Raw genomic sequence first — 230,686 nt, 5'->3', positions numbered from 1 at the left:
TCGATTGGCCGCCGGCGCAGTGTTGACATCGCAGAATGTGACCACCGAGGTCAACACTGTTTTCGACAACCTCACCAACCTCCTACACACCATCGACCCCGCCAAACTGAACGCCGTCCTAGGCGCGCTGTCCGAAGCGTTTCGCGGCCAGGGCCACACCATCGGCCAGGCCATCACCGACACCGATGCGGTGCTCGCAGAGCTCAACCCGCGCTACGAAACGTTCAGGCGGGACTGGCAATCCCTGAAAGGGTTCAGCGATGCCTATGGCCGTGCCGCCCCCCGCCTCATCACCACCCTTGATGCCGCCGCGACCACCAGTGCCACCGTGACCACTCAAGCCGACGCACTGGATGCGTTGCTGCTCAACACCATCGGATTCTCGCAGGCGGGCACCACGCTGCTGGCTCCCAACCTCACGCACCTGACCAACACAGTCAATATGCTGGCGCCCACCACCGAGCTGCTCAACAAATACCAGCCGACCTACACCTGCCTGCTGGTGGGCGCGAAGTTCTTCCTCGACAACGGCGGTTATGGGGCTGCCGGCGGCGACGACGGCAGGTCCCTGCTGATGGACAGCGCCCTGCTGTTTGGTCAAGATCCCTACCGTTACCCCGACAACCTTCCTATCGTCAACGCCAAAGGCGGCCCAGGCGGTAAACCCAGTTGCGGCTCGCTACCCAACGTCGACAAAGATTTCCCGGTCCGACAGCTGATCACGGATACCGGATGGGGCACCGGGATGGATATCCGGCCCAATCCCGGTATCGGGTTTCCCGGCTGGGCCAACTACCTGCCCGTCACCCGGGGGACTCCCGAACCGCCCAGCATCCGTTACTTCGGCGGCCCGGCGCCCGGGCCTATGCCCTACCCCGGCGCACCCCCCTACGGTGCGCCGCTCTACGGGCCCGACGGCACGCCGCTGTACCCCGGTGTGCCCGCACCGCCAGCCCCATCCCCACCGGCGGCACCGGGGCCATGAGACGACAAGCACACCTTCCTGCGCAGCGAAAGGTAATGCGGTGAAAGAAAATCTGGGGGGCGCCGCCTGGCGTCTGGTGATCTTCAGTGCACTGTGCCTGTTGGGCATCGTGGCGCTCGTCGTCGTGTTCGGTCAACTTCGATTCAACTCCAACGCCAGCTACGACGCCGAGTTCAGCAACGTCTCGGGGCTCGAACAAGGGAACTTTGTGCGCATCGCCGGCGTCGAAGTCGGCAAAGTCGGCCACATCAAAATCAACCCCGATGCCACCGTGCGTGTGACATTCAGTCTCGACAACAGCGTCATCCTCACCGCCGGAACCCAAGCCGTGATCCGCTACGACGATCTGATCGGCGGGCGCTACGTAGCATTGCTGGAAGGCAAATCTGACACCCACCGGCTGCGACCCGGCCAGACGATCCCGCTGTCGCGCACCGCGCCCGCACTCGACCTCGATGCGCTGATCGGCGGCTTTCGTCCCCTGTTCCGCGCTATCAACCCCGATCAGCTCAACACGCTGTCCGGCCAGCTCATCTCCGCATTCCAAGGGGAAGGCAGCGCAATCAGCTCGTTTTTCGCCCAAACGGGCGCGCTGACAACCACTTTCGCTGATCGTGACCGCCTGATCGGCCAAGTCATCACCAACCTCAACGTTGTCCTGGGATCCCTGTCGGGCCAGGCTGCCCAATTCGACAAGGCTGTCGACGCAACAGCGCAGATCGTGTCCACCCTTGCGGCCCGCAAGACCGACATCTCCAATGCCATCGCCTACGGCGACGCCGCCGCAGCACAAGTCGCCGACATGCTCGGCCAGGCGCGCGTCCCTTTTACGCAGGTCATAACCCAGACCGACCGGGTCGCCTCACTGGTCAATGGCGACCGCGCCTACTTCGACGATCTACTCAACACGTTGCCCGACACCTATAAAGCGTTGGGCCGCCAAGGACTCTATGGTGACTTCTTCAGTTTCTACCTGTGCGACCTCGTACTCAAACTCAACGGTAAAGGCGGCCAACCGGTCTATGTCAAGGTAGCCAGCCAGGCCACAGGACGGTGTACCCCCCAGTGAAACCACTCGACCAGCGCAATCCCCTCGCCGTGGGCGCTCTTGGTCTAGCGCTGACGGCAGCGATCGTCGGGACCGCCCTCGAGTACGACAAACTGCCGTTCTTCACCACCGGAACCACCTACCAGGCCTACTTCGCCGACGCCGGCGGGTTGACACCGTATGCCGCGGTGCAAGTCTCAGGGTTTCGTGCCGGGCAGGTCTCCGACATCGCGCTCGACGGCGAACGGGTCTTGGTCACTTTCCACATCAACGATGACGTACATCTCGGCGACGACAGCGAAGCGGCGATCAAAACCAAAAGTCTTCTGGGAACCAAGATCCTGGAAGTCACGCCCCGCGGGACCGGTGAACAACACGGTCCAATTCCGCTAGACCGCACCTCGTCGCCCTACCAGCTGCCCGATGCGCTCGGCGATCTGACCGCCACCATCAGCGGCCTTAACACCGACCAGATCTCCCAATCGCTGGCCACCCTCGCCGACACCTTCCGCAACACCCCCAACGACTTGGCCGGCGCCGTGCAAGGAGTCGCACGATTCTCCCAGTCCCTCAACACACGGGACCAGCAGCTACGTCAACTGCTGGCCGACGCGCATAAGGCAACCGCAGTGCTGGCCAAACGCAGTGACCAAGTTGTGGCGCTGATCGCCGACGCGAATGCCCTGTTCGTTCAGCTGCAAAGCCAAAGCGCTGCACTGGATCACCTCGCCGGTGATATCTCCGCGGTATCCCGCCAGCTTTCGGGCTTCATCGCCGACAACCGCTCCCAGCTCAAACCCGCCCTCGACAAGCTCAACGATGTACTTGCCATCGTCGACAACCGCAAACAGCAAGTCACGCAGTCACTCAAACTGCTCGGTGACTACGCGATGTCCTTCGGTGAAGCCCTGTCCTCGGGACCGTTTTTCAAGGCCTACGTCTCCAATCTGTTACCTGGCCAGTTCCTTCAGCCCTTCATCTCGGCGGCGTTCTCCGACCTCGGCCTCGACCCCCACGTCTTACTGCCCTCCCAGCGCACCGATCCCCAGACGGGCCAACCCGGCACACCCCCACTGCCTGTCCCCTACCCCAGAACAGGACAAGGCGGCGAGCCCAATCGGACCCTGCCCGATGCGATCACCGGAAACCCCGGCGATCATCCGTGCCCGCTGCCGGGGCCGGGTTGCTACCCCTACCGCGAGCCCGAACCCGCACCCCCACCCGGCGGGCCGCCGCCAGGGCCTCCCGCACCTGAACCGCCCGGCCATCAGTCGATCCCCGAGCCGACACCCCGGCCGGTCTATGTGCCCGCACCCAGCGAGGTCCCGCAACCCAGTGCTCCGACGCCGAATCCGCCACCGGGAGAGACCCATCCATGACAACGACCACGACCCGCCGCACCTGGCTGCCGACTCGGCGGCGCGTCCTCGCTACGGTACTCGCGCTCACCTTGATTGGCGGAGTCCTGACCATCGTCATCCGTCCCGCCACGAACCCCCGAACTCACCTCACCGCATACTTCGACAACAGCAACGGCGTCTTCGCCAACGACGATGTACGCATTCTCGGGGTCACCGTCGGCAAGATCGAGCGTATCGACCCTCAACCCCAGCAGGTGAAGATCTCATTTTGGGTCGATGCGAAATACCGCGTCCCCGCCGACGCCAAGGCTGTCATTTTGTCCCCGTCGCTGGTTACCGCCCGCGCGATCCAACTCACCCCCGCCTACCACGCCGGGCCGTTATTGGGCGACCACGCGGTCATCCCGCGAGACCGCACGGCCGTCCCCGTCGAATACGACGACTTTCGTCAGCAACTGAAAAAGCTGACCGACACCCTGCAGCCGACACAACCCGGCGGCGTGAGCACGCTGGGCTCGTTGATCAACACCGCCGCCGACAACCTGCGCGGACAAGGCGCCCACATGCGCGACACCGTCATCCAACTGTCCCAAACACTGTCCGCGCTGGGCGACCACCGCGCAGACATCTTCGGCACCGTGAAGAACCTCGCGATGCTGGCCAGCGCCTTGCAAGACAGCACTGAACAGATGATGCAACTGAACAAGAATCTGGCTCAGGTCAGCGGCCTGATCGCCAATGACCCCAACGAAATCGGCCAAGCCCTCGATGATTTCAGTGCCGCGGTCGGTGATGTGAAGACCTTCCTCGCCGAACACCGCGACGCGTTGGGCACCACCACGGATCGGCTCGCCTCGATCACGACTGAACTCACCAACCATCTCGATGACCTCAAACAAGTCCTGCACGTCACGCCTACCACGCTGTCGAACTTCGTCAACATTTACCACCCAGCACAAGCGGCCCTAGCCGGCGCCTTGGCGATCAACCAATTCGCCAACCCCATCACCTTCGTGTGCGGCGCGATCCAGGCTGCATCGCGCCTGGGTGCCGAACAAGCAGCCAAACTCTGCGTGCAATATCTGGCACCAATTATCAAAAACCGGCAATACAACTTCCCCCCCATCGGACTCAATCCCTTTGTGGGGCCCATCGCACGACCCAACGAAGTCACCTACAGCCAAGACTCGCTGCGCCCTGACTACATCCCACCCCAGCCCGCACCCAACCCGCCCGCACCGCAAGCGCCACCACCAGCGCAGGCGCTGCCCGCCGAAGCCCAACCGACGAATCCCGCCGACGGGCTGCGGGGCCTGATGATGCCACCCGAAGGAGGCTCATGACCACCCAGACCGGCCGCGCGGCATTCTTCGCGGTGCTGACTGTGGCGCTTGGTGCAGCGCTTACCGGCTGCGGCTGGCATGGATTGAATTCCCTGCCGCTACCTGGCACCCAAGGCCACGGGCCCGGCGCCTTCACCATCCAAGCCCAACTGCCCGACGTCAACAACATCCAACAGAACTCCCGCGTGCGCGTCGGCGACGTCACCGTGGGCGCTGTCTCCAAAATTGAACGCCAGGGCTGGCACGCCCTGGTAACCATGCGACTCAACGGCGACGTCGACCTGCCCGCCAACGCGGTGGCCACCGTCGGGCAGACCAGCCTGCTCGGTTCCCTACACATCGAACTGGCAGCCCCCAAAGGTGTGGCGCCGCAAGGCAAACTGCGCGACGGAGCGCTGATCCCGCTCGCTTCGGCTGGCGCCTACCCCTCCACCGAACAAACCCTGGCAGCGGTATCGCTGCTACTCAATGGCGGTGGCATCGGCCAACTGCAAGACATCACCGCAGCGTTTAGTACCGCGCTGGCCGGCCGCGAAAACGACCTGCGCGACCTCATTGCCCAGATCGACACCTACACCAACAGACTCAACGATCAAACCGGCGACATCATCGCGGCCACCGACAGCCTCAACAAGCTCGTCGGCCAGTTTGCCGACGATAAACCCGTACTGGACAACGCACTGCGCACCATCCCCGACGCGCTGGCGGTCCTCAAACAACAACGCCAGACCCTCGCTGAGGCCGCCGACCACTTCAGCAAATTCAGCGCACTTTCTGCTGACGCCGTCCGCCAAACCAAAGACAACTTCGTCAAAGAACTGCGCGACCTTGCCCCAGTCCTTGACTCGCTGGCCAACGCGGGCCCTGCCATGACACGCGCACTGAGCTTCCTCACCGACTTCCCCTGGCCCAAGGAAACCGTCCAGAAATGGTTCCGGGGTGACTTCGCCAACGTCACCCTCATCGTCGATCTGACCCTGAGCCGACTCGACTCGTCCTTTTTCACCGCCACCCGATTCGAAGGCAATCTCACCGAACTGGAACTGCAGTGGGGACGCACCATCGGCCAACTGCCCAGCCCCTATACCGCGGGCAACCCACTGATCGCCCCTTATCGCTCCGATCAAGGCCGCTGACTGATGCGACTAACGCTACGGATCAAGATCCAACTGATCATCTTTACCGTCGTCGCCCTCACCGGCGCCGCCGTCACCACCGTGCAGTACATCGGCCTGCCCGCGATGCTGTTCGGCATCGGACGCTATGACGTCACACTGCAACTGCCCGAAGCCGCAGGACTCTACCCGCGCGCTAACGTCACCTACCGCGGCACCGAAGTAGGCCGGGTCGAAACCGTCGAACTCAGCGACCGCGGGGTCCAAGCGCACCTGTCCTTGGACTCCGGGGTGCACATTCCCTCCAACCTCAGAGCCGAAGTGCACAGCCAAACGGCCGTGGGAGAAAATTTCGTCGCTCTGCTGCCACGAGACGCCACCTCGGCACCCCTGCACGACGGCTCGGTGATCTCCGCGAGCAACGTTTCGGTACCCGAAGACATCAACACCTTGCTCGACGCCACCAACCGCGGTCTGCAAGCCATCCCCGGCGACAATGTGCGCACCGTCATCGATGAGTCCTACACCGCGTTTGAAGGACTGGGCCCAGAGCTAGCACGCATCGTCAAAGGCTCCAGCCAGTTGGCAGCAGCCGCCCACAGCGACCTCGCCGACCTGACCACCCTCATCGACCGAACTCCACCGGTCCTCAACAGTCAAGCTGACAGCACCGACTCCATCGCCGCGTGGAGCGCCCACGCAGCCACCATCACCGAGCAACTCCGTCGCCACGACGAATCCCTCAAGCAGATTCTGCGCACCGGTCCCGACACCACCAACGAAGCCCGCCAGCTCTTCGAACGGCTCCAGCCGACCCTGCCGATTCTTTTAGCCAACCTCGTCAGCCTCGACCAGGTAGCCATCACCTTTGCACCCAACATCGAACAACTCCTCGTCCTGCTACCCCAAGGCACCCAAATCATGCAGGCTCTGACCGCGGCCAACCGCAACACCAAACAGGCCTACAAGGGCGCCTACATCAGCTTCAACCTCAACCTCAACCTCCCGCCCGTGTGTAACACCGGATTCCTTCCGCCCCAACAAGTTCGAGTCCAAAGCTACGAAGACTACCCCAACCGCCCAGACGGCGACCTGTACTGCCGAATCCCCCAAGACGCCCCCTTCAATGTGCGCGGTGTCCGCAACACCCCGTGTGAAACCAAACCCGGGAAACGCGCACCCACCGTGCAAATGTGTGAAAGCGAGGAGAACTACGTCCCGCTCAACGACGGCACGAACTGGAAAGGCGACCCCAACGCCACGCTGTCCGGGCAACCCGTTCCCCAACCGCGTATTCCCGCGGCGCCCACCGCGCAATCCAACCCGCCAACACCGCCGGCCAACACACCGCCTCCGCTGGCCGTCGCCGAATACGACCCCGCCACAGGCGAATACATCGGCCCCGACGGAAAGCGCTACCGCCAGGGTGACCTAGCCCATTCGCAAAATCAGGAGAAAACATGGCAGACACTGCTCACGCCGCCCGCCGGGTGACCCGCCAGCTCACCGATACCCCCGCGATCGACACCGCAAGCCCCGATGCCCCAGGGGTCGCTGCAACGACGCAAAGCGACCACCAGGACAGCGAAACCATCGCCGACAACACTGAGAACGATGCAGCCGACACCACCGAAACCAGTACTGCCCAAGAGATTTCGTCGGCGACAATCCGGCAACGCGTTCAACCTTCACGCCGGGCCATCGCAACCGTCGTCGCCGCCACAATTGCCCTAGCCACGCTAGCCGGATGGCTCACCCTGAGCGCCTACCACGCCCACCAAGACCAACGCCAACGCCAACTGTTCCTACAAACCGGTAAACAAGCCGCGCTCAACCTCACCACCATCGACTGGCAACAAGCCGACACTGATGTCCAACGCATCGTGGCCTCAGCAACCGGAACCTTCTACGACGACTTCTCCAAACGTGCACAACCCTTTATCGACGTAGTCAAACAAGCCAAATCCAAGTCTGTCGGCAGCGTTACCGAAGCTGGTATTGAATCCGAAACCCCTGATGACGCACAAGTTCTCGTCGCCGTCAGCGTCAAAACCACCAACTCCGGATCCCCCGACCAATCGTCCCGAGCGTGGCGGATGCGCATTGTAGTGCGAAAAATCGGTAACGACGCCAAGGTCGCCAACGTCGAATTTGTTCCCTAGCAAAGCAGCTCATCCACGACCCAGCTGATCACTCGTATCCGATCTGAAAGACACAGCACGCCATGGCAATCACCCGCAACCACACCGAACCTGCCGACGATATGGCCGACTGTACGGACGAAACAGCCACCGGCCTCGACGACACAACTAACTCCGATGCCACGGGCCCGGATTCGGAAGCAACAACGTTGCCCGACGACGCCTCGCCGGCTTCCGGACAACCGCGTCGTTGGATTCGTATCGCAGTCTTCGCACTACTGCCAGCCATCGCGCTGCTATCGACGTTGACGGCCGCATTCGCGCGGTGGCAGATCTCCTCGGCCCACCAAGCGGATACCGCGGCAATCCAAAGCGTACAGAAAGCCCGCGATGCCACCGCAGCATTGCTGTCGTATCGGCCCGATACCGTTGACAAGCAACTCAATGACGCACGTGATCGCCTCACCGGTCAGTTCCGCGACTCATACACCTCACTCACCCACGACGTGGTCATCCCGGCCGCTCAACAGCGACAGATCACCGCCCAAGCCACTGTCCCGGCGGCCGCATCCGTATCGGCAAGCGCGCAGCATGCCGTTGTCTTGGTATTCGTGAACCAGACCGTCACGGTCGGCAACGGCGCACCCAGCCAAACCGCTTCGGCTGTGCGAGTGAGCCTTGATAACCTCGCCGGAACGTGGCTGATCTCCGGCTTCGACCCGGTCTGATCTCAAATGCGAATTCCAGACGGCACAGCGACACCGCTAACCCCGATGCGGTCGCCGACCTCAGGTCGTCGGAATACTCGTCCGATTTCAACGCTGAGGGCCCCCTCAAGCTTCGGCGCAGCGCCGCGACTTCCGCAACGCCCCAGCCGCCTTGAACCCTGCTGTCACATCCTCGTTCTCAGCAAACCCGCTGTGCCACAACGCGACGCCGGCTCTGCACGCAGCTGGTCTATCCGGTGGCTAACGACCAGCGCCGACCGCAAATCACCTGTCCCAATGTCTTAGCAACGCTGCTCGCCACCCGCCGTCGCTGATGTCCAGCCGAAAGGAACCCAATCATGCGATACCACCTACTGACCCGGGCCAGCCTGAGCGTCTCGGCTGCCGCCGCGATACTGATCGCTCCCGCCGCCCACGCCGACGGCGACAACAATACGCTGATACCCAACAACAAACGCCTCAACGATAGTGTGGTCGCCAACGTCTACACCGTTCAGCATCAGGCTGGCTGCACCAACGACATCAGGATCAACCCGCAACTGCAGCTCGCCGCCCAACGCCACACCCACGACGTTCTGACCAATCGAAACCTCGACGGCGACAATGGTTCTGATGGATCCACGGCACAAGACCGCGCCAACGCCGCCGGTTTTCACGGCAACGTGGCCGAAACGGTGGCGATCAACCCCGCCCTTGCGATCAGCGGAATCGAGTTGATCAATCAGTGGTATCACAACCCTGCCTACTTGGCGATCATGTCAGATTGCAGCCACACACAAATCGGTGTGTGGTCGGAAAACAGCCCCGATCGCACTGTTCTGGTAGCCGTCTACGGCCAACCGAAGGAACCGCCTCACCCCGTCCCCGCCCGACAGCAAACTGGGCCGCAGGCAGCCGTTGTCATTCCTGAAGACGTTCCACTAGATCCCAGCCCCGACTACGACGCCAGCGACGAACTCGAATTCGGCATCAACTGGTTTCCGTGGATCCTGCGCGGGGTGTACCCACCACCCGCGATGCCGCCGCAATAACACAGAGATACTCCGGCCCGCGTTGTACCGACCAACTAGACAGGACCCCATACCATGACAACGATTCGGCCAGCCGACATTGACGTCGATGTCGCTATCGTCGGTTACGGCCCCGTCGGCCAAACCGCCGCAGCCCTACTCGGCCAGTACGGTCACCGCGTCTTGGTCATCGAGCGCCATCTCGAGCCTTACCCGTTGCCCCGAGCGGTCGGATTCGACGGAGAAGTCCGCCGCATCTTTCACCGACTCGGTATGGATGCTGACATCGATAGCGAAACCCTGCCCGTCGATCGATATCTATGGTTCGGCGCGGACGGCGAACCCGCGCTAGAGATCGACTTCACCACACCACACCCCTCGGGATGGGCCGCGGCCTACCTTTTCTACCAACCTACGATCGAGCGGGCACTGGATCTAGCCGTGCGCCGGCACCCGTCTGTCAGAGTCGACCGCGGCTGGCAGGTCCAACGTATCGTGCAATTCGCCGACTCTGTCCAGCTCACTTTATTGCCAACGATCTCAACCGAATCCGGGCCGACCCAGAAATCTCGTACCGTCAACGCACGCTGGGTAATTGGCGCTGACGGTGCTAATTCCGTCGTGCGCTCATCATCGACAATCTCGCTCGACGATTTCGGATTCAGCGAGAACTGGTTAGTTGTCGACATCCGACCCGATGACCCATCCACGTTCAAGTCGCTTCCGCGGCTGGCGCAGATGTGCGACCCCAAACGACCCAGCGCCATGATCGCCAACGGACGCACGCATCGACGGTGGGAGTTCATGCTGCTCGATGGAGAACACGCCGGCGACTTCACCGAGCCACGTGTCTGGCAACTACTCCAATCCTACGCCACGCCCGCTAACGCAACACTGGTCCGCCACGCCGTCTATCAGTTTCGCTCGCTGAGCGCAAATACCCTGCGGGACAACCGCATACTGCTGGCTGGTGACTCAGCGCATCTCATGCCGCCGTTCATGGGCAGAGGGATGTGTTCAGGCATTGCTGATGTCGCCAATCTCGCGTGGAAACTCGACCTGGTGCTGCGGCGCCTCGCCGCACCCGCACTTCTCGATAGCTACACCGTAGAGAGAAAGCCGCTCAATGACGCTGCAATCCAACAATCGTTGCTCATGGGCCAGCACAGCTGCACTCTCGATCCCGCACAGGCAGCCCAGCGTGATGCCGCACTACGAGCTGGTGCAGTTCCACCAACACCATCCCTTCCAGCAATCTCGTACGGAATCCGCAGCAGTTCAACCGAAGACAGCATCGCCGGAATGTACGCGATACAACCTCGCCTGCAAACCCAAGACGGCCCCTGCTTGAGCGACGAGCTCTTCAGCCCGGGTTTTCTCCTCATCACAACCACCAGCGAACCAGCCCCCCGCACCCTCGGCTCGAAACGCACTGAGTTTCTGCAAGCGATCGGCACCCACGTCATCGCTCTAGATCCCGGCCAACCGAGCCATTACCTCGGTGCCGATGTGCGCCTGACAGATTGGCTGTCGCACAATGCAGTTACGGCGCTGCTCATCCGGCCTGACGGGTACACCTATGGCGGCGCCTCCAACTCCCATACACTTCGACAACTTGTCGACCAGCTACAAACACAACTCGCCGCCGCGTAGCGGATCGGAATCGGTTGAGATGTGCCGACGCCACGTCACAGGGGGCCTTATGCTCAAATACCAGAAAGCCAAGGCGGGCTCATCCCTTGTCTACATCCGTTGGCACGCACGACTGTTGGCGTTCTGGGAGCCTACAAGCAAGCGAGCCGGTGCCACGTCGTGCAGACGAGCCGCCACGGGACATCAGTCATCAGCCATGATGCGCCGGAGGTCAGCGGCACTCACCATCGTTGTTGCTGCCGGGATGAGCGCGGGGACGCTGCTCATCACCGCACCGCGTAGCGGCGCCGCCCCGGTGCCTGAAGTCGAGTATATGTACAACGTTGCGGTGCGCCGACACTACAACTTTCCCAACGGTGACGCGATTGGCTACGGCCACGAGATCTGCGACAGGGTCAGTCGAGGCGACAACTATGCGCAAGTGATGACTGCTGTGAAAAGTGCCGTCACACCCAACGACGAGTTCGCGGCCAATTATCTAATCTCCTATGCGGTCAACCTCTTGTGCCCGTCCCAAATTTGGCAGTTGCGCAACTCCGCTGGGGGCTATCAGCCACCGCCGCAGTAACAGAGTCATCAGGAATCGCACCTGATGTGCCGTGCAACACATATCGCCTTGGGACCACTACGCGACCCTGCGCGCCGCACTTCCTCAGTCAGATACCCGCGTTACGAGCCGCCGAGCATGCGTTTTAGCTTGGATGACGAAACGGCCTGGTAGAAACATGTCGTGGACGCAGGTGCGACAAGTCACACTGTGTTACACCCCGGTAGTGAGCTGGCGTAGCCCCTGGTATGAGCGTAGCGGGTGATCTCGTTCTAGGTTCGGCGGTGCCCTCGGCGTGAGCCCGATCGGTTGATCAATGCGACCAGTCAACGGGTTGGGCCAAGCATTGAAAGCAGCGGCGACAGTCCGGAATCCGCGGGCCGCGTTGGGCCCCAGGATTCACCAGTACCTCAACGGACGTGGTGAGATATCGGTGCGGCCGTTGCCTGCATCCCCGCGGCGCTGTCACGGCGACGACAGTTGCTAAGAAGTTGTATCGCTCGGTCCGCTACGCCGATACTGCGCCGTGTCGTAGGACATCAGCGACGTGTTCGCGCAGGAGGTTGCGGCGAATCTTGCCGGTCGGAGTCCTAGGGAATTCGTGCACCACCACCACTGCCCGTGGACGTTTGAAAGCCGCGAGCTCTTCGCGGCACCAAGCAATGAGCTCGTCGGTATCCACATGGTGGCCATCTCGTGCGACTACGCAGGCTACCGGCTTTTCCAACCCCGCCGCGTCCGGCGCAGCAACAACCGCCGCTTCGGCGACACTGGGATGCGCCAGCAGCCGCTCCTCGACCTCGGCGGGCGACACCCAGATCCCGCCAGCCTTGAGCATGTCGCCACTGCGCCCTAAACAGCTGTAAGAGCCGTCACGGTTTTGAACATAAGCGTCGCCGGTTCGAAGCCAATCTCCTTGGAACACTTGACGCGTCGTCTCGGCGCGACACCAATATCCCGAGGCGATAGAGGATCCCCGAATGTATAGAGTGCCCGGCTGCTCGGGTGCTGCAATCACAACACCATCGTCGTCGCGCAGCTGGACTTCGTAACCGGGCACAGGTACACCCGATGAGCCCGGGACAACCTCGCCCGGTCGGTTCGACAAGAAGATGTGCAGCGCCTCCGTCGATCCGATCCCGTCCAAAACTTCAACGCCAAATCGGTGACGGATGCGCTCATAAAGTTCTGCGGGTAGCGCTTCACCCGCCGAAATGCCCAGGCGCACACTGGAGAATGTGTTGGCGGGAAGCGTGGTGGCCAGCATAGACGCGTAGAAGGTCGGCACAGCAAAGAACAACGTCGGCTGCGTGGTGCGGATACGTTCGGCGATGGTGGCCGGGGTTGGTCGCTCTCGCTCGAGAATCGTTGTTGCCCCGACGGACAGCGGAAAAAAGCACGTATTGCCGATTCCGTACGCGAAGAACAGTTTTGCCACCGACAGGCAGCGGTCCTCAGGCTGAATACCGAGGATTTCAACTCCATAGTTTTCGGCCACCAACCTGACGCTACGGTGGCGATGCATCGCGGCCTTCGGCGTTCCCGTCGTACCCGAGGTATACAACCACAACGCCGGCGAGTCTTCCCACGTCTGGTATGGCGTCGGAATCGGCTCCGCGTTCGCCAGCGCATCCCACAGGTGCACAGCAACGCCCAGCGGATTATTGGGTGTCACTCCATCGAACACCACATCAGTGACTTCAGGCGCGGACCCGACAGCCGCTGACGCCGCTGGAGCGAATTCCGTAGAGGCGCAGAGTACCTTTGCGCGCGAGTCTGCGAGTAGCTTGCCGAGCTCAGCGCCGGTCAACATCGTCGACACCGGTGCCGGTACGGCACCCAGATACATGGTTCCCAGGATGCCCGTGAGTAGTTCGATACCGTCTGCCATACACAGCATGACCCGCTCTTCGGGGCGCACACCCAGCCGTCGTAAACCGCCCGCCACCCGATGAACCGCTTCGGCAAGATCGTCATAGGTGAGGGTGCGCCTCGACGTAACCACCGCCGTAGAGGAACCGCGGCCCTCTGGCAGGTGTCGATCCACGAGGTAAGCGGCCGCGTTGAACGCCTCGTGTGGTGATGGCACCGGTGACGTGGAGTCCATCAAGAAACCCTCAGATGGTCAGTGCGGGTGATCACGGTGAGTTCTGGATGTGGGTCAATGTGTCTCTGCGACCCCTCTACCCGCCGTACGGACATCTGAGTCAACCGACCTTGCCTGGCCGCTCTGGGCTTGGATGCCCGGGCCGCGCACCGAAAACCCCTACGGCTGTCACAAGCCCTTCCTGTCTCACTGGCACCCGACAATTTGCTACATCTAATTGTAGGTCGCCAGGGTTTTGTAGTACAATGGTTTGGGTTAAACGTCCGGTTGGCGCGATGGCATCCGGATGTATTGCGAGACACCAACATGGCCTGCCTTACCCCGATCCCCACTGCGGTGGGCGTTTGTCCACGAATGCACGCATGCCCTCCCGGGCATCCTCGGTGTCAAAGATGGCTTCCATCTTGTCGTCGCTGATGGACCAGGCATTGGCTTCGTCGCGCAATGCGAGCGCGATGCGTGCAACCCGTAGTGATGCGGCCACGGCCAGCGGCGCGGCGGCGGCGATCTCGTTGGCCAGTTCTAGTGCTGACGGCAGCACCTCGTCGGGATCGACCATTTGATTGATCAGACCGTACTGAAGTGCATCTGTGGCGTTGATCGGCTTGCCGGTCAACAGCATTCGGAACGCGATCTTGGGCGGTAGCTCGGTTGGCAGCCGGATCGCTCCGCCGCCTCCAGCCATGAGTCCCACTGTCACCTCGGGGAGGCCGAACAGGGCGCGGTTCGATGCCACTGCCAGCTCACAGGCTAGGACTAACTCCAGACCGCCCGCCAGCGCGTGTCCATTGATCGCCGCGATTACCGGCTTGGAGCGGCGATAGCGGACAAAGCCGCCGAATCCGCCTCGGTGTGCGGCGATCTTCGGGCCATCACCAGTGGTGAATGCCTTCAGGTCAGCGCCGGCACAGAAGACGGGGCCGGTGCCGGTCAAGATGGCGACCCGCGCCCGCGGTTCGGCTTCAAATTGCTCTAGTGCGGCATACATGGCATCGCACACCGCGAGGTCGACGGCATTGCGGTCGGCGGCCCGGTCCAACGTGATGGTCGCGATGGCGCCGTCGAGTTGATAGTGCACGGGTGAGTTCATACTTTGCCTCCTGGCGTCGGGGTGGTTGGGGTCCTATGGCGACGGTTCATGAAACGGTGCCCCAACTGCCGAATTGGGCCCGAAGCGTTCGTCGATGATCGTCGTGATGCGTTCGGGGACAGCGATGCGAGCCGCGACCAGGTTCTCGGTCAGGTGATCGAGATTACGAGTGCCGGGGATGGGCACCCAGCCGCGCTGGATCAGCCATGCCAAAGCGAGCTGAGCGCTCGAGCAGCCCACCGACTGCGCTAGTTCGGCGAGCGCAGCGAATCGCTGCGCGTTGCGGCCAAGGTTGTCTGCATTGAAGCGGTCGTTGCGGGAGCGAAAATCGGTCGTCGGTACCACGGTGATCTGGCCGTCGAGAAACCCTGTGTCGGTGAGGAACCTAGATCCGAGGGGGCCCCATGCGACGGTGCCGGTCCTGGTGTCGCGGCAGGCCTGGACGAGGTCGCGTTCTGGGCTGCGGTTCCACAGCGAGTATTCGCAGTGCACCGCGGCGATGGGGTGCACGGTGTGTGCGCGACGCAGCTGCTCTGCGGTGACGTTGCTCAATCCGAGGTGGCGCACTTTGCCGGCGGTCACTTGTTGAGCCATTGCGCCCACTGTCTCCTCAACGGGCACTGCGGGGTCGGGAAAGTGCCGGTAACAAAGGTCGACGTGATCGACTGCAAGTCGGCGCAGGCTGGCATCGATCGCCGCCGCCACATGCCGCGGACTGGCGTCGACAAACAGCTTCATCCGGTAGCCGACGTCAACCGGCCGCCCCTGCTGGGGAGCCACATAGCCAAACTTGGTTGCCAGCGTGACTCGCTCTCGTTGACCAGCTACCGCACGCCCGACTAGCCGCTCCCCCTCGCCGCGACCGTAGGCGTCCGCGGTGTCGATGAAGGTCGCCCCACGATCGATCGCCGACCGGATTAGCCGTAACGCGTCGTCAGCGGTGGCGTCGCCATAGACTCCGGGAGACAGACCCATCGTGCCGACACCGATGGACGAGACTTCCAGCCCGTCGCCGAGTTGAATTGATGCCGTTGTCTGCGTGAGGTTTTCGCCTGCGCTCGATGTCATTGCAGTGGAGTTTCCCTCCTCGGGAGATCGAAATCGTTGCCAGTTGCCGGCCAAACATCCAAATCACAACCGAGTAACCGCTTCGCGTCATGGCGCTGGGTCGGGGGTTAGACGGTCCAGCAATGCTGGCGGCCCCTGAATCGCGGTGCGCTGCATATGATGCAGCACGGCGCGGATGCCGCCCAGCTCCTCGCCGCCGCCGGCGCGGCCCGGACCGCCGTGCACGGTGTGCGGCAGCGGCGACCCGTGGCCGGTGGATTCGGCGGCGTCGTCGCGGTTGAGCACCAGCAGCCGACCGTGCCATGGTGCTACGCCAAGCGCGACGTCGCGGACGAAGTTGAGGTCGTGGCTGACCAGTGATCCGGCTAGGCTGCCCGCACCGCGGGCGGCCAGTTCGATCGCGTGCGCAGTCGTGCCATACGGGATGAGGGTGGTGACGGGACCAAAGGCCTCGACCTCGTGGGGTGCGCGCGCATCCGGGTCGGTGCAGCGCAGCAGCAGCGGCGAGACAAACGCGCCGCGCTCGGCGTCGGCATCGACTACATCGACGATGCCGGGAAGGCCGTGGACGAGTTCACATTCGTCAGCCAGGGTGCTGACTGCGCGCCGAACGTCGTCGCGCTGCGCCTGGCTGACCACTGGGCCCATGTCGACATCGTCGCGGGCGGGGTTGCCGACACGGACGGTTGCTAGGCGTTCGCGCAGCGCCTCGGTGACGGGCTCAAGCAGACGGTGCGGGACCAGCGCACGGCGGATGGCGGTGCATTTTTGGCCGGCTTTCACCGTCATTTCTGTGACGAGTTGCTCGATGTAGAGGTCGAACTCGGGTGCGGCGGGTACCGCGTCGTGGCCCAGGATGGAGCAGTTCAGTGAGTCGGCTTCGGCGTTGAAACGCACGGCGTTGCGCACCACCGCCGGATGGGCGCGCAGCGTGGCGGCGGTGGCGGCTGAGCCCGTGACTGAAAGCAGGTCCTGTCCGCTCAGATGGTCAATCAGATCACCCGGGGGCGCGCAGACGAGTTGCAGCGCCCCCTCGGGGAGCAGGTTGGATTCGACGATGCGTCGCACGACGAGCTCGGTGAGATACGCGGTTTGGGAGGCAGGCTTGACGACACTGGGAACCCCGGCTATGAATGCGGGAGCGAACTTTTCCAGCATGCCCCACACCGGGAAGTTGAAGGCGTTGATCTGCACCGCCGCCCCCGGGAGCGGGGTGTAAATATGTTGTACTCCAAATGTTTTAGACTTGCCTATCCATTCGGTGTCGCCGTCGAGCAGTGGACCGGCAGGGGGCAGCTCCCGGTTGGACTTGCTGGCGTAGACGAAGAGTACTGCGATGCCGCCATCGATGTCGACCGCCGAATCACGTTTCGTTGCACCGGTTCTGGTTGACAGGGCATAGAACTCTTCGGCGTGCTTGCTGAGGTACTTGCCGAGGTCTTTGAGGATCGCCGCCCGGGTGGTGAAGTCGAGCTTGCTCAGCGCGGGCGCGCCGACGGTGCGCGCGTAGTCGAGAGTGTCCCCACCGCCCAGCGGCTCGGTGGCGATGCGGGCGATCTCGGCGCCGGTGGTGGGGTCGTATAGGGGGCGGCCGTCGTCACCGGGGGTGTGCCAGCGACCGAGGAGGAAGCTTTGCAGCGGCGTGCTCATGGGACTCCTTGTCTTCGCGGGGATTTGCGGGGCTATCAGTCGATACGGCGTTGTCTGCGTTGCGCGCCACGTCGGTGCGCGCTCACCAGTTGTAGAACCCGCGGCCGGTTTTGCGACCGAGCTCGCCGGCGGCGACTTTGTCGCGCAGAATCTGGGGCGGATCGAACCGTGGGCCATAGGCGTCGGCCAGATTGGTGGCGATGTCGAGCCGCACATCGAGGCCGACCAGGTCGGTGAGCTTTATTGGCCCCATCGGATGCCGGTAGCCCAGTTCCATTGCGCGGTCGATGTCTTCGGCGCTCGCGACGCCGTCTTCGAACATGCGCATGGCTTCGAGCCCGATCGCGACGCCTAGGCGACTGGTGGCGAAGCCGGGCGTGTCGGCCACGACGATGCGCTCTTTGCCGATCTGTGTCACGGCCTTCTCGGCGGCGGTCACGGTCGTGTCGTGGGTGTGGCGGCCGCGCACGATCTCGACGAGTGGCATCGACCAGACGGGATTGAAGAAGTGCAGTCCGAGGAAGTATTGGGGGTGGTTTAGGGCGCCAGCTAACTCGCCGATGGTGATGCCGCTGGTGTTGGTGGCCAGCAGCGCTGGTCGGTGTTTTTCGGCCTCGGCGAGGACGAGTCGTTTAAGATCGACGCGTTCGGGGACGGCCTCGACCGCGAGATCCAGTGCGTCGGGAAGCTCGGCGATCGTGAGAACAAAGCGTAGGCGTTCACCTAAGGCTTCCCGGGCGGCGAGGTTGAGTTTTCCGCGCGCGTGTGCGGCTGCAGCTTGGTCGATGAGTGCGGTACGGGCTCCCTGTGCCCGCTCGGGATCGGGCTCCACAATAGTGACGTGGCTGCCGCTAGCCGCGAACACGTATGCGATGCCGATACCCATCGTTCCGGCGCCGATGACGCCGATTGTCTGGACCATGAGTGATTGCGCCTTTCTTGTTCCGCGAGTTTGGTTAGATGTCCAGACCGGCGAAAACTTTCGCGGCGTTGCCACCGTAGACGCCTTGCAGCACGGCATCGGGCAGCCCGATCTGAGCCAGTGCGGCGGCGTTTTTTCTGATGCCGGGGACGCCTGGCCAGTCGGTGCCGAAGATCCATTTGCCAGCCAGCCGAACCAGGTCGAAGTGGGCGTAGTAGTCGGGCAACTTGCGTGGCGGAAGTCCTGAAAGATCCAGCCACACATTCGATTTGGCCAATGCCAGGAACGCCGCGGTTTCGTACCACCAGCCGCGCCCACCGTGCGCGAAGACAAAGTTGATTTCTGGGAAGTCCTCGATGACGTCGAGTAGCAGCTGCGGATCGCCACAACTTGAACGCGCCCCGGGGAAGCTGGATACCCCAGAGTGCACGATCACCGGTATGCCTCGTTCGGCGCAGATGTGATAGACGGGTCGCACCTCGGGATCGGCTGGGAAGAACGCACCGTGAACCGGATGCAGTTTGAGCGCCACTGCCCCGAGGTTGAGCTGGCGCTCGAGTTCTTCCCCGATGGGATGATGAAGGTGCGGGTTGACGTTGGCGACCAACCGGAATCGATCCGGATTGTGATCGCGGATGGCCAAATTGTCGTCGATGGTTTGGATTCCGGTCGCACGCGGGCTGTATTCACAAAACAACAGCGCCCGGTCGACGCCCTCGGAGTCGAGCAAGGCATCGATACGCATCGGGATGGGATCGCCGTCGCCGTCGAACATATCGCGCCAGCCCGGTGTGCCGAATCGATTTGCCCAGTCCGCCCACGCCGGCTTGACTGTCGACAGCCGCGGAATGTGCATGTGCGCGTCGATAAGTGTCATCGGCTCAGGCGGGCTTGGCATAGCCCTGCACGAATTCGGTGTCGACGCCGATCGGTCCGGTGGTCACCGATCCGCCTGGGGCACCGAGGTTTTCGTCTCGGCCCGGCAGGGGGTCGATAAAGAACCTCAGTGCGTCACCGATGAATTGCTGCTGATCTTCGGGCACGCGTCGATCCTGGCTGATGGCTTGCACGGGACATACGGGTTCGCAGTTTCCGCAATCAATGCATTCGAGCGGGTTAATGTAGAGCTTGCGCTCGCCTTCGTAGATGCAGTCGACGGGGCATTCCTCGATGCAGGAACGATCCATCACGTCGATGCACGACTTGCCGATAACGTAGGGCATCGGTGGTGTCCTTCCTATTTCAGGCGGGTATTGCCGTCGGCGCCGTGTCGGTCGAATGTCCTGGAAACACTGGCTGTTTGGGATCGATGTAGTGCGCGGCGTTGTTGACCGCGGTGGCGGCCTCGCCGAAACCGACGGCGATCAGGCGCACCTTGCCGTCGTAGTCGTTGATGTCTCCGGCGGCGAAGATGCCTGCCACGGTGGTCTGCATCGTGGAGTCAACGACGATGTGTCGCCGGTTGCGGATGTCGATTCCCCACTCCAGCAGTGGGCCGAGGTTGGCCGTGAAGCCTAGGGCGGCAACGATGCGCTGGCAGCTCAGTTCATGGACGGTGCCGTCATCGGTGGCGACCTCGACACCGTGGACCACGTTGTTGCCGCGGATCTTTCGGATCTGTGCGTTGGTGAAAACCTCGACCCCGGATGCGGTGACTGCCGCCACTGTCGCCGGGTGTGCGCGGAAGGTGTCGCGCCGGTGCACGAGTGTCACCGAGCGGGCGATCGGGCCCAGCGCATGGGCCCAGTCGAATGCGCTATCGCCGCCGCCGGCGATCACCACATCGCTGTCGGCGTAGTCGTCGAGGCGGCGCACGAAGTAGGCCAGGCCCTCGCCGGTGTAGGCCTGCGCGGCCGGCAGCGGACGTGGGGTGAACTTCCCGATGCCGCCGGTGACGATGATCGATCGGGCATGCACGGTGACGCCCGCTGAACTGGTGACGGTGAATACCGCTGGGGCAGAATTATTTTCGTGGCGCTGCAGCTGGTGTGCTGACTGGCCGAGCAGATAGGCCGGTTCATAGGGTGCTGCCTGTTCGAGGAGCCGGTCGACGAGTTCGCGTCCACGAATGGCCGGGAAGCCGGCGATGTCGCGGATGTGCTTTTCGGGATACATCGCACTGATCTGGCCGCCGGGCTCGGGCAGCGAGTCCATCACCGACACGGACATGCCGCGAAAGCCCGCGTAATAGGCGGCGAACAAGCCGGCGGGTCCGGCGCCGATGATCAGGGTATCGACATCGGCTGCCGGGAGCGCTTCTGCGGTGGGCATGTCTGCTCTCCTGCTCAATGGGTGCTGAGACGGTGTGCGCGTGCTGGCCTGTGGACGGGCGAGTCGCTGACCGGTGGCCTGCTGTGGTTCAGGCCAAGTGCACGTAGTCGTACGCGAACGGTTGGCCGTTGATTCCTTGCACGGGTGGGGCGACCCAGCTGGCGATCTTGCCCGGCTCGTAGACGGGCTGCATCAGCGATCGCACGAAGGTCAAATCCTCGTCGGTGGGCAGCCACTTATTTTCAGCCTGCTTCCAGGCGGCCGCGTCCAGGATGGTCCCTGTCGGGCTGATGTGGTGGTCTGCGTAGACGCCGACGGCTCGGTTGAATCCGACATGCGGAAGTGTGAACTGCATATCGATGCCCTTGTCGGACAGGATTTTGTTCCACCGTTTGATTCCGCTTTGGCAGTCGCTGATGTACTCTCCGCGCAAGTCGAGGTTCAGCGCCAGCAGCGCTGAGAGCTCGTCTTTGCTCCACGTGCCATCGGCGTTAGGGATGTCCAATAAGGCGCTGTCGTTGACCAGCTGGTGGTCGTCGCTGCGACGCTCTTCTTGCCAGCGTCCCTTCAGGCCGGCCGTGAAATAGTTCGCGGCGTTGGTGGACGTTTCGCTGCCGAACAGGTCCAGCGACACGCTGTAGTGGAAATTGATGTATTTCTGCAGGATCTCTAGCGGGATACCGCCGTGTGGCGCGATATCGAGGGTGTCGTGGTCCTGGACCAGCTCCGCGCTGCGAGTCACCACGCGGTCGACTCCGGTGGTGCCGACGAACATGTGGTGGGCTTCTTCTTTAAGCATGAACTCGCAGGTACGTGACAGCGGATCAAACGCGCTTTCTTTCAGCGTGCCCAGCTGATACTTCCCGTCCCGGTCGGTGAAGTAGGTGAACATGTAAAACGCCAGCCAGTCGGCGGTCTTCTCGTTGAATGCGCCAAGAATGCGCGGCGAATCGGGGCTGCCGGAATTGCGGTACAGCAAGGCCTCGGCCTCCGCGCGGCCCTCTTTGCCGAAGTAGGCGTGCAGCAGATACACCATCGCCCACAGGTGGCGGCCTTCTTCGACGTTGACCTGGAACAGGTTTCGCAGGTCGTAGAGCGACGGAGCGGTCAGGCCGAGCAGCCGCTGCTGCTCGACCGAGGCGGGTTCGGTGTCACCTTGCACCACGATGAGTCGCTGCAAGTCGGCGCGATGCTCACCGGGAACCTGCTGCCACACCGGTTGCCCCTTATTCTCACCGAACGCGATACGCCGGTCAGGTTTGGGTTCGGCCAAAAAGATGCCCCACCGGTAGTCGGGAACGTTGACGTGATCGAAGTGCGCCCATCCTTCGCGGCCGACGGCGACCGCGGTGCGCAAGTACACACCATGGGTCTCTAGGGCAGGCCCCATCTCGCCCCACCAGTTCAGGAATTTCGGCTGCCAGCCCTCCAGCGCGCGTTGCAGCCGACGATCCGAGGACAGATCGACGTTGTTGGGGATTTTGTCCCCGTAGTTGATTGATGTGGTCATGGTGCTCAGACCCGCTTCCTATCGAAGGTTGCCGATTTACCCGTGCCGTATCGGCGCAGTGCGCCCTCGGCACCGGAGGCGTTGGGGCGGATGAAGATCCAGTTCTGCCAGGCAGAGAGTCGGCCAAAGATTTTGGTCTCTGTGGTCTCGGGCCCGACGAAGCGGTGGTTGGCCTCCATGCCGGTGCAGGCGTCGGGTGAGAGTGCGGCACGGCCCTCGATAACGAGGCGGATCTCGTCTTCCCAGTCGATATCGTCGGGGGCATCAGTCACCAGCCCCAACTCGTTGGCCTGTGCCGGTGTGAGCTGAGTACCGATCTCGTTGTCCCGCAGTCTGGTCAAATGATCGTTGTGCCCGTAGAACCGCGACTCGAGTCGCGAAAGGCCGTTGCCCATGGGGAACCCGCCGAAGTTGGCCGCGGTCAGCCGTAGGCTTGCCCGCTCGCCGCTGTCCTCGTCGTCCAGGGGAGGTCCGTCGAGGATGTACTGCCGATCACAGGCGAGCGCCAATTCGGTTAGCATCCCCGAAAAGCAACTTCCGGGCAGGATCTCGGCGATCAGGCTGCGGCTGGTGACATCCAGGCGCTTGAGGACCCGCTTGTAGTACAACAGGATTTCGTTGGCCAGCCAGTGATTATCGGCGATCGTCACCAGCAGCTGCTCATAGGCGTCGACCAGGTCGGGGTCCCCGGCTGTGCGCACAATCCAGGTGCCCAACGCAGTCTCGTTGGTACGCAGGCGAAGGATCAGGTCGTCGAGTTCGCGAGTAACTGCCAGCGGCCAAAAGTCGCTATCCTGCTCGACGGCCGAGTCCATGTCCGCCGGTGCCGCGGCGCGGGGGCCGTGCACGGTGATGGTCACCGCAGCATTGGCCCGGTCGAATTCGGCCGTGACGTAGTCATAGACGAGACTGGTGGCCCCGGTGGTGCGCTTCAGCGGTGTGAGCGCGATGCCTCGTGCGTGCGAGGGACGTTTCGAGCGGGTAGCGAACTGTTCGGCGCGCTCGCGCGTGGCCTGCTCGAAATGGCGTGGCGGGGCCAGTTCATCGACCAATCCCCACTGCAGCGCAGTCTTACCCCGCACTCCGTCGGAGCGAGTTGCGAAGACGTCGGCGCGGTCCTTGCGGACCCCACGCTTGTCGACCACCCGGGTTAACCCGCCGGTGCCCGGCAGCACGCCCAGCAGCGGCACCTCGGGCAGGGACACTGCCGACGAGTTGTCATCCAGGAGCAGGATGTGCTCGCAGGCCAACGCCAACTCGTAGCCGCCGCCCGCACATGAGCCATTGACCGCCGCCAGATAAGTCTGGCCCGAATAGGCTGAGGCGTCCTCCATGCCGTTGCGAGTCTCGTTGGTGAACTTGCAGAAGTTCACCTTCCACGCATGTGGCGAGGCGGCCAGCATACGAATGTTGGCGCCCGCACAGAACACCTTCTCCTTGCCGCTGGTCACCACGACCGCCTTGACCTCGGGGTGCTCGAAGCGCAGCCGCTGGGTCGCGTCATAGAGCTCGATGTCGACGCCGAGGTCATAGGAGTTCAGTTTCAGCTCATAGCCGGGGACGAGTCCGCCATCCTCAGCGACATCGAGTACCAGCCACGCCAGCTCACCGTCGAGGCGAAGCTTCCAATGCCGGTACCGAGCGGGATGGGTGTCAAACGAGACCTCCGGTGTCGGTGGGCCGCCGTGTCCTACGACATCGGCTCTCTGCTCGATGTCGGTGGCAAGAAAAGCCATAGGTTCCTCCTCGAAATCGGCGCAGCGTCCGGCTGACGACCAAACTACTACATCTTTGTCACGATACGCAATTATTCTGTACAGAATGCTCGTCTGGCGGATGATAGCTTGTCAACGTCGAGATATGTGCTGACCTGCCTTAAAACGCTGCGCGTCAGCGCCATTCGGTGACTGCGCGAGCTGCGGAGGCAGTTGTTGAGCTGTGACAATGCGGCACGATTATCGAGGGTTGTTGGCGACCCATTCGGATTGGGAAGCGGCTGGAATAGCTCGGGTGGGCACGTGATCGCCGCGGATCTCGATGTCACCCACACGCGACGCAACAGGTCGGTTGGCGCAGCGGTCGCGCGCGAGTTGCTGGATACTCTGTCGACGACCTCGTTGACCTAGGTAGGAGGCCATCGGCGATGATGGTCTGGATTCGCGGTGTCGAGCACGTCAGCCAGCAGCGTCACCACGCGACGTTCTCAGTCGCTGACCTTGATCACTACTGCCGAACCGACGTCGCCGGCGGCGCATCCTGTGAATAACCCTATTCCGCCGCCGCGCCGCTGCAGGGCGGAGATCAACTCGACGATCGACCGCATCCCAGTGGGCGCTTGCGGATGACCGAACACCAGACTGCAGCCGAAAACGTTCATCCGGTCGAGCGGAAAGCCGGTCTGGGTGGCGAAATAGACGTCGTTGACCGCGAACGGATTATGGGTAGCCACGAGGTCGACGTCGGAAATGGTCACACCAGCCGCTGCAAGTGCCCGATTGGCGGCCGGCACAGGCGCTTTGGGCATCCGCGCAGCTTCAACCCTGGCCTCGCCGAACCCGAGCAATTCGACGATTCCCTGATTGCGGGACAGCTCACGAGCCCGCGCGGGGCTGGTGACGATTGCCCCGGCAGCGCCGTCAGCGGGATGGGTTTGACTGCCGAAGCTGTGCGAGCCTTCCGGGGCGGCCGGGCGCAATTGGCCTAGCGACTCCCGTGTCGAATGCTGCACACCTTCGTCCTCGGTCAGTTTGATCGTCGATCGACGACGCTCGATCACCGCGGGGACAATGTGATCAAGATCCATTGGACGGTCAGCATATTGGGCGTACCGCAAGGCCGCGAGATCGTCTAGTGCGGCGCGTTCGATACCTTCTTCGCGCGCCACAGCGTCGGCTGTGGCCAGCATTGACTCTCCCGTGTGCGGGTCTCGGGCAAACGAGTCCAGCACCCAGTGCTCAGTAGCCGGAGCACCCCCGCTGGCCCCCGGTTGGGGATAGACCAGCAGGGGCCCGTTGCTCGTGCGATCGGTCAAAACTACCAATGTCGTAGCCGCGCCACCTGATTCGACTTCTCGCGCCGCGGTGCGCAGGGCCAGCACAGAGGTGGCACATGCTTGGCTGACCATCGGGCCAGCGATGCCAGAAGCCCCGATCGCGGCGGCCAGGCCCGGGGCTCCGTAGAAGATGTCGGGCTGCGGAATGGTCCACCCCAGCACCAGTGAATCCAGCTCATCCCGGTCGAGGCCGCGCGTGTCCAGAGCGGCGGTGGTGACGGCGGCGGCCAACTGCAGGCTGCTCACCTCGGCCAAGGCGCCGCCCCACTTCGCGAAAGGGGATGTCCATGCCGCGCCAAGCGGGATCGCTGCGCCCATACCGAAACCCGTCCTTAATGATCGACAACTATCTTAACAAACGCAACGCCATTGTAGAGTATTGGGATGTCGCACACAGCAACGAGGGTCGGGGAGATGCCTGATCAGGTGTTCGCACGCCCGGCCGTCACGGCCGATCATCGACCTGACGGAAGTGTGGTCATTGCCTCACACGAGCCGCTGCGCAGCTATCCCGCCAGCATCGTGCACGCATTCCACGCCGGCAGCGAGAGGCATCCCGACCGGATTCTGGTCGCCGAGAAGGCCCAGGGGACGTGGTCAGAATGCACGTGGGGGCAGGCCCGCACGCGCGTGGACGCGATCGCGCAGGGTCTGCTGAATCGGGGAGTCGCCGGGCTGCCGTTGCTGATCGTGTCGCACAACAGCGTGGCGCACCTGCTGATGACGCTGGCCGGCTACACCATCGGCAGCCCCGTCATACCGGCGAGTGTCGCCTACTCGTTGCAAAGTACCGATCACGCCAAGTTGCGCCACATCGTCGAGGTGTGCGACCCAGCGGTGGTCTTTGCCGAAGATGCCCGCTATGCCCGCGCGCTGCAGGCCATCGGCTCTGGCCGGCTGCTGATCAGTGCGAGCACCAGCGAGGCGGGCCCGACCCCCATCGCCGACATCGAAACCCAGCCGAGCCCCGCGATAGTCGACCGCCTAGCGGCGCTCAACGAGGACACCATCGCAAAAATTGTCTTCACCTCGGGGTCCACCGGGATGCCCAAAGGGGTGATTAACACCCACGGCATGCTTGCAGCCAACCAGCAGCAGATGCGTCAAGTGTGGCCGTTCCTGGCCGCCGAGGCGCCGACACTGCTGGACTGGCTGCCATGGAGCCACACCTTCGGCGGCAACCACAACGTGAACATGGTGCTGGTCAACGGAGGAACGCTGTGGATCGATGCCGGCCGGCCAGCCCCTGGGCTGATCGACCACACCATCGACAACCTGCGCGATGTGGCTCCCAGCGTTTACTTCAACGTCCCGGCCGGCTACGCCGCGCTTCTGCCGATGCTGGAAAACGACCCAGCGGCAGCGCAGCGGTTCTTCGCTAGGTTGCGGGTGGCATTCTCCGCTGCAGCCGCGCTGCCGCAGCAGTTATGGGATCGCCTCGAGACGCTCGCCGTCCAACAGGGTTCCACCATGCGGATTACCACCTCGTGGGGTATGACCGAGACGGCGCCCGCGGCGACCACGACCCACTTCGAGGTCACCCGCAGCGACTCCATCGGCGTGCCCCTGCCCGGTGTGGAGATAAAGCTGGTGCCCACCGAGACCAAATATGAACTGCTGGTGCGCGGCCCGAACGTCACACCCGGCTACTACCGCCGTCCCGACCTGCGGCAATGCTGCTTCGACGACGAAGGCTTTTTGCGCACCGGCGACGCGGTATCACTCGTCGACCCGCTCGACCCTAATCAGGGTTTCATCTTCGGGGGACGGCTCGCAGAAAATTTCAAGCTGTCCACCGGCACCTTCGTCACCGTTGGGGTGGTGCGTCCCAAGCTGCTGTCGGCTTGTGCCGGACTGCTAGCCGACGCCGTGATATGTGGTGAGGGTGCTGACTTTGTGTGTGCCCTGGCCTGGCTGCACGCCGACCACGCCGAGCGCGTCGATGCAAAGGGCGCGCCGGAAGACCAGCTACGTGCCCAGATCACCGCTGCACTCGATCGGCTGGCGTCCGAGGCCGGCGGTTCCGCCCAGCAGGTCGAACGAGTGCTGATCCTCACCTCGCCACCGGATCTCGATGCCGGTGAAATCACTGACAAGGCCTACATCAATCAGCGCCGGGTTCGCGAGCACCGCGCCGCGTTGGTTGAGGAGCTCACCGCCGGTTCTGCCTCTGCTCGCACCGTATGCCGCGCAGCTACCTCGGCTACCTGATCGCCGCGGGATTCTCTCGCCTCGAACTCGACACCATCGGGCCTGGACATGACCTGCCGCTCCCTGTACGGCGGGGCAACGGCCCTCGATCGATCGGTCAATCCCCGTCTGCAGCGAACTGACTCCATCTCCGCCGGGCCGGTTCCCGCCATTCGGCGTGCTTGGCCTCAAACAACGATGTCGCCGCGGTACCGCTCCAGTGGGCAGGAAGTAGCAGTCGCGGCAATTGGGGATCCAGAAACGGGAACCGGCGCCACTCATGAACCAGGCGGATCTGCGCAACCAAGATGTCGTCGGCAGACCGCGGCGACAAGCCAGAGAATTCCTCGATAAATGCCTCGTAGTGGCGCTCGACCTCACCGAGGTCCCACGCCGCCGACACCATGTCGTTTTGGTTCCCCAGCGCACCGTACTCGGCCACAAATGACAGCGCCTTATCCGACAGGTCTAGCCCACCAAGGATTTCCTTGGCCTCGGCCGCGGCCGCGGTGCGCGGCGAAATCCACACCCCAGGCATAGGGGAACCGAAACCCGCCCAACTCAATTGGGTTCGCACCTTGTGCCGTAACGCGCGCATCGACTCCGGGATCGAAATCAACACAACGAGCCATCGGCCGTCCCACGACAATTCCCGAGAACCAAACGAATAGATCCGGTGTGCTCCCTCCTCTAACAGTCCCCGCCCCGCATCGGTCAATGACCACCGCACGCGCCTACCCACCCGATCGGAAGTCAGCCACCCTTCAGCGGCGATCCGCGACAACGCCTGCCGCGCCGAGCCCTCCTCGACTCCCACCAGTGCAAGAGAACGCACCAGGGTTGCCGTCCACACCCGCTGGCCGAACGGCAAGACGAATTCACCGAGGATCGTCGTCAGCAACGAACGCGCGCTGCCCTCCCCCACCTCACGGCGCCTGCTGACCGCGGGGGTGGCTCCCGGCGCCTCTCCGCCGTCATCCGGCGCTATCGCCACCTGCAACCTCCATTAGTCGCCGTTCTCAATGCTGTGAGTGTCTCACTGATCACGTGGCCCGCAGCTCCGTTCCGCCCTTGCCGTCGACGAATGCTCCCATGCGCGCGAACTTTTCGGCGTCCTCGAACAGCACCGCCTGCGCCAACAGATCGACGTGAGGGTGGGCCGCGGCGGGCGCGTCGACCGCGAGCTTGGACAGCCTCAGCGCCTTTGCCGAACTCATCAGCATGCGATCGACCACCCCGTCGGCGGTTGAGAACAAGTCCTCCGGTTCGGTCACAGCCAAGACCAGCCCGTGTCGTAGAGCGTCGTGGGCATCGAGCGTGTGCCCAGCAAGCAGAATCTGTTTTGCCACGCTCTCTCCGAGCAGCCTGACCAGCCGAAACGTAGCGCCCGCCCCGGCAAGAATGCCCAGTCGAGGTTCGGGCTGTCCGAATTTCGCGCGCGTGCTGGCCAGCCGGATGTCACAGGCGTAGGCCAGCTCAGCACCACCGCCCAACGCCCAACCATCGATTGCGGCTACCGTGGGCATGGGGAGGCAACGGACACGCTCAAAGAGCTTGAGGTTAATACCCTTTAGCGCGTCGTCGCTGCGGCGCTCAAGCAGCTGGCCAATGTCTGCGCCACCAGCGAACACTCCCTCGCTGCCTCCGGTCAGTACCAGCATCTTGGGCTCGCGTTCCAGTTCAGCACAGAGGTCGTGCAGCTGGTCAACCATTTCAGCGTCAATGGCATTGCGTTGCGCCGGACGGTGCAACCGCGCCCACGTGCGGTCAGCTCGCCGATCAACGAGCACCGTCTTCTCATTCGTCACGTCGCTCCTATCGCCACAGCGCCCGCATGACTGTTGACACTATTGTGATTGTACGACATGAATGTGTATAGCGTTTCTACTTTCGGAGACGCCTCCGCCGGCGTAGGTCTTGAGCATCTCTTGGGAGGTTGACACGGTCAAGTACGGCAACGCCATCATCAAGGACTTGGTTCCCAACACACGCCTACGACGAAATTCGCGTCTCTTCGAGCAGCAGACAACTTTGCCGTAACGAAATTCAGGAAACTCTTCCCTTCAAGCCAATGCGTTTCGAGTCTGTTCCAAGAACTACCTGATATTAGGCTTGGTCGAGTCCGGTTAGTGCACCGCACTGACGTGCTGGTGTCGAGGTTCAAAGTCATTCTGCTGCAGCACGATCATAAGCAACCTCCAGTGCGACACCGCCACTCTGATCGTGGATATCCTCCGATATCCATGAATAAAGTCCGCCCCCTGGGACGCTATGGCGCAACCCCAAACTCGCTGATGATGGTCACGGCGGCGGCGGCTCAAGGGATTTGAAATCCGGCGCTTTACCGGCACCCCGGGCGCTGGTATGCCAGAGGCCTGCGTCAGTAATACGTACCGGGCGCGGCTGCTCCGCCCGGCGGTTGGTAGCCAGCGGCTGAATTCCGCAGCTGCCATATCAGCGCAGGACAAAGCAAGCTGACCGCATACGAAACCAGGTAATTGGCCGCGAACTCATCGTTGGGGGTCACGTCCCTCTTCACGTCACCCATAATCTGCCCGTACGCTTCGCCCCCGCCGACCTTGTCACAGATCCCGTGGCCGTAGGCAAGCGCGTCATTGTTCGGAAAGCCGTAATGCCGCCGCACCACCACGTCGTAGACATACTCGACCTCGGGCGCCGGTACCGCACGCGCCGGCGGTGCCAGTGCCAGCGGGACCCCGCTGACGGCAGTTGCGGCGACAATCACGGCGACGAGCGATCGACGAAAAGTGGTCCTCTGTCGACGTGCTGATCCGACCAGGCTTCGCGCGGCTATCGGCATACACGGAGACGTTAAACTATATAACGGATACGATCTAGCGGTTTCACCGTCGCCGGGATGACGTGTACGCCGGAGGACGCGAGCGATGAGTTCGCCGAAGAACTGCACGCCTGGGTGCCTGCGCACCAAACTCACGTTCATCCGGTGCCCTGACGCTTCAGGTGTGTTGCGCGAAGGGTGGCACGATCGAGCTTGCCTGCGCTGTTGAGTGGCAGTTCGGCGACCGTGTACCAGTAACTCGGGATCTTGAATCCTGCCAGCGTGACGCGGGCGAACGAACCTAGTTCCTCGGGCCGCGGCGGATGAGCCGAATCGGCCGGCACGACAAACGCGGCCAGGGTTTCCCCTAGCCGGGCCTCCGGCACGCCCACCACGCCGACCGCGGCAACCGCGCGGTGAGTGCTGAGCACATTCTCAATCTCCAGGGGATAGATGTTCTCCCCACCGCGAACCACCATGTCATGCCGACGACCGCAAAGCCGGAGATAACCGTCGGCATCCACCACACCCAGATCGCCGGTGTGCAACCACCCGTCGGCGGCCTGGACGGAAAGGTGCGTCGCGGAGGCGAATACTTCGCCGATGCCGGCCCGGTCCGGCTCGTCGATGTGCAGACGAAGGCCGCTCACCGGCCGACCTACGGTGGATAGAACGTCGGGATCTTTGGCGGCAGCTAGGCGATGATCGTCAGGGCTCAGGCTGGTGATCGGGCTGCCCTCGGTTTGGCCGTAGAGGCTGACGATCGCGACGTCGGGCAATACGCCGAGAACGCGTCGCAACGTGTCGACGCTGATCGGCGAGGCGCCATAGATCAATGTATCGAGCGGAACCGCGTCGAGAAGTCCCTCGCTGAGCAACATTTCGATCATGCTCGGCACGAGCAGGCAGTGGGTGGCGTGAAGTTGCTTCAGGTTGCGCCACCAGTCGAAGGAGAATCTCGTGGTACAGATAACTGCCGCCCCGGCCCTAAGCGCTACCAGGATGTTGCCCAGACCACCGATGTGATGTAGCGGCGCACCGGTGGCAAAGCGGTCGTCGGGGCCAATGCCGATCAAGCGACCTAACAGCGCGGCGCGCGCGTCAAGCACTCGCTCGCTCAGCGAAACTCGCTTGGGAACTCCGGTGGTTCCCGCGGTGTGCAAGTAAATCGCTGTGGGACCGGGTTGCGGACGGAGCGGACGCCTCGACACCGGCAAGCAAGGTATCGTCACCGCGCGGATCCCGACCGCGTCGGCGACGTGGCGAGCCGTCTCGGCGAACGCGGCCTCGGCGAGTAAGACCGCCGAGCCGCTTCGACGCACCGTCTCGGCCAGTTCTGCGGAGGTGTGCCGCGGCCCGAGCGGAGCCAGCGGTCTGTCGACGGCGGCACCGCCGAATAGCAGTGCCAGCGCGTCGGCGTTGGTGGTCAGTAAAGCCGGGACCGGTTGACCTGGCTGCACGTCGAGATCGACGAGCAGATCCGCGGCGGTGACGCTCTTGCCCGATCAATTCCCGGCCGGTCACGAAACCCCCGTCACCGATGACCGCGGGACAATCGCTACGTTCGTGGACCGCGCAAAGCCGCTCGAGCCACGTCATTTTCGCAGCACCTCTTCCGACCGTTTCCTCAAAACGATAAATAGTTTACTGTTTACGTGAATCTTCACGAAGGAGGGCGCGGCCGACGTGCGAATCATCGTCACCGGCGGAAACAGTGGCGTCGGTAAGGCGACCGCGCACGCCATGGCCGCCGCGGGCCACGAAGTGATCATCGCGTGCCGGACCCCGGCAAAGGGGTACCAAGCCGCCGCGTCGATGCCCGGCGATGTCGAGGTACGGGAACTGGATCTGGCCGACCTCACCAGCGTGCGCAAGTTCACCGACACCGTCGACTACGTCGACGTACTGGTGAACAACGCCGGCGTCTTGGGTTTGCCGCTGACCCGCACGGCCGACGGCTTCGAGGCTCATATGGGCACCAACCACCTCGGCCACTTTGCGCTGACATGTCTGCTCGGCGACCGGATCCGCGACCGTGTCGTGGCAGTGGCCAGCACCAACTACAACACCGCTCGCATCCACTTCGACGACCTCAACTACCACCATCGCCGCTACAACCCGTGGTCGGCCTACGGGGAATCCAAACTGGCGAACCTGCTCTTCGTGCGGGAATTGGTCGCCCGCGGCAAGATCGCCTACGCCTCGGATCCCGGCATGACCGACACCGGGATCACCCGCAACGGTTCGGGTGCACTGCAGTGGGCAGGACGAGTGCTCTCGCCGCGCATTGCGCAGAGCCCGGCCGACGGGGCCCGCTCGACCATTCAGGCGATCACCACCACCTTGCCCAACGGCACCTACATCGCGCCGCGCGGCCTGATGCACCAGTGGGGCACACCGAAGCCGACCAAGCTCAAAGACAAGGCGCGCGATGCGGACAGCGCGCGACGGCTATGGGAGATCTCGGCGGAATTGACCGATTGCCAGTGGCAGGACGTGAGTCCATGACCGTCGAGCGCCTGCTGCCGACACCCGAAGCACGCGAACTTGTCCGACTGGCCGCCGACGTCGCCGACAAGGTGCTCGATCCGATCGTCGACGAGCACGAGAAGAACGAGACCTATCCCGACGGTGTCTTCGCGACGCTGGGTGAGACCGGGCTGCTGACGCTGCCGCACCCGCAGGAGTGGGGCGGCGGCGGACAACCCTACGAGGTATACCTGCAGGTTCTCGAGGAACTGGCCGCCCGGTGGGCCGCGGTCGCTGTGGCTGTCAGTGTCCATGTGCTGTCCTGCCATCCGTTGATCGCGTTCGGCACCGACGAGCAACAACAGCAGTGGCTGCCGACCATGCTGGGTGGTGACAAGATCGGTGCCTACAGCTTGTCCGAGCCGCAGGCCGGTTCCGACGCCGCCGCCCTGACCTGCAAGGCCACCGCGACCGACGGCGGTTACCGAGTCAATGGCGCCAAGGCCTGGATCACCCACGGCGGCATAGCTGATTTTTACAACCTATTCGCTCGCACAGGCGAAGGCGGACGGGGTATTTCGTGCTTTCTGGTCGATAAGCGCACCGACGGCCTGACGTTCGGCAAACCCGAGGAGAAGATGGGCCTGCACGCCATCCCGACCACGACGGCACACTACGACAATGCGTTCGTCTCCGAGCAACGTCGGATCGGCGCGGAAGGACAAGGACTCCAGATCGCCTTCAGTGCACTGGATTCGGGCCGCCTGGGCATCGCCGCGGTAGCCGTCGGGCTGGCGCAGGCCGCGCTCGACGAGGCGGTTTCCTACGCCCAGCAACGGTCGACGTTCGGCCGCAAGATCATCGATCATCAAGGCCTGGCGTTCCTGTTGGCCGACATGGCTGCCGCAGTCGACTCCGCGCGTGCTACGTACCTGGACGCGGCGCGGCGACGCGACGCGGGACTGCCCCACTCGCGCAACGCTTCCGTGGCCAAGCTGATCGCCACCGACGCCGCCATGAAAGTCACCACCGATGCCGTCCAGGTATTTGGCGGTTACGGCTACACGAGGGACTATCGTGTCGAGCGCTACATGCGCGAAGCCAAGATCACCCAGATCTTCGAGGGCACCAACCAGATTCAGCGACTGGTCATCGGCAGATCGTTGGCCGGATCATGACCTATCAACGCCCCCAGTTGCGCCTGGCACCTAGTCCGACCGCCGAGTCGCGGCCGTTCTGGACGGGCGGCCGTAACGGCGAGCTGCTGATCAGCCGGTGCCACGATTGCGGCCACTTCTTCCACCCGCCCGGGCCGGCCTGCTGGCGCTGCAGAAGCACTCACGTTGCGCAGGAACCCGTTTCGGGGCGAGCCACCGTGGCGGCGTATACAGTCAACCGCCAGAATTGGATTCCCGGTTACGAACCGCCTTACATCGTGGCGATGGTAGAGCTTGCCGAGGAGCCCGATACCCGGCTTATTTCCAACGTGGTCGACGTCTCCCCGGACGAGATCCACGTTGGGATGGCCGTCGAGGTTTTCTTCGAAGACTGGACCGCGCTCTCGGGCGAGGAAGACAGTCGCGTGTGGTTGCCGCTGTTTCGCCCCGTCACGAATTGATCGATCCGCTGGGCCAGATGCTGCTAATGTGACAGTCAACTGTCAAACCGTCGGTTAGGACGCGATATGACCAGCCAGGCCTTGCCCATCACGCTGCGCTCTCCCGAGGACCTGACGCCGGCCGTTCTGACCTCGCTGCTGCGTCGCCACCGGCCCGCGGTGACGGTCACCGATGTCCGGGTCCAGAGCACCTGGCAAGGGACCACCTCACACATCCACCTCGACGTGGACTACGCCGATGGCGACACCGACTTGCCATCAAAGCTTTTCGTCAAGACACAACTTGGTACGGTGCACGATCTTCCCGCCGCGGTCGACGAGTCGCTGTCGGAGGGCGGCGGCGGGACGGTTCTACTGGACGACGAGACGACGTTCTATCGCAATCTTCGCGACGACCTCGACGTCGAGACCATGACGACCTACTTCGCTGAACATCTCGACGGCCCGTCCCAGTTCATGGTGATCGGCGAGGACATCACGATGCGCGGAGCGCAGGTGCCCGACGCGGTGGCCGGTCTGCCTGTCGAGCAGGTCGACGAGCTGTTGGCGACGTTGAGCCGCGTGCACGCCCCGTTCTGGGCGAATCCGAGGCTCGGTGGACACGGCGACCTGGCGTGGCTACAGCATCCCGTCACCGGCGGGTTCGCAGAATTCCTGCGCACCAACGGTTTCGCGATCATCCGCGCGTTCGTCGACATTCCCTATAAGCGGGAGCTTCTCAACAAAACCGGCGCCGACATGGACGCCATGGAGGCGGCGTTCTGGACCCTGCAGGACCGGGTGGCTCACGAACCGATCACGCTGTTGCACGGGGATCCGCACCCACGCAACACGTACGTTCTACCGGACGGCCGCGTGGGGCTCCTGGATTGGCAGTTGGTGCGACGGGGTTCGTGGTCCCACGACGTCGGCTACGCCTTGATCGGCGCGCTGCCGCCTGCAACGCGTCGCGAGCATGAGCGCGAACTCCTCGACAACTACCGCGGGCGCCTGCTCGACGCCGGCGTCTCGTCGGTGCCGGACCGCGAACAGATGTGGACCGCCTATCGGCAGAGCCCGGCGTGGGGGTTCTGCATGTGGGCCATTACGCCCGATCAGATGTATTCCGTCGAGGTCGTGCGCGCTGTGCTCGGCCGCTTCGCCGAGGCCTACGCGGATCTCGGCACCGGCAAGTTGCTGAGCTGAGAAACAGCACCATCGTCGGCGCGCCCTTTAAGTTCGGCCTATCGGTTATTCCAGACGGTCTCCGGTCTGGCCTGCAGCAGATGAACCTCGCCGTCGGCGTCCACGGCCCACTCAACATCCACGGCGTACCCGGCGTTTTGCTCGATTTGTAGGGCGAGGCGGGCGACCTGGAGCAGCGTGTCGTCATCGATGCTGGGTGCATCACCCTCGCCGGGCGCGAGATCGACAATTCTGACCGCCCCGCTTTCGTACCGATGAGCGCGAGTCTGGCGCGCAATCTCCCGCTTGCGCAAGCACAAGCGGGCCTTGTCGACCCAGGCGCTATCGGTTTCCACGTCGCCATTGACCACGCCTTGACCCAGGCCTAAGGCTGACGCGGTGTAGATCTGGCCACGGTCTCCCGTCACCGGTTCCAACGTGATCGTCACGCCTGCTGCGACTGCCGGCACCATTTGCTGAACAACCACCGCCATCGCCACATCATCGGAAGCCACGTTCAACCGCCGGCGATACCCGATCGCCCGCGGTGTGAAAAGGCTTGCCCAACAACGAACAACGGCATCCAGCAGCGCGGGAGCACCTTCGATCCACAGATAGGTATCTTGCTGACCGGCAAACGACGCCTCGGCCGTGTCTTCGGCAATCGCGCTGGACCGCACCGCTACCGGCCCGCCACCCATCTGGGCGTAAGCGTCCACAACTTGGGCAGCGAGGCTCTCCGGCAGGGTGACTTGGTCGAACAGCGTCATGATTGCCGCCGACCGGTCCCGGTCGGTGCCCGATGTCGCCAGTACTTCCGCGATGCGTGGCGCGACTCCTGCGGCGGCAACGGCCTCGTGGTAGGCGCTCACAGTGACGACAAACCCTGGCGGAACCGACAGACCTTGCTTGATCAGCGCCCCGAGGCCGGTAGCCTTTCCACCGACCTCGTGACTCAGCTCCGAAGTGCACCGATGCAGCGGAAGAACCTGCGTCGCTGCGTGTTCCGGCCTGTGCGCACCTTCTGCCGAACCCCGGCGGTCAACCGCGCCGGTGGGCTTTTGATCAGTTGTCATCGCGGTCGGCTACTTGATCACGAATTCCGGTATGCGATAACCGGTGTCACCGAGGTCGACGATGCGCATCTGCACCGGCTGCCCGATTCGCACGTCGGCTGGATCCGCGTCGATGACCGCGTTGATCCGCAGGCCCGGCTGCTCCACCAGTTCGACGAGCCCGACGACATACGGGGGCACCCGACCGGGAACGAGGGCCTGGCGCACGACGATGAAGCTGAAAATTGTGCCGTCCCCGCTGACTTCCTCGAAGTGCACGGGGCCACCGGTGTACCGGCTGCGTTCCAACGGCGGATGGATCCATTTCCCAGTGTCGTCGCAGCGGCACAACATCAACGAACCGTTCTTCAGACCCTCCCAGTAGGGCGCCGAATCGGGGTCAGGCACCGGAATCGGTGCCGCCAGCGCTGGACTCGTCATGGCTTCTCCCTGCTGTAGACGTTGGCGCCACCGAAGGGCCCTCCACCGGCAGTGACCAGCGCGAGCTGGGCATCGTCGACCTGACGCACGCCAGCGGCGTGGCGGAGTTGCAGTGCAGCCTCGTAATGGTGGTTGAGGCCGTGAATGTAGCCCTCGGACAGCAGCCCTCCATGCGGGTTCACCACCACGTCACCGCCGTAAGTGGCGCGCCCGGTCGAGAAGAACTTGCCGACTTCGCCTTTCTCGCAGAAGCCGAAGCCCTCCATGGTGGCCATCACCGTATAAGTAAAGCAGTCGTACATGCAGGCCACGTCCATGTCCGATGGACTCAGGCCTGTCTTTTCCCAGATTCTGGGACCCGCTGTGCGGGAGTACATCTCGGTTGGGTCGTCCCACTCGCTCCAACCGGCGCCGCCCTGCGAATTCGACGATCCGACCAGCCACATCGGGGGCTGCTTGGTATTGCGGGCGATGTCCTCGCCGACAATCAGCACCGCCACCGCACCGTCAACCTCCGAAGTGCAATCCAGTACGCGGAACGGCTCGTTGATCCAGCGGGCTGCGAGATAGTCATCCATGGTCAGCGGTTCGCGTCGCAGCGCATGCTCATTGGGGCCCGCGTGCCTTCGTTGAGTGATCGCGATCTGACCAAGATCTTCACTGGTTGAGCCGAACTCGTGCTGGTGCCGACGTGCCCACATCGCGAACCACTGCGGCGGCACCATGAAACCGGAGGCTGTGTCGAACTGGTCGTGGTGCTGGACCCGCATGGGTCCTTCGATGTGACCGAACCGATAGCCGGAGCGTCCGTTAAGCGACCGATACACCAACACGGCCTTGCACATACCAGCCTCGATGACCGCGGCAGCAGTGGCGATTTGGTCAGCCACGAGATTGCCGCCGCCATACATTGCGTTGGCCCAGGCTAATTCGTCGATGCCCAGCGCCCAGCCGACGTAGATCGGCTGTTCGGAGTCGTTGGCCATGAACGTGCAGATACCGTCGACATCGGCCGCCGTGAGTCCGGCATCGGCGATGGCGTCGCGGCAAGCAGCCACGGCCATGCCGCGGGTCGTGCGGCCGGAGTTGCGGGAGTACTCGGTACGGCCGATCCCGACAACGGCACAAACCATTTGTCTTCTCCGATCTACTTAGGCGCCGGGTCGCGCGGCAGGCCCAGAATGCGTTCGGCGACCAGGTTTCTCACAATTTCCGACGTGCCGCCCGCGATCGTCAGGCACCGGCTGAACAGATAGTCGTGTACGACATTGGGTTCCTCTCCGACCAGGATGGCCCGGTCGGCAATTCGCAGCGCCAACTCTGCCACCCGCTGAGCGTGCTCGGCCCCGAACAATTTGGCGATGTTGCCTTCGACTCCGGGCCCGGCGTCGAAGACGGCTCGGGCGGCCTGCCGCAGATTCAGCGTGGCCAAGGTGTAGGACTCGATCAGCAGCGCACCGACCTCGCGGGCGATGCCGGTGTCACCGGGCCGATGGCGGGCCAGCAGATCGAGCAAAGCGCCGGCGGTCATGGTGACCGAGCCGCCGCCGATCGACACGCGCTCGTTGCCGAAGGCCGCCATCGCTACGCTCCACCCGTCGTTCACACCGCCGACCACATCACGATCGGGCACGAAAACGTCGTCGAAGAAGACTTCGTTGAACAGCGTCTCACCGGTGATCTCGGTGAGCGGGCGAATGCGCACGGCCGGGTCGGCGAGGTCGATGATCATCGCCGTAATGCCTTTGTGCTTGCGCACGTTCGGGTCGGTGCGCACGGTGGCCAGGCCGCGTTGGCAGTTCACCGCATCACTGGTCCACACCTTCTGACCGTTGACCACCCAGCCACCGTCGACCCGCCTGGCCTTGGTAGCAACCGCCGCCGCGTCCGAGCCGGCGCCAGGCTCGCTGAACAGCTGGCACCACCGCAGGTCACCCTCCAGGCTCGGCCAGATCAGTCGCTCGACTTGTTCAGGACTACCGTGTTGCAGTAGCGTTGGGACCACCCATTCACCGAGGCCAAGACTGGGTTTGTCCAAACCGTCCAGGGTGTCCTCGATGATGAGCTGCTCGACGCTGTCGGCGGCCCGGCCGTACGGAGTGGGCCAATGTGGTTGAAGATAACCGCTGCGCGCCCAAAGCCTTTGGTGATCGTCGGCGTCGGCCGCCTCCAGTTCTGCCCGGAAATCCAGTGCGGCCTGGCGATACTGTTCGGCGCCCTCGGGCAGGTCGACCGACTGGCGTCGGCGAACGCCGTCGCGTTGCAGCGCGATGACTTTGTCCCGCAACGCATCCTGGTCGCCGGCGAAGGTTTGTAGAACCGTAGCCCGTCTGATGTAGAGGTGAGCGTTGTGCTCCCAGGTGTACCCGATGCCGCCATGCACCTGCACGTTCTGCAAGGCCACCCGCTGATAAGCGGTCAACGCATGTCCGGCCGCCATGGTCGCGGCCAGCCCGGCCTCCGCACCATCGGCACGAGCCGCGTCCCAGGTCGCGGCGACTGCGAGTTCGGTGTCGACAAGCATGTTCGCGCAATGATGTTTGACTGCTTGAAACGAGCCGATAGGTCTGCCGAACTGCTCGCGCCCGGCGGCGTAAGCCGTCGCCATCTCGGTGCACGCGCTCAACCCGCCAACTGCCTCGGCTGCGGCCAGCAGTCGAAGGATCCGCGTCGCCGTCCCGGCCGCACCCGGGAGGATTTCAAGTACCGGTGCCGACTTCAGGCCGAGTACCACGACCGGGGCCAGCAGCCGATCTACCGATTCGATAGTTCGAATGCTGACGCCCTCACCGGCCGCCAGCAGCACGAGGTCGTCACCGGCGGGAAGCAAAAACAGGTCTGCACCTGACTCGGCCAATGCCGGTACCGCAGCGGCAGTGACCGCCGAATCGCGAACGACAGCACCGCCGTCGGTGCCGATCCCTGCGATCACGTCACCAGACACCAGCCGCGGCAACCACCGTTCCCGCTGCCCGTCCGTCCCGGCTTCAGCGATAACCGCAGACACTGCGACCGTGGGCAGGAAGGGTCCGGCCACCGCAGCGCGGCCCAGTTGCTCCAACACGATCGTCAGTTCAGGCAGACCGTAACCCTGGCCGTCGAATCGTTCGTCGATATGCAGGCCAAGCCAGCCGGTGGAGACCATCTCTTTCCAGAGTCCGTCGGTGGACCACCAGCGGTCGCTCTTCTCACGGTCGAGCAGGATCCGGCGGGCGCCCGCGGGGCCGGCACGCCCGGCGACCATTGCGGCCGCTACTTCGGCGAGGGCGCGATGATCTTCGGTGATCGCCAAGGGCATTAGCGGCTCTCCAATCTGGTCACCACGGTGTACCGAACCGCTCGCGGCATGTCAGCGATGTGGCCGGGCGGCGGCGAGGCGGTGAGAGCTTGCGTGCGGGCAGACCGACATAGACTGCGGCCATCGGGATCAGATTCTGCGGCAGTTCCAACAGCTCCCGCACCTGATCGACACCAAACGTGGTCAAGCCGGTGGTCAAACACGAACCGTAGCCAAGGTCTGCGGCAGCCAGAAGCATATTCTGCACAGCCGGGTAAATCGACGGCGGCGCATAGATCTCCGGCACCCGGTCCGTGTCAGCGCATACCACGATGACCACCGGCGCCGCAGCGAAACCTCCTTTACTGCAACCGAACTCGAGGTCAGCAACCAATGCCTTGTCTTCGACGCTCTGCTTGACGAAGTCACCTCCGCCCGCGTTCCATGTTTCTGTCCACCACCCCGCGAGGAGAGCGCGGTTGCGGTCGTCGCGGACTACGATGAACGTCCAAGGCTGGGTGTTTTCCGCGCTCGGTGCGTGCACCGCGGCGGCAAGCATCCGCTCGACGTCGGAATCGGGCACCTTGCCGTCCGGATCAAAACGACGACACGCGCGTTGAGCGTGGATGACAGCAAGTAAGTCGCCCACTAGCTATCCGCCAGAACGCGTTTGCCGCGTGGCGCCCATCCGGTCAGGGAGATGGTGGTCAGATCGAGCCACTCCCCTAGGGACAGCGTTCCGGCCATGACTCGTTTCAGGAATTCCGCCATCACGACTTCGGGCTCGTTGTCCAGCTCGTAGATCACCATGTAGCGGTGGGTCGGCGGCGGCAACTGAGCGGGCAATTCTTGGTCGTCCGGGACTTTCAGTTCGACGATGTCGTAACGCTGTGCGGCCACGACCCCCGGGACGTCGAGAACCTCCGGCAAGTGCTGAGCGTCGTACCACTTGTTGAAGGCCTCATCTTGACCGTCGATCGGATTGGTGAGCGCTATGAAGAGATTCGGAGCCACGTCGGATACCTTTCGCAACGGCCGGGATTAAGTCACACTATGACGGTCGACTGTCATAGTCAACGAGGCGGCGGACCGGTGAGACTCGATCTCTCGAGGTAGGCGTAGCCGGTCTCCCCGCCCCATGTCACCTCGGCCCAGCTGACGGTGTAGGCCTGCGCCGGATTAACCAGCCCATAGGGCAGGCCCTCGGCCATCGACAGCCACAGCGACGAGCAGATGGTGGCCTCGATCGGTTGACCGTCGAGCTTGCAGCCAAATTGCTCACCGTCGCGCTGCAACACCGCCGGCGGCGGAATCTCCTCCAATTTCACGTGTCGCAGTGAACCGTCGGTGACCGCGTAAGCACCCTGCAGCGTGACACGCCCATCGCGGGCCCAATACCTGCAGAAGCCGAATGCGCGGCCGCTGGGCATGACTCCCCCGGCGATGACGTGGCCACCCCAGTCGGTGAGAGTGTCGGCCCCGCGTGGCCCACGCGAATGATCGCGCCAGCCACCACCGTCGAACTGGAACGTCTCCGATCCTACGGTCACCTCGCCGACGACACGGGTGAGCTGCTCGTAATGTTCTCTGGCCCAGCTCTGTTCGGCCATTCCGGCGCCCGAGTCGGTCGGCGGACTGGCCTCGGCGTCCCACACCGGGGTCACGCCGTGCACCTCCAGATCCAGGCGAACGTGGGTCTTGGGCCCGTCGGGCAATGGTGCGCAGCGCATCGCGTCATAGGAAGACCGCACACAGAATCCGTCAAAAGTGATGTGCCATTTCGCGAACGGCTCTTCACACCGGAAAGCCAGATTGGCTCCCGCGGGCCGGCGCTCGGGCACAGTGCGGTGATACGCCCACATGGACAACACTCCCCGATCCGCGGGCAGCGCGATGAGGACACGGTCCTCCCACATCTCCCACATGTCGGCGACCGTGCCCAGGTGCAGCCACATGCCGACGTCGCGCACTGGGTCGTAGTGCGTGAACAGCAGATTCTCGGTCCAGCCCGGTACCGGCGGGCAACTGGTCACGACTTGCTCGTTGGCCGCGGGCAGACCCGAGGAGAGCGCGCCCGGCTGCACGCTCACTTCTGCACCGTGGACCGGGACCGGACCAGCAATGCGATCTCGCCGGTGGTCCCGTCCACCCGCACAACATCGCCGCTGCGTAATGCCCTGGTGCCGTTGCCCGTTCCGACCACGCACGTGATACCGAGCTCCCGCGCGACGATCGCCCCGTGACTGGCGGGACTGCCCATGTCGGTTACCAGGGCACCCGCCAGCGAGACCAACGCGGTCCAGCCAGGGTCGACGAACTTGCAAACCAGTACCTCGCCGTCGTCGAGGGTATCCTGCGATTCCGGATCAACCACCACCCTTACCGTGCCTTCGAAGACCCCTGGACCTGCAGGCGTTCCGCGAATAACGGCATCCTCTGAAGCCGGCTCATTTGAGCTTTCGATGGCCTCGGGCATCCCGGTGAAAACCGACGGCACCTCAAGGCGCCGGTACTCCTCGCGCCGGCTTCGGCGAAACTCCACCAATTCGCGCACGTTCGCGGGCAGCGGAACCAGCAGTTCGTCCACGGTCAGGTAACAGGCGTCGTCGACCCGATCCAGCGTCCCGGCGTCGACCAGCTCGGCACCGAACCCGCCGGCTGCCGCGCGGCATCCGTCAACGGCGGTCAGGAACGCGGCCTTGGTCAGTTCTACGGCTCGCACCTGAGCCCCCGTCGACGCCAGCAGGCGACGCACCAACAGGCGTCGCGCCGCGGGAAGCGTTGAGAGCAAGTCGGCCTCGGCTTTCCGGCGCGTCGCGGCTGCACGTTCTGCACGCACCGCCGGGCGGTCGGACTCGGGCCTGCCGCTGTGGGCGGCGGCCGCACGCAGGACCGCCTCTGGGTCCTCCCGCCACGAATGACCGATCACATTGCCCTCGTTGGGACCATGGAAACCGTGCCGAGAAAGAAACTCGTCTAACGTGATCCGGCCGTGCCCCAACGACCACACGTCATCGGCCAATTCGGTCTCGATCACGCCGCCATACCCGGCCAACAGCGCGGGCACCAGATCATCACGACCCGCCTTGGCGGCAATCGATTCGACCTGTGCGCGAAACACATTGAGGATGAGACGGGTACGAACATGCACCCGCATCGCCGCGCTGAACCGGTTGGAGGAATCAGTGAGCAGATTGCGCGGATCAGGCCCTCGTCCAGTTAGTACGGTTGCCCGCCACCAGTCCATCTGGCGCTGGTGTAGGCGGCGCGGAGCGGACCGCGCTCGCGCCAGCACCAACGGCGCCTTGACGACGACTGCCGGCAGCCGGCTGGGGTCGCTCCGGGTCGGAACCGCATCGGGCCGCACTGCGCCCAACAAATCACGCTCAAAGTCGTCACCGGTCATTCCGGGCAGCAACCCGGCAAGTTCGCGGGCGCGATCGACGTTCATCGCTTGTCTGCCAAAGAAGCAGGCGGTGCTCCACCGATTCGGGTCGTCGGGTACCCGAAGCGCCGAGCGCCCCAGCACTCCGAAGTCGTACAGGCCGCCGCGGGAAGCGAACTCGACACCGGTCCCCCAGAGTGACCAGCACAGCGGGGAGAGGATGTCCGGCGTGGCTTCGCCAACGTTCGTCAGGGTCCAGAGCCGGCCGGGCTCGCTGCTGCCTCGGATCGGATCGGTCAATGGCACCGCGGGGCCGGTGTACATGGTTCTCCTGGTCGTATCGACTGACAGTTCACTGTCCAAACTGCAGTCGATTGTCGCACTGAACGAGCCGCTGCGTAAGACAATCCGCATCTTCAAACGCTGGCCACTTGGATCTTGACGATTGGCAGCTGACTGTCATAATGAGCGGGTCACGCTCGACGAGCCGTCGGATCATTCGGTCGGCGGTCCGCCACCGGCCCAGGAAATCGGAGGGCGCAACATGAGATTCGCCGTCAATCTGCCGAACTGCATGCACGTCGCGGCGATCACGCAGCCGTGGGAACACCACCTCACCGGCGCCGACATCGCCCGAGTCGCTCAACGTGCGGAGCAGTTGGGTTACTCGATGGTGTTCCTGCCCGAGCATTTCCTCACCTCGACTAGCCATCTCGAGTTTTCCGGTAACCACTATTTCGACGCGACCACCGCTCAGGCCTTTATTGCGGGCGCCACTTCGACGATCACGATCGGCTCGATGGTGACGATCCTGCCGTTGCACAACCCTGTCGTCATGGCCAAGGCGATCGCGACGCTCGACTGGCTCAGCGGCGGTCGGGCCCAAGCCACCGTCGGCGTCGGCTGGCTCAAGGACGAATATGACGCGATCGGCATTCCTTTCAACAAGCGCGGTCGCATCGCGGACGAATGTCTGGCCGCGATGTTCGAGTTGTGGGACAGTGATTCGCCGACCTTCGAGGGTGAGTTCGTCAAGTTCAACGACGTCGCGTTCGGACCCAAGCCCATCTCCGAGCCCCACCCCCCGGTGTGGATGGGCGGAGACGCCGACGCGGTGTTGCGCCGGGCGGCCAAATTCGGTGACGGCTGGGCACCGTGGCTGACCAAGCCCGACGAACTGCCGGCAAAGATGGATTACCTGCGCTCACAACCAGAGTTCGATGATCGGCCGTTCTCCCTGTTCTACAGCCTGGCGGTGCTGTCCATTGGTGAAGAGCACGCGATCATCGACGATCCCAACGCGCAATTTGGCCAAAATGCCCAGCAGGTGATCGACAACTGCAACATGCTGGCCGAGCGCGGCGTCACGGATACCTGGGTGAATCCGCCAGAGCTGGAAGGACTTAACGCCTACCTCGACCACATGCAATGGGTAGCGGAGGAAATAATCCCGAAGGTCGGCTGAGCCTTCGCACGGCAGCCGCCAGATTACTGGCGCCGCGCCGACGGCGTGATGCACAGCGGTACCGACTGCAGGGACATCGTCCCGGTCGGCCACGGCATCTGTGGCGGCTTGCCCAGCGCAAGAGTGTATTCGGGGATGCGTGAGTGCCACTCCTCGAGGATGAGGCGGAGCTCGAGACGCGCCAGGTGTGAACCGAGACAGCGGTGCGGTCCACGCCCGAAAGCGAAATGCACGGCCTTGCTGTCGAGATGAAGCTCGTCGGCATCCTCGTATCGGCGCGGATCGCGGTCGGCGCTGCCATAACTGAGCATCACCGTGGTGTCTTTGGGCACGAACCTGCCTGCCACTTCCACCTCCTCCGTGGTGACACGTGGCGCGAACGGTACCGGGCCGTCGACACGCAGAATCTCTTCGACGAACGCCGGGATGAGTGTGACGTCGTGCGCGATACGCCGGCGCATCTCGTCGTCGGCCGCCAGCCTGGCCAGGGAGAACCCGACGGCAGAGGTGACGGTGTCGAGGCCGGCCAGCACGAACATGAAGCACAGACCCAGGATTTCGTTGTCGGACATTCCTCCTTCGTCGGTGTCCTGGATCAGCTGGGTGAGCATGTCGTTACCGGTCGCATCGGCGCGCCGCTCGGCGATGTGCTCGGTCAGATAGGTGAATAATTCCAGCGCATGAGCCATCACCTCGGGGGTCGCCTCGCTGCTGCTCGGATCGGTGAACTGCAGAATCGCGTCCTTCCACTGCACCAGCCGGTCGCGGTCGGCCATGGGCAGCCCGAAGAGGGTCAAAAAAACCTGCGAGGGAAACGGTGTCGCAAGATCGGGAACCACGTCGCACTCGCCGCGGGCAACAATTGCATCGATCAATTCGCCGGCCTGCCGGCGTAACTCGGGTTCACGCTCGGCCATCTTCTTCGGACTGAAGAACGGGTCGAGCATGCGCCGGAAGCGGGTGTGATCTGGTGGATCGATCGCGATCGGTACCAACGGAACCGGGCTTCCCAGCCGGTCGAAAGCCCTTGCCGAAGAGAAGATTTCAGGCTTCTTCGCCGCGAACTCGACAGCCTCGGCGCTGGTGAGCACGATCTCCTCGCCAGAACTCACCGCCTCACCGGCCTCCCGCAGCTCGCGCCAAGCACGCGTGCGGTCTTCCGCGAAGGGCAGATCGTTGATGTTGAACGTTCCGGTTGTGCCGAGCTCGGTCATCGAGACGGAGATCCTCTCTACCCCGCACCGGCCGGCGCTTGGGTCGTTTGACAGTCAACTGTCATACGTTGGAAGTATCGTTGGTGTAACGGCAGGTGTCAACGATGTGCCGTCACCCGTGATCGTTGTACTGTCAGGACAGTCGTACGCAGGAGGAGGTTGGGCAATGGCCCGGGGCGACCGATCACCGCGCGACGCGCACGCGGACCGGGTCCGCAATGCTCTGCTCAACGCCGCCCTGAACCTGTTCAGCACGAACGGGTACGACGAGACCACCACGGACCAGATCGCGGAGAGCGTCGGCGTCTCACCGAGAACCTTCTTCCGCTACTTCCCCACCAAAGAGTCGGTGCTCTTCTTCGGTGAGTACGACTTCATCGACGCGGTCAGCGGCGTTTACCTGGCTCAACCGGAGAAGGCATCCGATTTCGAGGCATTGGCCAATTCGTTCGCTCTGCTGGCGCCGGGCCTCAAGCGCATCCGCAAGAGGATCGCGCAATACCACGACGCCGTTGCATCGTCGCTGGTGCTGCTGGGCCGCGAGCGTAAAAACCATGAGGCCAACGCCGAGACTGTCGCCAAGGTGATCGCCGAACGACGCCGATTGCCGGCACCCGACAGCGAATGCCGGCTCTTGGCGGCAGTCGGCATGCTGCTGGTCGAGCGCGCCCTCAACCAGTGGCTGTCAACACCGGGTCGCTCGCTTGATGATTTGATACGCCAGGAATTCGCCGCGCTGCCCGCGGTCCTCAAATAGCCGTGAATTAACGATCTGCCATGCGGGTGCCATCGGGGCAGTGCCGGGGCGTTCCCGGTCCGCAGTACTGGGTACGCAGATAGCTTGGATAGGTTTGGGTCGGACCGGCGTAGAAGCCGGCGAGGTTCACCGGCACGTCGTACAGACCGATCGCCACCACATGCAAAAAGCCGGTCACCGCCAGCACCCTGAGCAGCCCTCTGATCCCTGGTCCGGCCCACTCCAACGTCTCCACGCCCGCCTCGACCCGGGTTCTGCCGTCATGGTTGCGGAAAAACATCAGTGCGCCACTGGAACTCAGCACCAGCGACCACAGGATAGGGCCGTACAGCGGAATCTGCACGGTCTGACCCGCCCACAATGTGACGCTGGGAATCGACGCCGGATAGCCGAGCAGACCGTGGCGCACGGCGAAGATCTCGAGCGGGAACTCGATCACGTACACCGTGAGCCAACCGGCACAGAAGGTGCGGACGGGTCCCAATGCCGGCCACCTGTTCCGGGCGCGACCCATGCCCCAGCGGGCGAGCGAGCCCATGGCCAGCGGCATCCAGACGTAGATCATTCCGATCATCAGCACAGGTTCGGCCATCAGTCGACCGTCGGGGCTGAGCCAGCCGGGGATGTTCTGCGTCCAGTTGCCGAAGTTGAGCAGCCCCGCGTTGTAGAACAATGCCGGCTGAAACCAGTTGATCAGCGGGTCGTGCCACCAGGCGATCGCCGAGCCGATCACGACGGCGGCTTCGACGCAAAGTTGACGCTCGCGGATGCTCTTGCGGACTACGTAGACGATCGCGATCAATGCCAGTATCGGACAGGCGATCTGGAAGGCGGTCATCGCCAAACGAGTGGCTCCGGGGATCGGATCCGGCCCCGGATTCACCGGTGTCGCATTGCCTGACGCTATCCAAGAGATGTAGACGTAGGCGGCGATGACGACGAAAACCGCACCGACGCTCGACCAGAACAGCACCGGCCGAATGGTCTTGATCCGCGCGGGCTCGGTGGCCGACGACTCTGCCTTTCGAGGCGACTTCAGATCCGTCACTGCGCAACTCCTTTGGCACGACTAACCAAAGATGACAGTTCACTGCCATAGTGTCAATGTCCGGGATCGAAAACGTATGCGACTGGCCGTACAGTCCGTTCATCCGCGCAGCGTTCATCTACAGCCCCGCAACCCGCCAATGGCCGCGTCGGCACACCTGGTCACAAACTCCGCTGACAAAAGCGATGTAGTCAACTAGGTTATATACGTAGAAAGATCGGTTTTGATGGAGCCCGATCCCTCCCTTGCTCGCTGAGAGGCAACGATGCTTGTCGCCACGTCACAGCTGGCGCCACCGGCGACCCTCCATCCATCCGGTGTCTGGTTCTTCAACTGGGTGATACCGATCGCCGGCAGCATATTCATCGTTCTGGCGATCGCCGATGTCATCCGGCGGCGGCGCCTGACGTGGGGGTTTCTGTTCCTGTTCAACAGCCTCGCGGTGTACTGGATGGAGACGATTGGTGACTGGGGCCAGATGCTGTTCTACAGTCCGGCTTTCGCGCAACACCATCTGCTCGAGTGGCTGCCGATCAAGACGCCCAACGATCCGTTGTTCATGCCATTCGCGTACGCGGTGTATTGGGGAGTGCACGCGATCCTGGTGCTGTGGCTGAGTCAATGGGTATCCACGCGGTTCGGCTGGAGCATGCTCAAATCCATGCTGGTGCTTGCGATTCCGGTTAACTACGTCTGGGACTTCGTGGTCGAGGGCACCGCTACGGCAATGGGTTGGTGGACATACGATCCCGGCATCGGACCCGTTCTCCAGTGGGGCAACGGGGGTCGCATCACGCTGCTCTGGACCATCGGCATCATGTGTGTGTGGCCCAACCTAATCGCCTACTGGGCCGGCAAACCGCCGATTCGCGGCCTCAATCATTTCGAGCGATTCTGCCGCTTGGATCGTTTCACCGTCCCGCGGACCGGGTCGCATCCGACCGGCCGCACCGAAAGTCGGGGCGGAACGGCCTTGGCTGCCCGGCAAGCGGTCTTGACCAAACGGCAAGAATTCGACGGTTACCTCAACTACGACGTAGTGATTCCCCGGTGGCGCTTCGAACTCATGCGGCTCGGCGCTTGGTTCATCGTCTTCCAGGTCACCTTCTTCGTCTTCCTGATCATTCCGCTGGTGGTGTTGCGCACCATGACCGGCGCCGACAGCCCCTTCGTTCCGTGATACGAAAGGAGTCGCGGTGGCAAGCGACCGCATGAAAGATCTGGCCCCCGAATTCTTCCTGCCTCCGCAGACCGATGCAGCGCTGCGCCGAGAGACCGTCCGTCTTGTTGCGGCATGCGTCGCGTTCATCGTGATCCTCGGCGCCGTCGTGGCGCTGACGCAAGGCATCGTCATCACGGTGTGATGCAATGGCCGGACCGCGACTCATCTAACATTGGTGTCACTTCAAGCGAAGAGGTGATGAGCGTGACGTCGGAGCGGTTGGTGGTCTGCGCGAGCCACAGCCCGGGCAAGGAACGCGATGTCGAACACGCCTTCGGTCGCCGGTTCCGCTCGGCACTGACATCAGCGGCCGAGCAAGCGCAGAAGTTCGATCCCGACGTCGTCATTGTGTTCGGCGGCGACCATCGTCGGGCATTTCGCCATGTGGTGCCCGCCTTCGGGGTTGCGCTGTCCGCGTCGATTCTGGCCGAGGGCGGCCACCCGGCCGGCGACCTGGATGTCCCGTCCAAGTTGGCACGCGAGCTGTGTGAACACCTGCTGTCGGCCGGGTTCGATGTCGCCGCATGTCGCGACATCGGGCTGGATCACGCGTTCGCGCAACCTGTTCGGGACTTACTCGGGGAGTTGGCGATCAAGCCGGTGATCCCGGTGCCGGTGAACTGTGCCACGGCTCCGCTGCCGAACGGTCGTCGGGTCGCTGAATTCGGTGCGGAAGTCGGCCGGTTCCTAGACGGGATCGCCGAGCGGGTGCTGGTGATCGGCACCGGAGGGTTATCACATTCACCGCCGAGTCTAGAGGTCGACACCTACGACCTCAGCGACGAAGACCGGGCGCGCATGATCGCCGAGGGTATGGCGGACGCGCGTACGAAGATACGTCCCGATTGGGACGGCGAAGTGTTGGATGCCATGTCGAAGTGGGATGTCGCTGCGTTGGTTCAACTCGTGGACACCGCCCACTCCCGTGCCGGTGCGGGCGCCAACGAGGTCCGGACCTGGCTTGCCGCCGGCGCGGCAGGTGGCGGCCGGCCGGTCACGCCGCTGGTCTACGAGCCGGTGCCGGAATGGATCACCGGAATGGCCGTCGCGGCCTCCCACCTGACCAGTCCAGCCGTCATCTGACACTGCGTACATGTAGATTTCGTTACGTCATATGCTATTCGAATTGAAGACAACAAACTAATATCGTTCTTCTGACATCTTCGTCATATCATCCTCGGAGGCACCGCATGACGACTGCCCCGTTGGCAGGCATCACTGTGGTGAGCCTCGAGCAGGCAGTCGCGGCGCCATATGCGACCCGCCAACTCGCTGATCTCGGCGCGCGGGTGATCAAGGTCGAGCGACCGCAGGGCGGCGACTTCGCCCGTGGCTACGACCGCGCGGTGCACGGCGAGTCAAGCTACTTCGTCTGGCTCAATCGCCGCAAAGAGTCGTTGACCGTAGACGTCAAGCAACCCGAAGGCAGACGCATCGTTGACCGTCTGCTGGAGGGCGCCGACGTGCTGGTGCAAAATCTGGCACCGGGCGCAGCAGCCCGGCTGGGATTAGATGCCGAATCGGTTTCCCGCACGCACCCGCAAACCATTACGGCCACGATCAGCGGCTACGGTCAGGACGGCCCATGGAGCGACCGCAAAGCATATGACCTTCTTGTACAGGCCGAGGCTGGACTTTTATCGGTGACCGGCTCGCCGGACGAAGTGGCGCGCACCGGTGTATCTATCGCCGATATCGCTGCCGGCATGTTCACCTTCTCCGCGATCCTCACCGCGCTCTACACGCGCGCCACGACCGGTGCGATACACCCGGTATCGGTGTCGTTGTTCGATGCGTTGGTCGAGTGGGTGTCGCAGCCGCTCTACTACGGCCGGTACGGCGGAACGGCGCCGCCACGCACGGGTGCGCGGCATCCGACGATCGCGCCGTACGGCCCATTCACCGCGGGCGACGGCCAAACCATCCTACTCGCCGTGCAGAATCCAGCCGAATGGCAGCGACTTTGCGAGACCGTCTTGGGCAGAACGGATCTCGTCGCCGACCCGCGGTTCGCCACGAATCCCGATAGGGTGGCGAACCGCGACGAGTTGGAGGCGATCATCGCTGCAGCGGCCGCGCGGCTGAGCTCTGAAGAGCTCGAGAAGCGCCTGCAGACGGCCGGCGTGGCACATGCCCGGATGAATGATGTGGACCAATTGTGGCTGCATCCGGTGCTCGTCGGCCGGGACCGGTGGCAGGAGATTCAGACACCGGGCGGTCCGGCGGCCGCGCTGCCACCGCCCGCTGCGCTGGCCGGCGTCGATCCGTTGATCGGTGACGTGCCCGCGCTGGGTGAGCACAGCCGAAAAATATTGTGCGAGTTGGGATATTCGATGAAGGCGATCGATGGTCTTGTCGCCCAAGGTGTTACGACGGCATAGGCGGGGAGCCCGTTTTACTCCTTGCGTCCGAAGAACCCGCGGCGGATGCAGGTGATCAACACATCGATGAGTTCGTCGTCGTTGATCGGCTCGGGCAGATCGAGGGCCGCCTGCGGCAGGCGCGTGACCAGCGCCCGCAAGATCAGCGCCGAGACCACCGGATCGAACGGGTACCGATCCGATCCGCGGATAAGCATCCTAGCCACCCCGATGTCCATCTGCACTTGTCCGTTCTCGCCGATGCTGACGATCGTCGGATCGTCGGTGGCGCCCTCGGCCCACGCCTCGATGCAGCCCGAATACTTGTCGTAGAACTCGACGTAGGTGCCCAGCCAGTGCCGCAGCGTAGACGTTTTGCCCACAGGATCCACCTCGGCGATCCGGTCGGCGAACGCCATTCCGGCGCTGTAGATTTCGGCGGCCACGGCAGCGAGCAGATCTTGCTTGTCTTTGAAATACTTGTAGAACGTACCTCGCGCCACGCTGGCCGACTCGACGATGTCGTCGACACTGGTGCTGCGGTAGCCGCGCGCGCGGAATTGAGCGGCGCCGGCATCGGCCAGAGCATTCACCGTGATGACGGCACGCTTACTGAGGCTGGCGGTGCGCTCGCTGACCGGCAGCCCCGAAACGTCTGGCGCCGGGGGCACTTCGAGCGCGTCCACGTCCGCCGCCGGGTCTGCGCTGGCATGCAGACCTAAAGACGTCAACACCGACCGCGGCGTATCGGGGAACAGCATCAGCTGCAGGAATACCGACAGCGTGTCAACCGCGTCCTTGGCGCTGCGACCGTAAGCCCGGTCGGTGTGCACGAACAGATTGAGGCGGTGCACCAGCGCGGTCATCGTCATGGCCGCGACCTCCGGGTCCAGCCCCGTCAGGCCGGAGGCGGCGAGCCGCTCGGCGATGCGATGGTTGTAGCTGCGCACGAAGCGGGTGATTTCGGGGCGCACCTTGGTGTCCGACGAGGCGATCGCCGTCCACTGCACGAACATGGTGGAGTACTTGTCGAACACCCAGCTCCATTCGCCCAGCCACCAGTTCAGATTGTCGAAACCCACCTCGTCCGGCCCGAGCGCGCCGATGCGGCGCGCCACCCGGAACAACGCGCCGCCGCATTCATTGAGCAGCTCCAGAAAAATCTCGTCCTTGCCCTTGTAGTACTGGTACAAGGTGGCCCGGGACACCCCCGCTGCCTTGGCGATCGCGTCGACCGACGTGTCGAAGTACCCCAGCCGACCGAACAGCTCCAGCGAGACCTCGGCGATCCGGCCTCGGGTGCTGGCACCGCGAGCACCCACGGCGGGGCTGGACGGGCCGTAACTGGCCCTGCGGACGATCGAGGCTTCGGACATGGCGGGCTTAAGCCTATGGCCGATCTGTGCTGCCCGCGTCGCGCCCAGCGGTGTTTCTCGGGACGAGGAACTCAGCGGAGCCCGCAATTGCGATCCCGCCCGTCTGTCGTGCGGCCGTCAGCTCCACGCTCACCCGGTCGGCGTCGGCTTCTGCCGACACCGCGGTCACCGTGCCGGAACAGGTCAGCACGTCGCCGGGCCAGACCTGCTCGCGGAAGCGGACACCGAAACGGCGCACGCAGCGAGCGCCCAGCCAGTCGGTGGCGAACCCGGCCAGCAGTGCCGCAGAGAACATGCCCTGCGCGAACACCGAGGGATAGCCTGCGGACTGTGCGAGCTGATCGTCGTAATGCATGGGGTTGAGATCGCCGGACGCGCCCGCATAGCGGACAAACATCTGCCGGGTCAGCGGCCCAAAGTCACGGACCGGCGCACGTGCACCGACACTCACAGCAGTGGTGGTCACCGTCATTGCTTAGCCGCCGTCTCGATGAAGGTCGCTTTGGCCTCGGCGACGAGTGCTCCCTGCTCGTTGCGGTATTCGGTGACCACAGTGGCGAAACGCATTGTGCCCCCACGCTTGCCGGGTTTCGAGTAGCGGTCGACGATCCGCTCCTGCGCGATCAGCACGTCGCCGGCGGCGGGCGGAGCGGCGTGGAACGTGTATTCCTGCTCCCCGTGCAGCAAGCGCTTGCGCTCGAACCCCACGTCCACCCTGGCACCGGCCGGCGCCCAGCGTCCGCCGGTGGTCAGGAACGTCGGCGGGATGATGGCGTCCGGACCGCGATAGGCCGGATCGTCACACATCATGGCTTCGGCGAACTCGGCGATCTTGCCGCGTTCCACGATCAGCTCCCATGTCCGTCCGGCGCCGTCGTCAGCGAGACTGTCAGGCGAAGCGTTCATAGTGACCAATAGTGTCAGAAAAAATACAGAACTGGAACCAAATCATCGCTTCACAGCCAATGAACCGCTTGTCCAAAGATGACATAGCTGCCAGAATCGGTGGCCATGGTCGAGTTGGCGGCGAGCTATGTCGCGGGCAAATGGGTGTCGGAAGCGCACGCCGGGACGCTGGATGTGATGTCGCCGAGCACCGGCGAGCTGCTGGGCACCGTGGGTCTCGCCGGCCGGGCGGAAGTGGATTCCGCGGTCGCGGCCGCCCGCAGTGCCCTGCCGGCCTGGGGGCGGGTGCCCGCCGCCGATCGCGGCGCGGCGCTGGGCCGACTCGCCGAGGCGCTGAACGCCCGCAAAAGCGAACTGGCTGACCTGACCACCGCGGAGATCGGCTCGCCGCGATCCTGGAGCACGTTCGGTCAGGTCATCACCGCGGTCGGTGTACTGCGCGCCTACGCGGCGATCACGCCGGACTATCCCTTCTCGTCGCGGCGGCCTTCCATGACGGGCGGCACGGTCGAAGTACGTCAACTACCCGTCGGCGTGGTCGGCGCCATCGTGCCCTGGAACACGCCGCTGTTCATCGCCGCGTTGAAGCTCGGTCCGGCGTTAGCCGCGGGGTGCACGGCAGTGCTCAAGCCATCGCCTGACGCTCCACTCGAATTCGGCGTGCTGATGGAGGCGATCGAGGAAGCCGGCCTGCCCGACGGCGTGGTCAACGTCGTCAACGGCGGTGCCGAAACCGGCGAGCTGCTGACCGATCATCCAGGCGTCGACAAGATCAGCTTCACGGGATCGACGGCCGTCGGCGCGCGGATCGCGGCTTCGTGCGGCTCCCGCATCCGCCGCTGCAGCACCGAGCTGGGCGGGAAGTCCGCCGCCATCGTGCTACCCGACGCGCCGCTCGAGACGACGGTACCCGGCTTGGTCACCGGCGTGATGGGCAACAACGGTCAGCTGTGTGCCGCGCTGACCCGTATCTTGTTGCCGCGCAGCCGATATGACGAGTTCGTGACCGCACTCACCGCCGCGGTCGCCGGGTTGGTCGTCGGAGATCCCGCCGACCGGGCCACCGACATCGGTCCACTGATCAACGAGGCCGCGCGTAGCAGGGTCGAGGGGTTCCTGCATCGCGCGCGGCACGACGGCGCCACCGTGCTGGTCGGCGGCGAACGGCCCGACCGCCCAGGCTGGTACGTCTCCCCCGCGCTGGTCGAGGCCACCAACGACATGGAGATCGCCCGTGAGGAGGTCTTCGGCCCGGTCGCGGTCGTTATCGCCTACGACGACACCGCCGACGCCGATGCCGATGCCGCCGAGGCGGTGGCCATCGCCAACGACTCCCGCTACGGCCTGGTCGGGGCGGTGTGGTCCGCCGACGAGGAAAGGGCGGCCGCGGTGGCGGCCCAACTGCTCGTCGGTTCGGTGGCCGTCAACTCGACCGCGGTGCTCGATTTCGCCAGCCCGTTCGGTGGATTCAAGCAGTCCGGCATCGGCCGCGAAGGCGGCCCCGAGGGCATCGCCGGGTTTGTCGAACATCAAGCCATCATCCGATAGGGGCCGGAAGGCCAGAGAGAATCGAGCACAGCAGTGCACACCCAGGCAGCGGTCCTATTCGAACGCAACACGCCATGGTCCATCGAGACCATCGAACTCGATGCGCCGAAGGCGACCGAGGTACTGATCGAACTACACGCTTCGGGCATGTGCCACTCCGACGACCACCTCGTCACCGGCGACATGCCGATCCGGCTGCCCTGCATCGGCGGCCACGAAGGTGCGGGCGTGGTCAAGTCCGTCGGCGAACACGTGTCGTGGCTATCGCCGGGTGACCACGTCGTGTTCAGCTTCATTCCGTCGTGCGGCCGGTGTCCCTCATGCTCGACAGGGCATCAGAGCCTGTGCGACCTCGGCGCAAAGATCTACTCGGGCATGCAGATTCACGACGGAACCGCCCGCCACCATCTCGGTGGCGAAGACCTGGCGCTGGCCTGCGGCGTCGGTTCTTTCGCGCACCACACCGTGGTGCACGAGGCAAGTTGCGTGAAGGTCCCAGACCACTATCGCCTCGACCTGGCCTGCCTTCTCGGCTGCGGCTTCATCACCGGTTGGGGATCGTCGGTGTACGCCGCCGAGGTCCGGCCGGGCGACACGGTCGCCATCGCCGGCGTCGGAGGCATCGGCGCCGCGGCGGTACAGGGTGCCCGGCTCGCGGGCGCCCGCACGATCACGGTCATCGATCCGTCGGAGTACAAGCGGGCCGAAGCGGTGAAGATGGGGGCCACGCATACCGCAGCGGACTGGGACGAAGCCAAAGATGTTGTCGCCGAGGCTACTTGGAACCGTGGCGTGGACAAGTTCATTTGCGCCATGGGAGTCGGTGACGGCCAACTGGTCGGCAGGGCGCTGGCCATGACGGCCAAGCGGGGCCGGCTGGTGGTCACCAACATCCACCCGATGCTGGAGCGCGAGATCCGGGCCAACCTGATGGACCTCACCCTGACCGAAAAGCAGATCATCGGAACCCTCTATGGCTCGGGCAATCCGCGTGCCGACATCCCGAAAATCCTTGAGTTGTACAGCGCCGGCCAGGTCGACCTCGAATCCATGGTGACTCGCACCTACCCGCTGGAGAAGGTCAACGACGGCTACGCCGACATGCACGCCGGCGCCAATATCCGGGGCGTACTGATCTATCCGCCCGCCGAGGGACTTCTCGCCGGAGAAGGTCGTGACCAGTAGACGTCTCGCGGGCAAGGTGGCGCTCGTGACCGGCGCAGCCAGGGGTCGCGGTCGAAGCCACGCGCTGCGTTTGGCCTGGGAAGGCGCAGACGTCGTGTTGGTGGATCTGTGCGACAACATCCCATCGTGCGACTACCCACTCGCGACGGGCGAAGACCTCGACCGCACCGCTACGATGATCGAGAAGCTCGACCGAAAAACACTGGTGTATCGGTGCGATGTCTGCGATCGAACCGAAATGGAGATCGCCGTCGACACCGCGGTGCGGCAACTCGGCGCACTCGATATCGTCGTGGCCAGCGCCGCCATTGCCCCGACTCAGCCGGACGCCCCAATCGCGGCCTTCATAGACACATTCGACGTCGACTTCATCGGCGTGGTCAACACTTTCAGCGCCGCGATGCCCCGGTTGGTCGAAGGATCGTCCCTCATCGCTTCCGGTCCCACATTCTCCCCGCAAGGACCATTTCTCGATCGACCGCAGGGACTCGGTGGGGCAGCATATGAGCTCGCTCAGTCGATGGTCTTGCAGTACGTGAAGACGCTGGCCAAACAACTAGCGCCACAAGGTATCCGGGTAAACACCGTCAGCGGAGCGGAGGATGCCGGCGAAGTGCGGCGTGCCGGGCGGCTGCATCGGCCCGTCATGCTCGACGTGGATTGCAGAGGCAATCAGGCTGGTGCGTCGCTTTCGACGATGTTATGGCCAGCGGCGACTTGGGCTGACACTGACGCATCCGCTGCGGTGGCGTTCTTGGCAGCGGACGAATCGCGAGCGATAACCGGCCGACACGTCACGGTCGACGCCGGCTCGTCCCTCAACTAGCTCCGACGACGAGCACGACACCCGAGCGGCTCAGGTCGACGCCGTCCAGTTGGTGGTCGATGAGGTGAATGGCAGACCTAGTTTGGCAAGTATCCACGGCGGCAAGCGTTTTGGCATCGGTAAGGGTACCGATCGGGCGCCACGCGCCTTTAGCAACGCTTCGTAGGCGGTGGTATCGCCGCTGAACGGTTGTCCCTCACCGGCGATGAACCCGTACAGTTCGCATCCTTCAGGCCCGGCCTCCCAAGGTCCGAACACGTCCCCCCACTCGAGCATGATGTGCGTACCGGCGCGGGCGACTACGTCACCGCAACGGATCTCGCCGGCCAGAATGAAGTTGCTGTGATCGCCGGTGTGACCGTGCTGCGAGGAGATGGCACCCGGGTCCCACTTGTTCCAGAACGCGAAGTAACGGGGAGAAAGCTCGATCCACTTCTCCCAGATCGACGCCGTGCGACCATCAGCGAACTCGTAACGCAGCATTTCCTCGGCCGGTACATCGTCGAGATGCTTGATCGACGGTCCACCTTTCATCGGGCAGCTCCCTTCCTTGATTGCTCGACCCGCGTCTCAAGCCTGCACGGGCTCCCAACCACCGCCTTCAGCTGAGCGATGCGCAGCATCGATCACCGCAAGCGACAGCAACCCGTCCTCGAAGGTGGCCGCGCCGCTGGGGCCCCCGTCGAACGCGGGCAGCCAGTCCTGCAGCATCAGCGCCATCGCCCTGCTCGCGTGGCCCGCCAACCCGCCGGGCAACCGCTCGGGGTACGCGGGCTCGCGTTCATCAACCGTCAGAGGGCTCAGTCCGGGATCGGTGGCGGTGCCGAGACTGTACGCCGCAGAACGCAACTCGCCGTCGCCGATGATGGTGCCATCGGAACCGAACAACTCCAGGCGGTAGTAGTCGGCGTGGGCGCCCATGACCGTGAGGCTCAACACGACGGTGACCCCGGACTCCATACGCATCAGCAGCGCCGCAGTATCGTCGGCGGTGACCGCCAGAGTCCCCCCGTCGGGCAGTTCGCGGACCGGGTCGCTGGTGCGGACTTCGGCGCACACCGATACCGGGCGGCCGAGCAGGCTGCACAAGAAGTCCAGATCGTGCACGAGCATGCCGGCCAGATAGCCGCCGCCCTGCTCGCGGTCGTACATCCAATGGGCCTGCAGCGGATGACTCGGATGCCAGTAGGACGCGCTGCGACTGACCCGCGCAAAGTACTGCGAACCGAGGAAGCCCGAGCGCACCCGGTCCGCGACGGCTAACCAGTCGGGGTTCCAACGGTTCTCGAAGCAACAGGCAGTGGGCAGCTCGGCATCCGCCGCAGCGCGCACCATGTCGCGGGCAGCCTGCAGGTCACCCGCCAGTGGCTTCTCACACAGCACGGGCTTGCCCGCCGCCAGCGCGGCGATCGTCATCTCATGGTGCAGCGCAGTGGGCGTCGCGACCGAGATGACGTCCAGGTCGTCGCGGGTCACGAACGACCGCCAATCGGTGGAGGTCTGTTCGATGCCCAATTTGGTCGCCACCCGTTCCAGGCGATCAGGTGTACGGGCACAGAGCGCGACGGGATCGAAACCCTTCGCCGCCCGGAAACCGGGCACCTGCACATGCGCGCCCCAACCGACGCCGATGATGCCGACCCGTAAGGTCATGTGCTCTCCTCCGCTCCTCCGACTGCAGTGACACCAATGTTAGATAACTCGCGCCTGCTGCGAACAAATATCGTGTCATTGCCCCGTTTGATCGAGCACCCCGGCATTGCCTATAAGTGACATGGGTGCCAGAATCGGGTGCTGTGAGCGCAATCGAGACCGACGAGCAGCAGTTCGCGCCGCTGATCGATTTGCGGTGGTGGCAGGAGCGTCCAGCTGACCGCAGCGAGCTCTACCGGCGCCTTCGCGAGGCCGGCGGCCCGGTGTTCGTCCGCACCAACCGACCCGACTCACCGCGGCCCCGTGGATTCTGGGCGGTTGGCTCCCACCGCGACGTCGTCGACATCAGCCGCCGGCCCGGCGAGTTCAGCTCCGGCCAGGGCACGCAGATCTTCGACCAGACCGCCGAGATGCGCGAATACCGCGGCTCGATCATCGACATGGACGATCCCGAACACATGAGGCTGCGCAAGATCGTCTCGCGCGGCTTCACTCCCCGCATGCTCTCCGATTTGCGCGGCCTGGCCCACGAAACCACCGCCGAAATTCTCGACGAGATGCCGCGTTCGGGTAGGTGCGACTTCGTCTCCTCGTTCGCCACCCTTCTGCCGCTGCGCATCATCGACAACATGCTGGGCGTCCCGCGCGAACATGAACAATTCATCGTGCAGGCAACGAACGTCGTGCTGGGCGCCTCCGATCCCGAGTACGTACCCGACCAGACCGTCGCCGGCATCGAAGCAGCCGTCACCGACACCAGCGAGCAGCTCATCGAGCTGCTCAAGCAGATCGCCGAGGACCGCATTGCGCATCCCCGCGACGATGTGATCAGCAAGCTGGTCACCTCGGACGAGGAGAATCTGACCCCCCAGGAGTTGGCGAAGTTCTTCATCTTGCTGATCGGCGCCGGCAACGAGACCACGCGCAATGCGCTGACCCATGGGCTGCTCATTCTCAGCGCCCACCCCGAGCAGCGTGACCGGCTACTGGCGAACTACGGCGACATGGCGCCCACCGCGGTCGAGGAAATTCTGCGGTACGCCAGCCCGGTGATTCACATGCGCCGCACGGTAACCCGCGATGGCGTGACGCTGACCGACTCGCAGGGCGCGGTTACTCACACCTTCAACGCCGGCGACAAGGTGGTGGTCTGGTATCCCGCCGCCAACCGCGATCCCGCGGTGTTCGACCAGCCGGAGCGCTTCGACATCGGTCGCAAACCCAACAATCACATCGCTTTCGGTGGCCCGGGACCGCACTTCTGCCTGGGCGCACACCTGGCCCGCCTGGAGCTGAACGTGGCGTTCGAGATGCTCTACGCGCGCTACCCGGACATCACCGCGGCGGGCGAACCGGTCATGCTGAGATCGAACTTCGTCAACGGCATCAAACACCTCGAGGCCAGCTACACACCATGAGCACACAAGCGGCGGTGCTATCCGACATCGCAGACGGCGTCATGACGATCACCTTGAACCGGCCCGAAGCCGCCAACGCGGTACGACCCGACGACCGTGATGCGCTGATCGCGCTATTGGGCGCCGGGGACGCCGACGAGAAGGTCCGCGTGGTGGTGCTGCGCGCGAACGGCAAGCACTTTTGCTCCGGCGCCGACGTGGGATCGCTGGCCGAACGGCGTGCAACGAGCGAGAAGCGGGTGCTGGAGCCAACGAGGCGCATCATGAACGGCGCCCAGAGGCTGGTCGCCAGCGTGCTGGACTGCAATAAACCGGTGATCGCCGCGGTGCACGGTGCGGCGACGGGTCTGGGAGCCCACCTGGTATACGCCTCCGACTTGGTGATCGCCACCGAAAACGCTTACTTCGCAGAGTCTTTCGTCAAACGAGGGCTGGTCGTCGACGGTGGCGGCTGCTATTTACTGCCGCGCCGCATCGGCATGCAGAAGGCCAAGGAGATGGCATTCTTCGGCGAAAAGCTCTCGGCAGCAGAAGCATTCACGCTGGGTTTGGTGAACCGGGTGGTCAGCGCCACCGACTTCGAGGCCACGGTCAGCGACTTCGCCAGCCGGCTCGCCGGAGCCCCGACGTCCGCGATCGCGTTCACCAAACGGCTGCTCAACGACTCCCCCGACACCGATCGGTCCGGTGCTTTCGTCGCCGAGGCAATGGCGCAGGAGATCCAGTCGTATTCGCACGACTCCACCGAGGGTGTTCAGGCGTTCGTGGAGAAACGACCGACCGAATTCACCGGGTGGTAACGGTGGCCCGCTTGCAAAAAGGGAATGACATACCAACGATCGACGCGGCCAGCGCTCCCTACTGGGAGGCCGCCCGGCAGGGTCAATTGCTGATCGCCGAATGCGCGGCCTGCGGCAAGGTCCATCACTATCCGCGCCCGTTCTGCCCCTTTTGCTGGAGTGAGGACGTGCGGCCGACAAGGGCGAGCGGGACCGGAACGCTGTATACGTATTCGACCGTCTACGTCAATGATTTGGCACCGTTCAAGGAGCGCCTGCCGTATGTGGCCGCGATCGTCGAACTGGCCGAGGGCCCGCGGCTGATGACGATGATCGAAGGCGCCGACGGTGACCACCTTCGGGTCGGGATGCCGGTGACCGCGGTGTTTCGCCCGGTCGACGACGCCGATCCGGAAAGCCCATTCCTGACGGTATTCGCACCAATCGAGGAGAGCCCATGACCGGACTGCTCGACGGCAAAGTCGCCCTGGTGACTGGGGCGGGGCACGGCATCGGCCGCGGCCACGCGCTCGAGCTGGCCAAGCACGGCGCCACCGTGATCATCAACGACCTGGGCACCAGCTTGTCCGGCGAGGGCACCGGCAAGGTCGCCGACGAAGTGGTGGCGATCATCGAAAGTCGCGGCGGCACAGCTGTTTCCGACTTCAGCGATGTCGGTGATGAGGAGCAGGTCGACCTCGCCGTCGAGCGAGCCTACTCGCAGCTGGGCCGGCTGGACATCGTCGTCAACAATGCGGGAATCGTTCGGGACAAGGCGATCTGGAACATGTCCGCCGACGATTTCGACCTCGTGATGCGAGTGCACGTTCGCGGTAGCTGGCTCACCAGCCGCGCGGTCGCCCGCAAGTGGCGCGCCGAATCCAAGGAATCCGGCGGAAAGGTCTACGGGCGCATCATCAACACCACCTCCGGCGCCGGTCTGCACGGCCATTTCGGGCAGACCAATTACAGCGCCGCGAAGGCCGCGATCGTCGGCCTGACCCAGACGCTGAGCCTGGAGTTGGCGTCGATCGGCGCGACCGTGAATGCCATCAGCCCGGGTGGGCGCACCCGGATGTCAGCGTCCATGCCGGGCGCGCAGGCCCCGATCGAGCCGGATGAGCGCGCCGAGGACGAGTTCGACCCCAAGGATCCGTCACTGGGCTCGCCGGTGGTGGCCTGGTTGGCCAGCCCGGAGGCCGGTCACGTCAGCGGTCAGGTGATCCGTGCGATGGGCGAACATCTCCAACTTCTCAAGGGCTGGCATCCGGCGGCATCGGTCTCCAACGGCCAGAAGCGCTGGGACGCAGAGAAACTCGGCGCGATCATGGCCACCGACGTGTTCGGCACCCGCAATACCGGCCTGCGACTCGGCGGCTGAGCGCGATGGCAGACATTGCGGAAGTCGAGCGGGAATTTCGGCGCTACTTCATGACCGGCCCAGTGCTCGAGGACTGGCAGGCCTGGGCCGGCCTGTTCACCGACGACGCGACCTACTTCGACCACTTCTACGGAACGTTTACCGGTCCGGCGGAAATCACCAAGTTCCTCGAGGGGACGATGGGCGCCGCACCGCAGGTCTACAGCCCGCTGGTCTGGTACGTCGTCGACGGCGCCCGCGTCGCGTACAAGGTGGTCAACCGCGCCGATAACCCGGAGCCGGGCGGGGCGCCCATCGACTTCCCCTCGTATCAATTCATCGAATACGCCGGCGGCGGCAAATGGCGTTCTGAGGAAGACGTCTGGCTGCTGCCCGAGATGAAGGGCTTCGCTGCTCGCTACGCGGCCGCCGAGGCCGCCCACCCGCAGACGCTCGAACAGAAGCTCCGTCGCGAGGACTGGGGTTCGTGGGTGGACTGGGCGCGTCCGGAACCGGGACACCACGCAGCCCCGTCGTGGCTAAACAAGGCCGGCTTCACGCCGTTCTCCGGCGTTGCGGACATCGACTTCGGGGTCCGGTCACACTGACACCCGGTGAGTGTCGTTGCGACTGGTGGGCCTAATCAGCCCGCCCGCGTGAAGAGGGGGCCGAGCCGCTCGGGTGTACTCCCGTGCAAGACCAGCTCGTCGACCCCTGCCGCTCGGTAGCGGTGAAATACCTGGTGGCAGGCGGACGCCGATCCGACCGCCGCCGCCTCGCCGGTCCATGCCGCGGGCAACAGCGACGCGACCTCGACGAGTTGCTCCCGGGTGAGCACGGAGTCCGCCGAGCCTCTGATCCCGTCGAGCAGGGGGTGGGATCGCAACCGGCTCAACGGCTCTGGATCCCATCCGTTGACGGCCGCCAGTCGCTCTCCGAAGCCCGGAATCTGGTAGTAGGTCACCGCGCGGGCGCCGACGAGCGCGAGTTCCTCGTCGGCAGGGAGTTCGCAGGCCACTACCACGGTGGCGTACACCCGCACGCTGCCCGTCGGCCGCCCAGCCGCGCGTTCGGCGCGGCGGACGAGCTCAACCGATCGGCGCACGGCGGGAGTGGTCAGGAATGGATGCAGCAGCACCCCGTCGAAGTGACGGCCGGCGAGCTCCAGGCCCTTGGGCCCGATCGCCGCGAAGACGACAGGTGGCACCGGCTGATCGGGTAAGTCGTTGAGCCGCAAGGACGGGTAGGTGCCCGCGGGTCCGTCGTAGCGCACCTTCTCCCCGCGGCACAGCCGACGGAAGATGTCGGCGTGGTCGACGATCGAGGCGTTCGTAGAGGTCGGCAACCCGACGGCCTTCCACATGGCGTCCACCGAGCGGCCGACACCGAGGACGAACCTCCCGCCCGAGAGCGCCTGCACCGTCATCGCCAGCGACGCCAGCAATGCGGGATGCCGCGATTGCAAATGCGTTATGCCCGAAGCGATTCGGATTCCCGACGTGACCTGGCTGATCGCGCCGGCGATCACGCCGAGGTCCTTGGTGCCCCACCGCTCGCTGAGCCACACCGTGCGCAGGCCGAGACGCTCGGCGGCCTGCGCCTGGCCGATCACGGCGCCGGAATCGGTGACACGTCCGGGAAGCACGTAGGCTCCAAGCGCCGGACTGCTCCACCGACTGTTGTCCATGACCGCTATTCTGACAGTAGTGTTCAGTACTTGGGCAAGGGGTTCTTCAGATGGCGTACACCTCGACGCGCGGCGACGTCGGCGACCGGGTGGGCGAGGTACTCCAGGCTTGGTTGCCACTTCGGCTGGCGGGTACGGAAGCGACCGCCTTCGTCGTCTCCGATTTCACCGCTCCGCCAGCCGGTTACTCCGGGCGAACGGTGTTCTTCACCGCCGCCTGGACCGACCGGGCCGGCGTGCGCCTTTCCGAGGATCTGGTACTGCGCGCACAGGCAGAAGACCACCAGTTGTTCACCGTACCCGACGCCCCGCGACAGGCCGAAGTGATGCAACGACTTGGCGCGCAGGGGATTCGAGTTCCGCACATCGTTGGCATCGAACGCGACGCCGCGGTCCTGGGGTCGCCGTTTTATGTGATGCGCCGAGTGCGGGGGCGCACACCGTCGGACGTTCCGAGTTGGCACAAGCGCGGCTGGACTGTCGACCTTTCCGCTGCCGATCGGGAGTTGTTGTGCAGCAACGGACTACGCGCACTCGTCGACGTGCACCGCGTCGACGACCCAGAGACGTTGCGTTTCCTCCGAGGCGGCGCCGACCAGACCCGTACGGCATTGCAGCGCTACCTCGACAAACTCAGCGGCTGGTACGAGTGGTGTCGCGCCGATTTGGTGGTCGGTGCGGATGTGCTCGCACAGGCCCTGAAGGTGATTCTCGCCGCAGCGCCGCACACCGATGCCGAGACGGTGGTGTGGGGCGACGCCCGCGTCGGAAACATGTGTTTCGGCGAGGACTTGTCGGTGGTCGCATTGTTCGACTGGGAGACCGCAGGCACTGGTCCACCGGACATAGACCTCGGTTGGTGGCTGATGTTCGAACGTTTCCTCTGCGAAGCACTGGGCTTCGCTCGCCTGCCCGGTGTACCCGACGACGGCGAAACCGTCAGGCGCTATGTGCAATTCGGCGGGACCGTGACCGGCGACATCGTCTACTACCAACTGTTAGCCGCCTTCGTCCTGTCGCTGATCAACAACCGACTCGCCCGGCTCTTGGTGCGCGACGGACTCGATGCCGCCACGGCTCGTAGCTATCCGCAGACGTCAGTCGCGCTGGTCGAGTGGTATCTCGACCAGCTCTGACGGGGCCGGCACGAGGGGATCACGCGACAGCATTAGAACTGCGCCATGCCCTGGTCGACCGACAACCGGGTGGCTGTGACGAAGCGTGACTCGTCGGAGGCCAGCCAACACACCGCGGCGGCAACATCTTCCGGCTCGCAGGCCCATTGCGGCAGGAACGGGGTCCCCATGTTGTTCAGCGTCGGGTTGGTCTCGATCGCGGCGAACAGCGCGGCGATCATGTCGCCACCCCCCATCGGAGTGTTGACCGGACCGGGATGCACGCTGTTGACCCTGATGTCGTGTTTTCCCAGTTCGGCGGCGAAGGCCCGCGCCATCCCCGTTACGGCATGCTTGCTCGCGGTGTAATGCACCATGTACGGCTGTACCTTCACCCCGGCATAAGAGCTGGTCAGTATGATCGACCCGCCACGGCCGCCGTCGATAATCCGCTGCGCTCCGGCCATCACGGTGTTCCACGTACCGGTCACGTTGACGTCCATGATGTCGCGGAACGACTCCGGGGTGATCTCGTTCCACGGTGACGGGATGCAGATTCCCGCGTTGGCCACGATGACGTCTAGTCGTCCGTAGGCCTCGACGCCCGCGTCGACGGCGCGACGCAGCGCGTCCAGATCGCGGATATCGGCTGCGGTGGCCATTATTCGACCACCTGCGGCCTTCACCATCTCCACGGTCTCGGCGAGGTCGTCGGGGGTGGCCGATGGGTAACGCACTGATTCGGGTAGCGGGGCGGCGAGGTCGACGGCAATGATGTCGGCACCTTCGACGGCCATTCGCACTGCGTGTGCGCGGCCTTGTCCCCTAGCGGCGCCGGTGATGAACGCGACTTTCCCGGCGAGTCGACCCGTCATCAGGGTGTCCCCGCGCTCGCGTGGTCCAACGCCAGCGGTCCCTCGCGTACTGCGGTGTCCAGCAGCCCCAGCTCCACACCTGCCTCGACCGCAGCTTCGCGGCACGCCGCGATGTCCTTGCGCAAGAACGCCCCGGCCAACTCCGCGAACCGGTCCATCCCGCCGACGCGGTGCGCCTGTTCCGCCGCGTGACTCCTGGCGCTGCACACCTGCAGCGTGGACAACAACACGTCCGGCGCGACGCCCAACCGGTCTCCCAGTTGCGTCGCCGCGGCAAGGAGTTGGGCGTTGGCCGCGAACAGCAGGTTGTTGATCAGCTTGAGCGCCAGCGCGCTGCCCAGTGCACCGGTCGCCACCACCGGGTCGGCATAGGCGTTGAGGACGGGCGTTACTGCGGCGACGGCGTCACTCGGTCCCCCGATCAGCACGGTCATGCTGCCTGCGTTGATGTCGTCCGCGGTGCCGCTGACGGGCGCATCGAGGATGACCGGCGGCGAAAGACAACTATCCCGCAACGCCTCGAGGGTGGACAGGGTGCCGGTCGTGTGAGACACCAACACTGCACCCGGCTTAGCGTTGGCGATGAAACCGTCTGCGCCCAGCCCGGTTTCGCGCAACTGTGCATCCGAGAACAGGCATGCGATGAGGATGTCGCTACGGCGCGCCAGGTCAGCCACCGAATCGGCCATTGCCGCGCCCTTCGACTCCAGTCGCAGGCGGACCTCCTCGCGCCGGGCGTAGACCAGGACGTCGTGTTGGGCGCCGAGCAACCGCTCGACCATGGGCTCGCCGAGTTGTCCGGCGCCAAGGAATCCGACGGTGTTAGGCACTGCGCTCGCTAAAACTTGGACGGTCCCGATCAGCTCAGCTCCAGGTCAGCTTGAGCGAATCGACGCCGAACACCTGACCACCGTGCTCGATAGGCTGCCCGGAGACCTCGTAGTTCGGAATGCGCTTGTGCCACTCCTCCAGCACCACCGCCAGCTCCTGCCGCGCGAGGTGCGAACCGAGGCAGCGGTGCGGGCCGCCGCCGAAAGATAGGTGACGTGTGACGCCGCGGTCGAAGTTGACCGTGCGGGCATCGTCATAGGCCGATTTATCCCGGCCCGCGAACGCGAGGGAGAACGACGCCATGTCGCCCGCCTTGACCGGACATCCGTGAAAATCCATGTCCTGGGTTGCCTTTCGTGCCGTCTGCACGATCGGATAAACCCGTAGAAGTTCCTCCACTGCCTTTGGAATGAGCTCGGGTTCGGCAACGATCCGTGCGCGGTCGGCCGGATGGGTGGCCAGGTGCAGCATCGCGTAGGACAGCTGGTTGGAGACCGTGTCGAGCCCGGCCATGAACAGCAGCAGGAGACAGTTGAGCAGTTCCAGGTCGTTGATGGGTTCGCCGTCGAGCGTCCAGTCAATGGCCTTGCTGACGATGTCGTCCGCACTTGGGTCACGATTCTCGCGCCGCTCCGCAATCAGGCCGGAGAAGTAGCCCATCACGTGCGTCATGCCTTCGAGCCGGGCCGCGTTGACTTCCTCTCCCGCCCCGCTCTGGTGCAGGATCATGTCCTCCCAGGCCAGGAACTTCTCGAGATCCTCGACGGGCATGCCCATGATGGTCAGGAAGACCGTCGACGGGAACACCCGCGAGATCCGCGTCACGAAATCGCACCCACCCTCGCCGGCCACTTCTTCGATCAGTCCCGCGGCCAACTTCTGCTGCGCGTCGCGCAGGCCCTTGACGCGGCCAGGCGAGAAGTACTCCGCCAGCACATGACGCCACTTAGTGTGGTCGGGCGGGTCGAGCATGATCGGGATCCACTTGTACGGCGGCTCCGGATCCGTCGGCACGATCACGCTGCTGGACCAGAGCTCCGGGTGCTGGAGCCCGTCCAGGATCACCGAGTTGTCGGTGAATACCCAGTACTCCATACCGGCCTCGGTGTTGCGGAAGACCGGTCTGGCCTCGTCCTGGCACTCGTCGAGCAAATGGAAGTGAGCCAGCGCAGGCGAGTCCGGAGCGTTCATGTCAATCTGCTTCATGGGACACGTTGCCGTGGGCTGATTCTGGATCATGATGTCCTTCCGTGCGGCTTCGAACGGGCGCGAACTCGAAGCACTCGCGGCTCGCATAATACGACAGTCGACTGTCAATCTGGACCGAATGACGCGACAGGTCAAAGAAAACTCGTCAAACTAGGTTAACTATGTTGTGGGACGGACGCAATAGTCCGTGCAGCCTGGCGGGCTATCAGCGGACCGCGAAGCCGGCGTCGAGCGGCCAGGCGATACCGGTGATGAACTTCGCCTCGTCGGACACCAGGAACGCCACCGCGTTGGCGATGTCCTCGGGCATCAGGATCGGGATGGGCAGCGCGTTCTGCATCGTGGCCAGCGACGGATCATTGGCCTCGAACATCGCCGCCATCACGTCGTTCATCACCATTCCGGTGGCAACCCCAGTCGGGTGAATCGTGTTGACGCGGATCGAATGCTGCGCCAAGTTATTCGCCCAGGTCTGCATCAGAGCGACTAGACCGCGCTTCGCCGCGCCGTACGCTTGCCCGCCTGCGCGATCGGTATTCGGGGCCTTCAGGCCGGCGCTCGAACTGGTCAACACAATCGAACCGCCGCGTCCACCGTCGATGAGGGCTGGGATCGCCGCTTCCACCGTGTTCCATACGCCGATGAGGTTGACGTCGATGATGTCGCGGAACGTCTGTCGCCGATCGCCGCCCGGGCCCAGCCGAATGACGCCGGCGTTGGCGATCACGATGTCGAGGCGGCCGAACTCGGCGAGCCCGTCGGCCACCGCCTGCTCGACGGCATCGGCGTCGCGGACGTCGGCCTGGCGGGCGACGATACGTCTGCCCTCCTTTTCGACGAGCTTGGCGGTCTCGTCGAGATCCTCGGGACTGGCATTGGGATAGTCGATCGAGTCGATGTCGCGGCAGATGTCGAGCGCGATGATGTCCGCGCCGTCCGCCGCGAGCCGCACCGCGTGCGCGCGGCCCTGGCCTCGCGCTGCTCCGGTGATGAAGGCGACTTTGCCGTTTAGATTACCCATGGTCCCCTGCTCCTCAACATCTAGCCAGTCATGCTGCCGGTGTGAATCCTTGCTTGCCGCAAGCCTTCCTGCGGGTCGTCGACCTCGATGTCCCAGGCGCCGCACGAGCACGTACAGCGGAAATGCCCATTCAGGGGCAGGATCGCCTGACCGTCACAGGATCCGCCGGTGTTGGCGATGCTGCTGAGGAACTCGAGGGGCTTCTCATGCAGAGCGCTGTCGTCGGACACGGTGTTACTCCTCGCCCCGAGCGCGGACCCGGAAGACGGGCAGTAGCCAGCCATCGGCGATCGGTGAGAAGTCAACGTGCACAGGCATTCCTATCGTGACGTCGGCGGGTGCGATGTCGACGACGTTGGAGACCAGTCGCGCACCGGGTGCGTCGGGCAGGTCGAGGACCGCCGGCACCAGCACCAGATCCGGCATGCCGGGGAAACCGTGCACGACGGCGAAGCTGTAAACGACGGCATCGCCGCTGAGATCGATCCAATTTACTTGTCTCGACTGGCAATTGGGGCAGAATGGGGTGGGGGGCAGCCGGAAGGACCGGCAGTCGGCGCACTGCGGCGCCACCAGACGCCGTTGTTTCGCGGCGATCCAGAACGGCTCGGTGTCCTTGTTCATCGCAATCCGGACGTGCTCGCCGGGGATCGTAGTGGCGAGGGTGGCGGCGGCGGTGCTCACGCGGCGCGTCCCAGGATCAGGCCGCTCACGGGCAGGCTCGCGGGGCCACCGGTGACCAGGGCGAGTTCGGCGTCGGCGACCTGGTTGATGGCGGTCCCGCGCATCTGCTCGACTCCTTCCATGATGTGAGTCATCCCGATGATGTAGGCCTCGGAGAGCTGACCGCCGTGGGTGTTGACCGGAATCGAGCCGCCGTCGTACCGGATCGCTCCACTTTCGACGAACTCGCCGCCGTCCCCCTTGCCGCAGAACCCATAGTCCTCGAGCTGCATGAGCACCATCGGGCTGAAATGGTCGTAGAGCAGTGCGACGTCGATATCAGCGGCGCCGACGCCGGCCTGCTCGTAGAGCCGCTTGGCGATGGGCGCGTTGCCCGAGGAGGCGAAGTATTCGTCGGGCATGCCCATCCAGGCGAACGCCCTGCCCCAGTCCCGGACCCCACCGTGGGCTGCAGCAACCACCGGCACCGGCGGTTGCCGCAGATCTTTGGCCCGGTCCATGCTGGTGGTGATCACCGCGACGGCACCGTCGGTCTCTTGGCAGAAGTCGTAGAGGCACAAGGGCTCTGCGATCATTCGCGCATTGAAATAGTCGTCCAACGTCAGCGGTTCGGGGTGCATCGCCTTCGGCCGATTCGCCGCGTTGGCTCGCGTGGACAACGCGATCTCGGCGAACGCCTCGCGGCGGGTGCCGTAGAGATGCATGTGCCGGCGAGCCATCACCGACATCAGATGTCCCGGGCCGAACAGTCCCGACGGCTGCAGGAACGAATTGATCGGATCGGGCTCCAGTGCCGAAAACACCGACCCGAGGCGCTGTTTCGCCTGCTGCAGCGCCATCACCGTCACGACAACCGAGGCATCGCCGGCGACGATCGCGGCCCGCGCCAGCCCGATGGCACCCGCGGACCCGCCCCCGCCGGAGGTCAACGCGGCGGTGAACCGAATCTCAGGAATCCCAAGCGTTTCCACGAAGTCGGCGGTGTCCATCTTCTCGGTGTAGCCCGCGCTGGCGCCCGAGTAGTAGGCGAAGCCGTCGACCTCGGTCACGGGTAGGCCGGCGTCCGCACACGCCGCCAGGATCGCCTCGCCGGCCAGTTCGGTGATCGATTGAGGCAGCGACCCGCCACGCTTGTAGTAGGGCGTGGCACCGACGCCCACAATGGCGACGTCGCGTAAACCCTTTGTATTGGGCACGCGCTCAAACGTTTTCGACGGGAATTGGCGGAACGTCGGGGAAGAGTTCGTAGAACGTGCCCTGGGTGATGCGCAGTCGGGTCGCGTCGCTCACGCCGTCGAAGAGCCCCTTCAGGGTGTCCTGGGTGTGCCCGAAGGTGCCCTCCATGTGCGGGTAGTCGCTGCCGAACATCACGTTCTTGTAGCCCATGTGCTCATAGGCCGCGACCGCCGTTTCGTCGTGCTGGAATGACGCGTAGACCTGGCTGAACAGGATTTCCTTGGGGCTGCGCGTGAGCTTGGGCCGCACCGCGAGATGGTGCTGGCGGTATCCCTCCAGGAGCCGGTCACCCAGAAACGGTACCCACGTCGCACCTCCCTCGGAGATGAGCACCTTCAGGTTGGGGTGACGGTCCAGAGCGCCGGATGCGACCATCTTCATCGCCGCCCGCTGACCCGAGAACGTGGTCTCGGCGTAGTTCATGGTGGCACCACCCGGGCCGCGGTACACCTGGCCTGCGCCACCGGTCGCGCTGTTGCTGGCCGTCACCTCGACCGGATCGGTGCCGATGTGGAACGCGATCACCATGCCGGCCTCCTCGGCCGCCGCCCAGAACGGTTCCCATTCCTTGCGATGCCAGTCCGGTGCACTGGGATGCGGCGTGGTCGGCAGGAACACCGCTTTAAAGCCGTTGTCCGCGGCCCACTGCAACTCCTCGACAGCGTCATCCACCACGAGCGTCGACACCTGGGCGGTCACCACATATCGCGGCGACACCGCGCAGATCTCCTCGATAGCCCACTCGTTGCTCGCCCGCATGCATGCCTTGAGCAGCGCCGGCGTGCGGAAGGTGGACGCCCACATGCCCAGGGACGGAAAAATGACTTCGCCCCAGACGCCCTCGTTGTCGAGATCCCCGAGCCGGGCCTTCGCATCGCGAGTGCCCTGCGGCCTCGAGCTCATCTCGGCAAAGGCCACCACCGCCGACGACGGCAGCTTGCGCCTGAAGATCTGCCCGTCGACCGAGACGGTCTCGTACTCGCCGTCGGGATCCTTCTCGGCGCGCGGCGTCAGGTCGGCAAGCGCCTTCGGCAACCGGGACTTCCACAGGTCGTCGGGCTCGATGAAGTGGGAGTCGCCCGAATTCGTCCAGATCACGCTCATCGGCCCTCCATTGGATCCGCCACTCACTCGAATGATGCCAGCTGCCCTGACGCAAGTCCAGTATTTCTAATGACTAGCCATTATTATTTGGATGGAGGGGCGACGCCGGTAAGACTGAGGCGAACTGGAGGAGGCCCATGCCGGAGCTGGGAACGGAGTCACCCGCGGGCGAGCGGAGGCGCAACGCATCGGGTGAGTCGACCCGGGTGATGTTGATGGAGGTCGCCGAGCGGCTGTTCGCCACGCGCGGCATCGAGGCGGTCACGCTCAGGGAAATCCAACAGGCGGCCGGACAGTCCAACACCTCGGTGATCCGCTACCACTTCGGCTCCCGCGAGGGACTGATCCGCGCGCTGATCGCCTACCGCCAGGCGTCACTCGGAATCGACCGCCAAGAGATGCTCGCGCGGATGCGCGAGCAAGGCAAGGAGGCGGACCCCCGCGCCGTGGTGTGGCTCCTGGTGCGACCGCTGGCCAACAGCATCGCCGCGGGCGAGATGTTCGCGCCGTTCCTGGCTCGGCTCATGGAGGATCCGCGGGCGCGCAGCGACTACTGGCCGGATCACCTCGATGATGAGTGGACCCAGGAGAAGCTGGAAGAGCTGGTCGACGCCGCGTTGCAGGATCTGCCCGAGCGGATCCGGCGCGGCCGGACGTTTCAGCTCTACATCAGCCTGATCAACGTCCTTGCTGCGGCAGGCCGTTCGGGCCATGGACTCAGCGAAGCGCAGCTGCACAACTACGTGGACACCTGGGTCGGAATGCTCACCGCGCCGGTGTCTTACGAGACCCGCGCGCTGATCGCTGAGCGCGACGAGACCTGAAGGCTCAGCTACCGCCGACGACCTCGCTGGCTCTCAGGGCGGCGATCGCCGCTTCGTCCAACCCGATTTCGCGCAATACCGCATCGGTGTGCTGCCCGATAGTGCATCCCGCATCAGCCCGTGTCCGTGATCGCGAGAAGGTGCACAGCGGCGCGAGCCGACGGTGCTCCTCGAAGATCGGGCTGTGCGCGTCGACTGCATAGCCTGCCTCGTAATACGGATCGGTCTGCAGCACCAATTCGGAGTTGGCCTCCACCACCTCGACACAACCAACGTCTTGAGCGGACAATTCGTGCTCCCACTCCAGCTTGGTCTTAGTCACGAAAACCGTTGTTAGTGCAGCGATTAACTCGTCATCATGCTGGGTTCGGGAGTCGGCATCGGCAAAGCGCTCGTCGGCGTGCAAGTCGACGTACGGCGACATCGCTTTCGCCAATGCCGGCCATTCGCGCGGCAACGGCGCGGCAAGAAAGACATAACCGTCGGCCGCCGGGTACATCCGATACAGAGCATTCATACCGAAAAACTGTTCGTCCGCGGGCGTTTCGGCGGGTCGGGACGCATAGCTCGCGTTGTACGCGATCATCGCCTGCTGCGCGGTGGCGAGCATGGTCGTGACCACGTTCGTCAGCATCTTGCCACGGCGCTTGGCGTACAACGCGACCAGCAGCGCCGAACCGACACCGTGTGCCGCGATGCCGTCGGACTGCACGGCTGGGACGGCCCCGCCCGCGTGGAGTCTGACCGCCCGGCGGTGCAAGTCATCCAGGTCGGCGGGCGGCTCGCCCGTGTCGTGGCTGTCGACCTGCGCCAGGCCGGACGCCGCGCCGACCGATGGTGCGTAGGCCGCGCGATGGGCGAACGGCCCGTCGACTCCGTAACCGGAGGTCGTCACGAACGCCAGGTCCGGGTTGACCGCCCGCAGCGAGGCCTCGTCGATCTTCGAGCGTTCTGCCGCTTTGCCCCGGAAGCATTGCAGGACGACGTCGGACCGCTTGGCCAGCTCGTACACCAGCTCGAGGCCCTCGGGCTTGGTGAAGTCGATCGCGACACTTTCCTTGCCCTGCAGCACTTTTGCGCCACCCGCCTCGGGGAACGCGACCAGGTTGCGGATGTTGTCGCCGTCGAGCGGCTCGACCTTGATCACGCGGGCGCCCAGGTCGGCCAGCAGGGTCGCGCCGTACGGTCCGGCGAACATGCTGCCGAACTCCAGGACCGTCACACCCTTCAGCGGCGGCTCGTCGTGGTCTCCCTGCGGAGCGGGCGGGGCGGCGCCGCCTACTTGATCGAAGGTGACTGAGTCGTTGTGCTCGCCGATGCGCGGGGCCGGCCGAAGCCGGGTCAGCGGCTTGCCGTCTGCATGAATAAGGGTCGACGGCTGTCGTACGGGTCCGAGATCGGGGTCGATGACGGTGGTGGCGCGCCCTTCGTGCGCGGTCTGCGGGTGGTTCAGCGAGTCCTCGGGACTCCGGAACAGTTCCCCGCTCAGGTCGAGGTTTTCCGCCATGGCCTGCTGCCATTCGGCGAGCGTGCGGGCGCCGACCCGTTCGATCATGATGTCCCACCACTCGGTGCGAAGTTCGGGGGTCGGCAGCATCGGAAAGCCCTGCCACTTCGGGTCGGCGAGCTCCCCGAGCAGGTCGAGTTCGGTCAGCCAGGCGCCGATCAGCTTGGGCGACACCTGAGCGAACTGCAGCCAGCGGCCGTCCTTCGTCGGACACACCAGCAGTGCGTAAATGAGGTACGCCTGGGGCCGACCCTGATCGTCGTATGCGGCGTCCATCGGTTCGAATGCGCCCGGATACCGTTGCAGCACCATCTCGTAGAACCAGTTGTAGGGATCCATCGAACCCATGCCGCTCACCAAGTTGGTCTCGACGGTTTGGCCACGCCCACTGCTCTCCCGCTCGAGGAGCGCGGCCAGCACACCCTGAACAGCGGCATGGGCGGCGCCCCACGAGGCATAGGTGAACGTGGTGAACGCCGGGCCCGGACGCGGCGCGAGTCCGCGCTTCTCGTGCATGACGCCGGTCTTGGCCATGACCAGCGCTTCCCAGCCCTTATAGTTGCGGAACGGCCCCGGCGAGCCCCAGCCGGTGACGTTGGCGACCACCAACCGCGGATACCGGCGCGAGAGCGACTCGGCAGTGAGGCCGAGGCGCTCGGCGGTGTGCGGCCGCAGCGTGTTCACCATCACGTCGGCGCGCCGCAACAGTGCCCGCAACCGGTCGAGGTCTGCGTCGTCGTGCAGGTCCAAAGTCACGCTGCGCTTGCCGCGCAGCAGCGCCGGCCAGCCGGCGAGCTCGCGCAGCGGACTGCCGTCGGGGGGCTCGACCATGATCACCCCGGCGCCGCAGTCGGCGAGGAACTGCGTTGCCTGCGCGCCGGGCAGCGTCGTCGACAGGTCGACCACCACGAGGCCGGCCAGCGGACCGTCCGACGCTGAACCGACTTTCGGCATGTTCGCTCCCTAGCGCCTGCGGGCGGATCTCGTGAAGACGTGAAGTGGCACACGTCACGTCAGCATCGCAGCGATCAATATTAATGTCAATGTATTAGTCTTGCGAGATGACGGAGACCCATGAAGCGGAGTCACGGGGCGGGTTCCCGCCGATGCGTACCTGGCAGGAGCCGACGGTACGGAGCCCGGGCGGGGGCGCCGAATACGGCGACATGATCGCGGCGCTGCGCGATTTCCTCGACGACGTGGCCGCCGCAGCCCCGGATAGGGCGACAACCGTGGCGCTGACGAAGGACCTCAAGGACTGGACCGACCGGTTGGCCCCAGCCGCCGTCCCCGAGCGCAGGCAGATCTTCGCTCGCCGACTCGATCTGCCCGGCCGCGGACAAACCATGGCCCCCAGCTTTATTCCGATCGCGGGCGACCCGGAGAAGGTAGAGGGCACCGTCACGTTCGGCCGCTACTTTCTCGGTGGAGGCGGAGCCGTCCACGGCGGGGCCATCCCCCTGTTATTCGATGAGGTGCTCGGCCGGCTGGCCAGTAGCGGCGGCCGTGCGCCTGCGCGAACCGCATATCTGCACACCGATTTCCGGTCCATCACACCCGTCGGCGAAGAACTCGTGGTGCGCGCCTGGTTCGTCAGCGAACAGGGACGCAAGAGGCTGCTGCGCGCGGAGCTCACCCACGGGGACACACTATGCGCGGAAGCCGAGGGCCTGTTCATCGAGTTGCGCCCGGATCAGCCATGACTCTCTTGTTCCGTCGGTCGTCGACGTTGAATGTCTTTGTCGTGCAATCTGATCAGCTCCCGTAGGGCAAGCCGGTCCGGCTTGAGCATCGCTGTCAGCGGTAACTCGTCGACGATCAGCAATTCGTCGGGCGCCTTGTAATCGGCCAGCTCGTCCGCCACATAAGTGCGCAACTCGGCCAGCCCCGGGGGCCTAGCGGCGTCAGCCGGCACCACGCACGCGACGCCGATCTCCCCGATAACCGGGGCCGAGCACCCCACTACGGCAGCATTTTTCACACCCGCGTGACCGGCGAGCACACGCTCCACCTCACCGGGATGCACGTTGTAGCCGCCGCGGATGTACATGTCGCCGCTGCGCCCAACCAGGGTGAGATTCCCGTCGGCACCGAGGGCGCCGATGTCGCCGGTGCGCAGCCAGCCGTCGCGCAGCACCTCTTCGGTGAGTTCCGGGTTGCACCAATAGCCGCGCATCACGCAGGGACCGCGTACCTCGACACCGCCGTCGGGCCCGACGCGGACCTCCATTCCGGCGGCCGGCCGCCCGACCGTGCGGAACTGAATCTCGGGGGCGTCGTTCGGTTCGGTGCCGCAAATAGTCGGGCACTCGGTCATCGCATACCGCACCACCAGCGGAACCCCGATCCGCTCGGCGACCCGACGTATCAACTCGGGCGGCGCCGGCGCCGTGGCGACCACCCCGATCCGTAAGTGCGACAACGCCTGCCGGCTCACGCCATCGACATCGAGCAGCTTGGCCCACTGGGTCGGAACCGCACCCGCCACGGTGACCCGCTCGTCGCGCAGGATGTCGAACATGCCCTGGGCCGACCACGGAGTCGGCGGCACCACCAGCGTGCTGCCCCACACCAACTGATCCCAGAGCTTGAACATGTAGCCGGCGTGGGAGAACGGTGTCGATGTGAGGCGCCGGTCGTAGGGCGCGCTCATCACCCCTGATGCTGCCGCGCCCGCCGCCAGTCGGTCGGCATCGAATGCCGCGCCCTTCGGCATCCCAGTCGTGCCACTGGTGAAGATCAACGCAACCAGGTCCCGACGGTTGAGCTCCACGGCAGGTGGTGCCGATGACGACGTGTCGCTGCACAGCGCATCCCGCGACAACAGCCGGTGCCCGGTATCGGGTAGCGCTCCAAGCCGTTCATCGGCGACGATCAACGCGGGATCAGCTTGTTGCAGAACAGATTCGATCTCTCGACGACCGAGTCGGGGGTTCAGACCCGCGGTGATGGCGCCGAGCATCGCCGCGGCGGCATAACACGTCGCATAGTCGATGCCCGACGGCAGCCACAGCACGATTACGTCGCCCTTGCCGACCCCGAGGTCGGCGAACTGCGAAGCGACACCACGGGCCCGGCCGATCCAGTCCGCGAAGGTGATGCGCCCTCCCGGCTCAACGTAGGCCTCACGGTCACCGTGCACGGTAGCAGCGCACTCCAGCATCGACCGGGTGTCGCTGACGTCGGCGCTCAGCGGTGCACGGGCCACCTACGGCTCCTCGGCGCCGAGAATCATTGTGCCGCTGGAACAGAACCAGCCGCCGGTGCCGCTGACACAGGCGATCCGGGCGTCCGGCACCTGCCGCGGCCCGCATTCGCCGCGCAACTGGCGCGCCGCCTCGACTAAGAGGAACAACCCCCGCTGACCCGGGTGACATGCCGACAGGCCGCCACCGTCGGTATTGGTGGGAAGTTCGCCGCCCAAACGCAACGAGCCCTTCTCGACAAAGCCGCCGCCCTCCCCCTTCGGGCAGAAGCCCAGGTCTTCGAGGGTGAGTAGCAACATATAGGTGAACGCGTCGTAGATCTCGGCGACGTCGACGTCGGACGGGGAGACCCCGGCGCGCGCAAAGGCGAGCGGTCCGCTGACCGCCGCCGGGCCGACGGTGAGGTCGTCCCACTGCGAGGTGAGCATGTGCGAGGTGGTCTCGCCCGAGCCGAGCACCCACACCGGCTTACTCCGCAGATCCTTTGCGCGTTCCGCGTTGACGAGGACGGCCGCCGCCCCGCCATCGCTGCGAATGCAGCAGTGCAGCTTGGTGAAAGGGTCGGCGATCATTGGTCCGCCGAGCACATCGTCGACGGTGATCGGATCGCGGTAGTAGGCCTCGGGATTGTCGGCCGCGTTGAACCGCGCGGACACAGCGACCTCGGCCAGCTGCTCGATCGTGGTGCCGTAAGTGAACATGTGCCGCCGTGCGGCCATGGCGTACTTGGAGATTAGGGTGTGGCCGTAGGGCGCCTCCCACTGCAGTGGTCCGCGCGCGCCCCAATTGATGTTGGCCCCCCGCAACCCCTTTCGAAGATCAGAGCGGGCAGTCGAGCCGTAGGTCAGCAACACCACGTCGGCATGCCCGGCGGCGATCGCGTCGGCCGCGTGGGCGGCCATCACCTCCCACGACGCTCCCCCGACCGCGGTGGAGTCGATCCAGCGGGGCCGCAGCCCCAGATACTCGCCGACATCGACCGGGGGCAGTGTGCCCTGACCGGTAGAGGCCAACCCATCGACGTCATCGGGCGTCAGCCCGGCATCAGCCAAGGCGCGGCGGCTGGCCTGCGCGATCAGCTCGTAGGGGCCCTTGTCGTCGACTCGGCCGACGTCGGACAGGGCGACACCGGCGATCGCAACGGTGCCGCTCACTGGGCGCGGTCCTGGGCCAGCAACTCGGCCAGCACGTCGGTGGGCTCGCCGAACAGATGCCGAAACACGTGCGCACGCTTCAGGTATAGGTGCATGTCGTTCTCGAACGTGTAACCCATCCCACCGAACACGTGGATGCCTGCTGCGGCATTGTCGACGGCCGCCGAGCCGGCCACCGTTGCGGCCGACAGCACCTGCAGCAGGGCGTCGGCGCGGCCACTCGCCACCGCGATTGCGGCGAAGAACGTCTGCGCCTGCGTGGCCTCGGCCGCGATCTCCATATCGACGCAGGCGTGCTTGATCGCCTGGTGGACCCCGATCGGTTTGCCGAACTGCTCACGCGTCTTGGCGTGTTCGGTCGCCAAACCGGCCGCGCCCGCGGCCAGCCCGGCCAGATAGCCCGCCGCGAGCACCATGGCGCGGCCCCAGATCCATTCGTCCTCAACCGGCAGCCAATACACCGGCTCGGCGGATTCGACTGTGGCCGAAGATATCCGAGTACCCGGGTCGGCTGCGGCCACGGATGTCAGCGGCCCGAAGGAATCGATGTCGAGCAGAGCGGCACCGCTGCGGGCCACCAGCAGGGCGTGCGAGGCACCCGCCGGCTCGAACAAATCGAAGGTCCCTTTAATGGGCCGCGCTGGCCGCACGTCGCCGTCGCCACGCAGTACCGCGAGGGCCACCACCGCCACCCCGGAGCCGATCCGCTGGGCCAGCGCGTCGTCGCCAGATCGGGCGGCTACCCGGGCACCCAACGTGCCCGCCAGGAACGGCCCGGGCGCGAGCCGCTTGCCGAGTTCGACGAACAGCAGCGCTTCGTCGTCCAGCGGCCGGCCCGATCCGCCGAACTCCTCGTCGAGCCCGAGAGTCAAAAGGCCCAACTCGGCGCATTCTCGCCATACCGACCCGGGAATCGGCGCTTCCGCGTGCCGATTAGCACGGATCCGCTCGACAGGCATCCTCTCAGCGAGGAATTCCCCTGCCGCCGTGATGATTTCAAGCTGCTCAGCTCCGGGCAGCAGGTTCATGGCCGTCTCCTCACGGTATTCATCGGGGCAGCCCCAACACGCGCTCGCCGACGATGTTGCGTTGGATCTCCGACGTTCCGCCCCCGATGGCTTGGGAGAAGCTGTAGTAGTAGTAACCGACCCAGCCGTCGACGTCCCAGCGCGACGAATACCGGACTGAGGCCGGACCGACGATGTCCATCGCCAATCTGCCGATCTCCTTGGCCAATTCGGCGTACATCAACTTGACGATCGAACCCCGCGGGCCGGGTGTCTCGGTCTTCAAGGCCTCGCAAATGTTGGTGTAGGTGAGCGCCCGCAGTGACGCCACCGAGGCGCGAGCCCTCGCCAGCCGTCGCGCGATGTCGTCATCGGCGATGGCGGGCCTGCGGCCGTCCGGCCCGACGTGGTCGCGGGCGTAGTCGATGAGGTCCTCGATGATCTTCGCCAGCCGCACCTGGTTGGCGGTGAACGCGGTGCCACGCTCAAAGGACAGCGTCGCCATCGCGACCGACCAACCTTCGCCCACCTCGCCGACCACGTTGCTCAGCGGAATGCGCACGTCGTCATAGAACACTTCGCAGAATTCCGAGCCGCCCTCGATGGTCTCGATCGGGCGGACGTCGATCCCTGAAGTGCTCATGTCGCAAATCACCCAGGTGATGCCCTTGTGCTTGCTGCCGGTGTTGTCGGTGCGCACCAGCAGTTCCTGGTAGTCGGCGACGGTGGCGAAGCTCGTCCACAGCTTCTGCCCCGACACCACCAGGTGCTCGCCGTCGATCACCGCCTTGGTGCGCAACGCCGCCAGATCCGACCCGGCGTCGGGCTCGGAGAAGCCCTGACACCAAATCACCTCACCGCCAAGGATTTTCGGCAAGTGGAACGACTTCTGCTCATCGGTTGCCCTGGTGATCAGGGTCGGCCCGGCGTGCGAGTTACCGACGAAGCATGCATCGATCCCAGGGAACCCCCGCGCGGCATACTCCTCGTACCAGATCAACTGCTGAAGCAGCGTCAGCCCCTTGCCGCCGTATTCTGTCGGCCAGGCGATGCCGGCCCAGCCGCCTTCCCATTGCGTGCGCTGCCACGCGAGGTCGTATTCCCGGATACCCGCATCGTCGCGCGGCCTTTGTTCGGTCGGCTTGTTCTCGTCGAGCCACGTGCGGACCTGGTCGCGGAACTCGAGCTGGTCAGGCGTGAAGTCGAGATCCATGGTCCGGAATTCTAGGTGACACGATAGTCAGAAACAATGCGTCAGTCATTGACCTCGATACCTCGCGGCCAGTTGTTCGGCACCGCGAGCCAGCAATGCGACGTCCGCTCCTACTAGCACGAAGCTCGCGCCGGCCATCATGTAGCGGCGTGCCAACGGCTCGCTGAACGCATTCACACCGGCGCGCTTGCCGTGGTCCACGATAGTCGCTAACGCAGCCTCTATGGTGCTCACGATCTCGGGATGCTCCGGCTGCCCAAGTTTGCCCATTGAGGCCGCCAGGTCGGCCGGACCGATGAAGATGGCGTCCACACCATCGACGTCGGCGATCTCGCCGAGCTGGGTCAGACCGGCCGCACTTTCCACTTGGACGGTCAACGACACCGTTGCATCTGCGGTGACAAGGTAGTCAGAAATGCGGTTCCAACGCGACGCCCGCGCCAACGCGCTGCCCACCCCGCGAATCCCCTCGGGCGGGTACCGGGTGGCGGAAACCGCCGCGACTGCCTCACCGGGGCCATCGATCATCGGAACGATGATGTTCTGCGCGCCGATGTCGAGCAGTTGCTTGATGAACACGGGATCGGCAGACGGCGGACGCACCAGCACGTCGACGTCCGGGTAGCCCGCCAACACCTGCAACTGTTCGAGCGTCGTGCGCAGATCGTTGGGCGCATGCTCCTGGTCCAACAGCAGCCAGTCGATTCCGGACCCCGCGCAGATCTCGGTGACATACCCGCTGCCCGAGGCCACCCACATGCCGATCCGCGGGTCGCCATCGCTGATGCGCTGCGTCCACCGGTTGGTCACGATGCCCCCGAATCGAACGTCACCGAGACCGTGCCCAGCGGTCCATAGTCGGCGACAAAGCTGTCCCCCGGTTCGGCGAACACCGGCTTGGTGAACGATCCGGACAGGATGACCTCGCCGCGCTCAAGGGAAACACCATGTGGGGCAAGCCGATTGGCTAGCCAGGCCACACCATTGCCGGGATGGTTGAGCACCGCGGCCGCCACCCCGGACTCCTCGATGGTGCCGTTGCGCAGCAGCAGGGCCGCCACCCAGCGCAGATCGACGTCCAAGGGGCGGAATACCCGGCCGCCCAGGACCAGGCCGGCGTCCGCGGCGTTGTCGGCGATGGTGTCGACGATGGTGCGCAGATGGCCGGTTTCGGGGTCCGACATCTGCACCCTGGCGTCGAGGATCTCCAGTGCAGGAGTCACGAACTCGGTGGCCCGCAGCACGTCGAACAACGTGACCCCCGGGCCGGATAGCCGCTCGCCCAGCACGAAAGCCAACTCGACCTCGACGCGCGGACGGATGTACCGGCCCAGCGGGACGCGGCCGCCATCCTCGATGAACATGTCGTCGAACAGCGCACCGTAATCCGGTTCGTCGATCGACACCGCCCGCTGCATCACCTTCGAGGTCAGACCAATCTTGCGGCCCTTGACTTCTCGCCCGTCGGCGACTTTCAGCGCGACGAGTGCCCGCTGCACCGCGTAGGCGTCCTCGATGGTCATGTCGGGATAGTCCAGCGACAACTGCCGGATCGGCGTGCGGTTCTGCTCGGCCTCGTACAGCCGCCGGGCAATGTCGGCGAGCTCGTCCTCGGCGGGTCTGGTCATCTGGTGAGGAACTCGATCGCCGCGGCGTTGAACGCCTCCGGATCCTCGAAATGCGGCCAATGCCGCACCGAGGGCATCTCGAAAACCTCTGAGTTCGGAATCAGGTTCGCGATCGTACGAGCGGTGTCCTGGTACACGCCGTGATCCTTGCCCGACGCCACGATCATCACCGGCGCCTCGATGCCGCGCCACTTGTCGTCGGGAATCAGGTTGCGGTGGCGCACCTTCTCGTCCTGCAGGATCAGCAGCCGGTCGATGGTGTTCCGGGTGTCCTCGCGCCGATACACGGCCTGACGCAAACCGATGAGATCGGGCAGGCGATTAGCCTCGTCGGCGATCAGGTGGGCGAACACGGCGTGTAGGGATTCCCACGTCGGCTCGTTGACCGCCTTGGTCCGTTCCGCCCGAATGCGCGCCATGTTCGCCGCCGACGCTTCCCGCCCGGCCGGCGACATCAGGATCACCTTGTCGACTCGGTCGGCGTGGCCGACGGAGATCGCGGACGCGACGAACGCGCCCAGCGACATTGCAATGAAGTTGGCTGACGTCATGCCGAAGTGGTCCATCACCCCCAGCACGTGTTCGACGTAAATCGCGATCTCGTAGTCGTAGTCCGGCTTGCCGGAGAACCCATTGCCGACCATGTCGATCGCCACGCAGTGGAAGTGCTGTGACAGTGCGGCGAGGTTGGGCGCGAACGTCTCCCAATGCCCGCCGGTGCCGTGCAGCAGGATGGCGTGCGGCTTGTCCGGCCCGCCCGCCTCGGCGTAACGGGTCCGGACAGGGACTCCCTTGACCGGGACATCGACGAACCCCTGCCGGAACTCGAGCTCCTTGAGATACATCCAGATGCTGCGGTAGTTCTGCGTGTCGACTCGGCTCACATCGACCGCAGCGGCCGGAGCTTGTGCTTGGCTCATCTCACCTTCTCGAATCTTCCGTATCTGACATACATGTCATCTATCGCTGACATCAGCATCCATTCTTCTCATCGTCGCACAAGCTCTATGTTCCCATGTGGAGAACGGCCTACAGCGCTCGACCCGGACGTGATCCGCCAGCCGTCATTCCTTCTTCCTCCATTGATTCTGACACTTGTATGCGGTAATACTGGGCAGGTGAATACTCCGGCCGGACGCCGCGTCCTCGCCGACCTGGTCAACGAGTTCGCGGCCGTGCGGTTGTCGCTGGACGTCAACGGCAACGGCCCCCGCCTGCTCGTTGAGGACCTGGAGGGCGGCGAGCAGGTCTTCCTGTGCCCCTTGGAGTTGGCCAGCTTCACCTTGGCCACCGCCGAAGACCGCGAGGAGTGGATCAGGGTAGGCAACTACCGCGGCGAACGCCGGCCAACGGAGCGGCCGTGAGCGCCGCCGACGCCGACCTGGTCGGCCTGGGCATGACCCCTATGTCGCTGCGTCCCGGCGCGACGCCCCTAGAACTGGCCGTCAAGGCGAGCGCCGCCGCGCTGGCCGACGCCGGACTCGGGCATGCCGACATCGACGGGATCCTGGTCGGCTCGTCGCAGGGCGTCCGGCCGGACCGGCTGGGCGTCGGCTTCGCCGCCGCGGCTGGCTTCTCGGACCTACGCCTGCTGGAGCACGTCGAGATCAAGGGCGCCACGACGATCGCCATGATCCAGCGCGCGCGCCACGCGATCGTCGCGGGCGAGGCGTCGACCATACTGTGCGTCTTCGCTGACGCACCCCTGGTGGCCGGCCGCGGTGCCGGCTCGACCTACGCACACAGTGGCGGCAACGTCGGGGTGCGCGGCCTGGAGCGCGCCTCCGGGCTGCTTGGCTCGGTGCCGACGTATGCGCTGATGACCCAGCGCTGGCTGCACGTCTCAGGCACCCCTGCCAAAGCGTTGCGCTCCGTCGCCACCACGGCCAGGGCATGGGCGCGCGGCAACCCCGATGCGGTGAACCGAGAGCCGCTCGACGACGCCGACTATGACTCTTCCCCGATGATCGCCGAACCACTTCGGCTGCTGGACTGCGCCCGGCCGGTGAACGGGGCGGTCGCCGTCGTGCTCACCGGGCGGCCCTCGGTCGGCGTCACCCGACTGCGGGTTCGCGGAGCCGGGCGCGAACACCCGGTGCGGCGCCGCCGCGCGGGAGCCGAGTCGTGGTTCGGGGGCGGTGGCCGCGCGGTACAGGACGCCCTCGACCAAGCCGGCATGGCCCGATCAGACCTGCACGTCGCCGAACTGTACGACCCGTTCTCGATCGTCACGCTGGCGCTGCTCGACGAATACCGGCTCACCGGTGACGTTCCGGCGGGTGCATTCGTGCGCGACGGCCACACCGGGCCGGGCGGCACGCTGCCGACCAACACCGGTGGTGGCCAGCTGTCCGGTTTCTACCTGCAGGGTATGACGCCGTTGGCGGAGGCGATGATTCAGCTGCGTGGCGCCGGCGGGCAACGTCAGGTTGCCGGGGCGACGGTCGCACTGGTCGGCGGTATCGGCGGCCGGATGGACCACCACGCCGCCTTGGTGCTGGAGCGCGCCGCATGACCGCCACGGCGGTCGAGGACTGGTTGCTGGACAGCGCGCTGGCACCCACCGCCGACGACGACGTGCTGGCGCCGCTGTACCGAGCGGCCGCGCGCAATGAGCTCGCATTACCGTTCTGCGCGGCCTGCGCCCTGCCGCTCGAGCTCGATCAGGAAGTCTGCGACGGCTGCGGAAACACCGAAAATGATTGGCGCACAGTCGATCTACACGGCACTGTACACGCGGCGACACTTATGCATCGCTGTGAGCCCGGCCTGGTGCGCGGCGGGGCGCCGTACCCCATCGTCGACGTCGAGCTGGCAAGCGGGCACCGGATGGTGATGACCACCGTGCAACCCGCGGACACCGCACCGCCCATCGGCACAGCGGTGCGCATCGGCTTCCGCCGACTGGGCGACGTCGCCATCCCGGCCATCGACATTCTGGAGGATCAATGACGACAGTCGAATCCAACGCTGCTGTAGACGAATTCGACGTCGACACTGTCATACGCCGCGACCGGGTGCACGGGACGGTGTACACGTCCGCCGAGATCTTCCGCCGTGAAATGGACAGCATCTTCAAGACCGGCTGGGTCTATGTGGCGCATGAGAGCGAGGTCAGCGAGCCGGGTGACTACCTCACCCGGATGATCGGCCATGACCCGGTTGTCGTGGTGCGCGGCAGGGACGGCGTGGTTCGGGTGGTGCTCAATCGCTGCACCCACCGTGCCAACAAGCTGTGCAACGCCGAGAAGGGCAACGCCAACTCGTTCCGGTGCCCGTATCACGGCTGGACGTTTGGCAATACGGGTGCGCTGCAGGGTGTTCCGATGCGTGAGGGTTACGGCGAGGAGTTCAACAAAGTGCGCGCCGAGCTGGGTCTCGCCCAGGCGCCCCGGGTGGACAGCTACGGCGGATTCGTCTTCGCGTCGCTGGCGCCCGAGGGCATCTCGCTACAAGAGCACCTTGGTAAGGCAACACGCGCCATCGATCGCCTGCTGAACCTGTCCCCCACCCGCGAGATCGACCTGCGGGCCAATTGGATGAAGCACCTGCACCACGCCAACTGGAAGATGGTGGTGGAGAACAACGTTGACGGCTACCACGCACTGTTCACGCACGCCTCGGTGTACGACGCGATCAAGCCCGCCAAGGTGTCGCACGTCCCGACCAAGGTCGACGTGCTGGTCCGCGATCTCGGCAATGGCCATTCCGAGATCGACTACAGCGACGAATACCGAAAACTCGATGAGGAATTCGTCTGGTACGGCCGGATCCCGCGGGCCAAGCTGGCCGGCTACGTCGACGCACTGGAAGGTGCGTACGGTCCCGAGCAAGCGCACGACGCTTTGGTGGTGGGTCCGCCGCACACACTGATCTGGCCCAACCTGTTCCTGGCCGAGATGAACGTAATGTTCGTCGAACCGCAGGCCCCCGACCGCACCGTCGCCTATACCACCGCGGTCCTCATACCCGGCCAGGACGCGTTGAACGAGCGCACGCTGCGCCGTTCCGAGGGGGCGATGGGTCCGGCCGGCTTCTTGATCGCGGACGACGGAGAGATCGGCATGCGCAACCAGGCCGGGCTCGCCGCCGAGCTGCCCGAGTGGCTGGTGCTGGCCCGCGGTGTCGACGGCGATGTGACCGACGAAAGCGGAATCATCAACCGCGACAAAAGCGCCGAGACTCCCCAGCGCGGTTTCTACTCGCACTGGGCCTCGGTCGTCGGCGGGAGGACCGGAGCATGACCGTCAACTCTGAAGCCCAGACGCGTCCGGTTCTGCGTCCGCTGCCGGACCCTGAGATCCTGTCGTTTCTTTATCTGGAGGCGCGGCTGGCCGACGAGGGCCGCTACTCGGAGTGGGAAGCGTTGTGGGCCGACGATGACGACACGGTCGAGTACCGCGTCCCGATGCACCCTGACGACGACCCGCGGAACACGCTGGCCTACATCAATGACAACCGGCGACGGATCAAGAGCCGGGTGGCGCAGCTCAACACCGGCAACCGGCACTCACAGACACCGCCGTCGGTAATGCGGCGTGTGGTCTCCAACAGTGAGGTGGTGGAAACGGGCACCAACACGGTCACGGTGGAATCCAACTTCGCGCTATTCGAATACCGTCTGCGTCAACGCTTCTGGGCCGGCCGGGTAGCCCACACCATTCGCTTGTCGTCAGAAGGCCCGCGGTTGATTCGCAAGATCGTGCATCTGATCGACGCAAGCGGCCCGGTCGAGACACTCGCTTTCCTGATTTGAACGGACTTCTCATCTGATGCTCATCGGTGACATCGCAACCAATAACGGCCGCCGCTACCCCGACAAGCGTGCGCTGGTCGACGCCGACCGGGCGCTTACCTGGTCGCAGGTCGACGAGCGGGCCCGGCGGCTCGCCGCCTTCCTGATCGGCCGCGGGTTGGTACCGGGCGATCGGGTGATGGTGATCGCCCGCAATTGCCTTGAATGGCCGGAGATCTCGTTCGGTCTGGCCAAAGCGGGGTTGATCACGGTGCCGGTGAATATCAGGCTGGCTCCCGACGAAGTCGCCCACGTCCGCGACGACTCCGGCGCACGAGCTGTCATCATCCACGCCGACCACGTGGACAAGTTCCTGGGCGAATTGACGGAGCTGGCACTGATATTGAGCGTGGGTGCGCGGTCAACGCTCGGCACGAACGAGTTGGTCACCGACTACGAGACGGCGCTGGCGCAGGCGCAGCCCGGCGACGGGCACCGCGACGTCACGCCGGATGACGTCGCGTTCATCCTGTACACCAGCGGCACGACCGGTCGAGCCAAGGGCGTGATGCACACCCACCGCGCCCTGCTCTACCAGGCGGCGGACACAAACCTGGTGACCGAGGGCAACCGCTCGGACGTCATGCTTGCCACCACCCCTTTCTTCACGGCGGGCGGCATGGTCCGCACGGTGTCATGGCTTTACCTCGGTCAGACCATGGTGATCCATCAGAGATTCGACCCGCAGGCCGTGATCGACGAGATCGAACGCAGCGCCATCACGTTCACGACGTTCATCCCGACGATGCTGCACCGCACGCTGGCGATCCTGGAAGACGGACCACCGCGGGACGTGTCGAGCCTGCGGCGCATCTCCTACGGTTCCGCGCCGGTTCCGCCGGGCCTGGCACGCAAGGCCATGGACCTGCTCGGTTGCGACCTGCAGTAGCGCTACGGACTCACCGAATGCGGCGGACAAGCAACGATTCTCACGCCCGAGGATCACCGCGACATCGTCGCCGGCAAAACCTCGATTGCGACCTCATGCGGGCGGGAAACGCCGATGTGCGTGATCCGGGTGGTCGATGTCGACGGCAACGATGCCCCACCCGGCGACGTCGGCGAAATCGTGATCGTCAGCCCCGCCAACGCGATTGGCTACTGGAACCGGCCCGAGCAGACCGCCGAGACGTTCCGACCCGACGGGTTGCGCAGCGGTGACTTGGGCTACCTCGACGAGGAAGGCTACCTCCATATCACCGGTCGCAAAACCGATCTCATCATCTCCGGCGGGTTCAATGTCTATCCGGCGGAGATCGAGCGGGTGCTCGCTCAGCATCGCGACGTAGACATGGTGGCGGTGGTCGGGGTGCCTGACCCTGAGTGGGGCGAGACGCCGGTGGCCGCCGTGATTCCCAAGGCCCACGTCAACGATGAGGACACTCTGAGCGTCGAGCTGGCTGCGCTGTGTCGCGCGGAACTGGCCGGTTACAAGCAGCCGCGCCGGTTCGTGTTCCGGCGCGAGTTCCCGTTGGGCCCTGCAGGCAAGATCCTCAAACGCGAGATCGCTAACCAGGTGAACCACGTCGCCGAGGCGGATGCGAAGATGCCGGTATCGACCGCATCGACCGAGGAGCGCCCGTGATCGAGCAGACCGACCTGGCCACCATCGAATTTTCGGTGACGGACCACGTCGCCACCGTGGCACTCAACCGGCCTGCGAAGCTGAACAGCTTCACCGAACAGATGGCCGCCGAGCTGGCCACGGTGTGGGCACGGGTGCGCGACGACGAGGACATCCGGGTCGCGGTGCTGTGCGCAAACGGGGAACGCGCGTTCTGCACCGGCATCGACGTGACCGAGGGCACCTGGTGGAAGCACCAACCGATCTTCAACCAGGAGGATCCGGGGGAGCTACTGGGGCCGAAGGCACACAAGGTGTGGAAGCCGGTGATCGCGGCACTGCACGGCATCGTGGCCGGCGGTGCCATGTACTTCGTCAACGAGTGTGACTTCTCGATCTGCAGCGAGACGGCAACCTTCTTTGACCCACATGCCAATGCGGGCATCGTCTCGGCACTGGAGCCGATGGGCATGCTGGCCCTCGGCGTGCCCTACGGCGAGGTGATGCGCTGGGCGCTGCTCGGCAGCGAGGAGCGGATGTCGGCGCAGACCGCACTGCGAATCGGGCTCGTGACTGAAGTGGTCCCCGACGACCAACTACGCACCCGGGCATTCGAGCTCGCCGGCGAAATCGCCGGGCGCAGACCAAATGGTGTTCAAGGCACCGTTCGCGCGATGTGGGAGGCCCGTGATTTGACGCCCAGCGTCGCCGCCCGACACGGCAAGTTCTTCACCGACCTTGGCAATGCCGGAGCCAGCCCGGACTCGTTGAACAACAAGAAGAAGCCGCGAACTCGATGAGGACGCATGACTGACACCGCGACCGAGACGTTGGTCCAGTTCGATCTACTGATCGGGGGCGAATCATCGTCCGCCGCATCGGGATTGACCTACGACAGCGTTGACCCCTTCACTGGAAGGCCCTGGGCACGGGTGCCCGACGGCGGGGCTGCCGATGTGGATCGCGCCGTGGCCGCCGCTCGTGCCGCGCTGAACGGACCGTGGGGTGCGCTCACCGCGACCGCCCGTGGCAAGCTGCTGGGGCGACTCGGTGAGATCATCGCGCGCGAGGCCGAGCAGCTCGCCGAACTCGAGGTGCGCGACGGCGGCAAGCTGGTTCGCGAGATGGTCGGCCAGATGCGGTCTTTGCCAGATTACTACCGCTACTACAGCGGGCTGGCGGACAAGCTGCAAGGAGATGTCATACCGGTCGACAAACCCAACTACCTCGTCTACACGCGCCATGAGCCCGTCGGTGTGGTCGGCGCGATCACGCCCTGGAACTCACCGCTGCTCCTGTTGACGTGGAAACTCGCCGCCGGCCTGGCCGCAGGCTGCACGTTCGTCGTCAAGCCCAGCAACCACACCCCGACGTCGACTCTCGCGTTCGCAAAGCTGTTCGCCGAGGCGGGCTTTCCGCCAGGTGTCATCAATGTCGTCACCGGCTGGGGTCCGGAGACCGGTGCTGCGCTGGCGTCGCACCCCGGTGTCGACAAGATCGCGTTCACCGGCTCGACGGCCACCGGCATCGAGGTCGGTAAGGCCGCGATCGAGAACATGACCCGGTTCTCACTCGAACTCGGTGGCAAGTCGGCGCAGGTGGTGTTCGCCGATGCCGACCTCGACGCCGCGGCCAACGGGGTGATCGCCGGCGTCTTCGCCGCCACCGGCCAGACGTGTCTGGCGGGCTCGCGCCTGTTGGTCGATCACAGCGTCGCCGACGCTCTGGTGGACAAGATCGTCGCCAGGGCGGCGACCATCAAACTGGGAGACCCGAAGGACCCGACGACCGAGATGGGCCCGGTGTCCAACCAGCCGCAGTACGAGAAGGTGCTGTCGCACTTCGCTTCCGCACGTGAACAGGGAGCCACGATCGCCTACGGCGGCGAGCCGGCAGGTGACCTCGGCGGCTACTTCGTCAAGCCGACCGTGCTGACCGGCGTCAACCCCTCGATGCGTGCCGTCGCTGAGGAGATCTTCGGACCCGTACTGGCGGTGATGACCTTCGCCGACGAGGACGAGGCCGTCGCCGCGGCCAACAGCACCGAGTTCGGATTGGCCGCCGCGGTGTGGAGCAAGGACGTTCACCGCGCGCACCGGGTGGCCGCCAAGTTGCGCGCGGGCACGGTGTGGATCAATGCGTACCGCGTCGTCGCGCCGCACGTTCCGTTCGGCGGCATAGGCTACAGCGGCATCGGGCGGGAGAACGGCATCGACGCCGTCAAGGACTTCACCGAGACAAAGGCGGTGTGGGTCGAGCTGTCCGGGGAGACCCGCGACCCGTTCACGCTCGGCTGAAACGACAAAAGGGGCGAAAGACATGACGTTAGACTTCGCGGCCGCCGACAAGGTACTGGCCGGACTACGGCCATTTCCGGTGGCAGTAACCACGATTGACGACAGCGTTGACCCCCCATTCTTGAATGGCCTGATGTCGCTGTCGGCCGGCTCGGCTAGCATCGTGCCCGAACTGCCACGCGCTACGGTCAGCCTGACCAAATACAACAAGACCCACGACATGCTGGTCAACTCGGGCATTTTCGTGATGCATATGCTGTCGGCCGGTCCCGACGAGATCGACAAGTCCATGGAAATCCTGATGACACTTGGCGGCAGTTCGGGCCGCGATGGCGACAAGATGTCGAAGCTGCGCACCAAGCCGGGTGTGACTGGCGCGCCGATCCTGCTCGATGCCCACAGCTACGTGGAGTGCCGCATCACCGGATCGTTGGACAATGATGAGAACACCATCTTCGTCGGCGACGTCGTGGCCGCGGAGGTGTTCAGCTCCGCGCAGCGGCTGCGGATCGGTGAAGCGTGGGGCAAACTGCCACCCGACTGGATCGAGCGATACGAGGCGAATCACGAGCCGCAGCTGCAGAGCGCGCGGGACCTGCGGGCTGCCGCTGCGGCACGGGTCTAATGGCCCAAGAGCCTTCTGGCGCGTGGCAGCTGCCCGAAGAATTGGTGATGCTGCGCGACACAGTGCGGCGGTTCATGGCTGCGCAGGTGCATCCACTCGAAGAGAAGCTGGAACACGACGCGGTCGGGTTACCTCGCGAACAGCTGGTGGAGTTTCAGGCGAAAGCCAGGGAGCTCGGACTGTGGGCGCTGCAGACGCCGGCCGAGTACGGCGGCGCCGGGCTCAGCGTGCTCGGCCAAGTCGTGGTCGCCGAAGAAGCCGCGAAATGCCGTATGGGAGCCTTCTTTCCGGCCCTCGGTGCGTTCGGCGGCAACCCGCCCAACATCATGTTCAAGGCGTCTGCGGAGCAGTTCGACAGATACGCCAGGCCCATCATCGACGGCACCATGTCCAAGGCGTACACCGCGATCACCGAGGCTTCAGGTGGGTCGGATCCGGCGCGGGCGATCAAACTCAAGGCGGTGCGTGACGGCGACGGCTACGTGCTCAACGGTTCGAAGATGTGGATTTCGCACGCCCCTGATGCCGATTGGGGTGTGGTGTACGCCCGCACCGGTGAGGGGGGCCAGGGTATCTCGGCATTCATTCTCGAGAAGGACACCCCGGGCGTCACGTTCAGCCGCATCCCTGTGATGGCATCGTTTGCCCCGTATGAGTTGCACTTCGATAATGCGCGGGTACCCGCGGACCGACTGATCGGTGATGAGGGTCAGGGTCTTTCGCTGGCGAACGAGTTCCTGGTACACGGCCGCATCGTGTACGGGGCCGGCCCGATCGGCATCGCGCAGAGCGCATTGGACATGACCTGCCAATGGGCCAAGGACCGGGATGTCTTCGGCGGCAGACTTGCTGATAAGCAGGGCGTCAAGTGGATGCTTGCGGACAGTGAGGTAGACCTGCGGGCCGCCCGGCTGCTGATCTACCAGGCCGCCTGGAACGCCGACCTCGGCCGCGACGTTCGAGTAGACGCCTCGGCGGCCAAGATGTTCGCCACCGAGGCAGCCTACCGAGTTCTGGACCGCTGCATCCAGACTCACGGCGCCCTGGGAATCTCCACCGAACTGCCGCTGGAAAGATGGTTTCGCGACCTTCGGGTCAAGCGGCTCGGGGAAGGCGCCACCGAAGTGCAGCGCGAAGTCATCGCGCGATCACTGGTGAAATAGTCGCTGCGACAATGGAGCTGAAAGGGGCCGAAGTGCGCTACAACCTGATGTTCCCGATGCGGGCCGTCAAGCACTGGAACAGGTGGTGCGAGGGCGTGGGCATCGGCGATGTCGCACAATTGGTGGAAGACGCAGGCTTCGACGGCTTTTCGATGTCCGAACACCCATATCCCGATCGGGAGTGGTTGGCTCGCGGCGGCCACCACGCTTTCGATCCGTTCGTGTCGCTGAGTTTCGCGGCGGCCGCCACCACCCGCATCCGATTGATGACCTACATCCTGGTGTCGGGTTATCGCAACCCCTACCTGACGGCAAAGGCCGCAGCGAGCTTCGATCTGCTCTCAGGTGGTCGGTTCACATTAGGCACGGGAGCCGGCTATCTCAAGGCCGAATTCCAGGCGTTGGGAGCCGACTTCGACCGGCGCGGCGCGCTGCTCGACGAGGCAATCGCCGCCTGGAGGGCGACCTGGGCGGGGGTCGACCACGACGGGCCGGAGTTCGGGGTCAGCGGACATGTCGCGCTGCCACCGCCGCTGACGACGGGCGGTCCGCCGATCTGGATCGGCGGAAACGGCGCGGCCGCGCAGCGCCGGGTCATCGAGGTCGCCGACGGCTGGATGCCGATGGCCGCTTCGGGCGAGATGGCTGCGATCACCCGCTCCCGGCCCCTGGAAGACATCGAGACGCTTGGCGAGTGGGTCGCGAGAGTGAACAAGCAGCGCGCGGAGTCCGGCCGCGACGCTGCCGACGTTGCCTTCGTCCCGTTCGAAGCAGACCTGCTGGCCAGCGGTGACTGCACCGGGTTTTGTGCCGCGGTGCGGCCCCGGCTGGATGCCTACGCCGAGGCGGGCGTCACGTGGATCACCATCGAGCCGGCCAGCAGGAGCTACACCGACTTCCGCGCCGACATCGACACGTTGAGCTCCCGGTTGATCGACTGATGAGGGTCCGACCATGACTCTGCCCGACCTGGTGCTCGTCCATGGCGGCGAGCACGCCGGCGACTGTTGGGATCTCGTCGTCGCCGAAATACACCGTCGAGAACCGGGATTGCGCACTCTCGCGGTGGATCTGCCCGGGCACGGCAACAAGCCAGGTGACCTCGCGACCGTGACGATCTCCGAGTGGGTGGACTCCGTCATCGCCGACATCGAGGAAGCGCGGCTAGGTGACATCGTGATCGTGGGCCACTCGATGGCGGGGGTAACGGTCCCCGGCGTCGTCGCTAAGCTCGGTTCCTCCAGAGTCCGGGAGATGATTCTGGCAACGGCATTCGTTCCGCCTCAGGGCTCGGCCATCGCGGACACACTCGGTGGGCCGCTAGCGCTCTTCGCTCGGCGCGCCGCCCGTATCGGCAGACCCATGAAGCTTCCAACGCCGGCGGCACGCTGGGCGTTCTGCAACGGCATGACCCCCGCGCAGCGCCGATTGGCGATGTCGAAGTTGCATGCCGAGTCGGCGCGGATACCCGGTGAGCCGGTGGACCGTAGCGGACTACCCGCCGACGTCCCACGCACCTGGATACTGACCACCCGCGACCGGGCCCTGTCCGTGGCATCGCAGCATGCAAGCATCGCCGCCCTGGGCGGGGTGGACACCGTCATCCCCGTTGATGCCTGCCACGAATTGATGTTCAGCGATCCGGAACGTGTGGCGCAGATACTTATCGAGCGATGCCGGTTACGGGGGTAGGGATCAAGTGGAGGACTCATCAGCGAAGCCGGCCCACGCCGCGCCGACCTGCTTCTTCGTCACCGACGGAAACGCTTACGTACCAACCCGATTGACGCAAGGACCCTGGGGTCCGTCAATCAGCGGTAACTACATCGGCGGGTTGCTGGCGCGAGCGGTCGAGCAAGAAGTCGACGACGCCGACATGCAGCCCGCCCGGCTGACGGTGGATCTGCTGAGGCCGGTGGCGCTGCAGCCCCTGCAGATGCACTCGTCGGTGGTGCGCGAGGGCCGGCGACTTCGCGCGGTCGACGCGGTCATGACTCAGAACGACGTTGTGGTGGCCCGCGCCAGTGCGTTGTTCCTTCGCCGCAGCGAGCATGCCGTGGACACGGTGTGGACGTCGCCGATCAGCATGCCCTCAGTACCGGCGGAACCCGACGCGTTGGCCGACGATGTCCCCATGGTGCTGCATTCGTTCGGCCGGGACCCGGTCGCGGGCAGTCCTGGTGTCGGAGTCACCGAATGGCGACACCATGGGCAGAAGTTCGTCTGGCTGCGGGAGACCAAGCTGCTCGTCGACGACGAGCCACTGTCGCCCTTCACCCGCGCCGTCATGGCCGGGGACGTCACCAGTTCGTTAACCCACTGGGGCACTGAAGGCTTGCAGTTCATTAACGCCGACTACACCGTCACGCTCAGTCGCTTGCCGCAAGGCGTCTACATCGGGTTGGCGTCGATGACGCACTACAGCCACGCAGGGGTCGCCACCGGCGTGGCGACGCTATTCGACGACAAAGGACCCATCGGCAGCGGTATGGCAACGGCGTTGGCGAACCCGGGATTCACGCCACCACCGTCGATAGTGTTGGGCTGACCAGCGCTCAGGTGATGGCGCCCTCGATCTTCAGTTCGATCAAGTCGTGATCGTTCATGCCGAGTTCCCGCAGCACCTCATCGGTGTGCTCGGCGAACATCGGCGCCCGGGTCAGGTGGGCCGCCGCCTCATCGAACTTCACCGGGTTCGCCACGAGCCGTTGCTGATTGCCCTGGGCATCCCGAAGGTCGGCGATGCGGCCGTTGGCGATCAACGACTCGTCGTGGGCGACCTCCCAGGCGTCCTGCACCGCAGACCACTGGCCCTTGAGAAGGCTCAGCAGTCGCGTGCACTCGTCGAAGGTCCGCGATCCGATCGCGTCTGCGAGCAGCGCGGCGGCGTCATCGGCGTGGGTCGCCAACGACTCGAGCGAAGCGAATCGCTCGTCCGCGGCGGCTGCGTCGAGTCCGAAGAGTCGACAGACGGATGCCCAGTACCGACTGGGCTGGAGCATCGAAAGCTGGATGAAGCGGTCGTCCGAGCATCGGTAGGCGCCGGTGAGCGGGTTGCCCAGGGTTTGGGTCCGCTGGTCGATCTTTGGCAGCGGGCAGCCGTAGAGCATCGCGAGGTTGACGCTGGACTGGTTGGCCCACGCCCCGACCGCCAGCAGCGATACGTCGATGACGGACGTCTGCCCGGTCGTCTGCCTGCCGTAGAGGGCAGCGGCGACGGCGCCGGCGATGGTGATGCCGCCGATGTTGTCGCCGAAGGCACCCGCCGGCATGCCCGTCGGCACCTCGGATCCCGTCGGCGTGACCCCATCAGCGTTGCCGGCCCGCGCCCAGAACGCCGTTGCGTCGCGCGCGCGCGTCTCACGGTCAGGCCCTTCGCTCCCGAATCCGCTGCCCGCCACGTAAACGATCGCCGGATTGATACGCCGTACCTCATCGAGGTCGATCCGTAGCTTCGCCCGCGCCTGCGGCAACAGGTTGGTCAGAAAGACGTCGCTGCGCCGGACGAGCTCTTCGAACACTGGCCGTGTCTGTTTCAACGCCAGAGACAGTCCGACACTGCGCTTGCCACGGTTGGGGGCCTCGACCGTGGGTGAGAACGAGACTCCCGGTGTGGCGGCGGAGCGGCCGGCGACGGTGACGAGTCCCCGTTGCGCGTCTCCTGTGACCGGATTCTCGATCTTGATGACGTCGGCGCCCCAGTCGGCAAGGACCGCTCCCGCAGAAGGCACAAAGGTGAATTGCGCGACCTCGAGGACGCGCACACCGGTCATCGGCTTCTGCACCCGTTCACCTCTGTCCTGCTGGCCGCGCCGCCTAGTGCCAACATAGGTTACTAGGTAAGCAATGTCGAGGTCTACTATCGGGTCAAGATGTTCGACAAATTCCGACCGCAGACCGAAAGAGGCGCAACGACATGGAGACGGACGACGATGTCGACACCATCGGGTGATGGTCCGAGGCACGAGTTGCCCCTGAGTGGGACGCGGGTCATCGACCTGACGGATGGTGTCGCCGCCTCGTCGACACGGCTGCTGGCCGAGCTGGGCGCTGACGTGGTGCTCGTCGAGCCGCCTGAGGGACTCGCGTCACGACGTGCACACCCGCAACATGACCGTCTCGGACTTCCTTTTCTCACCGCACATGCCAACAAACGGGGCGTAGTCCTCGACTTGAGAACCGACCGGGGTCGCGCCGCCCTGCTGTCGCTCGTGGATCGCGCCGACATAGTCGTGGAATCCCTGCCTCCCGGAACGCTGGACGGCCTTGGCGTGGGGCCCAGTGTCATGCGAGAGCGCAACCGCGCACTCGTCGTGGTGTCGATTACCGCCTTCGGGCAGACCGGCCCCTACCGCGACTGGCGAGGCACTGAGGCAGTGCAGATGGCGATGTCGTCCGCCTTGACCCGATCCGGCGCTCCGGATCGCGAGCCCCTATTGCCGCCGGGCGATTTCGCCACCGAGGCCGGCGCCGTGCAGGCGGCGTACGCCGCGCTGATCGCCTATTATCGCGCGCTCGAGTCCGGCCTCGGCGACTACGTCGACTGCGCCCTGCACGACATGGCCGTGCAAGGGCTCGACCCGGGCTTTGGGATGGCCGGCACCGCCACCATGGGCCGCCCGATCTCCGAGCTTCCACCGGGGCGACCGGACGCGCGAATGCTCTACCCGATCTTCGCGTGCGCCGACGGCCACGTACGGCTGTGCATGCTTGCGCCCAAGCATTGGCGGGCGATGTTCATCTGGCTTGGAGAGCCCCAGGAGTTCGCGGACCCGTCGTTCGAGCAACTCATCACCCGGTTCACGTCCTGGGACACACTCCGCAAAGTGATCGCCGACCTGTTCGCCGACAAGACTCGCGATCACATCGTCGCGCGGGCAAGCGAACTCGGTATCCCCATCGCAAGTGTGAACACGCCCGCCGAAGCCGCAACCAGCGATCATGCCACGAGCCGCAGGGCGTTCGTCGATGCCGAAGTCGCACCCGGGCTCGTCGGTCGGATGGCCAACGGTTACCTGGAATTCGGTGGCGAACGCGCTGGATTCCGTTTTCGGGCACCCACTTTGGGTGAGCACACCGACGAAGTGCTCAGCGGTGTCGGTGGCGGTGTGCCGGCTGGATCTGCGAGTTCACCTTCGCCTGCGGCCAGCCTGCGCCCGCTGGAAGGGCTTCGCGTCCTGGACCTCGGGGTGATTGTGGTAGGCGCCGAAACGGGACGCTTGCTCGCCGACCAGGGGGCCGAGGTCATCAAGGTCGAGAACCGGGCGTTCATGGATGGGGCGCGTCAGGCCGACACCCCGGAACGGGTTAGCCATGCCTTCTCAGTGGGTAACCGAAATAAGCTGAGCTTGGGCCTGAATCTGCGGGATCCGCGTGGTGCCGAACTGATGCGGGGCCTGATCGCCAAGTCGGATGTGCTGTTGACGAACTTCAAGCCCGGCACGATGGAGTCTCTGGGATTCGACGACGACACTCTGCGCGAGCTGAATCCCGCCATCGTAGTGGTTGAAAGCAGTGCGTTCGGCAGCAGCGGACCGTGGAGCAAGCGTATGGGTTACGGCCCGCTGGTGCGGGCGGCAGTTGGGCTGACCACCCTGTGGCGGCACCCGGATGCACCCGAAGGGTTCGGCGACGACATGACCGTCTACCCCGATCACGCCGCGGCACGGGTCGCTGTGGCAGCCATCATCGCCGCCCTGGTGGCCCGCCGACGCAGCGGCAAGGGCACGAAAATCACCGTGGCGCAGATGGAGACGGTTTTCGTCCAGTTGTGCACCGACTATCTGCGCGAATCGCTGCAGCCAGGCACGATGACCGCCCGGGGCAACGTCGGTGAGTTCGACGCGCCGTCCGGGGTATATCGCTGCGACGGTGAGGACGCCTACTGCGTCGTGGGGGTCGACGGCGATGCCGATTGGATCAATCTGGCCGCGGCCATCGGTAGAGACGATCTCGCCCGTCGCGACGACCTGCGCTCAGCCGACGGCAGGCTGGCTCACCGCGAGGAGCTCGATCGAGCCGTCGGGCAGTGGGCGTTGCCGCTCGATCCCCGGGATGCCGCCGCACAACTGCAGGCTGTCGGCGTCGCGGCCGGCGCGGCTGTGCACGTCAAGGACCTGCTCGACGATCCGCAGCTTGCGCATCGACACGCGCTGGGCCAACTGCGGCAGCCTGGTTGGGACGAGCCGCTCACTGTCGAGACCGGCATCGCGCTCTTCGATTCGATCGCGCCACCGCTATTGAACCCGGCACCAACCATGGCACAAGACACCCGATCGGTGTGCCATGCCGTGCTGAAACTCAGTGACACCGAGATAGATCAGCTTGCTCGGGAGGGCGTCCTCGAATTGTCCGAAGGGACAACGGGATGAGCGATTCCATCGATCCCCACACACCGGTGATCGTAGGTGTCGGTCAATTCAGCGAGCGGATCGATGATCCCGACTACCGGGGATTGTCGGCGGTCGAGCTGGCCAGCGAGGCCGCGCGTGCCGCACTTCGCGACTGCGGTGCCGACGCGACCGCTGCTGCTCGCCGGATCGACACAATCGCCGGAGTGCGCCAGTTCGAAATCTCCACCCCGTGGGCGACGGCGCCGTTGGGGAAGGCCACGAACTACCCGCGGTCCGTCGCGCGACGCATCGGGGCGAGTCCCGCCGACGCCATCCTGGAGGTGGTGGGCGGCCAGAGCCCCCAGCACCTCGTCAACGAAATGTCGGCAGCCATCGCCGCCGGCGAGCGAAACGTCGTTCTGTTGTTGGGGTCTGAAGCCATCTCCACTGTCCGTCATCTGGCGTCCGCTGACGACAAGCCCGATTTCTCCGAAGTCGTCGACGGACAATTGAACGACCGCGGATACGGACTGGAAGGCATGAGCGGCGCGGAATTCGTCGCCCACGGGCTGGTCGACGCGGCGTCGCAGTACGCACTGCTGGAGAATGCCCGCCGGGCGCGGCTGGGGTTGACTCGCGAGCAGTACCGCCAACAGATGGCTCAGCTGTTCGCTCCGCTCAGCACCGTCGCCGCCAGAAACCCGTTCGCGGCGTCGCCGGTCGAACGCAGTGTCACCGAGGTGGCCACGATCACCCCGTCCAACCGCTTGATCGCCGACCCGTACCCGCGGTTGATGGTGGCCCGCGACCAGGTGAACCAGAGTGCCGCAGTGCTCGTAATGACGGTGAGCGCCGCCACCGAACTCGGTGTGCCTGAGGATCGTTGGGTGTTCCTGCATGGACACGCAGACCTACGCGAACGAGTTCTGCTGGAGCGACCTGATTTGAGTCGGGCACCATCGGCCGTGGCGGCAACGCTGGAAGCACTGCGTGTCGCCGACATCGACGTGGACGGGATAGCTACGTTTGACCTGTACAGCTGCTTCCCGATCGCCGTGTCCAATGTGCTTGAGGGACTCGGTCTTTCGGCTGATGATCCTCGGGGATTGACTCTGACTGGTGGGCTGCCCTACTTCGGCGGCGCAGGCAATAACTATTCGATGCACGCCATCGCCGAGACGGTCCGTGCGATGCGCGAACGCCCGGGCTCGCACGGGCTGGTCGGCGCCAATGGCGGGACCTTGTCGAAGTATTCGGTCGGCATCTACTCGACGACTCCTCGTACTTGGCGAGCCGACCGAAGTGCCGCCCTCCAGTCAGAGCTGCAAGCTCGGCCCGTCGCCGAGGTGGCACAGGCCCCGGAGGGAGACGCTCGCATCGAGACATACACGGTTCGCTACACCAAATCGGGTCCCGCCGGCATCGTCGTCGGCCGCGTCGATGCGGACGACCGCCGCTTCCTGGCCAACCCCGGTGAGGGCGACCAGGACCTTCTCGACCTGCTCATCGACGGCGAACCGATCGGCGCCCCGATCGTGGTGCGGCCGGACCCGACCGGCAACAAGGCGGCGCTGAGCACTGCCGGAATTCGGAGGGTGCGTTAGATGAAAGTTCTGGTGACCGGGGCGACGGGACCGTTCGGCCGTGCCGTGTGTCGGCGCCTGGTCACCGCAGGCCATGACGTCACCGCCATGGCTCGCAACCGGCCGCAGACTCTTGTTGACGGTGTCGCCTTCACGGCCGGCGACGTCCGTGACGCCCGTGCGGTGACCGACGCGGTGTCTGGATGTGACGCAGTCGCGCATTTGGCGTGGGTCGTCGCTCCACTCAGGACCGAGGCCGCTACCGAGGAGATCAATCTCGGCGGGACCCAGAATGTGTTGGACGCGATGGCCGCAACGGGCTGTCAACGGCTGGTGTTCTCATCGTCAGTGCTCGCGTACGGAGCCGTGCCCGGTCATCCACCGACGCTGACCGAGACCGACGAGCGGCGACCGCCTCGCGAGCACTTCTACGCAGCGCACAAAAAAGCGGGCCGAGGACCTGATCGACCGCAGCGGGGTAGACGCGGTGATAGTGCGTGCGGGCATCATCGCCGGACGCGACGTCGACAACACCATCTTCCGGTTTTTCTCCAGTCCGGCATTGCCGGTTCCCGACCCAGACCGTCACCAACAGTTCGTGCACACCGACGACGTTGCGCGTTTCACCGCAGAGGCGGTGTCGCACACCCATACCGGTGCGGTCAACATCACCGGCACAGGCACTCTCACCATGCGCGAGATCGCACACATCATCGACCGGCCGCTCATCCGGGTCCCTGAGCGGGCCCTTCGAACGGCAATCAGCGCGGCCTGGAAGCTCGGAGTCAGCGAGCTGGCGCCCGGCGAGATCGGTGGCCTGCTGTACATGCCGATCGTCGACACCACCCGACTCCACGACGAGTGGGGGTTCACCTGCGCGTGGTCGAGCAGGGCCGCCCTCGAGGACATGGCTCGCGCCGCCCACGGCGTGGTCTCCTTGGGCAAAAGGACTGTCACGTTGCCCTGGCGGGTATCTCCCGGTTCAACCGAACATGTAGGTCCACTGCGCGCAATCCTGTTGCGGCGCACCTACGCAGACGAAGTAGACCGCGTCGTCCGCGATATCGAGCAGCTCGTTTTGGAGGGCAGGACGGAAGAAGGGCCCACAGCGGCTGCTCGCCGGCAGCTGATTCTGGATATGGCGGAACACAGCACGCTACTGGCCCGCATCGGTGACCAAGCGCGCCTGCCCGCGCATCTGGTGGCACGGGCAACCCAGGCCAGCGCGGCTGCAAAGGAAGGGATTTCACCGTGAAGCAGATGAATGGGCTCGACCGGATGTTCATCAATGTCGAGACAGCGAGGTTGCCGATGGACATGTTCGGCATCCTGATGCTGGACCCGTCTACCGCACCCGACGGGCACGATTTCGCCAGGTTTCGCGCCGAGATGGCGGCGCGACTGCCCAAGATCCCGGTGTTCGCCCGTCGTGCGGTGTCCGCACCCTTCGGCGCCGGCCACGAACACTGGATCGTCGATCCGAATTTCACCATCGACCGCCACCTCAAACACCTCGGCGCCCCCGCCCCGTACGATCTGTCGGCGTTGTGCGAGTTGGCCGTATCCCTCGCCGATGAACCACTGGACCGAACCCGTCCGCTCTGGCAGATGTACTACGTCGACGGACTTGCCGACGGGTCAGCAGCAATCCTGCTCCGACTGCATCACGCCGCGATCGACGGCGTCGGTGGCACCGAGATGCTGAGTGAGCTATTCGATAGGGCACCCCTGCCGATGGACCCTGACCTGGCAGCCTACAGAGTCAACGGGGAGCGGGTGCCGTCTCAAGTGGAGATGCTGCTCCGTTCCGTTCCGGATCAGATGCTCATACCCGTCAAGCTTGCTCAGCGCTCGGTTCCCATCGCCATCCCGCTGTTGAAGGGTTTGCTGTCCCGCGCCTCCTCGGCGGGCCGAACCACTGCCAAGCCCGACGTGGACGAAGCATCGCCTCCGGAGAAGAAGTCGCCCACCGGCCCTTCCCCCGCCGCATCCCGAAACTTGCTGAACCGGTTGACGTCTAGCCCCAAACGTTCGCTTGCCGTCGCGTCCCTGTCGATGTCGGAGGTGAAGCGGGCCAAGGATCGGTTCGGGGTGACGCTCAACGACGTCGTGCTGTCGATCACGAGCGCCGCCGTTGCAGACTATCTTCGGGACCGCGACGAGTTGCCCGGCGAGCCGTTGCGCATCGCTGGGCCGGTGAACGTTCGCGATGAAGCCGCCGAATCCGCCAGCGGCAACCACTTCGCGTTCATGATGGTGCCGGTACCTGACATCGCCGACCCAGTAGAACGCATCCGCACGGTGTCCGCTTTGACAGCCAAACGTAAGCCGGCACGCGCCAGCTCCGGGGCCACAGTGACGCGCACCAACCGCAAACCCACCGGCACCGTCAGCCAGGTGATGAAGCTGATCGACGCACTGCCAACCGGCGCATGGCTGGCATTGGGTCAGCTGGTGAATTCTCCGGCCGTCGAAGCCGTCCCGCCCATCGCGAACTTCGTGGTATCCAACATTCCCGGGCCGAGGGACAAGCTCTATATCGCAGGGGCCGAAATCACTCACATGTACGGACGGACCATGGTGGGAGCAGGCATCGGTCTATTCATCCACTGCCTCAGCTACGGCGACAGCCTTGATTTCGGGTTCACCGCGCTGGCCGACCTCATTCCGGACCCGGAAACAATCGTCAAGGGCGTGCATCGGCATCTGTCGGAGCTGCTGAACGCTCCAGCGCAAGGTTCGGACCAACGCACTGGTCTCGCCGCCCGCCGCGAGACGAAGGCTGCTGTCGCACAACGCAACAAGGTCAAGAGTTAGTGCTCGGCGAGTCCGTCCACCACATCCACAAAGGAGCCTCTGTATTGGCAGCACGCCAAGTGCCATCAAGAGCTGAAGTAGCGTTACTGGCCGACTCTAGGGGTCCGCAGCCGGCGAAATCTGGGCCGTCCAGTAACTGCCGCCACGGCATGAGCACCAAACCCCGGGGAAACCCGCCTGCGATTGTCGCGGCGTTGGTGACGAGTCGACGAATCAGCGCGTCGCGAAGCGCATTGACCACCGGCGTCTCCTTTTCGTCCTGTCGCGCCACGGTTCTGAGGCGAGTCGCGCCTTCGCTTCGACAGCCACCGAGAAGGGTTGCCTTGCGCGGGATCCCAGATAACACGAAGATGAGCCGACCGCATCGGCGGGCTTCGACCGAGACTAGTACAGCGCTGGCTGCACCGACAGTGAGAGTGATATACCAAGTTGAGGTGCCCGAATGGTGATGGCGGCCACAAATCGGACACAGGTGCCTCCGGGCTCCCGTATCAGGTTCGCACATCACCTCATTGAACTCGGTGACGGTCGGCGCGTCGGAGTTTCGGTCGGTGGCCACGGTGTCCCCTTGGTCTTCTTCCACGGGATCGGGATGAACCGGCGCGTGTACATGAAGCTGCTCAGCCGGCTTCCCCAGCTGGGATTTCTGGTAGTCGCCATCGATGCGCCAGGGCACGGGGAGACGTTCGCACCCAGAATTGGCGAGCACACGTTCGCCCACCGAATCGCAGTCACGGAACGGATTCTGGAAGGTCTCGGTATCGAGCGGGCCGTTCTCGTCGGTCACAGCATGGGTGGTCGCACCGCCGCAGAACTGGCCGCGAGACATCCGGAACGCGCGCTCGCGGTAGTCCTCATCGATCCCGCGATCGGCGCGGCCTTCGACGCGTCACGGGTGCGCATCGCATCACCGATGCGAACCGGCGCTGCGCTCGCCGCGGCGGTCGGCGACACAATCGTCGACCGGGTGGGGTTACGCCGTCGCGATCAGGTCCGCTACATGCGCACGCTGAGCAAACTGTTCTTCAACACGGCCGCCCATCCGGCGACATTCGCCTCCGCGGCGAGAGCAGTTGCCCGGGCTGACGACAGCGCGAACGCGCTGAAAGCGCTATGTAGGGCCAAGGCTCGGGTCGTCATCTTCCACGGCGAGCAGGACAAGATCGTCCCTCTCGCGTCCGCAGTCGATGCGGCACGTCTTAGTGGAGCGTTGTTGGTGACGCTGCCCAAGGCCTATCACTCATGGGTGCTCAACACCCCGTGGACCTTCACTGAGATCCTCAGCCGGCTGATCGCCGAGAACCGGCTCGGCGAGGACCTACGATCGGCAACGTCACCGCCGAGGCGGGGTGTCGGACCTGACAGCGAAGGTATGTCTCGCCCCGACGCGCTGGTTCACGGCCTAATCCCCCAGATCAGCGTCCTTGGCAAGGCGTATCCGCAACGGCGCCGCATGTACCACCGGTATCGAATCTGGGATCCCCAGGAGGTAGCGGACTTTGCAGCGAGTTAAGCCCCGACGAAGACTGTCTTCTGACCTATCGAGATTCGGTGTGCAGAGCCTGGGAGATCGGAATGGCCACCGCTGCACACGTCACCAGCATGACGAGCCCGCCGAGCGCTTGATCCCAGGCGACCGAAATCTTCAGCGGGCCAGCGGCGCCCGGGCCGCCCCACGCACCGAATACGGACAGCAGCCCGACGAGCGCGGCGATTTCTTGCGCTGCGAGTAACGAGATGCGACGAATCTTCAACGGAAGGACTGCGGCTGTCCGAAGCACGACAAACCAATACGCTATGCCGATCATCGATGCGCCAATGGCGAGCCACAACGGCACGACATTCCTTGCCCCTCCGTGGTGATGTCCTCCCGGAAGGTGGATCGCGATGAGCAGTGCCGCGTAAGCCAGCGCCGATCCCCCGCTCAACAAGATCTAACCAGCACGGCGGCAACCGGTGCGCCCCGTATCTGCGGCGGACGGCAGGACCGTGAGTATCCAGAGCGGGACCGCAACCAACTGCACCTCGAGAACAATCATGCCGACCAAATGCGACTGCGCAGCGAGCACACGAACTGGGTGAGACGCCATGCAAATAATGGCGGCGGCGGCGCCCACCACGGTGACGATGATTTGTCGGCGCAACACCCACCAGATGAACGCGGCTACGGCCAGCACACCGACAGTGAACACCGGCCACGTCCAATGCAGATGTGGCGCAGACGGTTTCGGCACGTCTGACATCGGCGCCATACCGTGCGTCGGTGCCATGCCCTGCTCATGGCGGTGCCCCGCAGGGCGGTCGGTCCAGACCAAGATGCGGGCCAGCACGAGTCCGCCGACGAGCTCTGCCGCTGCGATGATCCAGGTACGCGCCAGCGGAGCGCCGCGCCAGTCAGTCATGCGCTGACCCCCGCCAGACAACCAACGCCTCTTTCCCCGACAGGCCATCCACGTGGCTGAGTATATGGTCAACTAGGTTTGATAAGTGCGATCCGTCGAGATCAATCCCGTCTGGCACCGAGTCCGGCTGCCGGACGCGTCGCAGTGGTGGCAATGCCCGACATGGAGGTCCGCGTGACGTCTCTGCAGACTCCCGGCGAGCTCTTCGATCTGAGCGGCCAGGTTGCCGTCGTGACCGGAGCGTCCAGCGGGCTCGGCGACCGGTTCGTCCGTGTGCTGCACGCCGCGGGTGCCTCGGTCGTCGCCGTGGCCCGGCGCTCGGATCGACTCGCCGCGCTCGCGGCCGAACTCGATCGCGTGCTCCCGGTCACCGCCGATCTAGCCGACGACTCCGCAGTCGAGGAGATCGTCCCGCAGACGATGCAGCGCTACGGCCGGCTCGACATCGTTGTGAACAATGCCGGCTTCGGCTCCCCCCAACCAGCGGTTGAGGAACCTATCGATGCCTTCCGGCGCACCTTGGAGGTCAATCTGGTCGGCGCCTTTCATCTCGCCAGGCTGGCCGCCGTGCCGATGATCGCCACGGGAAGTGGCTCGATCATCAACGTCTCCTCGATCCTCGGTCTCGTCGCCGCCTGGCCGATCCCGGACGCCTCGTACAGCTCCTCGAAGGGAGCCCTGGTCAGCCTCACCCGTGACCTCGCATGCCAATGGGCACGACATGGAATACGGGTCAACGCTCTGGCGCCGGGCTTCTTCCCCAGCGAAAGCTCGGCTCCGATGATGGAGGACGAAGCAAGCCGGCGCTATCTGCGCACGGGGTGCCCGATGGGACGAATGGGTGAACCCGACGAGCTCGACGGAGCCCTCCTGTATCTGGCGTCGCGGGCCTCGACATACATGACCGGGCAGGTGCTGACCGTGGACGGCGGGTGGACGGCGCATTGATGGTACCGAGGTCGGCGCCAGCCGTCCGCAGGTAGGAGGCGACGATGACTTTTCTGGCTGGCTGTCGGGTGGTGTTGGATCTGGACTGACGAACGCGAGCTGTTGACCGGACCACAGCGCCGACTGGGCTCGCGCCACCGGCACGCACGACATGTACGTCAATGCGCTTACGCTACTGCGCATTTGGGAATGCAGCGTCCGCGACTGGCTCGGCCTCATTACGCTCGATCGCCGAGCCGGTTCGAATGGGTGCGCTACTCCTCGTGCTCTTGGCGGTCAATGATCAGGTCGGACAACTCGACGGCGTTCAGCGACACGTAATCGCCCGTTTCGAGATCTTCGAGGATGACACGCGGCTCCGACCCGTTTCTGTCGAGCCACAGCCGCACAGCGGCGGCCCTGTCGATGAGGATTGCCAACTCGCGGGGTTGCCGTCTCTTCAACTTTTCCCAGCTGCTGCGGACGGAATCGACCCGGCCGATAGTGCCATCGCGAGAACCGACCGAGAAGGCCGCCGCGTCGCACCGGTAGCGACGGTCCATCATTTCCGGCCCGCGAGCAGGTCGTTCACTCGGCTGGTTCGCGAAGGGCGCATCCGGATCGATCGAGTCATCCTCCGGCACGTCTTTCATCGGCCAACCCATTGTGATTCCTCCACCCGGTGACGGGCTCGCCCTGTCGCCATCCGATCAATTGCGACCGTCGCAGCTCGACCGCTCGTGGCATCGCACGTCGCCAGCGGCACTGCTGTCGTTTTGTAGCAACGTATCTTACTAAGTAGACCATGTAACCGTTGGCGTCGGCCCTCACTGGGCGGCGAGCTCGCCACTCCAGCGAGGCCAAAACAGGACTGACCGAGGATGATTGGCGGCCGAATTGGCCCTGTGGGACACGACCGCAACGAAAACACATCCAGCACCGGGCTCAGCGACGTTCTGGACTGTGCCGATCCGATGGCCGACCCAACGTCGAGCCAGCTGTGACCTGGGTCTCGCCCAGCACCACTGCGCCTGATACTCTCGACTCGTCCAGTCGCAGGAATGCGCCATCAATCGACGATAATCGCAGGACCTCGGAGGAAACGTGACAACGAGCGAGCAGGCGGCGACGGTGCCGGTCGTCACCTTCGACTACACCACCACTGAGCCCGAGGGAACGTGGTTCGCTAAATACGATGAGCTGCGCGCTCAGTTTCCTTGGTACCGAAACGAATTTGGGCCTGGCTTCTGGACGGTCTGCAACTACGAGGGAATCCTGCAGATCATGCAGAACCCGGAGGCCTTCTCCAACAGCGTGGTTACCGCGCTGGATCCGAATCCACCGATCAAGTGGATACCGGAGATGCTGGACGGGGAGGAGCACAGGCAGTGGCGGCGCCAGCTAGGTCCGCTGTTCTCCCCTGGCGCAGTCGAGAAGCTCGAGTCCACGGTGCGCCAGCGCGCGATCGACCTCATCGACGGCCTCGTCAGTCGCGGCTCCTGCGACTTCATGGCCGACTTCGCCGCCCGCTTCCCCACCACGATCTTTCTGGAAATGATGGGACTGCCTGTCGAGGAACTCGACGAGTTCCTTGCATGGGAACACGACATCTTGCACGCCGGCGGTAGCGACGAGGAGAAGCTGCGCACGCAAATGACCGCGATGATGTCGGTGATGGGCCGGTTCACAACGGTCATCGCCGAGCGTCGCGAAGAACCGCGCGACGACATCGTCAGCAAGGCCCTGACCTACGAGATCGACGGCGAGCCGGTCACCGACCAGGATCTGTTGTCCTTCTGCCTGCTGATGTTCATGGCGGGCTTGGACACCGTCTCGGTCACTCTTGGCTGGATGTTTCTTCATCTGGCCCGCAACGACGACGACCGGCACAGGATCGTGAACGAGCCGGCCGTCATCCCCAGCGCGGTCGAGGAGTTCGTCCGTGCCTACGCGATCGTGATCCCCGCCCGCAAGGTTATGCGGGACATCGACATTCAGGGCTGCCCGATGAAGGCCGGTGACATGGTGAACATCCCGCTGGCCGCGGCGACCCGCGACGATGCCGCCTTCACCGACGCGACGTCGGTGGACATCACCCGTAAACCGAACAACCACATCGGGTTCGGCGCTGGCCCGCACCGATGCCTCGGCTCACACCTGGCCCGTCAGGAACTCAGAATTGCCCTGGAGGAATGGCACAAGCGGATCCCTAACTACCGGGTGGCTCCGGACGCACAGATGCTCGAAAGCGGCAGCCAGCTGGGACTGGAGAGCCTTCCGCTGGTCTGGGACATCTGATGCGCAAGCCGCTCGACGGAGTTCGCGTGCTTGAGGTCGCGCAGTTCACCTACGTCCCCTCCGCCGGAGCCGTACTCGCCGACTGGGGTGCCGAGGTTATCAAGATCGAGCATCCCGTGACCGGCGATGCACAACGGGGGTTGGTCAAGGTGCTCGGCGCGGCGGCCACCAAACCAGGATCGACTTTCGCGCCGATCATGGAAGCGCCCAATCGCGGAAAACGCAGCGTCGGAATGGCACTGGACAACGCCGACGTGCGCCCAGAGTTCGACGAGTTGATCCGCCGCAGTGACGTCTTCCTCACCAACTACCTTCCTTCAGCACGGACGAAGCTGCACATCGACGTCGCCGACGTCCGAAAGGTCAACCCCGACATCATCTACGTGGCGGGCAGCGGATTCGGCATGAACGGACCCGACCGCGACGCGGGCGCCTATGACGCGACAGCGTTCTGGGCCCGCGGCGGCAGCGCCGACGGACTCAATCCACCAGATGCCGATCAGTCGGCGTTCATGCCCGCAGGCGCCTACGGCGACAACATCGGCGGCATCACCATCGCCGGGGGTGTGGCAGCGGCACTGTACGGCCGGCACGTCACCGGTGAGGCCTCGGTGCTCGACGTCTCCCTGCTCGCGGTCGGCGCTTGGGCTACCCAGTTCAGCGTCAACATGGCGATGTTGATGGGCGGACCGCTACCGAAGATCGAGCGCCGCACCCAAGCTCCGGGCAATCCTCTGACCGGCGCCTACCGCACCTCAGACGGGAGGTTCGTCCAGCTGTCGATGCTGCAGCCCACCCGGTACTGGCCGGAGTTCTGCCGGCTGATGGGCCTGGACCAATACATCGAGGACCCGCGGTTCGAATCACTGCAGGCGATGGCCGAGCACGCTGATCTCGCCTACGGCATCGTCCACGACGCCATCGCAAAGCTGACTTTCGCCGAGTGCAAGGAGGTACTGAGCCGGGGCACCGGACAGTGGGCACCGGTCCAGGACGCCTGGGAATTGGCCCACGACGAAGGACTGACCGCCAACGGTCGGATCGCCCACATCGTTGACGTCGAGGGAAATCCGCAACACTTGGTGACAAATCCGGTGCGGTTCGACGACGACCCTGCCGAACTGCAACGCGCCCCCCAGTTCGCCGAACACACCGACGACGTCCTCCGCGAACTCGGGGTGGACGACGAGCGCCTCATCGAATTGAAGATCGCCGGTGCCATCACCTAAGGCCGCCCCTTTGGTGACGACCCTCGACGACAAGGGCAGCGTCAAGGATCGGTTGATCCGCGCCGCGGACGCAGAGATCACCGCCTGCGGCATCAATGCCGTGCAGATGGACGTGGTCGCCAAGAATGCGGGCGTCTCCCGAGCCACCGCATTCCGCCAACTCGGCAGCGTCTCGGAGATGCTGGTGCAGGTCGCGCTGCTGCGAGCGCGCCGACACGTAGCGGCGGTAGAGGCGCTGATGGCTCCGAAGACCGGTGTCTTCGCCAAACTGGAAGCCGCTCTTGTGTATACGGCTCAGGAATTACCGTCAGATCCGTCGATTTCCGCTCTGATCGCCCGGGGTGCAGCCAGCGTGCACGACCCTCGGGTGCACCAGGTTGCCATGGATGTGATGGGTCCGGTGCTGGACGACGGCCAACGTAGCGGCCAGATACGCACCGACATCGACACCGACGAAATGGTCGACTTTCTGGTGGAGCAGACGTACCTCGCCGCCGAGGAGATCGATAGGTCCGTCGACGAGGTTCGGCGTCGCTTTCGCCATTTCATCGTCCCTGGGCTGGCCGCGCCGAAAGGCTTTGGCGGTGCACACATTTCGCGGACCATGGAGGTCCGGGGCGCGGTGACGACGGCGATTGAGGCACTGACCGATTTCGCCGACCTCTTGCGTCGCTCCGAGTGAGCGTGGCGGCACGTTCATTGCAGGCGGTCATCCGTTGCGGATCGCTGCTGCAAGTTGCCGGGGCGCATCAATCATGACAAAGGCTGAGCAGTCGGGGACCTCGATCAACGTGGCATGCGGGAACGCGTCGCGTAGTCGTCGAGCGTGACCCAGGGGAAACAGCTGATCCTCGGTGCCCCACGCCAAGGTGACGGGTCGGTCGAAAGCTTCGATCGCCGGCGCGGCGCGCAGTGTGAGAACCGGGTCCAATGAGGCGGTCACCGTGACGGCGTCGCGGCGGGCCGCCGCACTGGTGCCAAAGGCTCCGAAGATCTCCCGCTGCCGCTCAGGAGCGGGGGGGTGCTTGCACACCGCCTTGAGGAAGAATGCCTGCCCTGGTCCGCTGGCCAGCATGCGTACAACGGCACCACCCAGCGCGGTGCTGAAACGGCACAGCTTGACGATCTGCGCGAACGAGCCAGGCGGAAAGTGTTCGTAGCTGTCGCAATTGGTGAGCACCAAGCGGGCGATCCGGGATGTGTCCAGCGTTGGATCACCTAGCGACGCCAGCACCAGGCCGCCGCCGGTGTCGTTGGCCACCACAGTGACGTCGGTCAGATCGAGGACTTCCATGAAGTGGACGATGCGACGGGCGGCCGCCTCAGCGCCGAGGTCGGCACCGTCGGTGGCCGTGCGGTGGGCTCCCAGCGGCCAAGTGGGGGTGATGCAGCGGAAGCCATCCCCCAGTTCAGCCACGACGTCGTTCCACACTGCGCCGGTAACAAAGACGCCGTGCACGAACAGGATCGTCGGACCCGTTCCGCCGTCGGTGTATTCGATGTCCAAGCCGTCGACTCGTACCTTCTTGGTCGTCACGTCGGTTCTCCTTGCATCAATGTCCGCCAAACTCGGGGTGCCGTCGTTCCCGAAAGGCGCGCGCACCTTCTTTGAAGTCGGCAGATTCGATTAACGCCAACTGCCCCTCGGCTTCGATCGCTTGCACCGGCTCGAGTGCGCCGAGCGTCGCTGCGGCCAACGCGCGCTTGGTCCAGCCAAACGCCAACGTCGGACCGCCGGAGACCGACCGCAGAACGTCGGCCAGCACAGACTGGTAGTCGTCTTCGCCAGTCAAATAGGAGATCATTCCCCAGTCGAATGCCGTTGCCGCGGAAACTTTCTCAGCCGTCATCGCCATGCGCGCCGTGCGTGCTCGCCCGATCAACCCTGGCAGCAGCGCGGACGCACCGCCGTCCGGCATCAACCCGACCCGGGTGAAGGCCAACTGAAAGTATGCCGAGGGTACGGCCACCACCAGATCACAGGCCAGCGCGAGTGGGCATCCGAAGCCCACTGCAGCGCCGTTGACGCCGGCAACCACGGGCTTGGGCAGCCCGACGATCGCCCGCACGACCCGGTTCGCGGCTTCGGCGGCGCCTGCGGTATCACCACCGGTGAGGTCGCCACCGGAACAGAACGCTCGGCCGGCGCCGGTGAGCAGCACCGCGCGAACTGAGTCATCCGACCCGGCGCCGCGGATGTGCGCCGACAACTCATCGAGCATCGGTGTGTCGACGGCGTTGAGCTTCTCCGGCCGGTCCAGCCGGATCCGCAGCACAGTGCCGTCGCGCTCGGAGATGCCATTCACGACAACGGGTTCACAAGCCGAGATCGCGGCCGATGATGTCTTTCATGATCTCGGTGGTGCCGCCGAAGATCGTCATGATGCGGTTGTCCAGGTAGTCACGCGCAACCCGGTATTCCGTCATATAGCCGTATCCGCCGTGCAACTGCACGCAGCCGTCGATGACCTTCTTCGCGGTCTCGGTGCACCACCACTTGGCTTTCGACGCCTCGACCGCCGTCAGTTCACCGTCGACCACAGCCTGCAGGCACCGGTCGATGTACTGCTCGCCGATTTCGAGCTCGGTGTCCATCTCGGCCAACAGGAACCGGTTGTGCTGGAAACTGCCGATCGGCTGGCCGAAGGCTTTGCGGTCCTTGGCGTACTGCAATGTCTGCCGCCAGGTCTCGCGCGCACCGGCGATCGCTGAGATGGCGATGGACAGCCGCTCCGACGGGAGGTTGTGCATCAGATGATAAAAGCCGCGTCCCTCCTTGCCCAGCAGGTTCGCCGACGGCACCCGCACGTTTTCGAAGGCCAGCTCGGCGGTGTCCTGGTAGTGCAATCCCATCTTCTCGAGCTTGCGTCCGCGGCTGAAACCCTCCATGCCCGCCTCGACCACCAGCAGCGTGAAGCCCTTGTGGCCGGCGTCCGGGTCGGTACGACACACCACCACCACCAGGTCGGCGTTGATACCCGAGGAGATGAATGTTTTGGCGCCGTTGATGATCCAGTCGTCGCCATCGCGGACGGCCGAGGTGCGGATACCGGCCAGGTCGCTGCCAGCGCCAGGCTCGGTCATCGCGACAGCGACAATCAATTCGCCGCTGATGATGCCCGGCAGCCAGCGCTCCTTCTGTTCGTCGTTGGCCAGTGACGAGAAGTACGGGCCGACAACGTCGTTCTGCAAGCTCAGCGACGGCGACGGCCCCCCGTAGCGGGCGATCTCCTCGTCGATCACGGCGTTGAACCGGAAGTCGTCGACTCCCCCGCCGCCGTATTGCTCGGGCATGTTGAAACCGATCAGGCCGTACTTGCCGGCGGCGACGAACGCCGAGCGGTCGACGATGCGGTCACTCTCCCACTTCTCGGCGTTGGGCACCAGCTCACGTTCGATGAACTGCCGGACCGTCTCGCGGAACGCCTCGTGCTCGGGCTCCAGAACGAGTCTTTTCATGTGGTGGTCTCACTCTCCATACAGTCGTCGCATCTCTTCACCGACTTTGCCGAACACTCGCGACACGACCTGCGCGCCCCGCCTTCGCAGGTCGGCGTCCGGGATCGGCAGCACCACCGCACCGGAAGTCTTCGACGGCAGCAACACCTTGGCGGTGCCCCGTGTGGTGGTTTCGTTCCGCTGGCTGGTGGCGAAGACGTCCAATGACACTAAGTCATCGGGCCCGTCACCCTTCGCGGTGACCGTGCCGGTGCACCGGTGCACGTCGCCGTGGTAGTTGAAGCCACGCAGCTGCAGGTCCATTTCGGCCAGCCAACCGTCGTCGCCGATCCAGTTGGTGATCAAATGGCTCACCCATGCTGCGCGCATCTGTCCGTAGTCGTAGGGCGCCGGAATACCCAGGGCCTGAGCGCGTGCGGCATCCCAGTGCAGTCGTTGCACGACATCGGGGACGCCATATTCATCGGGCTGGTAGAAGGCGGGCATCCGCTTGCGCAGTTGGTGGGCAAACTTCAATGGCCCCACGCCGTAACCGCCCCAGCCCCACCCCATGTGCATCGAGATGATGTCGACGACGGTCAACGGCCCCTTGATGATTCCGGGAAGTTCGTCGCCGACCGAGATGTCCTCCCACCATTGCGGATCGGCGCCTCGCCGTCGTTCTGCCTCGTACTCTTCCTCGACTTGGGCGAATTCCTCGGGAGTCCAGTGCTTGCGCTGTATGTCTTTGAGCTTGCCGGACTTCTTCGAACCGTGACGCTCGGCGTTGATGTAGGACTCGTCGCGGGTCGCGATCGGGTTGCCATCGATGTCGACGTAGAGGTAGCGGTAAGTCTCCTTGACCGAACGCCCACCGGAGAATTCGCTGTCCTTCACCTGAACGTCGAGCGTGTAGTTCTCCGCGAGCACCGGCCGACCCGCGTAGATCGGGCGGTACCACGTCCACTTCACCCCCGAGTAGTACTTCCCGGTCCCGCGAAACAGACCGCGAAACAGCTTCTTTCGCTCCGGGTCGGTGAATTTCGGGGTTTGGTCCAGGCCCGTCGCTATCGGGAAGGTCGGCGATGCGATCTGTCCGTGCCAGCGCGTGGTCGGTCCGTAGGCCGGATCGTAGAACAGCGGGTTGTCGTCACCGCAGCCGAACGCGAAGTGCGTGATGGCATCGGCTGACGGCAGCTTGTGCCACGCTTCGTCGCGCTGGTGAACGGGAATTCCGATCTGCCCTTTGGCGCGTTCGATGTCCTCGTCGGTGATGCGGCCCTCTTCGGCGGCCAGATCATCCCCGGTCGCTTCGCTCGCCCCCGCGTCAGCACCGGGCTTTTGGGTGGTGGTCATCGGTCCTCCTAGAACTTCAGCATGGCGCCGGCGTCGACCTTGAACTGCAGGCCCGTCACATAACGGGACTCGTCAGAGGCCAGGAAGCACACCGCGTTCGAGATGTCCGAGGCTTCGACGTACGGGGTGGGCATCGCCTGCATGGCGGGGAACGCCAGCAGGGCGTCGTCGCGGCTCGGCGCCTCGAGGTCCGGCCGGAACTGCCGGTACATCGGCGCACTGTTGAGCATCGACGTGTTCACGTTTGTGGGATGAACGACGTTGGCGCGGATGGATTGGGGCGCCAGTTGCGCGGCGAGCTGCAGAGTGTAGGAATCCACCAGCTGCTTGGCGTAGCTGTAGCCTGCGCCGCCGGGGCCCTGCGGGCCGCCCGCCCCGGGGGGCTGTGCGGCCGCGATGAGGCCGGCGACCGATCCGGTGGTGATGATCGACGCTCCCGACTTCAGATACGGGAGCGCGGCGTGGACCGTGTTGACGACGCCGACGAAGTCCACGTCGAAGGCATCGGCGAAGGCCTGAACCGGCAGATGAGCACCCAGCGGACAGATGCCCGCGTTGGCGATGACTACGTCGAGTTTGCCGAATTCGGCCACCGCGTTGGCTAGTTCGCGGCTCACGGCCGCCCGGTCGCGGACGTCGACTTCGGCGGTGTACGCCTTGCGACCGGTCTTCTCCACCTCCAGACCGGCTTCCTCGAGATCGCGCGATGTCGCCAGCGGGTACTCGTTGGTGTCGATGTCGTGACAGATGTCAAAGAGGATGACGTCCGCGCCCTCCTCTGCCAGCTTGACGGCGTGGCTGCGGCCCTGGCTGCGGGCGCCCCCGGTGATCAGAACGACTTTTCCTGCTACGCGTCCCACGCTCTCCGCCATGCTCAACGTGCCTTCCATTCAGGGAGACGCTTTTCAGCGAAGGCCCGTGGGCCCTCCTTGGCGTCTTCGGATTTCAACAACTCGGTGAATTCGCGAGTCGTGCGCTCCCACTTGGGTTCCTCCGCGCCGATGATCCCGTTGTCTGCACCGTAGGCGACTCGTTTGCTGGCTTGTACCGACAACGGCGCGTTGCAGGTGATCCGCGCGGCGAGTGCCAGGGCGGCTTCCACGACGGTACCGTCCGGCACGACCTCATTGATCAGGCCCCACCGCAGCGCGTCGGCCGCGGACATGGGCTCACCTGTCAACACCAGCTCCAACGCGACCTTGCGTGGCAGCTGTTCGACGATCCGGAACACGCCGCCCGCCCCTGCGATCAGGCCGCGTTTCACCTCGGGCAGCCCGAAAGTTGCGCTCTGGCAGGCGATCACCAGATCGCTGGCCAGGGCGAGCTCTGAGCCGCCGCCGAGCGCGGTGCCGTTCACTGCGGCGATTGTGGGTTTGTCGATGAAGTGATGCACGTAGCCGGCGAAGCCCCATTCAGGGTGCTCCGCGTGGTAGAGATTCTCGCCGCGCGAGACGGCCTTGAGATCGGCTCCGGCACAGAATGACTTCTCGCCGGCACCGGTGATGACGACCGCCCGCACCTCGGGATCGCGCTGCGCCTCCTCGAGCGCGTCACCCACGGCCGTGCTCACCGCCCCGTTAACGGCGTTGCGCGCGTCAGGCCGATTGATGGTGATCAACGAGACGTTGCCGCGCAGCTCCACGCTGGCCGCCAAGCTCGCCACGTCGGTCGCAGTTTCGGTCACTACGGTTCCTCTCCAAGTCGATGGTTGCCTGATAGGCGTTTTAGCCTGCACCGGCTGGTTGGACAGTGCTCGCGCCGAGCTCGTCGAACATCGTGAGCAGCCTGCGCCGGTCGACCTTGAGCGCCGCTCCGCGCGGCAACTCGTCGACTACGAAGACGCGAGCGGGCACCTCATAGGGCGTCAGCGTCGCCCGGCAGTGCTCGCGCAGCTCCTCGCCTTCGATGGCCGCCCCGGGACGCAATTCGACTGCGGCAACCGGAATCTGGCCCAACCGCTGATCGGGCACGGGCGCGATGGCGGCATCTGCGACGGCCGGGTGCGCACGCAGCGCCCGGACCACGGTCTCGGGTGACACCTTGAAACCGCCCCGCACGATCACGTCGTCCGCGCGACCGTCGATGTAGAGGAAACCGTCTTCGTCGAGATGCGCCAGGTCACTGGTGGTGACCCAGTCACCGGCTTGACCGGCCTGCGGCGTGGCGACCTGCAGCCTGCCGCCCTCGTTGGCGCCAAGGACGGCGCCGTCCTCGTCTACGACTCGCAACCGCACGCCGGGAAAGGCACGCCCGACGCTGCCTTTTTTGTCGGCCCATCGCGCGTGGAAGTCCTTGACGGTCCACCCGGCCACCGCGCCGGAGAACTCCGTCGCGCCGTAGACGACGAGGATCGGGATGCCGTACCGCTCGAAAAACGCATCAACCAATGCCGGGTCGACGGCGGCTGTCCCCGCATTGATGGCGCGGATGCTCGCCAAATCTTGGCGGGGGATGTCGGAGTCGAGCACCGATCGCATGGCCGCCGGGGGCAGTCCTGCCACCGCGGGCCGATACTGCTTCACCACGGCGTGCCAGCCCGGCACCGTGAATCGATCGAGCATCGCGATCGGGCGTGCCGCGACCAGCGACTGCAACAACGACCACAGCCCGCCGATGTGCACGATGGGCAACGTCACCAGGCCCACGGTGCCCGACAGCGGAGGTTTGGGCTTGGCATCGGCGCGGTCGTTGTGCTGCAGCGCCGACGCGATCGAGGCCTCCAGTTGCGCACGGGTCAGGGGGATGCGCTTGGGAGCGCCCGTCGTGCCCGAGGTCAGCATCTCGATTGCGATCGCCGCGTCGCCGCTGACGGCCTGCGTCGTGCCCTTTACCTGGAGAGCCAGTTCGCCGTCGTCGAGACGCCAACCGGTCGCCCCCAGATCGGTGACGGCACGGCTGAAGACGTCTTCGGACCATAATGCGGCCGGCGCAAGGACATACGCGACGCCGGACGCCGCAAGATCGTCACTCAGCCGGTCCGGCGGCTGCAGCGGACTGATGGTCACCAGCGTGCGTCTCCCGCGGAAGATCGCGATGAGCGCCGCGACGGACTCCATCCGATTGGAGAGCACGACGGCTACCCGCCCGCCGGCTTGACATCCCGCGGCAGTCAGTTCCTGGTCGATCCGCTCGGTGAGCGACCTAACGGAACCCCACGACGTCCAGCGTCCGTCGCACTCCAGCATGCGGTCGTGGTCGTTGGCGTCCCAAAGCCGTCCCAGCGCGTTGTCGATGCTCGTCATCGTCACTTTCCAAATCGGCCCTCGCGGCGAAAGCCCGTCATCTGAACCTAGAGGACATGGTTTACTAGGTCAACTTAGTAGAAGGGCCATCGATGGACTTCGGCTTGACCGACGAACAGGACCAACTCGCCGCGGCGGAGCGCGCCTGGCTTACCAAGCACGACCCCATCGCCAGGGTCCGCGAAACGCTGGACTCGGCTGCGGTCACGGTAGATTCCGCGGTCGTCGCGCACGCGGCAGAATCGGGTCTTCTGGAGCTGCTCACTCACGAAATAGGCGGCACGCATGTAGATCTCGCCGTCGTGACGGAGCAGCATGGATACGCGGGGAGCTCGCTGCCGGTCGCGGATCTGAACATTGCGGCGTGGCTGCTCGACTGCGTCGACTGCCCCACCGAAGACTGCGAGCTGACAGGAGTGGCGCTCGGTCCTGACGCCGCTCTCGATGGCGATGCGCTGCGGCTGACAGGCGTCACCCGTCCGGTGCCGATGGCCGCCGACATGGACTCCATCGCGGTGGCAGGGCAGGTGGGCGATGGCGAATACGTGACGGTCCTCAGTGCCCCGACGTTGTCGGTGATGTCGACCCTCGACCTGAGCCGTTCGTGGGCGCGGCTGGACCTCGACGCGACGATCGCGGAATGGAAGCCGCTGCCACCCGGCACGCTGGCCTTGCTGCGCGACGCTCTCGCGGTGCACCGGGCGTTCGACGCGTTGGGCGCGGCAGCCCGGCTGCTCGATATGACGGTGTCTTACGCCGGCCAGCGGGAACAGTTCGGCGCGCCGATCGGCTCGTTCCAGGCCGTCAAGCATCACTGCGCCGACATGGCCGTCGCGGTGGAGGCCGGCCGGGCCACCTTGTGGGCCGGGGCTCTCGCGCTGGACACCGCACCCGTCGCTGCGCGGTCCCGGGCCGCGTCCGCGGCGGCGGCATACACCAAGTCCGCTGCCGCGAAGGTGGCCGGAACGGCGCTGCAAGTGCACGGCGGCATCGGATTCACCTGGGAACACGATCTGCATCTCTTCCTGCGCCGGATCAAGGTCGACGAGGCCTTCAACGGGAGCGTCGCAGAACACCGCGCGGCACTGCTCGGCGCCTGACATTCAGCGCCGATCCCGCGGCAGTGCCAAGCCCCGCTCGGCGATCAGGTTGCGCATGATCTCCGAACTGCCGCCTGCGATCGTGTAAGCCCGGGCGTACAGCCACTCGTCCTGCCAACGGCCGCCGTCGAGCGCGCCCGGGTCGCCCTCCACCAACATGCCTGCCTCACCGCCGAGTTCGACTGCGAAGCTGGCCATCTCGAGATTCAGCTCGCTGAACATCAACTTGGCCATCGCGCCGTCGTGCATGCGTTCGGTGCCACGCAGCCACCGCGTGAGGTTGGCGTACGTCAGCGCCGACAGCGCCTCCACCTCAGCGCTGAACTCGCCGATGCGATCACGTACCCGATCGCTATCGATCGCTGGACGACCGTCGAGGTTGACCTGCGAGGCGAGTGTGACAAGTCTGTCGATCGCCAACCTCAATTTGACGACCGCGGCGCCGACGCTGGTGCGTTCGTGCCCCAACGTGGCGTTCGCGATGGCCCAGCCCTGTCCTGGTTCTCCGATCATCGCCTCGGCAGGTACCTCGACGGAATCGAAGAAGACTTCGTTGAAGTCAGAAGTGCCGGTCAACTCGCGCAATGGCCGAACCGTGACGCCGGGGCTCGACATGTCGAGGATGAACGCACTGATGCCTTTGTGCTTGGGGGCGTCGGAATCGGTGCGCGCCAACAGATATCCGTAATCGGCCCAGTGCCCGTCGGTGGTCCACACCTTCTGCCCGTTGACGGTGTAGGTATCACCGTCGAGCACCGCCCGGGTGCGCAACGACGCCAGGTCGCTTCCCGCGCCCGGTTCGCTGAACAACTGACACCACAGCTGTCGACCCGCGCGAATCTCGGGCAAGTGCCTGCGCCGCTGCTCATCGGTGCCGTAGTGGATCAGCGCATGCGATGCCAGCGCGTTGCCGCTCGGCACGCCCGGCACCGCGGCCCGGGCCAATTCCTCGCTCACCACGATGGCGTGTTCAGCGGAGCGATCGTCGCGACCACCGAACTCGACCGGCCAGTCCGCGCCGACGTAACCGGCTTCGAACAGGCGCGCCGTCCATTCTTGAAGTGCCTTGAGTTCAGCTTTATTCTCGGCGCTCCGCACGCCCGCTCGTGGTGGGATGGGCGGTGCATGCTCGGCAATGAACGCCCGTACTTCGGCGCGGAAGGCCTCCATTTCGGCACCCATTCCGTATTCCACGTTGCCGTCTTCCTGTTCGATGTGACGTATTAGCGGCTCAGCGCCAGCAGTTCGCCGGCGGCGTGGTCTCGCAGCGCGTCGGCACGGCCGACCAACACGGCGTTAGCCTTGGCGCGGCGTAGCAGCAGATGACTGGGATGCTCCCAGGTGAACCCGATGCCGCCGTGGATCTGCAACGCACCCTCGGTGGCCATCACCCCGGCGTCGAGCGCGGCCGCGGCGGCCAAATCCGCGATGTACCCCGACTTCTCGAGGTCAACTTCGGCGGCCGCGAGCACTTGGCTGCGGGCGCCTTCGAGGGCGACCAACATGTCCGCGCATCGGTGCGACACCGCCTGAAAGCTGCCGATGGCGCGGCCGAACTGTTGCCGTTCGCCTGCCCACTGAACGGCCATCGCTAGCGCGCGCGAAGCAACACCAATGGAATCCGCCGCCACGGCTAACACCGCCTGACGGCGAGCCGTGCTCAGCACTCGAGCCACGTCGTTTCCGTCGGCGACCACCTCACCCGCGGCCGCGGTGAAGGTCACCGAGCCGATGGTCGCGGTCATATCGAGCGGTTGCTGAGCCGTCACGTCGACGCCTTCTGCCGTGGCGTCGACCGCCACGAGAAGCTCACCGACGCCGTCGGCGACGCGAGCCAGCACCACCAGAACCTCGACGTTCGGCGCCCCTGCCACGATCGGGATCACACCGGAAAGACCCGACCCATCCCACTCGGGTAAAACGGGACCGCTGGTCACCCAGCCACTGTCGTCGACGGGCACGGCGAATGCCGCCGCCGCGCCGGCGGTGATTCGCTGCACCAAAGCCTTTGCGCCACACTGGAACGCGACGCCGAGTGCGATGACCGTCGGAACGAGCGGCGCAGGTGCCAACGCCCTCGCGGCCTCCTCGATGGCGGCGTACAGCAGACGTGGTCGGGCGCCCGCTCCGCCAAGGGATTCCTCGACTGAGAGACCTGGTAGACCGAATTCGGTGAGCGCCGACCACACTTCGGGCTCTGCTGTATCGATGGGACGCTTGCGGTCGAGCAATGCCGCTTCGTCCACCGTGGCCTGCAGTGCGGCCGCCAACACCTCGCGAAGCTCGCGTTCATCCTCCTCGGGCGTGGCCAGTGGTGCGCCAGGCGCAATGGCGGCTGCGCGGCTGCCCTCGCCTCGGTGCGACGGCAGCCCGAGGACACCCTCGGCGATGGTATTGCGCTGAATCTCGGCGGTACCCGCGCCGATCGTGGTCGCCCGGCTCATCAGGTAGCCGAACGTCCAGCGCCCGTTATCGACGGCGTCGGATGCCCGGCTGCCCAGCGCTGCATAAGGACCCGCTGCGCGCAGGGCGAGCGCGTGCATATGCTGCTCGAACTCCGATTTCACCAACCGGTTCACCGAAGCCACACCGCCCGGATCCTCGCCGCGCAGCACCGCGGCCAATGCGCGGGCGCTGTTGGCGGCGATGGTGCGAACCCCAGATTCCAGCCGCGCGACGTCCTGGCGAACCATTGGGTTGGTGTCGAGCCCTTGGGAGACAACGAGATCGATCACCCGGTCGACCGTGCGGCGGTACTTGAACTCGTCGGCCAGAAACGCAGTCGCCCGCTCGTGGCCCAGCGACGTTCGCATGATCGACCAGCCGGCACCCTCCTCGCCGACGACGTTCTCGACCGGCACCGCCACGTCGTCGAAGAAGACCTCGGCGAAGTGCGCGGCGCCGCTGATGTCGCGCAGCGGACGCACCGTAATCCCCGGGCTGTTCATCGGGATCAGCAGATAGGTGATGCCGTCGGAGGGCTTGTCCCCCGAACCCGTCCGCACCAGGGCGAACATCCAGTCGGCGCGGTCGGCCATCGTGGTCCAGACCTTCTGGCCCGTCACCCGATACACATCGCCGTCGCGGACCGCCCGGGTGGACAGTGACGACAGGTCACTGCCGGCTCCGGGCTCGGAAAACCCTTGGCACCAGAACTCATCCGCGCGAAGCAACGGCGTCAGGAATCGATCCTTTTGCTGCTGCGTGCCGTGCGCGATCAGCGTCGGGGCCAGGATGAATGACAGCGGACACGGATGCGGCGGTGCACCCGCTTCCGTGGTCATCCGGTAGTAATCCAGCTGATCGGCCAGCGGCAGGTCCAGCCCACCGACCTCGCGCGGCCACCCCGGGGCGGCCAGCCCGTGATCGACGAGTTCGGCGTGCCAGGCCCGGGCCACCTCGATGCGGTCAGGCTTGGTACCTGACCGCGCGGCGTCCGCCCGGCGACGACGGAAGTCGGCGAGAAGCAATTCGAGCCGGCTACGCCAATCAGCTGTATGCATGACACTCCACAAAGTGAACTTGGTTAACTATGTCTGAGTGTGCCGGTTAGCGTGGCCGATTGGCAAGCACGCCGATCAGCCGTCTTCAAGGATGAGTGCGAGTTCGGGGCATGCGGCAACCCCGTCCTTTGTGGCCTGCTCGTCTTCCGGCCGCACCTCGCGCTCCCGGAGGATGGAGTAGCCGGAGTCGTCGATCGGGAACAACTCCGGGTCGACGGCGTAGCACTGGGCATGACCCACGCACTTCGACTGTTCGAGGCGGACTTTCATAGGACCTCCCTTTGCTCGACCGTTCTCAGCCGGACGGTTCGTCCAGCTGTCAGCATAAGACTAAAGCTTTAACTATTTTCGAACGACCGGACGCCCGATGCCGCTTCTAACAGTAGTGTCAATCTATAAGGGCGGGCATATATGCTCGGTTCGTGCGGATTGAGGACTATCCATCACGGCGCGTTCCCCCTATTCTGACGGTCGTATCCAGCAAAGGGACACTGCGATGACATCTTCGCTCACTGAGGAAGAGACCATGCTGGTCGAAACGGTACGAACCTTTATCGACCGCGACGTCAGGCCCACGGTCCGCGCAGTCGAGCACGCGAATGAGTACCCGGAAGCGTGGATCGAGCAGATGAAACGCATCGGGATTTTTGGGCTTGCGGTGCCAGAGGAATACGGCGGTTCGCCGGTGTCGATGCCCTGCTATGTGCAAGTGACCGAGGAACTGGCCCGCGGCTGGATGAGCCTGGCCGGCGCGATGGGCGGACACACCGTGGTCGCGACGCTGATCTCGTTGTACGGCACCGAGCAGCAGAAACAGAAGTACTTGCCACGCATGGCGAGCGGGGAGATGCGTGCCACGATGGCGCTCACCGAACCCGGTGGCGGCTCCGACCTGCAGGCGATGACGACCACCGCACGAGCCGAGGGCAACGAGCTGGTGATCAACGGCGCGAAGACCTGGATCAGTAACGCGCGTAGGTCCGGCCTCATCGCACTGTTGTGCAAGACCGATCCACAAGCCGAGCCACGCCATAGGGGCATCTCGATAGTCCTGGTCGAACACGGTCAGGGTCTGACCGTCTCACGCGACCTGCCCAAGCTGGGCTACAAGGGCGTGGAGAGTTGCGAATTGTCGTTCGACGACTGCCGGGTACCGACTTCGGCAGTCCTCGGCGACGAGCCGGGCAAAGGATTCGCCCAGATGATGAAAGGCCTTGAAACGGGCCGTATTCAGGTGGCCTCGCGGGCACTGGGGGTGGCAAGCGCAGCACTCGAGGACGCGCTGAAATACGCACAGGAGCGGGAGAGCTTTGGCCAACCGATCTGGAAGCACCAATCAGTCGGAAACTACCTGGCTGACATGGCCACCAAACTGACCGCCGCCCGCCAACTCACCCGCTACGCCGCCGAACGCTACGACAGCGGCGAACGCTGCGACATGGAGGCCGGGATGGCCAAGCTCTTCGCGTCGGAGGCTGCCATGGAAATCGCGCTCAACGCCGTCCGAATCCACGGTGGCTACGGCTATTCCACCGAATACGACGTCGAGCGCTACTTCCGCGACGCACCTTTGATGATCGTCGGCGAAGGCACCAATGAGATCCAGCGCAATGTCATTGCCGCACAGCTGGTCTCGCGAGGCAAACTTTAGACGCCGGCGAGTTGCCGATCGTCCGCTTTCACCCGCGGGAAGTTGAGCATCCGGCGGGCGTTCTCCTCGACGATCAGCTTGCACTCGTCGTCGGGCACCTCCGCGAGCACCTCGGCGGCCCGCTTGCGCGAGTTCGGCCAGTTGGAGTCGCTGTGCGGGAAGTCGATCTCGAGCATGATGCGGTCGATGCCGATGCTGTGCCGGTTCTTCAGGCCGTGCTCGTCGTCGATGAAGCAGCCCCAGAAGTGCTTGCGGAACAACTCCGACGGACGGGTGTCGAAGTCGATCTTCTGGTAGTAGCGGTGCCGCTCCCACACATAGTCGGTGCGCTCCAGGATGTAGGGCACCCAACCGATGCCGCCTTCGGCCAGCGAGATCTGCAGCTCGGGGAATTGTTGGAGCTTGCCAGAGAACAGCAGATCGACGGTGCTCCACATCAGGTTGGTCGAGAACAGCGCCGTCGCCACGGCAAAGGGGGCGTCCGGCACGGTGATCTGACCCGCGATCGGCTTGACCGACGAGAACGAGAAGCCCGGCACGTAGGAGCCGGAGCCGAAGTGCAGCGAGACCGGCATCTTGGCCTCGGAGCAGACCCGCCACAGTCCGTCCCAGTGGTCTGAGTGGAACGACGGGAGACCAAGGGGCACAGGACTATCGGGGAACGAAATGGTCCTGGCGCCCTTGGCAGCCACCCGCTCGGCCTCCGCGATGCAGGCATCGATGTCCCAGGTCGGCAGAATCGCCAGCGGGATGTAGCGATCAGGTGCGGTCGCACACCACTCGTCGATGTAGAAGTCGTTCCACGCCTTGACGCACAGCAGGGCTAGCTCTTTGTCGTCCGCGCGCTGGAACGTGCCGCCGCCGAATCCGGGGAACGACGGGAAGCACAACGCTGACTGCACACCGTCGAGATCCATGTCGGCGACCCGGGCGACCGGGTCATAGCAGCCCGGAATCATGTCCTCGTAGCGGACGGGGTCCATGCCCCACTCCTCGGGCGGTTTACCGGCCACAGCGTTCAGGCCGATGGTCGGGAAGACCTGCCCGTCGTAGTGCCACAGATGCATGCCGTTGTCCTCGACGATGCGCGGGCCCTGTTCGAGGTATTTCTGCGGCAACCGGTCCTGCCACACGCGTGGGTGCTCGACCAAGTGGTCATCAACGGACACGATCTGGTGGTCATCCTGAAGCGGCATGATGCTCCTTCGCATCTGACGATCGGCCATATTTTTCTGACATATCGTCTTGTTTTCTGACGGTTCGTCTCACAGACTATATGACACACGCCACATTCGTCCAGCAGTTGAGAGGGCCGACATGGAAACCACGGACCGACCCGCCGAAGACGCAGGCCGGGACAAGGTCGATGAAGACGACCACGACCTGTTGACCTTCGGCGAAGCGGGCGAACGGCTGCGCATCGAGATCGCCGCGGCGGCGCGAAACGTCCAGGACCTACAACAATCCGGCCCGGTCGAAGCACTCGAGAAGGCTCAGGCCCGCCTGGATGCGCTGCGGTCTGCTGCTGCTCGCAACAGCGCGCAACCCATCAACGACGCCAACTTCGAGAAGTTCTTCGGCTATCCCGGCAAAGCCAAGCGCAACCTGCCCGGAGCGCCGTCGGCACCATGACGACCGCGCCGGCGCGGAATACTTCTCCCATGGCCCGCACTCCCGACAAGCTACGGCGCCCCGGCTACGCCCCCGCCACCAATGCCGGCGTGGGGCGCCGTGGTCTGCACACCCGCGACCGGATACTCGGGTGCGCCGCGAAGGTCTTCCTGGCCAATGGATTTCATGCCACCTCGCTTGACGCCATCGCCAAGGCGGCCCGCGCCTCCCGCGCCACCGTTTATCAATACTTCGCCGGCAAGGAGGAGATCTTCGGTGAACTGAGCGCGCTGGCCGGGCGTGATGTGCTGGCACACGGCGAACACCTCGGTGGACTCGGCCCGACGGCCGACGGGATTAACGCGCTGCACCGCTGGCTCGTCGAATGGGCGGATATCTACGACGCCCACGCTGCGGTGTTCGCCGAGTTTCCGGGCATCGGCACGGCCACCGGGTTGGCCGTCGTCGACGCCAGTTCGGCCGCCGCCCAGTTTCATCAGACCGTCACCGATCGGCTGCGGCGGACACCCCTGCGGGATCTGGAAGCCGACGACGCGGCCGCAGCACTCGGGCGGATCCCCCACATGGTTCACCTCTACAGGTACCGAAACATGTTCCCTTTGCCCGCTCGCGCGACCGTGACGTGGTCGTTGACCGGTGCATTGCAGCTGATGCTGTTCCCCGAGACCCCAGCCGACATGTTGCAGGTGCTAGCACCGGCAAGAGACGGATGCGCACGAACCACGCCCCGCGCCCTCGGCTATGCCGCGGCGACACCTGCGGCTGTCGAGGCGTCGGCATCGCCGATTCCGCAGGATGTGCTGTCGGTCAGTTCGACGTTGTTCGCCGAACGCGGCTACTACGCCATCGGCATGGCGGAGATCGCGGCCGCCGCCGACGTCAGCCGCGCGACCTTGTACCGGTACTTCAGCACCAAGGACAAGATCCTGGCCGAGCTGACCCGCCGAGCGGTCGCCGAGATCGAGAAGCACGCCGCCGCCCTGCCTGCCATGGCCGCGGATTCTCTGACCGAATGGATGCTTGGCTACGTCCAATTCCATCGCACCTACCGCGGCGTGATCCGGGCGTGGTTCGACGGCACGGTCGCAGAACAGCTCTCCAACGCCGATGTGGACCACGGTATTGGCGCGATTTTCCAGGCGGTTGCCGCGTTGTTGTCCACCGTCGACCTGCCGCCCGGGATCGACGCCGACGTCGCAGGCGCGGTCTTCGCGGCGGTCCTGGGCCGGATGTCCGAGCCGACGGGGGCTAGCGGACCGGACAGCGACGAGCAGGCCGCTGAGTTGATGGTCAAGCTGTTGCGCCGTTCGCTCTTGCGCGAAGCGTGAGCATAGGAGCTCAGCCGGCGGCGGCCTTCAGCTCGGCGCGCAGTCGCTTCTTGTCCACCTTGCCGCTGGCCAGTACAGGCAGTTCGGCGACCAGCACCAGTCGACGAGGCACCTTGTAGCGCGCCAGTCGTTGCCGGACCCCCTCTTGCACCATTTCCAGCGTCGGCGACGCACCGCTGCGCGGCACCACGACCGCGCAGACCGCCTCGCCCCACTTGTCGTCGGGCACCCCGACGACAGCGCAGGCGACTACTCCGACAACCGCACTGACCGCATCCTCGACCTCGGGCGAATAAATGTTCTCGCCGCCGCTGATGATCACGTCCTTCTTGCGGTCCATCAGATAGAGCAGACCGCGCCCGTCCAGTCGACCCATGTCGCCGGTGCGACACCACCCGTCCCGCAGCGTCGCCTGCGTTGCCGCCTCGTCCTGCCAGTAGCCGCGGAACATCGAGTCGGACCGCACGACGATCTCACCTGCCTGCCCCACGGGCAGGACGCCACCGTCCGCATCGACCACACGTACCCGGGTGTCGGGAAATGGGAAGCCAACCGAGCTCAGCCGCTCGGCAGCGTTGGGGTCGTCGAGGATGTGCAGTTCGCGGGGCAGTCCAGAGACAATGGCTTCCGTCTGTCCGTAAAGGTTGAGGAAGCCCGCGTCCGGCAGCACGGCGAGTGCCCGCCGCAGAATGGCCGCGGTCATCGGCGCAGCCGAATAGACCACCGTGCGAACCGATTCCACCGCCAAGCGATCACTCACCTCATCAAGGAGCGCCCTGAGCATGACCGGCGCCAGATGCAGCACCGTGATCCGCTCGTCGGCGATCAGCCTCACCGCATCGGCCGCGTCGAACTGTTGCTGCAGCACCACGGTTCCGCCGCGAGCATGCAGTCCACCGATAATCCCGAGCGCACCGAAGTGGAACATTGGCATGTTGATTAGCCCGCGATCGGCGCTGCCGCAACGCATCTCGTTGTTCATGGTGAATGCGACCCGGCGCATCTCTCGCTGCCCGAGGATGCAGCACTTGGATGCGCCGGTCGTGCCGCTGGTGAACAGCAGATACGCGGTGTCGTCCGGCCGGGCTACGAAGTCGGGCTCTCCACTGCGGCCTTCCTCCACAAATCGTTCGTAACCCGTGATCCCCGGCGGAGCCTGTCCGCCGATGACCACCAACATCGGTGGCGACGGCACACCCGCGATGAGATCGCCGATCACCGGCACGAACTCGGCGGCGCAGAACACGATCGACGGGGCGACGCGCCGCAGCGCATCATCCATCTCGGGTGGCGAAAGCCGAAAGTTGATGGTGGCCATGATGATTCCGCCAAGTTGGGCGGCCGCGTTCAGTTCGCCGAACTCGATGCTGTTGCGGCTCAACACCGCGATGCGGTCCTGGCGCTTTACCCTGTTCGCGGCCATGGCCGACACCAATCGGACTGCCCGGTCCCGTAATTGTGCGTGGGTCACGGAGCGCTGGCCGTACCGGTAGGCGACGACGTCGGGGAAGCGGACCGCGTTGTCGGTCACGATGTCACCGAGCGTCATGTCGTCGACTTCGGCCCTCGACATGAGTTACCGGCTACTCAGCAGCATCGATCCGGCCACCGGCCCGCCGCCCACACCGACGGCCACCACCTCGGGGGTGCGGGGCGCCTGCCGGTCGCCGCCCTCGCCCCACAGCTGGACACACGCCTCACACAGGAAGCCCATTCCGTGCAGGCGACCGCCGGAGAGTTGCCCGCCACTGGTGTTGATCGGCAGCGAACCGTCCAGTGCGATAGCCGAACCGTCGCCGACGAACTCGCCGACCTTGCCGTGCTCGCAGAAGCCCATCGCTTCCAGCCACATCACGGTCAGGAAGGAGAAGCCGTCGTAGAGCTGGGCCATGTCGACATCGGCGGGGGTCAGGGTGGTGTGCTCCCACAGCGTGGCCGCCGAATCGTGCGCGGCCATCGTGGTGATGTCGCAGCGCTGATCCCAGGTCGCCCGCTCGAACATCCCGGACCCGACGGACTCCACCGTCAGCGGGTGTCGCGGCAGGCCATTGGCGGCGTCACGGCGCGACACGATCACGGCGGTGGCGCCGTCGCAGGGCACATCGCAGTCGTAGAGGCACAGCGGCTCGGAGATCATCCGCGCTTCAAGGTAGTCGTCCATCGTCATCGGCTCGCGATAGATCGCATCGGGATTGAGTCCGGCGTTGGTGCGGGCGTTGATCGCGATGCGGCCGAGGTGCTCGCGGGTCAGACCGAAGTCGTGCATATAGCGCTGAGCGGGCATCGCCAGCCAGTTCGCCGCCGACAGTGCGCCAAAGGGCGCCATCCACTCAAGGTGCGGGGGCAATTCCCCGCCGCCGAACAGCACCGAGGCGCGGCCGCCGCCGGCCTGCTGCGCGGCGGTGGACTCCCACACCGACCGATACACCACGACATGGTTGGCCAGCCCGAGCGTGACCGCCATACAGGCCTCGATTGCCGGCCCGATCTGCCCCGCTGTCTCCATCGCCGAGACGTACCAGCGGGAGCGCAGTCCGAGTGCGTTGCGGACCTCCTGGACGGTGGCACCGGAGAATCCCGCGTCCGGCACACCCGGTCCCGGGTAGCTGGCGATCCCGTCTACGTCGTCGACGCTCAGCCCGGCGTCGGCGATCGCCCGCAGCACCGCCTCGAGGGTGAGGTCCAATCCCGTCCGGCCCAGCCTGCGGCCGACCTGCGACTTACCCGCTCCGGTCAGGACGGCTTTGCCGTCGAACGGGCCACTGGTCACCAGACGAACCTAGCGATCAGTTCGGCCACGGCGGCCGGTTTGTCGACTCCGTCGATCTCGACGGTGTGTCGCACGGTCAGGTTCACGGTGTCGTCGGCGACCTTGGTGGCGTCGGCGAGCTCGGACCGGACTCGGATGCGGCTACCGGCGGTGACCGCGGACAGGAATCGCACCTTGTTCAGGCCGTAGTTGATACCCATCTTGGCGTTCTCGACGCGGTAGTTGTCCTTGCTCACACCGGGGATGAGCGAGAGCGTGAGAAAGCCGTGCGCGATCGTTGCGCCGTAAGGACTTTCGGCCTTGGCCTTCTCGACGTCGACGTGGATCCACTGATGATCCATCGTGACGTCGGCGAAGGCGTCGATCCGGCTCTGGTCGATTTCCACCCACCGGCTGACGCCCAGTTCCTCACCGATCGTCGCGAGTGCATCGTCCACGGACCTGATCAACTTCATCGCTGCTCCCAACGTCGCCTGCGCCGATATACCGATATCTATTTAACGGTATAGACTGGCCTCGCTCGTCGGGCAAGCAGCCCGTCAACTCTGACGACTTGGGAGACACATGGCCACCACCACGTCCCGCGCAGCGATCGTGGCCGCTGCCCGCACACCGATCGGAACGGCGCGCAAGGGCACGCTGGCCAACATGCCCGCGATCGAGCTCGCCAAACCCGTCGTGCAGGCCGTCGTCGAACGCTCCGGACTGGACGCGGCGGACTTCGACGACCTGGTGCTGGCCGAGAGCATGCAGGGCGGCGGCGACAGTGCCCGCTACATCGCGGTGGCCCTCGGCATGCTCGACATTCCCGGGCTCGCCGTGAACCGCCAGTGCGCATCGAGTCTTTCGGCCATCGCCGTGGGCGCCGGGCAGATCGCGTCCGGGATGAGCCGCGCCATCCTGGCCGGCGGTATGGAGTCGCTGTCGACCGGCCCAATCATGCAGAAGCGCAAGCTCTTCACCACAGGCAAGTCGCCCGAGGACTATGCGCAGTGGTTCCCCGAGTCGCATCCGCCGACTGCGGAAGCGCCCGCTATGGACATGTCCATCACCGTCGCGCACAACTGCAACCTTCAGTACGGGATCACCCGCGAGGACCAGGACAAGTGGGCGCTGCGCAGCCACCAGCGTGCGATCAAGGCCATCGACGCTGGGGCGTTCACCGACGAGATCATCCCGCTCCAGGTGCCCCAGGCCGGCGGCAGCGTGATTACCTTCGCCGAGGACGAGCATCCACGGCGCGGGAGTTCGATGGAGTCGCTTGCCGGGCTGAAGGTGCTGCATCCTGAGATCGAAGGCTTCACCGTGACGGCAGGAAACTCCTCCGGGATCAACGACGCAGCGGCAGCGGTCGCGCTGGCCAGCCCGGACACCCAGCGGGAGGTGCTGGCAAGCGTGCTTTCCTGGACGCAGGTCGGACTGGACCCGACGCGGACCGGCAGCGGGCCGATCAAAGCTATCCCGAAGGCGCTCGAGTTGGCGGGCCGCAAGCTCGAGGATGTCGCACTATTCGAAATCAACGAGGCGTTCGCCGCTCAGGCGGTGGCGTGTGCGCGCGAACTCGGTCTCGACGAGGAGATCGTCAACGTCTACGGCTCGGGCATCAGCCTGGGCCACCCGATCGCCGCAACCGGCGCCCGCATGGTCACCTCGGCGATCTACGAATTGCGCAGGCGCGGTGGGGGTATCGGCGTGCTCTCGATGTGCGCCGGCGGTGGTATGGGTGCCGCGATGGTCATTGAGGTGGCCTGAGATGACCGCACTGATCACTGAGGGACTGTTCCGGGTCGACGGCGGCCGTGCGGTGCTGTTCGCGTCGCGCAGGCGTTCGTCGGGTGCGGTGAAGTTCCCTGCAGAGCGGCCCGAGCTGTTCGACGGTGACCCTGAAATTCAGCAGGACATCGAGTCGATCGAATTGTCCACCGCCGGAACGTTGTACACCTATACGACGCAGGAGTTCCCGCCACCGCTGCCCTACAAGGGCAATCGGGATTTGAAGGTGTTCCAGCCGTATGTGGTGGGCTTCGTCGAGCTGGCCGAGGGCGTTCTGGTGGAGACGCTGATCGTCGACGCGACCGCCGACGAACTGCGGATCGGTCAGCGCCTGGTCTCGACCACCACGACCCTGGAGACCGCCGACGGTCAGTCGCTGGTGACGTTCGCGTTCCGACCGGCCGAGGAGAGTTAGAGTCCATCCAGTGACGGACCTGGGCTCTCCGCAATTCGGGCTTCATCCCCTGCACGGCGTGCACGACCCCACGACCGGCAATCCGCCGCGCCGGCCGCGATCCGCGCGCCAGACCACGTCGATCGACATGACCCGCGACGAGGGCTCGCTGGACCCGGTGTATCTGAGTGGGCGGGCGCGCGATCTGTGGACAGCCGGCGACGAAACGGTGACCGAACTCGCCTCCGCGACACTCTCGGCCACCATCGAGCTGGTCGCCCGCGTCGTGCGTCACGTCGAGGTGACGCCAGCCGTCGTCGCGATGTCTCGACTGGCGGGCGCACCCGCGATGAGCGGGTTCCGCGCCGCGGCCGACGTGGTGGCTCCCGAGCTGCGGCACGCCCGCGACCTGCGCTACACCCTGCTCGATGACGTTCCCGTCGCCACGCTGATCTCCGGCCACGCGCTGTCGGCGTCCAACCTGCTCGGCGATGTCGCGAAGTCCGGATACTACCTGCCGGTCGCAGACCAGTGTGCCCGCTTCGCGACCGGGGGTCTGCTAATGACTTCGTTCGAGGCGGGCGATCCCGTGATCGTCACCGGCCCAAAGGCTCCCGACCTCGACCACGGCCCAGATCCTGGGGACCCCTGGGCCTGGCACGAAGTGGGGGCGCTGCCGCGCCACGCCATGCGCCGCAGGCGGCGCATCGACGTCTACGAAGAACGCACCGGGCGAGTCGGCATCGATGCGATGTTCCGCGACACCTACGTGCGAAGCGACGGGGTGGAGACGATCATCCATGAGTACACCCTGGACGCCGTCGTGGACGCCCAGACCGGCGTCATCGTCGATTCGCGGGCCACACCGCGAGTGCTGCCGTGGCAGGAATGCCCGGGAGCCGTCGCCAGTGCTGCGCGAATCACCGGAATGACGTTGCAGGAACTTCACTTTCGTGTGCGCCGCGAATTACAGGGCACCAGCACATGCACCCATCTCAACGACCTGCTGCGTAGCATCGCCGACGCCGAGGCGTTGATACACCTCGTGACGGAAGCCTGAGCGCGTCAGCGCGGGCCGGGCGTCGCGTCGCCCAGCTCGTCGGGTTGAGCGGGAGGTGTGGCGGACTTCGGCTTGGTCGCGCCGTCAGTCTCGTCGATGTCCTCGAGGGACGCCTCGTCGGTAATCGGTTGGCTGGTATCGAATCCTGACATGGCTACTGAATAGCCAGAATCCCGGCGTTCAATCCTCTAAGCGTTGGCGAACGAGAACGTCCGTGTGCGGCTAACCGTCAGCGTGGTCACGTGATTCGTTGCGGGTGGCCAGATCACTGTTCCCTGCGAGATCACACCGCGAATGTCCCGATAGGCGGTGAAGGTGTCAGCCACCACACACGCCTGGATTTCAGCGCGTTGTGCGGCGTCACCCTTCACACCATCAACGACGACGGCGATTGTGGCGGAATCGAAGTCGACCACCCGCGCCGGTAGGGCCAGCAACTGGCCGTCGGTGTCGACGACACAGATCGCGCCGGACGGCCCTTGCGCCAAGAACTCGGCTAGTTCGTCCTCGGCCATCTCAATCGGACCGGAGCTGCACGGATTAGGCACGTCGATCGGGGAGATCGGCGGCGCGGATCTGGTTGAGCGTCAGGACGATGAAGCACCGCTTGCCGCTGAGGAGGCGGTCGCGGACGTTCGTCACGACCGCCTCCGGCACGCGTTGATCCGGTGAGCTTTCGCCGATGAGCTCGTCGACCTCGGCTGCGGACGGTTGGTAGACGGACGCATGACCACAAACAGAGACCCAACCCTCGTCGTCGCCGACTAAGCAGGCGACCTCGGGAGCCGAGCGCAGGTGTTGGACCTTGGCGCTCTTGGCGTAGGTGGCGAAGTAGAGACAGCGGGTGGCGGAGCGATAGGCGACCGATCGCATGGCGTAGCCGATCGGACGTCCGGCGCCGTCGCGGCAGAAGAGAAACACGCGGTGGTGGGCACGGATGAGCTCGATGACGTCCGGCGCGTCGAGCGACAGCGGAGTCACGACGCGAGAGGCGCTGCCATCGCGACGATCATCTCCGCGACCACCGCGATCATCTCGTCGCGGTCGACGGCCACGGTCTGCCGGTGCACCGTGTGCCAGGCGCGGTCTAGCAGCCCCATCACCGCGACGCCGACGACGTCTGGCGAGTGTGTGCCGTTTCCGGCAATCGCCTGGCCAAGTTTCCATGACGCCCGAGTCACCATGCGGTTGCGGGAGTTTCGGAAATCGTCGTCGTCGGGCGCCGACTGCGCCGAAGCGAGTACGAATGCGCCGTGGTGATCCATGTAGTCGAAGTAATGACCGACCCAGGCCCGGATGTCGGCTGGGCCGAACGCTGCGTCGGCCTCGGCCCATTCCGCGATGACGGCCAGGGCTTCGCGGTAGGCGTTTTTGCCGAGGACGTTGAAGATCTCGCGCTTGTCTTTGAAGTAGGTGTAGAAGCCGGCCCGAGAGATGCCACACGCCTCAGTGATCGCATTGATCGGCGTGCCCGCGTAGCCGCGTTCCAGAAACAGACGGCGACTGGCGTTCAGGATCGCCGCGCGGGTGCGCTCACCGCGGGTGGGGTCCGATTCCCGTTCGGTGGCCGAAGCCGAGGTCACCGTCATGCGGCGACCTTATATGACAGTGTCGTCAACTGCAATCAATACACCTATTCGACAAATCATGGCACGGAATCATCCGAACTTGACACAAGTGTCAAGTTCGGCGAAGCTCATAGCCAAGCCCATAGTCGAGTAGCGAGAGGCACCACGATGACGCAGTTCACCGACGCACCGATCTTCGATGCCGATCAGCACATGTATGAGACCCCCGACGCGCTGACGAAATATCTGCCGAAGGAGTTCCAGTCCAAGGTGCAGTTCGTCCAGATCGGCAGGCACACCCGCATCGCGATCCTGAACAAGATCACCGACTACATGCCGAACCCGACGTTCGAACGGGTCGCAGCCCCCGGCGCGCACGAGAAGTTCTACTCGGGCCAAAACCCCGAGGGCCTGTCGATGCGAGAGATGTCCGGTCGTGGCATCGACACCCCGCCGGGCGCGCGCAACCCCGAGGACCGGATCGCCGAGCTCGACCGCCAGGGCGTCGACGCGTGCCTGAACTACCCGACGCTGGCCAACCTCGTCGAGCACTCATCGGCTGAGGATCCCGACCTGACCGTGGCGATCATCCATGCGCTGAACCAATGGATGCTGGAGCATTGGGGGTTCAACCACGCCAACCGGGTGTACTCGACGCCGGTGCTCAACCTCGGCCTGGTCGACGCAGCGCGACGCGAGCTCGAGTACATCCTGGACAACGGCGCCAAGGTCGCGCTCATCAAGCCGGCACCAGTCAATGGATATAAGGGCTGGCGGTCCCCCGCGCTGCCCGAGTTCGATCCGTTCTGGCGCGACGTCGAGGACGCAGGCCTACCGATTGTGTTGCACGCCAGCCAACCTCCGCTGCAGGAGTACATCGACAAGTGGGAGCCGCCGTCGACCAGCAGCGCGTTCGAGATGTCGGCGTTCAAGTGGACCGCGCTGGGCCACCGAGAGATCGCCGACATGTTGACCAGCCTGATCTGCCACGGCACGTTGACCCGATTCCCGAAGTTGCGGATCGCCAGCGTCGAGAACGGCAGCGCATGGATCAAGCCGCTGTTCGACGACCTGCAGTCGACATACGGCAAGATGCCGCAGAACTTCCCCGAGCATCCGCACGACGTGTTCCGACGCAACATCTGGGTCAGCCCGTTCTGGGAGGGTTCCGTGGCCGACGTCGTACAGACCGTCGGATGGGACAAGGTGATGTTCGGCTCGGATTGGCCGCATCCCGAGGGCTTGGCGGAGCCAAAGCGCTATTGGCAGTACGCCGAGGGTATGGACGAGCGTCGCACCTATGACTTCATGGGTGACAACGCCCGTCGCTTCATGGGGCTGCCGATCGCCAACCCCGACCCAGACGCCGTCAAGCCCCCGCAAATGGCGAACGCCTGAGTCACCGACAGTCCGCAGCAGCCAACAGCGCAGGAGGCCACACGCAGCGCTAACAGCCATTTAGTAAGCACGCCTAACTTTTCGGGTAGGCTCGGAATAGCTCGTTTCGCCGAGAGCCACGAAAGGGACCGTGATGGCCAGAACCGACAATGACACGTGGGACATCAACGAGAGCGTCGGCGCCACCGCCTTGGGGGTTGCCGGCGGGCGGGCCGCGGAGACCAACAGCGCCGATCCGCTGATCAGCGATCCCTACGCAAAACTGTTCCTCGAAGCTGCCGGCGACGGCATCTGGCGGGTTTATCTGGACGATGAGTTACCGGCCGAATTGGTCGGTGCCGATCCACAATTCGAGGACCGGATGCAGGCGATGCTGGGCTATACGGCGTGCCGGACGAAGTTCTTCGACGACTACTTTCTGGCGGCGGCCGGCGAAGGCATCCGGCAGATCGTGATCCTGGCGGCCGGTCTGGACTCACGCGCCTGGCGACTCGCCTGGCCCGCAGGATGTGTGGTCTACGAGATCGATCAGCCGAAGGTGCTGGAATTCAAGACCGGCACCTTGAAATCGCATGCGGTCGACTCGATCGCTTCTCATGTCAGCGTCGGCATCGACCTCCGTCTGGATTGGCCGAAGGCACTGGTGCAGGCCGGGTTTGACGCGTCGGCCCCGACGGCGTGGTCGGCGGAAGGGCTGTTGCCTTATCTAACAGCCGATGCCCAGGACCTGTTGTTCGATCGAATCCAGTCGCTCAGCGCTCCCGGGAGCCGTGTCGCGGTCGAAGCGTTCACCAACGAGTTCTTCAGCCCAGAGAGTTTCGCGCGTCGCGAGGAGCAAATGGAACGCTACCGACAGGCCGCAATCAAGCTGGGCGGCAAAGACATCACCGAGTCTGGCAACCTGCTCTATGAAGAAGAGCGAACCGAGGTCGTCGACTGGCTGCAAGCGCACGGCTGGACTGTCACCGCTGCGACTAGCGCAGAGGATCTGATGGCCGCAAGCAACCGAGCCGTCCTGGCGGGCCTCGATGCCGCCGTCCCGGAAAGCGTGTTCGTCGAAGGCCGGCTGCGCTGACCCCACCGACCCGCCCGATATGCTAAACGGCCCGGCCTCGAGACGGCGGCCACTCCCCACTCGCTGTCAGTCACTGGCCGGCAGCGGCTTGGCTTCCTTGAGCGCCAACGGCTTTCCCCCGATGCTGAGTGAACCGGCGCCCGCCTTGGTGACCAGCACCTCGGCGTCGCCGTCGTCGACGTAGCGCTTGCCCATCGTGGTGCCGTCGGCGAAGGCCGGGTCGAGCGTGGCGTCGGCGGGCCGCTCGGCGTCCAGTGGCAGCATCGGCCGGCCCCCGCAACGCAGATCGTCGAGGCTCTCAGCGGCTTTGACGACGATCACCTGGGTATCACACACCTGGCTCTGCAGGCGCGTGCCGTTCTTGATCATGTCGGACTCCTTGTCGTTGTCTGGGAGACGGATTCAGTGCTCGGCTGCCGCCGGTTTGAGGCCTTCGAGGATCTCCCGGCGCAGCACCTTGCCGGTCGGCGTGGTCGGCAGCTCATCCCGGAACACGATGCGGTCCGGCGTGCGGGACCCGCGCAGCTTGGTGCGGGCGAACTCGCGCAACTGCTCGGGTGCCGGCGCGGCACCCGCCTCGGGCACGATCACCGCTACGATTGCCTGCCCCCACTCGGCGTCATCCAGCCCGACGACGACGACCTCGCGGACGTCGGGGTGCTCGATGAGCACGTCCTCGACCTCCGACGGGGCGATATTCTCGCCGCCCCGGATGATGGTGTCGTCGGACCGCCCTCCGATGAACAGGTAGCCATCCTCATCCAGCATCGCGACGTCCCTGGTCGGGAACCAGCCCTGCGCATCGAGCACCGAACCGATCTCGGTGTAACGGCCCGACACCTGGGGGCCGCGAACGAACAGCTCACCCGTCTCGCCCGGCGCTAGCACGGTGCCGTCCTCCGCGCGAATCTGCACCTCGATGCCGGGGACCGGTCGACCGACCGAAGTCAGTCGACGGGCGATGGCGTCGTCTCGCGCCTCGTGGGCCAGGCGATGGTCGTCGGGTGTGAGCACCGCAATGGTCGAACTGGTCTCGGTCAGCCCGTAGGCGTTGACGAAGCCGACCTGCGGTAGCAGGTCGAGCGCCCTTCGGACCAGGGGTCGCGCCACCTTCGATCCGCCGTACGCGAAGTTGCGCAGCGTCGGAAGCTCGGCAGACCGCTCCTCGAGGACCGCCACAATGCGGGACAGCATGGTCGGCACCACCGTTGCGGTGGTCACCCGCTCGTCGCGGACCAGTCGAACCCATTCGTGCGGATCGAACCGGCGCAGGTACACGATTGCCCGTCCGGCATACAGGTTTGACAATGCGGCCCCGACCCCCGCGATGTGATATGGCGGGACGCACACCAGCCCAGCATCGGCGGGATCGGCGGAACCGAATTCGACAGTGCCGGTGACATAACTGGTCAGGTTGTTGTGAGTCAGCTCAACGGCTTTGGGCCGCGACGTGGTACCCGAGGTGAACAACACGACCGCCACGTCGTCGGGGTCGGCGAAGACCGAGACGGGCTCGGTGGATCGCGCGGCCTCGATGAACTCGTCGGACGTCATCATCTGCTGGCCGAAACCGGCCACGATCTCGCGGTACTCGGCGTCAACCACGACCAACGGTGAGGGCAGCCGATCGATGAGTTCGCGCAGCCCCTCTGGACTCAGCCGATAATTCAGTGGCGTGAACGCCGTGTTCGCGCGCGCCGAAGAGAATAACAACAGCGGGAGAAGTACTCCGCCGGTGCCGACGTAAGCGACATGGGATGCCCCGGATGCGACGATAACGCCTGCACCGCCGTCGGCGAGCTCGCTGAGGTCGGCGGTGGTCAGCCGAATGTCGCCGTCCACCACGGCAACCCGGTCGGGATCACCCGACGCCGCCATCTCCAGCAACAAAGAAATACTCAACGCCCTCAGCCCTCATCTGCGAGTTGATGCCCTAACGCCGTCAGTGCGCAGCGATCCGATTGTAGACCCGCACCGACTAATCAGATATATAGTTATAGGCTTAGTGGTATCTGAGTCAACGCGCGCTCCCGTCGACGGCTGGTTCGACAGTGACGCCTGCTGGAAGGAACACGATGAGCAGCACGCCCGACATCGCCATCATCGGCGTTGGACTTCACCCGTTCGGGCGGTACGAGGACCGGTCGGCGCTGGAGATGGGCGCCGTGGCGATCAGCAGGGCACTGCGCGATGCCGGGGTGGCGTGGTCCGACGTGGGCAGCCTGTATGCGGGCAGCCTCGAGGTGGCCAATCCCGAGGCGGTGACGGGGTTGGCCGGGATGACCGGCCTGCCGGCGCGGGCCACGTTGAGCGGCTGCGCGACCGGTAACTCGCTGTTGACCCTGGCCGCGCGAGACGTCCAACTCGGCGAAGCCGACATTGCGGTCGGCGTCGGGCTGGACAAGCACCCGCGCGGCGCCTTCGGCGCCGACCCGTCGATATCGGGGTTGCCGCAGTGGTACGGCGATCAGGGCATGTTCCTGACCACGCATTACTTCGGCACCAAGATCATGCGCTACATGCACGATCACGGCATCACCGAGGAGACCCTGGCCCGCGTTGCCGCCAAGAACTTCGACAACGGAGCGCTGGCGCCGCACGCATGGCGCCGCAAGCCGATGAGCGTCGACGCGATCCTGAGCTCTCCGGTCGTGAACGCACCGCTGCGTCAATACATGTACTGCAACCCGAACGAAGGCGCTGCCGCCGTCGTGGTGTGCCGGGCCGATAAAGCCAAGCAGTACACCGATACCCCGATCTACCTGCGCTCGACCGCGCTGCGCAGCCGCCGCGAAGGCGCCTACGAACTGCTGCGTACCTCGATCGAGCTGCCGATCGTGCCCGGCACCACCGCGGAGGCCGCCCGCGCCGCCTACGAGTTGGCCGGGATAGGCCCTGAGGACGTCGACGTCGCGCAATTGCAGGACACCGACTCGGGTTCCGAGATCATCCACATGGCCGAGACGGGGTTGTGCAAGGACGGCGAACAGGAGGCGCTGCTCGCTGACGGCGCCACCAAGATCGGTGGCCGGCTGTCTATCAACACCGACGGTGGCCTGCTGGCGAACGGCGAACCGGTCGGCGCGTCCGGCCTTCGCCAGGTCTACGAGCTCGTCCAGCAGTTGCGCGGTACCGCGGGCGACCGTCAGGTGCCGAACGATCCGCAGGTCGGGCTGGCCCAGTTGTATGGGGCCCCCGGAACCGCAGCCGTCGCCATCTTGTCCAAGTAGCCGCCATCCCGAAGGGAGTACTGCCGATGACCGACACCCAGGCGGAGTCGCGCCCGCGGGCCGAGGTCGACCTCGACCACCACTCACCCGAGTTCCGCGAGGACCCGTATGGCCGGTTCCGTGAGATGCGCGAATCGGGCTGTCCGGTAGCATATTCCGATCACTACGAAGGCTTCTGGGCGTTGGTCGACTACGCATCGGTCTTCGAAGCGGCCCGCGACGACGACCTGTTCAACTCCTATCCGTCGGTGGGGGTGCCGGCCAGTGAGCTGCCATTGCCGATCCTGCCGATCGAGTCGGATCCTCCCGAGACGCAGGAGTTGCGCGAGGTCACCCTCAAGCGATTCTCCCCGGGTTCGGCGGAGCGATTCCGTGAGTCCGCCATCGAGATGACCAATGAGGCGATCGATGCCTTCATCGAGCGCGGTGAGTGCGACCTGGTCGGTGAGCTGACGACGCCGCTGCCGGCGCGGTTGATCCTGCGGCTGTTGAACTTTGACGAGTCGCGGTTCATGGACTGGGTCGGCTGGGTGCACACCACCGTGCACGACCGTGCTCACGACCCGGAGAAGGCCGGAATCGCGGGGATGGAGATGTTCGGCGAGATCGTCAAGCACATGGAGCAGCGGCGCGCCGAAGGGCTCGGCGATGACCTGTTCAGTGACATCCTGCGCGGAACGCTGAACGGCGAACCGCTGGACGACGGTCAGGTCACCATGTACACGGTGCTGATGATGCTCGGTGGCATGGACACCACCAGTGGCTTCACCGGCAATGTGCTGTTGCGGCTGTGCAAGGACGCCGAGCTGCGGGCCAAGTTCACCGCCGATCCGAGCCTGGTGAAGAAGTCCACCGATGAGCTGCTGCGCCTGTACACGCCGACGCTCGGTTTGGCGCGCACTGTCTCGCGCGACGCCGACTTTCACGGCCAACGGCTATGCCAGGGCGACCGGGCGATCCTGATGTGGGCTGCGGCCAACCGAGACCCCGCAATGTTCGAGAACCCTGACGAGCTCGACCTCGATCGCCCAAATGCCAAGAAGCACATGGCTTTCGGTGTGGGCATGCACCGCTGCCTGGGTTCGCACTATGCCAAGCTGATGTTCGACGTGATGATCACCCAGGTACTCAAGCGGCTACCCGACTTCGAGTTGGCCGGTAATCCGAAACTGTTCGAGGACGCGGGCGAGGTGTACGCCGTGCGCGAACTGCCGGTCCGTTTCACGCCCGGACCGCGGGTGGGTTGACGGCCGGCCGGGACGGGAGAACACGGTGACGGCTGGCACCATCGCCGGGCTGCTGGATGAGTGCGCCGCCAGCCGACCGGATCGTCCGCTGCTGCGCGACGTCGAAGGCGAGACACTCACCATCTCGCAGGTAGCCGGGCTCGCGTCGGCCGCCGCGGGATGGTTGGCAGATGCCGGTGTGCGCCCCGGCATGACGGTCGCCTGGCAGCTGCCCTCACACGTCAACGCCGCGGTGGTGATGCTGGCCCTTGCCCGCATGCCCGTTACGCAGGCCCCGGTATTGCACCTATACCGGTGCCGCGAGGTGTGCGCGGCGGTCGACGTCGCGCGCGCGGACATCCTGCTGGTCGACGAGTCGACGGCCGCCAATGCGGCGCCCGGGCTACCGACAATCACGGTCCCTGCCGACCTTGTCCGCCGGCTCCAGACGTCGCCGGCCGCGAGCGCCGCGTATGAAGCGCCCCACGGCGCAGCGGAGCCGCGCTGGGTGTACTTCACGTCGGGTACCACCGGGCGCCCGAAAGCCGTGCGCCACACCGACGGCACGTTGCTCAGCGCGGCCCGCGGTTATGTCGCTCATCTCGGTGTGGGCAGTCATCCGCGGGAAGTCGGCACCATCGCGTTCCCCATCGCCCACATCGGCGGCATGGTCTACCTCGCCACCGCTTTGTTCGGCGACTTTCCGGTGGTGCTCATCCCCAAGGTTTCCGCAGCCGACCTGCCCCGGGTGCTCGCGGAACGCCAGGTGACGGTGACCGGAGCGAGCACCGCCTTCTACCAGATGCTGCTGGCCGCCCAAATGGCTGCGCCCACAACGGAATTGTTGATGCCGTCGCTGCGGATGCTGATCGGCGGGGGTGCCGCGTGTCCGCCCGAGGTGCACAGACAGGTGCGTGAACACCTACGCGTTCCGGTCGTGCATGCCTACGGAATGACCGAGGCGCCGATGATCTGCGTCAGCGAGGCCACCGACACCGACGAACAACTGGCCAACAGCGCGGGTCGGCCCATCCCCGGATCGCAGGTGCGGATCGCAGCGAACGGCGAGATCGAGCTGCGCGGCGACAACCTGACACCGGGATATCTGCAGCACGACCAGTGGGCCGACGCGATCACCGCGGACGGGTGGTTCCGCAGCGGCGACCGGGGCCACCTTCGCCCGGACGGCCGCATCGTGGTCACCGGTCGCACCAAGGATTTGATCATTCGCAAGGGCGAGAACGTCGCCCCCGACGAGATCGAGAACGAACTGCTGGCCCACCCCCTGGTCGACGAAATCGCCGTCCTCGGCCAGCCCGACGAACTGCGCGGTGAGCTGGTGTGCGCGGTCGTGCGTCGTTCGCCACGCCATCGCGACGTCACCCTCGACGAACTCTGCACGTTCCTCGACGAACGCGGGCTGATGAAGCAGAAGTGGCCCGAGCGGCTCGTCCTCGTCGACGAGTTCCCGCTGACGGGGCTCGGCAAGGTCGCCAAGTCCGAGCTGGCCCGGCAGATCGCAGGAGGAACCCGATGACGACGTTGTCCGCTGACGAACGTCAGGAACTCGCGCAGTCGGTGCGTTCCGCCTGTGAGCGACTGGCATCCGAGGAACGAGTGCGCGCGGTTGCATACGGCGAGGTCGACCGGGGCGGCGTAGCCGGACGTTCCGGCTTCGACACGGTGCTGTGGGACGTGCTGTGCAACCAGGTGGGGATAGCCGCCATCGCGCTGCCTGAACACCTGGGCGGCGCCGGTTACGGCGCGTCCGCGCTGGGCGTGGTCGCCCACGAACTCGGTCGCGCGCTGGCCCCGGTGCCATTCGTCAGCTCCACGGTGCTGGCCACCGGCCTGCTGCTCGACTTGACCGAGCGCGACCCGGATGCCGATAAGCGACTCACCGGGCTCATCGAAGGTCGCCGCACCGCTGCCGCCGCCCTTACCGGCGACGGCGGGTTGTGGCGACCGTCCGCGGTGACGCTGAGCGCTACGCGCGCCGGGGATGATTGGAACCTCGACGGCACGGTGCGCCACGTGCTGGGCGGTTCCGTTGCAGACGACCTCGTCGTGGTCGCCATCGACGAAGATGGCGAGCCGGCGGTGTTCCTGCTCGACCCGACTATCGACAGCGTCGTCGCGAAGGCCGAACGCGTGCTTGACCACACCAGGCCGATGGCCACCATCACGCTCAGCTCGGCGCCGGCACTGCGGCTATCCGGCGACGCACCCCTGGGCGACGTCGTCGAGCGCAACGTCGACATCGCGCTGGCGGTGCTGTCGGCCGAACAGATCGGCGCCTGCGAGCGGGTGCTCGAGATCGCCACCGACTATGCCCGCACGCGTGAGCAGTTCGGACGGCAGATCGGCAGCTTTCAGGCCATCAAGCACAAGTGCGCCGACATGCTCGTCGATCTCGAGTGGGCGCGCTCGGCATCACAGGCGGCCCTGGAGGCTCTCGACGATCCGGACTCCGCTGCCGCCGCCGAAGCGGGCTGGCGGGCGAGCATGGCCAAGGCGGTCTGCTCAGAGGCGCTGCGCAACGCGACCAAGGCAAACGTCCAGATTCACGGCGGCATCGGCTTTACCTGGGAGGATTCCGCACACCTGTACTTCCGGCGCGCCCGCACGGACGAGGTGATACTCGGCACCCCGGCCCAGCACTGGGACAGGTTATCGACGCTGGAGCCGTCGACTCAGCTGCCGGCTTCGCCACAAGTGACGAAAGAACCCAACGACGTCGACGCCTTACGCGCGGAGATCCGCTCGTTTCTGCACAGCGCACCGAGGCCGGCCGGTTTGCGGAACTACGGGCCCACGCCCACCGCGGATGATGTCGGGCCCGGCCGAATCTGGCACCGCTACCTGGCCGACCACGGCTACGCGTGCCTGCACTGGCCGCGCGAGTTCGGCGGTGCCGCAGCGACGGTGGCGTACCAGGCGGTGTTCGCCGAGGAGTGCGCACGCGCCGACGTGCCCCGCCAGCTCAACATCACCGGCGCCGACCTGGTCGGTCCGGTGCTGATCAAGTTCGGCAGCCAGGAACAGAAAGACCGCTACCTGGAGCCGATCCGGTTGGGCGACGACGTCTGGTGTCAGTTGTTCTCCGAACCGGGCGCCGGATCAGACCTCGCCGGCGTTCGCACCCGGGCCGAACGCACCACGACCGGTTGGCGGATCGATGGCCAGAAGGTGTGGAGTTCGGCGGCCGCCTCGGCCCGATTCGGGCTGCTGCTCGCCCGCACGGGTCCAGAAAAGCACCGTGACTTGTCGATGTTCGTCGTACCCATGGATACCTCGGGTGTCACGGTCCGCCCGCTGACCCAGATGGACGGCGAGAGCAAGTTCAACGAAGTCTTCTTCGACGGCGCCGAGCTCGACGACGACGCCCTGATCGGTGACGTCGGTCAGGGCTGGACCGTGGCGATGGTGACGCTGGGGCGTGAGCGCCTGACATTGGGTTCGCAAGCGGTCTCCATGTTCCGCCTACACGAACGCATGGTCGACGCCGCCCGCGACCGCGACTTGCTCGACCCCGTGGTGTCCAGGTCGATGACCCGGCTGTGGGCCCGAATGTGGCTGCTGCGCTACACCTGGCAGCGCGCCATCGACTCCGGCGACCTCACGTCGCCGGCCTTCTCGGTGCTGAAGTTGATGACCTCGGAAACCGACCAGGACCTCGGGGACATGGCCACCGAAGTGCTGGGCACCGACGCGTGCACCGACCCCGCGGACGACGGGCTGGTGCATCACATGCTGGTCGGGCGGGCGCAGACGATCCTGGGCGGCACCAGCGAGATTCAGCGCAACATCCTCGGTGAGCGGGTGCTCGGGCTTCCCAAAGAGCCTCGATGACAACAGCTTTAACCACAACTGAGTTCGCCGCAGCGCTGCGCGCCGCGCTGCGCCCCGGAATGACAGTGGCCCTCGGCGACGGGGTGGGCGCGCTGCGCTGCCTCGACGACGGCGGGTCGGTCGGGGCGGCGCTGAGCGCCGCCGCTGGCGAGGTGGGCTCGGTGCGCCTGATACTGGGCTGGCTGCCCGCCCCGATCGACGGCCTCGACGCGGACGCGTTCGCCGAAGTCGTTGCGTTGATGCCCGGTTGGGGCGTGCGCGACCTATTGCGCAGCTCGAAGGGGCGATTCACACCGACGCGGCTGGCCGCGATACCCGCGCTGCTGACCGACGTCCTGCAACCCGATGTGCTGCTGACCCGGCTGGTACGTCGCGATGGTTCGTTGCAGTTCGGCACCGAAGTGTCCTGGCAGCGGGCGCTGGTTGACCGTGGCACCACGACGTTGGCGATGGTCGACTTCGCGGCCCCGGCAGCGGATGCCGGGCCTGCACTCGATCCGTCGAGCGTCGAGGTGCTCGGCACGGTCGCGGCCGGACCGCTGCGAGTACCGCACCGCGACCCCGAGCCGATGCACGACGCGCTCGCCGACGCGGTACTGCAGTTGCTCCCCGAAGATGCCCGGATCCAGTACGGCCCAGGCCAGCTCGGCACCGCGCTGCTGCGCCGGACACAGGTGCCGTTGCACATCGACACCGGGTTACTCACCGACGCCGTCGTCGACCTCGACAACCGCGGCCTGCTGGTGGGTACACCGTCGGCGACGTATCTCCTGGGCAGCGACGCGCTCTACGACTGGGCCGACGGGCGCCGGATCCTGCGCGGGCTCGACTACACCCACGACCTCACCCGGCTGTCCCGCGGGTCACCGCTGGTCGCAGTGAACACCGCCATCGAGATCGACCCGTACGGGCAGATCAACGTCGAGGGCTTGGGCGACAAGGTGTTCGGTGGCATCGGTGGGCATCCCGACTATTGCGCGGCCGCCCGAATGAGCAGCGGCGGACTGTCGATCATTGCCGTTCCTACGAGGAACAACGGGCGCTCACCGCTCGTCGAGCAGCTCAGCCGTCCCGCCTCCACGCCCGCCCACGACGTGGACGTGATCGTCACCGAGTCCGGATACGTCGACCTGCGCGCAGCAGACTGGTCGCAACGCCGGCAACTCATCACCGAATTGTTCTCGAAGTGAAGGGGATAACGAGCAATGCCTGAAGGTCCGCTGACCGGCAAGGTCGTTTTGGTGACGGGCGGCGGCCGGGGAATCGGCCGAGCCCACTGCCTCGAGTTGGCCAAGCAGGGCGCAGCCGTCGTTGTGAACGATCCAGGCGTCGGCAGGGATGGCTCAAGCGGCAACGGGGAAGGCCCCGCGGCCGACGTTGTCGCCGAAATCGAGGCGGCCGGCGGCAAGGCCGTCGCACATACGGGTTCGGTGTCGGCGTGGGATGACGTCGCCCACATGATCTCCACCGCCGTCGACACCTTCGGTACCCTCACCGGCGTAGTGAACAATGCCGGCATCCTGCGTGATTCCATGGTCGCCGCCTCCAGCGAGGCCGATTGGGACGCCGTCATCGCGGTACATCTGAAAGGCACCTTCGCGGTCACCCGACATGCCTGCGAGTACTGGCGTGCGCAGTTTAAAGCAGGCAACCCGATCGATGCCCACATCGTCAACACGGTTTCCGGCGCGGGGTTGTGGGGCAATGTCGGGCAGAGTGCCTATGGCGCGGCCAAGGCCGCGATCGCCAACCTGACGGTCGTTACCGCGATGGAGGCGCAGCGTTACGGTGTTGCGGTCAACGCGATTTCCCCGCTGGCGAGGTCGCGGATGACGGCCGAGGTGTTCGGTGGCCGCGCCGACGACCCCGCGCTGGATCCCGCCCGCAGCTCCGCCGTGGTGGCCTGGCTGCAGTCCGCGCAGTCGTCCTGGCTGACCGGGCAGATCCTGCGCATCAACGGCGACAAGCTGACCCGCATCGAGGGCTTCACCGAAGCGCCGGCCGCCTACCACGCCAAAGACGGTGCAGGTCTAGTCTTTTCGGAGATCGGGCAGGCCGTCAGCTGGCTCTACGGGACCTCACCCCGCGGACTGGCCGGCCCGCTCCCGACGGCCTGATTACGGCGCCCCGCCATCGGCGTAGATAGTCTGTCCCGTGACGAAAGCGCAGATATCCGAGAGCAAGAAGGCGATCAGCGCGCCGATCTCGTCCGGCTGGCCGGGGCGACCGAGCGCGGCGTCGAACCCGAAGTCCTCCACCAGCGCCCGCTCGAGGGCCTCGTCGTAGGGATAGCCTTTGCTTTCGGCAACGTATCCGCGAATGGCATGCAGCGCATCGGTTTCCACTGCACCGGGGGCGACGCTGTTCGCGCGGATACCCGATTTCCCGTGCGTACGTGCGATGCCGCGGGTGAACGTCGCAACGGCCGCCTTGAGGCTCGCATACGGCAGCCGCGGCTCGTGAGGCGAGCGTGCCGAGTACGCGGCCGTGGTCACGATCGCGCCCCCGTTGACGGCGAGGTGCGGCAGCGCGGCCTGCACACTGCGGGTGGTCGCCAGTAGAACGTCGTGAAACGCGGTGTCCCAGGCGTCGTCGTCGGCGTCGATGGGCATCATCCCGGCGGTCCCCATCGTGATGGCGATGCCGTCGAGCCTGCCGAGTATCCGGGCCGCTTCGTCGACGGCGGCTGCCGCCGCTCCGGGCTGGCTGACATCGAACGACAGTCCGTGTGCCGACTCCGCACCCGCGGCGGCGACTTCTTGGGCGGCGTTCTTGCCGCGGTCGGCGTCGCGCCCGACCAGCACGACGGCCGCGCCCTCGCGGGCCAGCGCGCGCGCTGCGGCCAGGCCCATGCCGGCTGTGCCGCCGACGACGACGTAGCCCTTCCCCGTCATCTGCAGATCCATCGGTCACCCACTCATCGTGTAAAGAAGCTCAGCGGCCGCTCGACGAATTCGAATACCACTCCGTCGGGTGAGCGCAGGAACGAGATGTAGAGCCCGTCGATCTTCGTCCCCGGCAACGGACACCACACCGGATCACCCATCACCTCAACGGAATCCGGAACCAAAGACATTGCGGCTTCGGTGTTTTCCACCCGCAGCGCGCACCGGTACAACCCCTGGCGATTTCCGCCCCACGGCACCGGATCCGCGTTACGGGTGTCGGGATGTTCCACAACGGTCAGGGTGAACTGATGCGCGTCCTCGGCGAGTGCATAGCGAGACACCGCGCACTTGACGGGAGTGGGTGACCCGCCCGGCGCGAGTTGATCGCCGGCGACCTCGACGTGCGCCGGCGTTTGGACCTGAATAAAACCGATCGCGGTGAGGAATTCTCCGGTGGCCACCGCGTCGATGGCGGCGACGCGGATTCCGGCGAACACCGCCCCCGGCTTGTCGCTTGGGGCTTGGGCGAGCTCGATGACCGCGCCGTCGGGGTCGAGTGCGAGAACCGACTTGGCGCCCGAAATCAGGCCGTCGACCGGCTCGCTCACGGTGATGCCGGCCGCGCGCAACGCTGTGACGGTTGCATCAAGATCGGCCACGGTCAGCAGCGTCGACCGGATGCCGGGACGGGTCGGGTCGCTGTTCGGGTCGGGTTTTAGCGCCGGGCTGTGAAACTCGATGGCCTCCAAAGCACAGCCGGCGCGGGCGCCTCGTGAGTCGTAGAGAAACGAGGTCTCACAGAAGGTTTGGTCGCCGTCGATGCCGAGGATGCTGCCGTCGGTCGGAACTTTGGGATCGGTGCGCATTCGCGCCGAGAGCCCCAGCCGCCCGACATAGAGGCCCTCGGTGGCGTCCAGCGAGGAACAATTGAGGTTGACGTGCAGGAAGCGCCGCGCAAGTTCCTCGGAACCCACTACAGCACAACCGAATTGATTTTGAACTCGATGATTTCGTCCTCGCTGAACCCGAGTTCGGCGAGTAGCGCGTCGGTGTGCTCACCGTGGCCCGGCGCACATGTGAGGTCCAGGGGTGTCTCATCGAATTGCACGGGACTGGCCGCCAGCGCGAACTTGTTGTCGTTCGCATCGGTGACTTTGGGCAAATATCCATTGGCGATCACCTGTGGATCGCTGTGCACCTCGTGCGCGGTGTGCATGACGTCCCACACCCCGTCGAAACCGGCGAATGCCTTCTCCCAGTGTGAAAGGTCTTGGGACTCAAAGGCGCTGCGCAACTCGCGAATGCACTCCTGCCGGTTGCCGAACCGCACGGCCGCGGTGGCGAACCTCTCATCTTCGATCAGGTCGGTGCGGCCCAGCCGGGTGCAGAAGTCCGCCCAGAATCGGTCGGCTTGCAGCAGCACGAAGGCGATGAACCGGTTGTCGCGGGTCTTGTAGATGCTGGCCACCGGGTTGGGCATCTCGTCCAGGTTGAACTTCGGGATGTCCTGACCGGTGACACCTGATCCGACGATGTCAGGACCCAACTGCCAGATCGCGGCGTTGAGCAGCGACACGTCGACGACCGACGGCTCGCCCGTGCGCTCGCGCTTCACCAGGGCCGCGGCGATTCCGCCCGCGATCGCCAGCCCGCCGTAGGAGTCGCCGAACGCCGGCCGCTGAATGGGCGGGTAGGAGCCGTCACCGGCCGAATAGGCATCGCCGATGCCGCCGCGCGCCCAGTAGGCCGCCAGGTCGAAGCCGCCCTGCGAGGCGAGGTCCCCACGGGTGCCGTAGCCGTGGCCGCGGGCATAGATGATCTTGGGGTTGCGCGCCCGCACCTGGTCGACGTCGATCCCCATCCGCTGACGCGAATCCGGCAGCAGATTCGTGACGAAGACGTCGGCGGTTTCAAGCAGCTTCATCAGCAGCTCGAGCCCCTCCGGGGTGGAGGTGTCCAGCCCAATGCTGCGCTTGCCGCGGTTGGGCTGCTCGATGAAGTGGTTCACTCCCCCTGCACCGGTGACGACCCCGGAGCTGATCAGGCCGCGCTGCGGGTCGCCGGTCTCGGGGTGTTCGATCTTGATGACGTCGGCGCCCCAGTCGGCGAGCACGGCGCCGGCGGCCGGAACGAACGTCCACGCCGCCAGCTCAACGACGCGTATTCCGCTGAGGATGTCGCTCATAGGGGGTATCCGATCGTCTTGGTCTGCAGATGCTGTTCGAAGCCCTCGATGCCGTTCTGCCTGCCGATACCGCTCATCTTGTAGCCCCCGAAGGGGGCGTCGGCGCCGTAGTACATGCCGCTGTTGATCATCAGCGAGCCGGTGCGGATGCGGCGGGCGACGGCCATGGCGCGCTCGTTGGAGCCCATGATGCCGCCGGCCAGGCCGTAGCTGGAGTTGTTAGCCAGCTCGACGGCTCCGTCGTCACCACCGTCGTACGGCGTGATGGACAGCACCGGCCCGAACACTTCCTCCTGGAAGATCGTGTGGTCCGGGGCGACGTCGGCAACGACGGTCGGTGCCACGAAGTATCCGCGGTCCAGGCCGTCGGGGACCCCGCCGCCGGTGGTGACGCGGCCTCCGTCACGCTTGGCAATCTCGATGTAGTTCAGCACCCGGGCCTGTTGCTTGGCCGAGATCAGCGGTCCGCAGAAGGTATTCGGGTCCGCGGGGTCACCGACGGCCAGTGAGCCGAATGTCGCGGAGGCGACCTCGACGGCCTGGTCGTAATGCGAGCGCGGCACCAGCATCCGGGTGGCCAGCGCGCACCCCTGCCCCGAGTGCATCAGGGCGCCGATACAGCCGGGCAGCGCCGTGGCCATGTCGGCGTCGTCGAGCACGAGGTACGCCGATTTGCCGCCGAGCTCGAGCATGTTGCGTTTCATGGTGTCGGCCGAGAGCCGCTGGATGAGTTTGCCGACCGCCGTCGATCCGGTGAAGGAGACCATGTCGATCCGCGGGTCGGTGGCCAGCACCTGGGCGATGTCGTTGTCCGACGCCGGAACGATGTTGACCACGCCGGCCGGGATGTCGGTCTTCTCGGCGATGATCCGACCCCACCGCAGGGCAGTCCAGGGTGTCTCGATGGCCGGCTTGAGCACCATCGTGTTCCCGGTGGCCAGGATCTGGCCCACCTTGTTGCTGATGATCTCGAACGGAAAGTTCCACGGCGTGATGGCGCCAACGACGCCCATCGGCTCCTTGACCACGACGCGGTTGTACGGCACACCCATCTTGGCGTCCTGGTCGAGCATCCGCTCCCAGGTGAACTCCGAGATGTACTGCGCCGGCCACCGGATGGCGTCGGCCAGCGGCCATCCCAGCTGCGCAATGTGGGTCATCCCCACCGTCGCGCCGACCTCCGCGATCAGCTCGGCGCGGATATCTTCGGCTTCCTCCTGTAGCGCGTCGTGCAACTGCATCAGGCAGCGTTGACGGAACTCGTGGTTGGTCGACCAGTCGGTGGTGTCGAAGGCGCGCCGGGCAGCGGCGATGGCCTCTTCCATGTCTTCGGCGCTGGCGTCGGTGGCGAGCCCCAGCACTTCCTCGTTAGCCGGATTGATGTTGTCGACGGTCTTGCCGGTCGACGAATCCCGCAGCCGGCCGTCGATGAAAAGCCTGGCCTCGGGATTGAAATGGACAGTTGTTGCGGCGACCGGTGAAGCCGTCATTGGCGCTCCCTCTCGCAGAATTGTCGGCGTGGGCTAGTGTACCTTGTTATAGATAACTGTTTAGCGGATTCAGCTCCGGCTGGCGAGACGCGAGAACCAACGAAAGGGCAACAGTTGTCCGCCCCTGTCGATAGTGCCCTACATAGCGGTCGCCACCCCGAATACCTGTCCAGCGTCGCAACGTACCGCGAGGACTTCCGGCGCTACCTGCGTGATGTGGAGGCGGCCGAGGGCTGGCGCGCGGCCGCGTTCACCAGTGCCGAGGATGGGCTTGCGCACGACGCACAGGTGATGGCCAGGCTGCACGCCGACGGCTGGAACCGGTACGGCTGGCCGGAGGCCGCAGGCGGATTGGGCGGCAACGAGATTCACCGTGCGGTGTACTTCGAGGAACTCGGCCACGCGATGCTGCCCATTCCGGCCCAGCACTGGACGCTGGAGACCCTCGGCCCCGCACTGTTGAAGTTCGCCCCCGACCTTGCCGCGGCGTACCTGCCGGGATACCTCAGCGGCGCCGAGTGGTGGGGCCAGAGTTTCTCCGAACCCGAGTCGGGCAGCGACCTGGCCAGCCTGCGCACCCGCGCGGTCGACGACGGGGCCGGAGGATTCGTCGTCAACGGCCAGAAGATCTGGACCAGCCAAGGGCCCACCGCCACGCGCCTGTTGGCGTTGGTCCGCACCGGAACCCCCGAGAGCCGGCACCGCGGGCTGACGATGATCATGGTCGACGCCGACGCACCGGGCGTCACCATTCGCCCCATCGCGCTGGCCAGCGGGCGCCGCGAACTCGCCGAGGTGTTCTTCGACGACGTCCGAGTCGAGGGTGAGCGCGTCGTTGGCGACGTCGACGGCGGCTGGGCCGTGGCGATGCACCTCATGCAGTACGAACGCGGCATGTACGGCTACGCGGTGCTGAACAAGGTGCTCACCGAATTGGGTCGATTGCGTGAGCACATGGTGACCGCCGGCGCTACCGACGCGCAGCGCCGGCGCTTTGCCAGGGTGTACGTCGACGTGTCGGCCGCCCAGGCGCGCACTGCCACCACCGTGCGCCGATTGGCCGCGGGCGAGGCGGTCGGCGCCGATAGCAGCATCGACAAGCTGCTGTTCGGCCGCGCCGAGAAGGAGGTCAACGACCTCATCCTGGAAATCGAGCGGGCGCACCTGATTGGCGGTACGGGCCGCGGCGGCGCGGAACTGGACACCGCGCGGGCCGAGTGGTGGTACTCGCGCGCCGCCACAGTGATGGGTGGCACCGCCGAAGTGCAGCGTGGCATCATCGCCGACCACCTGCTCGGGCTGCCCAAGGAGAAACGATGAGGAATGCGCCGGCGGCCGACGAGTCGTGGCAGATGGTCGAAGAGGCGGTGTTTCGCCTCTTCGAGGAGCTGGCGGGCAAGAACGCCGGTGAGCACCTGGCAATCGGTGGGCGGCTGGCCGAGTTGGGCTGGTCGGAGATCGAGGCCGAGTACCCCGTCGAGGCGGCCGCCCTGTTGTTCCGCGCGCAAGGCAGATCGCTGGCCCTGACGGACTGCTTGGACCGCATCATGTTGGCCGAACTGGCCGCAGTGCTCGACGGTCCCGCGGATCACGTGCTGCTGCCCGACCTGTCCACCGGTGGTGTGGTGGCTTCCGATACTGACCGGGTCTCGGGCATCGTCCTGGGGCCGTTGGAGGGTCGAATCGTGGTGCCGGTGTCCGGGTCGACGGGCGCGGTGTCGGCGGGCGTGGTCGACGCAACGCGGCTCGACGGCCAGCGGCTGGACACCTTTGATGTGTCGACGCACTGGACGCGGGTGAGCGGATCACTTGACGTCCCGCTGGTCGAGGCCTCCACCGAATGGAAGAACGCCGTCGCCGCGGCCCATCGTGGTCTGGCCACCGAACTGGTCGAACTGGCCGCGCAGGCGCTGCGCATCGCGGTCGAGCACGTCAGCGTGCGCGTCCAGTTCGGCTCACCGATCGGGTCATTTCAATCGCCGCGTCATGCACTGGCCGATGCCTCGGCGGTGCTCGAGGGCGCGCGGGCGTTGCTGGGCGAATCGTGGCGAGACGGCGGCGAGCTGTTGGCCCTGGCCGCCAAGGCCGCCGCGGGCCGGGCACACCGCGCCGCCAGCGACGTGGCACTGCAGGTGTGCGGGGCAATCGGACTGACCGCCGAGCACGACCTGCACCGCTATGTCACTCGCGGATTCCAGGTCGACGCGCTCTGTGGGTCGCACGATCAGCTCGAAGGGCTGCTCGCCGAGCGACTCTTCGAGGACTCCGGCGAGGACTGGGCACCCGGCCGCGCCCTGCCGGCCGTCGTCACGTGGGCCGAGTAGAAGGAAGCGTATGCGCCGCAACATTTTCGACGAGATTCACGACGAGTTCCGCGCCACCGCAAGGAGCTTTTTCGAACGCGAATGCGTGCCGAACGTCGAGAAGTGGGAACGCGACGGCAAGGTGAGCCGCGAGGCCTGGCTGGAAGCGGGCGAACACGGATTGATCGGTTGGGAGTTCGACGAGAAGTACGGCGGGCTCGGAGTCAAGGACTTCCGGTTCAACCAGATCATCTCCGAGGAAATGTTCCTGACCGGCTCGGTCGGCATCGGCCTGGGCGTGCAGAACGACATCCTGGTGCCGTATCTCAACGATCTGACCACCGAGGAGCAGAAGGAACGCTGGCTGCCCAAGTTCGTCGCGGGCGAGTACATCGGTTCCATCGCGATGTCCGAGCCCGCGGCCGGATCCGACCTGGCCGGCATCAAGACCACCGCCCGCGACGAGGGCGACCACTGGGTGGTCAACGGCCAGAAGACGTTCATCAGCAACGGGCTGCTGTCCAAGCTGGTGCTGACGGCTGTGAAGACCGATCCTTCCGCCCGGCACAAGGGCATCAGCCTGCTGATGATCGAGGACGGGATGGAGGGTTTCACCCGTGGCCGCAAGCTCGACAAAATCGGCCAGTACTCCGCCGACACTGCCGAATTGTTCTTCGAGGATGTCAAGGTGCCCAAGGAGAACCTTGTGGGAGAGCTCAACCGCGGCTTCTATCATCTGGTCTCCAACCTGCCGAGCGAGCGGGTCGGCGTGGCCTGCTACGCGTTGCCGGCCGCCCGCCGTGCGCTCGACCTGACCAAGGCCTACGCATCGGAGCGCACCGCGTTCGGGCAACCGATCGGCAAGTTTCAGGTCAATAGGCACTTCCTCGCCGAAATGCAGACCAAACTCGACGCCGCACAAACGTATCTCGATCAATGCGTGCTCTCGGTCAACGACGGCACGCTGACCGATCAAGATGCCGCAGGCTTGAAATGGTGGACCTCCGAAGTTCAGTGGGAGATCATCGACCGATGCCTGCAGCTGCACGGCGGCTACGGCTATATCAACGAGTATGAAGTGGCCAGGCTCTGGCGGGACTCGCGGGTGCAGCGGCTCTACGCGGGCACCACCGAGATCATGAAGGACCTCATGGGACGGGCGATGGGGTATTAAGGGTGACGTTGCTAACTGACGGTCGCGAATTGGCGGCTCAACCGGCTATTTCGGCTAACCTGCTAAATGGTTAGTTAATTCGCATATTCGCAGCGGCGGAGGTTGCAATGGAGGTCACCAGTCTTCGAGAACCGAAGATGGCCGATCGGGTGGCCACGGTGCTGCGGCGGATGTTCATCCGCGGCGAGATCACCGAAGGCACCATGTTGCCGCCGGAATCGGAGCTGATGGAGCGTTTCGGCGTGTCCCGGCCAACGCTGCGAGAAGCGTTCCGCGTGCTCGAATCGGAGTCGCTGATTCAGGTTCAGCGTGGGGTACGCGGTGGGGCCCGCGTCACGCGCCCCCGGCGCGAAACGCTCGCCCGCTACGCCGGCTTGATCCTCGAATACGAAGGCGTCACGGTGAAGGACGTCTACGACGCACGAGTGACGCTCGAGGTTCCGATGGTCGAGCAGTTGGCCAAGGACCGCAATCCCAAGGTGATCGCCGAACTCGAGCAGATCGTCGAACGCGAATCGCAGCTGAATCCCGGCAGCGAAGCCGTTGATCAGCTCACCGACTTCCACGCCGCGATCGCGCGGTTGTCGGGCAACAGCACCCTGCAAATCGTCAGCGACATGCTGCATCACATCATCGAGAAGGCCAACCGGTCGCTGCAGCCCACCAAGGGGACGCGAGCCGAGCAGGCGGTCCGCCGCTCGGCCAAGACTCACCGGATGGTGCTGGACATGATCAAGGACGGCGACGCCGAGAAGGCCGGCGAGCTCTGGAAGCGCCATCTGCAAAAGGCAGAGGAGTTCGTCCTGACCGGGGCCGAATTGTCCACTGTCGTAGACCTTCTCGAATGACCGGCGTCGACGAACAGGTAAACCAGCACGATCTCGAGACACCGGACTCGATACAGGTCCGGTTCGGTATCGAATACGTCGAATCACACCCGGCCAAGGCCATCGCCGTGCTGTCGATGCCGATGCACCGATTCCGCAATCCGTACACCGGCGCTCCCACTGTGGGCCCCTTGGCGATCCTCGTCGACGCCGCCGCCGGGATCGTCAACCATTACCGCAGACGGCCAGGCCAGTGGACGGTGTCAAGCGAGCTGTCGATGGACCTCAGCCCCGATGTCGGTGACCTCGACGGCACAGTGCTGGCCAGCGCGCACTCGCCGGGTCCACTGGGTGCCACGTCGCTGGGAATCTGCACACTGACCTATCGCGGCACGGTTATCGGCACCGGCATCGTGCGATCGTTCTTCATCCACGCCGGCGACGTCGTCCCCCAGCAACGGCCGGAGACGCTGCGCCGGTCGGGCGAGACCACTTTCGCCGACTTGATGGCGGTGCACGTTGCGCAGGATGGTCCGGCGACGGTGCTGGCGCAGCGTGTGGACCGCAACCTGAACAACGACATCGACATCGTGCACGGGGGCGTCGCCGCCGCCGGCCTGGAGCTCGCGGCATCGGCGGCGCTAAACCGGGACCCCGCCGACGGTCTGCTGCAGACCGGCTCGCTGCGAGTGAACTTTCTTCGCCCGTTTTTCGCCGGCGCCGAATCCCGCTATGAGGGCACGGCGATGCGGATAGGCCGCAACACCGGTGTGAGCGATGCGCAGGCCATCGGCGACGACGGCAAGGTGGCGATCACCGCGCGAGTGACCGCCTACCGCTGACCGCTCCCGCGCCGGCCCCTGGAAGCTACTTCTTCGAGCGCGCCCGAAACGCGGCCACCCGCTCCTGGAACTCCGGAGTTGTGAACGACGTGTATTCCTCGGCCAGCGCGTACTCCAGCACGCCGAGCGCGGCCCGCGACAGGTGCATGTTCATCGCGACCTTGCTGGCGCGCAGCGCCTGGGGCGGCAGACCGGCGAGTCGCTCGCCGATCGCGAGCGCCTCGTCGAGCACGGTGTCGTCGGTGGCCACCTTGGTGACGAGGTTCAGCTTGTCCGCGATGGCCGGGGTGATCCGATCCCCCAGCAGCACATACTCTTTGGCTTTCATCAGGCCGATCAGCAGCGGCAGCATCGCGGCACCGCCGTCGCCGGCAACCAAGCCGACCGCGACATGCGGGTCGGCCAGGTAGCTGTTCTCCCCCATCACCAGGAAGTCGCTCAACAAAGCGATCGAGCAGCCAAGCCCCACAGCCGGGCCGTTGACGGCCGACACCAGCGGCTTGGGGAAATTGATCACCTCGAGAAACACCGTGCGGGCCTCGGTGATCTGAAACTGACGTGCCACCGGGTCCTCGATGAGGCGCCCGAACATCACCATGTCGCCGCCCGCCGAAAATGCTTTTCCGACACCGGTTGTCACCACCGCGCGCACGTCGTCGTCGGCGGCCAATACCCGCCAGATCGTCGCGAATGCGTGGTGCACCTCCTCGTTGACGGCGTTGAACGCCTCCGGCCGGTTGATGCTGATCACGTGCACGTTGCCGGTCTTCTCCACCAGCAGCCACGGCGCAAACTCTTCGTAACCGGGTAGGGTGGCGATCTCGGAAGTGGTCATCTGATGGTCCTATCAGTTCTTCTGGTTGGAAAGGACGGTGACCGCGGAGACCGCGGTCGGCCCGCCGATGTTGTGCGCTAACGCGATTCGTGCGCCGTCGACTTGATTCTCGGCTTCTCCGCGAAGCTGGTTGAACAGTTCGTAGCACTGCGCCACGCCGGTAGCTCCCGGCGGATGCCCCTTGGCCTTCAGCCCGCCGCTTGGGTTGATCGGAATCGATCCGCCCACATAGTGTTCGCGGCCTTCCACCAGCTTGTAGGCCTCGAAGCGGTTGGCGAACCCCAGATCTTCGTAGCTGATGAGCTCGACGCCGGTGAAGCAGTCGTGGACCTCGGCGACGTCGATGTCGCGCGGCGTCACACCGGCCATCGCCATCGCGGCCTTGGCGGCACGCACCGTCGGCGGAAACGTGGTCATGTCCGTCTTGTGCTGGTGCATCACCCGGTCCATACCCAGCCCGACGCCGCGAACCCAGACGGGACGGTCGGTGTAGTGGTCGACGACGTCCTCGGCGGCCAAGATCACTGCGGCGGCGCCGTCGCTCTGCGGGGTGCAGTCGTAGAGCCCGAAGGGTTCGACCACGATCGGCGCGGCCAGCGCCTGCTCGACGGTGATCTCGTAGCGCAGTTGAGCTTTCGGGTTCTTGACGGCGTGGAAGTGGTTCTTCACCGCCACCATCGCCATGTGCTCTTTGGTCGCCGGCGACTCGTGCAGATATCGCATCACGTGCAGCGCGAAGTTGGCCGGCGCAACCAGCCCCAGCGGGTAGTCCCATGCGTTGTCGCGGGTCATCGCGGCCCAGTCCCAGAACGTGGTGTTCGAGGAGGTTTCGCGAACCTTGTCGGCCCCGACCACTAGGACCACATCGTAGAGGCCGGAGGCGATGGCCAACGTTCCGTTGCGAATCGCATCATTACCGGTGGCACAGGCATTTTCGACGCGCGTCACTGGAATGTCCGTCAAGTCCAAGGTGTCGGCCAAAATGCCGGACGGGAACCCGTCGGTGGTCGCTAGCTCGCCGAACCACGCGGCCTGGATCTCCGACTTCTGAACACCCTTGTCAACCTTGGCAACCGCCTCGGCGTAGGCCATCGGAATGAGATCCTTGACGCCGAGCTCGAAGTGTTCGGCGAAGGGCGTCATCCCCGCGCCGACGATGGCGACATTTCTCATGCAACCGCTCCTTGCAGCGTCCGTCCGGGCCAGAATGCGTAACCGTAATCGGGAATACCCGCGCGAATGGCGATCCTGCGCAACACTACGGAGCCCGGCTGACCGATCGTCGCCTCGCCCGCGGGCACGCCGGTGACTTTCAGCAGCACCCGCACCGGGCTGTCGTCGAGCTGAACGACGGCCAGGGAGTACGGGCTGGGCAGGTCGGGTACCGGAATCCGCACCGTGGTGTGGGTGTAGACGGTGCCGGTGCGCGGCAGCGACTCGAGCCGATATTCGGCCGCCAACCGTCCGGCATTGTCGACTCGCAACCGGGGTGGGAACTGCGGCGCGGCATCGATTCCTGGGCTCTCGTCGAAAACCGCTGCCTCCCAGCGAATTTTCGGCTCGAAGGCCCGCGCGTACGCGGGCATCGAGATTGGGATGCCGATGCCGTCGGCAACCCGCGTCTTGGGTAGCTCCCGCGCCGGGAACTCATCGCGGGCGATCCGGGTGTTGGTGCCCGCTACCGCGAGGTCGGCCGCGCTGATGCTGGACTGCTCGACGGCGAGCAACAGGCCCGAGGTGCCGGCCTCGATCGCGTCGGCCAGCAGTCGGATGATCGCCGCGGCGGAGACGGTGGGCTCGGCAACTGCCCGCGATGTGTCGAAGTCGCTCGCGATTTGCGCCAGCGGCACGCCTGCCACGGCGGCGAGCGCCGGGGTTCCGGTCAGGCCCAGTCGGGTCAGGGTGGCACGCACCCCCACCTCGCGTTGCAGCCGGGGGTCGACGTAGGCATGGCGCGCGCCGTCCTCCCCTCGGGCCGTCAGCGGCAGACTTCGCGTCTGGCGCGCCGCCGGGGTCAGCGTGGTGCCGCCGTCGCCCGTGAGGACAGCGCCGGCCCCCGCCGCGAGGTCGTTGTCGTCGGCGGCGATCACCAGGGTGCTGTCGCCGGCGCCGCTGATTTGGTCCAGCACCGCGGGCGCACCGCCGAGGACCTCGGCGACGGGGGTGTCGGCCGGTAGGGACAACGCGGCCAATAGCACCGCGCCGTTGCCGCCTTCCAGCAGCGGAAAGTCACGTGACACCAGCACCACGCGTTGCGCCGTGGCGCCGGGATCGGCGGCGCGACCGGCGGCGACGGCCATGGTCAGCGCGTCCTCGTCGGGTCCCTTGACCCGGCGGTCGCGCACAGTCCAGGGTGGCGAATAGGTGCCGACCGAAAAGACCCGAGTCATAGATCCCCGCTTTTGTGGATGAGCGCCCGTTACATCGCGCAACTAACTAGCTATATAGTTATACCATTCGACGGCACGGCCTAGCGACGGACGGAAGGTCAACCAAACGTGGGCAATCACCATCCTCGCAGTCTGAAGGGTCGCGTCGTGCTGGTAACAGGTGCCAGCCGCGGCATCGGCGCCGCCATCGCCGAGCGGATCGCCGAAGACGGTGCCGCCGTGGCTTTGCTGGCCAAGACTGACACGCCGAATCCCAAGATCGCGGGCACCCTTGGCGAGACCGCGGACGCCGTGCACCGCGCGGGCGGCCGGGCGCTCCCGCTGACCTGCGATGTGCGCGACCCGGTTGCGGTCGCGTCAGCCGTCAACGCGGTAGCTGACGCGTTCGGCGGCATCGACGTCGTCATCAACAATGCCGGAGCCCTGGATCTGCGGCCGACCGCGCAGCTACCGCCCAAGAGCCTGCGCCGGCTGCTGGAGGTCAATGTCGAAGGGCCGTTCGCGATTGTGCAGGCCGCACTTCCGCACTTGCGCCGGTCCGACAACGCGCACGTGGTCAACGTCGCTCCCCCGCTGAACCTGGACCCCAGGTGGGTTGGCGCCCATGTCGGGCACACGGTGGGCAAGTACGCCCAGAGCCTGCTGACCTTGGGGTGGGCCGCAGAGTTCGCCTCGGTGCCGATCGCGGTGAATTCGGTGTGGCCGGCCACCACGATCGCCAGTACGGGGATGATGGTCGCGTTGGGAGAGGAGGCGGTGCGGGCGCAGGCCCGCAGCCCGCAGATCATGGCCGAGGCGGTGCACGCGCTGGTCACCCGTCCCGCCGCGGCGTGCAGCGGCCACTTCTACACCGACGAGGACATCCTTCGCGAAGAGGGCCGCGCCGACCTCTCGGAGTACCTACTGGCCGCGAGCGAGGATGACCTGAAGCCCAACTTCTACCTGCTGTCGGCCCCGGCCCCTACGGTTTAGGAAGCGGCTGTGGTGAATTCGTTCGACGCGTTGAGCGCCCGTGTGCCCGAGTTGGTCAAGCTGCGGCATGCCGTGCGCGACTTCTTGGAGTCCGACCGCGCTGAATTCGGGTGGCAGCCCGGCGTCGACTCGTGGCTGGCCGGGTGGGACCAGGAGTTCTCAGCGCGGCTGGGCGCCGCCGGATTCGTCGGCCTGACCATCCCGAAGCAATACGGCGGCCACGGTCTCGGGTATTTGCACCGCTATGTGGTGACCGAGGAGCTGATCGCGGCGGGTGCGCCCGTGGCGGCGCACTGGACCGCCGATCGCCAGGTCGCACCGGGTCTGTTGACCTACGGCAATGAGGAGCAGCGCGAACGGTTGTTGCCCAAAATTGTTGCCGGCAAGCTCTATTCGTCGATCGGCATGAGCGAGCACGGTGCCGGGTCCGACCTTGCCGCCGTGCAAACCAAAGCCATCCGCGCCGACGGCGGCTGGTTACTCTCTGGCAGCAAGGTGTGGACCAGCGGCGCCCACCATGCGCACCAGGTCGTCGTGCTGGCCCGCACCAGCCCGCCGGATCCCGAACATCGCCACGCCGGTTTCAGCCAGTTCCTGGTGCCGTGCGATGCCGAGGGCGTCCGAATCGAACCCATCATCTTGATGTCGGGCGCACATCACTTCAACGAGGTGCTGTTCGATCAGGTCTTCGTAGCCGATGCCGATGTGCTCGGCGAGGTCGGCAACGGCTGGCACCAGGTCACCTCCGAGCTGTCGTTCGAACGCAGCGGGCCCGAGCGGATCCTCTCCACCGGCCCTCTACTGTTCGCCGCCATTCGCGCACTCGGTCGTGGGCCGGTGCCCGATGACCGCACCGCGGCCGACATCGGCGACCTGATGGCGCGGTTGATCTCGCTGCGGCAGCTCTCGTTGTCGGTGGCCCGCACGCTCACCGACGGCGGCGATGCGGCGAATCAGGCCGCGCTGGTGAAGGACCTCGGCACCCGCTTCGAAGCCGAATCCGTGGGATTGATCGCCGATCTGCTCGAGGCAGTGCCACCGAATTCCGAGCTGGAGACGATGCTGAGCACCGCGTGGCTGCACAAGCCCATGTTCACCCTGCGCGGCGGTACCAACGAGGTGTTGCGCGGCGTGATCGCCCGCGGAATGGGGCTGCGATGAGCGCGCTCGCTGGCGGGGTTTTCGCCGTGACAGGGTCTAAGGACGACGACACGCAGCTGCGTCAGCTGGTCGACGACCTTGGGCGGCGCTCCTACGACGCCGGTCTGGGCCATCGCGGCATCCCCGACCAGTTCGACACCGAGCTCTGGCGCAACCTCGAGGAAACCGGGCTGGCCAGGCTGACCAGCACGCCGGACATGGGAGCCGGCCCGCACGAGCTGGCCATTGCGCTCTACGGCCTGGCCCGCCACGCTGGTGCGGTGCCGTTGGCAGAAACCGACGCGCTTGCCGGCTGGCTCGGCCAGCAGGTCGGAATCGAGCTACCCAGCGGCCCGCTGACCGTTGCGGTCGCCGATGGCGAAGTCGACGGCGACCGGATCACCGGCACCGCGGACGCGGTGCCGTGGGCGCGAGCGTGCGCCGCCGCCCTGCTGGCCGTCACCACACCCGCCGGCCTGCGGATCGGTGTCATCGACGTGATCCCCGGCCAACTGCGGGAAGGTCACAACCTAGCGGGCGAACCCCGCGATTCGCTCGTGTTCGACGTGCCGGCCGACCAGTTGCATGACGTGGACCCGGCGCTCGGCGCCGAGCTGGCTCGGCGCGGCGCATGGTCACGCTGTGTGCAGACCATCGGGGTGCTGGACGCGGCCGCAGCGCTGTCGGTGCAGCACACCCGCCAGCGCGTCCAGTTCGGTCGTCCGCTCAGCGCCTTCCAGTCCGTGCAACAGTCACTGGCCGGGATGGCCGGGGAAATCGAAAGAGCCCGTGCTGCTGCGGAGTTGGCTGTCGCCGCCGCTGCCGAGCACGGCTTCGCTTCCCCCCACACCGACTACGCCGTCACCGTCGCGAAGGTCGCGGTCGGCCGCGCCGTCGACCCGGTCACCAGCGTCGCCCATCAGCTGCACGGTGCGATTGGTGTCACCAGCGAGCACCCGCTGTGGCTGTTCACCCTGCGCGCTCAGAGCTGGACCGGGGATTACGGCACGACCGCGAACTACGCGCGGCGACTCGGTCGGCTGGTCTTGGCGACGGACGATCCGTGGAGTTTGGTGACGGGCGATCCGGCTCAACTGGAAAACAACGGTAATTAAGGAGAATTGGTGACTGTAGCGAAATTCGAAGGCGCGTCGGCGATTGTCAGCGGCGGTGCGGGCGGCCTGGGCGAGGCGACGGTCCGTCGGCTCCATGCCGACGGACTCGGCGTGGTGATCGCCGATCTCGCTGCCGACAAGGGTAAGGCGCTGGCCGACGAGCTGGGCAGTGGGGCGCTGTTCGTGAGCACCGACGTGACGAGTGAGGACAGCGTTCTCGGCGCGATCGAGCAGGCCAACCAGCTCGGCCAGCTGCGCTACGCGGTCGTCGCGCACGGCGGTTTCGGTGTGGCGCAACGGATCGTCCAGCGCGACGGCAGCCCCGCGGACTTCGGCGGCTTCACCAAGACGATCGATCTCTATCTCAATGGCACCTACAACATGGCCCGACTCGTGGCCGCAGCCGTGGCCACCGCAGAACCCCGCGATGGCGGCGAGCGGGGCGCGCTGGTGCTCACCGCCTCGATTGCGGGCTACGAAGGGCAGATCGGGCAGACTGCCTATGCCGCCGCAAAAGCCGGTGTCATCGGGCTGACCATCGCTGCCGCCCGTGACCTGAGTTCGGCGGGTATCCGAGTCAACACCATTGCACCTGGAACGATGAAGACGCCGATCATGGAGTCGGTCGGCGAAGAGGCGATCGCCAAGTTCGCCGCCAACGTACCGTTCCCGAAACGACTCGGCTCCCCCGACGAGTTCGCCGACGCGGCGACGTTCCTGCTGACAAACGGCTACGTCAACGGCGAGGTGATGCGCCTCGACGGCGCGCAACGCTTCACTCCGAAGTAACCGGAATGGGCGGACGGGCCGGCCTCGCGCCAGCTGTAGCGACGCGCTACAACCGGCCCTCCACCCGAAGTTTCGGGTGCACCCAGTCCGGCGAGTTCTTCTGCTTGAACGCCCGGAAACCTTCGGCTGCCTCGGGACCGAAAAGACTGGTCGTCATGCCGATCCGGTCGTAGAGCCCGAGGTAGTTGTCCAGGCTCGCCTTGACCAACCCGCGCGCTCCCGGAGCGGTCCGGCAACACTGCGCGAGCAACTCCTTGGCGACGCTCATCAGGTCGTCGTGCGGGACCACCCTGCTCACCATGCCCCAGTCGAGCGCCTCCTGCGCGTTCAGCGTCCGTCCGGTGAACATCAGGTCCTTGGTCCGGACCGGTCCGATGAGCCGGGCCAGTACCTGGCTGTAGTACGTGTCGGCGATGCCACGGAACAATTCGGGCACCCGGAAGACGGCCCGATCACTTACCACGGCGAGGTCACTGCACATCGCGATCTGCAGGCCACCACCCTGACAGATGCCGTTGACCGCGGACACGACCGGCTTGGCCGACTGCCGCAGCGTGTCGAACGGGGTGACGTCGGTTCCCAGGGTGGACGCGAAGTCCATCCAGTTGTCTGCTGCTTTCTGACCCAGGTCACCTCCCGGCGCGAAGACGTCGCCGGTGCCCGTGATGAGCAGGCCCGCGAGGTCGGGGTCGGCATTGACCCGACTCACCGCGTAGCGGATCCCGAAGTACATTGCGGGCGTCATCGCATTCCGCGCCTCGGGGCGGTCCAGGGTGCAGATAGCAAACGCACCTTCACGTTCGAACCTCAGGTAGGGGCTCCCCAACCAGTCACCGTCGGGTGGGCGTGGACCGCCATTGGGGCTGTCGGACATGTGATATCCCTTCCAAGGCTCGGAGTGTTCCGTCGCCCACCAAATTAGCCAAATAGTTGTATGATTCCAATTCCGCGGCGTAACGTGGCGCACGTCACTGCGTCGCGCTCTCGCCACCACAGGGCGCGGCCGATAGCGCGAGCTACTGGAGGCTTACAGATATGGGTTCACTGGACGGCAGGGTTGTCTTCATCACCGGAGCCGCTCGCGGGCAAGGCCGTTCGCACGCGGTGATGTGTGCCGAGCAAGGTGCCGACATCGTCGGCGTCGACATCTGCGAGAACCTCGACATCGTGCCCTATGCACTTGGCACCGAAGATGATCTCGAGGAGACGGCCCGCCTGGTGGAGAAGACCGGTAGGAAGATGCTGACCCGCAAGGCCGACGTCCGCGACAAGGCTGCGCTACAGGAGGCATTCGACGCGGGCGTCACCGAGTTCGGCCACGTCGACACGGTGCTCGCCAATGCCGGGGTCGTCCTGACCAACGCCGATGAGCGCGACGCGTCGGAGGCGCTGAGGTTAGGGCTCGACATCATGCTCATCGGGGTGTGGAACGCTTTCCAGGTGGCGATCCCCCACATGAAGGAACGCGGTGAGGGTGGCAATCTGATCGCGACGAGTTCGATGATCGCCCTGCTGGACCTCACCGACGGCCGCGGCGGCAGCGATGCCTACTTGATGTCGAAGGTCGCCGTCGTCGGCCTGGTCCGCGCGTATGCGGCCATGCTTGCCCCCGACCGCATTCGCGTCAATGCCGTGGCGCCGACCAACTGCGCGACCCCGATGATCACTGACAACCCGGCTCTGTTCAAGGTGATTGAGGACAACCCTCGCATGGTCAATGCGGTCCAGACCGCGCTGCCGGGCTTGCCGCTGATCGAGCCACGCGACGTCAGCAACACGATCCTCTTCTTGCTCAGCGACGCGGGCCGTTCGTTCACCGGAAGCATGCTCAAGGTGGACGCCGGCATGGACGTGCGGCGAGGCTAGTCGGCGCACCGGATGCATTACCGTATCGACGGCCGATCGGCGCTGGTCGTAGGCGGCAGCAAGGGAATCGGCTTCGAGGTCGCCAAACTGCTTGCCGCGGAAGGTGCGCGGGTTGCGATACTGGCGCGGACTAAGACCGATGTCGACGCCGCGGTCGAGGCAATCCGCACCGAAGGGGGCACTGCCATCGGTGTCACTGCCGACGTGGCCGACGACGGGCAGCTGACCGACGCCGTCCGCGAGATTGCGGCCCAGCACGGGGCGCCGCTAATCGTTGTCGGCCAAGCTAAATACCAGCGGCCCGGCGATTTCGCCGACATCACCGATGTGAATGTCTATCGCGAGTCCTTCGAAATGCACACGATGAGCCAGATCCTGCTCTTGCGAGCGGTTCTGCCGGCGATGCGGGCCGCGGGCTGGGGCCGATTCGTGCACATCGGGTCGGCGACCGCCAAGGAGCCGGCGGGCAACATCCACCACGCAGTGGCCAACACCAGTCGGCCGTCGACGATCGGCCTGCTCAAGACGGTCTCCGACGAGTACGCCCAGTACGGCATCACGGTCAACACCGTCGCGCCCGGCTGGATTGAGACTGAGAACGCACTGGCCTACCTGGAGCAGCACCTCGGCGCGAGCACCGATCAGGAGCGACGCGAGTTCATGCTGCGCGAAGCTCGGGTGCCGGCAGCGCGAATGGGCAAACCGAGCGAGATCGCCTCGCTCATCGCCTACCTGTGCTCAGAACCTGCCGGCTACCTCACCGGTAGTTGGATCGAAGTCGACGGTGGCTTGCACCGGTCGGCGTTCTAACCTTTGGGAGCATACGTGGAAACCCTTGGCGCACCCGAACTTTCCTTCGCCAGCCTGCCGATGGCGGCAGACCGCGGGGCGGGGTGGAAGGTCCTTCGCGACGCAGGGCGGGTGGTGTCCGTCGACGGAATCTTCTATCTGACCCACCGCGAGGACGTGCTGGCCGCGCTGCGCGATCCTGAATTGTTCTCCTCGAAGAAGGCTTTTGACGTGCTCGGCAGCCCGCTGCCGTTGGTGCCCATCTCGTTCGACCCGCCAGAGCACACCCGGTTCCGTAAGATCCTGCAGCCCTTCTTCAGTCCGCACACCTTGAAAGAGATGCTGCCCTCGCTTCAGCAGCAGGCGATCGAGATCATCGAGCGGGTAGCCGCACAAGGCGAGTGCGAAGTCGTGGCCGACGTGGCGATCCCGTACCCCTCACAGGTATTCCTGACCTTGTTCGGGCTGCCGCTGGAGGATCGCGACAAGCTCGTCGCATGGAAAACCGCGGTCATCGCGATCTCGGAAGCGCCGTCACTGGAGGATGCCGACCTGACGCCGGCACTCGAATTGGTCGAGTACCTCACCGAGGCGATCAACGCGCGGCGGGCCGACCCCGGGCCGGACATCTTGTCTCAGTTGCTCAATGGCGAGGAGCCACTCGACGACGCCGAAATCATGGGCCTGAGCTTCCTTTTCGTCCTGGCCGGGCTGGACACCGTCACCGCGGCGATGAGTTCCGCACTGCTGGAGCTCGCCCGCAACCCGGAGCTGAGGACCACCCTCCGCGACGATCCCGACCAGATCGATGTGTTCGTCGAGGAGATCGTCCGGCTGGAGCCGCCGGCGCCGATGCTGCCCCGCGTGACCACCACCGAGGTCACCATCGGGGACGTCACGCTGCCCGCCGACACCATGGTGCGGTTGTGTGTCGCTGCCATCAATCGCGACGACAGCGACGAGATCTCGACCAACGACGTGGTGATGGATGGAAAGGTGCACCGGCACTGGGGCTTCGGTGGCGGGCCACACCGCTGCCTGGGGTCGCACCTGGCCCGCCTCGAGCTGAAATTGATCGTGGCCGAATGGCTCCGGCGCATTCCCGAGTTTTCGGTGAAAGTCGGTGAGGAACCGCAGATTGTGTTCCCCGCGAGCACCTTTTCACTTGAGCGCGTGCCTCTGAAACTGGGCTGATCGCCTATCCCTTCGCCGAATACTTGCCGACGAGCTGCTGCTTGTACAACTTACCGGCATCGGTCCGGGGCAGCTGCGCCTCGAACGAGAGAGACCGCGGACACTTGTAATGCGCCAACCGGTTTCGCAGCCACTCCAATAACTCTGCCGCGAAGCCGTCGTTGGCATCAGCCGGATCTACCGTCTGCACCACGCCTTTGACAGCCTGACCCATCTCGTCATCCGGAATACCGAAGACTGCCGCGTCGAGCACCTTGGGATGGGTGATCAGCAGGTCTTCGGCTTCTTGCGGGTAGATGTTCACCCCACCCGAAATGATCATGTGATGACGGCGATCAGTGAGATAGAGGTAGCCGTCCACGTCGAGATAGCCGATGTCACCGACGGTCACCCAGCCGTGCGCGTCGTGGGCCGCCGCCGTCTTCGCATCGTCTTTGAGGTACTGGAACGAATGCCCTCCCTCGTAATAGATCTCGCCGGGCACACCAGGCGGTAGCTCATGGCCGCTCTCGTCGAGGATGTGTGGGACCCCAACTAAGGGTCGGCCGACCGAGCCGGGGTGGGTCAGCCAGTCCTCGGCGCGGATGAACGAGGCTCCCACCGCCTCCGAAGCGGCGTAGTACTCGTCGATGATCGGCCCCCACCACGCGATCATCTGTTTCTTGATGTCCACCGGGCATGGCGCGGCCGCAGGCACCACCCGCAGCAGGTTGGAAACGTCGTAGGACATGCGCACCGCTTCAGGCAGTTTGAGCATCCGCACGAACATCGCCGGGACGAATTGGCCATGAGTGATGCCGTAGCGCTGGATGCACTCGAGCGCATGTTCCGGGTCGAACTTCTCCATCACGATGGTGGTGCCCTCCCGGCACCACCATCGACCAGAACGACGGCGCGGTGTGATAAAGCGGCGCCGGGCTCAGATACACCGACTCGCTGGTGATTCGGACGGCATTCATCAACGGCATCAGGATGTTGGGTGCTTCGCTTGGTGGTAGATGCGGAAGCTCACGGCGGATCCCCTTGGGTCTGCCAGTGGTTCCCGACGAGTACTGCAGCAGATCGCCTTCGCTTTCGTAGGGGATCGGCGTCTCGGGTTGGTCGGCAACACATTCCGGGTAGCGGTACCATCCGTCCAGATCGTCGTCGGCGATCAGCAGCAGCTCAGGTAACCCCCTGGGGGAATGCTCGGCAAGGCCTTCGCAGACGTCGCGAGTCGCGCGTGACCCGATCAGCGCCTTTGCTGAACTGTTGTCGACGATGTAGGCGGCCTCGGCGGCCGTCAGGTGAGTGTTGATCAACGTGTAGTACAGACCGCTTCGGCGCGCCGCCCACATCACGGCATGGACGTGTTCATTGTTCTCGAGTAATGCCGCAACCGTGTCGCCCTCGCGAAGTCCGGCTGCATACCAGAAGTGAGCCAGACGATTGGCACGCTTCTCCAGCTCGGCAAAGTCGATCACCGTGCCGGTCCGAGCGAGTACCAGGGCAGGTTTACCGGATGAGATGTGATCGCGGATCTCCACGATTTCACCTTAGAGTCTTCCGTGGTAAAGAAGGCGAAACTCGATACTTTGTAAGGGATCTACCGAATTTTTCGTCATAGGTGTCAAAAAATGCACTAGGGTGCAGGGATGGCTCCGACACCATGGGACCCCGAGACCACGGCCGTTGTCTGTGTGGAATGCCAGAACGGTGTGCTGGGCCCCGAGTCCGTCTTGCCCGCTTTGGCCGCCGACAGCTCTGAACTCGTCTCCAGTGTGCGCCGACTTCTCGATTCCGCCCGCCAGTTCGGCGCGCGGGTTGTGCACGCGACCTATGAGGGCAACCTCGGCGGCCGGCCGACCGGAACAGCGCGCATCTGGCGGGCCCTGGGCCCCGCAACCGCTCACTGGGCACCCGGAACCGCCTCCACTACAGTGCTTCCCGAGCTACTGGCACCCACCGATCTGGTGTTACCGCGCCACCACGGCCTTTTCCCAACGCTCGATTCCGAACTACTGCCCGTGCTCAAAGGCTTCGGCGTGGGCACCATCGTCCTTGCCGGCGTTTCGCTGAACCTGGCGATCACCCACACTGCCGGGCATGTTACGCAGGCGGGTTTCGAACTCGTCGTCCCGCGCGACGCCGTCGGCGGCACCCCCAAGGACTATGCAGAACAGGTGCTGGACAACACTATTGCCGTGCTCGGTCGGCTGACCACAATCGATAAGCTCATCGACGAATGGACATCGGTCAGGTCTGACCGTTGACCGTTCGCCACAGCATCTCGGTGGCCGCCATGAGCACCGCTTGGCGCGTCGTCGACGGGACCTCGTTGTGGCGAACCATCAGCCATGACCGTTCGAGCATCGCCATAATCACCAGCCCGGTAGCCACGGGGTCAAGGTCGGGCGGTGTCGGCGCCATCTTTGCGATGCCCTCACCGAGCGCGGCGGCGGTTCGGCGGTGCGAGCGGGCGACCGCGGCGCGGAATTTGCGATCGGGAGGCATGTCCTCGGTGGAGCGGATGACGAACGCACCGTTGCGGTCGAGGTAGTCGAAGTAGCCGGCAACCCAGGCCTCGACGTCCTTTCGGCTGGGCGGGCTTTCCTGCTCCATGAAAGCCTCGACAACCGCCAGCGCTTCGCGGTAGGTGTCGGTGCCGAGCTCGATGAAAAGCTCGGTCTTGTCGGAGAAGTAGTAGTAGAAGTTCGCCCGGGTGACCGGCGCGAGGTCAGTGATGTCCTTGATGGTGACGCCCGAAAAACCCTTGCGCGCAAACGCGGTCCGCGCAGCGTCCAGGATTGACTCTCGGGTGCGGTCGGACTTGCGTGTTACCCGCGGGGGCGAGCCCTCAGACACCATGCGCGACCGGCTCGGCGGCGGCCTCCGGTTCGGGATAAAACCCGCTCGCCCACCGACGCAGCGCGCGAAAGCCTGCGGCCTCCGAGGTCGCCAGACCCGGCGGTTCGAGGTACTTCTGGTGCTCCCAGATCCGGATGTCGTCGGGCAGGGCGAGTTTCGCTGCGGCCAGACGCGCCTCAAAATCATCCGGGCCTTCTGACGGTTCCTCGCTGATCCAGTAGCCGGCGAAGATGTCGGATCTGGTGTCGTCCACCGGTGTCGCGCAGATGGAGATGACTCGGATTCCGTCGCGGACGTGTTCGCCGTTGTAGCTGAGCCCGATTCCTGACCAATAGATTTCGATCGTGTTCATCGTGTCGCCGGTGCGGTCCAGGCCGTCGCTCCACCTCCGGCCAAAGCCGACCTTGGCCGACCAGGTCGAGCTATCGGTGCTTTCACGCAGTACCACGGGACTGATCGGGGTGCGATGGACGAATTGGAAGTGGTGGGGATCGACGGCGTTCTCGGCGATCACCTGGGGATGCACCTTTACCCGCTCATGCCGCGTCCGGCAATCGGCGCCAAAGGGGTGGAACCGCCGCGAGCGGACATGGTCTCCGAGCACCGCGAAAGCGTCCGGCGCAACCCATAGCGGCTCCCGGCCTGCGCTGTCATGCCAGATCAAGATCGAGTCGTTGAGCTCCGCGACCGGGTAGGAACGTACTCGTCGGGCCTTATTCGGCCGATCCTGGTACGGGATGTGGACATTGCGTCCGGCGCCGTTCCACACCCAGCCGTGAAACGGGCACTGGATGCCTTCTTCGACGACGCACCCCCCGTGGGCCAGGCTCGCGCCAAGATGTTGGCAGTGCGCGTCAAGCACCTTCACCACCCCGTCCAGCTGCCGGAAGGCGACCAGGTCTCGGCCGAAGTAGTGCAGTGGGACGACCTCGGCGACGGCGATGTCGGCGCTCCAGGCCACCTGGAACCAACCGGTGGGCAGCATGCTCGGCAGGGTTTGCATTGTCCGAACGCCCTTTCCACGCGGGACACCTGAACAGATTTATTTCGAGGCTACTCATTTTTGACACTTTTGTCTAAACGAGCGTGCCGGTCGGCGAATTTTCCCGCGGCGACCAATCAGGACGTACAATTACTAGTCTTACTAGGTTAATGATGTGCTGTGGATGGATGTGAGGATGCATGGACTGGGGTCTGCCTTGGCCGGGGCCTGCGCTGGCAACACAAGCGGAGACCGCCGGCGCGCAGGCGTTTTGTGCCGGTGAGTTCGCCGACCTCAACGCGTACATCACAGCGACCGAGATGGCCCTCGGCACTTCGCAGGCCTACATTGGCCCGGGAATCGCATATGCATTCGCCCGGTCCCCCTTCGTGCATGCCGCGGCCGTGCGGCAGCTCTGGACACTCGCGCCGGGCAGGATCTTCTTGGGACTTGGATCGGGCACCTCGCGAATGAACAAAGACTGGTTCGGTGTCGACGCCACCCACCCCGCACCTAGGATGGCCGAATTGATCGAGGCGATCAGGGCGTTCCTGAACGCCGAGAACGGCGAACGCGTTCGATACGAGGGCCGGTTCTACACGATCGACGCCGACATCCGGGCACCCGTGCTCGGCCGGTTGGACGTGCCCATTTTGATCGGCGCCTTCAACAAGATCATGTTGCAGACAGTAGGTCGCAGCGCCGACGGTGTGCTGGGGCACGGCCTGTTCACCGATCGCTGGTGGACCGAACTCGTCGAGCCCGAACTGGCCCGCGGCGCCGAATCAAGTGGGCGTGACGCGGCCGAGCTACGCCGCTGGGGCTGGCTGATCACCGCGATCGACAACGACGACCCGGCCCGGGCCATCCGGGACGCGCGGCTGCAGATCGCCTTCTACGTCACCGTGAAGACCTACGACTCACTCGTCGAACTGCACGGCTGGACGGACGAGGTCGCCCGGATCCGATCGGCCTTCCGCAGCGGCCATCCGGAGACGATGGCCGACCACGTCCCCGACGATATGCTGTGGTCGATCGCGATCTGCGGCGACGACACGCAGGCACGCGAAATGCTGGCGACTCGCAAACGACTGCCCGACTTAGCATTCGCATCACCGCCAAGCTTTCTGGTCGGACGCCAACGACGTGCCGGCTATGGTGCGGCCGCGACGCGCGTTCTTTCGCAACTGCATTGACGCCGGCCACGAATGCACCGGATGCGCGCCTTGCATGGTGTACTGAGTACTACATGTCGAGTTCAGGAGGTCGCGATGGCCAAGCGGGAACCGCTCGCGCCGATGACCACGTCACAACATAACGGCGCGGTGCGGTCGCCGAAGACGGCCGAGATCGTGGCGGACACGTTGCGGCGGATGATCGTCGAGGGACAGCTCAAAGACGGCGACTTCCTCCCCTACGAGGCCGAACTCATGGATCACTTTCAGGTCAGCCGGCCGTCACTGCGAGAAGCGGTGCGAGTCTTGGAGTCCGACCGCCTCGTGGAGGTGCGGCGCGGCTCACGCACCGGCGCCCGGGTTCGCGTCCCGGGCCCCGAAATCGTCGCGCGGCCGGCGGGCTTCCTGCTCGAGATGGCGGGAACGACGCTCGCCGACGTGATGACGGCACGGATGGGCATTGAACCGTATGCGGCCCGGCTGCTCGCAGAGGACGGCACCGCTGCGGCCCACCGCGAGTTACGCGAACTCATCGAGAAGGTTCCCGCTGCGTGGGAGACGGGCAAGCTGGGCGCGGCGTCCACCGCATTGCACCGCCGCCTGGTCGAATTGTCGGGCAACGCGACACTGACCGTGATCGTCGGCATGCTGCACGAAATCTTCGAAAGGCATATGACCGCCGCATTTCTCAGCGTTGAGAACGTCGTGCCCAAGGCTCAGTACACCAAGCTGATGCGGTCCTACACCCGACTCGCCGACTTGGTGGCCGCCCGGGACGGCGCCGAGGCCGAGGCGCATTGGCGGCGACACATGGAGAACGCCAGCGCTGAGCTGCTCAAGGGCTACGAGAAGACGAAGGTCCGAGACATCATGCATTGAGTGGGCCCCGTGCCCACCCTCACTTGAAGGACATCTGATGCGTAAACCGCTCACCGGAGTTCGCGTGCTGGAGGTCGCCCAGTTCACCTTTGTTCCCTCGGCAGGCGCGGTGCTCACCGACTAGGGCGCCGATGGGGTGAAGATCGAGCATCCTGTCACCGGCGACGCGCAGCGCGGCTTGGTCAAAGTGTTGGGCGCCGCGGCAACCGTACCCGGATCGTCGTTCGCACCGATCATGGAGGCGCCCAACCGCGGAAAGCGCAGTGTTGGGCTGGCCCTCGACAATTCGGAGGCGCGTCCCCTGCTCGACGAACTGATTCGGCGAAGCGACGTATTCCTGACGAACTACCTGCCGTCGACGCGGAAGAAGCTGTCGATCGACGTCGACGACGTCCGCCGAATCAACCCCGCCATCATCTATCTCGTCGGCAGCGGCTTCGGACTGAAAAGGCCCGACCGGGATGCCGGGGCCTTGTGAATGTTGCAGCCGACGCGGTACTGGCCGGAGTTCTGCCGGCTGATGGATCTGCACGATGTCGCTGAAGATCCCCGGTTCACAACGCTCGAGGCGATGACCGAACACAGCGAAACCGCTCAACAAATCGTTGCGGACGCCGATCGGCAACTTGAGTTTCGCTGAATGCCAAGCCTTGCTACGCAGGGGCAGAGGGCAGTGGGCCCCCGGTGCAGGACGCCTGGGAAATCGCCAATGACGAAGCACTGACCGCCAACGGTCGCATCGCCGAAATCGTCGATGCCGAAGGTCATTCGCAGAAGCTGGTCGCCAGCCCGGTGCAGTTCGACGACGATCCAGCCAGCCTGACCAGAGCGCCGCAATTCGCGGAGCACACCGACGCAGTACTGCGCGAACTGGGCATTGACGACGACCGCCTTATTGAACTCAAGATTGCCGGCGCGATCACGTAATCGCAGCGCTGTCAACGCCGTTGATTCGGTCACTATCGCTGCTCAGCGAAGTAACCCTCCTGGGTTGCGCTGCACACCAACTCACCCGACCGGTTGTACAGGGTCCCGGTCGCCAAACCGCGGCGGCCCACAATGCTCGGCGAGAACTGGTCGAAGAGCAGCCAGTCAGTAAAGTCGGCAGCACGGTGAAACCAGATGGTGTGGTCGACTAGCGCCGAGAGTCGAGGCCCCATCGGTGTGGTGCGCATCGTCGTCATCACGCACTCGAGCAGTGTGAGCGCGCTGAGATAGGCCGCCACGCAACTGTTGACCAACGGATCGTCGGTGACCTCGCCGTTCGCACGAAGCCAGATCCGAAGCCGCGGCGGCGGCGGGTGGGTGAGGTCAAGGGCGACCCGCGGCGGTGCGTCGAGGTACCGCATGGTGAAGGGACTTTGCTGCGGCCACCAGTCACCGAATTCCTCGGCGTAGGGCGTCAATAGATCGTCGAGTCCATGGACCGCGTCCGGCCCCGCCACGTCCGGCATTCGTTGTTGCCAGTCGACGTCGTCGGCCATGATTGTGAACGAGGCGAGCGCCTCGAAGAGGACGACTCCCGACTGGCTCGCGGTCACTCGACGTGAGGAGATGGTGCCGCCGTCACGTAGCGGGGTCACATCAAACTGGATCGGCTGCCTTGCGTCACCTCGCCGCAGAAAGTACATGTGCATACTGTGCGCCGGTCGCCCGAGTGTCGTCCGGCTGGCCGCCATCAACGCCTGTGCGGCGACCTGGCTTCCGATGATGTGGTGGTTGGGAGTGTCGGGTTGAGTGCCCACGAACGCTGTGTCATCGATCTGTTGCAGGTCCAGCAGACGAAGCACGTCTTCGAGCGTCGAGATCATGTAGGCATGCTAAGCACGCCGCCGCCCGCCGCTCCGGAGGCACCGCACTTATCGATCCGCCGCAGCTCAAACCCACTGTTATGCAGTGTCATCCGTCGACCATGTCACGGTGGATGACCCAGTCAGACCCGCAGGAGACATCTGCCTGGGCCCATACCGGCCTCAAACTGGGTCGAATGACGAAATCAGCCACCGGTTTCCGATCTTGTCCATCGTCACCCGGACGGTCGATGAGGTGTCCGTGGGCGCGTCGTTGCCGACGGCCACAGTCTGGTCTACATACACCAGAGCGACCGCGTGGTTTGGTGTCGCCGACACTGAGGCGGCGGCGGGAACGGTGGCAATCGCCGAGATGTGGTCTTTCTTGGCACCCGGTATCACCACGTCCTGGACCAATTGTGTGTAGGAGTCTTTGAACTTTCCGGTCAGCCGGTCGCGGGCGGCCCCCAGGTCCTTTTCGACGCTGTCGGGCTGGTAGGACAGTAGCGCAACGGTGGATTCCTTTGCCGCTGCAACGGACTCGATGCCAGCGGCCCCAGAGTTACGGACCCATGCATCCTGCCACTTTAAGAAGCCGGCCGCCGCTGCGATCAGCAATGCCAACACGGGCAGCACCCCGAATACCAATACTCGGGACCATTTAACTCTGCGCTTACGTACTGGGAGCTCAACGTCTTTCGCGTCTTCGGCTTCAGTATCCTCATCCTTGACCGACGCTTCCCCTGACTGAGGAAGGTCTTCTGTTTCGCCCGAGTCGTGGGTCTCATCGAGCCCCTGAGGTTCGCTTGTTACGCTTGCGGCCTGGTCGGTGGTCTCGCCGGCGGCAATCGCTTCGTCTTGCTCGGTGGCGGAATCAATTTCGACCGGCACAGCGGTGGTTCCCCTTCTGGCTCGTAGGCTTAGCACTCGATGCTTGCCGACCTGCAAATTCCTCATGGCACGAATGAGACGTTGGAGACTTTCGCATCGCTTCCAACTTTTTGCACGGTGATTCGCATTCGCCAATGCCGCGGATCCTGATCGGCGGCACCGAGGTTCGATGTTCTAACGGACACGGCAACCAGCACTTGCGCTTCGCTGCCCGATTGCGACTCCAAACCCGACTCGGTGATTGTTCCTACCGACTTCGATTGCGCTTTCTTGACGACCTCGATGAAGGGTTTCGATCGATTGGAAAAATCGTCGTAGAAAGTGCCTGTCGCCGAGTCCAGGATGCGCTTTATGTCGCCGTCGGCGTGCTGCCAATCGATTGTGGTCAGGTTCAGCGCCCCTTGTCTTGCAACCTGAACCAATAGCGCACGTTGTTCTTGGGCCTGGTGCGACTGATACAGCCGAAACCCGAACCAACCGGCCAAACCCCCCAAAGAAGCAACTGTGACCAACCCCCATATGGCGGCCAGCCTTAACGGCGACGCCCGCTCCTTTTCCGGTGCAGCGTCTTCCGGGGCGTCGGCGACTCCGTCATCAACCGCGGCGTCGTAGTCGTCGGCCTCGTCGGTCAGACCCTCCGCCGCCTCCACCGAGGGAGGCGCCGACTCGGCGCTCGTCTCGTTCGAGGTGGCCCGGTCAGGCACATCCGATGAACCCTCGTCGGTGTGGACGGATGCGGGGGTTGTCCCTGCCTGGCCCGTTTCGCTCAGTTCCTCTTGGGAGGTATCAGCATGCTCTGCCATGTTTTCTCCTTGGTAGCCCCATGGGCCAGATCAGTCTGGCTGTACATGTGCCCGTCTGGCCCAACGTACATGCCGGTGGCTGGGTCGTATTGGACGGCCGCGATCGGCGGTGGCGCCGGACCGGGCGGCGACGGTGGCGGGGCCTGCCCGGGCGGCTCGTCTCCCGGCCGAAGCTGGGGGACAGCTTGACCGGTGTACGTCGCGTTGGGATCGCCCTTCCAAATGAAGCCGTCGTTCAGGGGAACGTACGTCTCGTCGCTTTCGCACAGCTTCACGGTCGGGGCGCGCTTGCCTGGACGCGTCTCGCACGGCAGATTGCGCGCACCGCGCACGTCGAGCAGCGAGTCCTGCGGTACCCGGCAATATAGGTCGCCTTTGGGCGGATCCGGGTAGTCCTCGTAGCTGGCGGCCCGCTGCTGCTGGGGCGGCAGGAACCCGGTGGTGCACGGCGGCGGCCAGTTGAGATTCAGATTGAAGCTGAGGTAGCCACCCAGGTAAGGCTGTTTGGTGTTCCTATTGGGAACCCCGGTCGCTTGGACGTCGGCCGCCCCCTGCGGCAGCTCCACCAGGACAGCTTCCAGGTCGTCCCGATAGGTGACCCCCACCTGCCCGATACTCACCAGATTGGCCAGCACGATCGGCAACGTGGGGTTCAACCGGTCGAACAGCTGCCGGGCCTCGGCGGCCGCTGGGCCGCCCTTGTGAAGCACGCCCCTGACCGCGGAGTCGTTGTCTCGAAGCTGCGACGTGATGGTCGCCAGGTGGGCGGCCCAGGCGTGCACGGCGTCCGATGACTGAATTTGGCTGTCCAGCAGTGGCTTTGACCCGTCAATCAAGGTCACGAGTGCGTCGAGGTTCTTGCGGCTGTCGATCGCGAGCTTCGAGGTGCCATTCACCAGCCGGGAAAGCTCGGGGCCGAGCCCGCCCACCGCCGCATAGGATTCGTCGACCACCGTTTTGAGGTTGTCGCGCGGGATCACGCTCAGCCCGCGATTGGTCGCCTGCAGCAGCGAGTTGAGGTTCGGCGGAACATACGTGCGGTCCACAGGGATCACGTCGCCGTTTTTCAGCGACGGGCCGTTCCCGGTGCGTGGCAGCAGTTCGACATATTGCTCGCCGACTGCGGACACGCTGTGCACCTGGGCGCTGAGGTCGGCTGGGATGTGGACATCCGAGTCCAACTGGAGCTCCGCCTCGGCGCCGCTACTGGTTAGGCGCACGTCGCGCACCCGGCCCACTTCGACGCCTCGGTAGGTGACGTTGCCGCCCGGATATAGGCCGCCAGCCTCGGGCAGCTGCACCGTCACGGTGTAGCGGTCGACCCCAAAGAACGTCGTCGGGATCTGCATGTAGTTGAAAAACATGATGGTGCCCGCGGTCAGGCTGACCACCGCGAAAACGATCAGCTGGATTTTGATTCGCCTAGTGAGCACGATGTCAGCGCCCCTGGTCGAAGTGGTAGGGAACAACCAGTGGGTTCCCGGGATTGTATGGGCCGCCACCAGTACAGGGGCTGGGCATCTGGCCGATGGTGCGGCCCCACTGCAGTTCCAGCTCGGTCAGATTGCACTCGAACCGGGTACCGGTGAAAAAGGACGCGTCCAGCCGGCTCAGCGTCAGGTCGATGACGGCTGTCAGGTTGGCATAGTCGCCGCGCATCCATTTGCTGAGTGTGCTCGTGGGGAACGGGAAGGTCCCGTAGAAGTCCAGCGCACGGGTCAGCGCCGGCCCGGCATCGGCCAGTGACTGCAGCACCGGGCCGAGATCCCTCAGCTCCTTGACCAGGTTTTCCTTGGTCTTGTTGACTGAGTCAGCGGCAAGTGCGCCGAATCTGCTGACGTCACCGAGCGCATCGGCGAGGGCGGTCCGCTCGTCTTTCAGCACGGTCAATGCGCCCGGTATGGTCTTCAACGCTTTGTCGATCACCGGCTTCTGGTCGGCGAATTGACCAGTTAGGTTGTTCAAGCTTTCCGTTGCGGCGATGATGTCGTCTTTTTGGTCGTTGAGGTACCCGACGAACTTATCGAGTTGCCCGAGCAGGCTCCTCAGGTCCGCCTCGCGGCCGGTGAAAGCAGTGCTTAAAGACTTGGTGATGTCCTGGATCTGCCCTAGGCCGCCGCCGTTGAGCACCAACGAAACCGCGGCCAATGTCCTTTCGGTTGATGGATAGGTGCCCGCTGACGACATCGGAATCATTGACCCGTTTTTGAGCTTGCCTTGAGGCGGGACCCCAGCGGGTGGCGCCAATTCGACGTGCACCGAACCCAGCAGGCTGGTCTGCCCGACCGTGGCGGTCGCGTTGGCGGGCAGGTTGACATCACCGTTGATCGTCATGGTGACCAGTGCATGCCAGTTCTGAAGCTCGATGTTCGTCACCTTGCCGACGGTGACATCGTTGACCCGGACTCGGGAATTCCGTTCCAGATTCTGCACGTCGGGCATCTGCGCTTGGACGGTGTACGAACCCGGCCCACCGCCCTGAGTTCCCGGCAACGGAAACGAGTTCGCCCCGCGGAACCCGCAGCCGGAGAGTGCCGCCACCACAAGTGCCGCCGCCAGCCCTACGGCTGCTCGCGACAAGCGCCCTGATCGGATCACTGTCCACCTCCGGACGGCACCATCATCCCGCGCAGGCCATCGGCCGGGTTGGTGGCTACTGGTTGGGCGGGCGCCGGCGGTGCCGCCGGCGATGGTGGCGAGGGTGGGGACCCCGGTGGGGTGTTTGCCGGCGCGGGGTTGGCGGGGCCGGTGGGCTCTGCTGACCGCGGGGGAACATAATCGGGCCGCAGCCAGTCCTCGCTATAAGTTATTTCGTTGGGGCGCGCGGTGGTTCCGACGAAAAGGTTCTCGGCCAGCGGCGGGAAGTTGTATTGACGGTTCTTGATGATCGGCGCCAGGTACTGCACACAGAGTTTCGCTGACTCTTTGCCACCGCGCCGCGAGGCCGCCTCTACCGCACTGCAGAGGAATTGGATCGGGTTGGCGAATTGGTTCACCGCCAGCGAACCGGTCAACGCGCCCTGGGCGGGCTGATAGATGTTAAGGAAGTTTTGAAAGGCTGTCGGCGCGACATGCAGAACTTGTTTGACGTCGTCGAGGCTCGCGTTGAGCGCCTGTGACACCGACGCCAGCTTGTCGGAGGTGTCACCCAGGGTCTCCCGGTTATCGGCCACAAAGTTTCGGACGTCATCGGCCACCTCGTTGAGATCGCGAACCGCATTTCCGACCTCATTTGGGTCGTTGGTGAACAGGTTGGTCACCGCGGCCAGATTCTGGTTCAGGTGACGCAGCAGGTCGCTGCTGTCATGCAGCGCGGAGACCAGGATCGACAAGTTCTTCACGGTGGAGAACAGGTCGTTGCTGTGGTCGCCGATCGCCGATATCGCCTGTGACAGCTTGATGAGGGTGTCACGGATATCTGGGCCTTGGCCACGCAAGTTGTCGGCGGCGGTGTTGATAAATGCCCCCAAAGTGCTGGTGCCGCCCGGTTCGGCGGGCTGCAGCGTCTGCGTCAGCTTCTCGAGTTGCTGGCGCAAGTCGTCGTATTCCACCGGAACAGCGGTGCGAACCTGCGGGATTACCGCGCCGGTGGCCATCACCGGACCACCCGTATAGGCGGGTGTCAACTGGATGGATCGAGGTGTCACCAGGGACGGTGACAAGATCACGGCCTTGGCGTCGGCGGGCACCTTGTATTTGCCGTGGTACCAGAAGGTGATCTTGACACGGCTGGGCTGTGGTTCGATCTTCTCGATCTTGCCGACGCGGACGCCGAGAATAACGACGTCATCCCCGTTGTAGAGCCCGGTGCTATCCGCGAAGTAGCCGGTGACAGTGGTGCGGCCAATACCGCTGACCGACCTTACCGCCGTCACGATGCCGCCGATCAGCAACAGGACCAGCGCGAAGGCCAAGCCGATCTTGGCGTTGCGTGAATTCACTGTCCACCGCCCTGAACCGGCTGCGGATTCGGAGGCGCGGGCGGTCCTGGCGGCGGGCCGCCGGGTGGTGGTGCCGGTGGTGGCTCCCGGTACGGGTAGCAGCCGGGACCGGGCAATGCCGCACCGGGCAGACCACACGGATGGTCACTGGGGTTACCCGTGATGGCGTCCGGGATGGTCATGCGCGGTTCCCCGCCCTGGCCGGTCCGCGGGAAGGGTACCGGCAGCGGCGGTGTTCCCGGCTGGCCGACCTCCGGGTCGGCGCGCTGCGTGGGCAGCAGCACGTTCGGATCCAGGCCCAGGTCGGAGAAGGCCGCGTCGATGAACGGTTGGACGAACTGCCCGGGCAACAGGTTAGCGACGTAAGCCTTGTAGAACGGGGCGGCCGACACCGTTTCGCCAAGCCTCAACGAAAAGCTGTTCAGCCCCGTGAGCGCCTTCTGCACGCGTTCTTTGCGGTTGTCGACGATTCCTAATACCTGGTTGAGCCTGTCCAGCGCCGGCTTGAGGGTGTCGCGGTTCTCGGCGATGAAACCCTTTACCTGGCGGGCCACCGCGGAGAGATTGCTGGAGATCTGGTCCAGTGCGCTGCTCTGGCTTTTCAGTTGCGCCAAAAGGGCGTTGGTGTTGGCGACCAGGTTGACGACTTCGTCGCTGCGTTCGGCGAGCACCTTCGTCGCTTTGTTGGCGTTACTCAACAGGTTTCGCAGCTGGGCGTCGCGTTGGTCCAGTGTCTGGGAGAACCTCGCCAGCCCCTGCACCGCCGCCTTCAGGTCGGGTGGGGTATCGGCGAAGGTGTCGGACAGCACGGCCAGCGAGTTGGATAGTTGGTCGGTATTCAACCCGCTGATGGTTGTCGTGAGATCGCCCAGCGCGTCAGGCAATTGATAGGCCGGCCTGGTCCGGTCGAGCGGTATGGGACCGGTCAGTTTTCCGTCTCCGCGTGGAGTGACCTCGAGGACCTTGCTGCCGAGTAAGGTCTTCAATTTAATTGCTGCCTCGGTGCGATCACCGAGCCGCACGTCGCCGGCGACATGGAACTTAACCAGCACCCGCGGTCCGTCCAGCTCGACGCTCGAGACTTGACCTACCCGGAAACCCGACACCTGAACAGCGTTGCCGGGCGCCAGGCCGCCGGCCTCGGCGAAATACGCCGAGTAGGTCTTGCCTGTGTTGAAGAACGGCAGCTTGTCGTAGTTCAGCGATATCAGCATGAGAGCAAAGGTGATGCCGAGTCCGATGGCGCCAATGCGGAGCGGGTTACGTTCGGAAAAGGATTTCATCGCGGCGTGCACCTCCCGGTGGACTGGCCGACGACCTTGATATACACCGGTTGGCCCCCTTTGCCGTTGACCTTCAGCACGACATCGCACAGATAGAAGCTGAACCAGTCACCAGTTAGGCCCTGTCGATTGAGGATTTTGAATGCATCGGGCCAGGCGTTGAGATAGTTGTCGAAGAAATCGCGATCGGCGAGCACGGTTTCGGCGGTCCGATTCGTCTCAGCCACAACCTTTTTCAGCGGCGGGCGGGCCTGCGACAACAGATCGGCGATCGACCCTGCAGCCGCGTTGGCGTATGCCACCCCGTTGCTGATGTCCTGCTTGCGGGCCTCGAGGCCTGCGACCAGTTCAGATAGTGAGTCGACCGCCTTGGCGAACTGCTTGCTCTGCCCGCTGAGCGAACCGAGCAGGGAGTTCAAGTTGGTGACGACTTGACCGATCAGTTGATCCCGGTCGGCCAGCGTGTTTGTGAGGGCCGCAGCCTGGGTGAGAAATGAACCAATCGTGCCGCCCTGACCCTGAAAGGCCGCGATCAGTTGGCCGGTCAGCTTGTTCACTTGGTCAGGGTCGAGCGCGCGGAACAGCGGCCGGAAACCACCGATCAGCGCGTCGAGGTCCAGCGCCGGCTCGGTGCGGCTCAGTGGAATGGTTCCTCCCGGATGAAGTCTGTTTACTCCCCCGGCGCCCTCCTCAAGTGCCACGTATCTGCCCCCGATGAGGTCCGCGAAGCGGATGGCGGCCCTGGCGCCCTCGGTGAGGATTACCGAGTTAGCGGCGGAGAACTCCACGACCACGGTCGAATCGGGCTGGATGGTGATGTTTTTGACCTTGCCGACCTCGACGCCGGCGACGCGGACGAAATTCCCACCTTCTAGCCCGGACACGTTCGCGAAAACGGCCCGATAGCTCTGTTCCGACTGAAAGCGCAATTGGCCGAAGACGGCGACCAGCGCAAACGCGCCGACCAGGCACACGACCAAGTAGATGGCGAGGCGCCACGTGACGCCTACCAAATTCTCTCGCATATCTGCCTTCCTCTAATGGCTTCTCTTGCCTCTCGCCTTCGGCCGTCAAGGCTCAGGGGGCTGGCGGCGGCGGTACGCATTGCTGATTGAGTACTCCGCAAGTTGCTTGCACGCCGGCCGGCACTGGCGGCACGAACGGTTCGGAACCCGCCGGCGGAGGGCCGGGTTCTCGCGGCCTGCCCGGCGGCGGCGCCGGCGGCAGACCGGGATACAGCGGTGTTCCGTCCGGGGCGTATAGCTGCGCACCGTAGGGGGGTGCTCCCGGGTACGGGATGGGACCAGGCGCCGGACCCGCCGGATGGCGGATGCTGGGCGGTTGTGGGGTTCCCCTGGTGACGGGGAAGTAGTCGACGTAACCCGGGAAGCCGATACCGGGGTTGGGTCGCACATCTACTCCGGTGCCCCACCCAGAATCCGTGACGAGGTAGCGCTGCGGCCAGTTCTTGGCAACATCGGGCAGCGAGCCGCATCCCGGCTCGCCGCCGGGGCCGCCCTTGATGTCGGTGACCGGCAGATTGTCCGGATAGCGGTATGCGTCCTTGCCCAGCAGCAGCGCGACATCCAGGATCTCCGAGTATCCATTGCTGCCGCCGGAAGAATTCAGTGCGCCGAAATCGAGGGCGTTTTTCCCGCCGACCAGCGTGCAGGTCAGCTCCGGGTTGTACTTCATCAGTAGGCGCGTGGTGGACTCCAGCAGATTGATGCCATGCACGAAGTTGTCTTTGTTGGGCCCGATCAGATTGGTCCCGGCGCGGGAGAGCCCGCTGACGTCGAGCAGCAATGAGTCGAGTTGTTTTGCGTTGTCGGTGATGGTGGTGCTGGTGGTGCTGACGGCACCCAGCACCGTCACGATGTTGCTTGCTGCCGCGCCGTAAGTGTCACTGAAGCCTTTGAGGGCGCGGTAGTCGGCACGGATCGTCTCACTGCGCGGATTGATCGCCATCAGGACCTGGTTGAGATCGGTGGTGGCCTCGCCGATCGCTTCACCCTTACCGCGAAATCCGTCGGCGAACGCGGTGAGCACCGCGTTCAATTTCGGGACGTCCACCTGGTTCAGCACAGCAACGAGGTTCTGGAACACAGTGTTTACCTCGACACTCACATTTCCGGATTTCACCACTGCCCCGGCCGCCAGCCGTCGCGCGCTCGGCTGGGCCGGCGCTAGCAGTTCGACGTCCTTGGCGCCGAACGCCGTGGGGGCGGTGATTTCGGCGGTGACGTTGGCCGGAATGTATTTGAGTTGCTCCGGGTAGAGCTCCAATTGCAACTTCACTGGATCGCCCGGCTGGATTGACGCGACCCGGCCGACCTGGACCCCACGCATCTTCACTTTGGCGCCGGGCTCCATCACCAGTCCCGCCCGGTCAGACGCCAGCGTCACCCGAGCGTAGGGCCTGAAGTCCCTGTTGAAGGCGCCGACCGTCAGCGCGATCAGCGCGGCGATCGACGCCAAGAGGACAAATGTCCAGATCGCCGGGTGCAGGCCCGCCTCGCGCCGTTTGCTCTTCATCGCCGCTACCCGGACAGGTGGAAGTTGCCGGAAACACCGTAGGCGGCCAGCGCCACCGCCAACGTCACCGCCACCGCCACGATCAGTGACGTGCGCACAGCACGACCGACCGCCTCACCGACGCCCGCCGGCCCGCCCGAGGCGTTGAAACCGTAATAGGTGTGCACCAGCATGATCGTTACCGCAGAGGCGATCACTTGCATCAACGACCAAATGAGGTCTGTTGGTTGCAGATAAGTGTGGAAATAGTGGTCATATACGCCCGGAGGCTGTCCGTAGATTAAGATCACTAGCATGCGCGTGGCCAGAAATCCCGACAGCGCCGCCATACACCACAGCGGAACGACGACAACTACGCCCGCCAACACCCGAGTCGAGGCCAGGTAGGCGATCGTGCGGATGCCCATCACCTCGAGCGCGTCGATCTCCTCGTTGATCCGCATGGCGCCCAGCTGTGCGGTGGCACCGGCGCCAATTGTGGCAGCCAAGCCGATATCGGCGATCAGCGGCGAGCTGATACGGGTGTTGATGTAGGCGGACGCGAAACCGCTCAATGCCTGCACCCCGACATCGGATAACGATCGGTATAGCTGGATGCCGACGAGTCCCCCAGTTGACATCGTCAAGGTGGTGACGATTACCACGGTGCCGCCGATGATGGCCAGAGCGCCCACGCCCAAACTCATGTTGGCGATCAGGCGCAGCGTCTCCACCTTGTAGCGGGCCATAGCCTCCCAGACCAAGCCGAGGGCTTTGACGTAGAACGCGGTCTGGCTTCCGAGCCGGTTCCATCCGTCAGCAAAACCGCGCACGCCCTTCGCCAGCCGCGGCAGCCGATGTGCCGCTGGGATGGCGGTCACGTCGTCGCCTTCGTTGTAACAGCGGTCAGCACCACATTGATCACGAACAACGCCATAAAGGTGTACACCACGGTTTCGTTCACCGCGTTGCCGACGCCTTGCGGACCGCCGCCCACGCTAACGCCCTTGTAGCAAGCAATGAAACCGGCAACTAGGCCGAACAGCAGCGCCTTGGCGAAGGCGATGACCACGTCGGTCAGGCCAACGAGCAGGGTAAGACTCGCCATGTAAGAGCCCGGGTTGATGTGCTGAAAGTAGACCGAGAACAAATATTCGGTTACCAAGCCCACGATGGTGATGATGGCGTTCAATACCAACCCGTTGAGCCCCAACGCCAGCACCCTGGGCACCAGAAGCCGTTGCACCGGGTTGATCCCCATCACGCGCATGGCGTCGACTTCTTCGCGGATGGTGCGAGCGCCTAGGTCGGCACACATTGCGGTAGCGCCGGTACCGGCGACTACCAACACCGCCGTTATCGGACCGAGGTAGACCACGGCGGCCAGCGCAGAGCCAGTTCCCGAGGCGTCGGCAGCGCCGATTTCGACGAGCAGGACGTTGATGATGAACACGGCGAGGGTGTTGAACGGGATCGCCAAGAAGACGGCGGGGGCGCTCGACACCCGGGCCACGAACCACGCCTGATGGATGAACTCACGCCAGGCGAAGGGTGGACGGACCACCTGCGCCAAGATCTCGAGCGACAACGCGAAGAAGCTGCCGATCTCGCGCAACGGCTTGCCAGCAGAGGCCTTCCAGGCAGGAGCGCCCGGGGACGCCTCAGCTGGCGCCGGCACGCCGACAGAGGCAGTAATAGGTTCTGTGTCCGCCGCCACCACTAGCACACTCGTTTGTAACCAGTCAGAGCCGACATTAGACGATGAATCCTCCCCGCAGCGGTATGACGTGCTGCTTGCCTTTCGAGCGGTGTGGCCCAGAGCACAGCGGGACGCTACACCATTACATTAAGGCAAAGCAACATCGACAAACATTCATTTCGGACAAACCCGCTTAGCGGCGTCCGTGCATCGGTGGCGGTTTGCTGCAACTTCCGACAATTTTTGCCGAGATGTCGCAATACCCGCGCTCGCAGCGCCGCCGCCGGCTGGGTTGCCACACCTCGCCAAGCGGCATAGTACCTACTAGATGCCGTAGTGATCGTGCGAGATGGCTGATCGTACGCGTCCAACCGGCCGGGCGGCCGATGTGCCAGGCGCACGCGCATCGCGACCAGTCCGACGTCAGAAAGTTTGCTATTGGCTGGCTAATTACGGTATTAATTACAAATTCTGCTTCATAGGTGGAACTATGATATCCCCGAATATATTTGTGATTAACACCCTCACAGGTTTATGAGCGGGACGCTAAGTACGGGCTCTTGCAATGAGCCTAGATGCGTCGCTCGCTGGTCTTATCGCGTAGCTCGAAATAGTTGAAATAATATAGCGGTCGTGACGTAAATCAGGCCAGAGAAGCGGCGATGCATCCCTTGCATCTCCACCGTGACAGCCCGCCGCTGAGCCGGATTGAGTGCACACCGGCCCGTCTCCAGCGTCGTTATCGCTGAGACGCCCGCGGGGTGCGCCGATCCATCGGCAGGGCCCTGACCTGCGCTTACGCACAACGGTGGGCTACGACTTTCTAGCGACAGCGCGAGCTTTACTCCTCCTAGTGCGCCAAACCTGGTCATGCGGGGCATACCACCATCGATCGACACCGCCCCCCGCAGCCGTGAGAATTAATCGCTGATTACGACTAAGCGGCCTCAGGCCTGAGGAATACTCTGTCGCGCGGAGGACGGTGAGCCAGCGCACAAAAGCGGCAGACCGAAGTGATGGGTAAAGCTAAATAGTTATCTATATATCGGTTTGTATCGTTAACGCATTTTAGAGGCCATTGCTGGAGAATCTCGAGCGGACTCTGCACTGCTGAGCCGCGGTGAGTCAGGTGCGGTGCCTACAGTTGCTACCCGGTTAACTGACCGGGTATAGCCTCGCTCAGCTGATGCGGCCTTGCCCTCATCGCCGGATTCCCGGGCAGGCGCTCGAGGCCGGTGAGCGTCGCCTGCCAGGAACCGGCGGCGGCGCCGCCGCGAGTCACCGCCGACCTCTCGCGGCGCAGCTAATCCGTCACCAGTCCTGGCCGGGCCGTTCGCATGGGTCACCGGCACACCACCGAGGCCGTAGTGTGCTGGTGTGAGAGCCCACTCCAGAGGCCGTCGCGCGAGGCCGGCCGGAGCCGACTCCCCGGCAGACGATGAGGCGCGCGAACGGTTGCTGACCGCGGCCGACTCCTGCTACTCGGATAAGGGGCCTGTCCGTACCCGGATGGGCGACATCGCCCGGCGCGCAGGCGTGCACCGGTCGACCGTGTACTACTACTTCCCGAGCAAGGATGCTCTGCTGGCCGCCTCCTTCATGCGAGTGCTCACTGTTACCCTGCACGCCGTCGAACAATGTTGGCAGACTGACGAGCCCTTTCTGGTTCAGCTCGTCGCCGCATGCATGCGGGGAATCGACATCGCCCGTGACTCACCGGTAATGCGATCACTAGTTGACGACCACCAAGCCGTCGGTGCTGCCTATCACGCCGCCGAAGGCTCCGAGTTGTGGCGAGCCAAACTCGCCGACGCGCTGGTGCGGCGCCTCGAGGCTGCTGCCGCTGCTGGCGATATCCGCCGAGATGTTCCGGCCGGCACCCTCGCCCGCTGGATCGTCCGCGTCAACTTCAGCCTCATCGCTGAACCCGCCGAGCCCGACGACGGTGGTGACGAGGGCGTGCTGCGAAACTTGCTCGTCGCCTCGCTCACCCCTCGGCGATAGCCCTCGGTGATATCAAGTCACGGAATGCGGCTAACCCTTCAACATTGTTGTCCTCGTTAAGACGACGAACCCGGCGACCATGACCACACCAAAGTCGGATACGGTTGCTTTACCTAGCTGGCCGCTCGCCGTGCTGAGTAAGCTGAGGTGAGCCCTCTGAAGTGATCCAGTTGTTTGTGGGACTCTGTTGCCCGAGGATTCGGGTAGGAAGAATCACCGACGACATGGCATCGAACAAGCGCCGGCGGCATACGCCGGATCAGATCATCCGCAAGCTCGCCGAGGGCAACAAGCTGTTGGCCGCGGGCCAGGAACTGGCTGAGGTGTGCCGGCATCTGGAAGTCGCGGAGTCGACTTGGCATCGCTGGTTGGCCCAGTACGGCGGTATGAAGGCCAACGACGCTAAGCGGCTCAAGGAGCTCGAGGCCGAGAACGCTCGCCTCAAGAAGATGGTCGCCAATCAGGCCCTGGACATCGACATGCTCAAGGAGATCGGGTCGGGAAACTTCTGACGCCGAACCGCAAACGCCGCGCAGCAGTAATGCTGCGCGAGCGGTTCGGGGTGTCTGAGCGCCGCGCCTGCACGGTGGTGGGCATTCACCGCTCCACGATGCGGCTGACGTCGCCGCCGATGACGACCGAAGAGGTCGAGTTGCGGGGGTGGCTGCGCCGGTTCTCCACCGACCGGCCGCGGTGGGGTTGGCGCCGAGCAGCGAAGATGGCCCGCCGTGCTGGCTGGCATGCCAACGACAAGCGCGTCCGCCGACTGTGGCGCGAAGAAGGCCTGCGAGTCCCGCAGCGGCGCCGCAAGAAGCGGTTGACCGGTATCGGCGTCGCGGTGGGCGCGATGTCACCGATCCGCCCGAACGTGATCTGGGCGATGGACTTCCAATTCGATACCACCGCTGACGGGCGCACTCTCAAGCTGCTCAACATCATCGACGAGTTCACCCGCGAAGCCCTGGCCATCGAGGTCGACCGCAGCATCAACACCGATGATGTCGTCGCTGTGCTTGACCGGCTCGCAGGTGCCCGCGGGGTACCGGCGTATGTCCGTTTCGACAACGGGCCCGAGTTCGTCGCCCACGCTGTGAGCGACTGGTGCCGATTCAACAGTGCTGGATCGCTTTTCATCGATCCCGGCTCACCGCGGCAGAACGCCTGGGTCGAATCGTTCAACGCCCGCCTGCGTGACGAACTGCTCAACGCCTGGCGCTTCGACTCCCTATTGGAAGCCCAAGTCATCATCGAAGGCTGGAGGATCGACTACAACACCAACCGACCCCACACCCACGGCGAACTCACCCCGAGCGAATACGCCCTACAGTGGACCACGACCCATCAACCCCAAGCCGCATAGCGACTGGACCACCAACCGGGGCCCTCTCAAAGCTGCCGCCGAGGGTCGAGCTGCTCTTAATGCGGAGTCGGGAAGACAGCGAGATGAAATGAAGGTGAGCTCGTGAAGAAGCGGTTCCGCAATGCGTCCGCGATCGTTTTGGTGGCAGCCAGTGTGGGGGCATGCTCACCGTCTCGCGCGGCCGAACCTGCGCCCGGTACATTGCTCCCGGGAACCGCGCAGGTAACGATCAACGGCCATGTGCTTCCAGAGAGCCACGCGGTGAAGTGCGTACCGATGGGATCGCTAACTACGGCTACTACCGGTGACACTGCGGCAGGCACCAGCATGTTCGTGTCCAACGAGGGTCTTTTGACCGCCAAAACGATCAACATCAACAATCTGGATGGGTTCACCGGCAGCTACGCCGAACACCTCCAGGGCGCCGCCGAGGTAACCCTGCACGGATACACCTACACGATCCGCGGACGGGCCGAGGGCTTTAACACCGATAACCCCAGCTTGAGGTCAACCGACGCTTTCACCATCAAAGTCGCCTGTTAACGCGACCAGCTATCTTTGGCCGAACTACGTTGACTGCGCGGCCTTTGATGCGGGTTCGCTAACGATGGACGAATCCCGCTCTACTCCGGAGGATTGCCCGGCGGCGGGTACACCCCCCTGAGGATCCACGGGAACCAGTTGAGACCGAACTCGAGTTCGTCGCTGGCGTCATAGTCGGGACTGGGATCCAGCGGAATATTCTGTCCGTCGGTATTTAGTGGTGTTGCTCCCCGCCCCGAGGGATCGCCTTGTGGCTGTCCGTATAGCGCAACCACAACGGTCCGATCCGGACTGTTCAACGACCACACCCCCATCTGGCTGTTCGCACAGCTGGACATGATCTTGAAATAGTCGGGGTTGTGATACCACCGGTTGATCAAGTCATTGCCGCTGATCGCGATTGACCGGTTGATCGCCACCGTCTCTGCCACCGGGCCATGGAAACCAGCCGCATTGGCGCGGTCTTGCGGGCTAGACCCGTCCGAACCGATATCACCATCGAGGGCGCGGTTGTTCAGCAGATCCTCGGCGTGCCGCTGCGCAGCGGCTTGCAGTTGGGGGCTGATTCTCACGTCGTTAATGCAGCCAGCTTGATGCTGCACGGTGAAGACGTTGGCGACGACACCGTCATTGAGTCGCTTGTTGTTCGGTATGAGCGTGTTGTTGTCATTATCCGCATGCGCGACGGGAATGCTCAATAGAGCGCCGGCCACAGCCACGAAGGCGGGCAGACGCTGCGGCCAATGCTGCATATCCAACTTCTCCTTGTTAGCCACCAAACGGTGGTCGGCGGTGCCGGGCGGCGGACGCTCTGCCACAGGGCTGGCCTGGCCGGTTGGATCGACTGGAACCTAGTCAATGCAAGGCCGAAATGAGTCTGACATGGATGTAGGCTACCCACGGCGCCGCGAAGTCGTCTAGAGGTTTTATTACTTAAATGAATATATATTTAGGCGGCTGTTCAGGCCTGTCGCGATCCCGATTGGCGAGGCGGGCTCAACGATGTAGCCATTACGTCGACGAGCGCGTCATGATCGGCCCGGGCGGCACGGCGCGAACCCCAGCCCGCAGTTACCTACTACCGTGGCGGTCACTCCATGTGAAAACGACGCGTTGAGCCGATCCGGCCAGATCGCCTGGGCCGTCGTAGTGGGTATGCAGAAACGATCGCAGCCCCAACCCCGAAGCAGGACAGTGCGTCGGCAACGATCTCGTCTCCTGTCACCGGCACGTTCGGATGCACGGTGTTCGACGTCGCACCGTTGATCGCACCCTCGATGATGACCGGTTCGCTCGCTGCTGCTCCTGCGTTGGAGTGTGAAATCTGCTGGAATGGTATGAAAGTGGTTGCCTGTCAAGGCTATTTCATGGTGGGGATGCTGAACTCGTCGCCGTCTTTGATGACCGACGGCCATCGCTGGGTGATGGTCTCGGTCTTCGTGTTGACACCGACCATGCCGACCTGCACGCGGGAGACGAAGTCGCGGGCCGCGTCGCCGTCGCGGGTGAAAACCGCGACGCCTTTGCCGTATTCGTGCTCGGACGGCAGCCGCAGGGCCTCCTCGTAGTCGTGCGCGCGCACGATGCACAACACCGGCCCGAAGATCTCGTCGGTGTAGATCGACATGTCCGGGGTGACGTGGTCGAACAGGGTGGGGCCGATGAAGAAGCCGCCTTCCAGGCTGACATCATCGAAAGTCAGGTCATCGCTGACGCGTTCGCGTCCATCGACCACGGCTTCGGCGCCTGCCGCAATGCCTTGACCGATGTAGTCCTTCACCCGCGCTAACGCCGCCGACGTGATCAGTGGCCCGTAATCGGCCTTTGGGTCGAGGCTATGGCCGACGCGCAGATTGTTGATCCGTTCGACTAGCCTGGCGCGCAACCGATCCGCGGCCTGTTCGCCGACCGGGACGGCGACGCTAATGGCCATGCACCGCTCACCCGCGCTGCCGTACCCGGCACCGATCAGTGCGTCGACGGCCTGGTTGAGGTCGGCGTCGGGCATCACGATCATGTGATTCTCGGCTCCGCCGAAGCACTGTGCACGCTTACCCTTGGCGGCGGCGGTCGAGTAGATGTCTGGGCGATGTCGGAGCTGCCGACGAACCCGACTACCTTAATGCTCGAGTGGTTCACGATGGCGTCGACGGCCTCCTTATCGCCGTGTAGCACCTGGAAGACGCCCTTGGGCAGTCCCGCTCCGGACCGAGCTCGGCCAGCCTCACGGCGATGGACGGGTCCCGTTCGCTGGGGCTCGGTGTAGCCCAAGCAAATCAGATCCTCACCCACGGCGACGACCTGGTCCTGCCAAGATTCATGCCGGCGGTGCGATCGCGGTGGTCGCGTCCAATGCCGCCATTGGGTGGCAAAAGGAGCTGAAGCAGCTGATGGAACTGGTGTCCACCGACGGGTTCGATGAGGGCAAGCGGTGGTGCCTGGCCAATGACGAGATGGGAGCGGTCGGTGCATACCTATTTTCCAAGAAGTCGATCAAGGCCCTGGGTTGCGTCCCGGGCCGCCATGCTGATCACCGATGGCATCCCGCTCAACTGCATCAACCCCGGCCCCACCGACACCGCGGCGCTGCCCTATTTCGTGGAATTCGCCGGGCAGAACATCATTGACGCCTTCGTCAGGCCGATCCGTCGGCGCTCAACCGCCGAGGAACAGGCGTGGCTCTGATCTTCCTTAACAGCCCCCGATCGAGCTACATCAACGGCGAAGCATTGGTTACCGGTGGCGGATTCTTCGGCGCGGTGCAGTGCGGTCAACTCGACCTCGGCAAGATGTTCGACACCCCAGACATCAGCGTAATCGGAGCTTGTCGGCTACTCGACTCTTCCCCGGAGCGCAGCGCCGCACGTCGCCTTGACGAAGCCTGTCCACCACAATCGTGCCCTGGGGCGCCGATGGCTAATGCAACGAACTGTGATTAGCGATGGACCGGATGCGGTCAAAACCTCGACTCGTCACAGCCGTTCAGCGCGGCAGTCCGAGCCTTCACTTCGCATGGTTCGGGGATTATCCCGCGTCGGAGAAGCTCCGATAATGACCAACTACGTCGCCGACCGGACCTCGTCATTCGCTACTTCCCGACTAGCAGGACCCGGGTGTCGGTGCCACCGCGCGGGCGGCCGCGGCCCCTAAATAGGTGCGCAGCTTGTTCCACGGCTGAGGCGCTCACCTTCGGTGCGGTGGACCCGCCATAGCGCGCCGGTGTAGTCGGCAATTTGGTGGGTTCCCTGCTGAGGTGTTCGGGGGGCCATTCGTGGCGCCTTCAGTGGGCCGTAGGTTCACCAGCGCCCGAGGTCGGCGATGAATCCGGCAACTAATGCCGGGTCGCCGCCGCCGGCTAGGTGCTCGATCGCGGTGCGGTCGTCGAAGTCGGGCTGCGGGGTGTGCATGAATATATCCAGAACCACGGGGGTGATGCCCCGTGGTATCGCGCGCACGATCGCGTCCAAGCCTGGCAGCAGTTCGTCACCTAGGAACTGCCAGCGCGGGATGCGTCGGCTTCCTTGAAGATCGAAGGCCCATAACGCATTTCCAGTGATGCGCCGCGCCACCCGGGAGCGGTCGACGCCGAGCATCGCGGCGGCTTCCTTGATGCTGACCGATCCTGAGAGCGCGCTGCTGAGTTGGCGCACCGCAATGCGGGCGCGGGTCCGACGTTCGTCATCGGCCGACCAGGCGTCGATCACGGATGCTGCCTGGGGTTCGACGCGCATGCGCAGGAAATCCACTTCTGTCGCCGACAGGGTGGTTGCCCAGGGGATGGCCGCAAACGCGGAGTCCAGCTCGTCCAGGACCTCGTCGACGGTCAGATCAATCTGATGTTTAGCCAACAGCGCACCAAGCACGCGACCCGTCGACCCATCCATCCTGCACAGGGTAGCGCGGCGATGCGGGGATATGCGTGGATGTACGTTGATGCGATCGGACGATGCATGTCCGGGTCCTACCTGAGCCGTCACAGCCTCGTACGTAATCCCGCGTTGGGATTTACATGTCCAGGCTGCTCACCGTCTGGCGCTACGTCGACAGCGGCGAGCGCTGCCGGTGCGCATGTCACCCGCGGCTACCCGAAACCGACCTGCACGACCACGGATTCGCCTGCCCCTGTGCCCGCACCCGCGAGGACCGCCGCCGCACCTGGCACGAATGGCACAACGACATCAAAGCGTTTTGGGAATCGCCGGAGGACCAACGAATCAGGGCCGAGGAGCAAGCCGCGGAAGCTGACCTGCAATCCTGGCTGGCGGTCCAACAGGGTGCCATCGTAAGTAGCCATGGCCGGCTTGGTCCCTGAACAGTGGGACGGCGAAGTAGACGGGCACAGCTTCTACTTCCGCGAGCGCCACGGCGAATGGCGCATCGAACTTGACCTTCGCCCCAGCGGCCACTTCGCCCGCACACTCGCCGGCACCAACAGCGACGGCACACCCCAATACGGGGAAAAGGAGCTAGACGAGGGCGACATCATCGCCCTGCGCCTACGAACCAACGGTCTGTGTGCGTCCTCGACGTGTCTCCGCGAAGCGACCACCGTGGGTTCGCTTTTTGCCCACGTCGATGATCACAGTCGTTAATAATCATCAGTACAGTCCAAATCAGTTGAACAACCTCAAGATGACGCACCGCCCACAGGGTACGAAACCTGAGGGGAAACGCACATCGGCGCTCCCTCGGTCATCGCCGTGGATTGGCGGGTGCCACAGGCCATACAGCAGCTGATCTCGGCGCCGAGCAGCGCTTCGATCGATGACAGATCGCCCACAGCTCTTCAATGGCATGCCCCATGCTGAACACTATTGGCAGGAGCCCTCTCGCGTCGCCGGTCTGGTTACCGGCCGGTGCGCCCGGAGGGAATCGAACCCCGACCCGCTACTTAAAAGGAAGCTGCTCTGCCGACTGAGCTACGGACGCCTGAAGTAGTACGCATGCGGCAGCGCGATTTTCGCTGGCGCATCTCAGGCTCCTTCCGACTCTTGTTCGGTGAGTCCACCTTCGATATTTTACCCGATTTGGTTCTGCCGCGGGCCTATGTCGGGTAAGGGCAGCGGCTGATACCACGCTGCAGCGCGGGACGGTTGGCGGCTAACTGGTTTATGAGGCGCGAAGTAGCCGCCCAGCGCCATCGCTGATGTCAGCCGGTGAGCGGCGCGGCCGAAAGACACCTTCGGGCGGTCCCCAGAGTGGCAATCACTTCGTCCCATTCGCGGACTTGAGGGTTCTTTCCTAACTGCTTGAATAACGCGCGCGATCACCAAGGACGACATGTGACACCAACGGCGGCAGGAGATTTCGAATCAGAATTTGATCGACCCCGATTCTTTAGATCTGAGGCAGCAGCTCGCGGGTTGGCCGCCCGGCGTGCTGCCCCGGCGCCAGACTCAGCCCTTCGGGGGGTACGGGTGTTTTTCCGACGGTATCCGCATTCCGAATCTGGTTATTGTCTTTGCGGTGGTCTCGCACCTCGCCGCCCCCGCTGCGTTCGGCAAGACGTCGCGCGGCGTCGTGCTCCTCCCGCCTGGGCGCCGTTAACAGTGGCATACATGTTCTCGCTGGCCGCAGTGCCATCGCAGATTCGCTCGGGTGTCGGGTACCGCGACCCGCCGCAGTGGCTTCTGCGGGTCAATAAATCCGGCGAACATGTGGTCTTCGCTTCCCTAGAGGTACATCCCTTCCGGTATCGCGGCACGGTAGCGTCCGTTGCCTACCTCCGCCAAAAGCGTTGCGGTGCTGACGCGTCCGTCGCGGCCCGCGAGCACGGCACGGCGCACGATCTCGCGGATGTCGCTGCCGCTGGTGCGCTCGGGAAGCGCCGCCACCACGCCCGCACAGTCGACCGCGTGGCCGCCAGGTAGATCGCGGATCAGGGCCGCCAGAATCCGGGCAGCATCGGTGGAGTTGGGGTAGCCGACTTCGACGATGGAGTCGAACCGCCCGGTGCGGATGGCCGCCTGGTCCAAGGTGGCTGCGTCGTTGGTGGACGCCAGCGCCAGGATGCGGGCGTCGGGCTGGATGTCCATGGCCTGCAACAATTCCGACAACCCGGCACCGCCGGTACTGCGGTCTTTGCACCACAGGTCAATGTCTTCGAGCACGAGCAGCACCGGGCCGCCGAGGCGCTGGGCTTCCTCCACGACGGCGCTGAGCAGCTGGGTACCAGCTTTGGCGTCGACGTAGATGACAGTGAATTGCCCGACGACCTCTTGGGCCACGACGGCGCTCACGGCCGACTTCCCGGCGCCTGGCGGGCCGCACAGCAGCACACCACGGCGCGCACCCAGCCTGTGGGCGTTGAGCAGGTCGTGGCGGTCGCGCACCGCGCGGACGCCGAGATCAATCTCAGTCCAGACCTGGTCGGCGACAATGACGTTCTCTCGGGTTGCGGTCGAGGGCAAGTCGATGACGGTCAAGGTCAGTCCGGCGGTGTGGGTGGCGCGCACCGCGTGGCCTCGGTAGGGGTTGAGATCGTTGGCGCGTTCAGCGAGCCGGTCCAGCAGCACGCGGGCGCGGTCCTGGTGGCCCGGCGCCACGTAGGCGCTCACACCGACCGACCGCAGCATGCTTTGCCGTCCCTGCAGGGCGATCACACACCCGACGTCGTCGAGCAGCGTCCCGGCGGGAAAATACACCCGCAAACATAGCGGGTGGCGGTAATCCTGACCTCCGATCCGGGTCTGCGTCCACTTCGGCGGGTCGGCGTACTCACCGGGGCCGACCTCGCAAGCCTGCGCATACTTATCGATCCACTCGGCCAGCGCCAGCGCGAAGGTGAACCACGACAACGGGTTAAGGCTGCGTTCCTCATCGACCAGTTGCCCGCAGCCCGCCACTCCCAGGCATCGGGCGGTGAACTGGTCGGCGTTCTCCGGTTTCTCGGCGCCATGGTGCTCGGCGACGCCGACCAGCAGCTCGCCCAGGGCACGCAGCGCGGGCCGCACACCACCGTCGACGCTCTCCAGCCACGTGTTGACATCGGTAAGGGGTCGCCGATGAGCCCCCGCGCGGTAGGCCGGGTCGGCGGTCAGGTCGCTCAGTTCGTCCTCTGTTCGGTTCATTGCCTCATTTGTCATCATCGGGAAAAGAGCAGCCGAACAGAATCGCACCCTGCCGGGTCTGTAGTCAACATTGTTTTTCAGCAAGCGCTGAGTCAGCTTGCCGCGATGGTCGGTCCGCTGCACTGACCAAGAGAATTGAGGCGACACCACGGTGCGCTCATGCCATCCTCGAGGGCGTGGATGAGGAACCCGCGGAGCTCTATGTCACCGACTTCTCCAACGTTCCCGGCGCCGACGAGTACCGGGAGGCGCTCGAGCGTGCCCGCACCGAGGCGCGCCGCCGTTACCGCGATCACCTGACGACGGTGTTCGACCTGCACGGTGCCCTCAACCCGTAGTGCTCGCCAACGTGGCCCTCGATGCGCTCACCGTCTGGCGCTACGTCGATAGCGGCGAGCGCTGCCGGTGCGGGTGTCACGCGCGCGGCTACCCGAATCTGACCTGCACGACTACGGATTCGCCTGCACCTGTGCCCGCACCCGCGAGGATCGCCGCCGCTCCTGGCACGAATGGCTCAACGACATCAAAGCGTTTTGGGAATTGCCGGAGGGACAAGAGATCCGGGCCGACGAGCAAGCCGCTGAAGCCGACCTGCAGGCCTGGCTGGCGGTCCAACAGGGTGTCACCGTGGGTAGCCAGTCGGCTTGGTCCCTGAGCAGTGGGATGGAGAAGTCGACGGGCACAGCTTCTACTTCCGCGAGCGCCACGGCGAATGGCGCATCGAGCTCGACCTTCGGCCCAGCGGCCGCTTCGCCCGCACGCTCGCCGGCACCAACAGCGACGGCACACCCCAATACGGGCAAAAAGAGCTAGACGAGGGAGACATCATCGCCCACGGCACCATCGATGACGACGCCTATGGCACCACACTTGTTGAGCGGGCACAGTTCATCGTCGACACCATCCGAATCCACCTCGCCCGCAAGCAATGCACGCTGCACAAAGACGATCTGTCATCGATCGAGGCACTGTTCGGCGCCGAGATCAAGTGGTGTCCCGCCTGTGGAAAGCGCCTTTCCAACCGGTGACTGCGCGGCCGCCGGACAGGGTCGCAAGCGACTACGTGTCGCTGCGCCGAAACCGCCGCGATGAGGTCACATTTGGCAGATTCGCGGGATCAGTAGCCGAACCGCCGCGCCTCAATATCTTCGAGATCCGCGGCGAGGCGGTCTTTATGGTCGTAAGCCCTTAACTCTCCATCGATTAGTGCCACCCGGTACGGCGCGCCGCTGTCCAGGTTGTCGTCCGCTGCAGCAATCAGATAGGTCACCTCGTGGCCACGATTCGCCGCAGAAGCCGGCCAGTCATAGACGTCGCCTGCCCAACCACGTTCGACCAGCATCCAGCCACGGTCAATCAACAGTTTGTCAAGGTTTGCATCGACGGCCCGGCGATCGTCGCAAGTCCTTGGGTGAGCCTGGCAACCCGCCCCATTCCGCCCGAGCTGGCGCGCTCTGCGCCGCGCGGCTTTGCGTCGGCGATTCGCTGTTTTCACAATCTACTGTCCGCCGCCGACCCCATACCGTCGCCTTCTGTGTCTTCCCCGAGTCGAGCCCCACTCCGCAACAGGAAGATCCTCCACACGTCGTCGTAAAACCCTACTAGTAGGGCTAGTAAGCGTAGCTGCACTATAGCCATTGGAAGGACGATTTCGCGCTTAACCCGGCCGGACGGAAGTGACGTCGTTGGCCAAAGAGAAGGCGTCGTTCTGGCCGGCCCAAGAACCACACCGCTCGCTAAGCGCATTTGGCCGAGACACCGTTTCGCGGAATCACGCACCTACCCCGCATCCGCGGCCAGGGTTGCACATCGGAGCGGGGAAGCGATGCGACCAGGCGGCAAAGGGCGGGGTGAGCGGGGCTGAGCTACACGGCATCCTGACCGACTTAGAAGGAGTGGTATTGGTCCGTGGCCGACGGTTCACGTTGAATTGCCATTCGCCGAGCCTGGCGGGTCGTATTCCGGACCGATTCTCAGCGAATGCCTTCGAGAAGATCGACGGCTGGTACGCCCAATGCCGTGGCGATGTCGAAGAGCCGCTCATGCAGTATTCCCCGGCGGCCGTGCTCGACATCCATCAACACGTTGCGGGATACCCCCGATAGCTGCGCCAGTTGTTCCTGAGTTAAGCCGCGTTCAATACGCAAGCTTTGGATCCGTGTCCCGACCATCCGACGTCGGCGCTCCCATGCGACGACGCGCTTGGGGTCGTTTTGACTGGGGCGCGTCGGCACGCAATCCAGTACTCACGCTCAAACCCTAGATGTCAGCCCTACTAGTAGTGCTTTCTGTGCGTTTTGTGGCGATCAGCTGTTTCCCGCCCTCGCAGCACCGTCCCGTTGAACACGGCGAAGTTGTTCCGCAACGGCAGGTGTGCGATGCGATCGCGGCCGGCAGCACTTAGCGATGACAGACCCTTACGGGCCGCGGGGGCGGCTGCCGAGCCGGGTTGCCATTGCGCCCCTGGAGGCCCTCGACCCCTATCTGGGCGGCTAGCGGTGGCGAACAACTTGCGGTTGACGTGGCCTTGCGCTTGTGATCGACCCGGTGCGCCAGCGGCCGTCCTCGTAGATTGACTACACACTCGATCCACCCCTAATGCCCTACTAGTAGTACATTGCGTTGGTGGCTGGTACTCCTCGATGCCGACCTCCAGCTGTCGTTTTGACCGCACCAGTCGTCGGTGAGGGCGCTGAACTGTGCCGTCGTGGGTCTTCGTGCCGACGCGGTGCCGCATGGCTGGAACCATAGGCGGGGCCTGCTGTGGCTACACGAGGCCTGCTGCCGAGTCGACCAGCATTGGACGAGCGAGAATCTCTTGACAGCTTCCTGGAACGGCTCGCCATCGCCAACGGATTATCGCCACCTCAGGTGCTGCGGCTTCTTACCGCGGCTGAGCATTCCGGCTCCCCCGGTGCGGCTTTCATGATGATCAAACCGGATCCTTTGATCATCAGCAGGATCGCCCGTTTGACTGGCGTCGATGGGGCTTCCGTTGCCGATGCCACGCTCCTGCGGTTCGACGACGGGTTGCCGCTGTATCTCGACGGGCTGGATCCCCTTCGTCGGCACACCTTCCGACACGTGGTGACACAGGGCTGGTTTCCCCAGTTCGGCTCGCAGTTGTGCCCCCTGTGCCTGGCCGAGGACGGCATCTGGGCGTTGGAATGGCGACTGCCTCTTGCCGCGACGTGTCCTCGCCACGGGGTCTTCCTGACGACACACTGCATTGGTTGCGGTCATCGATTTCGCACTCACCGCTATTCGCCGTTGCGTCCCCTGGCCGGTCCGCAACAGTTATGCGCGAACCCTGTCGGCCTACGCAATCCATGCAGGCAATCGCTGCTTAGACACGTTCCAGAGTCAGCTCCACCACAAGTGCTCAGCACCGCAACGATCTTGGCGGAAGCGCTGGCCGGCGAGACCGTGCCGATGCTAGGCAGGCGCGTTGACCCTCGACTCTTCTTAGCTGAAATCCGGCATCTCGCAACCTTGTTGCTTCACCTGCTGTCGCGGCCAGACGGGCCACTGGTAAGGAACTGGGCCGAGGTCCTCCACGCCGAAGCCCGTGATCGCACAACAAACCTTCGCGGGCCACGCTGGGGGATCAGCCCACCCCAGAGTGCGGTGGTCCGAGGGCACGTTCTCACCGATGCTGCCGACATCCTTCAGCAGATACACGTTGAAGACGCCGCTACCCGACTGTGCCCCTGGCTGGGTCTGATTGCCGAGGCGAAAAACGGCCCGTGCGCGTGGTTAGTGAATCGCACGACACGCACACCGACGATGGAGCGGCTCATCAGTACCGCAGCTGGGCAACGCCACCACGTCGGGCGGCGTCTTCAGAATGTTCGTCGCAGTGAATTGCTTCAAGACTCGGCCATTCCACAGCTGATCGACCCCGACATCTACCACGCATGTTTTGACGAGATGCTCGGTGGATACGAATGGACGGGCAGATTGTATGTGTCACTGTGCATGGTCAGACTCGTGGCCGACGTGGCCAATTGGTCGGATGCCGCAGTGAGCATCGGTCTGGCCCCGGTGGTCGGTGTCCGCGCCGCCCGCGCATCCAGCGCCCGATTGCGGGTCTCTCCAAAAGTATTCGCCGACGCCGTCAACACCGCGATGGGCATGCTCTCGTGCAGCCGCAATTTCCGCGACCATGAGGCTCGGGTCCGCGCATTGACCCGAGATCCCGGCGGTTGGTTCGAAACTTGGCGGACGACGATGACACCGCATCGGCGGCCCACTTCGTCGCCCTACGCGATCACCTGGATGTGGTGCGAGGTGGCTCAAGGCTTACTCGATGTCAGCCCTGCCTGGCCAGCGCCGCCTGCCCGGGAGATTAAGGCGACCTACCGCGTGTTCCGCGATCGCCTTCCGGAGCCGGCGCGTGCGGCACTGCGCTCCCTTGTGCTCGACCAGTCGGCACTGGATCAGCTTGTCGGATGACGGGGTTAATCTCGCTGTGGCGTAAGCGTCTTCGCCTTCGGGCCTCAGTGGGCGGCTGCTGCCCGTCTGTTCGATGGCCGTGACAGTCTGAATTGGCCCCAGGGGGCGGCTTGATTTGGCCCCATCTGTGTGGCGACGGAGTGTTGTTGTGACGGTCTGATTTGGCCCCACTTGTTCGACACGCCGTGATGGTTGCGACGGCTTGATTTGGCCCCACCCCAGCGTGATCGGTGTCCGGATAGTCCGGATTGCCGGTCATGGAGGTGTGAGGCGTGCGGAGGGCGAGGTCGAAGGTGGAGCAGTTCGCGGCGATTCGGCGTGATCACCGGGTCGAGGGGTTGTCGATCCGGGCGTTGGCCGATAAGCACGGGGTGCATCGGCGCACGGTGCGCCAGGCGCTCGAGTCGGCGGTGCCGGCGCCGCGCAAGACGGCGGCGCGGACAGCGCCGCGGTTGGAGCCGTTCAAGGCGGCGATTGATGAGATGTTGCGCAGCGATCTGGACGCCCCTAAGAAGCAGCGCCACACCGCGCGGCGGGTCTTGGCCAGGTTGGTCGATGAGCATGGCGCGCAGGCGTTGTCGTACTCGACGGTGCGTGATCATGTCCGCAAGCGGCGCCCGCAGATTCTGGCTGAAGCAGGCCGGCCGTTGGAGTTGGGGTACGTCCCACAGACTTACGAGCCGGCCGCTCAGGGCGAAGTCGACTTCCACGACCTGTGGGTGATTCTTGCTGGGGTGAAGACGAAAACGGCGCTGTTCACCATGCGTTTCTCCTATGTCAAGCCGCTGCCGGTTGGCAAGGCTTTGTTCGGATGTTGTGGTCGGTGTGGAGGTGATGGAAGACCACTCTGGCGAGGCGGCGTTTGAGGCAGCGCAGGGCCTCGGTGCTGGAGTCGCCAGCGGCCAGACGGCTGCGGTAGTAGGCCTGTCCCAGGCCGTCGAGACGGATCTGGGTGACCGCGATGCGGTGCAGAGCGGCGTTGAGTTGGCGGTTGCCGGTGCGGGTCATCCGGACCCGGCCGACGGTGTTGCCTGACCACACCGGGATAGGCGCCACGCCGGTGTGCCGGGCGAACGCCGCTTCGCTTTTGAAGCGGGCGACCCCGGCGGTTTCGCCGATGATCTTGGCGGCGGTGAGCTCGCCGCAGCCGGGCATGGCGAGCAACGCCGGAGCGATCGCGCGGACACGCTCGCCGATCCGTTTCGCCAAAGCATTGATGGCCTCGGTGAGTCGGGTGATGTCGGCCAACTCCTCGCGGGCCAACTCGGCCACCAGACCGGGCTGGGCGGCCAACCAATCACCGAGCATCCTGCGGTGCTTGGCCAGATCCAGCGACGCCGGTTTCGGCGCCTGGCCAGGATCTAATTCGTGCACTCTCCACAACAACCGGTTGATCGTCGAAGTGCGTTGCCCCACAAGGTCTTCACGCCGATCCACCAGCAGCTTCAACTCCCGCGACAGTTCATCGTGGGAAGCCACCGGAAGATCGGGCTCACGCAGGTAGGCCCGCGCGACGGCCAACGCGTCAATCGGATCAGACTTGCCCCGCGTACGAGCCGAGGCCCGGGTCTGGGCCATCAACTTCGACGGGACTCGTACCACCTTCTGATCGGCGGACAACAAATCGCGCTCTAAACGCGCTGACAAGTGTCGGCAATCCTCAATCGCCCACACCAGCTCGACACCGAACTGAGTGCGAGCCCATCGGATCGCCTGGTGATGACCTACCGTAGTGGCCTCGACGACCTTCTCGCCGATTTTGCGGCCCACCTGATCCACGGCGACAAACGTATGCGTGCGCTTGTGGACATCGGCTCCAACAACAACCATGGAGGTTGCCTCCTTCACTGTGAGGTGACGGTTGGGCCGGTCGGCGGACACATCTCAGTGGGGGCGATGCCACGCTCCTATCAAGTCACGCCGGCCGGTCCTTCACACCTGATGCCGACAAAACGCATGAACGCCAACCCGAAGGCGGCAACGAGCCTACGAGCCAAACACCAGGCGATCAGGATCCAACCACCGCAACAAGCGGCAACCTCACCCTGACACTGAGGTTGTCCTACTCGGGCCGGGCAGCGCATCGGGTGTCTGTGACCGCCGGTCAGGAAGCGTTTTTGGAGGGCCACGTTCATGCATTCGAACGGCTCGGCGGTGTCCCGGTGGACAAGATCCGCTACGACAACCTCAACAGCGCGGTCAAACAGGTGCTGTTCGGGCGCTCGCGGCAGGAGAACGACCGCTGGATCGCCTTTCGCTCCCATTACGGATTTGAGGCCTGGTACTGCCAGCCCGGACACGAGGGCGGGCGGTTTCGCCGCAACCACTGCGTGCCGATGCCGGTGGTGAACTCCATCGATGAACTCAACGCCCTGCTGGAAGCCGCCGATGACGCTGATGACGCCCGCCGGATCGGCAACCGGGCCACCAGCGTGGCCCAGGACTGGGCGATGGAGCAGACCCTGCTGCGGTCGCTGCCCAGCGAGGCGTTCGACACTACGCTGACCCTGACCCCGCGGGTGGACCGCTACGCGCAGGTGATGGTGCGGTGCAACCAGTACTCGGTGCCGGCCCGTTTCATCGGCCATCGGCTGCGGGTGAAGCTGTCGGCCTCGACGGTGACCGTCATGACCGCACTGTGGTGGTGGCCCGCCATCAGCGGGCGATCGGCAAGTGCGCCAAAGTCCTTGATCTGGATCACTATCTGGAGATCTTGTTGCGCAAGCCCGGCGCGCTATCCGGGGCGACCGCGTTGTCACAGGCCCGTGCGGCCAAGGTGTTCACTGCCGGGCACGAGCGATTCCGGGCCGCCGCCCGCAGGGCCCACGGCGACGCGGCGGGCACCCGTGCCCTAGTGGAAGTCCTGTTGCTGCACCGTCACCTCGACCGGGCTCGCCGGGATCACCGCCGCCCTGGCGGTCGGCTCGGTCAACCCCGATGTGGTCGCCCTGGAGGCCCGCAAGGCCACCGAGCGCCGAACCACGCTTCCTGCAGGCGATGTGGTTCAGCCCGGCGCGCAGGTGCTGGTCCTGGCCGCCCACCGCGCCGGGGTGCCCCCACGCGCAGCCGCTGCCCTGCATGGACAAATACGACATCCTGCTCGGCAGGGAGACCTCATGACCGCCCGACGCGCAGTCACCGAGCAGGCCGCCACCGCGGCCATTGAGCAGGGCTGCCGCATGCTGCGACTGCCCACCATCCGTGACCGGTTCAGCGAGATCGCCGCCACCCCCGCGCAACGTGAACATCTGACCTATCTCGAGTTCCTCTCCGAGTTGGTGATTGCAGAATGCGACGACCGCACCCGCCGCCGCGCGGACCGGCGTATCCGCGACGCCGGCTTCCCCCGCCCTAAACGCTTGGAGGACTTCTTTTATGAGGCCAACCCCGCCATCAACCCCGCGATCATCGGCCAGCTGGCCAGCTGCGACTGGGTCAAAGCCGGATACCCCTTGTGTTTGATCGGTGACTCCGGCACCGGGAAAAGTCACCTACTCATCGCCCTGGGCACCCTGGCCGCCGAAGCCGGCTACACCGTCCGCTACACCCTGGCCAGCAAGCTGGTCAATGAACTCGTCGAAGCCGCCGATGACAAACACCTGACCAAACTCATCACCCGCTACGGCCGCGTCGATCTGCTCCTGGTCGATGAACTGGGATACCTGCAACTGGACCGCCGCGGCGCCGAGCTGCTCTTCCAAGTCCTCACCGAACGAGAAGAACGCTCCGCGATCGCCATTGCCTCCAATGAGCCGTTCTCCTCCTGGACGAAGACCTTCACCGACCCCCGACTCTGCGCCGCCATCGTCGACCGGCTCACCTTCGCCGGACAGATCATCGAAACCGGCAGCACCTCCTACCGACTCGCCCACGCACGAAACGCGAAACCCCCCAACACGACCGGGGCCAAATCAAGCCGTCAAACCGGAGCCAAATCACGTTGACATTGCGATGTTCGAGGTTCAACCTGGGTCCGCACACCGGTAAACGCACCACACGCCCTGCGACCAGCCATCGCGCGTCATTCCGGTCGAGGAGGTGCGATCGGCGCAGCGGTCACTGGACCATCGCCGTGACTTTGTGCTGGCGTTGCCCAGCTTTTCAGCTGGGTACCAGACGTTGTTCCTCTGCACGTTTGCTCAACGTCACGACGTTGAGATGCCGGAGCAGGATCCTGTGGGTGCCATCAGTGATTGCCCCGATCGTCGCCTCGCAGAGCAGCGCTTTGAGGTCTCCGAGGTAGCCGTGCGTGCGGTGGTAGAGCTCGGCCGCAAGCTTGGTGTGCAGCTCGTTCGGTCGACTTCGCGGCAGATGAGGCAGCAGCAGTCTCTCGAAATCGCGCACGATCACTTGCCAACCGATCCGATCGGCGTCGAGATCGTCGATCTCGTACGGCCCGAACCGATTCAGCCGGAGACGGGCCGCGATTTGTGGGTCATGCACTAGGTCTCGGGCTTCGAGATCGGCACCGATGAGAACAAGTGTGACGCCGATCTGGCCAAGGCGTGTATTGAGGTGCTTGATGTGGTCGAGCACGTCGCGTCCCGATTTCCAGTTCGTCTTGAGCAGGTGAACGTCATCGATAATGACGATCTGTGTTCGGTGTCTTCGAACCGCGTCCATCGCCGCCATCGATATGTCGCGTTTTGCTCCCTCGGCCGAAAGGTGGAAGAACCCCAGGATTGCTGCGTCGACGTCCTTAATCTGGGCAGCGGCGTCGAGGTCGATCCATACAACGGGATCCAGGTCGACTTCCCACCCCGGTTCGGGGCGGATGATCGGCCGCCCGTAGGGGTCCAGTTCGGCGTCAGCGATCCACGCTAAGTACTTCTCGCGCGCCCAACGCATCATCATCGTGCTCTTGCCGGCGTAGTTCGGTCCTGAGAGCGCGGGCAAGCTCTTCGCGCCCGGTGGAGTCAACTTGTTGATTCGAACAATGTGGTCGATAGCGTCGTAGATCGCCACCACGTCGCCGGTGGGCAGAAACAGGCTCTGTAGCCATTCGGTCAAATGGTCGATGTGGCCTGCCCGTTGCTGACGTGTCATTACCTTCCACTGCCGCACGGTGACCGGTTGGGGCTCTGCTGGTGGCTGCATCGTGCAGTAGTCGTGCCATAGCTGGGCATCCACGTTTAGGCACCTTCCGGAAGCTCGGGCCACAGGTCGTGCGCCGGCGATGGCCGCCGTGGGTGTGACCGCGGGGGCTGCACCTGGTCTTGATGCTGCTGCGCCTCGGCGTGATCGGCCTTGGCCTGCTCCACCCGCAACCGGGCAGCGATGAGCTTCTTGCGTAGTTTCGGTTTTGCAGGTGCCTCGGTGATCTGGGTGAGTTCGTCGAGGATCTGGCGCGTGGCGGAATTCCGATTCAAGACCAGGTTTCCGCCTCGGTGGCGTATCCGTCGCCGCGCGGCGTCGACGATCGCCGCTGTCATTGGCGCGACGGTGTGGTCAGAGCCGCGCCATTCAATGGGTTCGACTCGGTTCGTCGCGGGATCGCGAAACCAGATCCGCGAGAGATCTTGCGGATCGTAGAAGAAGGGTGCCGCGCGGTCTTCAGGTCGGAACTGCCCGACTGGCACCGAACGATAGGGCTCAAAGACTTTCAGCGAGTCGTACACCAGGTTCTTGAACTCCACACCGGCGTGGCTGATGGTCCCCCATCGAACCGGGAGGAACTGGTAGATCAGATCCGGATTTTGCGGCACATCGATTCGCCCAGTGAGTTCAGTCATCGCATCCCACATCTCGAGAGGGCACATCCTTGCCTCCTCTTCACCGGGCAGGATCAGGCCCTCATGCGCGCTGCGGTGGTAATCGAGTGCGACGAAACGACGTAAGTGATCCCGCAGCTGCGATGCGGTCAACAGGGGCTCATCGCTAACCAGTCTGCCGCGCTCAGAGGTGTTGCGGCCCTTGTATCCCGGGATCTGCTGCAACCCACGCTGAATGGTTTCGTGCCAACGTTCCACATGTGGGTTGTCGTTGGCCTTGCCGCCGCGATTGAGCATCAGATCGATTCCCAGGGTCGCTAGCAGCGCCCGGAAATGTTGAGAGACGAAGATTGATCCGTGGTCGCATCGGATGGCATCCGGTAGCACGGACGGAACGCCGTGCTCGCCCTGCAGAGTGCTGAAGTCCGGTGCCAGCAGGCGCTTGCCCACCCGTACGGCCACGCCGCGGAGGTCGAGCTGCCCAGGCAGGCCCGCCCACCTCCATTGACTGATGGACGTGCCCTCGACCAGCAATGAGAAGGGGCGGCAGATGTCGTAGAGCAGCAGCCCTGCCTCGATACCATTGGCGCTTCTGGGAACGACGCGTAGCGCGAGAACCACGCGGGTCGCGACATCGATGGCGGTGATGATTTCCACGCTGCATGCGCGGCCGGTCAGTGTGTCGTAGACGAGATTGTCGGCGCGGGTGACGTCGATGGCGACCACCTGGCCCGGGCGAATCGCCGGGTAGTGTTTTGCGCCTGAAACCTTGCGGAGCTTCCGGCTCTTTTGTGCACGCGTCGTTGCTCCTCGCTCCCGTTTGAGGGCAGCCAGGAACTGGCGGGTGATTCTCTGCGGTGCCTGGAAGTCCTCAATCCCGTTTTCCTTCAGTCGAACTCTGGTTCGGCGATCGACCTCCTGGTTGGAGATGGTCGATCGGTCCCCGTCCAAGGTGTCGACTATCTGGGTGGCCACCTGGCGGTATCGCTCGTCGATCAACTCCCAAGACTTGCTTTGGCGAGTACTTCGTGCGTCGATCAGCGCGAGCAGGCCACGCTCTTTGAACCCGCGTACCCAGCTTCTGATCGTGACCGGGCTGTAATGCGCTGTGCTGCAATCCTCGTCCTGGATTCGGCGGGGCGGTTTGCGATCGAGTTGCGCTCCAAGATTCAATTCCATGGCCATCGCAGTGCAGCGCTGGCTCTCCGAAGCCCCACTCGGACCGAACGGCGGTCTCGGCTCGCCAGGACGTGCCAGAGCGGGATGGCCGTCTCGGTAACCGGTCAAGATCTCTTGAACAATTCCCAACTTGAACAGCGCCGACTCGCGGGCTTCGTCGCTGAGGGCGTCCCACCGTGGGCGAAGCGGTTCGCAGAGGGCTGACACTTCGCCGTTGTCAAGGGTGCGGATTGAATCAATTTCCGCATAACCGGTTTTCGTTGTGTCGCCGGAGGCATGCTGCAAGATGACGCCGGCTGCTTCGACTTTGTCGATGACCGCGAACCCTCGATAAGTCAGTACGCGTGTTCCTTCGACAAGGCTGGTACGGCCGCTAGACATGGCTCATCTCCTTGCTCACTACAACGGGTGTGTGCAGCGTCCACGGCACGGTCATGTCGATGTCCAATGCGCCCGTCCACACCATGTGCCAGACCACCGTTTTGAGTTCGCCGGTCCCGTCATCTGCCGAAAGAAGCGAGCCCACCGTCGTGTCGCCACATTCAGCCAGCTGCTGTATCTGTTCCTCGAAATGCGTTGCCCATGGAGGCCTGTGGCGAAATCCGTGCAGCCACAACATGTTCATTCGTTCCGTTACGGTCGTTCCGGCGAACACCGTGTAGCGCCATCCGACCCGCTCGCAGGCACGGCGGGTGACGACGCTCTTGGCCTGAAAGTCGTCGTCTTGCTTTTCTTGCGGTCTGACATCCCATACGGTGACACTGCCATCGATGTGCTGGGTCAATAGGTCGGGGAAGTGGGTAACCGGTTCTTCGGTATGCCATGACAACCGGAATGGTTGGGAAATTATTCGTAAGACGGTGGAGTCACGATCGAGCATGCGAACCAGGTCGTGCTCAAGCCCTGATTCCAGATGTACGACACCAGAATTGGTAAATGTGTAAGCCGACACTGGGATATGGCGATTACTCGCCGACGACCTAGGCGTCCGGATCGGAGCCAGCAGGTCCAGTGGTGGAGCACCTTGGACTTGCCATAGCCATACGGTTTTCACACCGTCGCGGAAACGCAGTGTCCACTCAAGCTGCACGACGCCATCTGCTCCGCCTTGACCATTTTGCCGTGCATTGTTGCGACTCATCGGATTTACCTCCACCTTCGACGTAGGGTCAGGTGCGCCACGATATGCAGTTTGGAGGTAGCTACTGGGTCGATTTTCGAAACTTTTACGTGCATTTTCACTCGTGCACAGCATTTGCTGTGCACTCACGGTTCCGTGTGCCACCTACGAGAAGTCAAGTCCCTCAAGCAGTTTAAGAGGCGGGTGCCAGTACACCGGTTCACTGACTCCCTGCTCCGCAAGGAAGCTCCGTGCACGCTGATCCAGCGCCGCCACCGTCGGCTCGGTCAGGTGCGCCGTGAAAGCGGCCACGAGCTTCGTCAAACTCCAGTAGTCCAACTCGGGGTGGAAATGAAGGGCGAGACGCGGGGACCCACTTATTCGTTCAATCAAATAACAACGCGCGGCCACAACCGAGCTCACCGTCGGCAGCGAGCCAGCATCGCCTTCTACCTGTTGCTGCCAGAAGTCATCGCTGACCAACAGGGAGTAATCGAGCTGGCGGCGGCGCTCGTAGTTGATCCGGCCACCGTCGCCCTGCTCTAGGAAGTCGCTTAACCGGACGAGCGCCTGCTGCATCGGCTCCCAGTAGCTTGAGTCGCACAAAACCCACAGCCTGTTATTCAAAATGCTGTGGCTCTCGACGACGCCTAGGAGGCGCACTGCCGCAACGGGTCTGATGGTTGCACCCACGAGCAGTGTGGCGCACGACAATGTCTCGCGAAGTACCAAAGTCTTGCGACGTCCCGATAGCAACACAGACGCCCATTGCGACCAGATTGCCGCCGGCAGCCGGGCAGCCTTCTTCTGGATTCGCTTCTGCCCCGGGCTCGGTGCGCACGGCAGCGTCGTTGCAGAGCGGTATCGCAGCTGGAGTTCAGGACCCATATCGGCGTTACGCGCCTTCAACACGATGGCAGCGGCGATGTCGCTATCTCGCGCGCATGAGCGGATTTCCGCTGGGCCGCTGGTGGCGTTCTGCCCTGCAATGAACCATCGGGCGGCCATCCCACAGTCGGTCACGCTTGCGTCCCACAACACCTTCAAGGCCAATGTGGTACCGACTGCAACATCCAGAGCACGAAGCGGCGCTTTGTTATTCAGTGTTTCTCGCGCCTGTGAGGACGCGAAACCTACCGTATGCTCACCCGTCAGGTCATCCTCAACGTCCTCAATCGTCAGGCCGTGGGTCGACGAATAGTTCAAGATCCTGTTGGCAAGGCTTCTGACAGCCTCCAGGACCTCCTGCAAAAGCCGTACGTGGGTGTCAAAGATTCCGAAATCAGCGTAGCCGTCGTCAATAACCTCATTGACCGCCTCCTGCGCCCACGAAAAATTGTGTCTATCGGTCCACCGCAACGTTGGAACCGTTCCCAGTGGAAGACCGCAACGGCAGGTGGCTGGAGGCTGGATGCGGCGGTAGTACTGGGTCGATCGCTGATAGCTTCCGCAGCCAGGACATTGGTCAACAAGGAGGCAATTGTGTTCCAGGCACGCGAAGGACCAACCGAGGCGCCAGCGCAATTGCCACCGGCCGCCCGTTTCGCATAAGCATGCAGGGCAGAACCGGGACCTCGGCAGAGCTCCGAAGGGAAACTTTGGATTGAGACGCTCAGTGTACGCATCAATATGCAAGGCGGTCCCGTCGTACTTGCTCAGCGTCATCGCTTCGAACGACTCCGCCGGTACACCGGTGGCCGCCTCGAGCAACTGTTCCTGCTCCGGCAGCAGCCAGGTCAACCAATGCGGCTTCGCGGTAGCCGGAAGCTTCGCGGCCGCCGCAAGAGTTCCGACGGTGCCACCCATTGCACGTGCGCTGGCCTCCAACCACGAATCGATCGATTCACCCTCAAGAGGTTGCACCTGAAGCGGAAGCCAGCGTCGCGCGACTCTCATTTCGAGCAGCTACTTTGACAAGGTCTTGAGACCGAGTCGACAGTTACCAGCATGACCTGCACTTATGTCTGCCAGACACTCAGGTCGGCTGTCGCTGTTGTTTAACAACAAGTGCACGCTTGTTAATCTTCATTGCATCTCGACACGAAGACCCGTTCCGCCTCAACAGATATCGAACCCCCACCCGACCCCGTGCCGGGTGGGGGTTCGAGGGGTTTGCCAGCCACCGGGTCAGATGGCGGCCAGCACCGCCCGCGCGTGAGCGGCTTGCGGATCGTCGGCGGTGGCGTCCAACACTGGCGCGGTAGCCGGGTCGGTGAGGATGGTCAGGTGCGCCCGGTGACGGCTCAGGGTCACGCACATGCGTCCCGCGTCAAGGGCGAACGATTCCGCGTTGCGATACCCCGCCATCGGGTGCAAGGCCACAACGGCGGGCCTTTCTAGGCCTTGCAGCGCATTGACGGTGTCGACCAGTACATCGGGCATGTCGGCCAAGAGCGCCCGCACCGCACCGGCTTGGGCGACATGCGGCACCACCACTGCAATGTCGCGGGCGGTCAACGCCTCGCACACACCGCCGCGCCGGTAGTCATGCCAGGTCAGTTCACGCACCCGCTCAGCCAAGGCGGTCAGCAGCGCCGGGTCGGTCGGCCCATTCAGCGCTTCCGTTGGACGACTGACGATTTCGGGCAGCACCGTACCGTCCGGTGCGATCACGGTCTCATCAGGACGACGCGACGTGAACGGCATCTGCGGGTAGAAATGCTGGGACAACAGCGCGCAGGTCTGCGGTCCAAGTCGCCAGGAGTTCGTCAGTTCGTGCATGGTGATGGCATCGCCGTGTGCGGCCAGCAGCGCAGCCGGGGCGGGTTGGTGTGGCCCGGTGGCTTGGCCTTCCCACTTCTCGGTCGAGCCGGTCACCACGGGTGCCACCTGGCCGGGATCGCCAACGCAAATCACTTGCCGTGCAAGGCTTCCCAGCGCGCCGAGGTCGGCATAGGTGCATTGCCAGGCCTCGTCAACCAAGAGTACATCGGCTCCGGCCAGGTTGGGATCGACGTAGAGCCAGCGAGCGGCGGTGCCGATCAGAATTTCCCCGCCTGTCGAGTGTTCCCATCGCACACTGCGGCCCGCGACCGTGCGAATGCCGTCCACCATCACCGGCTTCTTACCAGCCCCCGACACGATCAGGGAAGCGCGCTCGCTGACGGCGGCGATGCGCCGAGCCAGCTCGGCGGCTTGCTCGCGGGTCTGTGCAGCCACCGCCACACGCAGCGCCACGCGGTGAGCCAGTGCACCGGCCAGCAGCGCCACCAGGCGGCTCTTGCCCGCGCCGGGGCAAGCCGGAACGCAGACCGCAGCATCGCCGCCCCACGCGGCCAGCAGCACCCGCGCCAGCATCGGCGTGTCCAGCAGGTCGCGTCCCGGCCAGTCCTCGGTGATCGGCGCAGCGGTGGGCAGCGCCGGGGTCACCGCCGGTGCCCCAGCAGGCGCGTTAGCGGTCGCGGGGTCACCGGCGGTGAATCGCCTAGGCAGCGTACGCATCTCAGTTCTCCGGTGCTTGTATGTCGTCGGCGGCAGCGATCATCACCGCCAGAGGAACGGGGCGGCGGCTTGCGGTCGGGGTGGCCCCCTGTGACAGCCAGGAGAACCGCCGCTTATACAGCCGCGCCACCGCCGTGCGCCGCGACCGAATCGTGGACACCGAGGGCGGCGCAGGGATCACCGTCACCGGCTCACCCGCAGCAGGCCGGTACCCCGTCTTGCGGAGTCCACCGATGGTCACCGTCAATGCCCCGTCCTCACCCACGGCGGTGGCGAAAACCTCACCACTGAAACGGTTCTCCGCATCCGGCATCGCCGTCATCGGCTCCCCAGCCCAACCGGTGACGGCGGCCCCCGCCTTCAACCGCGTATCCAGCCGCCCCGCGCGCACGGTGACGCGGTTGGCGTGCTGGCCCGCCCCAACGACAGTCTCGCCGTGGCAGACGAACCCGGTGTGCACACCCCGCCCCCGCCACAACGGATCGGCCAGCAACGCCGCCTCATACAGATCGGCGGCATCGCAGCGGCTCGCCAACCGCGCCGCCGCCACGTGCAGCGTTTCGGGCCGGTCCCAACTGCGCTGTTCGCGCACCGCCTCCTGCATGACCTCCAACTGCCAGTCGTCGTCCTCACGCAGCGCATCCAGCCCCGGCAGCAGCAGACCTCCGGTCACCGCGCGATGCCAGTCGTGCAACCCGCTCACGCCGTTGGGCACCGACAGCGCCGCCCGCCACGCGCCAGCGTGATCGGCACCGGGAGCCATACCGAGCATGAACCGCGCGCGGCTGGTGCTCAGCACGTCGGTCACCGCCGAGGTACCGGGATGCGCGGCCCGCTCCACCCACCAACCGGCCAGCGCCGATCCCGCCGCCACGTCGATGCCGGCGCACCGCGCCGGGTCGGCGTAGCTGCGTGCCAAACCCGCCAGCGCTCGCAACGTGGCAGGCGTATCGACCAAGGCAGTCGCCCCGCCGCAGAAGTCACCGGCCACGCACCCGGCGGCGCGGGCGAGCGCGGCCAGCCCATCGGCTCCGGTGCCGCTGTACGAGTGCCCATCCGGCCCCACGGCCTGCACATGCACCACCGGCCCAGTGCGCCGCGCCGCGACGGCCACCTTCACGTCGCGCGCCGGGGCAGGGTTATGCAGCAACCGGGGCACCGGCCCACCGGCATCGCGTGCAGCCACCCGCAGCGCGAGGTCAAACAGCGCGGCGCTCACGCCGCACCGTCCCGGCACTCACCGGCATCAGCCAGACCGCGCGCGGCGGCGGCAAACCCGTCCGCCAGCGCCGCCGTCGCCAGGTCGTCACGGGGACGCTGGGCAGCCTCGCTTACGGTGGCTACGGTCCACCCGGTGCCAGCCAGCACCGCGTTGGCCCACTGCGCGAAGTCGGCTGGCCCGGCCCGCCCGCTCACGCCGCCACCGCCGCTACGGGGGTGACGCGCACCGTCTTGGCCCATGCAGGCGTGGTATCGGCGGCGTGCGCGCCGATCAGGGCCACGATCAACGGCACCGGCAGCCGACGTTCGGGCCAGGGTGTGCCGCCATCGGTGAACGCCACGATCACGTTGCCCGCTGGCCGCGCAGACAACGCAGCATCGATACCGACCCGCAGATCGGTGCCCCCGCCCCCGGTCAACGTCACGTCGCTGATCGACCGCACCGCGCGCGGCACGGTGGCCGCTGCATCGCAGCAGACCACCCGCACCTTGGAACCGGTGCGCCGCAGCACCGCCCGTGTTTCCGACAGAGCGGCAGCCAGATCGTCCTCACCCATGGACATAGACGTGTCGATGATCAGATCGACGGTGATCTTCGGTGCTCGCAGCGTCGGCAAGAGCACGCCCTTGGGTGCGCGCCGGTTCGGTCGCCGCCAGGAGTGGTGCACCTGGCCCGCCTGGTCCTCGACGGCGCGGCGCACCGCAGCGCGCAGCACCTTGGGCCACGGCACCACAGCCGGGGCGAGTTGGGCAGCCGCCCACCGAGCCAGGCCCGCAGGTATGGTGCCGCGACCGGCTCGGCTGCGCGCCATCTCTTGCTGCACTGCGCGGGCGACAGCGACCTTCACCAGATCGGCGGCAGCGGTGGACAGCCCCTTGCCGCTGCCCAAGTCGGCGGCGGCGGGCAGTTCGCCGGGTACGGGCGCATCTCCGGCACCAGAGCCGCACCCGTAACCATCGTCATCCCCGTCACCGCCTCCCTCACCAGTCGCGACGTTGCCGCTGCGGGGTGTACCGGGCGGCACCAAATGCCGGTAGTAGACCTCGGCGGCGTGCCCGTCCTCGCAACCGATCCCGCTGGGAGTTACCACACCGGCTGGCAATCCCACACCGGCTGCGATCAGGTCGTCGTTGATTTCCGCGTCGGCGGCGACATTCCACATGGTTCGATCCACCGGGGAATCCACCGTGTCAGCGCGGCCACCGTGTTCGCGCAGCACGTGCCCGACCTCATGCAGCAGCACCGCACCGGCCAGCGGGATGCTCCACCCGTCCTCGGTGCCCAGCATCATCGGGTCCAGGTAGAGACGCCAGTGCCGGTCCACGGCAAAAGTGCCCAGACCGGGCGCGGCCACCGGCGACAACGCGAACAGTGCCCGCGCGAAGTACGGCATCGCCTCCACCGCGGCCATCCGCGCCAGCCGCAGCCGCCGCCACTCGTCGGCGGAGAGCGCCCTAATCCCGGTCACGCCGCGCTCCCCACGTCAAGGCCCGCCGCGATCATCACGTCCTTGAACTTGCGCGCCGCCGCTGGCGGCTTCGCACCGGCAGGCATCGCCACACTCAGGGCGCGCGCCGCTGCCCCGGCCACGTCGGGAGCGCCATGGGTTGCTGCCTCGACCAGCGGCCCCCATGCGGTCATCCACGCATCCTTGGTCCCCTTGCCCGACGCCCACGCCACCACACCCGACAGCACCGCCCACACCTGATCGGGGCGGGCCGCCCCCCAGGCGACGATGCTCGGGTCTGCGATCACGTCCGCGACAGCGGGCAAGTCCATGCTGGCCCGCCACTCCATGAACTCAGTGCCCGCGCCGTCACCGACCAGTCCCAGCGCGACCGCGCTGATAGCGGCGGTGTCGTCGCGGCGCAGATGCGCCAGCACCCGCGCCATCGCCTCCCAGGACCGCCGCGACGGCCACGCCCGCCCAGCAGCCTCGTCGGTGTCGGGGTACTGGTGCAGCAGCGCGGGTCGTGCCTCTACGAACGCGCACACGGCCCCAATCTCGTCGGCGCGGCGCAGTTCGTCGGCGGCGATGCCGCGCGAGGCGGGCAGCGCAGCGAACGAGGACCGCATACCGGTCAGCCATTCCTCGGCAGTCGGCTCAAAGTCAATGTGCAGGAACCGATTCGCCATCGGCGGCGTCAAATCGACACCACCGGCGCTGCGGTCCGGAGGGTTCCCAGCTGCGACAATTCGCACCGTATCGGGGAGCTTGGTTCGTCCCACCATGCGCTCCAACGCCACCGTCAACATCGCGGCCTGCACAGATGCACTGCACGTGCTGATTTCGTCGAGCAGCAGGTAGCCGCCCCTGGCATCGATGAGCGTCTGCGCCCAATCCGGCAGCGCGAGCGTCTGCACCGCCCCATCGGTGACTACCGGCCACCCGGCAATATCGACTGGCTCACGCTGCGATCCGATCACCGTCTCCACTGGCACGCCATCGGCAGCGGCCAACGCCCGCACCACCGAACTCTTGCCCATGCCTGGATCACTCCACAGCAGCACCGGCACATGAGCGCGGGCCGCAGCGTCGATCACCGTGACGGTCGTGTCCAAATCGGTCATAGCCGAATCCCCTCCTAGGGAGCATTGGACTGGCCCTGCTGGCCTGTCCTCACATCACAGAACACTACCGGCACCCACCGACAAGTTGCTTGCCGAGAGCCCTCGAACGAAACCTGAGGAGATGCAGCGAAGATTGACCAGAATCGCCGAGGTACTTTGACAGATACCCGGCGTGTCGCGTACCGGTGTCAAACTAGCTGCCCGCCGAAATCGCCACTCCCCCGGAGCAATTACGTCTCGGCATACCTGCGCGACCTGTTGTTAAACAACACTGGCCACCTTGTCAATCTTAAATGCATCTCGACAACAAAAAAAAACCACCACACAACAACGCTATAACGCCCCACACCACACCCCGTGCCGGGTGGGGCGTGGGGCCCGGGGGCTGCGGTGGGGAGTTCAGCCAGCGTCCCGAGCTTGGCCGAGTCTGGCGACCTAGGTCGCAATCGCACCGAGCTGGTCCGCCACCTCCCACTCACTCTTCGGCACCTCGTAGACGTGCAATCCGCCGCGATGGCTGGACTGCCAGAACCGCAGGTGAAACATCGACCCGTCGAGGGCCTCGATGACCTGCTCGTTGCTGCTCCATCCTCCCGTCGCCAGCGACAGCCGCACGACCGTCCGCAACTGAGCGTCTAGCCACTCGTCAACGGTCATCAGCGCCGGGGTCCACCACACCTGCTCGAGCAGGTCCACCAGCGCCCGCGGTGAGCCGTAGAAACCACGCATCACCGCAATCCCCCACGCGGTGGGGTAACCGTCGTCATCGACCAGGGCGTGATCCTCGGCAGCGGCGCTCATGCCAGAATCCCGCGGTCGTAGTCGGCCCACAAATCGCTGGCATGCTCCACAGCGGCGTCCTCCAATGCGGCCTCGACCGCCTTCGACTCAAGCCACTCAATCTGCCCTCGAAGCTCTGCGATCTGTTGACGCACGCACTGCGCATGGGCCCAGTTGTACGCACGCACCAAGTCAGCTTCGCTGCGCGACAACATCATTTGCGCCTCATCCAGGCTTAGCTGTTCGACGGCGACCGGCTCGTCATCATCGACATAGACGACCATTCTCACAATCCCCTTCGGGTGAGGTGGGCCCGCCCCCAACGGCTTGCCCGTACACCAGTAACACTATCAATCGGCACCGACAGAAAATTAGCTACGGAACCCGTTGCAGCACAGCGCTATAGCGTCCACTACCCCACCACTGTGCCGGGTGGGTGGTGGGGTCGCTGGGATCACTGAGCGTCGACGACGGCGATGCGGGCCGAGCCACCGGCCGCCTCAAGTTCGTGAGCGCGGCGCGCGGCGGCCACCCGATGCACCCGGCGCGGATAGACCCTGCCGTCGCGCTTAGTCCGGGCCTGCGGGTAGGTCCTCTCAAACGCGTCCTGGTCGTCAAACATCAGCACCACACTGACGCCATCGACCTCAGCCACCTCGAGCTGCTCGGCGCTGGCAGCGATGAAGTCGTCAACGGCCTGCAGTTCAGCCACCAGCCCTGCCGGCGGCGCCGCGGTGCTGCGCTCGAACTTGGCGTAACGCTTCGCATCCACACCGAGTAACCGAGCGGTCTCCTCCTTGAGCAGGCCCGCCGCCAGCCGGCGCACGGTGAGGTCACCGCGCTGCTCACCGCGGTACACCTCAACGACGCGGCCGTGCCGGCTCAACTGCCCGGCGGCCCGCCCCACGGCCACATGCTGCAGCGACAGCGGGTAGGCCGCCAGATCCCGCAGAGTGCGCGCGTCGGGATGGGCGTCTTCAAATTCGGCCTGGTCGACCACAGCCCTCAGCACCACGGTGCCTTCAGCCGGCGCCGCGGCGATAATGCGCGCGGCCTCGCCGGCGACAAACTCCTCCATCGCGATCAGCTCGTCGACGAGCTCCGGACCGACCTCCAAGGCACACAGTCTCCCGCGAACGGTATTTGCGCAGATCGACACGCAGCACCGGCACGAGGTCCTCGACGCGCAGACTCAACGCGTTGCGACGAGCGATCAAGTCTGACCACAGGTACGGCGGCTCGTCGATGTCGTCCTCCCGGATGCAGACAGCGGCGGGCGACACACCCGCCAAATCCACTTTCATGATTCCTTCTCCCCTCCGGAGATCTCGGGCCGGCCCCTTGCTGGCCTGCCCTTCCACGCCGATGCTACCAACGCCATGCGACGCTGGCGGTTATCCACCTCGCGCCTACTGCAGACTGGATGATGACTGGCATGCTCAACCCAGGCACGCCAACGGAGAGGAGGACGCGGGTGAAGAGGAACCGCCTGAACAGCTCAGTCTTCTTCGCAGTGATGGCTGCGCTATTTCTGGCACTCTTCGTGGTAAACGCCATCCATGGCACGTGGCTGGGCTTGATCAGTACGGGGGCCTGGCCGTGTTGATGGGGTACCGGGCATGGTCGGACAAGCGCCGCACGAACCAGCAATAGACCCACAACGCAACACCGACCGGTGCTCAACCCAGTGGACTTCCCCCGCGCGGCGGCGCCTGTAGGTTCTCGCTTTTCGTGTCCTATCGCGCTCCCCTGAGCTGCGGCGATGCGATTAGTCTTGTCTCTACGGTTTATCTCAAATTCGCGTCATTTATAGGCGAGCAAGATCGCCCTAAGTTCAAATCTCGAACTGCAGGGGCAATGCCACCGTCGGCATTCACCGGCGTCGGTGGGTACCAGCGCAGTTCGTAGTGCCAATCGATGCCTTCGGCGCCAAGTCGGTTTCCGGTCACGTTGCCGCTCTCGTCTCGTTCGGCGACGCGGACTCGATGCCAATGGGCGATCCGGATATGAGGCGGGAGCCTCCATCCAGCAATGCCCACATCTCCTGTGCGCTCGCCCGCTTGCCGGCGGTACTGTCGCAGCGCTGCGCCGGTCCGCCATCCCAGATTGCCGATTTCGGCGCGGCGGATCTGCTGCGGTCGAGAAATCTGCTCAGCGGGAGGCCAGTCGATTTCGGGATCACCCGCCGCGGAGTACAACAACAGCGACAACGACAACGGGATGAGGACCGGCAACTCCTCGCCATTGGAGTTCCCAGCCTCGTGCGCACCTTGAATCTGCACCCTGACCAGATCGGCCAGCGTCGTCGCTGCTGCAAGGTCGCCGCGGAGCGGGAAAGTCACGCTCTGGACTTGCGGGGTCGGGTCGCCCTCCTCCTTATACACCCACATGCACCGAACACCCTGCGCTGCAGGTATATTCGTGTAACCCGTTAATACGCCGCGGCCGTCGGCGCCTCGAAGCTTCATGTTGCCCACCGCAGGCGTCGGTCCCGAACCTGTCAAGTTCCGGTACTGACTGACCGTGCCGGCCACGACCATTCCGAGGTAGTGACACATGCGGCGCCCGTCGTGCAGTGACAGCGGGGTGGCAAGGCTGTAAGCGACGGCATCGAACGGGAACCGTGTCAACCAGTCCGGGACGAGCTCCACATCGGTCTTCGCGTTGATCAACGCGCCAGCGAACTCGTCGTCGACGCGCAACACCACAGGACTGTCGGACCACTTCTCGAAGATCATCCCGGCCACGTCTTGAGCCCACTGCGTGGCGGGGTTGCGTGCTGGTGGTCGGTTCGCCCACCACTGGAACGCGGCGATCACCGCGGCCGCATCATCAACCTTGATGTGCCGCTTGGTCCGCAGATCGCGACCTTTCTTCTTCACCACACCCCCATCCTCCCGCACGCCGAGCCGGACAACGCGAGAACACGCACATGGTCAACGCCGCACGAGCGAACCCGGCGCCCTCAAAGGTGATCAGCAGGCGGGAGAGAGGTGTGTCGTTTCCCCGTCGACATCGCCAAAGGACTCCTCGCCCTGTTAACCCTCGGGGCCGACGCCATCGTCCTGACAACCGCGCTAGGAGGAATCGGATGCTTCCTACGCCGGCGCAAACCGGCGATCTAATGCACCATCAATAGAGCTCGGCCACACAGCGTTAGCGCTCCGGCGGAGGCAATCGGCCGTGTCGCGCCGATCAAGCGTTTGCGGCATCCCTCCCCTACGGGGGATCATTGTCGACGTCCAACCATGCGCGAGAGGGGTGGGGGTCGTTGCCCACTGCCTACGGCGTCCGGGCCGACGTCGTCTGGCCCAGCGACCTGGCCTTGCCACCCAGGCCGCCAGCTCTCGTGTACCTGGACACGTTCGCCTGCATCAACCTGGCGAAAGTCGCGGTCGGGACCGCACCACCCGGCTACCGCGACCTGTTCGCGGTCTGTCGGCAGGCTCTGGCCGACGGCCGCGCGATGTTCCCGTTGTCGTCGACGCACATCCTGGAGATCTACAACATCGCCAGCGCCGCCCAGCGCCGGGACGTTGTAGCAGTGATGGAGGAGTTGTCCGACTTCAACTTCTTCCTGGGACGCCCCCAGATCATGGAGCTCGAGTTCGAGGCCGCGCTCAACGATCTGCCGACCATGACGGTCACCTCTCAAGGGCACATCCCGCTTGTGGGAACGCACATGCTGCATGCCTTCGGGCAGAAGGGCGGCATCGTCTTCGAGGGAACCACCGCGGAGGAAGCATCGTGGTGGGCTGAGAAGCTCTGTCAGGACATGGGAATACAGACAGGCGCTGATCCGATGGCAAGTCTGAATCGATGGGCGATGCGCCAACTGGTCACCGGACCCGACGACCACGAGGATCCTGCCTTACTCCAAGCCGGGTACAGCTTGGACGGCTGGCGCGACATGCTCAAGAAGCGGGCCGAGCGGGAGAACGACCTCGTCGGCAAGCTGGATGCGGATCCAGCGCTTCGGCAGTCCAAGTTGCGCGACGTGGTCAACGCCAATGAGCTTTACGCCGAGCTCGGACACCTGGTCGACCGCGCACAGAGAGCCACCGGGCTGTCACTGTCCCAGATCCTCGGGATACAGGATCCCCCGACACCCGAATGCCTCGCCAAAGTACGGAATTTCATCGACGGGATGCCCTCAACCCGCGTGGCCGCTTCGGTGAAGGAGCGATACCACAGCGATAGTCGCCATGAATGGACGACGAACGACATGCAGGACATCGATGCGCTGGCGATCGCAGTGCCCTACTGCGACGCGGTATTCATCGACAAGGCCGCGCGCAACCAGGTGGTTACCAGCCGCGAGCTGAACGTCTTCCAGCCTTTCCTTCCTCGCCGCCCGGCAGATTTGGTCGACTGGCTTACCGATCTGCCAACGCCGTAGGCGGCCTGGCTTTGGCGGGCAATCGTGACGTCGGTTGTTGGCGAAATCTGGTGCCGCTCGGGTTGCCGCCACTCTGATTCTGTTGGTCAATATTGACGCCATTGTGAGATGGGCGTGTCGTGGTGGCCGAGGCGGTAAGAGTCGGTTCCGGTCATCGAAGATGTTGCGGCCGAATATGAATCGGCCGACGATGGCTGCGCAGAGTCGTGAGTCGGTAAAGCCGCGATCCTGCCAACGACGTATTACTTGCCGGGTGTGGCGAAGACAAACAACGCCATGAAGGCGAGGTTGATGAAGAAGACAGCTTCGACCAGGCCCACAGTGATGAGGAAGGGCGCGAACATTCGTTGTTGGGCCTCGGGTTGGCGGGCCACGCCGGCGACTAGTTGAGCGCCGGCCATGCCGTCACCGATGCCGGCGCCGATCGCGCCTCCGGCCATCATCAAGCCTCCACCGGCAAGGGCTCCTGCGGTGATGATTGCGTGGACGAGTTCGGGGTCCGCGGCCATCGGTTACTCCTCTACGTGAATTGTTGGATCAGGGAACTAACTGATGAAACAACTTGTGCAGCACCGTCTTCAGCGCTTATCAGCACGCTGATTTGGCGGGCGTTATCCCTCAGCAGCGGATCGTTGACGGCGATGCGCATTGCCTCGGCAAGGCGTTGCGAGGTGAGTTTGCGCTGGTTGATGGTGGCCGCGCAGATCCCGAGTTCGGTGATGCGCCTGGCCCAGAACGGGCCATCACCATAGGCGGGTAAGGCGATGGTGGGCACTCCGGTGCGAATACCTGCCGCGGTGGTTCCCGCCCCGCAGTGGTGCGCCACGGCGGCAACCCGAGGAAACAGCCAGTCGTGTGGGGTGTCGCCGATGGTCAACATATGGTCCTCGGCGACATGTAGATTGGTCCAGCCAGCTTGCACGATGACCCGGACGTCGGCCAGTTGGGCCGCTCGGCGGATCGTGTCCGATAGCTGCTCGGCTCGCGCCGAGGTGGTCATCATGCTGCCGAGCCCGACAAACACCGGCGGTGGACCGGCAGCGAGGAACTCGGCGAGGTCAGCAGGCGGTTCCCAGATGCCGGCGCTCGCCGGCCACCAGTAACCAGTGACTTCCAATCCCGGGCGCCAGTCCGTAGGCCGGGGCGCCACCCTCGGTGAATACCCGTGCAGGACAGGCCATTGCGCAGTGGTGCGTTGTTGACGCAGCCGACGGGCGGAGGTGCGCGACAGCCCGAGCTGGCGGCGGAATTGCGCGACCACGCCGCCGTATAGGGAGTCCAGTAACCAGGCGCCTGCGTTGGCGGCAACCCGATTTCCGCACGACCCGGCCGACCAGGAACCCACAATCGACGGCGGGTACTGCGCGGTCGCTGACAGTGGCTGCAACCGGAGCCCAAGAGAGGGAATAGCTTTCGCTTCGGCGAGCGGGTGTCCAACCATTTCGGCGAACGGTGATAGCAGCAGGATGTCTGCGGGTTCGTCGGCGACGGCCGAGAGGATGTCGTTGCCCAGGGCGCGCATGCCTCTAGGCGAGGCGAATGCTGCCAAACCTTTGACGGGTGATACCTCGGCGCCATCGGCGGCAGGCTGCAAATCGGCCGGCAGCTCGCGAAACCCCAAACCGCAGCCGGAAATCATGTCCGCGAAGGGGGTGTAGGCGGCTATGGCGACCTCGTGTCCGGCCTGCTGTAGCGCCACGCCCACCCCGGTGAGGGGAGCGACATCGCCGCGGCTACCCACGGCGATGATGACAATCCGGCTCATCGGTTCACCGCCACGGCACGACCGAAGATGGCGACCAGGTCTTCACCGTACGCACGGGCGTCGAAGGCGGGATCGCGCAAGATATTCTCCACCGCGGCATTGACCGCGCCCCGGAGGGCGACCGCCATCGACGTGATCGGGAAATCGCCGAATTGTCCATCCTGTTGCCCCGCCGTCAAGATCGTCGTCGGGTCCAAGACAGCCAGTTCCTGTTGTAGCTCAGCCGTCACTTCGAGTTCCTCGAAACGGCGCCCGTCTGCCGGCTGGTAGCTCGTACCGAGCTGCGTGAGGGCCGCCAGGTGCGAACGGTGGGTATCGAAGTACGCGACGCTGCTTGTGATGTAGGCGGCGAGCTTGTTCGCCGCGGTTGACTGCGCATCGACGGCCGGTCCGACGAACGACAGCGCCGTGCGATACATCTCCTCGACGATCGCGTCGACCAAGTTGTCCTTGGTGCCGAAGTGATACAGCACCGCGCTCATCGCCACCCCAACCCGATCAGCGATCTTGCGGATCGACGCCTGAGCCCACCCGATTTCGGCGATCACCTCGATCGCGGCGGCCACAATCTGCGCCCGTCGCGCCGACTGGGTGAAGGTCGCCGGCTTCTGCAGATCTGATCGCATACTCTGATATTAGATCAAGCGATCAGCGCGCGAAAGCGTGCGCCCACGTACGCGGTTCCTCGGCCTTTACGTGCATGCCGCAGAGCGGTGCGCCAACCGGCCGCCATCTCACGGAATTCGCGACGCCCACATTCGCAAATACTCGACCGGGAAAACGGGCGCCGACGTCAGGATTCACGAACAAACGACGCTGAGATCGGCACACAGGGCCAGCGGCCGGCAATCGCGCCAACGCGAGTAGATAACAACCGCTGTGCCTCTTACCTTATGTCCCATATGCCTTTTGGGGACATTTCAGATGAATTGGCACTGCCACGAGGAGAGGAGGAGGAGGAGGAGGAGGAGGCGCCGCCGCCAATAGCGCAGTCCGACAGCGGCTTTCACGTCCATTCAGTCAGCCGCGGTAGAGCACGACTGAGCCGGTCATATAGATCTGGCCAGCCTTTTTGCAGCCAGGCGATGTGTCCGTTGGACAGCTTGGAGGCGTCGATGATCGAGTCGACGCGGATTTGCTGTTCGGGGACTCCGAGTTCGGCGAGCTTGCGGTAGAGCGGGTTGGGCTCGATGTCGCGGCCGGCCAGGTACTCGAAGACATGCGAGCGTTGCCAGTCCCAGATCGGGCCATAGGTAATGGTGCCGTCCGCTCGGCGCACCACTCCGCCGACTTGCGCGCGTACATCTGACTGCGAACTGTGCTGTCGAGCCCGCGTTTCGGCGCCCAGACCGCGCCGGTACAGCATCCGTCGGCCGTGGGACTCCTCAGCGCGCACTCCCCACAGCGATCCGCGGCCGTAGCGGCGGTGCGCCTCGGCCGCGGGCCCGGTGATCATGATGTCGGCGAGCTGTCCGCGCAACCGACGATCGACTGCGTGATGGTCGAAACCACCGCCGGCGATCAGCACCGTCAGCAAATCTGGGTCAGCGGTGATCACGTGGTAGTTCAGCTGCCATTCCTGCGCCAGGTCCTCCAGATAACGCAGCGTCTCAGGGAACTGCAGCCCGCTGTCGAAGAACACCACTGGGATGTGCGGGTCGACCTGCCGAGCGAGGTCGACTACGACGGTGGAATCCTTGCCGCCACTCCAAGATACGAACCCGTCGTTCTCGTCGAGGTGTTCGGCGATGCGGTCGAGCAGATGCTGGTGGCCCTGGGCCCCGCGCCGGCGGGCGGCGATGCCGCGTAACGTGTGCAGGTCTAGTCCGGCCGGCGTCGTGGTCATCGTGCGTCGCTGACGGTGACGGTGCACCTCGGGAACAGCCGAGCGAGGTATTCGCGGACGTAGTCGATGCCCTCTGGGCCTTCGAGAATCGATTCCACGCTGGTGGTGTCGTCCCACCACCACCACTGTCCGTTGCGCTTGAATCCAAACGGCGGCGGCACGTTTGAGTCGATGTGGGTGCGGACGAAGGTGCGGGCCGCGCCGACGACGAACCACCAGTCGTTGCCGCCGAAGGTAATGGTGCCATCAGCGTCGGCGACGTCGGATAGTCTGCGCGGCAGCCTTACTCGGGCCAGGCACGGTTCGATGGCCGGCTTCCGCGGGCGGGTGAGCGAGCGGTAATGACCGTTGCGGCCGGGCTCGTCGGATCCAATGTCGGATCGGTTGGGGTGCACGATCCATTCGGTGGGGGTCATCACCGCTCCCTCAGTTGCAAGACGACGCGTTCGTTGAAGCCTCCGGATCGGGTTGCATAGGCGACGTGTTCGGCGGACGCTACGTCGAACTGCATTCCTCTCGGGAGGATATGGGTGGTGTCTTCCACGCTGTCGGAGCGACCCAAATACATCCCACGGCTCGTCACAACCTCGAACACCACATGCCGGGAGCTGTCGTGGCCCGGCGTCTCATGCAAGTTGTGTCGAGTGAGGGTGAACTGGTCGAACGCGATGCTCGCACCGGGCCGCAGGTTAGCCGGCAGGTCGGAGGGCTTGGTGATGTCGCCACGGTTATCGGGCAGCTTCACCGCAACGTAGACGCGGTGGGTGCGGTCGTTGAGGCGTTCATACGCCTGGATCGCCCTGTCGAGGCGCTGCACCTTCGCCCGATCAGTGTCCGCCAGTTGTTGGACGTCACCCGCCGAGCGGTGCAGCTTCTCGTTGATGCGCCGCCACTCAGTGGGGTCTTCGCTGGTCAGCATGCTCGCGATCGCGGCGTGCTGCGACGCCGGCGCGGCGGCCATCACCTGGTTCTTGACCGCCGAGCGGATCTTGCGCTGGCGACCGCTCAGCCTTTCCCGGAACTCCTCGCGGGGCGGCAGTTCGCCGCGCAGGCGCCCGGACTCGATATGGCTCCTATCTCGAGGCGTGGCGCGATCACGGTCGCGAGCCGCCCGGGTCAGTGAGGTGTCCGCGTCGCGCAGTTCGTCGGTGATCTGGTTGGCCAGGCGCTGGAAGCCACGCTCTGTCATCGCATCCTCGGCCACCTCGCGGGCGGCCTTCACGTCGCGCGCGGAGATCGGGCCACCTTCGACATCGACGACGACGGGTTGTTCCCGGTTCGGTCTGGCGGTCTTGGCACCCACGCGGTCTCAAACTTCCCTAGCTCGACGATCAAGGGCAGTGTATGGGCCAACCTGGACACCAAGCGGGATTGCTGCGCGCGCCAGACCGAAAAGAGGGAGGCGGCCCCGGATGGACTGATAATCAGCCTTCCGGAGCCGCCTCAGGTGAAACCCTCACCCGACCCCTGTGTGCGTTTCGTGTCGCTCACGATACCAACCGATCCGGCCGTATCGTGGCGCCAGCATGCTTTCCGATCCCGCCGCCGCGGCATGGGTTGCCGCCGGTCGACCCGCCGTGGACGCGCCGTCGCCGGTAGATGGCCGCTGCGGGCGCTGCGGCGAAGAGGGGCCGACCGTGCTGAGCTCGCGCATCATTTCTGAGAAGTTCACCGGTTTCGACGCCTGGCCATTCGGATCCCGCCGGCTCTGTGTGCCATGCGCCTGGGCCTACAGCACCCCTCCCACCACACAACTGGCTTTACTGGTCACTGCGACGACCGTGACGGAGTACTCCACCGGTGCCGCATTGGCTGACGCGCTCGCTGGCGGCGCCTTGCCGACCTCTCAAGCCGCGATCCTTCCGACCGCTCGACGCCGCCACATCCTGCCGACCGCCCAATGGGGACATCTCGCCACCGATGGTCTCGTCGTGCCCTGGGATGCCGCTGCGGCGACCCGGCTGACCGACCTGATCTGGCTGCGCACCACCGTGGGCGCAACCTGGACCCAGCTGAGCCATCCGGCGCCTCCCTCGCGGTTACTGCGCGCTCAGCCGTCCAGCCATTGGGGGCGCATCCTGGCTGCCTGGACAGCACTGCAGATATGGCGCACCGTCCCGCCACTGTGGGCAGCAGCTCGCGCCCTCACCACCATGCCGACGCCTCAGCCCTAACCCGCGCGCCGAGCGATCACCACCCGGTGACTGCCGGGCCATTTACGCTTCACCCATGACGGCAGCTCCCACTCCCACCCAGGCGTGGCGTGCCCTGGTTCCCGAACTGCCCCCCTTCGACGAACCCGCCCCGGACGCCGAAACGAAAGAAGCCGCCCGGCCCAGTCCCGCCGACACCGCTGAACGGCTGCTGCTGCTACTGCACTACAGCATCGACTGGGAGAGAAGCTGGCTCGCCGACCCGCGATACCGCAAAACCTACTGGGACGAGCTGCTGCCCGGTCGAGTTCGCCGTGCCGCCTACCGCGCCGACACCCTGGATCGCTGGTGGTCTGATGTGTCCATACAGCTCGAGGTCTGCGCGCCCCGGCAGCGGGATCGACGCCTCGAGCTAGCC

At 64.8% G+C, this 230,686-nt stretch carries 215 protein-coding genes, 1 tRNA gene and 11 pseudogenes (2 of these 227 cut by a window edge); 105 read left to right on the top strand and 122 right to left on the bottom strand.

The annotated features are described in order from the left end of the window. From BN973_RS29400 to BN973_RS29350, 11 genes are all read left to right on the top strand, one after another. A protein-coding gene (locus BN973_RS29400; protein WP_051641736.1) for an MCE family protein crosses the window boundary here: on the top strand, window positions 1-985 show its 3' portion. Its footprint begins 374 nt before the window's first position; the window shows 985 of its 1,359 coding nt (coding positions 375-1,359); the start codon falls outside the window, past its left edge; its stop codon occupies window positions 983-985. A 40-nt stretch (window positions 986-1,025) separates the two neighbouring features. Then, on the top strand, window positions 1,026-2,054 hold the full coding sequence (locus BN973_RS29395) for an MCE family protein (protein WP_036473923.1): 1,029 nt from the start codon (window positions 1,026-1,028) through the stop codon (window positions 2,052-2,054). Further along, on the top strand, window positions 2,051-3,412 hold the full coding sequence (locus tag BN973_RS29390) for an MCE family protein (RefSeq protein ID WP_036473922.1): 1,362 nt from the start codon (window positions 2,051-2,053) through the stop codon (window positions 3,410-3,412). The genes BN973_RS29395 and BN973_RS29390 overlap by 4 nt, the downstream gene beginning before the upstream one ends. Beyond that, window positions 3,409-4,737: an MCE family protein gene (locus BN973_RS29385; protein WP_084163681.1), complete on the top strand. Its 1,329-nt coding sequence runs from the start codon at window positions 3,409-3,411 to the stop codon at window positions 4,735-4,737. Before BN973_RS29390 ends, BN973_RS29385 begins: the two co-directional genes overlap by 4 nt. Beyond that, window positions 4,734-5,873, top strand: a complete 1,140-nt coding sequence (locus BN973_RS29380; RefSeq protein ID WP_036473921.1) for a virulence factor Mce family protein — start codon at window positions 4,734-4,736, stop codon at window positions 5,871-5,873. Before BN973_RS29385 ends, BN973_RS29380 begins: the two co-directional genes overlap by 4 nt. A gap of 3 nt (window positions 5,874-5,876) precedes the next feature. Next, window positions 5,877-7,346 (top strand): MCE family protein, encoded by a 1,470-nt coding sequence (locus tag BN973_RS29375; RefSeq protein WP_036473920.1) that lies wholly within the window; start codon window positions 5,877-5,879, stop codon window positions 7,344-7,346. Beyond that, window positions 7,313-8,014: a hypothetical protein gene (locus BN973_RS29370; RefSeq protein ID WP_036473919.1), complete on the top strand. Its 702-nt coding sequence runs from the start codon at window positions 7,313-7,315 to the stop codon at window positions 8,012-8,014. The genes BN973_RS29375 and BN973_RS29370 overlap by 34 nt, the downstream gene beginning before the upstream one ends. Window positions 8,015-8,076: 62 nt before the next feature. After that, complete coding sequence (locus BN973_RS29365; protein WP_036473917.1) at window positions 8,077-8,721, top strand: hypothetical protein; 645 nt, start codon at window positions 8,077-8,079, stop codon at window positions 8,719-8,721. A gap of 338 nt (window positions 8,722-9,059) precedes the next feature. Then, window positions 9,060-9,752 carry a CAP domain-containing protein gene (locus BN973_RS29360; RefSeq protein ID WP_036473911.1) on the top strand — a complete coding sequence of 231 codons (693 nt, stop codon included), beginning with the start codon at window positions 9,060-9,062 and terminating at the stop codon, window positions 9,750-9,752. Window positions 9,753-9,806: 54 nt separating this feature from the next. Continuing rightward, window positions 9,807-11,384, top strand: coding sequence for a bifunctional 3-(3-hydroxy-phenyl)propionate/3-hydroxycinnamic acid hydroxylase MhpA (gene mhpA, locus BN973_RS29355; protein ID WP_051641711.1), 1,578 nt, complete (start codon window positions 9,807-9,809; stop codon window positions 11,382-11,384). A 49-nt stretch (window positions 11,385-11,433) separates the two neighbouring features. Continuing rightward, a complete protein-coding gene (locus BN973_RS29350) occupies window positions 11,434-11,952 on the top strand; it encodes a DUF732 domain-containing protein (RefSeq protein ID WP_232232259.1) in 519 nt (172 codons plus the stop codon). A gap of 487 nt (window positions 11,953-12,439) precedes the next feature. On the opposite strand, the gene BN973_RS29345 is transcribed toward BN973_RS29350, so the two are convergent. The 11 genes and pseudogenes from BN973_RS29345 to BN973_RS29295 all read right to left on the bottom strand — a co-directional run bounded on the left by BN973_RS29345 (window position 12,440) and on the right by BN973_RS29295 (window position 25,919). Further along, window positions 12,440-14,038, bottom strand: coding sequence for a benzoate-CoA ligase family protein (locus BN973_RS29345; RefSeq protein WP_051641710.1), 1,599 nt, complete (start codon window positions 14,036-14,038; stop codon window positions 12,440-12,442). A gap of 316 nt (window positions 14,039-14,354) precedes the next feature. After that, complete coding sequence (locus tag BN973_RS29340) at window positions 14,355-15,128, bottom strand: enoyl-CoA hydratase-related protein (RefSeq protein ID WP_036473909.1); 774 nt, start codon at window positions 15,126-15,128, stop codon at window positions 14,355-14,357. Between the two features lie 33 nt (window positions 15,129-15,161). Then, window positions 15,162-16,196: an aldo/keto reductase gene (locus BN973_RS29335; protein ID WP_051641709.1), complete on the bottom strand. Its 1,035-nt coding sequence runs from the start codon at window positions 16,194-16,196 to the stop codon at window positions 15,162-15,164. Between the two features lie 117 nt (window positions 16,197-16,313). Beyond that, window positions 16,314-17,846: pseudogene (gene paaZ, locus BN973_RS29330) on the bottom strand (phenylacetic acid degradation bifunctional protein PaaZ); the annotation flags it as partial. Between the two features lie 82 nt (window positions 17,847-17,928). Further along, window positions 17,929-18,768, bottom strand: coding sequence for a 3-hydroxyacyl-CoA dehydrogenase family protein (locus BN973_RS29325; RefSeq protein WP_036473907.1), 840 nt, complete (start codon window positions 18,766-18,768; stop codon window positions 17,929-17,931). A gap of 34 nt (window positions 18,769-18,802) precedes the next feature. Then, window positions 18,803-19,645, bottom strand: coding sequence for an amidohydrolase family protein (locus BN973_RS29320; RefSeq protein WP_036473905.1), 843 nt, complete (start codon window positions 19,643-19,645; stop codon window positions 18,803-18,805). Window positions 19,646-19,649: 4 nt separating this feature from the next. Then, on the bottom strand, window positions 19,650-19,991 hold the full coding sequence (fdxA, locus tag BN973_RS29315) for a ferredoxin (protein WP_036473902.1): 342 nt from the start codon (window positions 19,989-19,991) through the stop codon (window positions 19,650-19,652). 19 nt (window positions 19,992-20,010) lie between these two features. Beyond that, window positions 20,011-21,039, bottom strand: coding sequence for an NAD(P)/FAD-dependent oxidoreductase (locus tag BN973_RS29310; protein ID WP_036473896.1), 1,029 nt, complete (start codon window positions 21,037-21,039; stop codon window positions 20,011-20,013). Between the two features lie 88 nt (window positions 21,040-21,127). Beyond that, on the bottom strand, window positions 21,128-22,549 hold the full coding sequence (gene boxB / locus BN973_RS29305; protein WP_036473893.1) for a benzoyl-CoA 2,3-epoxidase subunit BoxB: 1,422 nt from the start codon (window positions 22,547-22,549) through the stop codon (window positions 21,128-21,130). Window positions 22,550-22,554: 5 nt separating this feature from the next. Then, window positions 22,555-24,285: a 2,3-epoxybenzoyl-CoA dihydrolase gene (gene boxC, locus BN973_RS29300; protein ID WP_084163680.1), complete on the bottom strand. Its 1,731-nt coding sequence runs from the start codon at window positions 24,283-24,285 to the stop codon at window positions 22,555-22,557. 467 nt (window positions 24,286-24,752) lie between these two features. Further along, the gene (locus BN973_RS29295; protein ID WP_036473892.1) at window positions 24,753-25,919 is read right to left on the bottom strand and encodes a thiolase family protein; all 1,167 of its coding nucleotides are present in this window, start codon (window positions 25,917-25,919) and stop codon (window positions 24,753-24,755) included. A 96-nt stretch (window positions 25,920-26,015) separates the two neighbouring features. Here BN973_RS29295 and BN973_RS29290 point away from each other — a divergent pair, with 96 nt between their 5' ends. Continuing rightward, window positions 26,016-27,812, top strand: a complete 1,797-nt coding sequence (locus tag BN973_RS29290; protein ID WP_165796521.1) for a feruloyl-CoA synthase — start codon at window positions 26,016-26,018, stop codon at window positions 27,810-27,812. 97 nt (window positions 27,813-27,909) lie between these two features. On the opposite strand, the gene BN973_RS29285 is transcribed toward BN973_RS29290, so the two are convergent. The 4 genes from BN973_RS29285 to BN973_RS29270 form a co-directional block, all read right to left on the bottom strand. Next, window positions 27,910-28,785 (bottom strand): PaaX family transcriptional regulator, encoded by an 876-nt coding sequence (locus BN973_RS29285; RefSeq protein ID WP_217809329.1) that lies wholly within the window; start codon window positions 28,783-28,785, stop codon window positions 27,910-27,912. 49 nt (window positions 28,786-28,834) lie between these two features. Beyond that, the gene (locus tag BN973_RS29280; RefSeq protein ID WP_036473891.1) at window positions 28,835-29,599 is read right to left on the bottom strand and encodes an enoyl-CoA hydratase/isomerase family protein; all 765 of its coding nucleotides are present in this window, start codon (window positions 29,597-29,599) and stop codon (window positions 28,835-28,837) included. Window positions 29,600-30,171: 572 nt separating this feature from the next. Then, complete coding sequence (locus tag BN973_RS29275) at window positions 30,172-30,612, bottom strand: DUF732 domain-containing protein (protein WP_084163678.1); 441 nt, start codon at window positions 30,610-30,612, stop codon at window positions 30,172-30,174. A gap of 137 nt (window positions 30,613-30,749) precedes the next feature. Continuing rightward, window positions 30,750-32,051, bottom strand: coding sequence for a class I adenylate-forming enzyme family protein (locus BN973_RS29270; protein ID WP_232232257.1), 1,302 nt, complete (start codon window positions 32,049-32,051; stop codon window positions 30,750-30,752). 226 nt (window positions 32,052-32,277) lie between these two features. Here BN973_RS29270 and BN973_RS29265 point away from each other — a divergent pair, with 226 nt between their 5' ends. The 4 genes from BN973_RS29265 to BN973_RS29250 all read left to right on the top strand — a co-directional run bounded on the left by BN973_RS29265 (window position 32,278) and on the right by BN973_RS29250 (window position 35,863). Then, the gene (locus BN973_RS29265; RefSeq protein WP_036473887.1) at window positions 32,278-33,099 is read left to right on the top strand and encodes an SDR family NAD(P)-dependent oxidoreductase; all 822 of its coding nucleotides are present in this window, start codon (window positions 32,278-32,280) and stop codon (window positions 33,097-33,099) included. After that, window positions 33,096-34,238, top strand: a complete 1,143-nt coding sequence (locus BN973_RS29260) for an acyl-CoA dehydrogenase family protein (RefSeq protein ID WP_036473885.1) — start codon at window positions 33,096-33,098, stop codon at window positions 34,236-34,238. Before BN973_RS29265 ends, BN973_RS29260 begins: the two co-directional genes overlap by 4 nt. Then, the gene (locus BN973_RS29255; RefSeq protein WP_036473883.1) at window positions 34,235-34,678 is read left to right on the top strand and encodes a Zn-ribbon domain-containing OB-fold protein; all 444 of its coding nucleotides are present in this window, start codon (window positions 34,235-34,237) and stop codon (window positions 34,676-34,678) included. Before BN973_RS29260 ends, BN973_RS29255 begins: the two co-directional genes overlap by 4 nt. A gap of 66 nt (window positions 34,679-34,744) precedes the next feature. Next, window positions 34,745-35,863 (top strand): phosphotransferase, encoded by a 1,119-nt coding sequence (locus BN973_RS29250; protein ID WP_036473881.1) that lies wholly within the window; start codon window positions 34,745-34,747, stop codon window positions 35,861-35,863. A gap of 38 nt (window positions 35,864-35,901) precedes the next feature. On the opposite strand, the gene BN973_RS29245 is transcribed toward BN973_RS29250, so the two are convergent. The 8 genes from BN973_RS29245 to BN973_RS29210 are packed head-to-tail and all read right to left on the bottom strand — an operon-like array spanning window position 35,902 to window position 44,324. Then, on the bottom strand, window positions 35,902-36,918 hold the full coding sequence (locus BN973_RS29245) for a PEP/pyruvate-binding domain-containing protein (protein WP_051641705.1): 1,017 nt from the start codon (window positions 36,916-36,918) through the stop codon (window positions 35,902-35,904). A gap of 9 nt (window positions 36,919-36,927) precedes the next feature. After that, a complete protein-coding gene (locus BN973_RS29240; protein WP_036473878.1) occupies window positions 36,928-37,338 on the bottom strand; it encodes a Zn-ribbon domain-containing OB-fold protein in 411 nt (136 codons plus the stop codon). Then, window positions 37,335-38,471, bottom strand: coding sequence for a thiolase C-terminal domain-containing protein (locus BN973_RS29235; protein WP_036473876.1), 1,137 nt, complete (start codon window positions 38,469-38,471; stop codon window positions 37,335-37,337). The genes BN973_RS29240 and BN973_RS29235 overlap by 4 nt, the downstream gene beginning before the upstream one ends. A 14-nt stretch (window positions 38,472-38,485) precedes the next feature. Next, entirely contained in the window at window positions 38,486-40,636 is a 2,151-nt protein-coding gene (locus tag BN973_RS29230; RefSeq protein ID WP_036473873.1) for an acyl-CoA dehydrogenase, read from the bottom strand. A 19-nt stretch (window positions 40,637-40,655) separates the two neighbouring features. Further along, window positions 40,656-41,264: a nitroreductase family protein gene (locus BN973_RS29225; RefSeq protein WP_036473871.1), complete on the bottom strand. Its 609-nt coding sequence runs from the start codon at window positions 41,262-41,264 to the stop codon at window positions 40,656-40,658. Beyond that, window positions 41,264-41,629, bottom strand: coding sequence for a DUF4286 family protein (locus BN973_RS29220; RefSeq protein WP_036474172.1), 366 nt, complete (start codon window positions 41,627-41,629; stop codon window positions 41,264-41,266). The genes BN973_RS29225 and BN973_RS29220 overlap by 1 nt, the downstream gene beginning before the upstream one ends. 59 nt (window positions 41,630-41,688) lie before the next feature. After that, the gene (locus tag BN973_RS29215) at window positions 41,689-42,705 is read right to left on the bottom strand and encodes a hypothetical protein (RefSeq protein WP_036473869.1); all 1,017 of its coding nucleotides are present in this window, start codon (window positions 42,703-42,705) and stop codon (window positions 41,689-41,691) included. After that, entirely contained in the window at window positions 42,702-44,324 is a 1,623-nt protein-coding gene (locus tag BN973_RS29210; protein ID WP_036473868.1) for a PEP-utilizing enzyme, read from the bottom strand. Before BN973_RS29210 ends, BN973_RS29215 begins: the two co-directional genes overlap by 4 nt. 220 nt (window positions 44,325-44,544) lie before the next feature. Here BN973_RS29210 and BN973_RS29205 point away from each other — a divergent pair, with 220 nt between their 5' ends. Beyond that, window positions 44,545-45,465 carry a TIGR03619 family F420-dependent LLM class oxidoreductase gene (locus tag BN973_RS29205; RefSeq protein ID WP_036473866.1) on the top strand — a complete coding sequence of 307 codons (921 nt, stop codon included), beginning with the start codon at window positions 44,545-44,547 and terminating at the stop codon, window positions 45,463-45,465. A 23-nt stretch (window positions 45,466-45,488) separates the two neighbouring features. Here the strand turns inward: BN973_RS29205 and BN973_RS29200 are convergent, their stop codons facing one another. Next, window positions 45,489-46,679, bottom strand: coding sequence for a cytochrome P450 (locus BN973_RS29200; RefSeq protein ID WP_036473864.1), 1,191 nt, complete (start codon window positions 46,677-46,679; stop codon window positions 45,489-45,491). Between the two features lie 166 nt (window positions 46,680-46,845). On the opposite strand from BN973_RS29200, the gene BN973_RS29195 reads away from it, so the two are divergent. Continuing rightward, window positions 46,846-47,436 carry a TetR family transcriptional regulator gene (locus tag BN973_RS29195; protein WP_036473862.1) on the top strand — a complete coding sequence of 197 codons (591 nt, stop codon included), beginning with the start codon at window positions 46,846-46,848 and terminating at the stop codon, window positions 47,434-47,436. 166 nt (window positions 47,437-47,602) lie between these two features. Here BN973_RS29195 and BN973_RS32260 read toward each other — a convergent pair. Beyond that, window positions 47,603-48,274 (bottom strand): annotated as a pseudogene (locus BN973_RS32260) (spirocyclase AveC family protein); the annotation flags it as partial. Window positions 48,275-48,749: 475 nt separating this feature from the next. Here BN973_RS32260 and BN973_RS29185 point away from each other — a divergent pair. From BN973_RS29185 to BN973_RS29175, 4 genes are all read left to right on the top strand, one after another. Beyond that, window positions 48,750-49,664, top strand: a complete 915-nt coding sequence (locus BN973_RS29185) for a spirocyclase AveC family protein (protein WP_156959197.1) — start codon at window positions 48,750-48,752, stop codon at window positions 49,662-49,664. Window positions 49,665-49,695: 31 nt separating this feature from the next. Continuing rightward, window positions 49,696-49,848, top strand: a complete 153-nt coding sequence (locus BN973_RS31285) for a DUF7156 family protein (RefSeq protein WP_420029214.1) — start codon at window positions 49,696-49,698, stop codon at window positions 49,846-49,848. A gap of 56 nt (window positions 49,849-49,904) precedes the next feature. After that, window positions 49,905-50,789 (top strand): 3-carboxyethylcatechol 2,3-dioxygenase, encoded by an 885-nt coding sequence (locus tag BN973_RS29180; protein ID WP_084163677.1) that lies wholly within the window; start codon window positions 49,905-49,907, stop codon window positions 50,787-50,789. Between the two features lie 107 nt (window positions 50,790-50,896). Next, a complete protein-coding gene (locus BN973_RS29175) occupies window positions 50,897-52,087 on the top strand; it encodes a CaiB/BaiF CoA transferase family protein (protein WP_036473860.1) in 1,191 nt (396 codons plus the stop codon). A 14-nt stretch (window positions 52,088-52,101) separates the two neighbouring features. Here the strand turns inward: BN973_RS29175 and BN973_RS29170 are convergent, their stop codons facing one another. Genes BN973_RS29170 through BN973_RS29160 form a run of 3 tightly spaced genes read right to left on the bottom strand, consistent with a single transcriptional unit; the run spans window position 52,102 to window position 54,348 of the window. Then, entirely contained in the window at window positions 52,102-53,442 is a 1,341-nt protein-coding gene (locus BN973_RS29170; RefSeq protein WP_036473859.1) for a TetR/AcrR family transcriptional regulator, read from the bottom strand. 13 nt (window positions 53,443-53,455) lie between these two features. Then, window positions 53,456-53,914, bottom strand: a complete 459-nt coding sequence (locus tag BN973_RS29165; RefSeq protein ID WP_036473858.1) for a MaoC/PaaZ C-terminal domain-containing protein — start codon at window positions 53,912-53,914, stop codon at window positions 53,456-53,458. Beyond that, window positions 53,911-54,348, bottom strand: coding sequence for an FAS1-like dehydratase domain-containing protein (locus BN973_RS29160; protein WP_176234843.1), 438 nt, complete (start codon window positions 54,346-54,348; stop codon window positions 53,911-53,913). The genes BN973_RS29165 and BN973_RS29160 overlap by 4 nt, the downstream gene beginning before the upstream one ends. Before the next feature lie 105 nt (window positions 54,349-54,453). Here BN973_RS29160 and BN973_RS29155 point away from each other — a divergent pair, with 105 nt between their 5' ends. Genes BN973_RS29155 through BN973_RS29145 form a run of 3 tightly spaced genes read left to right on the top strand, consistent with a single transcriptional unit; the run spans window position 54,454 to window position 57,907 of the window. Continuing rightward, a complete protein-coding gene (locus BN973_RS29155) occupies window positions 54,454-55,896 on the top strand; it encodes an aldehyde dehydrogenase (RefSeq protein ID WP_036473857.1) in 1,443 nt (480 codons plus the stop codon). Window positions 55,897-55,929: 33 nt separating this feature from the next. Then, window positions 55,930-57,081 carry a Zn-dependent alcohol dehydrogenase gene (locus tag BN973_RS29150; RefSeq protein ID WP_036473856.1) on the top strand — a complete coding sequence of 384 codons (1,152 nt, stop codon included), beginning with the start codon at window positions 55,930-55,932 and terminating at the stop codon, window positions 57,079-57,081. Beyond that, a complete protein-coding gene (locus BN973_RS29145) occupies window positions 57,071-57,907 on the top strand; it encodes an SDR family oxidoreductase (protein ID WP_330981755.1) in 837 nt (278 codons plus the stop codon). Before BN973_RS29150 ends, BN973_RS29145 begins: the two co-directional genes overlap by 11 nt. A gap of 30 nt (window positions 57,908-57,937) precedes the next feature. Here the strand turns inward: BN973_RS29145 and BN973_RS29140 are convergent, their stop codons facing one another. Together BN973_RS29140 and BN973_RS29135 are read right to left on the bottom strand one after the other, a co-directional pair. Beyond that, window positions 57,938-58,441: a cupin domain-containing protein gene (locus tag BN973_RS29140; protein WP_036473853.1), complete on the bottom strand. Its 504-nt coding sequence runs from the start codon at window positions 58,439-58,441 to the stop codon at window positions 57,938-57,940. A 36-nt stretch (window positions 58,442-58,477) separates the two neighbouring features. Continuing rightward, window positions 58,478-59,560, bottom strand: coding sequence for a Gfo/Idh/MocA family protein (locus BN973_RS29135; protein WP_036473851.1), 1,083 nt, complete (start codon window positions 59,558-59,560; stop codon window positions 58,478-58,480). Window positions 59,561-59,703: 143 nt separating this feature from the next. Between BN973_RS29135 and BN973_RS29130 the strand changes: the two genes are divergently transcribed. The 5 genes from BN973_RS29130 to BN973_RS29110 are packed head-to-tail and all read left to right on the top strand — an operon-like array spanning window position 59,704 to window position 63,725. Next, a complete protein-coding gene (locus BN973_RS29130) occupies window positions 59,704-60,978 on the top strand; it encodes a cytochrome P450 (RefSeq protein WP_036473849.1) in 1,275 nt (424 codons plus the stop codon). Beyond that, window positions 60,975-61,778, top strand: coding sequence for an enoyl-CoA hydratase/isomerase family protein (locus tag BN973_RS29125; RefSeq protein ID WP_036473848.1), 804 nt, complete (start codon window positions 60,975-60,977; stop codon window positions 61,776-61,778). Before BN973_RS29130 ends, BN973_RS29125 begins: the two co-directional genes overlap by 4 nt. After that, the gene (locus tag BN973_RS29120; protein WP_036473846.1) at window positions 61,772-62,218 is read left to right on the top strand and encodes a Zn-ribbon domain-containing OB-fold protein; all 447 of its coding nucleotides are present in this window, start codon (window positions 61,772-61,774) and stop codon (window positions 62,216-62,218) included. Before BN973_RS29125 ends, BN973_RS29120 begins: the two co-directional genes overlap by 7 nt. After that, complete coding sequence (locus tag BN973_RS29115) at window positions 62,215-63,138, top strand: SDR family NAD(P)-dependent oxidoreductase (protein ID WP_036473844.1); 924 nt, start codon at window positions 62,215-62,217, stop codon at window positions 63,136-63,138. The genes BN973_RS29120 and BN973_RS29115 overlap by 4 nt, the downstream gene beginning before the upstream one ends. A 5-nt stretch (window positions 63,139-63,143) precedes the next feature. Beyond that, complete coding sequence (locus BN973_RS29110) at window positions 63,144-63,725, top strand: nuclear transport factor 2 family protein (protein ID WP_036473842.1); 582 nt, start codon at window positions 63,144-63,146, stop codon at window positions 63,723-63,725. Window positions 63,726-63,760: 35 nt separating this feature from the next. Here BN973_RS29110 and BN973_RS29105 read toward each other — a convergent pair whose 3' ends face one another. Next, a complete protein-coding gene (locus BN973_RS29105; protein WP_036473840.1) occupies window positions 63,761-64,804 on the bottom strand; it encodes a TIGR03857 family LLM class F420-dependent oxidoreductase in 1,044 nt (347 codons plus the stop codon). Between the two features lie 50 nt (window positions 64,805-64,854). Between BN973_RS29105 and BN973_RS29100 the strand changes: the two genes are divergently transcribed. Next, window positions 64,855-65,940: a phosphotransferase family protein gene (locus tag BN973_RS29100; RefSeq protein WP_036473838.1), complete on the top strand. Its 1,086-nt coding sequence runs from the start codon at window positions 64,855-64,857 to the stop codon at window positions 65,938-65,940. Window positions 65,941-65,972: 32 nt separating this feature from the next. Here BN973_RS29100 and BN973_RS29095 read toward each other — a convergent pair whose 3' ends face one another. The 8 genes from BN973_RS29095 to BN973_RS29060 form a co-directional block, all read right to left on the bottom strand. After that, window positions 65,973-66,794, bottom strand: a complete 822-nt coding sequence (locus BN973_RS29095) for a mycofactocin-coupled SDR family oxidoreductase (RefSeq protein WP_036473836.1) — start codon at window positions 66,792-66,794, stop codon at window positions 65,973-65,975. Next, entirely contained in the window at window positions 66,794-67,624 is an 831-nt protein-coding gene (locus BN973_RS29090; protein ID WP_036473833.1) for an NAD(P)-dependent oxidoreductase, read from the bottom strand. Before BN973_RS29090 ends, BN973_RS29095 begins: the two co-directional genes overlap by 1 nt. 34 nt (window positions 67,625-67,658) lie before the next feature. Continuing rightward, entirely contained in the window at window positions 67,659-68,831 is a 1,173-nt protein-coding gene (locus tag BN973_RS29085) for a cytochrome P450 (protein WP_051641732.1), read from the bottom strand. A 208-nt stretch (window positions 68,832-69,039) separates the two neighbouring features. Next, entirely contained in the window at window positions 69,040-69,855 is an 816-nt protein-coding gene (locus tag BN973_RS29080; RefSeq protein WP_036473831.1) for a mycofactocin-coupled SDR family oxidoreductase, read from the bottom strand. A 20-nt stretch (window positions 69,856-69,875) separates the two neighbouring features. Then, entirely contained in the window at window positions 69,876-70,085 is a 210-nt protein-coding gene (locus BN973_RS29075; protein WP_036473829.1) for a hypothetical protein, read from the bottom strand. Window positions 70,086-70,089: 4 nt separating this feature from the next. Continuing rightward, complete coding sequence (locus tag BN973_RS29070; protein WP_036473827.1) at window positions 70,090-70,539, bottom strand: Zn-ribbon domain-containing OB-fold protein; 450 nt, start codon at window positions 70,537-70,539, stop codon at window positions 70,090-70,092. Then, window positions 70,536-71,735, bottom strand: a complete 1,200-nt coding sequence (locus BN973_RS29065; protein WP_036473825.1) for a thiolase C-terminal domain-containing protein — start codon at window positions 71,733-71,735, stop codon at window positions 70,536-70,538. Before BN973_RS29065 ends, BN973_RS29070 begins: the two co-directional genes overlap by 4 nt. A 4-nt stretch (window positions 71,736-71,739) precedes the next feature. Continuing rightward, on the bottom strand, window positions 71,740-72,879 hold the full coding sequence (locus tag BN973_RS29060; protein ID WP_036473823.1) for an amidohydrolase family protein: 1,140 nt from the start codon (window positions 72,877-72,879) through the stop codon (window positions 71,740-71,742). A gap of 137 nt (window positions 72,880-73,016) precedes the next feature. Between BN973_RS29060 and BN973_RS29055 the strand changes: the two genes are divergently transcribed. After that, window positions 73,017-73,703, top strand: a complete 687-nt coding sequence (locus BN973_RS29055; protein WP_036473822.1) for a TetR/AcrR family transcriptional regulator — start codon at window positions 73,017-73,019, stop codon at window positions 73,701-73,703. A gap of 4 nt (window positions 73,704-73,707) precedes the next feature. On the opposite strand, the gene BN973_RS29050 is transcribed toward BN973_RS29055, so the two are convergent. Beyond that, on the bottom strand, window positions 73,708-76,164 hold the full coding sequence (locus BN973_RS29050) for a CaiB/BaiF CoA-transferase family protein (RefSeq protein ID WP_036473820.1): 2,457 nt from the start codon (window positions 76,162-76,164) through the stop codon (window positions 73,708-73,710). A 212-nt stretch (window positions 76,165-76,376) separates the two neighbouring features. Between BN973_RS29050 and BN973_RS29045 the strand changes: the two genes are divergently transcribed. Continuing rightward, window positions 76,377-76,913 (top strand): hotdog domain-containing protein, encoded by a 537-nt coding sequence (locus BN973_RS29045; protein ID WP_036474155.1) that lies wholly within the window; start codon window positions 76,377-76,379, stop codon window positions 76,911-76,913. On the opposite strand, the gene BN973_RS29040 is transcribed toward BN973_RS29045, so the two are convergent. From BN973_RS29040 to BN973_RS29010, 7 genes are read right to left on the bottom strand one after another with little or no spacing between them, the layout of a single operon-like run. Further along, entirely contained in the window at window positions 76,904-78,418 is a 1,515-nt protein-coding gene (locus BN973_RS29040; RefSeq protein ID WP_036473818.1) for a class I adenylate-forming enzyme family protein, read from the bottom strand. The two genes, BN973_RS29045 and BN973_RS29040, sit on opposite strands and share 10 nt — an antisense overlap. After that, entirely contained in the window at window positions 78,419-79,570 is a 1,152-nt protein-coding gene (locus tag BN973_RS29035) for an acetyl-CoA acetyltransferase (protein ID WP_036473816.1), read from the bottom strand. After that, complete coding sequence (locus BN973_RS29030; protein ID WP_036473815.1) at window positions 79,567-80,598, bottom strand: acyl-CoA dehydrogenase family protein; 1,032 nt, start codon at window positions 80,596-80,598, stop codon at window positions 79,567-79,569. The genes BN973_RS29035 and BN973_RS29030 overlap by 4 nt, the downstream gene beginning before the upstream one ends. A 19-nt stretch (window positions 80,599-80,617) precedes the next feature. After that, window positions 80,618-81,790: an acyl-CoA dehydrogenase family protein gene (locus tag BN973_RS29025; RefSeq protein ID WP_036473813.1), complete on the bottom strand. Its 1,173-nt coding sequence runs from the start codon at window positions 81,788-81,790 to the stop codon at window positions 80,618-80,620. Between the two features lie 45 nt (window positions 81,791-81,835). Beyond that, window positions 81,836-82,600, bottom strand: coding sequence for an aldolase/citrate lyase family protein (locus BN973_RS29020; protein WP_036473810.1), 765 nt, complete (start codon window positions 82,598-82,600; stop codon window positions 81,836-81,838). Then, on the bottom strand, window positions 82,597-83,418 hold the full coding sequence (gene hpaH, locus BN973_RS29015; RefSeq protein WP_036473808.1) for a 2-oxo-hept-4-ene-1,7-dioate hydratase: 822 nt from the start codon (window positions 83,416-83,418) through the stop codon (window positions 82,597-82,599). Before hpaH ends, BN973_RS29020 begins: the two co-directional genes overlap by 4 nt. Further along, a complete protein-coding gene (locus BN973_RS29010; RefSeq protein WP_036473806.1) occupies window positions 83,415-84,338 on the bottom strand; it encodes an alpha/beta fold hydrolase in 924 nt (307 codons plus the stop codon). Before BN973_RS29010 ends, hpaH begins: the two co-directional genes overlap by 4 nt. A gap of 198 nt (window positions 84,339-84,536) precedes the next feature. Here BN973_RS29010 and BN973_RS29005 point away from each other — a divergent pair, with 198 nt between their 5' ends. The 13 genes and pseudogenes from BN973_RS29005 (at window position 84,537) to BN973_RS28945 (ending at window position 96,410) form a co-directional block, all read left to right on the top strand. Beyond that, window positions 84,537-84,782 (top strand): hypothetical protein, encoded by a 246-nt coding sequence (locus tag BN973_RS29005; RefSeq protein ID WP_036473804.1) that lies wholly within the window; start codon window positions 84,537-84,539, stop codon window positions 84,780-84,782. Window positions 84,783-84,814: 32 nt separating this feature from the next. After that, window positions 84,815-85,933: a thiolase family protein gene (locus BN973_RS29000; protein WP_036474152.1), complete on the top strand. Its 1,119-nt coding sequence runs from the start codon at window positions 84,815-84,817 to the stop codon at window positions 85,931-85,933. After that, window positions 85,930-86,370: a Zn-ribbon domain-containing OB-fold protein gene (locus BN973_RS28995; protein WP_036473801.1), complete on the top strand. Its 441-nt coding sequence runs from the start codon at window positions 85,930-85,932 to the stop codon at window positions 86,368-86,370. The genes BN973_RS29000 and BN973_RS28995 overlap by 4 nt, the downstream gene beginning before the upstream one ends. Beyond that, window positions 86,367-87,662, top strand: coding sequence for an aromatic ring-hydroxylating oxygenase subunit alpha (locus tag BN973_RS28990; RefSeq protein WP_176234842.1), 1,296 nt, complete (start codon window positions 86,367-86,369; stop codon window positions 87,660-87,662). Before BN973_RS28995 ends, BN973_RS28990 begins: the two co-directional genes overlap by 4 nt. Beyond that, window positions 87,659-88,174: an aromatic-ring-hydroxylating dioxygenase subunit beta gene (locus tag BN973_RS28985; RefSeq protein WP_036473799.1), complete on the top strand. Its 516-nt coding sequence runs from the start codon at window positions 87,659-87,661 to the stop codon at window positions 88,172-88,174. Before BN973_RS28990 ends, BN973_RS28985 begins: the two co-directional genes overlap by 4 nt. A gap of 16 nt (window positions 88,175-88,190) precedes the next feature. Then, window positions 88,191-89,798, top strand: a pseudogene (locus tag BN973_RS28980) (class I adenylate-forming enzyme family protein). Next, window positions 89,795-90,577 carry an enoyl-CoA hydratase/isomerase family protein gene (locus tag BN973_RS28975; protein ID WP_036473797.1) on the top strand — a complete coding sequence of 261 codons (783 nt, stop codon included), beginning with the start codon at window positions 89,795-89,797 and terminating at the stop codon, window positions 90,575-90,577. The pseudogene BN973_RS28980 and the gene BN973_RS28975 overlap by 4 nt, the downstream one beginning before the upstream one ends. A gap of 6 nt (window positions 90,578-90,583) precedes the next feature. Then, window positions 90,584-92,074 (top strand): aldehyde dehydrogenase, encoded by a 1,491-nt coding sequence (locus BN973_RS28970; protein WP_036473795.1) that lies wholly within the window; start codon window positions 90,584-90,586, stop codon window positions 92,072-92,074. A gap of 22 nt (window positions 92,075-92,096) precedes the next feature. After that, window positions 92,097-92,699, top strand: coding sequence for a flavin reductase family protein (locus BN973_RS28965; protein ID WP_036473793.1), 603 nt, complete (start codon window positions 92,097-92,099; stop codon window positions 92,697-92,699). Continuing rightward, window positions 92,699-93,862, top strand: coding sequence for an acyl-CoA dehydrogenase family protein (locus BN973_RS28960; RefSeq protein ID WP_036473791.1), 1,164 nt, complete (start codon window positions 92,699-92,701; stop codon window positions 93,860-93,862). Before BN973_RS28965 ends, BN973_RS28960 begins: the two co-directional genes overlap by 1 nt. Window positions 93,863-93,873: 11 nt before the next feature. Continuing rightward, window positions 93,874-94,803 (top strand): LLM class F420-dependent oxidoreductase, encoded by a 930-nt coding sequence (locus BN973_RS28955; RefSeq protein WP_084163676.1) that lies wholly within the window; start codon window positions 93,874-93,876, stop codon window positions 94,801-94,803. 13 nt (window positions 94,804-94,816) lie between these two features. Then, window positions 94,817-95,554, top strand: a complete 738-nt coding sequence (locus BN973_RS28950) for an alpha/beta fold hydrolase (RefSeq protein ID WP_036473789.1) — start codon at window positions 94,817-94,819, stop codon at window positions 95,552-95,554. 7 nt (window positions 95,555-95,561) lie between these two features. Beyond that, window positions 95,562-96,410, top strand: coding sequence for a thioesterase family protein (locus BN973_RS28945; protein ID WP_036473788.1), 849 nt, complete (start codon window positions 95,562-95,564; stop codon window positions 96,408-96,410). Window positions 96,411-96,417: 7 nt separating this feature from the next. On the opposite strand, the gene BN973_RS28940 is transcribed toward BN973_RS28945, so the two are convergent. Beyond that, entirely contained in the window at window positions 96,418-97,647 is a 1,230-nt protein-coding gene (locus BN973_RS28940; RefSeq protein ID WP_036473786.1) for a CaiB/BaiF CoA transferase family protein, read from the bottom strand. 147 nt (window positions 97,648-97,794) lie between these two features. Between BN973_RS28940 and BN973_RS28935 the strand changes: the two genes are divergently transcribed. The 6 genes and pseudogenes from BN973_RS28935 (at window position 97,795) to BN973_RS28915 (ending at window position 106,107) form a co-directional block, all read left to right on the top strand. Next, entirely contained in the window at window positions 97,795-100,233 is a 2,439-nt protein-coding gene (locus BN973_RS28935; protein ID WP_036473784.1) for a CaiB/BaiF CoA transferase family protein, read from the top strand. Then, complete coding sequence (locus tag BN973_RS28930) at window positions 100,230-101,798, top strand: acetyl-CoA acetyltransferase (protein ID WP_036473782.1); 1,569 nt, start codon at window positions 100,230-100,232, stop codon at window positions 101,796-101,798. The genes BN973_RS28935 and BN973_RS28930 overlap by 4 nt, the downstream gene beginning before the upstream one ends. Then, window positions 101,799-102,218 (top strand): annotated as a pseudogene (locus tag BN973_RS32255) (NAD-dependent epimerase/dehydratase family protein); the annotation flags it as partial. 46 nt (window positions 102,219-102,264) lie between these two features. Further along, complete coding sequence (locus BN973_RS28925) at window positions 102,265-103,032, top strand: hypothetical protein (protein WP_232232254.1); 768 nt, start codon at window positions 102,265-102,267, stop codon at window positions 103,030-103,032. Window positions 103,033-103,037: 5 nt separating this feature from the next. After that, entirely contained in the window at window positions 103,038-104,594 is a 1,557-nt protein-coding gene (locus BN973_RS28920) for a wax ester/triacylglycerol synthase family O-acyltransferase (RefSeq protein ID WP_232232268.1), read from the top strand. Window positions 104,595-105,036: 442 nt separating this feature from the next. Continuing rightward, the gene (locus BN973_RS28915) at window positions 105,037-106,107 is read left to right on the top strand and encodes an alpha/beta fold hydrolase (protein ID WP_051641703.1); all 1,071 of its coding nucleotides are present in this window, start codon (window positions 105,037-105,039) and stop codon (window positions 106,105-106,107) included. A 25-nt stretch (window positions 106,108-106,132) separates the two neighbouring features. On the opposite strand, the gene BN973_RS28910 is transcribed toward BN973_RS28915, so the two are convergent. Both BN973_RS28910 and BN973_RS28905 read right to left on the bottom strand, forming a co-directional pair. Beyond that, the gene (locus BN973_RS28910; protein ID WP_036473777.1) at window positions 106,133-106,432 is read right to left on the bottom strand and encodes a hypothetical protein; all 300 of its coding nucleotides are present in this window, start codon (window positions 106,430-106,432) and stop codon (window positions 106,133-106,135) included. 96 nt (window positions 106,433-106,528) lie between these two features. Then, on the bottom strand, window positions 106,529-106,996 hold the full coding sequence (locus tag BN973_RS28905; RefSeq protein WP_036473775.1) for a hypothetical protein: 468 nt from the start codon (window positions 106,994-106,996) through the stop codon (window positions 106,529-106,531). Between the two features lie 174 nt (window positions 106,997-107,170). Here BN973_RS28905 and BN973_RS28900 point away from each other — a divergent pair, with 174 nt between their 5' ends. Beyond that, window positions 107,171-107,944 carry an SDR family NAD(P)-dependent oxidoreductase gene (locus BN973_RS28900; protein WP_330981754.1) on the top strand — a complete coding sequence of 258 codons (774 nt, stop codon included), beginning with the start codon at window positions 107,171-107,173 and terminating at the stop codon, window positions 107,942-107,944. Between the two features lie 254 nt (window positions 107,945-108,198). On the opposite strand, the gene BN973_RS28895 is transcribed toward BN973_RS28900, so the two are convergent. Further along, window positions 108,199-108,576 carry a hypothetical protein gene (locus BN973_RS28895; protein ID WP_036473772.1) on the bottom strand — a complete coding sequence of 126 codons (378 nt, stop codon included), beginning with the start codon at window positions 108,574-108,576 and terminating at the stop codon, window positions 108,199-108,201. 451 nt (window positions 108,577-109,027) lie between these two features. Here BN973_RS28895 and BN973_RS28890 point away from each other — a divergent pair, with 451 nt between their 5' ends. Genes BN973_RS28890 through BN973_RS28880 form a run of 3 tightly spaced genes read left to right on the top strand, consistent with a single transcriptional unit; the run spans window position 109,028 to window position 112,132 of the window. Next, entirely contained in the window at window positions 109,028-110,221 is a 1,194-nt protein-coding gene (locus BN973_RS28890; protein WP_036473771.1) for a cytochrome P450, read from the top strand. After that, on the top strand, window positions 110,221-111,450 hold the full coding sequence (locus BN973_RS28885; RefSeq protein ID WP_036473769.1) for a CaiB/BaiF CoA transferase family protein: 1,230 nt from the start codon (window positions 110,221-110,223) through the stop codon (window positions 111,448-111,450). Before BN973_RS28890 ends, BN973_RS28885 begins: the two co-directional genes overlap by 1 nt. 13 nt (window positions 111,451-111,463) lie before the next feature. Next, window positions 111,464-112,132: a TetR/AcrR family transcriptional regulator gene (locus tag BN973_RS28880; RefSeq protein WP_232232253.1), complete on the top strand. Its 669-nt coding sequence runs from the start codon at window positions 111,464-111,466 to the stop codon at window positions 112,130-112,132. Window positions 112,133-112,159: 27 nt separating this feature from the next. Here BN973_RS28880 and BN973_RS28875 read toward each other — a convergent pair whose 3' ends face one another. Genes BN973_RS28875 through BN973_RS28845 form a run of 7 tightly spaced genes read right to left on the bottom strand, consistent with a single transcriptional unit; the run spans window position 112,160 to window position 119,486 of the window. Beyond that, window positions 112,160-112,957 carry an alpha/beta fold hydrolase gene (locus BN973_RS28875; RefSeq protein ID WP_084163691.1) on the bottom strand — a complete coding sequence of 266 codons (798 nt, stop codon included), beginning with the start codon at window positions 112,955-112,957 and terminating at the stop codon, window positions 112,160-112,162. 46 nt (window positions 112,958-113,003) lie between these two features. Further along, window positions 113,004-113,756, bottom strand: coding sequence for an enoyl-CoA hydratase-related protein (locus BN973_RS28870; RefSeq protein WP_036473763.1), 753 nt, complete (start codon window positions 113,754-113,756; stop codon window positions 113,004-113,006). Between the two features lie 10 nt (window positions 113,757-113,766). After that, window positions 113,767-114,909, bottom strand: a complete 1,143-nt coding sequence (locus BN973_RS28865; protein ID WP_036473762.1) for an acyl-CoA dehydrogenase family protein — start codon at window positions 114,907-114,909, stop codon at window positions 113,767-113,769. Window positions 114,910-114,918: 9 nt separating this feature from the next. Further along, window positions 114,919-116,244, bottom strand: a complete 1,326-nt coding sequence (locus BN973_RS28860; RefSeq protein WP_036473761.1) for an FAS1-like dehydratase domain-containing protein — start codon at window positions 116,242-116,244, stop codon at window positions 114,919-114,921. 8 nt (window positions 116,245-116,252) lie between these two features. Beyond that, window positions 116,253-117,104: a mycofactocin-coupled SDR family oxidoreductase gene (locus BN973_RS28855; RefSeq protein WP_036474138.1), complete on the bottom strand. Its 852-nt coding sequence runs from the start codon at window positions 117,102-117,104 to the stop codon at window positions 116,253-116,255. A 14-nt stretch (window positions 117,105-117,118) separates the two neighbouring features. Next, window positions 117,119-117,928 (bottom strand): enoyl-CoA hydratase-related protein, encoded by an 810-nt coding sequence (locus BN973_RS28850; protein ID WP_036473760.1) that lies wholly within the window; start codon window positions 117,926-117,928, stop codon window positions 117,119-117,121. 40 nt (window positions 117,929-117,968) lie between these two features. Beyond that, window positions 117,969-119,486, bottom strand: a complete 1,518-nt coding sequence (locus BN973_RS28845; RefSeq protein WP_036473758.1) for a class I adenylate-forming enzyme family protein — start codon at window positions 119,484-119,486, stop codon at window positions 117,969-117,971. A 92-nt stretch (window positions 119,487-119,578) separates the two neighbouring features. Here BN973_RS28845 and BN973_RS28840 point away from each other — a divergent pair, with 92 nt between their 5' ends. Continuing rightward, window positions 119,579-120,586 (top strand): acyl-CoA dehydrogenase, encoded by a 1,008-nt coding sequence (locus tag BN973_RS28840; protein ID WP_036473756.1) that lies wholly within the window; start codon window positions 119,579-119,581, stop codon window positions 120,584-120,586. Between the two features lie 3 nt (window positions 120,587-120,589). On the opposite strand, the gene BN973_RS28835 is transcribed toward BN973_RS28840, so the two are convergent. The 3 genes from BN973_RS28835 to BN973_RS28825 all read right to left on the bottom strand — a co-directional run bounded on the left by BN973_RS28835 (window position 120,590) and on the right by BN973_RS28825 (window position 124,359). Further along, entirely contained in the window at window positions 120,590-121,780 is a 1,191-nt protein-coding gene (locus BN973_RS28835; protein WP_036473754.1) for an acyl-CoA dehydrogenase family protein, read from the bottom strand. 29 nt (window positions 121,781-121,809) lie between these two features. Next, window positions 121,810-124,089 carry an acyl-CoA dehydrogenase family protein gene (locus BN973_RS28830; RefSeq protein WP_036473752.1) on the bottom strand — a complete coding sequence of 760 codons (2,280 nt, stop codon included), beginning with the start codon at window positions 124,087-124,089 and terminating at the stop codon, window positions 121,810-121,812. A gap of 75 nt (window positions 124,090-124,164) precedes the next feature. Then, complete coding sequence (locus tag BN973_RS28825; protein ID WP_036473750.1) at window positions 124,165-124,359, bottom strand: ferredoxin; 195 nt, start codon at window positions 124,357-124,359, stop codon at window positions 124,165-124,167. Between the two features lie 226 nt (window positions 124,360-124,585). Here BN973_RS28825 and BN973_RS28820 point away from each other — a divergent pair, with 226 nt between their 5' ends. Continuing rightward, on the top strand, window positions 124,586-125,740 hold the full coding sequence (locus tag BN973_RS28820; RefSeq protein ID WP_036473748.1) for an acyl-CoA dehydrogenase family protein: 1,155 nt from the start codon (window positions 124,586-124,588) through the stop codon (window positions 125,738-125,740). Here the strand turns inward: BN973_RS28820 and BN973_RS28815 are convergent. Continuing rightward, window positions 125,737-126,936, bottom strand: a complete 1,200-nt coding sequence (locus tag BN973_RS28815) for an amidohydrolase family protein (protein WP_036473746.1) — start codon at window positions 126,934-126,936, stop codon at window positions 125,737-125,739. The two genes, BN973_RS28820 and BN973_RS28815, sit on opposite strands and share 4 nt — an antisense overlap. Window positions 126,937-127,057: 121 nt before the next feature. Here BN973_RS28815 and BN973_RS28810 point away from each other — a divergent pair, with 121 nt between their 5' ends. Together BN973_RS28810 and BN973_RS28805 are read left to right on the top strand one after the other, a co-directional pair. Continuing rightward, a complete protein-coding gene (locus BN973_RS28810) occupies window positions 127,058-127,372 on the top strand; it encodes a hypothetical protein (protein ID WP_036473744.1) in 315 nt (104 codons plus the stop codon). Between the two features lie 29 nt (window positions 127,373-127,401). Continuing rightward, on the top strand, window positions 127,402-128,700 hold the full coding sequence (locus tag BN973_RS28805) for a TetR/AcrR family transcriptional regulator (RefSeq protein ID WP_051641701.1): 1,299 nt from the start codon (window positions 127,402-127,404) through the stop codon (window positions 128,698-128,700). Between the two features lie 10 nt (window positions 128,701-128,710). Here the strand turns inward: BN973_RS28805 and BN973_RS28800 are convergent, their stop codons facing one another. Genes BN973_RS28800 through BN973_RS28790 form a run of 3 tightly spaced genes read right to left on the bottom strand, consistent with a single transcriptional unit; the run spans window position 128,711 to window position 131,925 of the window. Then, entirely contained in the window at window positions 128,711-130,273 is a 1,563-nt protein-coding gene (locus BN973_RS28800) for a class I adenylate-forming enzyme family protein (protein WP_036473740.1), read from the bottom strand. A 3-nt stretch (window positions 130,274-130,276) separates the two neighbouring features. After that, window positions 130,277-131,470, bottom strand: coding sequence for a thiolase family protein (locus BN973_RS28795; RefSeq protein ID WP_036473738.1), 1,194 nt, complete (start codon window positions 131,468-131,470; stop codon window positions 130,277-130,279). Continuing rightward, window positions 131,467-131,925 carry a MaoC family dehydratase gene (locus BN973_RS28790; RefSeq protein WP_036473736.1) on the bottom strand — a complete coding sequence of 153 codons (459 nt, stop codon included), beginning with the start codon at window positions 131,923-131,925 and terminating at the stop codon, window positions 131,467-131,469. Before BN973_RS28790 ends, BN973_RS28795 begins: the two co-directional genes overlap by 4 nt. 109 nt (window positions 131,926-132,034) lie before the next feature. On the opposite strand from BN973_RS28790, the gene BN973_RS28785 reads away from it, so the two are divergent. The 3 genes from BN973_RS28785 to BN973_RS28775 are packed head-to-tail and all read left to right on the top strand — an operon-like array spanning window position 132,035 to window position 134,697. Beyond that, window positions 132,035-133,222 carry a thiolase family protein gene (locus tag BN973_RS28785; RefSeq protein ID WP_036473734.1) on the top strand — a complete coding sequence of 396 codons (1,188 nt, stop codon included), beginning with the start codon at window positions 132,035-132,037 and terminating at the stop codon, window positions 133,220-133,222. Between the two features lies 1 nt (window position 133,223). Beyond that, entirely contained in the window at window positions 133,224-133,658 is a 435-nt protein-coding gene (locus tag BN973_RS28780) for a Zn-ribbon domain-containing OB-fold protein (protein ID WP_036473731.1), read from the top strand. Window positions 133,659-133,668: 10 nt separating this feature from the next. Beyond that, entirely contained in the window at window positions 133,669-134,697 is a 1,029-nt protein-coding gene (locus BN973_RS28775; protein ID WP_084163673.1) for a DUF2889 domain-containing protein, read from the top strand. Window positions 134,698-134,702: 5 nt separating this feature from the next. On the opposite strand, the gene BN973_RS31495 is transcribed toward BN973_RS28775, so the two are convergent. The 4 genes from BN973_RS31495 to BN973_RS28760 are packed head-to-tail and all read right to left on the bottom strand — an operon-like array spanning window position 134,703 to window position 136,286. Continuing rightward, entirely contained in the window at window positions 134,703-134,849 is a 147-nt protein-coding gene (locus tag BN973_RS31495; RefSeq protein WP_165796519.1) for a hypothetical protein, read from the bottom strand. 36 nt (window positions 134,850-134,885) lie between these two features. Beyond that, window positions 134,886-135,212, bottom strand: coding sequence for a hypothetical protein (locus BN973_RS28770; protein WP_036473730.1), 327 nt, complete (start codon window positions 135,210-135,212; stop codon window positions 134,886-134,888). Window positions 135,213-135,237: 25 nt separating this feature from the next. Further along, window positions 135,238-135,678: a pyridoxamine 5'-phosphate oxidase family protein gene (locus BN973_RS28765; RefSeq protein ID WP_036473728.1), complete on the bottom strand. Its 441-nt coding sequence runs from the start codon at window positions 135,676-135,678 to the stop codon at window positions 135,238-135,240. Beyond that, window positions 135,675-136,286 carry a TetR/AcrR family transcriptional regulator gene (locus BN973_RS28760; protein WP_036473726.1) on the bottom strand — a complete coding sequence of 204 codons (612 nt, stop codon included), beginning with the start codon at window positions 136,284-136,286 and terminating at the stop codon, window positions 135,675-135,677. The genes BN973_RS28765 and BN973_RS28760 overlap by 4 nt, the downstream gene beginning before the upstream one ends. A 147-nt stretch (window positions 136,287-136,433) precedes the next feature. Here BN973_RS28760 and BN973_RS28755 point away from each other — a divergent pair, with 147 nt between their 5' ends. Together BN973_RS28755 and BN973_RS28750 are read left to right on the top strand one after the other, a co-directional pair. Further along, the gene (locus tag BN973_RS28755; RefSeq protein ID WP_036473724.1) at window positions 136,434-137,663 is read left to right on the top strand and encodes an amidohydrolase family protein; all 1,230 of its coding nucleotides are present in this window, start codon (window positions 136,434-136,436) and stop codon (window positions 137,661-137,663) included. A gap of 133 nt (window positions 137,664-137,796) precedes the next feature. Then, window positions 137,797-138,738, top strand: a complete 942-nt coding sequence (locus tag BN973_RS28750) for a class I SAM-dependent methyltransferase (protein ID WP_036473722.1) — start codon at window positions 137,797-137,799, stop codon at window positions 138,736-138,738. Between the two features lie 66 nt (window positions 138,739-138,804). Here the strand turns inward: BN973_RS28750 and BN973_RS28745 are convergent, their stop codons facing one another. Beyond that, on the bottom strand, window positions 138,805-139,107 hold the full coding sequence (locus BN973_RS28745) for a hypothetical protein (protein WP_036473719.1): 303 nt from the start codon (window positions 139,105-139,107) through the stop codon (window positions 138,805-138,807). Window positions 139,108-139,140: 33 nt separating this feature from the next. Beyond that, entirely contained in the window at window positions 139,141-140,640 is a 1,500-nt protein-coding gene (locus BN973_RS28740) for a class I adenylate-forming enzyme family protein (protein WP_036473717.1), read from the bottom strand. 173 nt (window positions 140,641-140,813) lie between these two features. Between BN973_RS28740 and BN973_RS28735 the strand changes: the two genes are divergently transcribed. From BN973_RS28735 to BN973_RS28705, 7 genes and pseudogenes are all read left to right on the top strand, one after another. Further along, entirely contained in the window at window positions 140,814-141,968 is a 1,155-nt protein-coding gene (locus tag BN973_RS28735) for a thiolase family protein (RefSeq protein ID WP_036473715.1), read from the top strand. A gap of 26 nt (window positions 141,969-141,994) precedes the next feature. Then, a complete protein-coding gene (locus BN973_RS28730) occupies window positions 141,995-143,215 on the top strand; it encodes a cytochrome P450 (RefSeq protein WP_036473713.1) in 1,221 nt (406 codons plus the stop codon). Between the two features lie 25 nt (window positions 143,216-143,240). Beyond that, window positions 143,241-144,731 (top strand): class I adenylate-forming enzyme family protein, encoded by a 1,491-nt coding sequence (locus tag BN973_RS28725; RefSeq protein ID WP_036473711.1) that lies wholly within the window; start codon window positions 143,241-143,243, stop codon window positions 144,729-144,731. Continuing rightward, window positions 144,728-145,846, top strand: a pseudogene (locus BN973_RS32140) (acyl-CoA dehydrogenase family protein); the annotation flags it as partial. The gene BN973_RS28725 and the pseudogene BN973_RS32140, both read left to right, overlap by 4 nt. 63 nt (window positions 145,847-145,909) lie before the next feature. Beyond that, window positions 145,910-147,046: an acyl-CoA dehydrogenase family protein gene (locus BN973_RS32135; protein WP_036474131.1), complete on the top strand. Its 1,137-nt coding sequence runs from the start codon at window positions 145,910-145,912 to the stop codon at window positions 147,044-147,046. Then, the gene (locus tag BN973_RS28710; RefSeq protein WP_036473709.1) at window positions 147,043-148,236 is read left to right on the top strand and encodes an acetyl-CoA hydrolase/transferase C-terminal domain-containing protein; all 1,194 of its coding nucleotides are present in this window, start codon (window positions 147,043-147,045) and stop codon (window positions 148,234-148,236) included. Before BN973_RS32135 ends, BN973_RS28710 begins: the two co-directional genes overlap by 4 nt. Window positions 148,237-148,251: 15 nt before the next feature. Then, complete coding sequence (locus BN973_RS28705) at window positions 148,252-149,163, top strand: SDR family NAD(P)-dependent oxidoreductase (RefSeq protein ID WP_036473707.1); 912 nt, start codon at window positions 148,252-148,254, stop codon at window positions 149,161-149,163. Here BN973_RS28705 and BN973_RS28700 read toward each other — a convergent pair whose 3' ends face one another. Genes BN973_RS28700 through BN973_RS28685 form a run of 4 tightly spaced genes read right to left on the bottom strand, consistent with a single transcriptional unit; the run spans window position 149,164 to window position 153,609 of the window. Beyond that, window positions 149,164-149,940: an SDR family NAD(P)-dependent oxidoreductase gene (locus tag BN973_RS28700; protein ID WP_036474128.1), complete on the bottom strand. Its 777-nt coding sequence runs from the start codon at window positions 149,938-149,940 to the stop codon at window positions 149,164-149,166. It lies immediately after the preceding gene. A gap of 23 nt (window positions 149,941-149,963) precedes the next feature. Beyond that, a complete protein-coding gene (locus tag BN973_RS28695; protein WP_036473705.1) occupies window positions 149,964-150,908 on the bottom strand; it encodes a VOC family protein in 945 nt (314 codons plus the stop codon). Further along, window positions 150,908-152,119 (bottom strand): CaiB/BaiF CoA transferase family protein, encoded by a 1,212-nt coding sequence (locus tag BN973_RS28690; protein ID WP_036473703.1) that lies wholly within the window; start codon window positions 152,117-152,119, stop codon window positions 150,908-150,910. The genes BN973_RS28695 and BN973_RS28690 overlap by 1 nt, the downstream gene beginning before the upstream one ends. After that, window positions 152,116-153,609 (bottom strand): aldehyde dehydrogenase family protein, encoded by a 1,494-nt coding sequence (locus BN973_RS28685; RefSeq protein WP_036473701.1) that lies wholly within the window; start codon window positions 153,607-153,609, stop codon window positions 152,116-152,118. The genes BN973_RS28690 and BN973_RS28685 overlap by 4 nt, the downstream gene beginning before the upstream one ends. Before the next feature lie 114 nt (window positions 153,610-153,723). Between BN973_RS28685 and BN973_RS28680 the strand changes: the two genes are divergently transcribed. From BN973_RS28680 to BN973_RS28660, 5 genes are all read left to right on the top strand, one after another. Continuing rightward, on the top strand, window positions 153,724-154,929 hold the full coding sequence (locus BN973_RS28680; protein WP_036473699.1) for an acyl-CoA dehydrogenase family protein: 1,206 nt from the start codon (window positions 153,724-153,726) through the stop codon (window positions 154,927-154,929). After that, window positions 154,926-155,933, top strand: coding sequence for an acyl-CoA dehydrogenase family protein (locus BN973_RS28675; protein ID WP_036473697.1), 1,008 nt, complete (start codon window positions 154,926-154,928; stop codon window positions 155,931-155,933). The genes BN973_RS28680 and BN973_RS28675 overlap by 4 nt, the downstream gene beginning before the upstream one ends. A gap of 10 nt (window positions 155,934-155,943) precedes the next feature. Next, complete coding sequence (locus BN973_RS28670; RefSeq protein ID WP_036473695.1) at window positions 155,944-157,086, top strand: acyl-CoA dehydrogenase family protein; 1,143 nt, start codon at window positions 155,944-155,946, stop codon at window positions 157,084-157,086. Between the two features lie 107 nt (window positions 157,087-157,193). Beyond that, window positions 157,194-157,934 (top strand): FadR/GntR family transcriptional regulator, encoded by a 741-nt coding sequence (locus BN973_RS28665; protein WP_036473692.1) that lies wholly within the window; start codon window positions 157,194-157,196, stop codon window positions 157,932-157,934. Next, the gene (locus tag BN973_RS28660) at window positions 157,931-158,755 is read left to right on the top strand and encodes a PaaI family thioesterase (protein WP_036473690.1); all 825 of its coding nucleotides are present in this window, start codon (window positions 157,931-157,933) and stop codon (window positions 158,753-158,755) included. The genes BN973_RS28665 and BN973_RS28660 overlap by 4 nt, the downstream gene beginning before the upstream one ends. 25 nt (window positions 158,756-158,780) lie before the next feature. On the opposite strand, the gene BN973_RS28655 is transcribed toward BN973_RS28660, so the two are convergent. The 3 genes from BN973_RS28655 to BN973_RS28645 are packed head-to-tail and all read right to left on the bottom strand — an operon-like array spanning window position 158,781 to window position 161,980. After that, window positions 158,781-159,590: an enoyl-CoA hydratase/isomerase family protein gene (locus BN973_RS28655; protein WP_036473687.1), complete on the bottom strand. Its 810-nt coding sequence runs from the start codon at window positions 159,588-159,590 to the stop codon at window positions 158,781-158,783. Window positions 159,591-159,602: 12 nt separating this feature from the next. Beyond that, a complete protein-coding gene (locus tag BN973_RS28650; protein ID WP_036473685.1) occupies window positions 159,603-160,763 on the bottom strand; it encodes a thiolase C-terminal domain-containing protein in 1,161 nt (386 codons plus the stop codon). Next, window positions 160,760-161,980, bottom strand: a complete 1,221-nt coding sequence (locus BN973_RS28645) for a Zn-ribbon domain-containing OB-fold protein (RefSeq protein ID WP_036473683.1) — start codon at window positions 161,978-161,980, stop codon at window positions 160,760-160,762. The genes BN973_RS28650 and BN973_RS28645 overlap by 4 nt, the downstream gene beginning before the upstream one ends. A 108-nt stretch (window positions 161,981-162,088) precedes the next feature. Here BN973_RS28645 and BN973_RS28640 point away from each other — a divergent pair, with 108 nt between their 5' ends. The 4 genes from BN973_RS28640 to BN973_RS28625 are packed head-to-tail and all read left to right on the top strand — an operon-like array spanning window position 162,089 to window position 165,996. Then, window positions 162,089-162,952 (top strand): SDR family oxidoreductase, encoded by an 864-nt coding sequence (locus BN973_RS28640; RefSeq protein WP_096290766.1) that lies wholly within the window; start codon window positions 162,089-162,091, stop codon window positions 162,950-162,952. Window positions 162,953-162,961: 9 nt separating this feature from the next. After that, on the top strand, window positions 162,962-164,113 hold the full coding sequence (locus BN973_RS28635; RefSeq protein ID WP_084163671.1) for an acyl-CoA dehydrogenase family protein: 1,152 nt from the start codon (window positions 162,962-162,964) through the stop codon (window positions 164,111-164,113). After that, the gene (locus tag BN973_RS28630) at window positions 164,110-165,207 is read left to right on the top strand and encodes an acyl-CoA dehydrogenase family protein (protein WP_036473681.1); all 1,098 of its coding nucleotides are present in this window, start codon (window positions 164,110-164,112) and stop codon (window positions 165,205-165,207) included. The genes BN973_RS28635 and BN973_RS28630 overlap by 4 nt, the downstream gene beginning before the upstream one ends. A gap of 9 nt (window positions 165,208-165,216) precedes the next feature. Beyond that, complete coding sequence (locus tag BN973_RS28625; RefSeq protein WP_036473679.1) at window positions 165,217-165,996, top strand: SDR family oxidoreductase; 780 nt, start codon at window positions 165,217-165,219, stop codon at window positions 165,994-165,996. 46 nt (window positions 165,997-166,042) lie between these two features. Here the strand turns inward: BN973_RS28625 and BN973_RS28620 are convergent, their stop codons facing one another. Next, window positions 166,043-166,870, bottom strand: a complete 828-nt coding sequence (locus tag BN973_RS28620) for an enoyl-CoA hydratase/isomerase family protein (protein ID WP_036473677.1) — start codon at window positions 166,868-166,870, stop codon at window positions 166,043-166,045. A 161-nt stretch (window positions 166,871-167,031) separates the two neighbouring features. On the opposite strand from BN973_RS28620, the gene BN973_RS28615 reads away from it, so the two are divergent. Genes BN973_RS28615 through BN973_RS28605 form a run of 3 tightly spaced genes read left to right on the top strand, consistent with a single transcriptional unit; the run spans window position 167,032 to window position 169,845 of the window. Beyond that, a complete protein-coding gene (locus BN973_RS28615) occupies window positions 167,032-167,862 on the top strand; it encodes a mycofactocin-coupled SDR family oxidoreductase (protein ID WP_036473675.1) in 831 nt (276 codons plus the stop codon). Between the two features lie 12 nt (window positions 167,863-167,874). Next, window positions 167,875-168,672: an SDR family oxidoreductase gene (locus BN973_RS28610; protein WP_036473673.1), complete on the top strand. Its 798-nt coding sequence runs from the start codon at window positions 167,875-167,877 to the stop codon at window positions 168,670-168,672. A 60-nt stretch (window positions 168,673-168,732) separates the two neighbouring features. Then, a complete protein-coding gene (locus tag BN973_RS28605) occupies window positions 168,733-169,845 on the top strand; it encodes a cytochrome P450 (protein ID WP_232232266.1) in 1,113 nt (370 codons plus the stop codon). A gap of 4 nt (window positions 169,846-169,849) precedes the next feature. On the opposite strand, the pseudogene fadD4 reads toward BN973_RS28605, so the two are convergent. Next, window positions 169,850-171,371, bottom strand: a pseudogene (fadD4, locus tag BN973_RS28600) (fatty-acid--CoA ligase FadD4). Between the two features lie 108 nt (window positions 171,372-171,479). Between fadD4 and BN973_RS28595 the strand changes: the two are divergent. After that, window positions 171,480-172,097 (top strand): isochorismatase family protein, encoded by a 618-nt coding sequence (locus BN973_RS28595; RefSeq protein WP_036473669.1) that lies wholly within the window; start codon window positions 171,480-171,482, stop codon window positions 172,095-172,097. On the opposite strand, the gene BN973_RS28590 is transcribed toward BN973_RS28595, so the two are convergent. Then, a complete protein-coding gene (locus BN973_RS28590; protein ID WP_036473667.1) occupies window positions 172,081-172,692 on the bottom strand; it encodes a TetR/AcrR family transcriptional regulator in 612 nt (203 codons plus the stop codon). The genes BN973_RS28595 and BN973_RS28590 overlap by 17 nt on opposite strands. Continuing rightward, a complete protein-coding gene (locus BN973_RS28585; RefSeq protein ID WP_036473666.1) occupies window positions 172,682-173,695 on the bottom strand; it encodes a Rieske 2Fe-2S domain-containing protein in 1,014 nt (337 codons plus the stop codon). The genes BN973_RS28590 and BN973_RS28585 overlap by 11 nt, the downstream gene beginning before the upstream one ends. A 179-nt stretch (window positions 173,696-173,874) precedes the next feature. Between BN973_RS28585 and BN973_RS28580 the strand changes: the two genes are divergently transcribed. The 3 genes and pseudogenes from BN973_RS28580 to BN973_RS28570 all read left to right on the top strand — a co-directional run bounded on the left by BN973_RS28580 (window position 173,875) and on the right by BN973_RS28570 (window position 176,655). Next, window positions 173,875-174,870 carry an LLM class flavin-dependent oxidoreductase gene (locus BN973_RS28580; protein ID WP_036473664.1) on the top strand — a complete coding sequence of 332 codons (996 nt, stop codon included), beginning with the start codon at window positions 173,875-173,877 and terminating at the stop codon, window positions 174,868-174,870. A gap of 75 nt (window positions 174,871-174,945) precedes the next feature. Then, window positions 174,946-175,728 (top strand): FadR/GntR family transcriptional regulator, encoded by a 783-nt coding sequence (locus tag BN973_RS28575; RefSeq protein WP_023862278.1) that lies wholly within the window; start codon window positions 174,946-174,948, stop codon window positions 175,726-175,728. 37 nt (window positions 175,729-175,765) lie between these two features. Next, window positions 175,766-176,655 (top strand): annotated as a pseudogene (locus tag BN973_RS28570) (CoA transferase). 32 nt (window positions 176,656-176,687) lie between these two features. Here BN973_RS28570 and BN973_RS28565 read toward each other — a convergent pair. The 11 genes from BN973_RS28565 to BN973_RS28515 all read right to left on the bottom strand — a co-directional run bounded on the left by BN973_RS28565 (window position 176,688) and on the right by BN973_RS28515 (window position 188,628). Continuing rightward, the gene (locus BN973_RS28565) at window positions 176,688-177,539 is read right to left on the bottom strand and encodes an acyl-CoA thioesterase (RefSeq protein ID WP_036473658.1); all 852 of its coding nucleotides are present in this window, start codon (window positions 177,537-177,539) and stop codon (window positions 176,688-176,690) included. 162 nt (window positions 177,540-177,701) lie between these two features. Continuing rightward, a complete protein-coding gene (locus tag BN973_RS28560) occupies window positions 177,702-178,409 on the bottom strand; it encodes a hypothetical protein (RefSeq protein ID WP_036473655.1) in 708 nt (235 codons plus the stop codon). Between the two features lie 62 nt (window positions 178,410-178,471). Then, window positions 178,472-179,212: a tetratricopeptide repeat protein gene (locus BN973_RS28555; RefSeq protein ID WP_036474120.1), complete on the bottom strand. Its 741-nt coding sequence runs from the start codon at window positions 179,210-179,212 to the stop codon at window positions 178,472-178,474. Then, a complete protein-coding gene (locus tag BN973_RS28550; RefSeq protein ID WP_036474118.1) occupies window positions 179,176-180,648 on the bottom strand; it encodes an MCE family protein in 1,473 nt (490 codons plus the stop codon). Before BN973_RS28550 ends, BN973_RS28555 begins: the two co-directional genes overlap by 37 nt. 1 nt (window position 180,649) lies before the next feature. Further along, window positions 180,650-181,792, bottom strand: a complete 1,143-nt coding sequence (locus tag BN973_RS28545) for a virulence factor Mce family protein (RefSeq protein ID WP_036473653.1) — start codon at window positions 181,790-181,792, stop codon at window positions 180,650-180,652. Window positions 181,793-181,806: 14 nt separating this feature from the next. Further along, complete coding sequence (locus BN973_RS28540) at window positions 181,807-183,153, bottom strand: virulence factor Mce family protein (RefSeq protein WP_139813813.1); 1,347 nt, start codon at window positions 183,151-183,153, stop codon at window positions 181,807-181,809. Beyond that, a complete protein-coding gene (locus BN973_RS28535) occupies window positions 183,150-184,436 on the bottom strand; it encodes an MCE family protein (protein ID WP_051641726.1) in 1,287 nt (428 codons plus the stop codon). The genes BN973_RS28540 and BN973_RS28535 overlap by 4 nt, the downstream gene beginning before the upstream one ends. Next, complete coding sequence (locus BN973_RS28530) at window positions 184,433-185,461, bottom strand: MCE family protein (protein ID WP_036473651.1); 1,029 nt, start codon at window positions 185,459-185,461, stop codon at window positions 184,433-184,435. Before BN973_RS28530 ends, BN973_RS28535 begins: the two co-directional genes overlap by 4 nt. A 52-nt stretch (window positions 185,462-185,513) precedes the next feature. Next, complete coding sequence (locus BN973_RS28525; protein ID WP_036473648.1) at window positions 185,514-186,971, bottom strand: MCE family protein; 1,458 nt, start codon at window positions 186,969-186,971, stop codon at window positions 185,514-185,516. Window positions 186,972-186,976: 5 nt separating this feature from the next. Beyond that, window positions 186,977-187,831, bottom strand: coding sequence for an ABC transporter permease (locus tag BN973_RS28520; protein WP_036473646.1), 855 nt, complete (start codon window positions 187,829-187,831; stop codon window positions 186,977-186,979). Continuing rightward, on the bottom strand, window positions 187,828-188,628 hold the full coding sequence (locus BN973_RS28515) for an MlaE family ABC transporter permease (RefSeq protein ID WP_051641700.1): 801 nt from the start codon (window positions 188,626-188,628) through the stop codon (window positions 187,828-187,830). Before BN973_RS28515 ends, BN973_RS28520 begins: the two co-directional genes overlap by 4 nt. Before the next feature lie 1,398 nt (window positions 188,629-190,026). On the opposite strand from BN973_RS28515, the gene BN973_RS28510 reads away from it, so the two are divergent. The 3 genes from BN973_RS28510 to BN973_RS28495 all read left to right on the top strand — a co-directional run bounded on the left by BN973_RS28510 (window position 190,027) and on the right by BN973_RS28495 (window position 192,556). Further along, entirely contained in the window at window positions 190,027-190,653 is a 627-nt protein-coding gene (locus BN973_RS28510) for a TetR/AcrR family transcriptional regulator (protein WP_036473643.1), read from the top strand. Between the two features lie 224 nt (window positions 190,654-190,877). Beyond that, window positions 190,878-192,013 (top strand): IS3 family transposase gene (locus BN973_RS28500; protein ID WP_096290763.1). Its coding sequence is split into 2 segments (ribosomal slippage): window positions 190,878-191,148 and window positions 191,148-192,013, totalling 1,137 coding nucleotides; the frame shifts between segments, so codons are not numbered across the junction. 102 nt (window positions 192,014-192,115) lie between these two features. After that, window positions 192,116-192,556 (top strand): lipoprotein LpqH, encoded by a 441-nt coding sequence (locus BN973_RS28495; protein ID WP_036473641.1) that lies wholly within the window; start codon window positions 192,116-192,118, stop codon window positions 192,554-192,556. 80 nt (window positions 192,557-192,636) lie between these two features. On the opposite strand, the gene BN973_RS28490 is transcribed toward BN973_RS28495, so the two are convergent. From BN973_RS28490 to BN973_RS28485, 3 genes and pseudogenes are all read right to left on the bottom strand, one after another. After that, complete coding sequence (locus BN973_RS28490; RefSeq protein ID WP_036474105.1) at window positions 192,637-193,308, bottom strand: CAP domain-containing protein; 672 nt, start codon at window positions 193,306-193,308, stop codon at window positions 192,637-192,639. A 422-nt stretch (window positions 193,309-193,730) separates the two neighbouring features. Next, window positions 193,731-193,835: pseudogene (locus BN973_RS32250) on the bottom strand (hypothetical protein); the annotation flags it as partial. Between the two features lie 81 nt (window positions 193,836-193,916). Next, a pseudogene (locus BN973_RS28485) lies at window positions 193,917-194,811 on the bottom strand (aldehyde dehydrogenase family protein); the annotation flags it as partial. A 268-nt stretch (window positions 194,812-195,079) separates the two neighbouring features. Here BN973_RS28485 and BN973_RS31905 point away from each other — a divergent pair. Then, complete coding sequence (locus tag BN973_RS31905; RefSeq protein WP_232232252.1) at window positions 195,080-195,241, top strand: hypothetical protein; 162 nt, start codon at window positions 195,080-195,082, stop codon at window positions 195,239-195,241. Next, entirely contained in the window at window positions 195,232-195,495 is a 264-nt protein-coding gene (locus BN973_RS31900; protein WP_232232251.1) for a hypothetical protein, read from the top strand. The genes BN973_RS31905 and BN973_RS31900 overlap by 10 nt, the downstream gene beginning before the upstream one ends. Before the next feature lie 357 nt (window positions 195,496-195,852). Here the strand turns inward: BN973_RS31900 and BN973_RS28475 are convergent, their stop codons facing one another. After that, a complete protein-coding gene (locus tag BN973_RS28475; RefSeq protein WP_036473638.1) occupies window positions 195,853-196,440 on the bottom strand; it encodes a helix-turn-helix domain-containing protein in 588 nt (195 codons plus the stop codon). Between the two features lie 125 nt (window positions 196,441-196,565). Between BN973_RS28475 and BN973_RS31490 the strand changes: the two genes are divergently transcribed. Both BN973_RS31490 and BN973_RS31485 read left to right on the top strand, forming a co-directional pair. After that, a complete protein-coding gene (locus BN973_RS31490; RefSeq protein ID WP_176234840.1) occupies window positions 196,566-196,868 on the top strand; it encodes a hypothetical protein in 303 nt (100 codons plus the stop codon). Continuing rightward, the gene (locus BN973_RS31485; RefSeq protein ID WP_176234839.1) at window positions 196,849-197,148 is read left to right on the top strand and encodes a hypothetical protein; all 300 of its coding nucleotides are present in this window, start codon (window positions 196,849-196,851) and stop codon (window positions 197,146-197,148) included. The genes BN973_RS31490 and BN973_RS31485 overlap by 20 nt, the downstream gene beginning before the upstream one ends. 265 nt (window positions 197,149-197,413) lie before the next feature. Here the strand turns inward: BN973_RS31485 and BN973_RS28465 are convergent. The 3 genes from BN973_RS28465 to BN973_RS28455 all read right to left on the bottom strand — a co-directional run bounded on the left by BN973_RS28465 (window position 197,414) and on the right by BN973_RS28455 (window position 199,626). Beyond that, window positions 197,414-197,485: transfer RNA gene (locus BN973_RS28465), tRNA-Lys, on the bottom strand. A gap of 408 nt (window positions 197,486-197,893) precedes the next feature. Continuing rightward, complete coding sequence (locus tag BN973_RS30850) at window positions 197,894-198,112, bottom strand: DUF2188 domain-containing protein (protein ID WP_232232250.1); 219 nt, start codon at window positions 198,110-198,112, stop codon at window positions 197,894-197,896. 116 nt (window positions 198,113-198,228) lie between these two features. Beyond that, window positions 198,229-199,626 (bottom strand): AAA family ATPase, encoded by a 1,398-nt coding sequence (locus BN973_RS28455; protein WP_036473634.1) that lies wholly within the window; start codon window positions 199,624-199,626, stop codon window positions 198,229-198,231. 176 nt (window positions 199,627-199,802) lie between these two features. Between BN973_RS28455 and BN973_RS31895 the strand changes: the two genes are divergently transcribed. Continuing rightward, window positions 199,803-199,964, top strand: a complete 162-nt coding sequence (locus BN973_RS31895) for a hypothetical protein (protein ID WP_232232249.1) — start codon at window positions 199,803-199,805, stop codon at window positions 199,962-199,964. Window positions 199,965-200,270: 306 nt separating this feature from the next. Then, entirely contained in the window at window positions 200,271-200,654 is a 384-nt protein-coding gene (locus BN973_RS31890; protein ID WP_232232248.1) for a hypothetical protein, read from the top strand. Window positions 200,655-200,743: 89 nt separating this feature from the next. Here BN973_RS31890 and BN973_RS28445 read toward each other — a convergent pair whose 3' ends face one another. Beyond that, entirely contained in the window at window positions 200,744-200,968 is a 225-nt protein-coding gene (locus BN973_RS28445; protein ID WP_036473632.1) for a hypothetical protein, read from the bottom strand. A 631-nt stretch (window positions 200,969-201,599) separates the two neighbouring features. Next, window positions 201,600-201,860: a helix-turn-helix domain-containing protein gene (locus tag BN973_RS28440; protein WP_036473630.1), complete on the bottom strand. Its 261-nt coding sequence runs from the start codon at window positions 201,858-201,860 to the stop codon at window positions 201,600-201,602. A 529-nt stretch (window positions 201,861-202,389) separates the two neighbouring features. Between BN973_RS28440 and BN973_RS28435 the strand changes: the two genes are divergently transcribed. Further along, window positions 202,390-204,081 (top strand): TniQ family protein, encoded by a 1,692-nt coding sequence (locus tag BN973_RS28435; protein WP_036473629.1) that lies wholly within the window; start codon window positions 202,390-202,392, stop codon window positions 204,079-204,081. A gap of 272 nt (window positions 204,082-204,353) precedes the next feature. Then, window positions 204,354-204,857: pseudogene (locus BN973_RS31275) on the top strand (IS21 family transposase); the annotation flags it as partial. Between the two features lies 1 nt (window position 204,858). Here the strand turns inward: BN973_RS31275 and BN973_RS28425 are convergent. After that, complete coding sequence (locus BN973_RS28425; protein ID WP_198049006.1) at window positions 204,859-205,929, bottom strand: IS110 family RNA-guided transposase; 1,071 nt, start codon at window positions 205,927-205,929, stop codon at window positions 204,859-204,861. 239 nt (window positions 205,930-206,168) lie between these two features. On the opposite strand from BN973_RS28425, the gene BN973_RS28420 reads away from it, so the two are divergent. Then, window positions 206,169-206,936, top strand: coding sequence for a Mu transposase domain-containing protein (locus tag BN973_RS28420; RefSeq protein WP_407067538.1), 768 nt, complete (start codon window positions 206,169-206,171; stop codon window positions 206,934-206,936). Here the strand turns inward: BN973_RS28420 and BN973_RS32245 are convergent. Beyond that, a complete protein-coding gene (locus BN973_RS32245) occupies window positions 206,933-207,064 on the bottom strand; it encodes a hypothetical protein (RefSeq protein WP_407067539.1) in 132 nt (43 codons plus the stop codon). The two genes, BN973_RS28420 and BN973_RS32245, sit on opposite strands and share 4 nt — an antisense overlap. 133 nt (window positions 207,065-207,197) lie before the next feature. Here BN973_RS32245 and istB point away from each other — a divergent pair, with 133 nt between their 5' ends. Continuing rightward, entirely contained in the window at window positions 207,198-208,025 is an 828-nt protein-coding gene (istB, locus tag BN973_RS28415) for an IS21-like element helper ATPase IstB (RefSeq protein ID WP_036473627.1), read from the top strand. 157 nt (window positions 208,026-208,182) lie between these two features. Here istB and BN973_RS28410 read toward each other — a convergent pair whose 3' ends face one another. The 11 genes from BN973_RS28410 to BN973_RS28355 all read right to left on the bottom strand — a co-directional run bounded on the left by BN973_RS28410 (window position 208,183) and on the right by BN973_RS28355 (window position 221,222). Further along, the gene (locus tag BN973_RS28410; protein WP_036473626.1) at window positions 208,183-209,211 is read right to left on the bottom strand and encodes a TniB family NTP-binding protein; all 1,029 of its coding nucleotides are present in this window, start codon (window positions 209,209-209,211) and stop codon (window positions 208,183-208,185) included. 2 nt (window positions 209,212-209,213) lie between these two features. Then, window positions 209,214-211,352, bottom strand: a complete 2,139-nt coding sequence (locus tag BN973_RS28405; protein ID WP_051641697.1) for a DDE-type integrase/transposase/recombinase — start codon at window positions 211,350-211,352, stop codon at window positions 209,214-209,216. Then, window positions 211,345-212,112: a TnsA-like heteromeric transposase endonuclease subunit gene (locus BN973_RS28400; protein ID WP_051641696.1), complete on the bottom strand. Its 768-nt coding sequence runs from the start codon at window positions 212,110-212,112 to the stop codon at window positions 211,345-211,347. The genes BN973_RS28405 and BN973_RS28400 overlap by 8 nt, the downstream gene beginning before the upstream one ends. A 144-nt stretch (window positions 212,113-212,256) precedes the next feature. Continuing rightward, window positions 212,257-213,987, bottom strand: a complete 1,731-nt coding sequence (locus BN973_RS28395; protein WP_084163669.1) for a TniQ family protein — start codon at window positions 213,985-213,987, stop codon at window positions 212,257-212,259. 231 nt (window positions 213,988-214,218) lie between these two features. Continuing rightward, the gene (locus BN973_RS28390) at window positions 214,219-215,532 is read right to left on the bottom strand and encodes an AAA family ATPase (protein ID WP_036473624.1); all 1,314 of its coding nucleotides are present in this window, start codon (window positions 215,530-215,532) and stop codon (window positions 214,219-214,221) included. Between the two features lies 1 nt (window position 215,533). Further along, window positions 215,534-216,751: a hypothetical protein gene (locus tag BN973_RS28385; protein ID WP_036473623.1), complete on the bottom strand. Its 1,218-nt coding sequence runs from the start codon at window positions 216,749-216,751 to the stop codon at window positions 215,534-215,536. A gap of 193 nt (window positions 216,752-216,944) precedes the next feature. Next, window positions 216,945-218,222, bottom strand: a complete 1,278-nt coding sequence (locus BN973_RS28375) for a vWA domain-containing protein (RefSeq protein WP_036473622.1) — start codon at window positions 218,220-218,222, stop codon at window positions 216,945-216,947. Then, window positions 218,219-219,325 (bottom strand): AAA family ATPase, encoded by a 1,107-nt coding sequence (locus BN973_RS28370; protein ID WP_036473621.1) that lies wholly within the window; start codon window positions 219,323-219,325, stop codon window positions 218,219-218,221. The genes BN973_RS28375 and BN973_RS28370 overlap by 4 nt, the downstream gene beginning before the upstream one ends. 435 nt (window positions 219,326-219,760) lie before the next feature. Further along, window positions 219,761-220,126, bottom strand: a complete 366-nt coding sequence (locus tag BN973_RS28365) for a hypothetical protein (protein ID WP_036473620.1) — start codon at window positions 220,124-220,126, stop codon at window positions 219,761-219,763. Then, window positions 220,123-220,389: a hypothetical protein gene (locus tag BN973_RS28360; RefSeq protein WP_081285083.1), complete on the bottom strand. Its 267-nt coding sequence runs from the start codon at window positions 220,387-220,389 to the stop codon at window positions 220,123-220,125. The genes BN973_RS28365 and BN973_RS28360 overlap by 4 nt, the downstream gene beginning before the upstream one ends. A 170-nt stretch (window positions 220,390-220,559) precedes the next feature. Continuing rightward, on the bottom strand, window positions 220,560-221,222 hold the full coding sequence (locus BN973_RS28355) for a hypothetical protein (RefSeq protein WP_232232246.1): 663 nt from the start codon (window positions 221,220-221,222) through the stop codon (window positions 220,560-220,562). A gap of 399 nt (window positions 221,223-221,621) precedes the next feature. Between BN973_RS28355 and BN973_RS32240 the strand changes: the two are divergent. After that, window positions 221,622-221,758, top strand: a pseudogene (locus BN973_RS32240) (hypothetical protein). A gap of 134 nt (window positions 221,759-221,892) precedes the next feature. On the opposite strand, the gene BN973_RS28345 reads toward BN973_RS32240, so the two are convergent. Continuing rightward, window positions 221,893-222,990 carry a hypothetical protein gene (locus BN973_RS28345; RefSeq protein ID WP_036473615.1) on the bottom strand — a complete coding sequence of 366 codons (1,098 nt, stop codon included), beginning with the start codon at window positions 222,988-222,990 and terminating at the stop codon, window positions 221,893-221,895. Between the two features lie 386 nt (window positions 222,991-223,376). Here BN973_RS28345 and BN973_RS28340 point away from each other — a divergent pair, with 386 nt between their 5' ends. Then, the gene (locus BN973_RS28340) at window positions 223,377-224,504 is read left to right on the top strand and encodes a hypothetical protein (protein ID WP_064942985.1); all 1,128 of its coding nucleotides are present in this window, start codon (window positions 223,377-223,379) and stop codon (window positions 224,502-224,504) included. A gap of 242 nt (window positions 224,505-224,746) precedes the next feature. Here the strand turns inward: BN973_RS28340 and BN973_RS28335 are convergent, their stop codons facing one another. The 6 genes from BN973_RS28335 to BN973_RS28310 form a co-directional block, all read right to left on the bottom strand. Next, window positions 224,747-225,013, bottom strand: coding sequence for a F0F1 ATP synthase subunit C (locus BN973_RS28335; RefSeq protein ID WP_036473610.1), 267 nt, complete (start codon window positions 225,011-225,013; stop codon window positions 224,747-224,749). Window positions 225,014-225,024: 11 nt separating this feature from the next. After that, window positions 225,025-226,269 (bottom strand): glycosyltransferase, encoded by a 1,245-nt coding sequence (locus tag BN973_RS28330; RefSeq protein ID WP_036473608.1) that lies wholly within the window; start codon window positions 226,267-226,269, stop codon window positions 225,025-225,027. Continuing rightward, window positions 226,266-226,895: a TetR/AcrR family transcriptional regulator gene (locus BN973_RS28325; protein WP_036473607.1), complete on the bottom strand. Its 630-nt coding sequence runs from the start codon at window positions 226,893-226,895 to the stop codon at window positions 226,266-226,268. Before BN973_RS28325 ends, BN973_RS28330 begins: the two co-directional genes overlap by 4 nt. Window positions 226,896-227,275: 380 nt before the next feature. After that, complete coding sequence (locus BN973_RS28320) at window positions 227,276-228,115, bottom strand: phosphoadenosine phosphosulfate reductase domain-containing protein (protein WP_036473605.1); 840 nt, start codon at window positions 228,113-228,115, stop codon at window positions 227,276-227,278. After that, window positions 228,112-228,531, bottom strand: a complete 420-nt coding sequence (locus BN973_RS28315; protein ID WP_036473603.1) for a hypothetical protein — start codon at window positions 228,529-228,531, stop codon at window positions 228,112-228,114. Before BN973_RS28315 ends, BN973_RS28320 begins: the two co-directional genes overlap by 4 nt. After that, window positions 228,531-229,418: a hypothetical protein gene (locus tag BN973_RS28310; protein WP_036473601.1), complete on the bottom strand. Its 888-nt coding sequence runs from the start codon at window positions 229,416-229,418 to the stop codon at window positions 228,531-228,533. Before BN973_RS28310 ends, BN973_RS28315 begins: the two co-directional genes overlap by 1 nt. A gap of 223 nt (window positions 229,419-229,641) precedes the next feature. Here BN973_RS28310 and BN973_RS28305 point away from each other — a divergent pair, with 223 nt between their 5' ends. Together BN973_RS28305 and BN973_RS28300 are read left to right on the top strand one after the other, a co-directional pair. Then, a complete protein-coding gene (locus BN973_RS28305; RefSeq protein ID WP_036473599.1) occupies window positions 229,642-230,289 on the top strand; it encodes a hypothetical protein in 648 nt (215 codons plus the stop codon). Window positions 230,290-230,344: 55 nt separating this feature from the next. Then, window positions 230,345-230,686: the 5' portion of a hypothetical protein gene (locus tag BN973_RS28300; RefSeq protein ID WP_036473597.1), read on the top strand. The gene runs 126 nt beyond the window's last position; only the first 342 of its 468 coding nucleotides appear in the window; the start codon lies at window positions 230,345-230,347; its stop codon lies off the right edge, out of view.

The organism is Mycobacterium triplex (assembly GCF_000689255.1).
In the GTDB taxonomy this organism is placed as follows: Bacteria; Actinomycetota; Actinomycetes; order Mycobacteriales; family Mycobacteriaceae; genus Mycobacterium; species Mycobacterium triplex.
The sequence above is the reverse complement of the archived record's forward strand: the minus strand, read 5'-3'. Positions and strand labels throughout refer to the sequence as shown.

Excerpts from the sequence above, each read along its gene's own strand:
- BN973_RS29385 (WP_084163681.1), top strand. The coding sequence starts at position 3,409 with ATGACAACGACCACGACCCGCCGCACCTGGCTGCCGACTCGGCGGCGC.
- BN973_RS29380 (WP_036473921.1), top strand. The coding sequence starts at position 4,734 with ATGACCACCCAGACCGGCCGCGCGGCATTCTTCGCGGTGCTGACTGTG.
- BN973_RS29375 (WP_036473920.1), top strand. The coding sequence starts at position 5,877 with ATGCGACTAACGCTACGGATCAAGATCCAACTGATCATCTTTACCGTC.
- BN973_RS29370 (WP_036473919.1), top strand. The coding sequence starts at position 7,313 with ATGGCAGACACTGCTCACGCCGCCCGCCGGGTGACCCGCCAGCTCACC.
- BN973_RS29365 (WP_036473917.1), top strand. The coding sequence starts at position 8,077 with ATGGCAATCACCCGCAACCACACCGAACCTGCCGACGATATGGCCGAC.
- BN973_RS29360 (WP_036473911.1), top strand. The coding sequence starts at position 9,060 with ATGCGATACCACCTACTGACCCGGGCCAGCCTGAGCGTCTCGGCTGCC.
- mhpA (WP_051641711.1), top strand. The coding sequence starts at position 9,807 with ATGACAACGATTCGGCCAGCCGACATTGACGTCGATGTCGCTATCGTC.
- BN973_RS29350 (WP_232232259.1), top strand. The coding sequence starts at position 11,434 with ATGCTCAAATACCAGAAAGCCAAGGCGGGCTCATCCCTTGTCTACATC.
- BN973_RS29345 (WP_051641710.1), bottom strand. The coding sequence starts at position 14,038 with ATGGACTCCACGTCACCGGTGCCATCACCACACGAGGCGTTCAACGCG.
- BN973_RS29340 (WP_036473909.1), bottom strand. The coding sequence starts at position 15,128 with ATGAACTCACCCGTGCACTATCAACTCGACGGCGCCATCGCGACCATC.
- BN973_RS29335 (WP_051641709.1), bottom strand. The coding sequence starts at position 16,196 with ATGACATCGAGCGCAGGCGAAAACCTCACGCAGACAACGGCATCAATT.
- BN973_RS29325 (WP_036473907.1), bottom strand. The coding sequence starts at position 18,768 with ATGGTCCAGACAATCGGCGTCATCGGCGCCGGAACGATGGGTATCGGC.
- BN973_RS29320 (WP_036473905.1), bottom strand. The coding sequence starts at position 19,645 with ATGACACTTATCGACGCGCACATGCACATTCCGCGGCTGTCGACAGTC.
- fdxA (WP_036473902.1), bottom strand. The coding sequence starts at position 19,991 with ATGCCCTACGTTATCGGCAAGTCGTGCATCGACGTGATGGATCGTTCC.
- BN973_RS29310 (WP_036473896.1), bottom strand. The coding sequence starts at position 21,039 with ATGCCCACCGCAGAAGCGCTCCCGGCAGCCGATGTCGATACCCTGATC.
- boxB (WP_036473893.1), bottom strand. The coding sequence starts at position 22,549 with ATGACCACATCAATCAACTACGGGGACAAAATCCCCAACAACGTCGAT.
- boxC (WP_084163680.1), bottom strand. The coding sequence starts at position 24,285 with ATGGCTTTTCTTGCCACCGACATCGAGCAGAGAGCCGATGTCGTAGGA.
- BN973_RS29295 (WP_036473892.1), bottom strand. The coding sequence starts at position 25,919 with ATGGGCGCAGCGATCCCGCTTGGCGCGGCATGGACATCCCCTTTCGCG.
- BN973_RS29290 (WP_165796521.1), top strand. The coding sequence starts at position 26,016 with ATGCCTGATCAGGTGTTCGCACGCCCGGCCGTCACGGCCGATCATCGA.
- BN973_RS29275 (WP_084163678.1), bottom strand. The coding sequence starts at position 30,612 with ATGCCGATAGCCGCGCGAAGCCTGGTCGGATCAGCACGTCGACAGAGG.
- BN973_RS29260 (WP_036473885.1), top strand. The coding sequence starts at position 33,096 with ATGACCGTCGAGCGCCTGCTGCCGACACCCGAAGCACGCGAACTTGTC.
- BN973_RS29255 (WP_036473883.1), top strand. The coding sequence starts at position 34,235 with ATGACCTATCAACGCCCCCAGTTGCGCCTGGCACCTAGTCCGACCGCC.
- BN973_RS29250 (WP_036473881.1), top strand. The coding sequence starts at position 34,745 with ATGACCAGCCAGGCCTTGCCCATCACGCTGCGCTCTCCCGAGGACCTG.
- BN973_RS29245 (WP_051641705.1), bottom strand. The coding sequence starts at position 36,918 with ATGACAACTGATCAAAAGCCCACCGGCGCGGTTGACCGCCGGGGTTCG.
- BN973_RS29240 (WP_036473878.1), bottom strand. The coding sequence starts at position 37,338 with ATGACGAGTCCAGCGCTGGCGGCACCGATTCCGGTGCCTGACCCCGAT.
- BN973_RS29235 (WP_036473876.1), bottom strand. The coding sequence starts at position 38,471 with ATGGTTTGTGCCGTTGTCGGGATCGGCCGTACCGAGTACTCCCGCAAC.
- BN973_RS29230 (WP_036473873.1), bottom strand. The coding sequence starts at position 40,636 with ATGCCCTTGGCGATCACCGAAGATCATCGCGCCCTCGCCGAAGTAGCG.
- BN973_RS29210 (WP_036473868.1), bottom strand. The coding sequence starts at position 44,324 with ATGTACACCGGCCCCGCGGTGCCATTGACCGATCCGATCCGAGGCAGC.
- BN973_RS29205 (WP_036473866.1), top strand. The coding sequence starts at position 44,545 with ATGAGATTCGCCGTCAATCTGCCGAACTGCATGCACGTCGCGGCGATC.
- BN973_RS29200 (WP_036473864.1), bottom strand. The coding sequence starts at position 46,679 with ATGACCGAGCTCGGCACAACCGGAACGTTCAACATCAACGATCTGCCC.
- BN973_RS29195 (WP_036473862.1), top strand. The coding sequence starts at position 46,846 with ATGGCCCGGGGCGACCGATCACCGCGCGACGCGCACGCGGACCGGGTC.
- BN973_RS29185 (WP_156959197.1), top strand. The coding sequence starts at position 48,750 with ATGCTTGTCGCCACGTCACAGCTGGCGCCACCGGCGACCCTCCATCCA.
- BN973_RS31285 (WP_420029214.1), top strand. The coding sequence starts at position 49,696 with ATGAAAGATCTGGCCCCCGAATTCTTCCTGCCTCCGCAGACCGATGCA.
- BN973_RS29180 (WP_084163677.1), top strand. The coding sequence starts at position 49,905 with ATGAGCGTGACGTCGGAGCGGTTGGTGGTCTGCGCGAGCCACAGCCCG.
- BN973_RS29175 (WP_036473860.1), top strand. The coding sequence starts at position 50,897 with ATGACGACTGCCCCGTTGGCAGGCATCACTGTGGTGAGCCTCGAGCAG.
- BN973_RS29170 (WP_036473859.1), bottom strand. The coding sequence starts at position 53,442 with ATGTCCGAAGCCTCGATCGTCCGCAGGGCCAGTTACGGCCCGTCCAGC.
- BN973_RS29165 (WP_036473858.1), bottom strand. The coding sequence starts at position 53,914 with ATGACGGTGACCACCACTGCTGTGAGTGTCGGTGCACGTGCGCCGGTC.
- BN973_RS29160 (WP_176234843.1), bottom strand. The coding sequence starts at position 54,348 with ATGAACGCTTCGCCTGACAGTCTCGCTGACGACGGCGCCGGACGGACA.
- BN973_RS29155 (WP_036473857.1), top strand. The coding sequence starts at position 54,454 with ATGGTCGAGTTGGCGGCGAGCTATGTCGCGGGCAAATGGGTGTCGGAA.
- BN973_RS29140 (WP_036473853.1), bottom strand. The coding sequence starts at position 58,441 with ATGAAAGGTGGACCGTCGATCAAGCATCTCGACGATGTACCGGCCGAG.
- BN973_RS29135 (WP_036473851.1), bottom strand. The coding sequence starts at position 59,560 with ATGACCTTACGGGTCGGCATCATCGGCGTCGGTTGGGGCGCGCATGTG.
- BN973_RS29125 (WP_036473848.1), top strand. The coding sequence starts at position 60,975 with ATGAGCACACAAGCGGCGGTGCTATCCGACATCGCAGACGGCGTCATG.
- BN973_RS29115 (WP_036473844.1), top strand. The coding sequence starts at position 62,215 with ATGACCGGACTGCTCGACGGCAAAGTCGCCCTGGTGACTGGGGCGGGG.
- BN973_RS29110 (WP_036473842.1), top strand. The coding sequence starts at position 63,144 with ATGGCAGACATTGCGGAAGTCGAGCGGGAATTTCGGCGCTACTTCATG.
- BN973_RS29105 (WP_036473840.1), bottom strand. The coding sequence starts at position 64,804 with ATGGACAACAGTCGGTGGAGCAGTCCGGCGCTTGGAGCCTACGTGCTT.
- BN973_RS29100 (WP_036473838.1), top strand. The coding sequence starts at position 64,855 with ATGGCGTACACCTCGACGCGCGGCGACGTCGGCGACCGGGTGGGCGAG.
- BN973_RS29095 (WP_036473836.1), bottom strand. The coding sequence starts at position 66,794 with ATGACGGGTCGACTCGCCGGGAAAGTCGCGTTCATCACCGGCGCCGCT.
- BN973_RS29085 (WP_051641732.1), bottom strand. The coding sequence starts at position 68,831 with ATGAAGCAGATTGACATGAACGCTCCGGACTCGCCTGCGCTGGCTCAC.
- BN973_RS29080 (WP_036473831.1), bottom strand. The coding sequence starts at position 69,855 with ATGGGTAATCTAAACGGCAAAGTCGCCTTCATCACCGGAGCAGCGCGA.
- BN973_RS29060 (WP_036473823.1), bottom strand. The coding sequence starts at position 72,879 with ATGAGCGTGATCTGGACGAATTCGGGCGACTCCCACTTCATCGAGCCC.
- BN973_RS29055 (WP_036473822.1), top strand. The coding sequence starts at position 73,017 with ATGCCGGAGCTGGGAACGGAGTCACCCGCGGGCGAGCGGAGGCGCAAC.
- BN973_RS29050 (WP_036473820.1), bottom strand. The coding sequence starts at position 76,164 with ATGCCGAAAGTCGGTTCAGCGTCGGACGGTCCGCTGGCCGGCCTCGTG.
- BN973_RS29045 (WP_036474155.1), top strand. The coding sequence starts at position 76,377 with ATGATCGCGGCGCTGCGCGATTTCCTCGACGACGTGGCCGCCGCAGCC.
- BN973_RS29030 (WP_036473815.1), bottom strand. The coding sequence starts at position 80,598 with ATGAACCTGCTGCCCGGAGCTGAGCAGCTTGAAATCATCACGGCGGCA.
- BN973_RS29025 (WP_036473813.1), bottom strand. The coding sequence starts at position 81,790 with ATGGATCTCGACTTCACGCCTGACCAGCTCGAGTTCCGCGACCAGGTC.
- hpaH (WP_036473808.1), bottom strand. The coding sequence starts at position 83,418 with ATGACCAGACCCGCCGAGGACGAGCTCGCCGACATTGCCCGGCGGCTG.
- BN973_RS29010 (WP_036473806.1), bottom strand. The coding sequence starts at position 84,338 with ATGAGCCAAGCACAAGCTCCGGCCGCTGCGGTCGATGTGAGCCGAGTC.
- BN973_RS29000 (WP_036474152.1), top strand. The coding sequence starts at position 84,815 with ATGACCCCTATGTCGCTGCGTCCCGGCGCGACGCCCCTAGAACTGGCC.
- BN973_RS28995 (WP_036473801.1), top strand. The coding sequence starts at position 85,930 with ATGACCGCCACGGCGGTCGAGGACTGGTTGCTGGACAGCGCGCTGGCA.
- BN973_RS28990 (WP_176234842.1), top strand. The coding sequence starts at position 86,367 with ATGACGACAGTCGAATCCAACGCTGCTGTAGACGAATTCGACGTCGAC.
- BN973_RS28985 (WP_036473799.1), top strand. The coding sequence starts at position 87,659 with ATGACCGTCAACTCTGAAGCCCAGACGCGTCCGGTTCTGCGTCCGCTG.
- BN973_RS28970 (WP_036473795.1), top strand. The coding sequence starts at position 90,584 with ATGACTGACACCGCGACCGAGACGTTGGTCCAGTTCGATCTACTGATC.
- BN973_RS28965 (WP_036473793.1), top strand. The coding sequence starts at position 92,097 with ATGACGTTAGACTTCGCGGCCGCCGACAAGGTACTGGCCGGACTACGG.
- BN973_RS28960 (WP_036473791.1), top strand. The coding sequence starts at position 92,699 with ATGGCCCAAGAGCCTTCTGGCGCGTGGCAGCTGCCCGAAGAATTGGTG.
- BN973_RS28955 (WP_084163676.1), top strand. The coding sequence starts at position 93,874 with ATGGAGCTGAAAGGGGCCGAAGTGCGCTACAACCTGATGTTCCCGATG.
- BN973_RS28950 (WP_036473789.1), top strand. The coding sequence starts at position 94,817 with ATGACTCTGCCCGACCTGGTGCTCGTCCATGGCGGCGAGCACGCCGGC.
- BN973_RS28935 (WP_036473784.1), top strand. The coding sequence starts at position 97,795 with ATGTCGACACCATCGGGTGATGGTCCGAGGCACGAGTTGCCCCTGAGT.
- BN973_RS28930 (WP_036473782.1), top strand. The coding sequence starts at position 100,230 with ATGAGCGATTCCATCGATCCCCACACACCGGTGATCGTAGGTGTCGGT.
- BN973_RS28920 (WP_232232268.1), top strand. The coding sequence starts at position 103,038 with ATGAATGGGCTCGACCGGATGTTCATCAATGTCGAGACAGCGAGGTTG.
- BN973_RS28915 (WP_051641703.1), top strand. The coding sequence starts at position 105,037 with ATGGTGATGGCGGCCACAAATCGGACACAGGTGCCTCCGGGCTCCCGT.
- BN973_RS28905 (WP_036473775.1), bottom strand. The coding sequence starts at position 106,996 with ATGACTGACTGGCGCGGCGCTCCGCTGGCGCGTACCTGGATCATCGCA.
- BN973_RS28895 (WP_036473772.1), bottom strand. The coding sequence starts at position 108,576 with ATGAAAGACGTGCCGGAGGATGACTCGATCGATCCGGATGCGCCCTTC.
- BN973_RS28885 (WP_036473769.1), top strand. The coding sequence starts at position 110,221 with ATGCGCAAGCCGCTCGACGGAGTTCGCGTGCTTGAGGTCGCGCAGTTC.
- BN973_RS28865 (WP_036473762.1), bottom strand. The coding sequence starts at position 114,909 with ATGAAAAGACTCGTTCTGGAGCCCGAGCACGAGGCGTTCCGCGAGACG.
- BN973_RS28860 (WP_036473761.1), bottom strand. The coding sequence starts at position 116,244 with ATGACCACCACCCAAAAGCCCGGTGCTGACGCGGGGGCGAGCGAAGCG.
- BN973_RS28845 (WP_036473758.1), bottom strand. The coding sequence starts at position 119,486 with ATGACGAGCATCGACAACGCGCTGGGACGGCTTTGGGACGCCAACGAC.
- BN973_RS28840 (WP_036473756.1), top strand. The coding sequence starts at position 119,579 with ATGGACTTCGGCTTGACCGACGAACAGGACCAACTCGCCGCGGCGGAG.
- BN973_RS28830 (WP_036473752.1), bottom strand. The coding sequence starts at position 124,089 with ATGCATACAGCTGATTGGCGTAGCCGGCTCGAATTGCTTCTCGCCGAC.
- BN973_RS28825 (WP_036473750.1), bottom strand. The coding sequence starts at position 124,359 with ATGAAAGTCCGCCTCGAACAGTCGAAGTGCGTGGGTCATGCCCAGTGC.
- BN973_RS28820 (WP_036473748.1), top strand. The coding sequence starts at position 124,586 with ATGACATCTTCGCTCACTGAGGAAGAGACCATGCTGGTCGAAACGGTA.
- BN973_RS28815 (WP_036473746.1), bottom strand. The coding sequence starts at position 126,936 with ATGCCGCTTCAGGATGACCACCAGATCGTGTCCGTTGATGACCACTTG.
- BN973_RS28810 (WP_036473744.1), top strand. The coding sequence starts at position 127,058 with ATGGAAACCACGGACCGACCCGCCGAAGACGCAGGCCGGGACAAGGTC.
- BN973_RS28805 (WP_051641701.1), top strand. The coding sequence starts at position 127,402 with ATGGCCCGCACTCCCGACAAGCTACGGCGCCCCGGCTACGCCCCCGCC.
- BN973_RS28800 (WP_036473740.1), bottom strand. The coding sequence starts at position 130,273 with ATGTCGAGGGCCGAAGTCGACGACATGACGCTCGGTGACATCGTGACC.
- BN973_RS28790 (WP_036473736.1), bottom strand. The coding sequence starts at position 131,925 with ATGAAGTTGATCAGGTCCGTGGACGATGCACTCGCGACGATCGGTGAG.
- BN973_RS28785 (WP_036473734.1), top strand. The coding sequence starts at position 132,035 with ATGGCCACCACCACGTCCCGCGCAGCGATCGTGGCCGCTGCCCGCACA.
- BN973_RS28780 (WP_036473731.1), top strand. The coding sequence starts at position 133,224 with ATGACCGCACTGATCACTGAGGGACTGTTCCGGGTCGACGGCGGCCGT.
- BN973_RS31495 (WP_165796519.1), bottom strand. The coding sequence starts at position 134,849 with ATGTCAGGATTCGATACCAGCCAACCGATTACCGACGAGGCGTCCCTC.
- BN973_RS28770 (WP_036473730.1), bottom strand. The coding sequence starts at position 135,212 with ATGGCCGAGGACGAACTAGCCGAGTTCTTGGCGCAAGGGCCGTCCGGC.
- BN973_RS28760 (WP_036473726.1), bottom strand. The coding sequence starts at position 136,286 with ATGACGGTGACCTCGGCTTCGGCCACCGAACGGGAATCGGACCCCACC.
- BN973_RS28755 (WP_036473724.1), top strand. The coding sequence starts at position 136,434 with ATGACGCAGTTCACCGACGCACCGATCTTCGATGCCGATCAGCACATG.
- BN973_RS28750 (WP_036473722.1), top strand. The coding sequence starts at position 137,797 with ATGGCCAGAACCGACAATGACACGTGGGACATCAACGAGAGCGTCGGC.
- BN973_RS28745 (WP_036473719.1), bottom strand. The coding sequence starts at position 139,107 with ATGATCAAGAACGGCACGCGCCTGCAGAGCCAGGTGTGTGATACCCAG.
- BN973_RS28735 (WP_036473715.1), top strand. The coding sequence starts at position 140,814 with ATGAGCAGCACGCCCGACATCGCCATCATCGGCGTTGGACTTCACCCG.
- BN973_RS28730 (WP_036473713.1), top strand. The coding sequence starts at position 141,995 with ATGACCGACACCCAGGCGGAGTCGCGCCCGCGGGCCGAGGTCGACCTC.
- BN973_RS28710 (WP_036473709.1), top strand. The coding sequence starts at position 147,043 with ATGACAACAGCTTTAACCACAACTGAGTTCGCCGCAGCGCTGCGCGCC.
- BN973_RS28705 (WP_036473707.1), top strand. The coding sequence starts at position 148,252 with ATGCCTGAAGGTCCGCTGACCGGCAAGGTCGTTTTGGTGACGGGCGGC.
- BN973_RS28700 (WP_036474128.1), bottom strand. The coding sequence starts at position 149,940 with ATGACGGGGAAGGGCTACGTCGTCGTCGGCGGCACAGCCGGCATGGGC.
- BN973_RS28690 (WP_036473703.1), bottom strand. The coding sequence starts at position 152,119 with ATGAGCGACATCCTCAGCGGAATACGCGTCGTTGAGCTGGCGGCGTGG.
- BN973_RS28685 (WP_036473701.1), bottom strand. The coding sequence starts at position 153,609 with ATGACGGCTTCACCGGTCGCCGCAACAACTGTCCATTTCAATCCCGAG.
- BN973_RS28675 (WP_036473697.1), top strand. The coding sequence starts at position 154,926 with ATGAGGAATGCGCCGGCGGCCGACGAGTCGTGGCAGATGGTCGAAGAG.
- BN973_RS28670 (WP_036473695.1), top strand. The coding sequence starts at position 155,944 with ATGCGCCGCAACATTTTCGACGAGATTCACGACGAGTTCCGCGCCACC.
- BN973_RS28665 (WP_036473692.1), top strand. The coding sequence starts at position 157,194 with ATGGAGGTCACCAGTCTTCGAGAACCGAAGATGGCCGATCGGGTGGCC.
- BN973_RS28660 (WP_036473690.1), top strand. The coding sequence starts at position 157,931 with ATGACCGGCGTCGACGAACAGGTAAACCAGCACGATCTCGAGACACCG.
- BN973_RS28655 (WP_036473687.1), bottom strand. The coding sequence starts at position 159,590 with ATGACCACTTCCGAGATCGCCACCCTACCCGGTTACGAAGAGTTTGCG.
- BN973_RS28650 (WP_036473685.1), bottom strand. The coding sequence starts at position 160,763 with ATGAGAAATGTCGCCATCGTCGGCGCGGGGATGACGCCCTTCGCCGAA.
- BN973_RS28645 (WP_036473683.1), bottom strand. The coding sequence starts at position 161,980 with ATGACTCGGGTCTTTTCGGTCGGCACCTATTCGCCACCCTGGACTGTG.
- BN973_RS28630 (WP_036473681.1), top strand. The coding sequence starts at position 164,110 with ATGAGCGCGCTCGCTGGCGGGGTTTTCGCCGTGACAGGGTCTAAGGAC.
- BN973_RS28620 (WP_036473677.1), bottom strand. The coding sequence starts at position 166,870 with ATGTCCGACAGCCCCAATGGCGGTCCACGCCCACCCGACGGTGACTGG.
- BN973_RS28615 (WP_036473675.1), top strand. The coding sequence starts at position 167,032 with ATGGGTTCACTGGACGGCAGGGTTGTCTTCATCACCGGAGCCGCTCGC.
- BN973_RS28610 (WP_036473673.1), top strand. The coding sequence starts at position 167,875 with ATGCATTACCGTATCGACGGCCGATCGGCGCTGGTCGTAGGCGGCAGC.
- BN973_RS28605 (WP_232232266.1), top strand. The coding sequence starts at position 168,733 with ATGGCGGCAGACCGCGGGGCGGGGTGGAAGGTCCTTCGCGACGCAGGG.
- BN973_RS28595 (WP_036473669.1), top strand. The coding sequence starts at position 171,480 with ATGGCTCCGACACCATGGGACCCCGAGACCACGGCCGTTGTCTGTGTG.
- BN973_RS28590 (WP_036473667.1), bottom strand. The coding sequence starts at position 172,692 with ATGGTGTCTGAGGGCTCGCCCCCGCGGGTAACACGCAAGTCCGACCGC.
- BN973_RS28585 (WP_036473666.1), bottom strand. The coding sequence starts at position 173,695 with ATGCAAACCCTGCCGAGCATGCTGCCCACCGGTTGGTTCCAGGTGGCC.
- BN973_RS28580 (WP_036473664.1), top strand. The coding sequence starts at position 173,875 with ATGGACTGGGGTCTGCCTTGGCCGGGGCCTGCGCTGGCAACACAAGCG.
- BN973_RS28575 (WP_023862278.1), top strand. The coding sequence starts at position 174,946 with ATGGCCAAGCGGGAACCGCTCGCGCCGATGACCACGTCACAACATAAC.
- BN973_RS28565 (WP_036473658.1), bottom strand. The coding sequence starts at position 177,539 with ATGATCTCGACGCTCGAAGACGTGCTTCGTCTGCTGGACCTGCAACAG.
- BN973_RS28555 (WP_036474120.1), bottom strand. The coding sequence starts at position 179,212 with ATGGCAGAGCATGCTGATACCTCCCAAGAGGAACTGAGCGAAACGGGC.
- BN973_RS28535 (WP_051641726.1), bottom strand. The coding sequence starts at position 184,436 with ATGAAATCCTTTTCCGAACGTAACCCGCTCCGCATTGGCGCCATCGGA.
- BN973_RS28530 (WP_036473651.1), bottom strand. The coding sequence starts at position 185,461 with ATGCGAGAGAATTTGGTAGGCGTCACGTGGCGCCTCGCCATCTACTTG.
- BN973_RS28525 (WP_036473648.1), bottom strand. The coding sequence starts at position 186,971 with ATGAAGAGCAAACGGCGCGAGGCGGGCCTGCACCCGGCGATCTGGACA.
- BN973_RS28490 (WP_036474105.1), bottom strand. The coding sequence starts at position 193,308 with ATGCAGCATTGGCCGCAGCGTCTGCCCGCCTTCGTGGCTGTGGCCGGC.
- BN973_RS31905 (WP_232232252.1), top strand. The coding sequence starts at position 195,080 with ATGCTGATCACCGATGGCATCCCGCTCAACTGCATCAACCCCGGCCCC.
- BN973_RS28475 (WP_036473638.1), bottom strand. The coding sequence starts at position 196,440 with ATGGATGGGTCGACGGGTCGCGTGCTTGGTGCGCTGTTGGCTAAACAT.
- BN973_RS31490 (WP_176234840.1), top strand. The coding sequence starts at position 196,566 with ATGTCCAGGCTGCTCACCGTCTGGCGCTACGTCGACAGCGGCGAGCGC.
- BN973_RS31485 (WP_176234839.1), top strand. The coding sequence starts at position 196,849 with ATGGCCGGCTTGGTCCCTGAACAGTGGGACGGCGAAGTAGACGGGCAC.
- BN973_RS30850 (WP_232232250.1), bottom strand. The coding sequence starts at position 198,112 with ATGCCACTGTTAACGGCGCCCAGGCGGGAGGAGCACGACGCCGCGCGA.
- BN973_RS28455 (WP_036473634.1), bottom strand. The coding sequence starts at position 199,626 with ATGAACCGAACAGAGGACGAACTGAGCGACCTGACCGCCGACCCGGCC.
- BN973_RS28445 (WP_036473632.1), bottom strand. The coding sequence starts at position 200,968 with ATGCTGGTCGAACGTGGTTGGGCAGGCGACGTCTATGACTGGCCGGCT.
- istB (WP_036473627.1), top strand. The coding sequence starts at position 207,198 with ATGACCGCCCGACGCGCAGTCACCGAGCAGGCCGCCACCGCGGCCATT.
- BN973_RS28405 (WP_051641697.1), bottom strand. The coding sequence starts at position 211,352 with ATGTCTAGCGGCCGTACCAGCCTTGTCGAAGGAACACGCGTACTGACT.
- BN973_RS28400 (WP_051641696.1), bottom strand. The coding sequence starts at position 212,112 with ATGAGTCGCAACAATGCACGGCAAAATGGTCAAGGCGGAGCAGATGGC.
- BN973_RS28395 (WP_084163669.1), bottom strand. The coding sequence starts at position 213,987 with ATGAGAGTCGCGCGACGCTGGCTTCCGCTTCAGGTGCAACCTCTTGAG.
- BN973_RS28390 (WP_036473624.1), bottom strand. The coding sequence starts at position 215,532 with ATGCGTACGCTGCCTAGGCGATTCACCGCCGGTGACCCCGCGACCGCT.
- BN973_RS28370 (WP_036473621.1), bottom strand. The coding sequence starts at position 219,325 with ATGACCGATTTGGACACGACCGTCACGGTGATCGACGCTGCGGCCCGC.
- BN973_RS28365 (WP_036473620.1), bottom strand. The coding sequence starts at position 220,126 with ATGAGCGCCGCTGCCGAGGATCACGCCCTGGTCGATGACGACGGTTAC.
- BN973_RS28360 (WP_081285083.1), bottom strand. The coding sequence starts at position 220,389 with ATGGTCGTCTATGTCGATGATGACGAGCCGGTCGCCGTCGAACAGCTA.
- BN973_RS28335 (WP_036473610.1), bottom strand. The coding sequence starts at position 225,013 with ATGGCCGCGGACCCCGAACTCGTCCACGCAATCATCACCGCAGGAGCC.
- BN973_RS28330 (WP_036473608.1), bottom strand. The coding sequence starts at position 226,269 with ATGAGCCGGATTGTCATCATCGCCGTGGGTAGCCGCGGCGATGTCGCT.
- BN973_RS28325 (WP_036473607.1), bottom strand. The coding sequence starts at position 226,895 with ATGCGATCAGATCTGCAGAAGCCGGCGACCTTCACCCAGTCGGCGCGA.
- BN973_RS28320 (WP_036473605.1), bottom strand. The coding sequence starts at position 228,115 with ATGACCACGACGCCGGCCGGACTAGACCTGCACACGTTACGCGGCATC.
- BN973_RS28315 (WP_036473603.1), bottom strand. The coding sequence starts at position 228,531 with ATGACCCCCACCGAATGGATCGTGCACCCCAACCGATCCGACATTGGA.
- BN973_RS28305 (WP_036473599.1), top strand. The coding sequence starts at position 229,642 with ATGCTTTCCGATCCCGCCGCCGCGGCATGGGTTGCCGCCGGTCGACCC.